This window comes from Maricaulis sp. D1M11 (assembly GCF_047308265.1).
Lineage (GTDB): Bacteria > Pseudomonadota > Alphaproteobacteria > Caulobacterales > Maricaulaceae > Maricaulis.
Genome location: NZ_JBKQWY010000003.1, coordinates 284,946 through 461,795, shown reverse-complemented (window position 1 = coordinate 461,795; position 176,850 = coordinate 284,946). Strand labels below are relative to the sequence as shown.

The window sequence follows — 176,850 nt, the reverse complement described above, 5'->3', positions numbered from 1 at the left end:
CCGGCCGTCCGGTGTGATCGACCAGCCTTGCCAAGGGTGTTTCGGATCACCTTTTTCATTGAGCACTGCCAGTCCCGCCCAGGAAAAATCCTGCGCCCACCACTTATCCCACCATTCCTGGTCGAGACGGGCTTTGAGCTCTGCGCGTTTTGGACCTGTCAGCTTGGCCATTTGATCCCCCTGACATCAAGTTTAGCGCGCGGCTTCAAACACGCAATGGGTGTGTCAGGGTGTTTTGCTGGTCTATTGTTTTGCCCCTCACCCGCCTCGTTGCACTCGGCATCCTTCGTCGCTCCGACCCTGACCTGTGCAGGGTCTCGGGCTCCTCAGCCCCAAAAGGGGAGAGGGATACAAGAGTCCATCTCCGTCACTGGGGCTGAGGAGCTCCAGCAAAAAGAAAAAAAAACGGCTGAGGGGCCCCAAAAAAAATGGCCCGTTTTCGCGGCGGCAGCGGTGTTGCATAGCGGCCTCCCGCACATCGTCAATTGACCTTGGCGGCCAGTCTGATATAGCGGCCCCGCAAGAGAGAAGGAGGTCTCCCATGGAGATTCGCGAAGGTCTTACCTTCGATGACGTGCTCTTGCAGCCGGGCCCGTCTGAAGTCTTGCCCGCCGATGCAAACGTCTCAACGCAGATCGCACCGGATATCAATCTGAACATTCCGATGCTGGCCGCCGCCATGGATACCGTGTCCGAGGCGCCGATGGCGATTGCCATGGCCCAGGCCGGGGGGCTGGCTGTGGTGCACCGCAATCTGTCCATCGAGGAACAGGCGGAGGAAGTGCGCAAGGTTAAACGGTTTGAGAGCGGCATGGTGGTGGATCCGGTGACGATCTCGCCCGATGCGACGCTGGCTGATCTGCGGGCCCTGACTGAGCATCACCAGATCTCTGGCATTCCGGTGGTGGAAGGCGCAAGCAAGACCCGGCCGGGCAAGCTGGTGGGTATTGTCACCAATCGCGATGTGCGTTTCGCCGATGATCCCAATGAGAAGATCGGCAATCTGATGACCCGCGATGTGGTCACCGTGCGCGAAGGAGCGAGCCAGGACGAGGCACGTCGCAAGCTGCACGAACACCGGATCGAGCGTGTTCTGGTGGTGGATGACCAGGATCGCTGCATCGGCCTGATCACCGTCAAGGACATGGAGAAAGCCCAGGCGCATCCCATGGCCGCCAAGGACAGCCAGGGCCGTTTGCGCGTGGCGGCTGCGACCACAGTGGGGGATAGCGGGTTTGCCCGCGCCGAAGCCTTGATCGATGCCGGGGTTGATGTGGTGGTGATTGATACCGCGCATGGTCAGAGCCTGTCCGTGCTCGAACAGGTCGCGCGTGTGAAGAAACACACCAATGCCACACGTGTGGTGGCTGGCAATGTCGCGACCTATGACGGTGCCAAGGCGCTGATCGATGCAGGCGCGGATTGTGTGAAAGTGGGGATCGGTCCGGGATCCATCTGCACCACGCGGATTGTGGCCGGTGTGGGCGTGCCCCAGCTGACCGCTATTCTTGAAGCGCGCCGGGCAGCGGAAGGCTCGGATGCGACGATTATCGCCGATGGCGGGATCAAGTTTTCCGGTGACATGGCCAAGGCGATGGCGGCCGGTGCGCATGCGGTCATGGTGGGATCGCTGCTGGCGGGCACCGAGGAAAGCCCGGGCGAGGTCTTCCTCTATCAGGGCCGGTCCTACAAATCCTATCGCGGCATGGGGTCGCTGGGCGCGATGGCGGCGGGGTCTGCAGATCGCTATTTCCAGAAAAACACCGAGCGTATGAAACTCGTGCCGGAAGGCATTGAGGGCCAGGTCCCGTTCAAGGGGTCGGTCGGTCCGATCCTGCACCAGATGGTGGGCGGTCTGCGCGCGGCGATGGGATATACCGGTTCGGCCACGATCCCCGACTTGCATGAGCGGGCGCAATTTGTACGCATCACCAATGCGGGCCTGCGTGAAAGCCATGTGCATGATGTGAAGATCACGCGCGAGGCGCCCAACTATCCGACCACCAGCTAAGGTGCTCAATTTGTTCAAGCTTCAGCGCTGAATGCATGCCATTTGGCGCTGTTGCTTGCCGCAGCGGTGGACCGGCGTCACGGTCGCGACGATTTTCAATTCTGCCTGTGCGAGGACATCGTCATGACCCTTTCCCTGTTTCTGCCTCTGTTTATCCAGGTCTGTCTCACGCTTGCTCTGGGCTTCGCCACGGGCGCATCGCGCTATCTCGCCATCGAGACGGGCAAGGTGCGTCCGCGAGATGTGGCGCTGGGTGAAAAAGCCTGGCCCCGCAAGAGCCAGCAATTGGGCAATGCGTTCGGCAATCAGTTTGAAACACCGGTTCTGTTTTACGCAGCCATCCTGGCCACCCTTGCTCTGGATGTTCAGAGTGTCGTGATTGCGGTTCTGGCCTGGGTGTGGGTGATTTCGCGACTCATCCATGTGGGTGTACACATCACCAGTAATCACATGCTCTTCCGTTTCATCGCCTTTGCGAGCGGTATGGTGCTTTTGGCCGTATTGTGGGCGGTTCTGGGTTTCGAGGTAATGACACGATGATGCAAGACCAGCCGGCTCTGTCGACGGACACGGATATTCTCTTCCTGCTTACCGGAAGCTGGGGGCATGAGGGCGACGAGTCCGGCGGACCCTTCCTGTGTGCGGATTGCTGCACCATGGAAGGCGCCCTGGCGATCAATACCCACTGGGCCGACGCCATCACCCTGGCACGGGTGGAGTATGCCCGTCCGCGTGCGGAAATCATCGCACTTCTGGATGAAGCCCATCAGAACGCGCCGACCCTCATCCTGGCGGACAGAACCGAAGCGCATGTGGATGTGGTAACGTGTGACAATGGTCGCCGCATCATCACCGACCCCTCGGATATCTGTCGTCAGCTGGCGGCGTGTTATGGCGGAGCGAAACCCAGCTAGAGATCTCGGGGCGCGACACTGTGTACCGTGGCTTCCCGCTGCGTGGCGGGGCAGGGTGAGCACATGCTTGCTCGCACCCCCTCGCCCCGGATCGATATCCCGCCGGCTGACAGCCAGATTGCGGCCTATGCCGACCCTGGCGATTACATGGATTGTTTTGCCATCGCTCTGGCGGATCGTCCGGATCTTCAAACCTGTGACCCGCGCCGCCTGGCTGAACACTGCGGCACCATTGATTTTGCCTGGTCCCGAGGGCTGCTCTGGTTACGCGATACTCTGGTCAAACCCTTAGGGTTAAAGGCCACGCCCGATCTGTCTTCGGACCAGATCCATAAGCCGGTTGAAGAAAAAACGGTCGGAGATCGCGTGAATTTCTTTCGCATTTTCGCCATCGAGGAACATGAAGTCCTGCTGGGAGAGGATGACCTGCATCAGGATTTTCGTTTATCAGTGCTTCGAACCTGCGGGCCGGAAGCCAAGCTTGTCCTGACCACCGTATGCAAACGCCATAACTGGTTTGGACATGTTTATCTGGCGAGCATCCTGCCCGTGCACAAAAAGCTGGTGAAGGCCACGCTTGAGACCGCGATCGAAAAGCCCCTGCCCAAGCCAGCAGGCTGACGGTCGACATTGACCGGGAAGCATTCATGAGAGATGGCGGACGCATCGCTGCAGCGATCGAAATTCTGGATACCCTGCAATCACGCCATCAGCCGGTAAAGGATGCTGTGCGCGACTGGGGTAAGGCGCACCGCTTTGCCGGATCGGGGGATCGCGCTTGGATTGGCGGGCTGGTCCTCGATGCTCTGCGCCATCAGCTGTCCGTGTCGACGGCCATGCAGTCCGACACACCGCGCGCGCTGGCGATTGGCACGGCTGGTCGTGTCTGGGGCATGGATGCAGACCAGCTGGACGAGATTTTCGAGAGTGATGACCACGCACCCGATGCCCTGAGCGATGCCGAGAAAGACGGGCTGAAGCGGGATATCTCGGATGCGCCTGCCTATGTGCGGGGTGATTTCCCCGAATGGCTGGAGGAAAGCCTGACGCGCGCCTTTGGTGAGAGCGTGGCGGAGGAAGGGCGTTTGTTGTCAGCGCGGGCGCCGGTCGATTTGCGCATTAATATTCTCAAGAGCGACCCGGATCGTGCCGAAAAAGAGGTCGCCTCCAAGCTGAAGACCGTCGAAGCCTCACATCTTACCCGGCTGGGCTTGCGCCTGCCCCTGCGCGATCCGCGTGCCAAGGCCGCCGCCGCTGAGAGCATTCCCGCCTATGGCAAGGGCTGGGTCGAGGTGCAGGATGTCGGCTCGCAGGTTGCCGCCCTGGCCGCAGCGCCACGCGCGGGCATGAAAATCCTGGACTATTGTGCCGGTGCGGGCGGCAAGACGCTGGCCCTGTCGGCCCTGCTCAACAATACCGGTCAGGTCCATGCCTGGGATCTCGACTGGCGGCGCCTCAAAGCCATCTGGCCGCGCCTCAAACGCGCGGGGTCGCGCAATGTCCAGGTGCATGACGGTAAAGAGGCCGAGGCTCTGGGCGATCTTACGGGCAAGATGGATGTGGTGTTTTGTGATGCACCGTGCACCGGAACCGGCACATGGCGCCGTCGTCCTGACGCCAAATGGCGTCTCAAGACAGCAGCGCTGGAAAAACGCATGGAAGAGCAGGATACCGTGCTCGAACGCGCCCAGGCCTATGTCAAACCAGCCGGGCGTCTCGTCTATGTGACGTGTTCGGTTCTGCCGGAGGAGAATGGGGATCGTGTCCAGGCCTTCCTCGATCGCGGTGCGCCGTTCAAACCGGTTTCTGCGCTGGAGGTGCTCAAGGCCTCGGGGGGGCTGACGGCGGGGGCCAGTGAAACGCTGGAGGCCTGTGTGACCGATCTCGGCGCGCTCCAGCTCTCACCCGGGCGCACCGATACGGACGGTTTCTACATCTGCGTGTTGGAACGCGAGGCCTAGCGCCAGTCTCGCCCCAAAAGGTGGCCAAGGCCTTCCTTGACGACTCCCAACCGCCGCCGCATCTGATTTTTTAGGGACCGTGAGCCCGGAGGCGGGGCGAGAGACAGGAGTGCCTTCGCAGACGTCTGTGCCGATCCATCCGCCCAAGCCGCGGTCCAGGCGTCGTAGACCGCATATTCTTCGTGCAAAACATCGCGCAGATGTTCACGCGCCTGCTCGAGATTTTCGATCTGCTGATACTGGGACCGTGGTGTGACATTGCGACGGGGGAGCACACCCACCCAGCCGGCATGACGGCGGCAGGCGCCCAGTCCCGCGGACCGATGGGCATCGACAAAGAAACAATAGGGGCCGGGGCGGGTCTCGAGGCGTTCCTGATAACGCGCATAAAACCGGAAATTCTTTTCGGCGAAGGCAACAAAGTCGAGCTCTCCGCGTGCAACGCGCTGCGCAATCTCCAGGGGTTGTTGCCGAGACCGAAAGTGCAGGAATTCCGACGCGAGACGATCGACGGGATCGCGCAACCAGGCAAGCGCACCCGCCTCAGGAAACAGGTCCAGAAAGTCCCGGGCTCGATGTCCATCGATCACACGACAGGGCGAGGTTGAAACACATGTTCTCGCCTGCTCGCGGTCACCCGCATCCAGAAAGGCCAGCGCCTGGCTGGCGATCTGTTGTCCATCGCGGGCCTCTGTTGAGGCAAAGCTGACCTGTGGCCCGAGATTGCGCTCCAGAAACAGACGCCAGGCTGTTCCCGCGGTTTTTGGGATGTGGAGTGAGAGCAGCATTAGCGCCGTGTTGTCCTAGCGGCGCAGTTCCAGAGTGAAGTCGACCGCGATGCCGCGATCAATACTCTCCAGCCCGGCCAATTCCTGCAGCGTGTCGATACCGTCCATCAATTGCAGCGGGGCGGCCTCGACAGAGATGGGCGTGGCTGTTGTTACACGGACATGACCGTCCGCGACATGCTCGACGCGCACGGAGGCCGTTAGGTCCAGCGGGATGTCGCGCAGTATTAGCGTGAAATCGACAGGTGTGATCTGCGTCTCGCCGACCTCCACCCACAGGGCGCCATAATCCAGCTCCCCCTCGATGCGGGCGAAGGGATGGTCGGCGGTCTGGAAGAGATGTTCGGCCATGCGCTCATTGCGGATCGGGATAAAAGTCTCGACGGTGGCCATGTCGAGCTCTATGCGAAGCTCGCCGCCTTCGGTCAGAGAGCCGCTGACACCCGTGAGTTCATGCTCTTCGTCGAAATCGCCGTTTTTGACAGTGATAAACGTGAGCTGGGAGGTGTCGGTGTCGATCCACCAGGTCATGGGCGGCATGGCAGGCGCGGTGTCCGCAGCCGGAGGCGTGGTATCCTGGGGCCCTGTGTCGACGCGGTCCTCACGAGGTGAGGGACTGCAGGCCACCGCAAGGGTTGCCACGCCAACAAGTCCGGCCATAAGAAGCGTACGCATGGTGTTGATCCCCATCATTCATGTGCGGTGGGCGAGATTAGGGCAGTTAAACCGCTTTGCCACTCACAAAGAAGCGATATCCCCACTGGAAATCTGATCTGACTCGCGCTATCGGGCGTCATGACCGACACCCATGAAAAACTCCTGATCATCGACTTCGGCAGCCAGGTCACCCAGCTCATCGCCCGTCGCGTGCGCGAGAGCGGTGTCTACTGCGAAGTCCATCCTTACAATCGCGCCGATGCGGCCTTTATTGACGGCTATGATCCTAAGGCGATCATCCTGTCCGGCTCGCCGCACTCGACCCATTGGGATAACTCACCTCGGGCCGATGACAGCGTCTTTACGCGCGGCCTGCCGGTTCTGGGTATCTGCTATGGCGAGCAGACCATGTGCGCCCAGTTGGGCGGAGCGGTTGAAGCCTCCGAAGAGCGCGAATTCGGCCGGGCCGACATCACCATCACTGCAGAGAGCCCGCTGTTTGCCGGTCTGGGCGGTGTGGGCCATGAAGAACGTGTGTGGATGAGCCATGGCGACCGGGTCTCCGCGATCCCGGCCGGTTTCGAGGTGATCGCGACCTCGGGCAATGCGCCCTTCGCCGCCATTGCCGACGAGACTCGCAAATTCTACGGCGTGCAATTCCACCCCGAAGTCGTGCACACCCCGCGCGGCGCAGCGCTTCTGAAGAATTTCACTCACGGGATTGCCGGTCTGAGCGGCGACTGGACAATGGCCAGCTTCAAGGATGAAGCCATCGCCAAGGTCCGCGCCCAGGTCGGCGACAAGCGTGTCATTTGTGGCCTGTCCGGCGGGGTCGACAGTTCCGTCGTGGCCGTGCTGCTGCACGAAGCTATTGGCGATCAGCTGACCTGTGTCTTCGTGGATACGGGCCTGATGCGTCAGGGCGAGGCGGACGAAGTCGTCTCCCTGTTCAAGGAGCATTACAATATCCCGCTGATCCATGCCGAGGCCGAGGCCTTGTTCCTGGGGGCGCTGGACGGCGTGTCTGATCCGGAAGTGAAGCGCAAGACCATCGGAAAACTCTTCATCGACGTGTTCGACGAGAAGGCGAAGGAGGCCGGTGGTGCAGACTTCCTGGCCCAGGGCACGCTCTATCCCGATGTCATTGAAAGTGTCAGCTTTGACGGTGGCCCGTCTGTCACCATCAAGTCGCACCACAATGTGGGTGGTCTGCCCGCCCGGATGAAAATGGACCTCGTCGAACCGCTGCGCGAACTCTTCAAGGACGAAGTGCGTGCGTTGGGTCGCGAACTGGGTCTGCCGGACGCCTTTGTCGGTCGCCATCCTTTCCCCGGGCCGGGTCTGGCGATCCGCATCCCCGGTGAGATTACCCGCGAGAAGGCGGATATCCTGCGCAAGGCCGATGCGATCTATATCGAAGAGATCAAGGCGGCCGGTCTGTATGACGAGATCTGGCAGGCCTTTGCCGTGTTGCTACCGGTTCGCACCGTAGGCGTGATGGGCGATGAACGGACCTATGATCACGTGCTCGCCCTGCGCGCGGTGACATCGGTCGACGGCATGACCGCCGACTATTACCCCTTCGACCATGATTTTCTCAGCCGTGTCTCCACGCGGATTATCAACGAGGTGCGCGGCGTAAACCGCGTGGTCTATGACGTGACCTCGAAACCGCCGGGGACGATTGAGTGGGAGTAGGAGCCGACCGTTCTCCCTCCTCCGATCGATCCGGCGCCTGGGCGCGTCGGCCCTGACAGCAAGGCGCGCCCTGGACCCAGTGTTCGGGCGCGTTTTTGTGAGGTCCTGACCGGGGCTGTCGCTCCGCCCGCAATTGTCCTGTACGAAAAACTCGGCGTCCGGGAAGATGTGCTGCACTTTGATGTACCACCCAAAGCGTGTTCCACGTCATGGCGGCTTTATTGCGGTTTTGCTGGGACGGCCTTTTTGCGTTCACCCAGGGCGCCCTTGGCGGCGGCACGCACAATACGCTGAAATTTCGGGCATTCCATATGGCTGGGGGCGGTACAGGCCGCGGCGTGTCGCAGACCTTCGCGCATGGCTGTCAGCTCCCGGATCTGCTTGTCCAACTCGTCAGCCTTGTCCAGCAGGCGTTGGCGATCGATCCGCGGCTTGCCGTCCACACCCAGCATGCTGGCAATATCCTCCAGGGTGAACCCGGCGACCCGCCCCAGGGCAATCAGCGCGAGGCGTTCGAGAATATCGCTCGCATACTGACGTTTTTGGCCCTTCCGGCCCACGGGGCGAATAAGCCCTTTCTCCTCATAGAAGCGCAGGGTGGAGGCGGGCAAACCGCTTTGTCGCGACACATCTGCAATATCGAGTTCAAACATGCTTGACCTCAAGTGAACTTGAGCTGGCATCATGCCGTCAATCGCAGCCTCAAGCAAGAAAGGAACAGGCTGAATGACGAAGACTGGTTATGAGAGCGAGAGCTGGAAACAGGCGGGCGGAACCCAGTGGGTGGACGCGGCAGATCAGATGGATCGTCTGTTGATCGCCTATCTGGATCGATTGATGGACACGGTCGGCCGGTTGGCCTCGGGCCGCGTGCTGGATATCGGATGCGGAACCGGTGCCACGACGCGCAGTGCGGCCACGATTCTGGGCAATCATGGTGACGCAGTCGGGCTGGATATCTCTCCTGTGATGATCGAGGAGGCCCGCAGACGGGCTCGTGAATCGCGTTCTGCGGCGAGTTATGTGCTGGACGATGCGGCATCACATGCCTTCGCGCCGAACAGTTTTGATCTCCTGATATCGCGGTTTGGCGTGATGTTTTTCGAAGATCCGGTTGCGGCATTTGCCAATCTGCGTCGCGCCGTTCGGCCGGGCGGACAGCTTCACATGATCACCTGGCGCGGACCGGAAGAGAACGCCTTTTTGACTGCCGCGGAGGAGTCTGCGCGCGAATACGTACCGAATATGCCCGTGCGTCAGGCAGGTGAGCCCGGTCCGTTCGGTCTGGCGGACCGTGATCAGGTGACCTCGATTTTGTCCGATGCCGGTTGGAGCCGGATCAGCCTGGAACCCGCGGATGAGGAGATTGTGATGAGTGTGGACGAGCTGGACAATTACCTGGTGAAGATGGGGCCGGTCGGTCGGATTTTCGATGAGCTGGACGCTAATACCCAGGTCAAGCTGGCCGTGGCGATCCGTGCAGCCTTTGCGCCTTATCGAGAGGGCGACGAGGTCCGTTTCACCGCATCGTGCTGGAGTGTGCGCGCCGAAGCCGGTGAGGAGGCCTGACAATGACCGAGTTTCAGGTCTTCTGGCTTGCGGCGCTTGGGCTCGGTATCGGCGCGACACTGGTGATGGATCTTTGGGCCGTGATCAAGCGACATGTCTGGCATTCGCCCTCATTGGACTATGCCCTGGTCGGGCGCTGGTTCGGGCACATGCCCCGGGGCCGGTTTGTCCATCGCACGATCATGCAGGCCCCGTATGTGCCCTATGAACGTCCGGGCGGCTGGGTGTTGCACTATCTTTCGGGCATCGCCTTTGCGGCGCTCCTGTTGAGCCTGGTCGGTTTGGACTGGTTGAACCAACCCACACTGTGGCCGGCATTGGGGGTGGGGCTGGCAACGGTCATCGTGCCCATTTTCGTGATGCAGCCCGCGTTCGGTTTCGGCATGGCGGCGTCACAAACACCGAATCCGGGGCAGGCGAGGTTTCATAGCCTGTTGACCCATGCTGTTTTTGGCTTGGGTCTGTATCTGTCTGCCGTGATACTGGCCCCGGTCTGGCCGGTACATGGCGGCTGAAAGCCCATTTTTTGGGTGTTTTCCTGAAAAATTTCCGGAAACTGAAAAAAAGGGGCTTTTTGTCGTCACGATTTGGGAGTATTGGGACGTTTCGATCTGGTAGATAGATACCAAACGGCTTGGCGTGACAGCGCTGCTGACTGAGTTTCCTTCCAATATCGACGACCGGACCCGCTGGCACACGGCCACCCGGGCCACACACTATGCGCGGATTGAAAGGACATCCTCATGGCAACCGGCATTGTAAAATTCTTCAACACGACCAAAGGCTTCGGCTTCATTCAACCGGAAGAGGGCGGCAATGACGTCTTCGTCCACATCTCGGCTGTTGAACGCTCTGGCCTGACCGGCCTCAACGAAGGCCAGAAGGTCACGTTTGAAGTTGTTCAGGACAAGCGCTCTGGCAAGAACGCTGCTGACAATATCGCACTCGCCTGATTGGCCTGTGCCGCGCCCGTCCGGGCGCGTTGATGCATTCAGGAGAAGGCCGGGTTTTGCCCGGCCTTTTTCTTTGGTCGTGTCACGGTGCGACGACGAGGCCGAAGACGCATTGTCGGGGTTGACTTCGGTATAAACATAACTTGATATATAACAAGTTATGGAGAGGCGTATGTCTGACATTCTCGCTCATATGGGGCACACAGCGCTGGGGTCGCGATTGAAACGGGCCGGCATGGCCCTGCAAGCGATGACCCAAACCTGGCTGGAGGGGCAGGGATGTGATCTGCCTTCGGCCCAGATGCCGCTTCTGGCGGCGCTTAGCCAGACCGACCCCCGGACCACCGGAGAGCTCGCACAGATGCTGGGCATGGCCCAGCCGGGCGTATCGCGCATGATTGATGCGATGGAGAAGGGGGGCTGGGTTGTCGTTCGGTCTGGCGATACAGATCGGCGTCAGCGCCTGATCGTTTTGTCCGACACGGGGCAGGCCCTCTCGGTCCGGGCGGCGCGCGAATTCTGGCCACGCGTCAACGACGCTGCTGCACGATTGTGTGACGGGTTGGACGGGGATTTCCTGTCTCAATTGACCCAGTTGGAAACCCGTCTGCGTGCGGGCGATTATGCTGGTCTGCTTCGTGATGACCGCCTGCCGGGTGGGCAAGCTTCGAGAGACCCGGTTTCCAAAGATAAGGTTTCAGGAGGGCAGGCCTCATGACGGCGCTCGATCGACCGGTCTGGGCCAGCCTGACCAGCTATCACGCGGAGCGCGCTGTTGGCTCGGGGGCTGTGCGCCGCTTTCACCCGGATATCAATGTTTTCCTGTCGGGCGAGGATGATCGACCGGAAACGATGGCGCAGGCCGCAGACCTTGTGACCCCCGGATCCGAGGTGGTCGTGCTCCAGGCGCAGCCCGTTACGCGACCCGAGGGTTTTGAGGTCGTGATGGCCGCGCCTGCGGTTCAGATGGTCTGGGGTGGAGGCGATGTGGCCCCTGTCGACACGCGTGACATTGTTCGTCTGGGCCCTGAAGATGCCAGCGAGATGGTTGAACTCGCAGATTTGACCCGGCCCGGTCCAATGCTGGCCCGTACCCATGAAATGGGTCCGTTCTGGGGGATTCGCATCGATGGGCGATTGGCGGCAATGGCCGGGCACCGCATGCGCTTTCCCGGGCATATCGAGGTCTCTGGCGTATGTACGCATCCTGATTTTCAGGGACGGGGGCTGGCGTCACATCTCTCGCTTCATGCCACGCGCAAGGTGTTGGAACAGGGCGAGACACCCTTCCTTCAGGCCTGGGCGGAGCGTACGGGCACGATCCGCCTGTATGAGCGGCTGGGATTTCAATGGCGCCGGGATTTTCATGCCGTGGTATTGAGGCGGCAGGGCTGAGTCGCAGGGAGGCGTCGATGCGCGATCCGATGACAGATCGAATGGAAAGCGTCGAGATCCATCTCGCACACCAGGACAAGGTGATCGAGGAACTCAATCAGGTCATCCTCGCTCAGCGTGAGGAGATTGATCGTCTCACGCGCCGTCTCGACAAGATGCATTCGCGCGTGGGTACGCTGGAAGATCATCTGCCGGCGGCCGAGGCCACCAAACCCCCGCATTATTGACGATCAGGCCGCGGCCAGGGCGTTGCGCACCTTGGGCAGGATCCGGCGAGAGACCGGTGTCTCCGTCCCGTCGCTCAAGACCAGTCGGCCGGTGCCCGACGCTTCACGCTCGAGCGCAGAGACAAACGCCGTGTTGACGATGTGGGAGCGGTGAACCCGCAGGAAGCTGGGCGGAAGATCGGCCTCCAGCGCGCTCAGGGCGGCCGTGTAGAGCCGGGTATCGCCACTTTCGAAACAGATCTCGACATAATCGCCGGCGGCCTTGATCTGAGTGATGCGGTCTGTGGCGACATAATCCACCCGGCCGGCCGAGACGAGCTGCAGGCTTTCCGGTGCTTCGCGTTGGCGGGCCTGGTCGAGCGCCACTTCCAGCTGACCCGCCCGGCGGGTTTCACTGAGCCGTTCCTTGCGTTCCTCGATCAGCAGAAGAGCGTGCTGGGCCAGGAGGAGCAGGAGCAGGGCGGTCAGCCCGACATAGATGTAGAAATCGAGAAATCGGTTCGGATCCCACACCATGGCGACCAGGGTCAGGCCGAGTATGGGAAGAAAGGCCCGCGCTTCCTTCTGACCGCGCCAGAGCGCCCAGCCGCACCAGCCCAGAGCGGCGATGAGGGCAATCATCAGGCTTAACCCGGTCTTGCCGTCAAACCCGGCCTGCCAGGCGATCATCACACTCATGCCCGCGAACAGCCCGCCGAGTATGGCCAGGCGAGCGCGCAGTGAAAACGTGGTGAACCGGGCGATGAGATAGGCGTTCAGCAGGAGGCCCGAGAGCACGGCAAACGCCGTGATCGACATCAGGCGGACATCATGCATCGGGTAGTCATAGGCAAACAGGCCGCGTGCTGATTCCGATAGCAATTGCCCGCCGGTGGACAGGGACAGCCCGGCCAGGAGTGCGGGCAGGAGGCGACGTTCCGCCTCCAGCGCCATCACACCGAAAAAGATCGCGCCGAGCAGGAAGGCGCCGAATGTCATGAGGCTTGGACCATAATCGGTGATGATCCGCGCTGTTTGATCGGTATAGGTGCCAATCCCGATCATGTGCACCGGGCTGGAGAGATCAATCAGCGAGTGATGACCGGACAATTCCAGCTCGATGGCGTTGTTTCCCGGTCTCAGCACCGAGCGCGGGACGTAGAACACGGCATCCATTCGCCCCACCGTCTCACTGTGTCGTGTATCGCCGGGGCGCCCATTCTCGCCCACCAGCTCGCCATTGACCCAGGCCCGTGATGCTGCCTTGCCGGAGACAAACAGGCCCAGAGGCTCTTGCTCGGTGAAGAGGCGTTCGGGCAGGGCGAGACGCCCACGGACAATGATGTGGTTATTCTGGGGATCGATATCCCAGACGGTGGCGGTGGAGCAGGATTCGGGGTCGGCGACAGGACAGATCTCGACCGTGCGCGAGTCGATCCAGAAGAAAGACCGGTTCAGCCGCGGGTCGGTTTGCGCCCAAGCCGGTCCGGACAGGAGGGTAAGGAGCCAGACGACCAGGACGGGCGGCAGTGTCAAAACGCGAAGCATCATCATGGCTTTATCCTAGCGCAGGACAAACGGTCTGGCGCGACCATTGATCGGTCAGGCCCTACCGTTCGCCGATTTCGCCTGTCAAAGCACACCGCAAGGGCGTTTGTCTCGGGTCAATTCACGGCCGCAAGAGGAGATTGAAACAATGCGCCCGCTGTCTTGCCTGATGCCTGCCCCCGCCCGCCGCTTTGTGTCCGGTCTGACGCTGTCTGTCGCGCTTATGACCGGTGCCAGTTCGCTCGCACTCGCCGACCGCGTCTATCCCGGCGAGGAGGCGATTGTGTTCGAAGCCGGTGAAAACCGTGTGGATGCCTATCGCGGTGTTCTGTCGGTCCCTGAAAACCGGGCGGACCCGGAAAGCCGGATGATCGAACTGGTCTATGTGCGTTTTCCCGCCACGACGGATGAGCCGGGCGATCCGATCGTCTATCTGTCCGGAGGCCCCGGTGGATCGGGCATTTCCACGGCCCGTTTTCGCCGCTTCGACCTGTTCATGCAGATGCGTGAACATGGGGATGTGATTGCCTATGACCAGCGCGGTACGGGTGAATCCAATGACATGCCCAATTGCGAAAGCGGTGTGAATATTCCGCTCGCCGAAGCGACCAGCGATGCCGAACTGGGTGCGCTCTACCGTGACGCCGCGCTTGTGTGTCGGGATTTCTGGGACGGTGAGGGCATTGATATCAATGCCTATAATACCCGCGAGAGCGTCCGGGACCTGTCGGACCTGCGCACCCATCTGGAGGCCGATCAGCTGACCCTGTGGGGGATTTCCTACGGATCCCACCTGTCGCTCGCAGCCCTCAAGGATATTGAGGACGAGATCGGGCATGTGATCATTGCCTCTGTGGAAGGGCTGGACCAGACCGTCAAATCGCCTGCGCGTACGGATGCCTATTTCGCGCGTCTGCAAACGGCCCTGGAAACCCAGCCGGCGGCCCATGCGCGATATGGCGATATCGCGACCCTGATGCGCCGCGTCCATGCCCGCCTGGATGAGGAGCCGATGCTGATCATGGTGCCGCGCCGCGAGGGGGAGCCGGTCCCCTATCTCCTGCAGCGCCGGAATGTGCAGCAATTCGCGTCGGGCATGATTTCCGATCCGCGCAATGTGGGCGCGCTGTTCGCCATGTATGCCGAGCTGGACCAGGGCGGAAGCCAGATCGTGACGGCCATGTTGCAGCGCTTCTTCCGGCCCAGCGAGGAGATCATGCTGCGTCCGATGTCGACGGCCATGGATGTGGCGTCCGGCGTGAATGCGGATGATCTGGCCCGGTTTGAAACCGAAGCCGAAACCAGCCTGCTGGGTCTGTATCTCAACTTCCCGATGCCGCAGCTGAATGAGGCGTGGGACGGGCTGGACCTGGGGGATGAGTTCCGGACGGCTCCGGTCAGTGATGTGCCGGTTCTGGTACTTTCGGGCACGCTGGACGGGCGGACCTATGTCGAAAGCCAGGCAGAGGCTGTGGCCGGACTGGAGAATGCCCAGATCGTGACGGTGCACAATGCCGGGCACAATCTGTTCATGATGTCGGACGAGGTGCAGCAATCGATGCACGCCTTCCTGCGCGGTGAAGACCAGTCCGGGCGCGAGATCATTGTCGATTTGCCGGACTTCAACGAACTGCCCTTCTGATCCCGGCCCGACCCTGGGCCTAGACAGACCAATCCGTCGCAGGACCGGTCCCGATCGCGTATCGGGGCCGGTTTGTGCGATTTTTTTGACGGCCCTGCATCCAAACCCTGTCGGGGTGGCTACTCACTTGTGAATGCACGGGATGAACCCGCTGTTCGAAACGAGGAGTAGACCCATGGATGGACGCGATTTCGGCGATTTCATTTTCCACTATTGGTGGCTGTTTTTTCCGCTAGCCTTTTTTATTGCCGGTGGGTGGAGCAGTTTCATGCGCTACAAGCGAACCCAGGCCAAGATTGATCTCCTGAAAGCCTATGCCGCTGCGGGCAAGGAACCGCCGGCAGACCTGGTCGCGAGCCTGGACAAGGATCGCGGCAATGATGACGACTGGGATGATGGGAGCGAAGACATGCACGGTCAGCACAAAAAAGGATCCACCCCGTTTCTGGTGGTCTTGTTCGCCGGTCTGGCCGGCGTGTTCGGTTTTGCCGGTTACACCAATCTGCTGGGTGAGGTGGATGCGTTCTACTTCATCGCCCTGATCCTGGGTGTCCTGTCCCTGGCCTTTCTGGTCAGTGGCCTTTTTCGCCGCTGATTGAAGCCGGGGTGTGAAGGGGCAGGCGGATGTCACGAGATGACGCATCACCGGGAGATGCCCAGGATGCACGCTGGGTCAAGGCGGCGCGCGCCGGGTCGGAGCCCGCCTTTGCCCGGCTCGTCTCGCGCCACCAGCGTGCTGTGCGCAGCTTCCTGATGCGCGTCGCGGCCAATCCGGCGGATGCGGATGATCTGGCCCAGGAGACCTTTCTGGCGGCCTGGTCGGCTCTGGCCCAACTCAGAACGCCGGGGCATTTCAAGTCCTGGTTGATGGGCATGGCCTGGCGCAAGGCGAAAAGCCAGGCGCGGTCTGCGGCGCGGACCTCCCGACGCGATCACGACTGGCAATCCACCCGCGCGGAGACACACACGCCCCAGCCCGAAGCGGTGATCTCCATGCGGCGGGCCCTGATGGAACTGCCGGATGATCAAAGGGCGGCGCTGGCCCTGTGCGCGGGAGAAGGGTGGACGCATGCCGATGCGGCCCGTATTCTGGGGCTTCCCGTGGGAACGGTGAAATCCCATATCACACGGGGGCGGGCCAGGGTGCTGGCACACCTGGATACACACGTTCAGCCGGAAACCGGGGCCCGTACATCGCAGCGAACTGAAGCATCACGGCCCGAGGAGGTCGCGTCCGATGACTGACAAGACCGAAATCGAACCCGCCGGGCGCATGCCGCTAGCCGGCGAGAGCGATCCGATGGCCGCACTGTGGGCCGCGACGGGTGCGCCGCGTTTTGATGTGAGTTTCACGGCCTCTGTGATGCAGGGGGTCGCCCGGCGTCGCCTGCGTCGTGATATGGTCGTTTGGGGTCTGGCCTGTATGATCCTGCTCGCCCTATTGGTGCGCGTGGGACAGGATATGGTGCCGGCCATGGGTCTGGTTCGGGATGCTCTGGCGCCGGCCGGGCTTGCCCTTGTACTGGCCGCAGCGATGGCGCTGACCGGTATCGCGCTTCAACGCACCGATCTGATGCGGTTTTTCCGGCAATTCTACACCTGATATCCGGTTGTCATGGGGGTGACACCGCGCGCCGCAGGGAATCACCTATAGTCGATGGCGAGACACGCAGCGGGTGGGGAGATCCGTCATGTATGTACTGATCCTGGGGCTGATCCTGTTTATCGGTGTTCATGCCATCCGGCTGTTTCCTGCCCAGCGCGAACGCCTGATCGCCCTGCGCGGTGAGAATACCTACAAGATAATCTATACGGTGATTTCAGTGATCGGGCTGGCGCTGATCATCTGGGGCAAAATCCTGGCTCACCCCTCGGTGATTGTCTGGGAGCCGCCGGTCTGGGGGCGCCACCTGGCCTATCTTCTGGTGCCGCTGGCTCTGATCCTTCTGGTCGCGGCCTATGCTCCAGGGCATATTCGCCGCTGGTTGCGCCACCCCATGTTGGCCGCGGTGATGCTCTGGTCCCTGGCGCACACGCTGGCCAATGGCGAACTGGCCTCGCTCATTCTGTTTGTCACCTTTTTTGTCTGGTCGACCATTGTGTTCATCGCGTCCTGGTTTCGCGAGACCCCGCCGCCCATCGTCAAGGGTTGGGGCGGTGACCTGACCGCCATCATTCTCGGCTTCCTCGCGGCCATGCTGATCCTGCGGTTTCACATGGTGCTGTTCGGCGTTGCGGTGGTCTGACGGTCGAAAAACAGTAATACTGCCGCCACTTGCATCCAAATTCGGGCCGGCCCGCATCTAAAGGGCATAGGCGCAGGTGAGCGCACGAATTGAAGGAGTTTTACCATGGAAGTCGAAATTCTGGTGCCGCTGGGCCTGTTCACGATGATCGTCCTGATCGTCTGGATTTCTGTCCGCAACGGATCCGAGCGCCGCAAGGCCACCTTGAACGTGATCGAAAGCGCGATCCGGCAGGGACAGACAATGACGCCGGAAACCATCAAGGCGCTGGGCATGCCCCGCAAGGACGGGCGCGGTGACCTGAAAGCCGGTCTGATCCTGGTGGCGGTTGCTGCGGCCTTCGCGACGCTGGGCATGACGATCGGTGCCGTTGAAGGTGATAACGAGGCCGTGCCGATCATGTTGTCGATCGCCGCTTTCCCGGGCTTTATCGGACTGGTGCTGATCGGCTTCGGTCTGACCGGCAAGAAGTCGAGCGATCAAGACTAGATCATGGCGGCTTCGGACGCAGAACTCACCGCCCTGGTGATCGCCACCAAGAACGCGGCAGCCTTTGGCGAGCTGGTTCGGCGACACCAGGGACTGGTCCGGGCGATGTTGCAGCGCATGTGTCGCAACCACGCTCTGGCTGATGACATCGCTCAGGACGCATTCCTGCGAGCGTTTGAAAAAATCGGGAGTTTCAAAGGCACGGGCACGTTTAAATCCTGGCTCTGCTCGATCGCCTACACCGAATTCCTCAAATCGGCCCGCAAGCGCAAAGCCGCGGATCGGTTGCTGGACGGGCTGAAAGCCGAATACCAGGATGAAGCGGAAGCCCCGCGCGATATGGGCAATGTGGTCGATCTGGACCGGGCCCTGGCGGAGCTGAAAGAAGACGAGCGAACCGTGGTGGTGATGTGCTATTCTTGCGGCATGTCGCATTCAGACGTAGCCGAGGCCACCGGCATGCCCCTGGGGACCGTCAAGTCCCATGCCAATCGGGGGCGCGCCAAGATGCAGGCTTGGTTCGCCAATGCGGAGGTGATGGCGTGATGACTTTTGATGATGCCTTTGACGCGCGATTGAACGCGGCCTTTGCCCAGGCGGCCGAGCCGCTCGAGACGGAAGCCGAGGCTGATCGCTTCACCCAGAAAGTCATTGAACGTCTGGGTCGTCCGGCTCGTAAACGCGCCTTGATGCTGGGCGGGGCCGGGTCCATTGGATCTGCCATCGCCGGCACCCAGCTGGAAAGCGCCTTTGCCAGCATGTCAGACCAGGCCGAAGGGGCGATGGGCAGTTTTGCCTTCTTCGTGAACCCGGAAGTTCTTGCGACGGCGGCCATTGCCATCGCTGTAGGCTCGGTGGCGCTTCTTTTGCCGCGTCGGCTGGCCAGCCTCTGACAGGCTGATCGGACCGGAAGGTTGATCCCATTACGATCGGTGTCTGGATGGCGGGTGTATGCCCGCCATTCGTCGTTTGAGGCGGTTATGCACAGGCTTGGGCTTTTGCACTGCAGCATGCTGGTCTAGTTTCGCATCCAACCAAAACAAGCCCCATTTCGATCAGGGATCCACAGCCATGTCCGCCCAGACCCAGGTTCGCCGTATTACCGCTCCGCAGATTCGCGCTCGCAAGGGCCAGGATCCCCTGGTCTGTCTGACTGCCTATGACGCGCCGATGGCCCGCTTGCTCGACCCCCATTGTGACCTTCTGCTGGTCGGAGACAGTGTGGGCATGGTTGTGCATGGTCTCGACAGCACAATCGGTGTGACGCTCGACATGATGATCCTGCACGGTCGGGCCGTTATGCGCGGTGCCAAACGCGCCCTCGTGGCCGTGGATTTGCCGTTTGGAACCTATGAAAACTCGCCGCAGCAGGCGTTTGAAAATGCGTCTCGTGTGATGTGCGAAACCGGCTGCCAGGCGATCAAGATAGAGAGCGGGACCTATGCGGCCGAGACCATCGCCTTCATGGCCGAGCGCTCCATCCCGGTGATCGGACATATTGGATTGCGTCCCCAGGCGGCACTCGCTGATGGCGGGTTCAAGGCCAAGGGCCGGACCGAAGCCGAGCGTCAGCGCGTGATCGACGAGGCTATCGCGACCGACAAGGCGGGCGCCTTTGCCATTGTTATCGAGGGCGTTGCGGAAGACCTGGCGCGCGAGATCACTGAAGCCGTGTCGGTTCCCACGATCGGCATCGGCGCATCGGCGGCCTGTGACGGCCAGATCCTGGTGACCCAGGACATGCTGGGTGTGTTCGACTGGACCCCGAAATTCGTCAAGCGTTACGACAATCAAGCCGAACGCTCCAGCGAAGCGTTTGCGCGTTATGCGGATGAAGTGCGCTCCAGACAGTTCCCCTCTGATGCACAAACCTACAGCTTGAAGCCCGTGGACGGTTGAGCTCTGTTGCGAGGCGGGCGCGCTGACGTTAGGGTCGCGCCGAACGAGGGCATGTGCCCGCCAAGCTAGGGAAATTGCCGCCGTGGCCGATATCTTCCAGGAAGTCGATGAAGCGATCAATCAGGATCGTTTCAAGCAACAAATGCGCAAATACGGACCGTGGGTCGTGGGCGCTGCCTTGTTGATCGTTGGAGGCGTTGCAGGCTGGGAAGGCTGGTCGGCGTTGACCAAACGGGCCGCAGCCGAATCTTCCGACCAGTTCATTGTCGCCCAGACCGCGTTCGAAGATGGTGATACGGACCTGGCCAATGTCGGTTTCGAGACCCTTATCCTCGACGGCGAGAGCGGTTATCGCACCCTGGCCCTGTTGCGTCAGGCCGCGATTTCCCAGGAGGCAGGAGACGCGGCGGCGGCCGCAGCCCTGTATGTCGAGGCAGCCGATTCGATTTCCGATCCGGTCATTGCTGATCTGGCCCGCCTGAAATCGGTCTGGGTTCAGTGGGACACCCTGTCCTATGCCGATATCGAGCTTCGGCTGGCGCCGGTCGCGACACCGGGTTCGCCCTACATCCACCTGGCCCGTGAGAGCCAGGCCGCGGCGGCGCTTCGGGATGGCGCGCTGGATCCGGCCGAATCCACTTATCTTTGGTTGACGACGAATTTCGACACGCCGCAGGGTGTGCGGATCCGTGCTCAGAGGGCCTTGGCCATTCTCGAGCAAATGCGAACCGAGGCTGCCGCAGGCGCGCCGGCCGAAACCGCCGGGGATGGTGGAAATGAGTAAAGTGACGCGTATTCGTTCTGGTCTTATTGCCTGTCTCCTGCTGCCGATTGCGGCGTGTTCGACAGTTGAGGATCAGCTGGATTTCATCCCGGGTATCGGCAATGACGGTCCGCGTGAGACAGCACCGGAAGATGGTCGTGTTTCCATCCTGAGTTTTGAACAGGGGCTGCAGCAGAGCGATGCTGCTGGTCCTGTCGTCTTGCCGACAGCTTATTCCAACCCGGTCTGGCCGCAGCAGGATGGATATCCCACTCATGCGATCCAGCACACCGCTGCTCCGGGTGAACTCGAACGTGCCTGGCGGATCAGCATTGGTGCGGGCTCATCCAATCGTCACCGTCTCAATGCGCGCCCGGTTGTGGCCGACGGCAAGATCTTCACGATTGATGCCGATGGTCGTGTGTCTGCGTTCGACGCAGACAGCGGATCGCGCGTGTGGAGCGAGGAGCTGCGCAGCGACCGTCGCCGTGACCAGGACGCCGTCGGTGGCGCGCTGGTCTTTGATGAAGGCCGGATCTACGCCCACTCGGGTCTGAATTTCTTTGTCGCGCTGGACGCACAAACCGGGACCGAACTCTGGCGGTCCGAGACCATTGTCCCGTTCCATGGGGCGCCGACCGTTGCGGATGGCCGGATTTTTGTCACCAGCGACGATAATGAACTGCTTTCAATGGATGCCGACAATGGCCAGGTGGACTGGACCTATCCTGGCATTGTCGAAACCGCCCGCCTGATCACCACTCCGAGTCCGGCGGTTCTGGGTGATGTTGTGGTCGCCCCGTTTGCGTCTGGCGAGCTTGTGGCGCTGCGCGTGCAGAACGGCAACCCGATCTGGCAGGATGCTTTGGCGCGTGACAGCGCCTTGACAGCCCTGTCGCGTATCAATGACCTGTCGGGCAGCCCGGTGATCCTGGGTGATCGCGTCTATGCGCTCAGCCATTCCGGTCCCTTTGTCGGCATCGATATGCGGTCCGGCGAGCGTTTGTGGTCCGTGCCGGCCGGTAGTGTGAACACGCCTTGGATTGCCGGTGATTTTCTCTTCACCGTCACGACCGAGGGTGAGGTTGTGTGTGTGAACCGTTTGACCGGTGCGATCCACTGGATCCAGTCTCTTCCGCTGTTTGAAAACCCCAACAACCGGAAGGACCGTATCTCCTATGCGGGACCGGTCTTGGCCAGCGGTCGCCTCTTCCTGGCCTCTTCGGATGGTCGTGGCTTTATTCTCGATGCTGCAACCGGTGTGCAGACGGGAGAGGTGGATCTGGACGATCCGGTATATATCGCGCCAATTATTGCCAATGAGACGGTCTATGTTCTGACCGACGAAGGGCGTTTGATTGCGTTGCGCTAAATGACAGATATCCTCCCCCGTATTGCGGTCGTCGGCCGACCCAATGTGGGTAAATCCACCCTGTTCAATCGTCTGGCGGGCAAGCCGCTTGCGATTGTGGACGACCGTCCCGGGGTGACCCGAGACCGGCGCGAAGCCCGCGGCAAGCTGGGCGACATGCCGGTCCTGCTGATTGATACCGCCGGCTATGATGACAGCGAAAAGGACGGTCTCGATGCGGAAATGCGTCGCCAGACCGAAATGGCCCTTGAAGACGCTGATCTGTGCCTGCTCTTGATCGATGCCCGGGCGGGCGTGACACCGCTCGATGAAACCTTCGCTGATGTGATCCGCCGGGCGGGGAAACCTGTTCTGCTGCTGGCCAACAAGTGTGAAGGCGAGGCGGGCGAGAGCGGCCTGGCCGATAGTTACGCACTGGGCCTGGGTGATCCGGTTCCCGTGTCGGCTGCCCATGGCGAAGGCATGGCAGAGCTTTACATCCGGGCCTCCGGTGAGCTGGGTGATCTGGCCAAGCGTTCGCGCAAATACAAACAAAGTGAAATCCCGCCTTTGCGGATCGCCGTCATCGGCCGACCGAATGCGGGCAAGTCGACCCTGATCAATACGCTGATCGGTGAGGAACGTCTGATTACGGGCCCGGAAGCTGGGATCACGCGTGATGCGATCGCTGTCGACTGGCTTTGGGATGGTCGTCGGGTTCGCCTGCACGACACGGCGGGGCTTCGCAAACGCGGCAAGGTGGCAGACCGGCTGGAGCGCATGAGTGCGGCCGATACTCTGCGCGCCGTCAAGTTTGCGGAAGTCGTATTGTTGCTGATGGATGCAACCCACCCTCTGGAAAAACAGGACCTGCACCTGGCTGATATGGCCTATCGTGAGGGGCGGGCCGTGGCTGTGGCTCTGTCAAAGTTTGATCTGGTGCCCAATCGCGAGGCGGCCCTCAAGGAGATGCAGCTGGAATTTGCGCGCCTCCTGCCGCAAATGTCCGGTGCGCCTTTGCTGCCGATCTCGGCGGTCAAGAATAAGGGCCTCGATGCGATCATGCCCACCCTGGCGCAATTGCATGAGAACTGGGACGTCAAGATCAAGACCCGCGATCTCAATGACTGGCTGCACGAGATGATTGAACGCCATCCGCCGCCCGCTGTGAACGGTCGCCGGGTGAAGCCGCGTTATCTCAGCCAGACCAAATCACGACCGCCAACCTTTGTGTTGATGTGTTCGCGGGCCTACGCTCTGCCGGACGCTTACAAGCGCTATTTGATCAACGGTTTGCGTGAATCGTTTGATCTGCCGGGCGTGCCGATCCGTCTGATCGTGAAGGGCGGGGCCAATCCTTACGCGACCAAAAAGGATTAGGCGGTCAGCGTATCTAGAAACACAAACGGGCGCTCGCGAGCGCCCGTTTTCATGTCTGGATACCGGATTGGGCGCCGAATGGGCTATCCCGAAAACTTGATGATCTCACCGTGACGGGTGCAGGCCGGATCGACCAGCTCCGCAAGGGCCGGCCAGAGAACCTCTGGATGGGAGAGCGCGGCTGGATCTTCGCCGGGGAAGGCCTTGGCACGCATCTGGGTGCGAAGCTGGCCTGGATAGAGGATATTGATCCGGACCGATCCGTTGGCATGTTCATTGGCCCAGGACTGGACCAGGGCGTCCATTCCGGCCTTTGAGGCTGCGTAGGCGCCCCAATAGGCACGGCGGGAGTCCACGGCGCCCGACGAGACGAAGACCGCGCGTCCGGCATCAGAGGCCAGCAGCAGCGGTTCAAACGCGGCAATCATGCGGGCCGGAGCCACCAGATTGACACCCAGCACGGCGTTCCAGTCCTTGGGCGTGATCTGGGCGGCCGGGGTGAGGGTGCCGAGTGCGCCGGCATTGGCGACCAGAATATCCAGCTTGGTCCAGCGTTCCTCGATGATCTTGGCGAGGCTTTCAATGCCATCGGCTGACATCAGGTCCATCGGCACGAGCGTGCAGGATCCGCCGGCCTGACGGATGGCATCGTCGAGTTCTTCCAGACCACCCTGAGTGCGGGCTGTGGCGATAATATGGGCGCCGGCCTTGGCCAGGTGGAGGGCCATGGCGTAGCCGATGCCACGGGAGGCACCGGTGACAAGAGCCACACGGCCCTTCAGATCTGTGTGTGTCATGCGTCTACCAGGAGAGAGAGCTGGAATTCCTTGTCCGACAGGTCCCGGTCGTGATCGACCAGGCGAGTCGGATACTGCCCCGTGAAATAGTGGTCAGACAATTGCGGTGCGTCATTATCCCGCGGCTTGCCCGTCACGGCACGATAGAGGCCATCAACCGTCAGAAAACCCAGGCTGTCGGCTTCAAGACGCGCGCGAATGGCTTCCGGGTCGAGATTGGCCGAGATGAGTTCTTTCTGACCGGCCATGTCGATGCCGTAGAAATCGGGAAAGCGGATGGGCGGGCAGGCGGAACGGAAATGAACTTCGCGCGCACCGGCCTCGCGCATCATACGCACGATTTTGAGAGAGGTGGTTCCGCGTACGATGGAATCATCAATCAGCAGAACACGCTTGCCGGCCACGGTTGCGGCGTTGGCCGAATGCTTGCGCCGGACGGACAGGTCGCGGCGGTCCTGAGTCGGCTGGATGAAGGTCCGGCCAACAAAGTGCGAGCGGATAATGCCCATTTCAAACGGAATGCCGCTGGCTTCGGAATAACCGATCGCTGCCGGTACACCACTGTCCGGAACGGGTACGATGATATCGACGTCGGCCGGGGTTTCACGGGCCAGTTCGCGGCCCATGGCTTTGCGGGCCTCATAGACGCTGCGGCCGCCCATGACGGAATCGGGGCGGGCAAAATAGATGTATTCGAATGCACACAGGCGCGCAGGGCGTTCCGGAGCGAAACGCTCGGATTTGATCCCGTCTTCGCTGACCACGATGGCTTCGCCCGGATCGATCTCGCGGACAAAACTGGCGCCGACCATGTCGAGGGCGCACGTTTCCGAGGCCAGGACGGTCGCGCCGTCCAGCTTGCCCATGACCAGCGGACGAATCCCGTACGGGTCCCGTGCGGCGATCAGCTTGTCATTGACCATGATGACAAAGGCAAACGCACCCTCGACCTGTTTCAGCGCATGCAGGACACGATTGGTGAGCTTGGCCTTGCGGGATTTTGCCGCCAGGTGCAACACAACCTCGGTATCGCTGGTGGACTGGAAGATCGCGCCTTCGGAGACGAGTTCTTCGCGCAGAACCCGCGCATTGGTCAGATTACCATTGTGGGCCAGGGCGATGCCCCCGCCGCGCACATCCGAATAGAGCGGCTGCACATTGCGCAGCACGGACGCGCCCTGGGTGGAATAGCGGCAATGGCCGATGGCGACATTGCCCGGAAGACGTTGAGGCAGATCGGGCTGGGTGAAATTCTCGCCGACCAGTCCGAGATAGCGTTCGGAATGGAAACGCGATCCATCATGTGTGGAGATGCCGCAGGATTCCTGGCCGCGATGCTGGAGGGCGTGAATGCCCAGCGCCGTCAATACGGCGGCATCTTTCGAACCGTGTACAGCAAAGACGCCGCACTCTTCCTGGGGCCGGTCTGAAACCGGATCATACGTCAGTGTGGGGAAACCCGGGGTACTAACCATCGTCATCCTGATCATCCGCGGTCGAGCCGATGAGGTCATCTAGTCGGTTTCGATCCTGACGGCCATAGGATGTGTCATCATTTCTTATTGTTTCTGCAATCGGGTCGTCCGGATAGGGCAACGGCGGTGTCTCGGACATGCGGGAGGTTTCTGGCGCCAGGGTCTGCAGGGCATTGGAAATGGACCGGACCAGCGGGTAGAAGCGAGCCTCCTGCATCCAGGCGGGCGGGGTGCCACCGGGCAGCGACATGGTCAGGAAGATTGCAATGATCGAGATGAGGACCAACCCGCGGACAACACCGAAAAAGAAGCCGGCAGTGCGATCCACCACATTCACATCCTCGCCCTTGGCCAGACCATTGGAGAGGGAGGAGGTGATGAAGGTGACAGCCAGATAGATAAGGATGAACACGCTCGCAAACACAGCGATATCCGCCAGCCAGGGCGGAGATATGATCTCACGCGCCGGACCGCGAAAGGCGGGCCAGGACCACAGCGCCGCCAGGGACGCGGCCACGAAGGCGGTCACAGACAGGGCCTCGCGGACAAAGCCACGCACCAGCGCCAACAGGCCGGAAACCAGAAGGACCGCAATCACGATCCCGTCGAAAGCTGTCAAAGTCCCGTCCATGACGAGCCTCCCCACGCGTTACTGTGGAAGCGGGAGAGGCCGAGATCAGTCTGCCAGCCCCGATTCCTGATGCAGAGATTGCACCAATTCCTGCACGGTGGCCACGGATTTCACCGACACAGGTGTGTGTGTATCGTGTGAGGCCGCCGGTGCGATGGCTTGTTCGAACCCCAGCTTGGCGGCCTCCTTGAGGCGTGCCTCGCTGCGTCCAACGGGACGAATATCGCCGGAAAGACTGATTTCTCCGTAAACAACGCCCTTATTGGGCAGTGGCACGTCAAACGCGGAGGACACGATGGCCGCGGCCACCGCCAGATCGGCGGCGGGTTCATTCACCTTCAGACCGCCCGCTACGTTGAGATAGATATCGCGATCGGCCAGGCTGACGCCGCACCGGGCTTCCAGGACGGCCAGTACCATGGCCAGGCGACTGCCATCCCAGCCCACCACAGCGCGACGCGGCGTGCCAAATGCGGCCTTGGCAACCAGGGCCTGGATTTCGCACAGAACGGGCCGCGAGCCCTCCATGCCGGCAAACACGACATTGCCGGAGGCGTCGCTGTCGTGCTGGTCGAGGAACAGGGCAGAGGGGTTCTCCACCTCGCTCAGTCCGCGATCGGTCATTTCGAACACGCCGATCTCGTCTGTGGGGCCGAAGCGGTTCTTCACGGCGCGAAGGATACGGAATTGGTGGCTGCGCTCACCCTCGAAATAAAGCACGGCATCCACCATGTGCTCGACCACGCGCGGACCGGCGATCTGACCATCCTTCGTGACGTGCCCGACAAGAAGAACCGTGCATTGGCGCGTCTTGGCAAAACGGACCAGTTCCTGCGCACAGGCCCGGACCTGCGCCACCGTACCCGGTGCGGCGGCGAGTTGATCACTCCACAGGGTCTGGATGGAGTCGATGACCACAATGTCCGGCTTTTCCGACTTCAGACCGTCCAGAATTGTGCTGAGCGAGGTTTCGGCGCCCAGGGCGACCGGTGCGTCGGCCAGGCCCAGACGGCGGGCGCGCTGGCGGACCTGGTCCACAGCTTCCTCGCCGGACACATAGATGGCCTTCACCTCGCGCTGGGCCAGCTGGGCCATCAATTGCAAAAGCAGGGTGGATTTACCAATGCCCGGATCACCGCCCAGCAAAATCGCGGAACCGGGAACCAGACCGCCGCCGGACACCCGATCCAGTTCCGGCAGGCCGGTGATCATGCGGGGCGGTGGTGGTGTGTCAGCGCCCAGATCGACCAAGTCTAGACCTTGGCGGGATCGACGGGGCGCAGTTTTTGCGGCTGTGCCCAGCGGCGCACTGGGTGTTTCCTCAACCAGAGTGTTCCACTGGCCGCAACTATCGCATCGACCGGCCCATTTGGAATGGATCGCGCCACAGGATTGGCAGGCATAAACAGTATCGCTGCGGGCCATGGATGTCCTCATACTCCTATTTCGGAATGAGAACTAAACAGGAACATATGTGTCTGGCAAGGGAAAATGCGGTGTCAGAGATAGACCCGCTGAAAGCGCGACCCCAGGCGAACAAGAAGCTCGTAATTGGCCGCGCCACCCGCGGCGGCGAACGCGTCGAGATCCTCACCCAGGAAGGACACGCTGTCTCCGGCCCGGGCCTGCGGCGCGGCAGAGATATCAATGGCGATCAGATCCATCGAAACCCGGCCGATCAGGGGGGCAGGCTTGCCGTGAATTCGGGCCGTTGCGCGATGACAGGCCCGCAAAACGCCGTCGGCATAGCCCAGATTTACCGTCGCAGTGCGCAGGGGGCGATCAACCGTGAACTCTGCGCCATAGCCCACCGTGTCACCGGGTTCGAGCTCGCGGACCTGCAGGATGGGCGCGTCGATCCGGGCGACGGGAAGAACCGGGCTGAACGGTCCAGCGCTCGGTGCACCGCCATAAAGCCCGATGCCCGGTCTCACCAGATCGAAATGATAATCTTCGCCCAGCAGAATGCCTGCAGAATTCGCCAGGCTGGCCGGGATGCCGGAAAAAACAGACCGGATCCGTCTGAAGCGGTGGAGTTGTTGCGTGTTGAGCGGATGCTCGGGGGTGTCCGCGCAGGCCAGATGGCTCATCACCAGTTTGAGCGACAATCCTTCCAGGCGCGCCGCATCCGCGAACAGATCGGACGTCTGTCCCGTCGAAAACCCAAGCCGACTGATGCCCGTGTCGAAATGTAGGGCGAAACCGAGTTCGGGCGCATAGGTGCGCAGGTCCGCCAGTTCGTCCGGTGAATTGATGACCGGGCAGAGCGTGTGCGCGCTCAGACGTTCGCTCTCGCTCGGCCAGAATCCGTTGAGAACGAAAATGTCGGGACCAGGGCCCAGGCTGGTTCGCACACGTTCGCCTTCTGCGCAGTTGGCGACAAAAAACGTGCGGCAGCCGGCAGAATGGAGCACGGGGGCGAGCGCGTCGGCGCCCAGGCCATAACTGTTGGCCTTGACCACGCCCGCGACGTCGGACGAGCCCGTCAACCGGTTCAGCGTGTCGTAATTGGCTGCTAGGCTGGAGCGATCAATGACCAGGCGAGGGCTTGGATCGATCGAGGCCCTACTGCTCGTATTCTTCATAACGGGTGTCAAGGTCACTAAATTTCGTACGCGCGCCGTCAAACGCCATCTTCGCTGTGCCGATGGCACCGTGACGCTGTTTACCGATGATGACTTCCGCGAGTTTCTCGATGCGCTTGAATTCCTCTTCCCAAGCGAGGTATTCCGGCGTGTCTTCCCGCGGTTTTTCCCGTTCCTTGTAGTATGCTTCCCGGTAAACGAACAGGACAACGTCAGCATCCTGCTCGATCGAGCCTGATTCACGCAGGTCCGACAGCTGGGGTTTCTTGTCTTCCCGGTTCTCTACCTGACGCGACAGCTGGGAGAGGGCGATCACGGGCACTTCCAGTTCCTTGGCCAGGGCCTTCAGGTTCTGGGTCACTTCGGAAACTTCTTGCACACGACTTTCGGCGCCCTTGGACTTGGAGCCGGTGACCAGTTGCAGATAGTCGACTACGATAAGGTCGAGCCCATGGGTGCGTTTCAGTCGACGCGCCCGGGCCGTCAGAGCGGAAATGGGCAAACCACCGGTGTCGTCGATGAAGAGCGGCAAGCCCTGGATTTCCAGCACGCCATCGCGGATCTCTTCGTATTGTGTCGCATCGATCGTACCCTGGCGGATCATATAGCCGGGGATGCCGGTATAGTCGGCGATCAGGCGGGTCGCGAGCTGCTCGGCGGACATCTCCAGGGAGTAAAAGGCGACCACGCCGCCATTCACCGTCTTTTTGGATCCATCGGGCTGGATCTCGAACTTGTAGTTCTTGGCGACATCGAAGGCGATATTCGTGGCCAGCGAGGTTTTCCCCATCGAGGGACGTCCTGCGAGGATGATGAGGTCGGAAGGGTGGAGCCCGCCCAGCTTGTCGTCCAGATCGCGAAGGCCGGAGGAGATGCCCGACAGCCCACCATCCCGTTCATACGCAGCCGCCGCGGATTCCACGGAATCAGCGAGGGCTTCCTTGAACGAGACAAAGCCTTTTGAACTGGAGCCTTCTTCAGCCAGAGAGAAGAGTTGTTGTTCAACGGACTCGATCTGTTTGCGCGCCGGATCCTCGCTCTCGCCCTGGGCGGCATTGACCATGTCAGTGCCGACCCGGATCAATTCGCGGCGCAAGGCCAGTTCATAGATGATGCGCGCATATTCCTGCGCGGCCGTATTCTCGGCGGCTGTTTCAATCAGCATGGCGAGATACACGGTACCGCCCAAGTCCTGCAGGCCCTGATCGCCCTGCATCAGGGTTTTGAGGACAACGGCATCGGCCAGCGAGCCACGCCCGATCAGATCAGTGGCGTTCTCGAAAATCCGACCATGGACGGGATCATAAAAATGTTCTGCACGCAGCCAGTCTGCGACCCGGTGGAACATCTCGTTATCGTAGAGCAGAGCTCCGAGAAAGGCCTGTTCGGCTTCCAGATTGTGTGGAGCAGTCTGGAGTTCCGGCTCATCCTCCCCCGCGGCTTCGGGCGGACCGTCAAAACCAGATGGCTCGGGCAGGGGCATGTCGGGGTCAAAGATTGGTGTATCGTCCATCGCCGGATCATAGCCAATTGTGCTGAGAGGATCGATAGACCGATGTGGGGCTCGGGCGGTTGTTCACCGAAATTCACACCGTGTGGACAAGTGTGGAAAACAGGCTTGGTACTCCGGGCGGTGAGGTCGATCGAGGACGATGTTCTGATCATCCGCGCGCTGATCCCTGTTAAGTGGATTCGATGGCCCTTTTTTCGGGTAAGTGAGATCAGTACAACCAATGCTGACATTTCCGATGGATCGAGTGTTGTGAAGTAAAACTAGTGGAGTTTCGAGATAAGACTCAATCAGTGCTTCTAAAACACTTGATGTGAATTATCTATGAGTTTCAAAAAATGGTACCGCTACAAATTGTTTTAAAACAACAGGTTGGAGTTATTTTGTAATTCCTTATAAATCGCGATTAGGTTCTCGTTAAGCCTGATCGGACCTTCCTATGGGCGTTATTTCGGGCAGGTAATCTTCGTGATTACTTGGATTGTCCAAATGGAAGGGGCTTAGGTTGTTTAAGGCAAAATATTTGGCGGGTGTGGCGCTGTTATCAATTGTATTGGGCGCGCCGGCATTTTCTCAGGATGAAACTGGTGAGTTCGTTCAGGATTCTTCGCAAGATGATATCATTGTCGTCACTGGTATTCGCCGGAGTCTGGCAAATGCACTCGACAGAAAGCAAGACAGTTCATACGCGGCAGATCTTATTGTTGCGACGGATATTGGTAAGCTTCCTGACACCAACCTTGCAGAAGCTTTGCAGCGGATCAGTGGTATTCAGATTGCCCGGGATCGCGGGGAGGGCAACAGCGTCTCCGTTCGTGGACTGCCGCAGGTGATCACGACTATCAATGGTCGCGAGACCTTTACGGCTGACCGGTCTCGCAGTGTGAACTTCGAGGACCTTCCGTCCGAGATGGTTCAGACCCTGGAAGTCCAGAAGACGCGCATCGCGAGCACGATCACGGGCGGGCTGGCCGGTACCGTCAATGTCCTCACCCTGCGTCCGGACGATCTGGATGATTATGAGTTCAACTTTTCCGCCAATTACGTTCAGCCTGAATTTGCCGAGGATGCCTATCCCCGTCTGAACGCACTGACGGGCGGCAATGTCTACACCGATGCCGGTCGTTTCGGCTGGCTGACTAATTTTGCGTATCAAGACCGACAGTATCGTTGGGACCGGCTGCAGATGGCCTATTGGCGCGATGCGCGTACCAACCAGCTTGATCTGGACGGTGATGGCGTATTCCCAAACGATCCGGATGATCTGATCTCCACGCCCGACGGGAACTGGTTGACCTTGTCGCCGACATTGGGGAGCCGTGAGCGTATCAGCTTCAACGGGATCTTTGACTGGTCGCCGCAGGACGATGTGAATCTCTATATGGAGATCGAGTACCGGGACGTTGAAACCTCCGAGGATCGCAACAACAACGCCTTTGACTCGATGGCGAGAGGGTCTGATCCGCGTTGGGCGGATGTGACCGTTGCAAGCAATGGCGATCTGCTGTCTGGCCGCAGCCTGAACCAGCAGGTCGAGGTCAATTCACAGGTCTTCGACAAGGATACGGAAACCTTCATGGCGGCTATGGGCGCCGAGTGGGTTGCCGGGTCCTGGTCCATCAAAGGCGATATGTCTTTCATCACCAGCGATGAAGTCCAGGATTTTGCCACGACGCGCTATATCTTCCGACCTAGTTCGGAAAGCCTGGACGTCTTCATCGATGTATCCCAGCCTGGCACCCCCTATGTCGACTTCCTCAACGAGCGCAGTGTCTTTGAGGACCCGACCAATTATGAGGCGGCCCGGATCAACGAAACTATCTCGGAGCGGAACCGGAACCAGCTGGATGTGCGCCTCGATGGTGAATACTATTTCGACTATTCCGGCACGCTGATCCAGTTCGGGGCACGCTTTGCGACGTCAGAGCTAGAGAGCAATTGGGGCTCGCGCGCTCGGTCTATCCCAGGGCGCTCTCGTCCGACGATTGATCAATTGGGCGAGATTACAACGACGACTTTGCCGAACTTCTTCAATGGCAATGCCGACGGCAATATCAACGGCATCGACTTCCTGGGTGTCGATCAGCAGTTCATGCGGGCGAACCGGGACCGTATCCGGGAGGTGTTCGGCGTCGAGACCGGGGATGTCGCTTTCTCGGACAACTCCTACTTCAAGATCGAGGAAGACATCTTCTCGCCTTACGTTCAGGTCGATTTTATCGACTTCTTTGGTTTCGTACCGACAGACGAACGACTGACCGGTAATATCGGCGCGCGGGTTGAGTTCCAGGAGCTCACCTCGATCACCAACTCGGAAATTTCCACACGTCAGGAAACCCACTTCCTGCCCAGTTTTAATGTGAACTGGGAAGTGTTGGACGATGTCAATCTCCGGGCCGCCGCCTATCAGACGCTCACTCGCCCTGATTTCGATGATCTGAGATCACGTCCGGCCTCGACCAATTCGCGTCGTGGTACCGGTTCTGCAGTTGGCAATCCCGATCTCGAACCGGTTGAATCAGATGCCCTGGACTTCTCTGTCGAGTGGTATTTTGCGCCCGGCTCCCTGGTGTCCGGCGCGGTTTTCTACAAGGACGTGTCCGGTTTCGTGGTTCGCGGTTCCGAACAAGAGGTCATTGACGGCATCACCTACGACGTCACCCGCCCTCGCAACCTGGCCGAAGCCACAATTAAGGGCTTTGAGTTCAACTATCAGCACTTCTACGACTTCCTGCCGGGACCGTTCTCGGGTCTGGGGGCGCAGTTCAACTACACCTATGTTGACAGTGAGAGTATGGATGAGACCACCGGCGAGACCTTCGCGCTGGAAGGTTTGTCCGAGCACGCCTACAACGTGATCGCTCTTTACGAGATGTACGGCATTCAGGCGCGCGCTGCATATTCCTGGCGCAGTGAGTTTGTCGCCCTGCAACGCGGACAAGGTGGCCGTGTGGAATGGACGGCGCCCATTGAATGGCTCGATCTGTCGATCGCGTACGATATCGATGATCGTTTCTCGGTCGTCCTGGCTGCATCAAACGTGCTGGACACCGTTGAGTTTGACTATTCGGAAATTGACACACACCCGCGCGGCTATTTTGCCGTGGACCGGTCCGTGTCCATCGGACTGCGCGGAAGTTTCTAACCAACCCTCCGAGAGCTTCCCAGCAGAGGGCCGGATACGTTCTCCCCGTCACCACCCGGCCATAATAAAGCGGGCGGATTTCACAATCCGCCCGCTCTTTTTGTTTTGAGAACCGATGGGAGGCTTAGGCCTCGGCGTCGGTTTCGGTCTCAGCGTCGGCAGCCGGGGCGTCGCCACCCTCTTCGCCGTCTTCACGCTCCTGACCGGCTTCAAACAGCTCGGCGGCCTGGGCATCGGCAATGGCGCGATCTTCTTCGGCCATGGCCGCGATCACGTCTTCACCGGAGGCCTGGCGTTCAGCTTCCTCTTCGGAACGCGCGACGTTGATGGTCACGTGAACAGAAACGTCGGCGTGCAGGCGAATGCGCAGTTCATGCAGACCCAGGGTCTTGATCGGGCCATCCATGGCGACCTGACCGCGAGTCACAGCAACGCCGGATTCGGAGACCGCCTCGGCGACGTCACGCGAGGTGACAGAACCGTAGAGCTGACCGCTCTCGCCGGCCTGGCGGATCAGGACGAAGCTCTCGCCGTCAATCTTGGTGCCATTTTCAGCAGCGGCTGCAGCGCGTTCGGCGTTGCGGGCTTCCAGCGCTTCACGCTCGGCTTCAAACCGGGCGAGGTTGGCGTCGGTGGCACGCAGAGCCTTGCCTTGCGGCAGGAGGAAATTGCGGGCGAAACCCGGGCGCACGGTGACAACGTCACCGATCGTGCCGAGATTTTCCACGCGTTCAAGAAGAACCAGTTTCATGTCGTCGGCTCCTTCGCTTAGCTGGCTGCGTAAGGCAGCAGAGCCAGCTGGCGGGCGCGCTTGATGGCGCGGGCCAGTTCACGCTGCTTCTTGGCAGACACGGCGGTGATGCGGGACGGCACGATCTTGCCACGCTCGGACATGTAGCGAAGCAGGAGTTTCGGGTCCTTGTAGTCGATCTTCGGGGAGTTTTCACCGGAGAACGGGCAAACCTTGCGACGGCGCATGAAGGGCCGACGGGCCGGAATGTTGGAGATGTTATTGGCGCTCATTGTGAGATCCCCTCTTACTGGCCACCAGGGCGACGACCGCGGCGCTCTTCTTTCTTGGAAAGAATAGCGGACTGGGCTTCGGTGTGTTCCTCGACGCGGATGGTCATGTGACGCATCACGTCCTCGGACAGACGCTGGAGACGGTCCAGTTCCTGGATGACGCCGGCTTCGGCATCAATGTCGATCAGGCCGTAGTGACCCTTGCGCGACTTGTTGATGCGATAGGCGAGATTGCGCAGACCCCAGTATTCGGTCTTGCCGGTCTTGCCACCCTGTTCTTCGATCAGGGTTTTGACGTCTTCGATGAGGGATTCCATCTGGGCCGGAGAGATGTCCGGACGTGCGATGAAGATGTGTTCGTACAGTGCCATTATGGCTCCCTTCCAAACGGGCTGCGGCGCAGGACTGCCGAAAGGGCGGACAGACCGGCGGTGGCTCCCTCTTTCTGGATCTCACACCCTGTGATTACCTTGGATGAAAGCGGGACCGCAACCAAGCGAAGCGCGGCCTTTATCTGATCCTGGCGCGCAATGCAAGGCGAGAAGCAAGCTTGCATGTATTCGGACAGATGGTTATTGCGCCATCAGTTTGAATTTTGACTGGAGTGATGGCGCATGAAATTCGCCTTTGTCTTTCCCGGCCAGGGCAGCCAGGCTGTCGGCATGGGCCAGGAGCTGGCCGCTCAATTTGCAGTCGCCAAGGCTGTATTTGACGAAGTGGACGCCGCGCTGGGTCAGAATCTGAGCGCCCTGATGGCCGACGGTCCGCTGGAAACGCTTACCCTGACAGAGAATGCACAACCGGCACTCATGGCCTCCAGCATGGCCGTGATGCGGGTTCTCGAGAGCGAGTTTGACGTAAAGGTCAATGCGGCAAGCTTTGTCGCCGGTCACAGTCTTGGTGAGTATTCAGCCCTGGCTGCGGCCGGGTCCTTGAGCCTGGGCGATGCGGCCAAACTGCTGAAACTGCGCGGTCAGTCCATGCAGAAAGCCGTTCCGGTCGGCGAGGGCACCATGGCCGCTCTTCTGGGGGCTGACGAGGCGCTGGCGACAGCGGCCGTCACCGCCGGTCTTGACGCGGGTGTGTGTCAGATCGCCAACGATAACGCGCCGGGGCAGATTGTCATTTCCGGTGCCGTGGCCGCCATCGATGCCGCGATCGCCAAGGCCTCCGAGCTGGGCCTGAAGAAGGCGATGAAACTGCCCGTCTCTGCCCCCTTCCATTGTTCGATGATGCAGCCGGCGGCAGACGCCATGGCCGAGGCCCTGGCCGAAGCCGACATACAAGCGCCTGCGGTGCCGGTCGTGGCCAATGTTACGGCTCGTCCGACCGATGATGTTGAAACCATCCGTCGTCAGCTGGTTGAACAGGTCACAGGGCGCGTTCGCTGGCGGGAGAGTGTGTTGTGGATGGTCGAAGAGGCAGGCCTTGCGACACTTGCCGAGGCTGGAACGGGCAAGGTCCTGTCCACCATGCTCAAGCGCACCACCAAGGACGCCAAGGGTGTCGTCCTGTCTTCCGCGACGGAGCTGGAGACTTTTGCGGCCAGCCTATCTGGCAATTCCTGAAGCTGCGCCGGGTAAACGACGCAGCTGACTCTTTTAATTCTGGCCCGCCCTGTGCTCTATGGTGTGGCTCGCTTTGTAAAAGGACTGACCATGTTCGATCTTACTGGCAAAAACGCCCTCGTCACCGGTGCAACCGGCGGTATCGGCAAATCCATTGCTGAAGCCCTTCACGCGCGCGGTGCAACTGTCGCTCTTTCGGGAACGCGCGAAAGCGTGCTCCAGGAACTCGCAGACAGCCTGGGTGAGCGCGCGCATGTCCTGCCGTGCAATCTGTCGGATGCGGATGCTGTGGATGCCCTGCCCAAACAGGCGGCCGAGGCCATGGGTTCGCTCGACATTCTGGTCGCCAATGCCGGCATCACCAAGGACCAGCTCCTCATGCGGATGAAGGATGAGGATTGGGACCAGGTGATCAAGATCAATCTGGAAAGCTATTTCCGCCTGACCCGTGCCGCCCTGCGCGGCATGATGAAAGCGCGTTGGGGCCGCATCGTCGGCATCACCTCGGTTGTCGGTGTCACCGGCAATCCGGGTCAGGCGAATTATTGTGCATCCAAGGCCGGCATGATCGGCTTCTCGAAATCTTTGGCCCAGGAAGTGGCTGCGCGCGGTGTGACCGTGAACTGCGTGGCTCCCGGTTTCATCGCATCGCCGATGACCGACGTCCTGACCGAGGACCAGCGTTCTGCTATTCTTTCCAAGATTCCTGCGGGAGATCTGGGCAGCGGCGCTGACATTGCAGGTGCAGTGGTTTACCTCGCAAGCGCCGAGGCCCAATATATGACGGGTCAGACGCTGCATGTGAATGGCGGTATGGCAATGATCTAATGGTCGAATCATGGCGAGTGTGCCATGGATCTGCCTTCTGGTATTGGTGTGGGAAGTATGATACTTGCCCGCGCATTCTTGGGGATTGTGTTTAAGGGCGCATCCCGTCCCTTCCTGCGCCGCCGACATTCAGGGCGGTCAATTGCATAAGAGGATACGAAATGTCTGACGTTCTCGAACGCGTAAAGAAAATCGTGGTGGAGCACCTCGACGTTGAGGCCGAAAAAGTTGCTGAAAACGCCAGCTTCATCGACGATCTGGGCGCCGACTCTCTCGACAATGTCGAGCTGGTGATGGCGTTCGAAGAAGAATTCGACATTGAAATCCCGGACGACGCCGCTGAGCACATTCAGACGGTCGGCGACGCCGTGAAATTCATCTCCGAGAAGGTCGGTTAAGACTGGATCATGCGTCGCGTCGTCGTCACGGGTATCGGCCTTGTCACCCCGCTTGGGGCAGGTCGTGAGACGGTCTGGAAGCGCCTGCTGGACGGTCAGTCCGGCCTGGGGCTGATCGACCACTTCGACACGTCGGACCTGGCCTGCAAGATTGCAGGCCTGGTGCCGCGGCTGGATGGCCGTGGTGACGGCGGCGACAGCTATGACGGGGTGTTTGACCCCGATGCCGTCATGAGCGCCCGCGACCGGCGGCGCGTGGATGATTTCATCCTCTATGGCATTGCGGCAGCAGACGAGGCCCTGGCTGATTCCGGCTGGGTGGCTGAAACCGAGGACGACCGGTATCGCGCCGGTGTGATGATCGGTTCCGGCATTGGGGGGCTGGAGACCACGTTTAACGCCTCCATTGATCTGCACGAGAAGGGGCCCCGCCGCCTCTCTCCCTTTGTTATTCCCTCCATGCTGATCAATCTGGCCTCGGGCCAGGTTTCGATCCGGCATGGCCTGAAAGGCCCCAATCATTCGGTTGTGACGGCCTGCTCCACCGGCGCTCACGCCATCGGTGATGCGGCCCGCCTGGTCGCTCGCGGCGATGCGGATGTGATGGTGGCGGGAGGTGCCGAAGCGGCCGTTTGTCGTCTGGGTATTGCGTCCTTTGTTGCCTGCAAGGCCTTGTCGACCGGCTTTAACGAGACGCCGCAGAAAGGCTCCCGGCCTTATGACACCGATCGCGATGGTTTCGTGATGGGTGAGGGCGCCGGCGTGGTCGTGCTTGAAGACTATGAGCGTGCCAAGGCCCGCGGCGCGAAAATCTATGCCGAGGTCAAGGGATATGGGCTCTCCGGTGACGCCTATCACATCACGGCTCCGGCCGAGGATGGCGATGGTGGCTACCGGGCCATGTCGGCGGCCCTGGCCGATGGCGGGCTCACCGCGTCTGATATCGATTACGTCAACGCCCATGGCACATCCACACCCAAGGGCGACGAGATCGAACTGCGCGCCGTGGAACGCCTGTTCAGCGATGTCCCCGAGGGGCTTGTGATGTCGTCGACGAAATCCTCGATCGGTCACCTCCTGGGGGCGGCCGGGGCGGTCGAGGCGATTTTCTCCATTCTGGCGATTCGGGACGGCATGTGCCCCCCGACACTCAACCTGGACAATCCTTCCGTTGACACGCCGATCAATCTGGCACCGCATAAGGCGGTGAAAAAAGAGGTCCGGGCCGCCTTGTCCAACTCGTTTGGATTCGGTGGAACCAATGCCTCCGTGCTATTCGTCGCCGCAGACTGACGCGTTCTGGAGTACATGATGAGTGAGGTCGACACGGCCCCCGCCAAAAAGGGTGGGTGGTTGAAGATTCTTCTGTTCTGGATTTTGGGCCTGATTGCGGTGGGCGCGCTCGCGGTTGCGGGCGGCGGATATGCCGGATACCGCTGGCTGGAGGCTCAGTATGTGTCCGATGGACCGGTGTCAGACGACAGCATCATCACGATTGAACGCGGGACCGGTCTGATACAAGCTGCCTACCAGCTCGAGCGAGAGGGGCTTGTCACTGATGCGCGCGTGTTCCGTGTCGCTGTGGAGCTTCTGGAAGAGCCCGATACCATCAAGACGGGCGAATACCTCATTCCGGCCAACGCCTCCATGCAGGCTATTCATGACCTGCTTGTCGAGGGCGAGAGCATTCAATACCCGATCACCTTCGCGGAAGGTCTCACCAGCGCCATGATTGTGCGTGTGCTCGAAGCGTCAGATGTTTTGACGGGCGAGATTGCCGAGGTTCCGGCGGAAGGCACACTGCTGCCGGAGACCTATCTGGTCACACGGGGCACAAGCCGTCAGTCGCTGCTGGACCGTATGCAGGCCGATCAGACGGCCCTTCTGGACGCGCTCTGGGATAATCGTGCGGACGATCTGCCCATTTCCTCCCGTGCTGAAGCCATTATCCTGGCCTCGATTGTCGAGAAGGAAACCGGCGTCGGGTCCGAGCGTGCGGAAGTCGCCGGGGTGTTCACCAACCGGCTGGACCGCGGGATGCGTCTGGAAAGCGATCCGACCATTATCTATGGCATCAGCCAGGGCGAACCTTTGGGGCGGGGATTGCGCCGGTCCGAGATCGATAATGAAAACAATGCCTGGAATACTTATCAAATCCCGCGCCTGCCGCCGACGCCCATCGCTAATCCCGGCCGCGAAAGCCTGGAGGCCGTGCTCAACCCGGCCGAGACCGAGTATCTGTTCTTCGTGGCAGACGGTACGGGTGGGCATGTCTTTGCCGAAACCTATGCCCAGCACTTGCGCAATGTGCGCGAATGGCGCCGTATTGAGCGTGAACGTCGACAACAAGCGAACTAGACCATGACTGATCATCTGTCCGGCATGACCGGATTTGCCCGGGCCGAAGGCGAATTCGGCAGCTTGCGCTGGGTCTGGGAAGGCCGATCCGTCAATGGCAAGGGCCTGGAGGCCCGGTTCCGCTGGCCCGCCGGATATGAGCGCCTGGAAGGCGCGGTTCGCGATGCGGCCAAGCACCGCTTTGCGCGCGGTAATCTGCAGTGTTCGCTCACGCTGCGCCAGGATGGCGAGACCCCTGCCGTTTCTGTGGATGTAAATGCCGTCAAGGTTCTGCTGGCCTCCGCTGCGCCGCTTCTGGCCAGTGGTGATGTGACCGCACCGCGCCTGGATGGGCTCATGTCGGTGCCAGGTGTTCTGGTGTCGTCCGAGCGCGATGCCCTCGAGATCGATCCCGAACTGGACGCAGCTCTGGTCGCGAGCCTCGCAGAACTGCTGGATCGTTTGAAACAGGCACGACTGGAGGAGGGCGTAGCCCTGTCCGGGATACTGAGCGGTCAGGTGGATGACATTGAACGTCTGACCACTGAAGCCTCCTGCTTGGCTGTAACGCGCACGGAGGCCCTCAAACTGCGCCTGGAACAGAAGTTCAATGAACTTTTGCCCAAAGGGCTCGACGAGGATCGCCTGGCCACGGAAGCGGCTGCGCTCGCGGTAAAGCTGGATGTGCAAGAAGAGTTGGACAGACTCAAAGCACACATCCAATCTGCGCGCCAATTAATCCAACAAGGCTCCCCCGTCGGACGAAAACTGGACTTCCTGACCCAGGAGTTCAATCGGGAAGCCAATACGCTATGCTCAAAGTCGCAGGATCCGGCTTTGACGACGGTCGGTCTGGCACTCAAGAATGTCATCGACCAGATGAGGGAGCAGGTTCAGAATGTCGAGTGATGGTCATGCCGCCCTGTTCCGAGGCCAACGCCGCGGCGTCCTGATCCCTCTGTCCAGCCCGTCCGGTGCGGGAAAAACGACGCTGTCCAAACGTCTGCTGGCGCAAAATCCGGATATCGTTCTGTCTGTCTCCACTACCACGCGTCAGCCGCGTCCCGGTGAACAGCACGGTGTCGATTATTATTTCACCGACGAAGCCACCTTCATGCAGCAGGTCGAAGAGGGTGCGTTTTTCGAATGGGCCAAGGTGTTCGACCATTATTACGGCACACCCAAGGCGCCTGTGATGGAGGCCATCGAGGAAGGCCGGGATGTGGTCTTCGATATCGACTGGCAAGGCGCCCAGGCCATCGCCGAACAGGCGGCTGAAGACACCGTGCGAGTATTCATCCTGCCGCCCTCTCTCGCTCTGCTGGAAGACCGTCTGAAAAAGCGGGGCCAGGATAGCAGCGAGATCATTGATGGCCGCATGGCCCGCGCCAAGAGCGAGATCGAGCACTGGTCGGAGTACGACTATGTGATCGTGAATGATGATTTCGCCCGGGCGCTCGAAAAGCTCAATCTGATCCTGCATGCGGAACGCTGGAAGCGGTCGCGTCATCCCTGGTTGGATGGATTTGTCCAGGCCCTGATGGACGAATAACTAGCCCCGGGCCGCCCGCCAGGCGCGGGCCAAAGCCTGGAAACCCTCAATATCAATCGTCTCCGCTCGTGCAGACGGATCCAGTCCGGCGGCCTCGATGAGGCTGTCCACCGGTGTGGAGGCTTGGTGTGCAGCCTGTGCCAGGGAGCGGCGCAGGATTTTGCGTCTCTGGCCAAATGCAGAAGCCGTGACAGCTTCCAGAGCCTTGAGATCCTCGAACCGTTGATCCGCCGGCAGGGGATCTACAACAATCACGGCCGATTCGACTTTGGGCGGCGGGGTAAAGGCCCGCGCGGTCACTTTCAGCGCCAGCCGAACCGAGGCGCGCGACTGGGAGAGGATGGCGAGACGGCCATAGGCCTTCTCGCCGACCCGGGCCACGATCCGGTCCGCCACTTCCCGCTGGAACATCAAGACGGCCCGTGTCCACCAGATGGGGTCGCTCTCCAGCCATTTGATCATCAGATGCGTGCCCACATTATAGGGCAGGTTGGACAGGATGACGGATTGTCCGGCAGGCATGAAACGTGTCTCATCCACCTCCAGCGCATCCCCTTCAACGATATCGAGCTGACCGGGATAGGCCGCGCCAACCTCGGCAAGCGCGGGCAAGAAACGCGGATCCTTCTCGACAAGCGTGAGATGCCTGGCGCCTTCCGCCAGAATGGCGCGCGTCAGACCGCCCGGGCCGGGACCGATCTCGATCGCGTGCTTGTCACTCATGTCTCCGGCCAGGCGCGCAATCTTCGCTGTGAGGTTCAGGTCGAGAAGAAAGTGCTGCCCGAATGTCTTTTTGGCACCCAGATCATGCTGGGCAATGACATCGCGGAGCGGGGGAAGTTGATCAGGCGTCATAACGGTGGCGGGCAAGAGTATCGGCTTGGCGCAGGGCGGCGATCAGGCTGTCGGGACGGGCGGTCAACTGACCGGCCCGGTCAAACGCTGTGCCATGGTCCGGCGATGTTCGAATAATGGGCAGGCCGAGGGTTATATTCACCCCGCCATGGAAGTCGAGGGTCTTTACAGGGATCAGACCCTGATCATGATACTGGCACAAGACAACATCATAGCCTTGACGGGCATCGGCATGGAACAAGGTGTCAGGCGGGCGGGCATCAGAGATGTCTATCCCCTCTGTCCGGAGGCGTTCAGCGGCGGGGTTGAGGATTTCGATCTCCTCGCGTCCCAGCGCCCCGTCTTCGCCGGCATGCGGGTTGAGGCCCGCCAGCGCAAGACGTGGATGCGCGATACCAAAGTCCTGCTGCAAGGCGTTGTGGGTCAGGCGCGCCAGTTCGATCACACGTTCCGCTGTCATGGCTGCCAGGGCATCGCATAGCGACACATGGATTGAGGTCAGCACGACACGCAGATGGGCATTGGCCAGCATCATGACAGGGCCGCGTGGGCCGCTCACGGGTGCGTGACGGGTGAGGTCCGCCAGATACTCGGTATGCCCGGGAAAGCGGAAACCGGCTTCGTAGAGCACGCTTTTGGCGATCGGACAGGTCACCAGTCCCGCGGCTTCGCCGGACAGGGCAAGGGCGACGCCACGTTCAATGCTGGCGCAGATCAGCGGGGCCTGGTCGGGAGACGGGGTTCCGGGCTGGACGGCCGGCACGGTGATGTCGTCGAGCGGCAATACAGGCAGGGCCGATCCAAATACCGCGTTGGCCTCGCTCAGGTGTGCGATCCTTTGGGGGGCGGGCAGGCCCAGTCGTGCGGCCTGATCGTGGAGTATCGGGTGGTCACCGATCAGCGCAAAGACGGGACCGTCTGAACACAATGCGCGCCAGGCCTTCAGGGCAATCTCTGGACCAATGCCCGCCGGATCACCCAGGCTGAGCGCAAGGGGCCGAGAGGGGCGTGTCACCGGATATCGATGGTGGAGTCACGGCGCAGATCGCGCAGCCAGCGGCGGGCCTGTAGCGATAATTGCTGTCCGCGGATCTGGCCGGCGATATCATCGCGGCTCGGCACACCCGGTCCGGTGATTTCGCGATTGCAGACCAGCAGTGTTTGAAGACCCGCTGCGGTATCCAGAACGCCTGTATTATCACCGGTATCCAGCGGATTCAGTGCCTGGCGGATTTGCGGCAACAGGGCGTCCGTGGTGATGGTGCCCAGCTGGCTGACAAACGCGCCATCAAACTCATCTGCCAGGGCTTGAGCCGCCTCGCAGGTCGGGCTCTCAGCCAGGGCGCGTTCGAATTGCGCGCGGGTATTGTCCTCCACACTCGCTGCCGGGATTGTGACCTGGGTCAGCTCGTATTGCAGTGTGGTCGTGCCGTCACGCACGCCGATGAGGGCAACGACCATGAAGCCGCCGGGCACGCGGACCGGGTTGGACAACGCACCACGCCCCCCATTGGCTTCAAACGCGCCGACAAGCTGCGGCATGATGTTGGACACTTCCTGTGGCAGCTGGGACGCGACAATCCAGCCAATATCACCACCGGTCCGGGCTGAGGGGGCATCCGAAAACTGACGTGCAAGATCCGGGAAGCTGGCACCGCTCTGAAGCTGTTGAAGAATTGTCAGAACCCGTTGAACGGCTTGGTCTTCTGCCTGAGCGGAAGGGATTTCGACAAGAATTTCGAAGATGCGGTATTGCGGCTGAGACGCCGAGGCGACAAGACGTTCGAGCGATTGGGTGATCTGCTGATCCGAGACGCGAATTCGGCTGCCATAACGACCATTGACCAGGATTTGCCACGCAATCTCGGCTTCCAGCTGACGGCGCAAGGTCGACACATCGACCCCTGAAGCGCGCAGATCGTTCGTGATGGCGTCCACGGTGGTGTTGGATCGACTGGCGAGGTCGCGAATGGAGTCATTGACCTCTTCGTCCGTCACTTCGATCTCGTATTCCGATGCGGCCTGCAGCTGCAGACTTTCATCGATGAGACCGGACAGAGCCTGGTCATAGATTCGGGGCAGGGATTGCGGGTCGGGCTGGATACCAGATGAGGCCACAATCAGTCGCATACGATTGCGCACGTCGAGCGTGGTGATCGGTTCGTCATTGACGGTGGCGGCGATGCCTTCAATTTGACCTTGCGGAGCCGGCGAGGTGTCTTGCTGGGCAAGCGCGGCTGGGGTGAAGGACAGGACAGACAGGGACGCCACAATGGCAAGTAGAACGCGTTTCATCAGCGAGGATCCAGTTCCAAGCGGTACATGACAGGCACGGTCATCGCGCAATCGAGGCACAATGTACACTAATCTTCTGACAAACTACCCAGCGTGAACAGTGCGATACGCACCTGGATGGATTCAGAATCCCCCAGACCCGCAATAAGGTTCGCTTCGCGCTGGTAGAGAATCTGCAGCTGGGTGCAGTCATCCTCATACCCAAAACCGATATTCGAGAGGCGTGTTTCGTCGGCATCGAGATCCTGGCGGATGTCGCCGATAAAATCCCAGTGCTCGGTGAGGCGCACGCCAAAGGCGGCCTGCAATTCTCGATCCTCCTCGCCGGGAAGCGAATCATCACTTACATCCGTGTAGCGAAGGGATCCATAGAAGGCGTCGCTTGTGTAGGAGGTGGCGACGCTGATCCGGTCGAGATCGAAATCTTCCTCGTTGAGCCGCGTCTGGATATTGAGCCTGAACTGGTCAAGGGACAGAGACCCGGCCACGACATAGTCGGAATTGTCTTCAAAGAGGCCGCTGGATTCGCTGAAGACTGCGTCTCCGTCGAGACGGTGGCTTTGACCGACAAAAACGCGGGCAGCGTTGGCTGACCCCCATTGTGCGGTGGCACGAAGCCCCCAGGCAAGACGCTGACCTTCTTCCCAGATATCGTGCCCCGGCGATCGAATGGGGGCAAAGATAATGCTCTCATCCAGGTCAACCGAAAGACTGTCTTCGTTCAGGATCTCGGCACTGTTTTCATCTTCGGAGGATATGACGGCGGACACGACGGGTTCCAGGATCCAGTCGACTGTCTCGCCCGGACGGTAAAGCGGATAGCTGAACTCGGCTCCGGCCAGCCCCACGCTCCGCGTTGCGTCCGTGTCGATCAATGTGCCGTCAGACTGTCTAACATCGTCGAACCAGTAGGAATCATGCCGTACGAGTGCATAGGGTTCGACAACCAGCCCGGTGGATGAGACATAGCGGGTCCGCCAGTCCAGCCCGGCAGACGCGCGTGTGTAATCCTGTCCGGAAGATCGGCGTAAATTGGCGCTGCTGGTGCTGAAGGTCACACGGCCCCAGTTACGGTCTTCGATTAGATTGCGCTGAAACTCGAACATCGGCGCGACATCAGGAATTGCCGCGTCATCCCGCTGGGATAGCAGGGATTGATACGTCGCACCCGCCAGCAGGGCGTACTGACGTTCGCCGCGATTTTCGACATAGAGCTGGTTAATCAGGCGGCGATTGGTGGTGGTCAGCGGGGCGCCGCGGTCCTTGTCCTGTTCGGAAAAGTCATAGCGACGCAGGTTGAGCTCATCCGATGCCCCCTGCACGGTAAAGCCCCAGCGCCAATCATCAGTGATGTTAAACCGTCCGCCGCCGAAAATATGCCAGCGGTTATGGTTCTCGCCGAATTTGTTGCCATCGCCGTCAATGTCGCGCTCATTGGTATAGCTGCCTTCAAACTCCAGCTGGCCAGACCAGAAGCGTTTGCGATACTCGCCGTACAGCAAGGGGTTCACATTACTCATGACACGCGGCGCGATAATGAGGTCCTGCGACGGCGAAATCGCCCAGTAATAGGGTTGCTGATAGGAGACCCCCAGACGCGAGGAGACGCCGAAACCCGGGAAAAGAAGGCCGGAGCGGCGCTCGGAGGACGGATCAGCGTGTGAGAAGGCCGGCGCATAAAAGACCGGCACACCCATCATCTCGATCTGGGCGTCCTTGTAATACACCATCTGATTGTTGACATCGCGCACGACTTCACTCGCACGGATCCGCCAGGTGGGTTCACCATCACCCGTCTCACACATCGGGCAGGCCGTGTAGTAGGCATCATTGGCCTGCAGTGAACCGTCAGCGCGGCGCACAGCTGTGGCGGCTGCCACACGGCCTTGATTCTCCAGCATTGCGGCGAAGCCCAGCGCGAGGCCGGTATTGAGAGCTGTGTCGAACACCATTTCGTCGGCATGCTGGGCGTGTTCACCCTGGCCGAAGAGAATCACATTGCCCCGGGCAATGATCTGGCTTTCGGCGGGACGATACACCAGCTCGTCGGCGAACAGCGTACGATCCCCTTGGCGCACGCGCACATTGCCGCGTGCGAGATAGCCTTCGCCACCGGTCAAATCATTGACCGTATCCGCTTCAAGATAGACCGGACGTTCATCCGGATCGACACCGTCCTGGGCCAGGGCGGGCATAGTGCCCCCGAGAACCAGTGAACTGATGAGTGCAGTGGCAAACGAGAATTTACGCGACGCCATTGCGTCACCCCCTGTGATGTATCTGGCCCGACCCCAGCCATGCGCCATCACTAGCGGATGCAGAGGCTGGCGTCCACGCCATCATCCGTCTTCTGTGGATGCAATGTAGCTGAGTGCGAGCAAACTGGTCAGCGCGGGCGCAGACCAAGCCGCTGCGGCGGGTGTGATCGTGCCGGACGTGCCCATGGAGACGAGCAATTCCTGCAGGAAAAACATAATAAACCCGGCGGCGCCTCCCGCGATGGCCAAGGCGGCCGCGCCGCCCAGGCGTTGCAGGCGCAAGGTTGCTGCAGCGGCGATCAATGTGGCTGCCAGGAAGGTCAGCGGTGTCGCCAGAAGGCCGTGCCAACGCAATTCATAGCTCTGTGACGCCAGACCGGCGTTCTCGGCGGACTGGATCAACTCCGGCAACTCCCAGAACGCCACGCCATTGGGAGAGCGCGAGCGCTCGAATAGGGCCTGGCGCCCCACGGACGTGGTCATGCTGACATCGCCCAGATTGGCGTAAACGCCGCCTGAGGTATTCTCCTCGGCTCCGGTAATGTCCCAATAGCCGTCCATCAACTGAGCCTGTTCCGCATCGATCCGGCGTTCCAGACGCGGAACCCGTCCCGAATCAATGGAATAAATGAGAAAGGCTGGAGAAATCAGGATCTGGTTATCATCGTCCAACGCGTCCGCGGCGACCACAATAAAACCGCTCGAAGTGGTTTCGCGCAGCCAGACCGGGTCTTCCGCATCGGGATCGAACTGGACGTTCATGAACCGGTCGCGCATTTGCTCGTACTGGACGTTCAGCTGGGCCCCCAGAGGGTTGAGCAGGGTGGCACTGGCGATACCGGCCGTGATGGCCAAGAAAATTGGGGCGTTCAAGATACGCCAGGCGGAAACGCCGGAGGCGCGCATGACGACCAGTTCACTGCGCCGGTTCAGCCGAAACAAGGCCGTCAACATTCCGAACAGGAAAACAAATGGCAAGGTAGTTTCCAACAGGGCCGGGGCCTTGAGCAGGGTCAGGGTCAGGAGGTCGAAAATGCCGACCTCCGCCCGAGTGCCCACGGCGCGGGACTGTTCGACAAAATCGACCAGTACGATCACTGTGCCAACAACCAACAGGGCCACACCCAGGCCCATCAGGGTCTGGATGAGCATATAGCGATTGAGCAGGCTGCGTGTCATGCGGAGGCCTCCGCCGGGTGAGCGGCGCGGGATGATGTGGATGCCGTGAGCGGACGTTTGCGACGCGGCCAGTAAATGACGGCAATCGCGCCCACACAGCCTGCCAGCGGCACGACGTATTGAGCGATATTGACACTTGGATCATCCGCACTGGCCGATTGCACAGCAAAGCCCAGCAAGCGCAGGGTCAGTCCCAGTCCGGCAGCCATCATGATGCGGCGTCCCTGACCCATGCGGGAGTGATTACCACCGAGAAACACAGCGCCGGCGATCAGCACAAAGGCCAGATTGTAAAGCGGCGCCGAGAGGCGATAATGCGCTTCGGCGAGCGGGCGTTCCGGTCCGCGACCCCTCGAGAGTGTTGCGGCATCCGGCCAGATCAGCTCATGCAGGAAACGGTCACTTTCCTTGAAAAACATCGCGTCAACCGGGCCAATGAACTCGCCAAGGTCAAACTGGGTTTGATCGAAGGTGATATAGTTGAGGGAGCCGTTTTCCTCAAACCAGTGCTGGTTCCCGTCGATCAGCGTCATGGTCGGGCGGGTTTCCACCCGTGTTATTCGGCTTTCGCGTGCGGTGATCGTGGCGGCACGGCTTTCATCCCGGTTGTCGTGGATGAGGATGTCCAGCAAACGCCCGTCACGCGTGCGTTCGCGGGCATAAATGGTCACGCCTGGCCCAAGCCGCGAAAACTGTCCCGGCGAGACTAGGCTAGACGCCACATCCGAACGCAGATCATACAGGCTGCGCCGCATTTCCCGGTAGGATAAGGGCTGGATGAACAGGTTCACCGCCAGATTGAGAATCATCACCATCATGCCCAGGCGTACCAGCGGATCGATGAGCTTCCAGCGACTCATCCCGGCCGCCTGGCCGACGATCAATTCGCTGTCACCACTCAGTCGATTCAGACCGGCAAGCGCCGCCACGAAGAGGGCAATTGGTAGCAAAAGCGCGGACAAATGGGGCAGGGCGAGTACCGTAACCTTCAGAAATGTAAGCGCAGTTTCGCTATAGCCCGAGATCAGGTCGATGTTTGACAGACTTTGCGTCAACAAGGCCAGCGCCGCGAACGCCAGCATGGCGATCACGAAGGGCAAAAGCAATTGTCTGAAGAAATACCGTTGGATGAGTGACATGGGCCAGTAAGATGCTGTGTGATCAGCCTTCTATCCCACCTTCGGATCGGATACCACTGCCAAGACGCGTCAATTGCGAGCTGATCACAGGCCTCGCCCGTTTCAAGACACAGGTGATGATATGAAGATTGAATTCCTTGCTGCCGACCAAGCCCGCGGGGCTCTGGCTGTGCCGGTGTTTGCCGACAAGACCCTGTCTGATGCGGCAGAAGCCGCCAATTCAGCCTCCGGCGGCGCGATCGCCCGCGCCCTGGACGCCGCCCGTTTTGACGGCAAGCCGGGTCAGGTGCTCGAATTGCTTGCACCGGCTGGTGTCGATGCGCCGCGCCTCGTCCTGTTCGGCCTCGGGGACAAGGAAAAACTCTCCGATTCAGTCGTCGAGAAATCCGCCGCTGCCGTGATCGGCAAGTTGCTTCTGACCGGTGAGACCGAGGTGACCTTGCGTCTCGATGGCTGGGCCACCGGTGAAACGGCTGCGCGCGCGGCTCTGGGCGCACGTCTGGCGAGCTATCGCTTTGATCAGTTCCGCACCAAGCTGAAGGATGAGCAAAAACCGTCCTTGGCAATCACAGCCATTGCCGTCGACGATATCGACGCGGCGCAGGAGGCCTGGTCCGGCTGGTCGGCCATCGCAGCGGGTGTGGACCTGGCGCGTGACGTGACCAATCTGCCGCCGAATATTCTCTATCCGGAGAGTTACGCGGAAAAGATCGAGGAACTCAGCGCGTACGGTCTTGAAATCGAGGTGCTCGACGAAAAGCAGATGGATGAACTGGGCATGGGCGCCCTCCTAGGTGTCGGCCAGGGTTCGGCTTTTGAAAGCAAGATCGCCATCATGAAGTGGAATGGCGGCGAAGAGGGTGAAAAACCGCTCCTGTTTGTCGGCAAGGGCCTGACGTTCGATAGTGGTGGCATCTCTCTCAAGCCGGGTGCAGGCATGGATGAGATGAAGGGCGATATGGGCGGCTCCGCGGCTGTTGTCGGCCTGATGCGCGCGCTTGCCGGTCGCAAGGCGAAGGTCAATGCCATCGGCATGGTGGGCCTGGTCGAGAATATGCCCGATGCGGCGGCCCAGCGTCCGGGCGATATTGTCACTACAATGTCCGGCACCACGGTCGAGATCCACAATACCGATGCGGAAGGACGCCTCGTGCTCTCGGACGTGCTGTGGTACGGCCAGCAGCGTTTCGATCCGAAACTCATCATCGATCTGGCGACCCTGACCGGCGCCATGCTGATCGCCCTGGGCAATACGCGTGCGGGTATCTTCACCAATAGCGACGAGATCGCCGATGCCCTGTTCGCCGCCGGCAATGCGGCCGATGAACCGGTCTGGCGCATGCCGCTCGGTGCGGACTATGAAAAACACATCGAAACCAAGAATGCCGACATCAAGAATGTGGGTGAGGGACGCCTGGCCGGTTCGATCTCGGCCGCGGAATTCCTCAAATGTTTCGTCAATGACAAGCCGTGGTGCCACATCGATATTGCCGGTACGGCGATGGGCGGCATGAAGGATGATCCGCGCCAGCCGAGCTGGGGCACGGGCTGGGGTGTGCGCATCCTGGACCGTTTCGTGCGCGATAATCACGAGGCCTAAGGTCAAAAGAAGCGTCGGGGCGGCATCAGGGCCGCCCCGGACGTGTCAGGAAAGGCCCGGGATATGGCGGCGGAAATCTGGTTCTATCATCTCGAACAGGCCTCGCCCGATTCTGTCCTACCTGATTTGCTGGAAAAGACCCGGGCGCGGGGCTGGAAAGCCCTGGTCGTCTCGCCGGATGAAGATCGCCTCAAACAACTGGATATGGCGCTGTGGACCGAGCGCGCCGAGAGCTTCCTGCCGCATGGCCTCGCCAGCGAGGCCCATGCTGAACGTCAGCCCATTCTCCTGTCCAGTGTGCAGGAGCCGGTGAACGGGGCTGAATGCCTCTTCCTCCTGGATGGTGAATTACCCACTGATCCCGACGCCTTCACCCGAACCCTATTGTTGTTCGATGGTCACGATGAGCAGGCCATTCAGGCCGCGCGGGGATTGTGGAAGACATCCGCGGCGGCGGGGCATACGATTTCCTACTGGAAACAGTCCGAGACTGGACGCTGGGAAAAGAAGGCCTGACATGACATTGCGCGCCCTGATTATCGCTTTGCCGCTTTTCGCCCTGACAGCCTGTGTCGGTTATCCCTCGCTGGATGATCGGGATCAGCCGGGGATACCGCCGGAGCTCAATACGGATTGCGGCGCCTCAGACCGCGATTTCCTCCTCGGTCAGAGCATTAACGAGGTGTCGACCGAGACGCTGGCCGAATATGTCCGCGTGATCCGTCCGGGAGACGCCGTGACCCGGGATTACCGCATCGGCCGGTTGAATATCGATCTTGATCACACTGACACAATTGTGCGCCTTTGGTGTGGTTAAATCCGCCGTGTACTGGTTGGAGTAGTTTCATGCGCTTGTCACTTGTCTCGACCTCATCTCTGCCCCGTCCGGGGGCGCGTCTCGCTGTTCGCCCGGCTCGTCGTCAAATGGGCCTGCGCTATGGGGCTCTGCGCCATGGAGCTTTGTGTCTGAGTGTCGTGACGATGGCCGCGGTCCTGTCGGGCTGTTTTGCCACGCCCACCGAGACGCCGGTGCGTGCGCCCGTGTCCGATCTGCCGCCGATGAGCGATGTCGAGGAGCTGGACGGGGGCGAGGTCACGCCGCCCATCACCGGAACCTGTGGCATGGAAGCGGTGCAGCATTATGTTGGCCAGGCGCGCACCTCGGTGAACCGGGCCGATCTGCCCGCCCTTCTGCGCGTATTGGGCCCCAATTCCGTTGCTACGATGGATTACCGGCCCGAGCGCATGAATGTGCATGTGGATGCCTCCGACATCGTCACCCAGATCACCTGCGGCTAGGCTCAAAGCCGGACCGGCTTTGGTTTGCTCGGGTCTTGTCTTGCCCCTCACCCGCCTCGTTGCACTCGGCACCCTCTCCCCAAAAGGGGAGAGGGAAAGAAGAGTCCTTCTCCCCCACAGGGGAGAAGGTGGCGCGCAGCGCCGGATGAGGGGCCAACAAAAGGGCGCAAGTTGGGCTTCGAGACGACAGGCCAGGTGGTGTATAGCCGTAGGCATGACCGAGATTCGACCCCTGACCGCCACCGATGCCGATGCCGTTCTGGACATCTATCGCCAGGGCATTGCCACCGGCCATGCCACATTTGAGAGCGAGGCGCCGGACTGGGCGCATTTTGATGCGGGCAAGCTGGCCACGCCGCGCCTGGTGAGTGTGGACGGGGCGGGCCGCGTGACCGGCTGGGCTGTGCTGAGCCCGACATCCTCGCGCTGTGTGTATGGCGGGGTGGCGGAGATCACACTCTATATCGCGGAGCATGCCCGCGGTCGTGGTGTGGGCCGCGCCTTGATCGCGGCCATGGTGGAGGCTTCGGAAGCGGCCGAGATCTGGACGCTGGTCGCGGGGATCTTCCCCGAGAATACCGGGTCGGTGGCTTTGCATCAGACGGCGGGATTTGAGGTGCTCGGACGGCGTCGGCGTCTGGGCAAGATGAGCTATGGCCCGATGGAGGGCGAGTGGCGCGATATCTTGTGGCTGGAACGGCGCAGCACGCGTGTGGGCATCGATTAAGCCGGTATAGGCCGCTTTAGGCCCGTGCAGACCCGCTAGCCCAGCAGGGCCAGCCAGAAGGGTATGGTGAGAAAGCAGAACATGGCCGAGGCGGTGATATCGCCTGCGGAATAGGGCGCATCGCCGCCCATTTGCCGGGCCAGCACATAGGCCGAGGCGGCGCCGGGCGAGGCCCCGGTCAGCAGCAGCACTGTCAAGGCCGGACCCTGAACCCCCATCGCCACGCCAATGCCGTAAAAAACCAGCGGGGCCAGCATCAGCTTGAGCAGGACGGACAGGCCCAGCAGGCGCGGCCGGGCTTTCATGGCGGTGAAATTGAGCCCCGCACCGACCGAGAGCAAAATGAGCGGCAGAGCGGCCTGGCCGATCAGTCCGATCGTACTATCGAGGGCGACAGGCAGGGTCAGTCCGGACAGATTGGCGGCGGCCCCCGCCCCCGTGCCCAGGATTAGCGGATTGGTGGCAATGCGATAGAGAATGGAGCGCCAGTCCGGCCGCGACCCGTCACCCCAGATTGAGAGCACGGCCACACATTCAATATTCACCAGCGGAATGGAGGCGGCCATGATCAGCGCGACCAGCACCTGGCCCTCCTCGCCAAACAGGGAGCCGGCGACGGCCAGGATCAGAAGACCGTTCCAGCGGGCCGTGGCCTGGAAGAGGCTGGTATAGGTGGGGTCGGGGATCCGCAGCAGGGGTTTGATCGCCAGGGTGATGGCGGCCATGGCCAGAAAACCGAGCAGTGCTGCGAGCATGAAACCACTGACCGAGATCGAGGAGAGGTCAGCGCGGTAAATGGCGGTGAAGAGCAGGGCGGGCGACAGGCCCAGATAGGCGAGGCGCGAGATCGGTCCCCAGCTGTCTTCAGGCAGGAGCTGACTGCGGCGCAGCAGCCATCCGATGAAGATGACCCCGAAGACCGGGAACAGGGCGTTGACGATCAATCCCATCTAGTCGCTCTCTCCCGTCGCTCCGGCCTCTCCTGTCGAACCCGCTGGGGGCAATTCCGCCAGACGGTCCAGTGCGCTTTGCAGGATATTGGCAGCGGCATGGGCATCGATGACTTGTTTGCGCTTGTCCCGACGCATGCCAGCGGCAATCAGCGCTTCCTCGGCCTCGAAACTCGACAGGCGCTCATCCTGGAACACGATCGGAATATCGCGGATCGCGAGCAGATTGCGGGCCATCGCCTTGACCGATTGCACACGCGGACCGGCACTCCCATCCATATTGACAGGCAGGCCCATGATCAGTCCGACACAGGCGCGCTCGTCATAGAGTTCGAAAACCCGTGTGGCGTCGTGGGTGAATTTGCCGCGTCGGATGGTTTCCACCGCTGTGGCCAGACCCCGCGAGGCGCCACACGCCGCCACACCAATCGTTTTGGTACCAGGGTCCAGGGCAAGCAGGGGTCCGGCCGGAACGGCCTCGTGGGGAATGATCGGCATGGGCGCTCATGTGCGCCGCGTCGGTGCCCGCGTCAAGATGCGGGCGCGCGGATGCCTGAATGTGACCCTTCGCACCTGTCGCACACCCGATCACAGTCAAGCTTTCTTGCGTGCCTGCGGGAGCATTGCTAGTCAGGCAGGCCTGATTATTCCGGAGCGCATTCCCATGTCCGTCACTGCAGATGATGTGCGCCGCATTGCGCGGCTGGCACGCATTGCCGAACCCGAAGACCGTCTCGACGCCCTGGTGGGCGAGCTCAATGGCATTCTCGACTGGATCGAGCAGCTCAATGAGGTCGATGTCGAGGGTGTAGAAGCTATGACGACCCCGGTGAAATTCCCGCTGCCGCAACGCACCGACGCCGTGTCGGATGGCGATGTGCGCGAGAACGTGCTGGCCAATGCACCGAAGTCCGATGAGGGCTTCTTTGTTGTGCCCAAGTCTGTGGAGTAGAGCTGATGAGCGATCTTCTCAAACTCTCGCTCGACGAGATCACGACGCGGTTGAGCAATCGCGATGTCTCCTCGGTTGAGCTGTCCAAGGCCGCCCTTGAAGCCTGCCAGGACGCCCAGCCGGCGCTCAATGCCTTCACGGCCTTTGATGCAGACAAGACACTGTCCATGGCGGCTGCATCCGACGAGAAACTGGCCAAGGGCGAGGGCTCGCTGATCGAAGGCGCGCCGATCGCGATCAAGGATTTGTTCGCGGTGAACGGGGTGTCCACGACCGCGTGTTCGCACATTCTCGACGGGTTCAAACCGACTTACGAATCCACCATCACGTCCAAGCTTTGGGATGCGGGCGGGGTCTTCTTGTGCAAGACCTCGATGGACGAGTTTGCGATGGGGTCGTCCAACGAGACGGCCTTTACCGGTCCGGTGAGCTCGCCTTGGCAGGGTGAAAACGGCGAAAAACTGACCCCGGGCGGATCGTCCGGCGGGTCGGCTGCGGCTGTGGCTGCGGATCTGTGTTTTGGCGCGACGGGCACCGATACCGGCGGTTCAATCCGCCAGCCGGCCGCGTTTACCGGCATTGTCGGTGTGAAGCCGACCTATGGCCGGACCTCGCGCTGGGGCGCTGTGGCCTTCGCCTCTTCGCTCGATCACCCCGGCCCCTTTGCCAAGACTGTGAAGGACAGCGCCATCCTGTTGCAGGCCATGTCCGGCCATGATGCCAAGGACTCGACCTCGCTGCCCAATGATGTGCCCGATTTCATCGCGGCCTGTGGTCAGTCGGTCAAAGGCCTCAAGATCGGTGTGCCGAAGGAATACCGCATCGATGGCATGCCGGACGATATCGCCAAGGTCTGGGACCAGGGCGTGGAATGGCTCAAGGCCGCTGGTTGCGAGATTGTCGAAATCTCCCTGCCGCACACGAAATACGCCCTGCCGGCCTATTACATCGTGGCACCGGCCGAAGCCTCGTCCAATCTCGCGCGTTATGACGGCATGCGCTACGGCCTGCGTGAAGACGGTGAGGATCTGACGAGCGTTTATGAAAACACACGCGCGTCAGGCTTTGGCGAGGAAGTCCAGCGCCGGATCATGATTGGCACCTATGTGCTCTCGGCGGGGTATTACGACGCCTATTATCTGCGCGCCCAGAAAGTGCGCACGCGCATCCTCCAGGATTTCGACACGGCCTTCCAGAAGGTCGATGCCATCCTGACACCGTCTGCACCGTCTGCAGCTTTCCCGCTGGGCTCCAAGTCCGATGACCCGATCGCCATGTATCTCAACGACGTGTTCACGGTGACCGCAAACCTGGCCGGTGTGCCCGCCATGTCTGTTCCCGCTGGTGTTGACGCGGCCGGCCTGCCGCTGGGGCTGCAGATCATCACCCGGGCGCTGGACGAGGAAACCATGTTCAAGGTTGGGGCAGCTGTTGAAGACGCCGCCGCGTTCACCGCCAAACCGGGCAAGTGGTGGTAGGAAGATCGTGAGGCGCGTGTCATGGCCATGATCATCCGGCTGCTGGCGGGTTTGGCAATCGCTGCGGTCGTCATCATTTTGCTCTTTGGTGGTCTTTGGGCCTTCGGGGTCTACTGGTTGGTGGCGCTCGCAGCCTTCATCTTCCTGGCGGCTGCCGTTAGCCTCTTCTTCGGGCGGTCGACATTCGGTGATGGCTCGGCGCGCGCAGAGCGAAATCGTTCCCGCCGAAGCGCTCAAAGCCGGATGAGAAAGGCGAGACAGGGTCGTGATGACTGAACCCTCGCTTAAAACAGCCACGGCGAAAGACGGGCTGAACCGCTTCATTGTTGGTGTCATCGCGCCGGTTTGCGCTAGATAGCGAATAAACGACAAGGACGATGCCATGACCCAGACCCCGCCCCAAGGCTCGCAGACGCGCCGCGCCGATGCGCTGTTGAACCGTTTTATCATGGCGGTCGTGGCGGGCATGGGCCTGTTCCTGTGCCTTCCCCTGACCTGGATCAGTTTCCAGAGTTTGCGGGACACGCTGGGTGAGGGGAGTTTTCCGTCGCTGTGGGCGTTTCTGGCTCTGGCGCTGGGGGTTGCCCTGACCATTGTGTCGGGAGGTCTGATGTTGCGGGCTGTCCTGCCGGGCAAACCATCTCCGACTGCGCGGGCTGAGGATGCGTTATCGGGGGATGAGCCCGCGCGCGGTGAAGCGGATGGCGAATAAACTCTTCCACCCGGCGGTCAAACTGGTGCGACCCAGCCTCATTCTCGGGGCTGTGTTGATGGTGGTCGCGGGGCTCATCTATCGCGATATCCTGCCCCTGATGCCCAAAGCGGTATGGGTGATCTGTCTGATTGCGCCGGGCGGCGGGCTGATGCTGTTCGGGGTGACCGTCCACATGGCGGCCCGGGCTGTCGAACGCCTGTCCGAGATCAACAAGCCTGGCGGATCCGCCTGATCCGGAGCGTGAAGGCGTCGCCTGCACCGCGCACCGCACAAACGGCTTCGCAAACCCGGCCGAACCGCCTAGAAACAGGGTTTGATCCTGCGTGCAAATGGAATGAACGAGATGTCCGAGAGCAAAACCTATCGCATTGCTGGCGCGACCGGCGATTGGGAAGTCGTCATGGGTCTGGAAGTGCATGCCCAGGTCGTCTCCGACGCCAAGCTGTTTTCCGGTGCCGCCACGGCGTTTGGCGCGGCGCCCAACAGCCAGGTCTCCCTGGTGGATGCTGCCATGCCGGGCATGCTGCCGGTGATCAATGAAGGTGTGGTCACCCAGGCGGTGCGCACCGGCCTTGGACTGAACGCCCAGATCAATCTTTGGTCCCGGTTTGACCGCAAGAATTATTTCTATCCGGATTTGCCGCAAGGCTATCAGATCTCGCAATTCCAGTATCCGATCGTTGGCGAGGGCGCGATCGAGTGCGAACGCGATGACGGATCGCGCTTCACCGTGCGTATCGAGCGTCTGCACCTTGAGCAGGACGCCGGTAAATCCATCCACGATCTCGACCCCAGCCATACCTATGTCGATCTCAACCGGTCCGGTGTGGCGCTGATGGAGATTGTATCGCGCCCTGATATCCGCTCCCCGGACGAGGCCTCGGCCTATGTGTCCAAACTGCGGACGATTCTGCGTTATCTGGGCACGTGTGGTGGCGATATGGAAAAGGGCCAGCTGCGCGCGGACGTCAATGTCTCTGTCTGCCGCCCCGGTGATTATGAGCGTTTCCGCGAGAATGATGATTTCTCCCATCTCGGCACACGCTGCGAGATCAAGAACGTCAATTCCCTGCGCTTCATTCGCCAGGCCATCGAGTTTGAGGCCAAGCGCCAGATCGATATTCTCGAGGACGGCGGTACAATCGATCAGGAAACCCGCCTGTTTGATGCCAATACCGGTGTGACCCGCTCCATGCGCTCGAAGGAAGAAGCGCATGATTACCGCTATTTCCCCGATCCTGACCTGCTGCCGCTTGAATTGCAGCAGACCTGGGTGGACGGGCTGGCGTCTGACCTGCCGGAATTGCCTGACGCCAAACGCGATCGCCTGATCTCCGAGCTGGGCCTGTCAGACTATGACGCCTCGGTGCTGTCGGCGGATAAGGACCGGGCCGACTATTTCGAAGCCGTGGCGGACGGGCGTGATGCCAAACTGGCATCGGCCTGGGTCAATAATGATCTGTTCGGCCGTCTCAACAAGGAAGGCAAGGGCATTACCGAAAGCCCGGTCTCGGCCGACCAGCTGGGTGAACTCATCGGCCTGATCACCGACAAGACCATCTCCGGCAAGATTGCCAAGGACGTGTTCGACATCCTCTGGGATGAAGGCGGTCGTCCCGCTGACATCGTCGAGGCCCGGGGCCTGAAACAGGTGACCGATACAGGCGCCATCGAAGCGGTGGTGGATCAGTTGATCGCTGATAATCCCGACCAGGCGGCCTCGGTGAAAGACAAGCCGAAAGCCATGGGCTGGTTTGTCGGTCAGGTGATGAAGGCCATGCAGGGCAAGGCCAATCCGCAGGCTGTGAACGAGATCCTCAAGGCCAAGCTGCTGGATTAAGGCGCCTGTGCCGCCGCGTGAAGACACAGGGCCGGGCCATAAAAAGCACGGCCCCGGTCTTCCTCATGCGGACGAACATGCTAAAGCTTTGACCGGATACTCATTTCCGGACCCTGCCCATGCGCTTCCTCGCCCGTACACCCGCCCAGACGCCGGACCAGACACCGGCCCAGACTCCGGCCGCTGACGATACGGCTCTGGATGATCTCCTGCCCACCGATGCGGTGCTGGACCATCTTCAGGGTCTGTGGGAATGGCTGCTGGCCAGTCTGCTCAATCTGGATACGGCCTTGCAGCTGGGCCTGATCGCGGCCGCTCTGGTGCCCGCTTTCATTTTCGGTCCGGCCTTTCGCAAGCTTGTCGAACACCAGCTGGTTTCACGTTTCAAATCCGGTGCGCTCAAGCGTTTCTCCATCGCCCTGACCATTCTGGCGATCCCGCTGGCGCTGCTCAGTGTCATGGCCATCGAGCGGATTGTGCTCGGTTCACTGGGCCAGCCCTATGGCCTCATCGATGCGGCCATGAGTTTGATGACCGCCTGGCTGGTCATTCGTGCGGTCACCTTGATCATCCGCTCGCATTTCTGGTCGAGCGTGGCGTTCTATATCGCCTGGCCCATCGCTGCGATGGATGTGTTTGGACTGCTGGATGATGTCGTCGCGCAGATGCAGGCCCTGGCCATCCCCCTGGGCGAAACGGAGACCGGTGAGCCTGTTGATCTCTCGCTCTTCGATGTCCTGCGCACACTGATCTATTTCGGTGTGATCTTCTGGCTGGCCTCGCTGGCGGGCCGCATGATCAATAACCAGCTTGAGCGGGCTGACGAAGTCTCTCCAGCCCTGCGCGCGCTGATCACGAAAATCCTGGGTTTTGTGCTGCCGATTGTCGCCTTGTTGATCGCGCTGCAGCTGACCGGCTTTAACCTGGCCACGCTGGCGATCTTTTCCGGCGCTGTGGGTATCGGTGTCGGTCTGGGGCTGCAAAAAACCGTGGCGAATTTCGCGGCCGGGTTCACGCTTCTGGCCGATAAATCCATCAAGCCCGGGGATGCCCTGGAAGTGGATGGGACCTTTGGCTGGGTGACCGGCATGCAGTCGCGCTATGTGTCGATGCGCACGCGTGACGGGACAGAACACCTTATCCCGAACGAGCATTTCATTGCCAATGGCGTGATCAACTGGTCGAAATCGGATCGGGTTGTGCGATTGCATGCCCCGTTTGGCGTGGCCTATGGCACGGCTGATCTCGAACAGGTCCAGCGTCTGGCCGTTGAGGCAGCCAAGTCTGTGGACCGGGTGGTTGAGGACCGCGAGCCGCAATGCAATCTGATGGCATTTGGCGATAGTTCGGTGAATTTTGATCTGCGCTTCTGGATTTCCGATCCGGCCAATGGATTGTCCAATGTCCGCTCAGACGTCTTCCTGGCCATCTGGAAGGCGTTTCACGAAAACGGGGTGGAATTCCCGTTCCCGCAGCTCGATGTGCATGTGAAAAACGCCGCTGCGTTCACAGCGAGCGATAGCCAGACAGTGACGGATGCCCGTCCAACGGACAGCTAGACCCAGCCCGACAATTCCTGGCGGACAAGCGCCTCGAGCAAGTCGATGGACGGCGTGCTGTCATTGAGGCAGGGGACCATGGCGAAGTGTTCGCCTCCGGCCTCGAGAAAGATCTCGCGCCCTTCAATCGCCAGTTCTTCCAGCGTCTCAACGCAGTCGGAGATAAAGGCCGGTGCGGCGATCATTACCGACTTGATGCCTTCGCCGGGCAGGGCTTCCAGCGTGTCATCGGTATAGGGTTGCAGCCATTCCTGGGGTCCAAAACGTGACTGGAAGGTCATGCGCATCTGGTTGGCATCCAGGCCGAGATGCTCGCGCACCCGGCGTGTGGTCTTGGCGCAGTGGCAGAAATACGGGTCGCCCTTGCGGAAATAGCTCTCCGGAATGCCGTGATAGGACATCAAGATCACATCCGGGTCGAAATCCAGCGCGTCGCGCTGTGCGGCGATGGAGCCGGCCAGGGCTTCGATATAGGCCGGGTGATCATAGAAGGGCGGCAGGGTGCGAACAGCGGGCTGCCAGCGCAGGGTTTTGAGATGGTCGAAAACCTTGTCGTTCACAGTGGCGGTCGTCGCGGCAGCGTATTGGGGGTAGAGCGGGCAAATCACAATGCGTTCGCAGCCCTTTTCGCGCAGACCATCAATCTTCGAGGCCAGGGAAGGCTGGCCATAACGCATGGCCCAGTCGATCTCCACGCGATCGGAATTGAGACGGGCGGCCAGTTTTTCCGCCTGGCTGCGCGTGTAATAACGCAACGGGCTTTCATCCGTCTCGTCCATCCAGATCTTCTTGTAGGCCGCGCCACTCTTGGAGGGGCGGAAGGTCAGGATGATGGTCTGAAGCAGCGGTTGCCAGAGGATTTGCGGGATCTCGATCATCCGACGATCACTCAGGAATTCGCTCAGATATCGGCGCATATCGCCGTAGGACGTGCTGTCCGGCGTGCCCAGATTGACCAGGAGCACACCGATACGACCATGCGGCGTGGCCGGGTGTTGGTCATCTCCGGGGCGGACGAATTGATCCTGGACGGTCAGCATGGCTGGTCTCCGGTAAGTGCAAGCTGGAGGGCGAATATGAGTGTCGAGGCCGTGTCGTCCACTGTCCAGCTGCGACTGGCTGAAATCACCTGTTTGTTTTCCACAATCGGCGGGAAAGGAGGATGCGGAGACGTCCCCCTTGTCGCCAAGGGCCCGCATCCCCAAGGCGCTGTCCGGTACGTCGGCGTGTAACCGGACAGGAAAACTCGGGAGAGGGGGTCAAATCCGGCCGGGGGGGAATGCGGCTGACCCCCTCACCCTCAGGGGATTGAGAGGATCATGCCGCAAATCGTGCGTGAGGAAAAATCGATAGTCTTGATTGTAGCTATCGATAAAATCTTCACCGAATCGAGGTCAAAGCAAGCCTATCTCGCGCAGGCGCTGATAGAGATAATCATTGGCCGTGATCGGCTCGGGATACTTGTCCGGATTTTCGGCGCTGACACAGCCCGGCAGGGTTTCGATTAGATAGTCCGGGCGGTAGTGCAGGAAGAATGGCATAGAATAGCGCGAGTGGTCTGTGCGCGCGCCCACCGGATTGATGACACGATGCTGGGTCGAGGGCAGGACGTCATTGGTCGTGCGGGCCAGCATGTCGCCCATATTTACGACCAGGCATCCCGCGGGCGGGTTCATGTCGACCCATTCGCCCTCGCGCGTCATCACCTGCAGCCCGGGTTCCTCAGCCCCCAGCAAAAGTGTGATCGTGTTGATATCGCCATGCGCCTCGGCGCGGATCGAGCCGCCCGTATCGCCGGAGACCGGTGGATAGTGCAGCAGACGCATCACCGAATTGCCATCCGTGACCGGGTCGTCAAAGAAATCGGCGGCAAGTCCCAGATCGAGCGCGATGGCGCTGAGTACTTTGCGTCCCAGGGCATCAAAATCTGCGTAGAGACCGTGGACGGCCTGCGTCCAACCCTCGACCTCTGTCGGCGTGACATTGGGGGGCATGTCGTTTTCATATCTGTGACCCGGTGCGAGATCCCGGCCCACATGCCAGAATTCCTTCAGATCGACATGGGACGCGCCCTTGGCGATCTCCTTGCCAAACGGGGTATAGCCACGGGCACCGCCCTGTCCCTCGATGAAGTACTGCATCTTGATCTCTTCCGGCAGGGCGAAGAAATCACGTGCTTTTGCATAGGCTGCGTCGATCCGGTCCTGGTCCAGCCCGTGGTCGGAGATCGCGGCAAATCCGTATTCACGGAAGGACCGGCCCAGCTCCTGCGCAAAGCGCTGCGGGTCGGTAGATTGCAAACTCATGGATACGGGCGGAAAACGCGTCAGCGCCGAAGCGTCGCTCATGGGGGGCTCCTCGATAGTGTTCCTGAGCATTAGGCCCAATTGGACGCTTTTCCAAGCGTACCCAGTGTCACAGGCGGCCGCATAACTGCTGAAGCGGGGCGGATATCGCCCGCCGGGTCTTGTTTGCGAGACACACTGTGGACGGAATAATTCTCATGCAGGGGGAAGTCGCTTGATCTTGGGCTGGGCCTGTTGAAGAAGGAATGATCTATCGGGGGGTAGGCATGGTGCGTATGGAGTGGGGCATGGAGCTGTTGCAAAACAGCCAGGACGGCATGACGGTGTCGGCGCGTCGCCATACGTCTACCTTGACCCGTCTGTCTGGCACCGGCTTCGAAAGCCTGGATGTGCGCAGCCCGGAAGCGCAAAGCCTGGTCACGAACAGTCTGGTCACGAACAGCCTGGTTACACAAAGCCGCGCCGCTCTCGTTGTAAAACCTGCCCCAGTTTCAGTGACGTCCGGGCCAGACTCGTCCGAGCCAGTCTCGTCCGGGGTGTCGTTCAGTGAAACATCCGCGCCCCTGCAGGCTGACCCCCGATCGCGCCAGCGAGCCCGGGCGATTGCAATCTACAAGTCCGAGGAGCGGGGCCCCAAACGTCTGTCCTTTCAACGCGCAGGATTGACCGAGGCCGAGGCGCGCCGCGTGACCCGGTCGGATTCCCTGCGCGCCAACACCCGATCGCCCTGGGAGACACCGCCCTTGCGGGTTTTGCCATGGTTGTTATGGCGCTGTGTGTTCAAAGGCTTTCAGCCTGCCCTGTTTCTTGTCTTTCTCGCGACCGCTGTGTTCCTGACCGGCCGCATGGTGGCAGAGAGCGGCGGACTTTACGCCTTGGTCGAGGATGACCCCGCCCTTGAAGCGCGTCTGGACGAGGCCCTCGCCGAGGCCGGGGGCGGATATGAAAATGGTCGGGCGGCCTGGCAGGATCAGATGCGCCGTATCCAGGCCGGGGACAGGTTGCGCCGGGTGGATCTTTATCGGTTCCACTCCTGGGCGGGTATGGGGCCGTCCTTGATGGGGCGGGACACGCTCGCACTGGCCCTTCTCGCAGGCAGCGAGGATGTCGAGGAGCGCCAGCTCGCCGATGCCCGTCTGCGGGCCGGACCGGTCTGGCAGCGAGAGACCGAGATCGAACAGGTTTTGACGGACCAACTGGCCCTGGGGACCGATTCGGGCCTGGAGCCGGCGGAGCTGGTCTTTCTTCCAGCGGAACTCAGAACGGTCTCACCGCGCGCCCAGCGGCTTTACCAGATTGCGCAGAGCGAATTCGAAGCCTTCATGCGGGATCCGCATCGTGGTCAGATGGATCTCAATGCGTTGCCAGGCCTGGTCGCTGGAGGGCAGGCCCAGCCAAGGCGAGTGCTGGGCGGCGTTCGTGAACTGATTTTGCAGGCCTGTGCCCACCGCGCGGATGTGCTGGCCGGGTGTGCGGACCCCGTCATCCCCTCGGCAGCTCCCGATACGCTCCGCCTGCAACTGGCGGCCCTTGAGGCTGGGCTTGTCCGGACGGGTTTGCCCCGGGGTGCGGTTGAGGATGGCGCCGGGCTTCTTCTGGTGCTGGAGGTCAGTGGCGGCCTGCATCCCGAGCTGCGTCCGGCGGTGCGCGCAGATCTGGACCAGCTCGTGCCGGTCGACACCGTTTTGCAGCGCCTGGGTGAGCTTGATGTGAGAGCCGATCTCGGTTTTGCCACGCCGCGTCTGATCGAGACCCGCCTGGGAGACCCTCTGGTGCCTCCGGCCAGTCTGGCACGTGACCGGATGGATCAGCTCCTGCGGGCGACGGCCCAGATCCGCCGGACGAGTGATCCACTGACCGCGCTTCGGGTCCTGCCTCATGCGAGCACAGTTAACGAGGCCGAGCGTCTGGTGGCGCTTCTGCCGGTCAGTGGTCCGCGCTTGCTGGCCATTCTCGAAGTGCTGGGGGATGAGGCCTATGGCCTGGTCAACATCCCGCCGCCTCCGCCGCCCGTCGATCCCCGGCTGCAATGGCAGGCCGGACTGGCCCTGTCGGCAGCCCTTCTGGTCCTGCTGATCTCGCTACGGCGCCTGGCCCGTCGGCCGGTGGAACGCAGGGCCGGGCGTTTCCACCTTCTTGATGCGCAAATCAGCCGTTTACTGCTGGGCAGGAAACACTAACCGAAATAAAGGTTTAGGGCAGAATTTTCCGTATTTCCCTTAACCTTACCGCAATCCTCTTCCCCCACATTCTACGTGTCCGATGGGTATTGGACAGGATGGTGGCGCGAACGATGAGGTTCAAAAGAACCCGGGTTCGCCGAGTGTTACAGGGGAAGACCTATGGCTTTTACCGATGTTGAAACCGCCCAGGCTCACGAAGCCGTAACCGCAGATCCGACCGGCGAGGATCTGTGCAAGCTGGGTATTCTGTATTCGACCGGACAGGGTGGTGAGATCGATTATGTCGAAGCTCACAAATGGTTCAATCTGGCGGCTCTGATGGGCTCCGAACCGGCCAAATACTATCGCCAGGAAATTTCCGATCAGATGTCCAATCTGGATATTGCCGCGGCCCAGCGTGCCGCGCGTGAGTGGTTGTCGACCCGTCACTAGGACGTGCTGACACACTCGACCTCCTGTCCTGCCGGAGCATTGGTCAACAATGCCTGGCAGGAGCGAGGTCGCGCATGCGGCGTGCATGCGGCTCACACACTGGCATGGTGATCCGGTCCGGTCGGGGAGAGCGGGCTCAGTTATTGTCTGTTATGGCATCGGCGATGGCGTAGGAAAACGCCTGGTCGAGCGGGACGATGCTGTAGACATATTGTTCGACGAACACATTGACCTCGGCAATGGTCGAGCGCGGTACAAAGACAATATCACCGCGCCGTAATTGCAGGGGATCCGCGTCCGGCGCACCGCGCAGGGCTGCGTGGAGATTGACGGTCCGCATCATGACGCCGCCGCCCGGAGCGCGGCGCAGCACAACAACATCGCCGCGTGCGGCCGTGTTGCGAAAACCGCCCGCCAGCATGACCGCCTCCATGGCGCCCACCGGCCCGGGCATGTCGATCAGGCCGGGATTACCCACTTCACCACCGACAATTATGTTTTGCGGCCCGTAATCTGTGGCGCGAACCTCAACGATCGGGTTGACGAGGGCCTGACGCGAATAGGCATTGGCAACCTGGTTGGCGGCCTCCACCTCGGTGCGCTGGGCCAGCATGACACCACCCAGAAGGGGCAGGCTCACCCGGCCATCCGGGCCGATTTGCATCGTTCGGTTCAGCTCAGGTGCGGTATGCACCGTCACTTCCACTGTATCACCCGGAAAAAAGCGATAGGCCGGATCCGACGCCTGCCATGTGGCGAAGGCCTGACCACCCCAATTCTGAGGCGTTTCACCTGTCTGCGAGGTGCTGGCACAACCCGTCAGGACGAGGCTGGCAGTGGAAGCAAGCAGCAGGGCAGAGCGGAACATGGCGTGTCCTTCGACGGATCCAGAACAGACCCCAGATTTCGACCGTTTTGGATAAGAAAAAATTAAGCGCGTTGCCTGCTTTATGACGACATGAATCAGTGGTCCGATCCTGCCGGTCAAAACCCCCGGCCCGGGAGCCGTGCGCCGTCAGGCGCTCGCGGAGAGATGGACCTGTTTGATCTCCTGGCCCTGGCCTGGTCCCAGCGCGGCCTGATCCTCGTTCTGTTCGCAGTGATTTTTGCTGTCGGCGTGGCCGCGTCCATGACCCTGCTCAAGCCCAGCTATCAGGCCGGTCTGCCCTTGCTGGTCGTTCTGGAAGATGACCCCACACCCAATACGGCCGGGACGGGCGCGGAATTCCAGCTGGACGCGATCATGCAGTCGGAAGCGGAAATCCTGGCGTCTGATGCGGTGTTGCGGCGCGCTGTGCAGGAGGTCGGTCCTGCGGTCTTGTTGAACGGTGAGGCCAATAGCGAAAGTCTGGCCCTGCGTTTCCTGCGCACGGGTTTTTCCGTGGATCGGGCACCCAATGCCTCAATCCTCAATGCCAGTTTCGAAGCGGGCGATCCGGACCAGGCTGCACGGGCACTCAATGCCATTGTTGATGCCTATCTGGCTTATCGTGAAGACGTGCTGGTTGGATCAGGTGTGGCCGGGATTGTCGAACAGCGCGCGCGGGCCAGTGAGGCTTATGACGCTGCCCTGAGCCAGCTCAATGCCTATCTGGTCGCCAACGGGATATCCAATTTCGATGCCGACAAGCTGGCGGCGGAAACCCGAGTCTCGACCATCCAGGATCGCTTGATTTCAGCCCGGGCCGACCGGGATGCCGCGCGTGCCGCGGTCGCAGCGCTGAATCAACGTCTTGCAGAAATTCCGCAAAGCGTTGAGCTGTATGTTGAAAATGGCGTGAGCGGGGTTCTGCTTGAGCGTCGGGCCGAGCGCGCCAACCTGCTTGCGCGCTATCAACCTACCGCACCGGCGGTGCAGGCGGTCGACCGCGAGATTGCCGCCATCGAGGATTTCATCGCCTCTGGGGCTGCAGACGGGCTGGGGCAGCGACGTGTCGGTATCAATCCGATTTATCAGGCGATGGAGACGGACCGGGCTGCGCGCGAGGCGACGGCTCTGGCCGAGGCGGGGCGTGTGACGGCCTTGGATGATCAGCTCATTTCGGCCCGCAACGAGGTGGCGCGCCTGCGTCAGTTGGAGCCGGAATTTGTGCGCCTGTCACAGGACGTGAATGCCTATGCCCAGACGACGGGCCGACTGGCCGGCCTTGAAGCCGCAGCGGAAACACGAACCGCCATGGCGGGCGGCGTGGCCGATACTATTCGTGTGTTTGACCGTGCCCAGCCGCCGGTTGAAGGATCCTCACTGAAAAAGCTGGGACTGGTGGCGTCCTTTGTTCTGGCAGCGGGGGTCAGCCTGTTTGTCGGTCTGGTTCGCGGTTATGTGAAAACCTATCTGCCGGGTCCGCCTGTCAGGGTTTCGCCGTCATCACAGCGCGCACGAGCGTCGCAGGAGGGCGCGATTGACCAGGCGGCACCCGGGCAGACTGAGGCGCCGACCGCTGCGGCTCATCATCCGCCGCAGGTGGCGGCCGCTCCCGCTATGAGTGCTCGTCCGCCCATGGCGCCGCATCCGGTGTCCAGACCCGTTCCAACCGCTGCCCAGGCGGCGCTGGCCGATCTTCCCGTGGTTGCCCGCATTCGTGAGCGGTGACATCCGCGCGGTGAGGCGTGTCTCTGTAAGCCCGGCGTTAACCCTGACCTTGCAGGGTGAGGGTGAATGATTCTGTCCGTGTTTGATCGGGCGAGCCGGACCTGTCGTGATGAACCTCACCGCTGAACTGACCACGCTGATTGAGCAGCTTGAACCGATTGCCCGGCCGGGCGGGACCGGTCGTGTCCTCATGCTCATGGGCAGCGGAAAAACGGTCGGTACGTCCACAATCGCGCGAGAACTGGCTCGTCTTGCGGCAGCGCGCAGTGCGCGCGGTGTCTGGCTCTATGACCTGGCCTTTGGCACGAATGAACAAAGACGCGCGACCCGGGCGGATGGTCCGGTCTTTGACGCCGGATTTGGTGCGCCGGCCTTCTGGGCGACCGGTCATCCCGACGAGGCTCGTCTTGTCGCCCGCCAGTCTGCTGTGCCGCGCCTGTTTGTCAGTGAATTCCAGTCCCGTCAGCCGGTTCGGGGTGTGTCGCTGCGACCGGCACCGGATTACTGGCGTCATGTTCGCACAGCCGTCGATCTAGCTATCATCGATGTGCCGGGGGATACGACGGCGGCTTTGGCCCTGGTCGGCGATATGGATGGCGTGTTTTTGGTGGCGGATGAGCAGTCCCAGGCTGCGGACCGGCTGGTCGCCCGACGCAAGGCCATTGAAACCCGGGGCGGTCTGGTGTCCGGCATTGTCTACAACCGCATCGGGCGGGCGCGGAGCGTGGCGTGAGCCGGGCCCCGATCGCGCATCCCCCGCTGATTTCCGCCTGGGCGCAGGCTCCGTCCATACCCGGCTGGCGCGCGCTGGAAAGTGCGCTGTGTGTCCTGTTTCTGTTTCTCTATTCCCAGGCATTAATCGGCCCGTTGTTCGCGGATCCGGCTGATCCGGAGAGTTCCGCAATCCTCCGGCTCATCTGGTTACCGGTCTATGCGGCGACCCTTGCGCTCATGCTCTTGCGGCCGGGGGGGGTGGCACGCGCCGTGTTTGGCAATCCGCTGCTGATGGGGCTTTTGGCGCTCACTCTCATCTCCGTGCTGTGGTCGGTGGAGAGCGGCACCACTATCCGGCGATCCTTTGCGCTCATCATGACGTCCTGCCTGGGTGTGTGGATGGCGGTCCGCTGGAGCTGGTCGGAAATCGTGGTCCGTATCGCGTCTGCCTTTGGCTTTATTGCTGTTCTCTCCTTGGTCTTCGCGTTGGTCGTACCTTCAATCGGTGTCGATTATGTCGTGCATGATGGGGCCTGGCGGGGCGTGTTCTGGGAGAAGAATACGCTCGGTGCCATGATGGCCTGGGGCAGTATCGCCTGCCTGGCTGCACTGGCTTGTGATCCGCGTCACCGTATGGTGTGGGGCGCTCTGGCCGCTTTGTGTGTGGGCCTGGTTCTGCTCTCGACCTCCAAGACCGCGCTCTTGTCATTGATGCTGGGCGGTGGCGGGCTGATGGGAATTGTGCTCAGCCGACGCGGTTTCGGTTTTGCCGCCCTGATGTTGTTCGGCTTGTTGACTGGAGCAAGCTTCCTGGCGCTTGTCCTGTTGATCGCGCCTGTGGAATTGATCGAAGCACTGGGTCGCGACGCGACCCTCACCGGCCGCACGGATATCTGGGTTGTGCTGATCGACCAGGTCATGGCCCGTCCGTGGACCGGCTATGGCTATCAGGCCTATTGGGCGGATGAGCAAGGTCCGATGCACTGGGTGCGTCTGGCGACATCCTGGGATGTGCCGACCGCTCATAATGGCTGGTTGGAAGTCTCTCTAGCCATAGGCCTGCCAGGCGCTGTGGTGATGGCCGTGCTCTTGCTCAATGCACTGCGGCGCGCCCTGTCGCGTCTTTACCGCGGACTTGAAACCTATTGGGCCCTGCCATTCCTGGCCATGATGGCGCTGATCTCGATCTCGGAATCTAATCTTCTAGTTCAGAATGATCTGGGTTGGGTTTTGTTTGTGATGACTGCGATCAAGCTGGGTGATCGGCGGGCGTGTTGATCGCCGCATTGCCGTAAAGACGCGGTTCGAACTGGTCCCACCAGAAAATCTTACCCGCACCCTGTGCCGTACGATCCAGCCATTCAGCGGTTTTGGATAGTCCGAATACCCAGCCCACCACAGTCAGCGGGCCAAACACCATCATCTGAGCGAGACCGATGAGCATCCAGCGGGCCACGCCCAGGCGCTGCACGGGCCGGGACCGGGCACAGGCCTGGCTGGGACCTTGGCCAAAGGAGAAACTGCGGGTCATCAGATAACGCCAGCGGATCCGAGATGGGGGCACACATTCATAGGCCAGGGCAGCGGCCGACCACCCGAAACGCGCACCGGCCCGTTCCAGCTGGTCGAAGAAATCATCATCCTCGCCCCCGGTCTCGTTGAGAGCGGGATTGAAGGGGGCTTTGGCGATCGGGAGCGTGCCGCGATCGATCAGGGAATTGCCGCAGCCAAAGGGCTTGTCGAGCCGTGCATCGCGTTGTGGGCCAATTCTGGAATAGAGACGTTCTGCCAGGGCGCGTTGATGGCGGGGCAGTTCGCCTTGCACAACCGCACTCAAAGGGCCGAACACCACGTCAACATCCAGGCTTTCCCGCGTGTCCAGAAGGGCGGACAGCCAGTGGGGACGTGCGATTTCATCGTCGTCGAGAAATGCAATCATGCGGCCCCGCGCCCGCGCAAGTCCTGCATTGCGGGCATTGGCGACCCCGGCTTCGGGTTCGTGGTGATAAATCAGCGGCACCGGAGAGGTTTCGGTCAGGCGGGCAATCACGGTCTGTGCCGATGCCTGCGGACAGTTATCGACCACGACCACTTCCCCCGGCAGCCGGGTCTGGGCCATGACGCTTTTCACCGCCAGTTCCACGCCTTCCGGCCGGCGAAAGGTCGGTATGATCACGCTTGTCAGCATTCCTGTCCCTCCAGAGCCCGGAGCGCACCACGCATCGGCAGAACGCGCGCGCCACTGGCTTCAACCGCCGCGCACACAGCCTCGAACTGAGCCGGTGTGCATCCCCATTCGGTCGGTTGCTCCTGAATGTCATGAGCATAGAAAATCAGCCAGCCTGGATGATTGCTCAAGGTTTCCGTTGCCTCAATGGCGCGACGGATTCCGGTCTCGCCCCCGTCGAGCGGGACCGAGCGCAAGAGGTTGAGGTCGGTGCCGGCCCGATTAATCTCCGCGCGGACACCGCGCAGGCTTGCAAAACGGCCTTGCAGAGCGGTCTTGATGGCCGGGCTGGCCTCGCCATAGGGAAAAGCGAAGTTTTCCAGCGGCTGATCCAGCCCCATAGCGGTCAAGGCGCGGGCATTGCGTTCGACATCCGCGATAACCTCCTCCAGGGAGGCGCGGGCGCAATCGACATGACCATAGGTATGACAGCCGATTTCATGTCCCTGCGTCTGCAGGCGTTGCAGGTCGCCCATATCGAACATGGCGCCGTGATGGGTCTCGCCGCCTGCATACCGTGCGGAGGCATAATAGGTTCCGCGCCAACCCCGGCGTTCCAGGGTTTGTGCTCCCACACGCGCGGCGGTCTTGGGGAAATCGTCAAAGGTAAAGGTGACGATTGCATGGTCGGTTTGAGCATTGATCGGGCGGCGACCGAAAAAGCGCGCGGATTGGCGATTGAGGCGTGTCAGCAAACCACCGGAGGGAATATAGGGCATTGTCATGATCAAGCCTCTCCTGTCGGGGTGCGCAGGGCTTCAGCGGCCCAGCTGGCCCGCCAGAGTTTCAGGCTGAGTGCGCGTAGACGCAAGGGCAGGCGTTCGGCGCGGGTCATGACCGACCAGATCGTCCGCCAGAACGGAGCCAGGGGCAGGCGTCCGACCAGCCGGGCGGCCTTGTAGCTGGGCAGGCTGACCAGTTCGGGGTGCAGCTCCAGCAGACGGGCATAATTGATGGCGCCGTCGCGGAATTTGGCGAGCAGAGTGTCTGCACCTTGCAGACCCTGGTGGCGGGCCGGATTATCCAGATGAATGAGCGTGTGGGTTTTGGCGGCGCGCACCGCCCATTCCACATCTTCCCAGCCCCAGCCGGTGAAGCCTTCATCGAAACCGCACAGAGCCATCACCCGGGTGCGAACCAGAAGATTGCTGGAACAGAACGCTGTTGCACCCGTGCGTTGACGGTCAAAGGCGGGGGCTTCGTCAGCGCCCTGGGTCAGGGCTGCATGAAGGGCCAAGCTGTGATCATCGGGCGTTTCGGTTTCAAACCCGCCAAAGGCAGCGTCAAACCCGCCGATCTCAATAGCGTCGAGATAGTGATCCAAAAAATCGTCGTGCGGTAATTCCATGTCCGCATCGAGGAAGAGTGTCCAGTCTCCCCGGGCAAAGGCGGCGAGCGTATTGCGCCCGGCGGCGCGGCCCAGATTGTGAGAGGCGGTGAGCAGCATCGCCGGGGCGGTCAGGGCCAGAAGAGTGCGCGCTGTTTGTTCGTTGAGATCGGCATCGGGTGCGCCATCATCCAGCAGCAGGATTTGGATGGATTTGCGGTGGCCGATGACCCGGTTGAGCGTGGAGACCAGACGTGTGGCATCGTCCCGATAGAAGGGGATGGCGATGGTCAGTTGCGGGCGCGCCATCAGGCGATGAGCGGCATTTTCCAGCATGTGCACACGTGTTCCGTCTTCGCGGATCGTGCGGAAATCAGTCTGGTCAAGCGCAGCCATCGGGCGTCTCCTCCGGTGAGCGGCCAGGGCGATCCGACCGCCACTGTCCCAGCCAGGATCGGCAACCGGCGATGTCGAACACCAGCGCAGCGGCGCCATAGACAACCAGTCCCGTTCCTGCTTGCAAGAAAAGCAGGATCCATGCCGTGCCTAAGGCCGGAATCGCCAGGACCGCCGCGCCCATCAGCACGGTTGCGGCGGCGGATTTGATCCATTCTGACCAAGGCAGGGGCAGGGCAAAGAAATTGCGACCCAGAACGGCACACACGACCAGGGCGACGCCATAGGCGATCACGGTGGCCAGGGCTGCACCGACAAGCCCCATCAGCGGTATGAGAACCAGGTTGAGCCCCAGATTGAACACCGCGGCGGCGGCCATGGTGCCGGCCATCAGCCCGGTCCGGCGTTTCAATGTAAAGGCCTCGTGGAAGTAATAGGTCATCATGCCGTTCATCAGGCCGGACAGGGCAATCAGCGGCATGATCAGCGTAGCCCCTTCACGGACACTTTCACCCACCATCACGGTTGTCAGCGCGGGGGCAACCAGTGCGAGCCCGGCGGCTGCGGGGAAGGCGATCAATCCCATCAAGGCAGCCGCCTGACCCGCAACAGTCTTCGCAGCCTGTTCGCCGCGGGTTTCCAGCGCCTTGATGGTGAGCGGCCAGACGGCGGCACCGAACCAGATGAAGATGATATCGATCATGCGGTCGGCCAGACCGTATCCGGCGGCATACATGCCGACCGCCGAGGGGCCCATCAGCGCTGCGAGCAGGAAGCGGTCGCCAATGGACAGGAGGTGTTCAAAGACCAGGGAGACCGAGACCGGCAGGCCGTATTTCAGATAGGCCTGACCGCGCACACTCTGGCGTTTACCTGATCGGGCCCGGCGCCACATCACCGGCAGATCAAAGACCAGCATGATGGCACCGGCGAGGGCTGTGCCGGCGAAAATACCCGCTGCGCCCAAGGGTGTGCCCAGCAGCAGTCCGACCCCAATCATGAAGCCGAGCAGTTGATAGCTGGCCTGCAGGGCTGAATAGCGTGGAATATCCGCGCCGGCCCGGTGAGTCTCCAAACCGATCTGCAACAAGGCGCGGAGGAGCAGCGAGGCTAGGGCGAACACTCCGGCCGTCTGCAGACGGGGATCGAGGCCAGGGATCAGCAAGAGCCCCGTGCCGCAAACTAGGGCAAACAGGGCCAGCAGACCGTATATTCCGTAGGCGGTCGCGAGATGGTCCGACAGTCGTCCGCGTCGTTCGGCACGCGCATGGAAGCGCGCAAGCGCTGCGTCCAGCCAGGTAAACACCAGCATGTGAACAAGCGAGAGACACGCCATCACAAGGGCGTAGAACCCGTACTCGTCTGCTCCCAGCAGGCGGGTAAACACGGCGACACTGCCAAAACCGACAAGGGCCTGGGTTAATTGTACGGGCAGATAGCCCAAAAGATGTCGTCCAAGCATGAAACGCTCCGCTCGCCTCTCGGGAGAGAGACGCAAGAAGAATGCCGTCTGTCGGGGGAAGACTGTCATTCGCTGATGTTCACGGGCGGTTTACGGCTTGGGGGGAGAGTGACGGCAACGTGCAGGAGTACTCCGCATGGATGTGTCCATCGAACGACCAAGTGCCCTCAGCGCTGCGCACCGCCAAGCCTGGCAGGCGTTTCAGCGTGAAAATATCCAGCTGGCCAGCCCGTATTTCACCCTGGAATTCGCGGATCTGTGTGAACGGGTCCGGCCGGATACGCAGGTCTGTGTTGTGACGACGCGCGGTCAGGTTCAGGGCTTTTTACCGTTTCATGCCGGGCGGACCGGAATTGCCCGCCCTCTGGCAGGCCCGCTGGGTGATGTGCACGGTCTGATCGAGGCGGAAGCGGGATGCCTTGACGCGGGCCACATTATTCGTGAGGCCGGGCTGGGTGTGTTCGAATATCACTCGGCCCTGGCCTCACAGTGCGGGTTTTCAGGGGCGGCGGAACTGCGCGACGGGTCCTGGCAGATCGAGCTGTCACAGGGGTTCGCGGCCTGGCAGGACAATCGCAGGAGCCTGTTTCCCAAAGCTATGCGCAATCTGCGCGCGCGCCGACGGCGGCTTGAAGCGCTCGATGCGGGCTATGAGTTTGTTATGGATGACCGGCGTCCGGCGGTCTTCGAAGCGATGCTGGCATGGAAGCGCCAGCAATATCGCGAAACCGGGGTATTCGACGTCTTTTCTGTGGGCTGGTCCCACGCCCTGATGCGCCAGGTTTTCGAAACCCGTACGGACGCGCTCACCGGTTTGTCGTCCGCCCTGTATATCGGGGGGCGCCTGGCAGCGGTCCATATTGGCATGGCCAGTGATCGCTTGTGCCATTATTGGTTCCCGGCCTATGATCGCAACCTCTCCCATCTCAGCCCCGGCCTGTTATTGCTGGAAGAGATGATCCGGGCGGCAGCATCCATGGGGCATTCGGGCGTGGAATTGGGGCCGGGCGATTATCAGTTCAAACGCGAATTGGCGACGGTCCAGACCGGTCTCGTCGGCGGAGCGCTTCTGGGCGAGGGACCCGTCGCAGGATTGCGCCGCACCCTGCGTCCACTCTCTGGTCCGGGGCTGAGACGGCGCGGCTGGCGAAAAATGGACCGACTGGCGGGCTATCATGGTCTTTAGGCCGAACGATCTGACGCGTCGTACGGCGCTTGCCAGTGCCATGGCGATGGTTGCGGGCGCTATGACGGGATGCCAGCCTGCGCCGCAATCGCGCCTCGATCTCTGGGACAACCGCACCGGACCGCATCTGCGCGGTGTGGTCATACCGCAAAGACGTGTCTATCCGCATCTCGATGGCCCTGATTTCCTCGGCAGCGGGGCCGTCGGAGTCCCGGTAACAGATGAGGCCCTGGCGCGACTGGCCGACCGCGGCGCCAATCTGGTTATTCTCTCTCATCCCGGGATCTATCGCGAGGATCCCCCATATGAACCGGATCTCGCGATCGAGGATGCGCTCAACGACATCATCCGCCGGTGTGAGCTGGCCGGGCTGTTTGTGGTGATCGGCTATCGCACCGGACCGGGGCGCAGCGAATTCACCTTCCACCGTGATGGATCGCAAACCTGGTTTCCACCCGACATGATCAATGATCGCGTGTGGAGCTCTTTTGAGGCGCAGGACGGATGGGCGGCGATGTGGCGTCGTACGGCGCTTCGGTTCAAGGACCGGCGTAATCTGGCGGGATATCTTGTCATGGTCGAGCCCAATGCCAATCAGGCCGGGCTGGATGCGTCGGGCGAGGCCCTCAATGAGTGGGATGCTCTGCGTCTGGCGGAACGGGTCGAGGGATTGCCGGCGGACTGGCCCGCGCTCGCACGCCGTCTGGCCGCAAACATTCGCGAGGTCGATGTTGAAACGCCCATTCTTCTGTGTCCGGACGGGTACGGGTTTGCCGGCTTTGCATCCCTTCTGGACCTGCATGCTGCGCCTGGGCTGGTCCTGAACCTGCATGATTATGCACCGCGCGCTTATACGCATCAGGATCGCTCGCGAAGCGTCGAGTTTGTGCGCGGCAGCGGGAGGTTTGTGCCACCACAAGCAGAGCGCTGGTGCCTGGGTGAAATGGGCGTGGCACGCTGGGCCCCTTCAGCTGCGCGCTATCTGCATGAACGCATCACGTCTTTAGAACAGCAGGGCGCGAACTGGGGCCTTTTCCGCGGCGATACGGGCTGGCGGGTCTATGAGGCGCGGGAGAACATGTTCAACACGCTCTATGGCGCACACCCGGATGCCGTGGATCCGCAACCGGGAAATCGGATCGATCAGCTCATAGACAGGGGGTGGCGCCGAAACCAGGTCTGGCCGGGCGCCATTCGGGCTGTCTAGCGGATATTCGCCTTGTCGCCGAGCAGGGCCGGCAGCGTGCGGGCGATGATGGACAGATCCAGCCAGAAATTGGACCGCGTGATGTAATCCACATCCAGTCGAATACGTTCGCGTGCAGCTTCCGGGGAGTGGAGGGGGCCGCGAGAACCGTGGATTTGCGCCCAACCGGTCAGGCCGGGTTTAACGCGGTGACGATGGGCGTAATCCGCGACGATCTGGGCGGTTTCCGTGCCGCCTGTACGCATGCCCGGCGCATGGGGGCGCGGACCAACGAGGGACATGTCACCGCGCAGGACATTCCACAATTGCGGCAATTCATCCAGCGAGCTCAGGCGCAGGACGCGGCCGACACGTGTGACCCGGGGGTCATTTTTCTCCACTTGCCGGATCGGCCCCGTTGTTGCGGTCTCGCTCGCGGACTGACGCATGGTGCGGAATTTAAGCACGGTAATCGTGCGTCCGTTGAAGCCTTCGCGTTCCTGACGGAACAGGGCCGGGCCCTGACTATCCAGGCGAACCAGAAGGGCAATCAGTGCCATAATCGGTAGGGCCGCGACAAACATCACGCCGCCGAGGACCAGGTCCTGTGCGCGTTTGGCAAAATGCCAACCCGTGGAGAATTCCTGCCCGCTCATCTTGGCAATCCGGCCGCCGGCGATTTCATCCAGGGAGGTGTCGTCCGGATTGAAACCATCCAGATCGAGCAGCAGACAGACCGGCTGGGGCAGGGGTTTGAGCTTGTCCAGCAGGATCCGGACCCGGTCTTCCGCCTTCTGGCTGACCGTGACAACAATCCGGTCCACCTCGGGCAGGAGGGACCAGGTCAGAAGATCATCCGTATCACCCAGATAGGGGGCCCCGGCCAGCTGGGCCGGGCTGCGGGCGCGTCGATCATCGAACACACCCACCACATTGATGACCGCGTTTGACTGGTTGGACAGGATCAGCTTGCGCGCATTAGGCGTGGCGCCAACCACCACCACATTGCGTGCAAGGCGACCGGCCCGTCCCCAGTGATGGATGAAACCGGCATAGATCATGTGCAGCAATGTCAGAGCCAGGACATTGACCGCGATGGCCGAAGCCAGAACGGAGGCCACTTCCGGTGCCATAAAGCGCGCGAGGAGTGCGGCGGCGGCACCGCTCAGTCCCACAGCGATGAAAGCGCGCAACACCCGATAGGCCGGGTTTTCGGACGGTTCGATGCGATAGATCCCGCCCAGGGCCAGGCCGAGTGGGGTAAGGATTGAGAAAAGTAGTAGCGGCAAGGCGAAGTTCACGGGCAGGCTGGATCCGACCAGACCATTGAGCGTCGCCAGCCCGGCGAAGGCGAACAGGAGTGCGGCCACAAGATCGATCGCCTGGAAGGCTTGACCCGCTGCGCGCCGATGGATCCGGTTCTGGGGCGCACGGGCCTGGGCGCGCAGATGCGCGCGGGCCAGACCGGCTGCATCCGCGATGACCGGGCGGGCTTCGTCTCCGAAATCATTGGCCGGGCCAGTCTTGACCGCTTTGCCGGCGCGCAGTGCGTCCATCACCCATCCTCCACAATTTGGGTCAGCGTGACGGCTATGAGAAAATTTTCCGTTGAAGGATGTAGTTAAAAAAGGCTTTCACGAACTTGATTCGAAATTTCGCGAACTGGCTTGCAGCGACCGGTGGTAAGGCGTATCCTCCTCACTGTTACCGAGTGTGTTGTTGAGTATCTGGTCCACCGCAAAAGCGACGGAGACTGATCCATGCACCCGCTGAACCCTCGTTTGGGACGCACCGAAATCCTGCTGATTGATCGCGAGGCCCGCCATGGTCTGGCTTTGCGCCGCGCCTTGCGCACCGCGTCACAAACAGGATTGCGTTTCCTGCAGATCGACAATTTTTCGGCCGGTCTTCGCCGCGTGTCTCTTCACGCGCCGGATCTGATCTTGATGTGTGACGAGGTCGAAAAAGGCCTGCCCTTTGCGGAGGCGGCCTGGCTGGTCCGTGATCAGGGGTTCGAAGGTTCGATTTTGCTGGTCAATACCCGCGATCTCGAGGATGTGGAGGACGCGTTCCGGCCCAATCCCTTCCTGCCGGGCAATCAGCCGCCATTGATCCAGTTGATTCTGTCCTCCTTGCCCGACCGGGAAGACGTGCCGCCCGCATCGACCGGCCCGCAAGAGCGTGACTGGCTCGCGGCCACTTGATCAGCGCCTGTCGGCAGACAGGACGTTCGGGGCGTGGGCGTCGACCGCCGCGCGCAAGAGAGACAGCACCCGATCACGCCGAGGATTGTGCATGAATCTACCTGTCTTGGCAAAGCCCCACATGTATTGGCAAAGACCAAAGTGAATTGAGAACGGTACGGGTCTGTGACACGGGTAATAATAGAGAGAGTGGTTGGCCGCTGACATTCCGTTCTCAGCTGGGGCGATGAAAGGTCCATCAGCGGCCAGGTGAGGATGAACACTGGCCCAAAGGGGGGGAGGGCCGTGTATCCTCATGTTGGACAACTGGCTTGTCCAACGTTGCAATCACTAACAAGAATACGGATATTCTTCAATGCAATACCCGGTAGTTTGGCATAAAATATTTCCCGTTTAGCGCGAAAAGAGGCCAGCTCCGAAGAACTGGCCTCTGATTGTCTTGCGGGAATCAGTGGTTATGCAAATCAGCGAAGGTCCGTCCGCAGTGACAGACCCCACACGCGCGGTTCGTTGACAAAACCAGTGTTGTTGTTGAAGTCGATGCCGCCAACAAGGTTTTCTTCATCCGTGATGTTGCGGATAAAGCCGGCCAGCTCGTAATTGCGGCCCGTATCGGTCACGCCGGCATAGCCCACGCGAATGCCGCCTTCGAAATTACCGGAGTGATTGAATTCCTCAGATTCGTAGAGGAAGAGATTGGTATCGCCTTGCCAGAACCAGTCGGTGTAGACAAACCACTCACCACCCTTGTCATCCGGCATGGCGTAGCGCGCCGTAACGGAGAAGATCAGATCCGGGGCCTGCGGGAAGGGATTGCCATCCACTTCCACAAAACCATCGCCGTCCACATCCGGGTCCAGCGGCGTGCACTGTCCGGAACCACACGGTGCGACTTCCAGAGCGTCATCTTGAAGCTCTGTCTCGTTCCAGGATGCACCCATCGTGACAAACAGATTGTCGGACAACCAGGCCTCGGCATCGAGTTCCACACCATAGCCCACGCCCTTGTCGGCATTGACCAGCTGTACCAGATTGCCTGATCCGCCAATGGCTGACAGCTGAAGGTCAGACACTTCGTAATAAAAGACGGCACCATTTACGCGTGCGCGACCATTCCAGGGTTCGGACTTGAAACCGGCCTCGTAAGAGATGCTGGTTTCGCTGTCCGCCACGGACGGGGCCCCAAAGAAGGCGATATCGCGTCCCTGGATGGACGGGCCACGGAAACCGCGGGCCACACGGCCATAAACCGATGCGCCACTCTCCAGATCGTAGAAGGCCGAAAGATCCCAGCTGATCTGTTCATCAGATACATTGACTGGATTGTGCGGGACAACGGAGACCAGGGTGGTCAGGTCTTTTTCATCCGAGGTGAACCGCACGCCACCGGCGATCTGAAGACGATCCGTCGCCTGATGTTCGGCCTGGGCGAACAGAGACCACAGCGTGTTCTCGTGACGCACCGTAGTAGACGGCGGGAAACCGCCATTGGGTCCCACGGTCGTAATGTCAAACGAGCTGTCGAAGAAATAGCCGCCGATTTGCCATTCCGTGGCCCCACCCGAGTTGGAGGCAAGTCGGATTTCCTGGGTGAACTGGTCGAGTTCGTCGATACCGTCCTGGGTTTCCGACGGGAACGGAATGAAACCCGGACCGCTGAGATTGCCGCCATCGATGTCACCGAGTGAGAAACCGGATGTGGTTTCATACCCTGTGATGGACGTGACCGTGAAAGCGTCCTGATACCAGTTCACAGTCAGGCCTGCACCGTGTGATTCATACTCTTGCGGGTTATTGAACGCGCTGTCGAAATAGACTGTTTCGCGGTCATAATTCCCGTTTAGCTGATTGCTTCCGGTGTCCAGGATGTTGGCGCGGAAGACGGCCGACGTCCCCTCCAGATCGCGCGTATGCAGGTTCAACAGGGCGTCGAACTGATCATTGGGCGTGTAGAACAATTGCAAACGAGCGGCATTTTCATTGAATCCGCCGAGCGCATCATCCTGGCCGGAGAAGGCGTTGTCGATCCAGTCGCCCCGGTTTTGCGACAGTATCGAGAGACGGGCGCTGAGAAGGTCTTCGACGAGGGCTCCACCATAGGCCGCCTCGACATTGACCGTATCCAGATTTCCGATGGTGACGCTGGCATAACCACCGCGTTCTTCGCTGGGGCGCACCGTGTCGATGCTGATGATGCCAGCCGTTGTGTTGCGACCGAAGAGCGTGCCCTGGGGGCCGCGCGATACCTCGACCTGGGCCACGTCAAACAGCGGGAAGCTTTTCAGGATCACGTTTTCCTGGACGACACCGTCCATGATGACAGAGACCGGCTGAGAGGCTGCGAGGTCGAAATCGGTATTGCCCAGACCACGGATGTAGAAGCGGGGCGCAACTCGACCGTTCGAGCTTTCAGCATAGAGGCTGGGCACACGTCCGGCGAGCTGGAGAATATCACCACCGGCTTCCAGATAAGGCGCGAAATCTTCACCGCTGCCGGCGGTGACGGAGTTGGGAACATCCTGGATGTTCTCTTCGCGACGCGTCGTGGTGACAGTGATCACGTCAACGGTCTGGGAAATAGCGGTGTCCTGGGCGTGGGCCGACGTGGCGGTCGCGGCGCTCAGGGCCAGAAGACTGACGCTGGCGCAGGCCAGCAGGCGGGAGGAGAGGCGGGTTTGCTTCACGGGTTATCCCCCAATGGCAAGCAAGTGGGTCAAAATGCATGGGAGCGCCGACGACCAAAGGATCAGCGTTCACGGGCTATATCCTCGTGTGAAAGCTCCGTGACAACCAGAACCTTTCGCAAAATAGTCATAAATGTCGCGGTGTGACAAAAACGTCGCAAAACTGCAGGCTATGGGTGCAATTTGTCCCGGAAGAGTCTCTTGCCCGCCGCATTTTGAAAGAGTCTACGCGTGCCGGGACCCTTGCCTCGTCAGAGTCCACATCAGGCGGGGCGCGATGATTCGCCCGTCCCGTCCGCATCGACCCAGACCGGACGCTTGGCCATGATGGCGCGGAACAGCTCGCTGTTCAGATACTGCGCCAGCCAGGTCTGAAGCGCAGGCAGGGGCAAGCCATTGAACCAGTCAATATCCGTATGCGCGAATTGGCGAACAAACGGGAAAATCGCAATATCAGCCAGGCTGGTCCGGTCTCCGAACAGATGTCCAGCCTCTCGGATCCGGCTGTCTAGACGTACCAGAAAACCCAGGCCACGGTCCCGGTACTGCAGCGGGTCCACGTCCTCATATCGGTTGGGGTATTTGTACCGGTCGAGATCGGCTTTGAAACTCCCGTCATTGTCCGCGATCAGGCCGGCCATCGCATCGCTGCGCCCGGTCTGCGGGCGAAGCCATTTTTCCCGGTCAGAGCGTTCCAGGGCCCAGTGCATGATGTCCAGGCTTTCCTCGATGACCTCACCATTGTGCAGAACCAGAACCGGCACAGTCCCTTTCGGCGAGGCGCGCAACATGGAGGCCGGTTTGTCGGCGAGCTTGACCTCCCTGTGCTCACACTCCACGCCCGATTGGTACAGGGCCATCCGCGCCCGCATGGCATAGGGGCAGCGCCGGAATGTGTAGAGGATGGGAGAGGCTATACGCATCGGGTGATCCGGCCTGAGGGTTACGGGGTCTGGCGGCCCACATGGCGCTCGCCGCGAGTGAGCGCAAGGCTTTCCTGCTTGTGACGTTCGCGATAACGCGCCCGCTCTGCGTCTGATCGGGTGTGGATGCAATGCGGACAGGCCTCACCGGCGATGAAGTCGGGACTTTTGAGATCTTCAGGACCCAGCGGTGCCCGGCAGGCAAAACAGGAGGTGAAATCCCCCGGTTCCAGGCCGTGTTTCACTGATACCCGGCGATCGAAGACAAAACAGTCTCCGCGCCACAGGCTTTCGTCCTGCGGAATGCTTTCCAGATATTTTAAGATGCCGCCCTTGAGATGATACACCTCGTCTTCTCCCAGATCGCGGATCCAGGATGTGGCCTTCTCACAGCGGATACCGCCGGTGCAATACATGGCCAGCCGCGTATTGGGCCGGTCTGAACGGAATTTGCGGAACCAGTCGGGGAATTCGCGGAACGATACGGTTTGCGGATTGATCGCCCCTTCGAACTGACCGATCTGGACCTCGTAATCATTGCGGGTGTCGATCGTGACGACATCGGGCTGCTGGATGAGGTCGTTCCAGTCTTCCGGCTCGACATAAATGCCCACGGCGCCCGAGGGGTCCACGCCGTCCACGCCCATCGTGACGATCTCCTTTTTCAATCGCACTTTCAGGCGCAGGAAAGGCTGGCTGTCGGCCCAGCTTTCCTTGTGTTCCAAATCCGCCATGCCGGGCAGGTCCCGCAAGGCGGCGAGCAGGGTGCGCACTCCCGCTTCAGGTCCGGCGACGGTGCCGTTGATGCCTTCATCCGCCAGCAAAATAGTGCCGCAAATGGCATTGTCCTGGCAGATCTTCATGAGGCGCGATTGCAAGTCGGATCCTGCATCGGTCCGGGCAAACTTGTAGAGGGCGGCGATAAGAAAACGGGGCATGTCGAAATGTTCTGTCACAAAGCGGGGATTATTATACTAAAATCCTAGCCCTGACTTGACCCCCTGACAGCAGGGCGCTGTAAACCGGTCATGGGTTTAGGGGAGTGGAGAGAAAACGTGTTGAGTTATTTCGTGAAATACAGCCGTGCGGTCCTTGTCAGCCTGGGCGTGTTCAGTGTGTCGGTCTGCGGGGCAGCACAGGCCAGCAGTGATGAGGAGACGCCGCCAGCCGGATTGAGCGTTTCCGCGCGCTATGCGGCCTCTGTGCTCGTGTTTCCGGTCGGACGGGTTGATCTCAATGCCCGGATCGAGAACAGCCAATACACAGCCGACACCTTTGTAGAGGCTGCCGGACTGGCCGCCTTGTTCACGGATTTTGATATTTCGGCGGAAGTGGAGGGGCGCGTTCGCCCTCGGGGTGTCCATCCCACCCGTTATGCGCATCGTGAACGTACAGGGCATAAGGTGCGCAATGTGGAAGTGACTTTCCCGGGGCGTGTGGCGACGTCTGCTGTCACCCCGCCGTTCGGATCCTGGGGCGTGCCGCCTGCCTCTGACGATGACCGCCGCCATGCCATGGATCCCATGAGTGCAGTGTTTATCCTCTCCGACGTTCTGGCCACGGGGGAGACCGGGTGTGAGGGAGAATTGCCTGTCTTCGATGGCAAGCAGCGCTATGATCTGCGTCTCGTCGATCGCGGGATGGACCAGGTGCGGACCCGAGCCTGGCGCGGTGAAGCCCGCGTGTGTGAAGTCTATTACAGTCCCGTATCAGGTTATGACCCCGAAGATCTGCCCAGTGAAGAGGAGATCCGCCATCCTTTGACAATCTGGCTGGCACCGTTTGCGGATCACAATGTCCATGTCCCGGTCCGCGCACACACCCGTGCCGGTTTTGGCGGTGTGACGATCGAGGCGGTTTCCCTTGATGTGGGTGCACTGGAGTAAAACTCGAAACACGGGCTGACCTGTTCAAATCCTTGACTTGTCTTTAAGCAGAGTGTGACGCGCTGGCTGTCGTTTCTATCACGACAGGGCGAGCAGACTTGGCTGAGGGGTAGGGCGACAGTGTTGGGGCGAGTAGGAAGCTGGACAGGTCTTGTAGGCCTCTCGCTGCTGGTGTCAGCACAGGTCTGGTCTCAGCCGCTGGCCGAGATCCGTGGTGTCGAAGATCCGGACATGCTGGCATCGCTTCAGGCCGTCATCGGCGAGAGCGAGCCGGATCGCGACGGGCAGGGTTTGGCTCTGCAACGTGCGCGCATGGCGTCCGAGCGCGCCGGTCGCTGGCTTAGGGCTGAGGGCTATTATGCCGCCCGGGTTGAGGCCCGTGTGGAGCGGGGTGCGACAGTGGTCGTCGCGATCGAGCCCGGTCCCCGATTCTCTGTCCAGGAGATCGCCGTTGATATCGTGTCCGAAGACCCGGGTGTCGAGGTCGAGCGCGCGCGCACGCATGTGCTCCAGACCCTGCCCTTGGAACCGGGGGAGCCGCTTGTTGCCGCACAAGTGATCGATGCTGAAACGATGGGGCGGATAGCCTTGCAAAACGGGGGGTGGCCAGACGCACAAACGGGTGAGAGATCCGTCACGGTTGACCATGCGGTTATGGGAGCGCAGATCCTTTACCGTTACGAGACCGGACCCTTTTCCCGCTATGGCGAGATCGAGTTGGTCAGCGCCGGTTGGGACAAGGCCTTTATCGCGCGATTATCTCCGCTGGAGACCGGCGCCGAGGCCAGTGCCGCCCAGCTCCAGGGATATCGCAACCGACTGGCCGCCTTGCCGGGGGTCAGTTCTGCCCAGGTCGAGCTGGGATCGATTGGTGATGACGGACATCGTCCTGTTCGTGTCGCGTTGGAACCAGGGCTGCGCCATACGATTGATGTCGCATTGGACGCCTCAACCAGTGACGGCGCCGGTGCCCAGACCAACTGGACACGCCGCAATCTGTTCGGCCGGGAAGAGGCGCTCACGCTGGGGCTTCAGGTCGCGACCTTGACACAGTCGGCCGAGGCCCGGATCAGCCTGCCGCACTGGCGTCGATACGACCAGACGCTGGCACTGACAACACGCGTGAAGACTGAAGATACGGACGCGTTTGAACAAACCGAACTCTCCGCACAGGGCGAACTGACGTGGCGACGGGATGAACACCTACAATTGGGCGTATCCGCCCAGGGCGATATCTCCCGTATCACCGATGCCAATGGTCCGCGGGATACCTATACGCTCCTGTTCGGACTGGGGGCGGGTTATGACCGGCGCTCCGACCCGCTGGATCCGCGCGACGGGGTCCGCGGCATGGTGACGCTTCGCCCGGCCATGACCTTTGGCGATACGGATGCGCGTTACTTCAAGCTGGAATCCGAGGGCAGCTATTATCGATCACTTGGCGAAGATCTGACCGGGGCGGTGCGCGTGCGTGCAGGGTCCATATTCGGGGCCGAAGCTGCGGATTTGCCGGCCGATTTGCGCTTTTACGCAGGCGGTGGTGGATCGGTGCGCGGTTATGCTTATCAGACACTGAGCCCCCCTGGAGCCGATGGGGACCCGTTCGGGGGGCTATCCGTGTTTGAAACCAGTCTCGAAATGCGCTGGCGGTCGCCACGGTCTCCCTGGGGGGCTGTTGCTTTCATCGATGCGGGAGCGGCGTCGGACAACGCCCAGCTCAATCCGGAGGATGTGCGCACCGCGATCGGCGCCGGCATCCGCTATGATTTGGGTTTTGCTCCGCTCAGGCTGGACGTGGCCGTTCCCCTCGAGCGACTGGAAAGTGAGGACCCGTTCCAGGTTTATCTCAGTCTCGGACAAGCGTTTTAATGGCGAGTGTGCTCAAACGATGGCGCGGTCCATTGGTCTGGGCCGCGATAGCGGCTGGCGGAGCGCTAGGAACGTGTCTGGTCATGGCGGCTTTGCTTCTGGCAACGCTCGACGGCGCGCCGGGACGCTGGCTGGTTCACAGCGTGATCGATGGGTATGAGATCGACGGTCTGGGCCGAGTTTCAATCGAAGGACTGGAGGGCGCGGTCACACGCGATGTGCGGATCAGACGCCTCTCTCTTGCCGATGCGGACGGTGAGTGGATCGTCGTCGAAAACCTGCATCTGTCCTGGAAGGGCTGGGCCTTGCGTGATCGCATTCTCGATGTTTCGGCTTTGAGCGCCGAGCATGTCGCACTGACCCGTCTGCCAGAAGGGAATGGCTCGGGGAGCCCCTCGACAGGCGAGTTTCCGCTCGACCAACTCCATGTACGCTCACTGACAGTGAACGAGTTGGCCTGGCAAAACATGCCCCAGATCGAGGCCGGCCGTATCCGATTGAGTGGACATCTCTCTCACAGTCGCGGCGGTGACTGGCTGTCGGATATCGAGATCACTGAGCTGGGACGCGGGGCGGATCAATTGACGGCCGGACTCCGGCTCGGCGCACAGGGCGTGATCGAAGGCCAGGTCGAAGCGCTCGGAGAGCGTGGCGGTGTCCTGGCCAGCCTGACCCAGCTGGATGCAGACCGGATAGTGCTGGACGGCGTGATTTCAGGCGATTTTGAAGGCGGTGAAGGCGAGATCCGGCTGGTGGCCGATGGCATGTCCACGGCGCGCGGTGCGCTCGATTGGGATGAGCGGCGCTGGCGTTTCAATGGGCGCGCGGACCTCACCGTGTGGCCCGGGCATTTGTCCAGCCTGTTTCCCGAACCGCGAATGCGGGCCGGGGGGCTTGTCGAGGATTACAGCCTGCGTTGGCTCGATCTGGACGCTGACCGGGTTTCACTACGCCTGCGTCAGGCCGTGTCCGGCTGGATCTATGATTTCCGGGCCGAACCAGACTGGCTCGCGGATGTGCTGCCTGCCGGTGTCAGCGCAGGAGAATTACGGGCGACCGGGCAGCTTGCCAGCCTGCGTGCCCGGGAATTGCGCGGACGTGTCCGGTTAAATGCGCTTGCACATGAGCGCGTCCGGCTGGAACGGGTCGCTGGACAGTTCGATCTCGTCTGGCGGGACACGCTCCGCCTGAATGCTAATCTTTCAGGGCAGGGCATGGACTGGTCCGATACGCGTTTGCAAGACCTCACGGGCGCCGCGCCGCAACTGGGCTTGTCGATCAGTCGGGCCATGGATACTCCCGACGTGCGTGTTGAGCGTCTGAGTGTGCGCCTGCCGAGCCTGGAGGCGCAAGCGACCGGCACCTATGATCTTGATCTGGGAAGCCTTGCGGGCGCCGCCGAAATCACGGTTGATGATCTCTCGCACCTTCCGGAACTGAGCGCTGCCGGGCTCACAGGGTCAGCGGTGCTGCGTCTGGAAACCGCCGGCACGGATCAGGTTGATCTCGAACTCTCGCTCGTTGCACTGGAACTGGAAACCCTGCCCCAGCTGGGCGCGCGCGACATCCAGGTCTCTGCGCGTGCCCATGGATCTGCCGACGTCTGGCAGGTGGAGAGCGTGCATGTGCGTGGCGAGGGGCTCGACATTCAGGGGCAGGTGTCTTCCGGTGCTGCGAGCGCAGTCGAGGTTCGAGGCGAGATGGCGCTGGATCTGGCGCAGGGTTTTGACGTCGCGGGACTGAGCGCCACGGAGTTTGTCGCGAACATCCAGCCGGACGGACGGATCGCGCTGCAGGCTGTCTCCGAGATCAATGATCTGGCGGCGTTCGACCAGAAAGCGGCGCGCAGCCGGATTGGCCTGGATCTTTCCGGGCAAGGCTCGCTCTGGCAGGGACGCTGGCAGGTCGAAACCGCGCTGGCGGGGTATGACGCCTATCCGCTAGCCGGTTTCGGTACGCTGAGTCTCGCGCCGCAAGGCCACCAGGTCGAAATCGAACAGTTTGATCTGGGCCCGGACATCCAGGCGCGCGGTGTCGTTATCTCGTCTGCGGACGATGTTGCAGTGACGCTCGATTGGGAGGCCGTTGAGGGGTGGCAGGCCCGCACACATCTGTCACGCCCCCAAGCTTCAGACGATCTGGACGCGGTGCGGGTGGACGCCCGCCTCATTTGGCCGGATCTGTTGGCCGGACCCGCGTCTTTTACCCAGGCGCAGATCGAGCTTGCCGGCCTGTTATCGGGCGCCAGCTTGTCGGGACAGCTCACGGGCACATTGGGCGCGCAAACCCTGTCTCTCGACCTCGACGGTATGGCGGCTCTGCATGACGGCGAGCTGGAGGCTCAATGGCGTGTCGACGGTCAGATTGGCGAGCATTCCGTCGTGTCTCCGCAGTCCTGGTCCATGCATGCTGGGGCAGCCGGGGCGCAGCTGGAGGCCGCACTGGATATCGCAGACAGTGCCCTAAGCCTGGTCCTGGCCCACAGCGAGGCGCCGAGCCTGTCGATGTCAGCGCGTGCGATCTCGGCGGAGCTGGCGGCAGACCTGACGGGATGGCCGCTTGAGGGGGGCGTGTTCAATGGTCAGGCGGATTTGGGCTTTATCGACGGGCGCTGGCAGGGCGAGGCGCGCTGGACCGGAGAAAACCTGTCTGCGGATCGTCGATTGTCTTTGCCGGACGTGGATCTCTCCCTGTCACTTGCTGTTGCGGACGAGATCCAGGGGGCGGCTCGGCTTGGCAGCGAAGATCTGGTGGCGTCTGTCGACCTTCTTCATCCCGGTCCGGTCCATCGTCTTGACCAGATCTGGGACCCAGACCTGTCCTGGCGCGGCCGTGCCGTGCTGGACGGGCAGATCGCCTCGCTCACAGCTCTCTTCCTGCCGGGTACGGTTCAACTCGCGGGTGAGTTGGACGGGCAGATGCAGTTCGAGGGCAGCCAGTCAGATCCGGACATTCAGGGCGGTCTGACCGTGTCGGAGGGATTTTTTGACATCCGTTCCAGCGGATTGCATGTCGAGGACCTGACCACGCACCTGGAGCTGGAGGGAAGCCGACTGCGCCTTGTGTCTTTTTCCGGTCATGACGGTCAGGGTGGAACGATGGACCTCAATGGCGAGATCGATCTGGCCGGAGGGCATGTTGCCGGTCAGCTGGACGCCGTGTTGAGCGGGTTTCACGCCGTGGAGCAAGACGATGTCAGTGCGCAGACCAGCGGCACGGCACAGATGGCGTGGTCTGAGGACGGGGTGAGTGTCACTGGCGATATCAATATCGATTCCATGCGTGTGCGTCCGCCAGAAGCGCGCGGTCCTGTGATCGTTCAGCTCGATGTGGTGGAGCTCAACCGGCCGGAGGATCTGCAGCCGGCATTGTCGCTTGCCGTACCTGTTGCGCTGGACCTCAAAATCACCGGAACGGACAGTATCGTGTTTGCGATGCTGGGGCTGAACTCCTACTGGTCGGCCGATCTCCATCTGGGCGGCCGTCTGGCCGACCCAGACCTGACGGGTTGGGCGACGTTGGATGATGGTGCGCTCATTCTGTTTTCACGCCGTTTCGTGTTGCAAAATGGCAGTGTGGGTCTCAACGGAGAGCTCGACCAGGCCACGCTGAACATTCATGCCCGTCACGAGCGCAACGGGTTTGCGGCGGACATCTGGATCGGGGGCACGGTGGAACAGCCCACCTTCTCACTCTCCAGCGAGCCGAGCATGCCGGAAGACGAAATTCTGGCCTATCTCCTGTTCGACCGTTCGGCGACGGACCTGTCGCCTGTAGAGGCGGCCCAGCTGGCCGCTCAGCTCTCCGGGGTCAGCCTGTTTGATGTGACCAGCCGGCTACGGCAGATGGCGGGCTTTGAAAGGTTGGATGTCTCTGCGGGTGCGGACGGGGCTATCCAGGTGACAACGGGACATCGGCTGACAGAGGATGTCTATGTCGAACTGGAGGCCCAGAGCGCCAGCCAGCTAGCGACCGCCCGGGTCGAGTGGTCGCTGACCCCGGACCTGTCGATACTCTCGCGGTTGTCCAATGACACCAATGCCTCGATTGGTGTGCGGTGGCGGCGCGACTACTAGGTCTTGTGCCGTCCTAGCAGCCTGCCAGGGAAGGTCTGAAAAAATAGCGGTTTGCCCCGGAAAATCTGTCATTCATCCTGCCCATAGTCCGGCGCGCCTGCTAGGGGCAGGCGAGACAGGAACATCTGGGAAGCTGGACCTATGAATGTAGTTACGAAACTGGCAGGCCTGTCGGCCCTGCTCATGTCACCGACATGGATCTCCTCAACGGCTCTGGCTCAGAGCGAATCCGATCGCAGCTGGGACGTGTCCCGTCAGGTGGTGGAGGCCCGGACGTCGATTCCGGTGCGCCCGCAGGCCGCGAAGAATGTCATTCTCTTCATTGCCGATGGCATGAGTGTTCCGACCGTCACGGCCGCGCGCATTTATGACGGGCAAAGCCGGGGTGAGGATGGAGAAGCCAATATTCTCTCTTTCGAAACCTTTCCCCACATGGCCTTGATCAAGACGTACAACGCCAATATGCAGACTGCGGAAAGTGCCAGTACGGCCTCCGCCATCGCCACTGGCGTGCGTACGCGCGGTGGTGTGGTGTCTGTTCGGTCTGATCAGTTTCTCGATGTTTGCGAGAACCCGGACAGCGCGCCGCTGACCCTGGCCGAACGCGCCGAGGATCTGGGCATGGCAACCGGGATCATCTCCTCAGCCCGCCTGACCCATGCCACGCCGGCGAGCTGGTATGCCCACTCCCTGTCGCGCGAATGGGAAGCGGGCGTGCCGGATGAGTATGCCGCGTCGGGTTGCCAGGATATCGCGTCCCAGCTGATCGATTTCGATCACGGCGACGGGATTGAACTGGCCCTGGGAGGCGGACGCCGGAACTTCCTGCCTTCGGATGCGGGCGGGGTGCGCCCGGATGATCGCAACCTTCTGAGTGAATGGGAGACCCGTTTCAACGGTGTCTCGATCACCACGGGTGAAGAATTCCGGGCTCTCGATGTCGCCGATGATGCGCCGGTTCTGGGCCTGTTCACCAACAGCCACCTGTCCTACGAGGCTGATCGTGAGCAAAACGAGGAGCCCTCGCTGGCCGAAATGACCCGGTTTGCCATCGACCGTCTGTCCCGCGACGAGGATGGTTATGCCCTTCTGGTGGAAGCAGGGCGTGTGGATCACGCGCACCATGCCACGAACGCCTATCGCGCCCTGACCGATATGCAGGCCTTTGCAGACGCGATCGCCGTTGCGGTCGAAACAGTAGACCTGAACGAGACGCTCATCATCGTCACGGCGGACCATGGTCACACCATGACGATTTCAGGCTATGCCGCGCGCGGGAATAATATTCTTGGCCTGTCGCGCTGGTCGGATCTGGAACATGTTGAGCGCGAGCCAGCCCTGCGTTTCGCCCAGGACGGCAAGCCGTATACGACGCTGGGCTATCAAAACGGACCGGTGCTTCGCGCGCCCGACAGTGAGGCCCTGACCGAGGAACAGGTTCTCGATCCCAATTATCGTCAGCAGGCCGGTTTCCCGATGGGTTCGGAAACGCATTCCGGTGATGACGTGCCGCTCTATGCCAACGGGCCGCGGGCGCATGTGTTTGGCGGATCGCTGGATCAAAACACGATTTTCCACCTGATTGCTCACGCCCTGGACTGGTCTGTCGAAAACGACGCAGACGAATAGATCTCGGCGTTTGAACGCAAAAATGTTTCAATTCACCCCGGCTCTTCGTTGGAGTCGGGGTGTTTTCTGTCGAATTCTATGGAATCGAAGAATGGTTAGCGCTAACCTTATGGTTCGGCGCTGAATTGTTTGCATGGGCGCCCCAGAAAAACACCGTCGAGAACGGAGGGAGGCGTCGATGATCCATACCAAATTGCTTGTTGCCAATCGGGGCGAGATTGCCATTCGCATCATGCGGGCGGCCACCGAACTGGGTCTGAAAACCGTCGCGCTCTATCCCGACGAGGACAAGCTGTCGCTGCACCGGTTCAAGGCGGATGAAAGCTATCTGATCGGCCAGGGGCTGGGTCCGGTAAAGGCCTATTTGAACATTGACGATATCATCGCTGTGGCGAGGCGCTCGGGCGCGACACTGGTTCACCCCGGCTATGGATTTCTGTCCGAAAGCCCGGAATTTGCCGAGGCGTGTGCTGAGGCGGGTCTGACATTTGTCGGGCCGGAGCCGGATGTGATGCGGGCCCTGGGCAACAAGATTTCCGCCCGCAATCTCGCGGAAGAAGCTGACGTCCCCGTCATGCCGGCGACTGGACCTCTGCCCGAGGATCCTGAGGCGTGCCGGATGCTGGCGGAACAGATCGGGTTGCCGGTGATGCTCAAGGCCTCCTGGGGCGGGGGCGGCCGCGGCATGCGCCGGATTGATGCCATGGGGGATCTGGAGGCGGAAATCGCGGCGGGTCGGCGCGAGGCCGGGGCCGCGTTTGGCCGTGACGAGGTCTATCTGGAGAAATTCATCCTGCGGGCCCGACATATCGAGGTTCAGATCCTGGGCGATACCCATGGCAATCTGGTTCATCTCTATGAGCGCGATTGTTCGGTGCAACGCCGGAACCAGAAAGTGGTGGAACGTGCACCTGCTCCCAATCTGCCCGAAGCAACCCGTGAGGCCCTGTGCCAGTCGGCGCTGCGTTTGTGTCGCCAGGCCGGCTATAGCGGAGCCGGGACGGTGGAGTATCTGCTCGATGCGGATACGGGCCGGTTCTACTTCATCGAGGTCAATCCGCGCGTCCAGGTCGAGCATACCGTGACCGAGGAGGTGACCGGTATTGATATCGTGCGCGCCCAGATCCAGATCGCGCGTGGCGGTCGGATCGGCGATGTCGCGGATACCGGTGTCCCCGCACAAAGTGATATCACCCTGTCCGGACATGCCCTGCAATGCCGGGTCACCACGGAAGATCCGCAGGAAAGCTTCATTCCGGACTATGGCACGATCACAGCCTATCGCGGAGCAACCGGTTTTGGCATCCGGCTGGATGGGGGAACGGCTTATTCCGGTGCTGTCATCACGCGTTATTTCGACAGCCTCCTGGAAAAAGTCACCGCCTGGGCTGCCGGTCCGGACGAGGCCGTGCGCCGCATGGACCGGGCTCTGCGCGAGTTTCGTATTCGCGGTGTGGCGACCAATATCCCGTTTCTGGAAAACGTCATCAACCATCCGGACTTTGCCGCGGGCAAAGTGACAACCCGCTTCATTGATGAAACGCCGGCATTGTTTGATTTCCCGCGTCGTCGCGACCGGGCCACGCGCCTTTTGCGTTTCGTGGCTCAGACCACCGTCAACGGAAATGCCGAAGCGGCCGGACGTCCGGAACCGCGTGTTCGGCATCATCGCCCCACACCCTTGCCCGTGACGGCGCAACAGCCTGCCGCGGGGTCCAAACAGGTGCTCGACGGTCAGGGCGCGGACGGGCTGCGCGACTGGATGCTCGCGCAAGAACGCGTCTTGATGACCGACACCACAATGCGCGATGGCCATCAATCCCTGCTCGCCACGCGCATGCGCAGCTATGACATGGTCCAGATCGCCGAGGCCTATGCCCAGCGCCTGCCACAGCTGTTCTCGCTGGAATGCTGGGGCGGGGCGACGTTCGACGTGGCGCTGCGTTTTTTGAAAGAGGACCCGTGGGATCGTCTGCGCGATATCCGCCAGCGTGTCCCCAATGTGCTGCTCCAGATGTTGCTGCGCGCCTCCAATGGCGTGGGCTATACCAATTACCCCGATAATGTGGTGCAGCATTTTGTGGAACAGGCTGCCCGCGAGGGTGTGGATGTGTTTCGCGTGTTCGACAGTCTCAACTGGGCCGAGAACATGAAACCGGCCATGGCGGCGGTGATCGAGACAGGAAAAGTCTGCGAAGCAGCGATTTGTTATACCGGCGATCTCTTTGATCCGGCCCGCCCGAAATACGATCTGGACTATTATCTGCGCCTGGCGCGGGAGTTCCGGGATTTTGGCGCTCATATTATCGGCATCAAGGATATGGCGGGGTTGTGCCGACCACGCCAGATCTCGACCCTGGTCAAGGCGATCAAGGAGGAGACCGGCCTGCCTTTGCATTTTCACACGCATGATACGTCGGGGATTGCCGCCTCGACCGTACTGGCGGCGTGTGAGGCCGGAGTGGATGCGGTGGATGCCGCCATGGACAGCCTGTCAGGGCTGACCTCGCAGCCCAATTTGGGTTCTATCGTGACCGCTCTGGCAGATACCGACCGCGATACGGGGCTGGATCCGGCCGAGATCCGGCGTTTCTCCGATTATTGGGAAGCGGTCCGCGATCAGTATGCAGCGTTTGAACCGGATCTGCGCTCCGGGGCGTCCGAGGTCTATCTCCACGAAATGCCGGGAGGTCAGTTCACCAATCTGAAGGAACAGGCGCGCGCGCTGGGTCTGGCAGATCGCTGGCACGAGGTGGCGCGTCAGTATGCCGATGTGAACCAGATGTTCGGCGATATCGTGAAAGTGACACCCTCGTCGAAAGTCGTCGGCGATATGGCACTGGCGATGGTGTCATCGGGACAGAGTGTGGAGGATGTGCTCGATCCGACTCAGGACACGGCATTTCCCGATTCCGTTGTGGCGATGTTGCGCGGGGATTTGGGTCAGCCCGAGGGCGGCTGGCCGCCGGCGCTTCAGGCCAAAGCCCTCAAGGGCGAGGCGCCGATGACCGAACGCCCCGGTGCCTTGATGGCACCGGTCGACCTGGCTGCCGAGCGGGCTCTGCTGGAGCCCAAATCCCAGAACCCGGTTTCAGAGGCGGATCTGGCCAGCCATCTGATGTATCCAGCGGTGTTTGAGACCTATCTCGATCATCGCAAGGCCTATGGCCGGGTTGATGTGTTGCCGACACCGGTCTTTTTCTATGGCATGGAGCCGGGACAGGAGGTCGCTGTGGATATCGAACCCGGCAAGACCCTGATCATCCGGCTGATGGCTGTGGGTGAGGTCGACCAGCGCGGCGAACGTGAGGTGTTTTTTGAACTCAATGGACAGCCGCGCATTGTGCGGGTGAAGGATCAGGCGGTGGCGTCTGAAACGGTCGACCGGGTGAAGGCGGATCCCAGCGATACCGGTCAGGTGCCGGCACCGATGGCAGGCCTTATCTCCACAGTGGGTGTGCGTGAGGGGCAGAGCGTGAAGGTCGGGGACCGTTTGGCGACGCTGGAAGCCATGAAGATGGAGACGGCGATCGCCGCCCCCATCGATGGCGTGGTTTCGGGCATTGATGTGGGCCCCGGCGACCAGGTGGAGGCCAAGGATCGCCTGGTCACGATCCGGCCCAGCTGACCCGTCGTTGGGGTCAGGCCGGGCTGTCTAGGAGGGCCGGGCCCGGTGTTCCGCGCTGACCTCTGCGAGTTCCTTGCCCAGGAAATAGCTGATGGCAGTGCGGATAGCGACGAGGGCCGCCACGAATGCGAGGTCTTCCAGCTCGCGACTGATCACCGTGTGAACAATATCCGAGGCGATCATGAATTCGATCCCCAGAAGGATATAGCTGCCCAGCTGGATCCGCACGGACTGGCAGGCCAGCAGGGCATTGCCACCGCGTAGTCTTTGCCATTCCGCGCCCAGAAAACCGATCAGCGAGATCACAAACCCATAGAGAATGATGGTCATCCCAATCAGGTCGATGCCCAAGGCGATGGTCTCCAGTGCATGGACGACCGGCTCGATCCAGCCGCCCATATGCGCCATCGGTGTGGTGGAGCTGAGCGTCTCGTCCAGCATCAGACCAGTTCCGCATCGGTGATGATTTCCACCAGGGCCGGACCCTCATAGGCCAGAGCCTCACGCACGGCATCGTCCAGCTCCTCGCGCCGGGTCACGCGCATGCCATGCCCGCCACACGCCCGTGCAAAACCGGCCAGGGGTGGATTGACCAGGCTGGTTTGCCAGACCGGCCACTGGCCGGCGCGCTGTTCCTTGGTGATCTTGCCCAGCTGACTGTTATTCATCAGGAAATGGGTGATGTTCATGCCGTATTTGACGGCCGTGGTGAATTCCATCGCATATTGGCCGAACCCGCCATCGCCCGAGATCGATACGACCGGACGGTCGGCGTGCTCCGCGAAATCGCGTGTGGCTGCCCAGGCGCCCATCGCCGCCGGGAAGGCAAAGCCGATGGAACCGAGATAACCCGACATCATCACGCGTTGGCCGCAGGGTTCGAAATAGCGGCCGAAGGAGTAGGTGTTGTTGCCGACATCCACAGCGATCGCCGCATTGTCAGGGATCAGGCGTGTCAGGCTGTCAAACAGTGCGGCCGCGGACAGGCCCTGACCCCGATCTTCGGTGATACGGGTCTGTTTTTCCGCCCGCCACATCCGCCAGCGTTCGGCCAGTTCGTCTCTTTGATCGATGGCCGCCAGGTCCTGTGATTTCAGCATATGGCGCAAAATGCCCAACGTGCGTCGAACCTCACCCCAGACCGGAACCTCGACCGGGTGGAATTTGCCCAATTGCATGCGTTCGTGATCGACCTGGATGATCGGCTTTTTCGGCTCGATACCGGTATGGTTCGAGAAGGAGGTGCCCAGGGCCAGGATCAGGTCACACTCATTCATGAACCAGCTGGCGATCGGCGTGCCCGAGCGTCCCAGAACCCCGGCGGCGAGGGGATCGGTATCGGCGATCTGGCCCTTGGCCTTGAATGTTGTCACCACCGGAGCATTGAGCTGGCGGGCCAGGGAGAGAACCTGATCCATGCCGTCGCGCGCACCATAACCGACAATGATCAAGGGACGCCGGGCGGAGGTGAGCCTGGCCACGGCCTGGTCGAGCGCCTCTTGCGGCGGGGCAATATCGCCTGCGGCCAGACGTCCATCGGGCTGACCCGCCGGGGCGTCAGAAGGCAGGGTCTGCACATCATCGGGGAAGATCAGATGCGCGACATCGGAGTGCACAATGGCATTCTTGCAGGCCAGCGAGGCCAGTTCGGCGTGGTGGGACGTATGCAGCACGGTCTGGGAGAAACGGGAGACCGGCTCGAACGCACTGGCCAGGTCGATATCCTGGAAGGCGCCGGGGCCGAAGACCTGGACTTGCACCTGACCTGTCAGGGCGAGGACCGGGGCCCGGTCGACCTTTGCGTCCCACAGACCGGTCAGGAGATTGGTCGCACCCGGGCCGGCAATCGACAGACAGCCGGCGGGATGTCCGGACAGTTTGGCATACCCTGAGCAGGCAAAACTGGCGGCGCCTTCATGGCGGATGCCAAAATAGCTCATGTCGCCGGCCTCCTCGCGCAGGCGAAGCGCATCGGCCAGCCCCAGATTGGAGTGACCGACCATGCCAAACACCGATTTGATGCCCCAGTTCACAAATGTCTCGGCCATGACATCGGTGACCGTACGTTCGTGCGGAGCCTCGGCGGGCACGCCGACATAGATCCCGTCCTCGCGCACCTCGACCGGATAGGTCTCCTGTCCGCTGTCTTCATGGCCGCCCGGAGGAGAGCCGGTCAGCGGATCAAAGTCCCAGCCATGCCAGGGGCAGCGCAGCCAGCACTGGCCGTCCACGCCGGTTTCGATGGATCCTTCACCCAGAGGCCCGCCCTGGTGGGGGCAGCGATTGTCCATGGCCGCGTATTGACCGTCAAAATGAACGATGGCCAGCGAAACCGTGCCGGCTGTGGCTGACTTTACGCGGCCTTCGGCCAGCTCGCCTGGTTCGGCAACCTTGTGCCAGTCCAGCTCCTGTTGTGTATCGATCATAATGTCCTCCCTGTCGCCATCCCCTATACACGTTTCGTCATGACACCGTGATCACAACTGGCTCGCAGGCTTGTCAGAACGGGGCGAGCAGGCCTCAAGCGTTTGTCAGACCCCGTCAGGAGCTCGTGCGATGCCTGGATCACTTTTGGGCGTTAGAGGTGCGTTGTTGCTTGACGCTGCGACTGGGCGCGGCTGAAACTCGGGACACTGCGGGGGAGACAGTATGAAAAAGACAGCAATCGCAAAATGGGCGGATCTGGCCGATCGGGATCCGACACATGCGCGCGTGGCCAATGTGGACCTGGTCATCGTTCGCTATGATGACGCGGTGTCGGTGCTTTACGGGCGGTGTCTGCACCGCGGCGCCCTGATGTCCGACGGGCATGTGGACGGACACAATCTGATCTGTGGCGTACACAACTGGGATTATCGCTACGACACCGGCGTGTCCGAGTATGACAACTCGGAAGCCCTCCACAAATTCACGGCCTGGGTGAAAAGCGGCCAGGTCTGGGTGGATGCCGACGAGATCGCGGCCTGGCATGACGTCAATCCCCAGCCCTTCGACCGTGAGGCCTATCTCGGTGATTATCAGGATACCCATCCCGAACCGGCCGAGCCCTATAACCGATTGATCCGGGATTACGCAGAACACGGGCTGTCCAAGACCGGCCACCACGGTGTGGTGGATGCGATGGGTGTGCCACGCCAGGAGCTGCCGGACTGGGATGACATTCAACTGGTTACGGCGCAGCTGCATCGTCCGCCCTTGCTGGACGAGGAACCGGTGGATGCCTGCACGGTGATCGGTCCGCGCGCAGCCAAACCGCTCGAACTGGATATCCCGCTCTTTGTGTCCGACATGAGTTTTGGGGCGCTGAGTGAAACCGCCAAGGTCGCCCTGGCGCGCGGTGCCGAGCTGGTGGGCACGGGCATTTGTTCGGGCGAGGGCGGAATGCTGGCCGAAGAACAGGCGGAAAACAGCCGCTATTTCTACGAACTCGCCTCCGGCCGTTTCGGCTTTTCCTGGGACAAGCTCGCCCGGGTCCAGGCCTTTCATTTCAAGGGTGGACAGGGCGCCAAGACCGGGACGGGCGGTCATTTGCCCGGCCACAAGGTCACCGGCAAGATTGCCGAGACACGTGGTCTGCGTGAAGGCCAGGATGCCATCTCCCCGCCGCGTTTTCCTGAATGGACCGAGCTGTCCCAGATCAAGGCGTTTGCTGACGAGGTGCGCGAGCGGACCGGCGGCATCCCGATCGGCTATAAACTCTCCGCCCAGCAGATCGAGAAAGACCTTGATGCCGCCCTCGAGATCGGTGTCGACTATGTCATCCTCGACGGGCGTGGAGGCGGAACGGGCGCGGCTCCGATCATTTTCCGCGACAATATCTCGGTCCCCACCATTCCGGCACTGGCCCGGGCCCGGCATCATCTGGACCGGTCGGGCATGTCTGATGTCTCACTGGTGATCACCGGCGGCTTGCGCAAACCGGCCGACTTCATCAAGGCCCTGGCGCTGGGGGCTGACGCGATTGCGGTCTCGAACGCGGCCATGCAGGCCATCGGCTGTGTCGCCATGCGCGCGTGCCATACCAATAGCTGCCCGGTCGGTATCGCCACCCAGAAACCGGAACTGGTGCAACGTCTTGTGGCGGAAAAATCAGCCCGTCGCCTGGCCAATTTCTTCGACGCGTCGACGGAATTGATGAAGGTCATGGCCCGCGCCTGCGGCCATCACCGCTTGGCTGATTTCAACATCGAAGACCTGACCACCTGGAAACGGGAGATGTCGGACTTGTCCGGCATTGCCTATGGTGGCCTGGCCGGATGGAAGGCCTAGTCAATGGATCCGCATCTCGCTGATATGATTTTGACGGGCGCGGCGCTCTATCTGGGGCTCGGCATCGTCTTCGCACTGGTCTTTGTCACATTGCTGCTCAAGCGGTTTGATCACAATGCGGCCGAGGCCGCCCCGGCCCAGTTCCGGGTCTTGATCTTTCCCGGCGTCATGGCCTTGTGGCCCTTGCTGGCGGGGCTTCTCATTGCGCGAACCCTGCGCGGAGGTGAGGCATGAGACGCGCCCATCGCACCGCTCATTTTCTCGTCTGGCTTCTTCTGGTTCCGGCCATGCTCGCTATTGCGGCTCTCGCTCTGGGCCACAAGCGCAGCACGCCCGTGAACGAGGCCCTGCCGTCCGCTCTGATCGAAACCACGCTAACGGGGGAGCCTGACTGATGGCTGTCGGATACAAGGCCGTTATCTGGAACGGTTTCAAACAGAAATACGTGATCGCCCTGTGGGCCATCATCATCACATTCATCGCCAGTTTTGTGGTCGTGACCGGTCTGACCCAGCCCGAGGGCGAGAGTTTTCACCCGGTTCAGCTGGTCTTGCGGGCGTTCGGATTTGCCGCGTTTAACCTTTTGACCTTCATTCTCGTGATCGGTCCGATGGCGCGTCTGACGCCCCGCTTCAAACCTCTGCTCTATAATCGCCGCCATATGGGTGTGTCGGCCTTCCTGCTCATGACGGTGCATGTCGGCCTGGTGCTGATGTGGTATCACGGCTTCTCCGAGACCAACCCGTTTATCTCGCTTCTGACCAACAATCCGCAGTACCACCGCATTGACGGATTTCCGTTCGAGAGCCTTGGACTGGCCGCCTTTTTGATCCTGTTTGTGATGGCGGCCACCAGTCATGATTTCTGGCTGGCCAATCTGGGGGCACCGTTCTGGAAAGCGCTGCATATGGGCGTGTATCTGGCCTATGGCGCGCTGGTTGCCCATATCCTTTTGGGGCTGGTCCAGAACGAACGCTCGGACCTGTTTGGGGCCTGGGTGCTGGCCAGCGCCTTTGTTGTCGCCACGCTTCATCTGATCACCGGGTTCAAGGAGTTCACCGCCGACCGTCGTAGCGGGTTCAAGCCCCAGTCTCTGGATGCGGAGAAGGGCTGGGTGAAGGTGGGCGCCTTCACCGAGATTCCCGATGACCGTGCGGTGATTGTGCCCGGTGAGGGACGTGAACGTATTGCCGTGTTCCGATATGACGGCCAGGTGTCCGCGATCAGCAATGCCTGCAAACACCAGAACGGACCACTGGGCGAGGGGCGTATCGTCAATGGCTGTGTGGTCTGTCCCTGGCACGGGTATGAATACACGCCGCGCAATGGTCGGGCTCCCGCACCCTTCACCGAGAGGATCAAGACCTACCGGACCGCCATCCAGGCAGGTGAGGTCTATGTGAATATCCAAGCCCTGCCGGCCGGCACAGATGTGGAACCGGCGCGTTACGAGGAGGCCTCGTCATGAGCGATAAACTGATCCGGGACACCGATGACGGGGCGTATTTTGTCGGATATCTCGACACACCCGACGTGGATCGTCGCTACCTCCTGGCCTTGACCGGCGCGGGACTGCTCACGGCGGGCGGGCTGGCCGCGGGCCTGGCTGCGCTGCAAGGCGGAGCGGGGCGCGGTGAGTGGGATATGGCCACGATCGTCACGCGAACCGGGCACCTGGTCCGCGAGCCCTATCCCATGTTGCAGACTGTGGATGAGGCCGGTCGGGCCCAGACCATTTTGCTGGCGTGTGACAGCAAGTGTGGCGCACAGAATAAGCTGTCCGAAAGCGATATCGCGACGGATCAGGTCGAGGTCGAAGGGTCGCTGATCCAGCGGGGGCGTCACCAGATGATGGCGGTTGTGAACCGTCCGGACTGGATTCGCCCGGCCGGACCCGAGGCCCGCCTGCCGGATCCTCGCCAGTTTGCCGCCCAGTCCGAGGGGGCGGTGAGTCTTCGGGGAGAAATCCTGGACAGCAAGTGCTGGTTCGGGGCGATGCGCCCCAATGAGGGCCCGGTCCACAAGGCCTGCGCCATCCTGTGTATTGCCGGCGGACTGGCACCCTATTTCTACAGTCGGGACATGTTGGGGCGTTCGCGTGCGGTGATGATCACGGATCCATCCGGACAGGCTCTGGTCCAGCCCATTTTGCGCCATGTCGCCGATCCGGTGGCGGTCGACGGCGAGTTGGTCCGCCTGGGGGATCTCCTGCAAATCCGAATGGATCCGGCCCGATTGCAGGTGCTCGGTTATTAAACACAACCAATATGCATAATTTTAGGCATTGGAATTGTGTCGAAGTGATCTACTACAGCGGGCTTATCCAAGTGGGGACTGTGGAGAGACATGGATAAGCTCGTCCGAACGTTATTCAGTGTGCTGATTGTTGCACTGGCTTTGAGGGCCGCCTACGCCATCCTGTTGATGGGCGGAGCGATGATGTTTCGGCTGACCGGTGAGGAACTCTTTCCCATCGAGGATCAGACCGCCTATGTGTTGCGCACGGTTCCGGTCAGTTTTTATGTGATCTGGACCGCCTTTGTGGCGTGTTACCTTGCCGCAGCTATTGTGGTTCAGCTTCGCGTGTTGTGGGCGCTCCTGCTGTATGCAACAGGCTTCATTATGGATTTCGCCCTGACCACGCGCTGGTTCAACGAAATCTATGTCGATCAGAGTTATGGCGGGGCTGGAGTGCTGGTCGAAAACGCGCTGAATGCGTTTGATCTGTCCATCATCGCGACCCTGGTCTTTCTCCTCCCGCTCGAGGCGCGACGCAAGCGCGAAGAAGCCTCAACCGAGGATCCGGACCAGCTCTGACGCGACCCGCTCGGGGGCTTCCTGCGGAGCCAGATGGGTCAGCCCGTCCAGCGCGATCGGCGTGAGACCGTGGCGCTTGATCGCGGACAGGTCCATCAGCGTGCTCTCGAACTCGGCCCGCAAGAGTGTAAAGCGAGACCCCAGACGTTGCGCCGTCTTTGCCAGGGCGTGCGGCACATTGTGGCCCTGGGCCTCGTAATTGGCGGCTTCCCATTCCGGCGGACAGGTCAGTTCCACACCGTCAGGAGCTGGGCGCAATCCATCCGCCAGATAGTCGTCGAGCACACCCGGCGCCCACAGGTTGAAGGGTTTGCGACGGGCATAGCGCGCCTTGACCGTGTCGGTATCCGCCCAGCTTCGCCCCCGACGTCTGGCCAGTCGGGCAAAGGGCAGACGGTCATGCATGAGCCGCTGCAGCGGGGTCATGTTGAGATAATAGATCGGCGCGGGAAGGATGACCGCCTCGATCAGGGCGAGTTGCACATTTAGTTGCAAGCGATGCGTGGTCAGCAGGCTGACGGTGGCCCCCAGCGAGTGTCCGGACAGAATGTCGACCGGGCGGTCCAGCTGGGTGATCACCGCTTCGATATCCTCGACATAGATATCGTAGTTACGCATCCGGTCCCAGGGTGTGGGCAGGCGGCAGCGGCCATGTCCGCGCAGGTCGAGCGCGAGGATATCGAAATGCTCGGCCAACGGCTGGAGCATGGACGTGTAGGTGCGTGCGTTGAAGCCATTGGCATGCAGGAACATCAGGCGCGGCGCGCCGGGTCTGGGCCAGGCATAACCCGTGATGTCCCCATCACGCAGGGAGAAGGAAAGACTGTTCATATTGCAGTGCCGACCCGGTTGAACGCTGTTCACTTAGCTCGAAACTAAGGGCCAGACTAGTGGCAGGACAAGCGCCGTGAGCAGGGCGCTCAACCCCATGGCCAGCGCAGAGTAGGCACCGGCTCGCCGGGCGATCTGCAGGGCCCGGGCTGTTCCGATCCCGTGGCTGGCCACTCCGAGGGCCAGCCCTTGCGCGCGTTGGTCCCGAAGGCCCAGTCCGCTGAGCAGCGGGGGCAGGGCGACAGCGCCCAAAATGCCCGCAAGGATCACCAGCGCCGCTGCGAGGGAGGGCCAGCCGCCCAACAGGTCTGCAAGATCCATCGCGACGGGTGTTGTCACAGTCTTAGGGGCCAGGGAGGCCTTGATGGCGTCATCCAGACCGAAGGCGAGGCCCAGGGCGAGCGCCAGCCCGGTTGCGGTCAATGCACCGATGATCACAGAGACGAGGATGGCCATGGCGTTTTTGCCAAGCTTTCGCGCTTCGCGATAGAGCGGCACAGCGAGCGCCACCGTCGCGGGACCGAGCAGGAAATGCAAAATCCAGGCGCCGTCAAAATAGACCTCATAATCCAGCTCCAGCACCCACAGGCAGGCCATGACGGTCAGAATGGCGATCAGGACGGGGTTGAGCCAGGCGGGGCGTGCGAAGCGATCAGATAGGTATTCTGCTGCCTTGTACGCGCTCAAGGTCAGAACCAGCGCAAACAGGGGGGAGTGGAGCATATCCTCGATCACTCTGCGTCCTCCGTGTCGGCGAGCGCGGTGAAAAGAGCGGCGGTAACAAGACCCGCGACCAATGTGCTGATCACAACAGCCACGGCGAGCCCGAGGGCCGCGCTTTCAAGCTGGGTGGCATAGACGCCCAGCCCCGCACCGGCCGGGACAAAAAACAGCGGCATCCAGCGGTGCAAAGGACGGGTCGCCCGGGCAATGCCGCGGGGCACGCTGCCACGAAGGATGAGGATCACAAGCAGGATCAAGAGGCCGGCCACCGGGCCAGGCAGGGGCCAGCCCGTTGCGCGAACCAGGATTTCGCCGGCCAGCTGGCAGGCCAGTATGACAAGCAGACCCGTAACCATGTCAGCGTTGCAGCGTGCGCAACAAGTGTTGCCGTATCCGCGAGCGCACGGCCTCGGTGGACGGGCCGAACACACCCTTGGCCTCATCGCTCAGATAGGGCTGAGCTTCGTTCGCCGCATCGAAGATGAAATGGTCGAAGACGTGTTTCCACGCCTGACGTTCGTGTTCAGGCAGGTCTCTCAGGGTGAGCAGGCCATGGAGCAGGGTGAGGAAGGGCGTGACGGTGTGGGGCGGACCTTCGCGCCACCAGATGTTGAGCATCATGGAGACCGGGTCGAGGCTCTGCACGAAATGCACCCACAGGCTGGGCATGTAGAGCGTATCTCCGGGCTCCAGGGTCGCGGTCAATGCCTTGTCTTGCGCGCGGGCATAGTCCGGGAAACGCTCCAGATCCGGCTGCAGCGGATCAACCAGGCTGACCGGCTGACCCGCGATCGTGCGATCCATGGGCCCAATATAGAGATCGCGAATGCATTCAGGCGGATAGAGGATGAAGCGCCGACGCCCGGCAATCACCGTGGCGAGATTGGATGGCAGATCCCAATGCGGGGCGGTGCGGGTGCGATTGCCGATCCACAACGAGGTCAGGCGTTCCTCCACGCCGTCCAGCAGCGGCATGGCATGCTCATCGGCCAGGGATTGCAGGTCATCGCGCAGAGGTACGGCGCCCGCGAACAGGCTGACGGGCTGTTGCGCTCCGGCCTCTGATTTCAAACGAGCAAACAAGTCCTTCAGCGAGAGGCGCCGACGCTCGAAGTTGAAGCCCGTACAATCTGCGTCATGCAGGAAACGTCCCTCGAACCGCGCCGGTAACTCCAGAACGTCGGCTTCTCGCGCAGGCGCGCGCGGGCCCAGGGCTGTGAACAGGGCATCAGCGCCGTTTCGACCGGCATGGACCAGGGGCCAGTCGGCGCAGAGACCCCGCAGGACAGCCGGTTGATTGCGCGGCTGGATCTCGGACCTGAACCGTGCCTGGTCAATATCTTCAAATATCTGGATCGGTGTCATGACCCTGTGCTAGCGCGCGATGGCCGGTCAGGGAAGGGATGATGCCTCGACAGATTGCGGAAATCTGACTTAACTCCCGGAGATGACCGCAAGGATGGGGATCACCGGAAAGGACTGGCGTCAGTGTCGACACTCGAACTCATAGAGATCCTCGCACGGGGCGGCACGGCGGGACTGTGCTTGGTTCTGGCCATTCAGTTCATGCCCCTACGTCATGGAAACTGGGCGGCCCGTCTGGGCGGGGTGTTCATGCTGGCCACGGCCGCCTACGCCATCGTGTCTTCGGAAACCCTGTCCACGGCCTTTCACCCGGCAAGTATCGGGCTGAGCGCACCGGCCATCCCCATGCTGGCGATCTTCTGGTGGTTCATCCTGGCTTTATTCGATGATGATTTTCAGTGGCACCCCCTGCATGCGGCGCCCGCGGTGATCATTTTGAGCTTCGCCATCGCACACTTTCAGTTCGATGAGGGGACAAGCGGAGCGGTGATCAGCCTCATGGCCTGGCAGGTGACCGGGCTTGGGCTGTTGATCCATGTTGGTTTTATTGCCCTGCGGGACCTGGGGGATGACCTGGTCGAGCCCCGTCGCCGCTTTCGCCTGGCACTTGCGATCACCGTCGGGGTCATGGGGGTCGGTGTCGCGGGCGTCGAGATGGTGTATGCGCACGCGCCCATGCCCGATCTGATTTTCCGTCTGCATGGGGTGATGTTGTTTGCACTCACACTTGTGTTCAGCAATTGGGCCCTTCAGGCACGACCGGAACTGTTTCTCCGGCCCGAACGCGCATCTGAGACAGACCGGTCTGGTGAGGCGCCTGGCAGGCAGGTGCGTCCTGAAGACCGGGGTCTGGCTCGCCGTCTGTCGGCGTGGGTCGAGACGGGCGGTTATCGACAGGCGGGTCTGAGTGTCAGCCAGCTGGCGCGCGCCCTCGATACGCCGGAACACAGGCTGCGCCTTTTGATCAATTCGGGCCTGGGTTACCGCAATTTCTCCGATTTTCTCAATACCCACCGCCTGGCCGATGCCCGCAAAACCCTGGCGGATCCGGATCGGGCCCATGACCAGATCCTCACCCTTGCGCTGGAGCTGGGTTATGGCTCTGTCGCGCCTTTCAACCGAGCCTTCAAGGCAGAAACGGGGCAGACGCCGACCGCCTGGCGACGTGAGGCGTTGACACGCACCGGCGCACAGGATGCGAAACTGAAAAATCCTGATCAGATCTGAAAAAGACTGATCCCGTTTCATTCCAGGCAAGCTAGAAGACCGACTGATCGGCATGACGGATGGGCCAACCAAGCCTGCCGGCCCGATCCGTATCTCGCCGGACAGCTCCGAACCCCTCGTGGATCCGGATGCGGGCCGGCTTTTTTCAGGTTGGCGGAGTTTAACCGACACGATGTGTCAGAACCTGTTGGACAAATTCATGCCCGAAACCTCGCCGGATCTGTGGCACGCGCTTCAGCGCCTGCCAATGGTCATCCCTGATCTCTTCGTCAGCGATCTCCTGCGTTATGTGTTGGCGATTGCCGCCTTTTATCTTGTTTGCCGTGTGGTGTTCCGCCGTTCGACGCAAGCGAGGAAGATCCGGACCGACAGTCCGGGGTGGGCGCAGAAACGCCGCGAGATTCGCGCATCCCTGCGTTCGATCCTGGTCTTCACCCTCGCGGGCAGTGTCACCATGGTGTCCATTTTCATGGGCACGACGCAGCTTTATGTGGGCGCGGGCGATCTGGGCTGGATCTGGTTTGCGGTCTCGATCGGTTTGATGATCGTGTTGCACGATGCCTGGTTCTATTGGACGCATCGTCTGATCCATCATCCCCGACTCTTTCGACGTTTTCACCGCGAGCACCACAAGTCCAGTAATCCCAGCCCCTGGACGGCCTATGCCTTCAATCTGGGAGAGGCGGCGATCAATGCGCTGTTTGTGCCGATCATTCTGCACCTGATGCCGGTATCCATTCTCGCGGCGACGATCTGGTCGATGCATCAGATCCTGCGCAATGTGGTAGGGCATTCCGGATATGAGCTTTTCCCGGCCACGCGGGCTGGAAAACCGATGTTCGACTGGATGACCACAGTCACCCATCATGACCTGCATCATGCGCAGGCGGGGTATAATTACGGCCTGTATTTCACCTGGTGGGACCGGCTGATGGGAACGGAACATCCCGATTATCATGCCCGTTTTCAAAAGGTTGTCGATCACGGACGATCGGTTGAGACGACCGAGTTTGCAGAATAGTTTCGGCGGCCCAGATGTTTGCGTGCAATCGCTGAATATGCAGCGGACGGGCGGTATTGAGGCGAATTCGCCTCAATTTCTGCCCGTTTTTGCCTCAAATTCTTGTCGGGCCTGTAATGACTGATCGACGGATTTAGCCCCATACTGCGTTCATCCGGTGTCAGGAGGGTCTTATGTCGCATGTTTTCCGGTCAGGGTTTATAGCCTCATGCCTGGTGCTCGCCGCCTGTTCGGGCGGTGGCCCGTCCGATCCCGCTCCCTCGGATCCGCCAGCGCCCCCGCCCCCTCCCAGCTCGGCGGCGATCTCACCCTCTTTCGAGACAACTAGTTCCACAGCGCGCTTTCTCGCCAAGGCCGGGTTCGGGGCCCGTGCGGCCGATATCAATCGCCTGACCGGGACAGAGGCTTCGGACTGGGTTCTTGACCAGTTCAATACAGAGCCCAGCCTGATTACACCGGGCATGCGCGCCTATCATGGCGGACTGATCGCGGACCGGGACCAGCCAGCTGCCGGTCTAGTTTATGGTCTCGCGCCGACCTTGACGTGGTGGACGAATGCCATCCACGGCGAGGACCAGCTGCGCCAGCGTGTCGCTTTCGCCCTGTCACAAATCCTGGTGACCTCGCGCCGTGACCCGGTGCTCGATTTTCATCCTGAGGCCATGGCCTATTACATGGATGTGCTGAACGAGAACGCGTTTGGCAATTACCGCGACCTGCTCGAAGACGTGACCTATTCTCCGGCCATGGGGGTTTATCTCACCTATCGGGGCAATCAGAAGGCGGACCCGGAAACGGGTCGCATGCCCGACGAGAACTATGCGCGCGAGATCCTGCAATTATTCACGGTGGGCCTGGTGGAACTCAATCCCGATGGCACGCCGGTCGTATCGGGCGGACAGGCGCGTGAGCTTTTCGACAATGACGACATCACGGGGCTGGCGCGCGTCTTCACCGGTCTGAACTTGGAATTCAACAGAGATGAGGAGCGTTCCTATTATGACCGCCCCATGCAGGTTTACCCCTATAATCACTCTGAACAGGCCAAGAGCTTTCTGGGGTTGACGATTCCGGCGAACACTCCGGCGGAGGAGAGTATTGATCAGGCCCTTGATCACATCATGGCTCACCCCAATGTCGGCCCCTTCGTTTCGCGCCAATTGATCCAGCGACTGGTGACCAGCAATCCCGATGTCGATTATGTTGAGCGGGTATCGCGCGCCTTTGACACGGGCCAGTTCACCCTGCCCAACGGGGTTCGGGTCGGCGATGGTCGCAAGGGCGATATGCAGGCCACGATTTCGGCCATCTTGTTCGATCCCGATGCCGAGCCCGACAATGCGCTGGGCCGCAATGATTTTGGCAAGATCCGCGAACCGGTCCTGCGCTTTATCCACTGGGCACGTGCCTTCGAGGTCAATGCGCGGCAGCCCGAACTGGTCTGGGATATCTGGGATACGAGCTCCCCGGAATCCCTGTCCCAAGGACCTTTCCTCTCGCCCTCGGTCTTCAACTTCTATCGACCGGGTTATGTGCCGCCTCGCACCGAGGCCGGTGATCGCGGCATGACGGTTCCGGAGATGCAGATCGTCAACGCCACCTCCACGGTCGGTTATGTGAACTTCATGACCTATTTTGTCGCCCGGCGTGAGGGCGAGTGGGGTCATCAGGAGATGATCGACTTTATCGGGCAGGGATATCCGGTTGATGAAACGGCGGCGCCGCGCGCCTATGTGGCGGGCTACGAGACCGAGATGGCGCTCGCACATGCCCCGGAGGATCTGGCTGACCACCTCAATGCCTTGCTGGTGGAGGGGCAGATGACCAATACAACTCGGCAGATCGTGATCGATGCCGTGAACAATATTCCGCTGGACGATCCCAATGATCAGGATGCCCGGCGATATCGGGTGGAGATGGCGGTGATGATCACCATGACCTCCACCGACTATTTGGTTCAGCGTTAGGGAAGGGGCCTGCCATGCCTATCAATCGTCGCCATCTTCTCACCGGTATGGGAGCCGGCCTGCTGGCTACCGGAACGCCGGGTGTGTTCACCGCTCATGCCGCCCAGATCTCGGGTTACAAGGCGCTGGTCTGCCTGTTCCTGTTTGGCGGAATGGACAGTCATGACGTGATCCTGCCCTATGACACGGCGTCTTATGACGGGTTTGCTGATATTCGCCAGACCTTGTTGGCCGAACAGGGCGCGTCCCGGGCGCGGGAGAATCTGTTGAGCCTGAACGCGGCTCTGCCCGGTAATAATGCCGGCCGTCAGCTGGCCCTGCCGCCGGAAATGCCCCGCCTGAAACAATTATTCGACCAGGGCAATGCAGCCGTGATCGGCAATGTCGGTCCGCTGATTGAGCCGACCACACTGTCCGATATCGAAGCCGATCGGGCGCGTCTGCCTCGACGGCTCTACTCGCACAATGATCAGCAATCGACCTGGATGGCGGGCGCTCCGGAAGGCGCGCAGTTTGGATGGGGCGGTTTGTTTGCCGATGCGATGATCGCGGCAGGTGCCAATTTGGACGCTGATTTCACCTCGATCACCGCGACCGAAGCGAGCACCTTCCTCGTGGGACGCGACGCCAACCCCTATCGCATTAGTAGTGAAGGGGCTCCGGAAGTCGAGCTGCTGGAGCGTGTGGGCTATAGCCGCGGCTCCCCGGAGGGCGACCGCTTGTTCACTCTCCTGGACACCTATTTTCGGGGTCACAGCCAGAACCATGCCCATATCCTGCAACGCGATCTGGGGGGTGTTATGGGTCAGGGCTATCAGAATAATCAGCGCTTTTCGGAGGCGTTTGAGCGCTCAGAAGGAAGTTTCAACACCCAGTTTCCGCGCGACAATCTGGGCCGCCAATTGCAGTCGGTCGCCAATACGATCGCTATCCGAGGTGAATTGCGGGCAGCGCGCCAAATCTTCTTCGTGGGCATGGGTGGTTTCGACACCCATTCCGGCCAAGCGCAGAGCCTTCCGGCGCACCTGGCAACGATTGATGCAGGTGTGTCCTCATTCTATTCGGCACTCTCTGAGCTGGGGCTGCAAAACGATGTGACCCTGTTCACCGCGTCCGATTTCGGACGCACACTGGCGGTGAACGGGGATGGCACAGACCATGGCTGGGGCGGTCACCAGATTGTGGTCGGCGGCGGTGTGAATGGAGGACTGTATGGCGCCTTCCCGCAGCCTGAACTGGGCCATCAACAGGATGCCGGCGGTGGTCGTCTGATCCCGCAGGTCTCGGTGGAGCAATATGCCAGCACGCTGGGCGGATGGTTTGGTCTCAATTCAGCCGAGCTCGACCGCGCCATGCCGCAGCGCCAGAATTTTGACCTGTCCGGGCTGGATTTCCTCTCGCGGGGCAATGTGTAGACCGCCATCCATTGGCGGCCTCACCCCGCCCGTCTGATCACCCTGCAGGTCTCATCAGCCTGCGGGGACATTGCCTAGGGTCAATTGGACGAGGAAGGCGGTAAAGGCAAAAATCCCGAAAGCCGCCAGGGGTGTCATCAGGATGAACACGCTGGCACTGGCCCAGCGTACGAGCGACGCGGGCGAGCGGTGGGTTCGGAAGAAAAGTTCGGTCAATACCAGCGGAACCAGGAAACAGCCCCAGACCCAGAACTGGAAGAACGGGTTTTCGAAACCGACCTCAAAGCCAAGAGACTGGGCCAAAACGAAAAACCCGAATCCGCCAATACGCAGGAACCATTGCGCGTGTGACACCAGGAAGAGGCGTGTGGCCCAGCGCTCGTGATCGGCAAAACGACGGCGGCGAATGGCATTGAAGGCCAGGACCACAAAACTCAGGATCAGGAGACCGTTCACGCTGGTGCCCAGCTCGGATAGGGAGTCGGGGCGGGGACCGCGAATCCATACCAGGTAGAAACCGGACAGGGAGAGCGCGATCACGGTCAGCATGAACAGGCGGCCATTGAAACGGTGAAACGCGGGATGGTGTTTGCGTACCCAAGGGATGAGCTGCAGGCCACCGATCAATGAAATGAGGCTGGCTCCGATGGCGTGAAACCCGAATGCGACCGTGTCGACAGGCTGTCCGGATATGACGGGCGGCACCTGCAGCAGGACATTGGCATTCCATGCAAGCAGGTCTCCCGCCAGGGCCGGCAGGGTGTAGAAGACGGTGAGAAAGATGAAAAAGGCCAGCTGCCCCAGGATGACCACGCCCAGTAATGTACCGGCGGCGTAATCGACCACACTTGTGCGTGTCATGACTCTCCTGCTCCGTCGCGCACTTGCTGCGCAGACGGTCCTGTGATTGTGATTCAGACTGTCAGTCTCGCAGGATAGGGAGACGCTCGGGTGGTCACCATGATCGGAGGTCCCAATCACATGACATCTGGTATCACCGTTGGTGCAGACGGGCTGGCAGGCTCTGTTTCGGTCGAACTTGTCCGCGCGCTCCTCGAATTTGCGGCTGCATTAGAGCAGGATCGCATGTCTGGCCAGGATCAGACGGTGTGGCTGGATACATGCGGGCTGGGGGATGTGGACCTGTGGGACCGGGATGCACGATTGCCGATGGCCGCTTTTGCGCGTCTTTTGAGACATGTCATCTCCCAGACCGGGCGTCCGGGCCTTGTGGTCGAGTTTGCGGCTCATGCGGATTTCTCCGAGGTTTCGATTGCGGGCCTGATCGCCAATGCGTCTGAAACCATGCTCGATGCGCTCATGCAGTTGAACCGCTACAGCCGTCTGACGATCGAAACCCCGTTCCAGGGCGAGATGCCCCTGAGATTTGAGCGGGGGCGGACCTCCGACTGGATTATCGACCAGCGCCTTATCAGTGCCTCTATGCCCGAGATCGTCGAACTGGCCTTTTCCTATCTGATCACGGGACCCAGACGTTTTTTGCCACAGTCCCACATTGTTTCGGTGGAACTGGCCGGACCACAGCCGGCTCATTCTGAGGTCTATGATCGCATATGGGCCTGTCCGGTGCGCTATAACACGGGGCGCAACGCCCTGGAGCTTGAGCGCTGGGTCGCTGACCATGTCGTCCGTCTGCAGCCGGCCTATGCCTTCGGCATTCTCACAGAACATGCCGATCGCATGCTGGAGCGGTTGCGTGCGGACCAGTCCTTTAGCGCTCAGGTGGAGGCGTTGATCATGCCGCGCCTTCACACCGGAGAGGTGGGCGCCGACTGGGTGGCGGGGCAGCTCAACCTCTCCCGCCAATCTCTGTATCGGCGTTTGCGCGAGGAGGGCCAACGGTTCGAGGATCTTCTCGATCGATTGCGCCACACCCTCGCGCGCGCTTATCTGAGCGCCGGACAGGTCAGTGTTTCGGAGACTGCCTACCTGCTGGGTTATTCCGAACCCAGCCCGTTTTCACGTGCGTTCAAACGCTGGGAAGGCGTCTCGCCCCGCCAGTATCAAGTCCAAAATCAGAGTCCGACAGGCGGACCGCCTGGCTAGACGGTGCCGACCGGCCACAGCCCGGTGTGTTGCGGTCTATTCGCAGCCACGGTCTTCGATCAGGGACTTTATGTGTTCATTGCGGGCGATCAGGGCCTCTGTCTCTGTGCGCACCGTGTCCGAGAGGTCCAGCAAGAGGGGCGAGGCGATCATCCAGCCGGCATTATTGACCATGCTGGCCTGACGCTCCCCGGCAAGCTCGGCAATCCGGTAGACATTATTGTCGTATTCGCCGCGCAAATGAGTGCACGAGAGCTGGGCATCGAGAACACCGGTCTCGGCAATTGGATGCGCCACACGTCCGCCACAGGCTGACAGTACGACCATCATGGCCAGCATGAAAATATGCGTAGTTTTCATAGTCTTCCCCCAAGAAATTCGATTGCCAGACTTACCGGCTTGTGCTTGAAAATCAACGGCACGTTGTTGGTGCGTATGTTACATTTTTTGAATTATCTGGGGGACTTATGAAAAAGCTTCTTGTTGCCATGGCGGCACTGAGTGTGGCGGCCTGTGCGTCTGCATCCAATCCGGGCGCAATGGTTGCGCCGATCACCGAGCAGAACGTGATTTCCGAAACATCTGCCCTGCACCAAAACGTGGTGGTGGGTGATGTGACAGGTGGTCAGCAGACCAATCCGATGTGGACCTCCCAGGTCTCCAGCGAAGATTTTGCTGAAGCTTTGCGTCAGACATTTGCCGCCCACGCCATGCTGGCGACAGACACGGGTGAGTATCGTCTCGAAGCTCAGCTCGTTGAGCTGAAACAGCCGCTGGCCGGTTTGAACATGACTGTCACGTCGCGCGTCAGCTACACACTCTTCAACGTCGAGACAGACGAAATTGTCTTCGAAGAGATCATCGAGGAAGAATATACGGCCCAGATGTCTGCCGCCTTTGTCGGTGTCGAGCGCCTGCGCCTGGCCAATGAAGGTTCGATCCGTGAAAACATCGGCTCGCTGATCAACAACCTCGTGGGTACGATGGGCGACGACATGTCTGGCGCCACCATGGATGCCCCGGTTCAGTCGAACGAGACCGGCGTCAACTAATCCCGACGACAATGTGTGAGCGCGGGCGAGGTCTCTCGTCCGCGCTTGTCGTTTCAGGTTCGGGTCGGATGGTCGGGACAAGGCGGTGCGGGACCTGTCCGGACCGACCGTGCGACGAAGCCTACGGATATCACGATGAAAACGCGATGTCCGGCGCTCCGTCCTGTTCTATACTTGCGCCATGAACGGGGTTGTCGCCAGACTTTACAGTCACATTTCCAGGCAGGGTGCGTCGAGCACTCTCTTGATTGGCGTGGGGCTCGCCGCGCTTGTGTTAATAGCCCATGCGCTGATCGTTGTGCCCCTCCGTTTTGCCGTGGCCGACGCGCCATACCGGAATTTTTTCGGTCTGGGCGTCACAACTGTATTGCAGCTGGCGGTGATGCTGCTGTGCGCCCATCTGCTGGGGCGGAGCGGGCCGGGCCGATTGTCCGGATTTCTCGCTCTGCAGATACCGCTGGTCCTTGCAGCGTTTCTGATTGAAGGGGTGGATACGGTTCAATTCTATGAACGCTTCAATGTGCCCTATAATCGTCTCGCCTGGTCATCGTTTCTGGGACATGGCCTGCGTCTCTACATGGTGTTCCTGGTCTGGAGTTCATTACTCTGTGTCGTGATGGCGCTCGTCTTGCTCGAGCGGCAAAAACGACAACTCGCGGAGGCACAAACTCTGGCGCGATCGGCTGAACTGGCCGCCCTTCGCTATCAACTCCAGCCGCACTTTCTGTTCAACACCTTGTCGACCCTGCATGCTCTCATTGATGAAGGGCAAGGTGATGCCGCGCGGTCGATGGTCGAGACCTTGGCCCATGTGCTGCGTAGAGTCCTGTCTGATGCCGACCGCGATTTCGCACCCGTGAACCAGGAAATAGCGTTTCTTCAGGATTATCTGTTTTTGGAGCATCACCGGTTCGGAGAGCGGCTTCAGGTGGAGTTCGAGATCTCTCCCGAACTGGAAAGCCTGGATGTTCCGCGGCTTTTGCTCCAGCCCCTGGTGGAGAACGCCATCAAGCATGGACGACCCCGCGATGGCGAACCCCTGCGAATCCGGATTTGGGCCCACAGTGAAGCCGACCGGGCGATCCTGACTGTGACAGACAATGGCCCAGGGCTTGGAGAGGCCTCGGCGTCTGGAGTGGGGGTTCGAAATGTTGCGGACAGACTTGAGCGTGTTTATGGGAAGGCGGCGTCCTTCGCGCTTCGGGATGCAGACCCATCCGGTGTGTGTGCGCGCATCGAATTGCCGCTGCAGCGGCCGGAGATCGGGCGTTGAGAGTTCTGATTTGCGAAGATGAGCCCGTCACGGCGGCGCGGATCGAACGGCTCACGCGGGCGCAGGCCGGCGTGGTGGATGTTCAGCTCGCCCACACCGGTGCCATGGCGCAATCGGCATTGGAGCGGGGCGAGACCGACATGGCCCTGCTGGACATAAACCTGCCGGACATGAGCGGGTTTGATGTGGCCCGAAATGCACTGGAGCGCGGCTGCGCGGTGGTTTTCATAACAGCCTATGACATGCACGCCGTTCGCGCCTTTGAGATCGGCGCCATCGACTATTTGCTCAAACCGGTCGAGCGCGCGCGGTTTGACGCCATGTTTCAGCGGGTTCGGGAGCGCGCGGACTTGCCGCGTGATGTGCTGGACATGGCGGATATGGAACGGCTTGTGCGGCATCTGCGCGATCAGCGCCGCGCAGGACACTATGTCCATGATTTCTGGATCAAGGATCGCGAACGCCGAGTGCGTGTGCCCGTCGAAAGCATTCTTTATATTGAGGCGTCCCGAGACTATGCCATCCTGCATACACCAAACAGGCAACACATGATCCGGCGCACCATGTCCGATCTCGAGCGTCAGCTCGACCCGTCCGTGCTCTTGCGCATACACCGAAGCTATTTCGTCAATCTAAGTACTGTGGACACACTCCTGACACAGGACGGTCGCCCTGATGGTGTGCGTCTGGCGATGGGCCAGACCGTTCCTGTCGGCCCGGCCTATCAAGCCGCTGTGCGTCTGGCTTTGCGTGATGATCGGACGCACAGTGGCTAGCGGACCGCGTCAGTCCTGCGAGTCTGGAGTCCGCAGGGCAAGAACCGCATCGAGCGAGCGGACACCGGCCACATAGATGTATTCACCTCCTGGCAGCACTTCGGTATCGAGGGCATCGAGCTCCGAGCCCGCCAGTTCTCGACCTTCTGTGAAATGACCGCTGCCATCATTGATGAGTGTGCGAACGCCTCCGCCAAAGGAGGCTGCCAGAATGCCGTCTAGATCGCCATCGACGTCCAGATCGACAAAATCGATATCAAGTGAATGGACAGTTCTGGCTGGCAGTGCGCCAGGCAAGGGGGTGAATTGGCCTGAACCGTCATTCAGCAGGACGCGGTCCGGTGCTCCAGACGGGCTCTGGGTCCGAAAACCGACATTGGCGAAATAGAGGTCCAGATCACCATCACCGTCGAGATCGCCAAAATCAGCTTCACGGGTTTCTTCCAGCTCGGGCAGCGTTCCAAAAGGGAGGGCCGCCGCCGTGAATACGCCATGGCCATTATTCATCAGAAGACGGTTGGGACCTTCGCTGGCAATGACCAGATCCAGATCTCCATCTGCGTCCACATCACCGGCTTCGATGTCCTGCACGGCATGGGGGTTATTGGGATGAGCTTCGCGCCGTATCTCGAAATGACCGGTTCCATCATTGATGAGAAACACGACAGGGCCGGAATCGCCAAAGACAAGGTCCGTATCGCCGTCGGCATCCAGATCGACGGCGATCACCGTGTTGGATCGCGCTTGAAAGTCAAACCGGTCAAAGGCGGGGAAGAGCCCGGCCTCACCCCGATTGAAATAGATGTGCTGGGTGAACGTGTCTTCGTTGGCAAAGACAACATCCAGTCGGCCGTCTCCGTCCAGGTCGGCGATCGCAATGTCTTCGCTGTCCGACCCGTCTTCGATGAAGGCCAGGCTGGGTGCAGGCACCCAGTCTGACCCGGCTTGGACAAGGATCTGGTTGGTCCCGCCCTCAACAGCCCGTATGACGTCAAGCTGGCCATCGCCGGTCAGGTCTGCGAGCGCGATGTCCATGGTGCGCGTCTCGGTCCCCTCGACGGGTGTGATCAGGAACAGGCTGGCGATGAGAATGGCGGACATGAAAACCCCCGGTCTGGCAATGATGGATGACGCATCAACCTGCCATGGTGGGCGCGGTGTCGCGATGACATTGCGACAAAGCCTGTTTGGTCGTGACATGCCGGTTAGGCGTGCGCCATGCCTGAGCCTTGCATCGCCTAAACCCTCGGGAACACATAGAACAGGCTAAGCCGAATGATCGCCAGTGCGAGACCGCTGGCCGACCCGGCGATCAGCAAAATGACCATGTCCGGCTGGTAGAGTCCCAGCGTGCCCAGAGGCGTGCCAAACAGTTGCGGCAGCAGGACCAGAAAGATCCAGCTCATCGCTGTTGTGACGAGGAGTGGAAACCACAGGCTGAACAGGCCGGAGAAACCGGATTTCGCGCGCAAGCCCTTGCGCAGGAACCAGGCTCCCGCAATCGCGGCCAAAAAGAAGACCGGCAAGGCCATCAGCATCAGGAAAAACAATTGGGTGGCCAGCTGAGTTTGGATCGGTTGGTAGTCTTCGCCCAGGCCCAGCGTGCTGATGCCCCACAAGAGATCGGCCGTCAGGCCAAACCCCATCCCACTATTGGTGTTCACGAGCACGACGGCGCCGCGCTGATCGGCGGGCGAGAGGATTGCCACGGCTTCCGAACCGGGCACCAGGCCCGTGTGATAGGCGCGTCCGGTCTGCGCATCGATAAACCAGCCCAGCCCGTAAAACGGTGAGGCCTCACTCGCGGGTTGCAGCATCAGGGCCTTGTTGTCGGCGCGGATCAGATCATCCTCGCCATTGAGCATGATCTCCAGATAGCGGGCGACATCGGATGCGCTGGCCATCACGCCTCCCGCGGCGGCCATGCCATCCGACAGTCCGCCTTCAGGCACGGCACGTTTGCCGGTGAACCAGGGTGTGTGTCCGATCGCCACATCGCGCGCATCCTCGCCCGCAATGATGAAGCTCTGGCTCATGCCGGCGGGAGCGAGGATCTCATTTTGAATATAGACCGGGAATTCGAGACCGCTGAGGGTTTCGATGAGACGGCCGAGGATCGCATAATTCGCGTTCGAGTATTGCCAGTGCTGGCCGCTGGGAAGGGCAGGGCGAGTGCGAGCCAGCTGGCCGACGAGATCGTGCTCATTCCCGGTATGGGCCTGATTGCCCTGGAAGGTGGAGTATCCGCTGGTATGGCTCAGCAATTGCCGGATTGTGATCGCGCTGCCGGGCTGATCCTGGAAAACCTCGAGATGGGCGGAGATCCTGTCATCCAGATCCAGATGTCCGGCCTCAACCAGCTGGATGACGGCCAGGGCCGTGAGGCTTTTCGAGATCGAGCCCAGGGGGAAGGGCGTGTCCGGTGTGATGGCGATATCTCCGCCAAGACGGGTCACGCCACGCGCTCCGACCGTCGAGCCGTTTGCGTCGATAATCGCATAGGCCAGGCCTGGTGCGCCCGAGGCCGGCAGGGCCTGGTCGATCAGGACATCGATCTGGTCTGTCCGGTCGTGGCTTTGCGCGGTGGCCGCCGAGGTCAGCACCAACGAGAAAAGAACGGCGATCATTTTCCACATGGGGCAGGCCTTTCGGAAACCGGTTTTGAGCCAGCAGGCTGTGTGCGTGATTAAGACGGGAGGTCTGGGGTGTACGGGGCTCTTGGAGACACACAGTCCTACAGCCCGGCGCGGTATTCAACGCAGGGATTGTCAGCCGGGGCATCCCGTCTTGTGTCCCGGTGCGCCTGTCCGCGCGTGATGCGCCTTTTTGCGCCCCTTGACGGAACAGCGCCGGATCGCGGATCACTGGGGGCGCACCCGGTGTGGCAGGGCAAGAAACGAGTCATGGATCATATCTCAACATTGTTTATCCAGAAGCTCGTCACACTGGTCAGCTCCACGTCATCTCATGCGGACAGGGATTGGCTCATCCCCACGGGCTTGGCCCCCGGTGACCCGGGCGCCTGGCCAGGCATGATTGCGGCCGAGGCCTTCTTCGAGCTTCTTGAACAGCTTGCACAGCACCGGCCGGACGGGCGCGGTCTGGGCGTGCGGCTGGGGCGATTGATGCGGTGTGATGATTATGGATCCTTTGGTCTGGCGTTTAAATCGGCCCCCGACCTTCTGGGCTCTTTCAGACGCGTGGAAAGGTACGGCCAGGTGGTAACCAATGTCGCCAATTACCGCGTTGAACCGGGCGCAACAGCCACATTCATGGCCATTGATCCGGGGCGCGACACACGCCTGGGCCAAAGAATGACCAATGAGCTGGCGGTCGCGGCCGGTGTGGGTTTGTGCCGGGAGGTCAGCTGCGAGCCGTTTACTCCAAGCGCTGTGTGTTTTTCACACGAACGTCCGGGGACACTGGACATCTTTGAACAACATTTTCAGTGCCCTCTTCATTTTGGCGCGGATCGCGATGGATTCGAGATCGCAAAACAGGATCTGCAAGTCGGCAATCGCCTGGGGGATCAGGGGTTGGCACGGTTTTTCGATGCGCATCTGGATCGTGAACTCGCGGAGTTTGTCGTCGAGACCGGTCTAGACCACGAAGTGTGCTTGGAAATCTCGCGCGCGCTCAGCGAAGGTGTTCCCTCGATTGGTGAAGTGGCCGCGCGACTGGGCATGAGCGCACGCACGCTGCAACGCCGCCTCGCACAGGACGGCCATGTCTATCAGGATCTTGTGGAAACGACACGCCGCCGTCTTGCAGAGCGCCTTCTGCGCCAGACCGATTACGCTCTCGCGGAGATTGCCTTCCTGACCGGCTATTCCGAGCAGAGCACGTTTACACGGGCGTTCAAGCGTTTGAGCGGTCAAACTCCGGCCCGGTATCGGCGTGAAGGAGTGACTCTCTAGAATTGGCACGCTCGGCCAAAGCTCTGTCGTACGGGGCCAAGACCACTCACTCGGACAAGCGCTATCCCATCCGTGTCTTGAACACGATGGAGATCGGCCATGCCTTCCTCACCCATTTTTGTCACAGGCGCGACCGGCAAGACCGGCTCGCGCATCACATCCCGCCTCAAAGCGCGCGGCTATGACGTCCGCGAGGGCTCGCGCTCCGGGGTGATCCCCTTCGACTGGGATCAACCCGCCACCTGGCCTGCGGCACTCGCCCGTGTGAGCGCGGTCTATATCTGCTTCCAGCCCGATTATGCCTTTCCCGGCGCGCTGGACACTTTGGCGGCCTTTGCACAGGCGCTGGCCGGGGCGGGGATTGACCGTATCGTCATGCTGACAGGTCGCGGCGAACCCGCTGCGCTCAAGGCTGAGGCGATCATGAGACGGATATGCCCGAGCGCCACCATCCTGCGATCTGCCTGGTTCGCACAGAATTTCTCGGAGGGGTCCCTGCGCGATGCGGTGATGTCGGGTATGGTGCCCATGCCCGGAGGCGATATTCGCGAACCGGTCATCGATGTGGAGGATCTGGCGGATGTCGCTGTCGCCGCTCTGATTGAGGATCACCACGCCAGCCAGATCTATGAACTGACCGGGCCGCGCCTTCTGGGTTTTGATGAGATCGCCGCCATCCTGGGTGATGCCATCGGTCATCCCGTGCGCCATGTGGCGATCACGTTCGAGGCTTTCCATGCTGAGCTCGAACGCGCGGCGGGCAGGACCTTTGCCGATATTGTCACGGAGATTGCCCGCGAGACGTTTGATGGCCGCAATGCCCATGTGACAGGTGGTGTCGAGCGGGCTCTGGGACGTCCACCTTGTGATTTCACCGATTTTGCCAAGCGTGAAGCAGAGGCTGGTGCCTGGCGGGAGACACAAGCGGACCCGGCTCCCGATCCCGCGGCTAGCCCGACACCCACCTCACATCTCATGACTGAAAAGGACACGACCATGACACCCAGCCTGTATCAAAAAGTCATCCTTGGACTGGGCGGGGTGACCGCCCTGGTTATCGGTGCCGCAATCACACTGTTTCCCGCAGAATTTTATGCCAGTTACGGTATCACGCTGGATGCCGAACCTAATCTGATGAGCGAGTTGCGGGCGCCCGGCGCCAATCTGGCCGCACTGGGCGGTCTTATGCTGGGGGGTGTTGCAAGGGCGCGCTGGTTCGCCGCCGCCCGTATGATCGCCCTGACGGTCTTTTTTGCCTTTGCCGCGGGACGACTGGTGAGCTGGGTGCTCGACGGCATGCCGGACAGCAATGTCCTAATCGCACTTGGGATCGAACTCGCCATCGGCGTGATGGTTATGGCGGCCGCCGGGCGGGGACGTCACAGGCCGGTGCAGTAACGTGGCCATCTTCGATCCACACCAGAGACAACTGCTGATGACACACCTCAACAGGAGGGTGGGTGAACCGGTCGCATTCACATTCAGCCCGCGGCGCGACATGATGGTCACGGGCAGGGATCAAGCATCAGGGACTGACGATGGAATTCCAGTGGATCGCGATCGCCTTGGGCGATGTGGTGTGGATCGGTTTGGCCTTTGTGCTGGGCCTCTTGGCCCGGTTTGCCGGGTTGCCGCCACTCGTGGGGTTCCTGGTCGCCGGATTTTTGCTGAATGGTCTGGGCATCGCCAGCGGTGAAACGCTTGAAGGCCTGTCTGATCTGGGCATCACGCTTCTTTTGTTTACCGTCGGGCTGAAGCTCAACCTGCGCACCCTGGCCCGTCCGCAGGTCTGGGGCGTGACCACGCTGCACACGGCCCTGGTTGTGGTGGTGTTCGGATTTGCGATTTACGCCTTGGCCCTTCTCGGCCTGCCGCTTCTCAGCGATCTGGACCTGCCCCAGGCCATCCTCATCGCCTTTGCCCTGAGCTTTTCCAGCACGGTGTTTGTCGTCAAGGCGCTCGAGGAGCGCGGCGAGATGACCTCCATGCATGGTCGCATCGCGATCGGCATTCTGGTCATGCAGGATATCGCGGCGGTGATTTTCCTGGCGGCATCGACTGGTTCCCTGCCATCACCCTGGGCTGTGCTGGTACTGTTGCTGATCCCGCTGCGACCGGTCCTGCACGCCTTGCTGGTGCGGGTGGGTCATGGGGAGTTGCTGGTCCTGTTCGGGTTTCTTCTGGCGATCGGTGGCGCGGAAGTGTTCGAACTTGTCCAGCTCAAGGGTGATCTGGGCGCGCTCATCATCGGCGTGCTGATCGCCAATCACCCCAAGGCCGACGAGCTGGCCAAGACCATGCTCTCCTTCAAGGACCTGTTTCTGCTCGGCTTCTTTCTCTCCATCGGGCTGGCCGGCCAGCCGAGCTGGGAGGCGGTCATTATGGGGGTCGCGCTCACCCCGTTTGTCCTGGTCAAGTCGACACTGTTTTTTGCCCTGCTCACCCGGTTCAAGCTGAGGGCTCGCACCAGCCTGCTCGCTTCACTGAACCTGACCAATTACAGCGAATTTGGTTTGATCGTCGCGACGATCGGCGTGGCCAATGGGCTGCTCGATCCGCAATGGCTGATCATACTGGCCATAGCGACCGCCTTGTCCTTTGTGCTCGCCGCCGGACTGGGGCGTTTCGCCCAGCCGCTCTACACCCAGTATCGGGCGCGCTGGAAACAGCTGCAGCGCCACGATCTGATTGCCGATGATGAGGCGCTTGATATCGGGGGGGCCAAGGTCGCCGTCATCGGCATGGGCGGGCTGGGCAGTGGTGCGTATGACAAGATGCGCGAAGCGCGCGGGGATGTTGTCGTGGGCATTGATATCGACCCCGTCACCTGCACCAATCAGTGTGAGGATGGTCGCCATGTCCTGCATGGTGACCCCACCGATGCGGATTTCTGGGACCGGATCCAGGCGGCGCACACGCTGGAGCTTGTCTTGCTGGCCCTGCCCAGGGTGAGCACGACACTCGCTGTGATCGCCCACCTGCGACGATCAGCGTTTGAGGGTGAGATTGCGGCCATCGCGAAGTTCGAGGACGAAGAGGCCGCCCTTCAGGAGGCCGGCGCCACGACCGTGTTCAACATCTATACCGAAGCCGGTGCGGGATTTGCCGGACATGTCATGGCCCGGCGCCAGGGCGATCAGTGAGGCGAGCGCTTCCATGGCGCTTTGGCGTGACACTCAGTCCTTCGCGCGCTGGGCGCGGCGTTTCATGACTACAAGAACGAGCGCGATCAGTGAGGCGAACACAGCCCACACAATCGCAATGACAATGCTCAAAGGCAGGACGGTTCCCAGCAAGGAGGGCCAGTGCCCGTCACAAATTCCATGTACAACGTATAGAGGATTAGGATGAGCTCGAACGCGCCCACGCCCCACCCGATTTGTCGGCGGTTGAACTGACAGACGGGCCAAGGGTGTCTCTGCACGGCCCGACGCCCCATCGCCTGATACTCTTTACACTGGCAGCCCCCTTGGTGATCCGGCGTGTTCCGGTGAGTGCTGAATCCGAGTTGCGAATGACGGTGGAGTGCGGCAGGTTTGCCTAAACGTCACTTCGTGATCAAACCGGACAAGGCGACAAAAGAAACCCAAATAGTCAATCCATAGCAAGAAAGAAGACGGTGCCATGAGTAAACAGTTCAAACCCGGTAAGAACGCCGTTGAATTTGACAGCGACGGGCATAAAATTTCGGCTCACTTATTCCTTCCGGATGACTATGACCCAGGCAAGACCTACCCGGCTGTAACCGTGACCCCACCCGTTACCGGAGTCAAAGAACAGACAGGCGGTATTTATGCGAAAGCCTTGTCAGAACGAGGCTTCGCGACATTGGTCTTCGATCCGCGCGGATGGGGCGAAAGCGAAGGAAAAACCGGCTATCTCATTCCGGAATGGTTTGTGAGAGACGTGCGCAATGCTGTCGACTTCCTTCGCACGCTTGACGTGACCGACACGAATAATGTGTTCAATGCCGGGGTCTGCATGGGGTCTGGCTGGGCGATGTACGAGACCGCTTTTGACACCCGTATCAACGCTGTCGCGATGATCAGTCCCTACTTCATCGAACTCGATACACCGCTGAGCGTGCTGGGCGCTGAGGGCTATCGCAATTTGGTTGTTAAGGCGCTGACTGATGCGGCGCAGGTGCGCTTCGATACCGGTGAGGAGGTCTACATCAAGCCCGTCCCGGAGACCGAAGAAGAAATAGCTGCAGCGCCTGAACCTCTTTATGTCGGCATGCGAGACTATTATTTGGCCGGTATGCCGGGTGACACCCCGACGTGGAAAAACCAGGTGGCCGCCAATAGCCAGTACTCGCTCTTTGGTTTTTCTATCTTTAACTATACGAAGCTGTTCGACCCGATCCCCATGTATCTGGCTTATGGTGGCGAAGCGGTCTCCAATCCTGGTGCCATCCGTTTTGCCGACGAGGCTAAGCCCGAAAAGGTCACGGTGATCGAGGGGGCGGGTCATTTCGATCTTTACTGGCGTCCCGAGCATGTTGAGAAAATCTCGAATGAAGTCGCCGAGTTTTTCCAGGCTCACATGCAAGGCGCCTAAGTCCGGGATTTCCAGTTTTTGTAAGGCCTGCCATGAGTTGCGTTTCGAGCAATAGGTTGAGCGTTGCGCCTTCGCCCATCCATTGCTCGCGGCGCGTGCGGTCGATTACGCCGCAGCCACCCGGTGAGTTAACAAGCGCCCGAGAACCGACGCAAAATGCGCCGCTACTTCCGCGGGGTTATGCCCGACCGCTGCACTCCATTGCCCCTCCGGATTACATTCAAGGAAATAGAGGGATCCATCGGACGGCTCGATCAAATCAAAGGTGCCGTAGTGCAGCCCCATGGCCTGCAGGTAACGCGAAGCTGCATCACGAATAGCAGGGTCAGTCGGCACCATCTCGTACTGGGCGCCAAGAAGAATTCGCGGATCGGGTCTCGTTCGGTTCTGGACCATGTCGAGGCGGCGGTACACAAAGGCCCTGTCGCGAAAGGCAATAACGCGGTATTCCCACCCCTCTGTGAGCCACTCTTGGAACATCGCGGGTGTACTCAGGAACTCGTCCTCGTCCGATGCGTCAATTGTGTCCATCCCCAGATCCATTGTTTGAAGTATCCGATAAGAATCTGGCCCTGCATTCAATCGCGGCACATTTCGCGCTGCTATAACTTTCGCAAGGCAGGGGTCATGTCGCGACGCGAACCCCTTGGCGTAAGACTTGCCCGCGAAAAAGCTTGTCTCCGGAATCTCGAATCCGGCCTTTACAGCCTCCGAGAACTGGCGAGGCTTGTGCTCTGCGGCCCATAGCGCTGAGATCGAATGGATGCAGCGGTCATCATAGAGATGCGCAATTCCGCTCAGAAGCTTTCGCCATTCTATTCGACGCACGAACTCAGGAATTGTGGCTTCGGTCCATTCGCTCAGGATCGTGTGTATTTTGAGCCGACACCAAACAAGCGGAGGCTCCGGCATCTCCTCTCCATCGATCTCTAATCGGTAACGACCAGATCGGTCGACGGATAATTCAAACGGTTGCGGGTCTATATGATCGATCAGCCGGACACGAATCCCGTCGCCGTTCAAAGCTTCGCGTACACCAATCAGTTGCCCATCATGGGAGCCGCCGAGAATAAGAATATAGGGATCATGCGGAACCGGCATGCCAGCCAATACCTCTCGTCGAATAGTGCCAAAGCCAAAAAACTTGAGCCAGCGCACGGCTCGGTCGGCGCTGGCTCTCAGAAATCAGGGACGAGCAGTTAGTCGTCGCAGATCGTGTGGTCTCCACCGTCGCTTGGATTCCATTCAGGTGTCCAGGAACCGATTTCCGCAGTAATCGAAGGGTGAGTGTCGCAGTTTGTCGCCCCCGCGACGTTCGCAATTTCATCTGCGCTCAGTTCCGAAATCCGCGTCTCGCGAATCTTGTGTTCTTCATCGGTTAGCGCCGTTACTTCCGATCGTAGAATAAATGGTTTCCGCTCTGTCATGCCTCATTCTCCTATGATATAACCATGAGTAGTGGTGCAAGAACTTGCACATTAAGCGTATCTAGCAGTTAAAAGTTGTCAATCGAATTCGTGCCCCTTAGAGTTATATTCAATAGGGGAACCAAACATATTCGGAATGAGTAATGGCTGCTGCTAATAGACCGGCGTACTTTCATGCCGGCACGAACCCCTCAAGCGAGCTTACCCGTTGTCGCGATGACGCTGCCGCTGGGGATCCCATCGCGATGGCGAATCTTTCCAACTGCCTGGTCAGTGGTGCCGGCCTGCCGGCCAATCTTGACCTCGCCATTGGGCTACAAGTCGAGGCCGCTCGCTTGGGCCGTCGCCAGGCAAAACGAATTCTCGGCTTGTCGGCAATCATCAACTCGTCTGCTTCACAAGATTTCAGCGCTGCTGGAGCAGGGCTGCTTTTAGCGGCCGCGGAGGAAGGCGATCACGTTGCCGCAATGATCGCGCGTGACGCTGAACTCAACGGCGATGTCGAAGACGTGGGGACATCGCGACCCTTGAACGAGCGGGCCTTGAATGAGCTGGAACGTGGCCTCGGCGACGCGATACGCAATCGGGCCGCACCCGTTGTCGAAAACATCACAGATCGTCCTCGCCTACGGCTATCCCCTGGTTTTCTTCACCCCCTTGAGCGAGCCTATTTGATACATCTGTCGTCCCAGTTCTTGTCCGACTCTAGGGTCAGCTCAGGTTCGCAACGTCATCAAAAAATGGAGGATGTTCGGTCGTCTCTCGACTGCCACTACTCCCGCCATCGACAGGATCTGGTTATTCGCGGCACCGTCGAGCGGATTTGTGCGGCCACACAACGACCAGCGACCCATGGCGAGGCTCTTAGTGTTGTGAACTATGGCCCAGGTGGCCAATTTCTCCCGCACCTTGACGCCGAGGCATCATCTCTGGCGCATGGCCCGGGAGACCGCGATCTGCGGACCACAACCTTCATCGCCTATCTCAACGACGATTATGACGGTGGCGAAACAATATTCGTTGGACCTCGCTTGAAAATTCGCGGCAAAGCGGGTGACGCGATCTTCTTCGAAAACCTGGATTGTCAGGGTGAGATCGACACGGAGTCCATGCACGCCGGATCACCGGTTATTCGTGGCAACAAGTGGATCGCCGTCCAATGGTTTCGATCCACCGAGACCCAAGCCAAACCTGTGCCGACAGTTGAGGAAATGCGAGTATGAATGAGACCTCGAATAGAGCCCCCAAGCCAACCGGTCTAATTCGGCGGCGCGGACTGAAACCTCGCAGGTACAATAGGAGGTACCGTCAAATAGAGGCCGCGGTCTGGCCGTGGTCGCCGGACGCGCCGAATGACTGCCTTTCTGATCTTCAGGTTGAGAAACGGGACGGTGAATCAATCACCGTCGTCTTGTGCTCTAATAACTGGGAGGGTGAATAAATTGGATAGCGATTATAGAGACTTGGGGACCAAGTCGAAATCAGATCTGAACCTGCTTGCGCGAGACCTTACTGGCGAAAAACAGCCCGCGACATGGATAGAGGCTGCTTTTGGTATGACGCTTGGCGATTTCGATCAAAACGTTCGAGGATCACGGTTCCTCAAGGGTCGCCTCCCTGACGAAAAATGGCGCGATCTATTTACATGGGAACATTTAAACCTGCTTCTGAACACCTCCGACAGAAGAACATCAATGGTTCATGTAATTCAGCAAGGCGAATATCTGAACAAGTCGAAATATACACGCGAGGTTTCAGGAAATCGGATTGGAGCGATCGCGCCCGATGCCCTCGCGCGGGCGATGCGTGAGGGTCATTCATTGATGCTGCAGCAAGCTCAAGGGTACCACGCTCCGTTCCAAGACCTCGCTGATCAACTAACCCTCGAACTCAGCGAGTTTGTCGGCATAAACGTGTACGTCTCCTGGTGTACCGACAGATGCTTCAACACGCACTGGGACAGTCATGACGTTCTAATTCTCCAGACCGAAGGAGAGAAAGAATGGTCTGTCTTCGAACCGACCAGACAGTTCCCGATGGGAGACGATGTCGAATACTCGGATGATGATGAAAATCTGACGCTCGCCTGGAATGGCACACTGAAAGCCGGCGACGTCTTGTATGTCCCCCGCGGCTGGTGGCATCACGCAAAATCAACCGATGAAGGCTCGATTCATCTAACCTGTGGATTCGAGAACCGCACTGGTGTGGACGCTTTTCGCCATCTGCTGACGCTCGCGACGCAGTCCGAGGAGTTTCGGCGGGATTTGCCACGCCCTGTTATTCCGGCCGATGGCGAGTTCAATACCGAATTCCGGGACCAATTGCGCTCTTTCATAGACACCGCCATAGACAGCAAGTTCATGCGCGATTTCTGGCTCACCCACTTTTCCGACATGCCGCCCCGCCGTCGGCATCACCTCCCGGCGACCATCGACTTCGAGCTCTTCCGGACCGGAAACTACGAACTTCAGATCTCGAGCAGCGCTGCACTCATCTCGCTGGAGAGAGCGGAGGACGAGTTTACGCTCGACATCGGCATAAGACGGTGGGTGTTCGCCAGTGCGGCATACGATCTGATACGTTCCTTCACGGAAGGCCGGAAAGTGGAGTATCGATCAATCTTGGACGCGCCACCGGGGGATCTGACGGCAGAAGACTGCGAGCAACTGGTCTTCGAGCTCCTAAATGAGGGGGTGTTGAACATCACAAAACAATTGTGATTGGCTCATCAGCTATCGGAGCGACCCGTCGCGGCTAACAGCCGCCATATTGACCTCGGATCAATTCAAAATAATCGTCGATTGATCCGAGGCCCACCTCAGAGCGGCGAATATCGACCTCACCTGCAGGCTCCTCAAGCGTATAGGGCACTCTCTCTCCATCCACGCACATATCCTGGGTTCCGTATCGCTGAGGTCGGCCTTCAGTTTCAGCAAGACGGTCATAGAACACCGCATAGCGTTGTTGATCGAACTCACCGCGCAAGGCGAGCGGCTCGATGATGGTCAGGAATGAGCGGCGCGCAGGCAGGTTGTTTCCATGATGGATGATGGCGATCCCCAGCTCCGCAATCGACGGTACATGTTCGAAGATTTGATCGAATCCGAGCTCTTCGAAGACCTCTATGACATAGCGTGTATTCGCGTCATCGATGCGTCCAACGATCGGATTTACGCCCTCCAAGAAGCGCGCTCTGCTTTCGTCATCAACTTCGTTTGCCATCGTGTCCACTAGGAGCCACCTGATCAGTTGATCCTGTCCGCGACGCGCGCCCATTTCCTGAGCAATAGGAGCATACACAAGGTAGATATCGGCGATCTCGCCCGGCACCTCGAGCTCTTCGCTTTCGGCAATCTCGCGTGTCTCGCGATCCAAATCGGATTCACTTGCGACATGCCGACGCGCGAGAGATTCGTAATAGGGCCGCGGAAAGCGGCCGCGCTCCGCAAGTCGCTCGAGACCCGTTAGCAAGATGACCTTGAGATCCGGATCACCGGTAGCGTCCAATATCGCCGCGGCTACTCCGCCAGCGCCTGGGTACTCCTCCAAGCGCGCTGGAAGTCTCGAACGCTCAACGAGCGCGGCATACTCCACGTCATCGCGTGCCCGCAGCGCGGCGCGCCAAGCGTTGAATTGTTCAGTGGAGCTTACTTCGGTCTCCAAATCTTCCAGCATGTCCCTGCGCGCTTCGATTGCCGAAACGCGCATCGCGACAGTTTCAAGCTGAGCGTATCCATCTTCCACGCGTTGCGCAGCAGGATCGAGTTGGGCCGACGTTGCAGCTGCAGCCGCAATAACCGCAAACATGATAAGCGCGGCGCCACGCAGAACGGACATCGACAACACGCGGGACATATGTTTCGCAATCACGCAATCACCTATGGGTCAGTCGCCTGGATTTCACAGTCCAAAGCTTTGTGGACGAAGCGCTCAGAGCACGGCGGGTTTTTCCGGCCATGGCTCTTGCGATGAATTATAGGTTTCCACACGCCTGTCCGCGCCGGACACATCGACAAGCTTGCCATCGGCCATCCGGAGAACACGCTCGGCTCGCATAACCAGGGCTGGCCGGTGCGCGACGATAATTCGTGTGATTGGCATCGCCGTAATGGCGTCTGCGATTTCGTTTTCCGTGTCCGCGTCAAGGTTTGCGGTTCCTTCGTCAAGAACGAGCACCTTCGGACGTCGATAGAGCGCGCGGGCAAACAGGACGCGCTGCCTTTGCCCACCGGACAGAGTCGAGCCCATATCGCCGACCAGCGACATGTATTGCATCGGCATGCGCATGATATCGTCATGGATCCGCGCTTCCATGGCCGCTTGGCGGACTCGGTCCATGTTCAGGTCAGGATCGAAAAACGCGATATTGTCTGCCAGCGTACCCGAGAACAATTGATCATCTTGGGAGACCACAGCGACCTGTGCTCTCCACCGGCGCCAGAGAGCGGACGTCGCTCGCCGGGATCCGATCTCGATGTGGCCATCTGTTGGCTCGTAGAGCCCGAGTATCAGCTTCAGCAGCGTGGTCTTGCCACCTCCCGACGGCCCGATGATCGCCAAAAATTCGCCTGGCTGGATGGCCAGATCGATGCCATCCAGGACGAGCGGATCGGACGCTCCGTATCGGAAACGCAGGCCGCACGTGTGAATGCCGCTGTCTAACTCCGTCCCGGTTTCCTCCTCGTTTTCGGAGCGCTCGGGAGTCGCGTTCAGGATGTCCCCCAATCGCTCGAGATGTAATCCGAGAAGCGAGAACTGTAATGCTTGGTTGATCAGAGCGTTGATACGGTCGGTGAATGTCTGTCGGAAACTTAGAAATGCCATAAGCATACCAACAGAAAATCCGTCCGCCGCGAGAATAATCTGTGCTGCAACATACAAGACCAGGACCGTCTGCAATCCGGTTATCGCGGACTGCAGGGCTTGTTGGGTCAATTGGAGTTTGCCCAAGGAAAAACTGGCATTGACAGCGGAGGCAAACAGGTTGCGCCAGTGACTCTCGCGTTGTGGCTCACCTCCCCATAGGCGAAGCGTTGTCGAACCGCGCACACTTTCGATCACGTGAGACTGCTCGTTGGCGGTCGCGGTGATCTGCTCTTCTGATCTGCGCCGGATCTGAGGATAGAACGCGTAAGTCATAATCGCATTTATCGCCACAGACACGACGACGATCATGGCCAATGGCAACGAATAGAAGAACATGATAATCAGTGCGATAACTGCCATCACGCCGTCGATGACCACTGTAACTAACCCCTGCGAGATCGCTTGCTGTATCGGGCGCGTCGATTGAATGCGCGAGAGAATGTCTCCGACATGGCGCTTCTCGAAAAACTCCACCTTGAGACGCAGAAGGTGCCGAACAAGATTCCCGACCATCTGGAAATTGAGAAGGCTCCCGAATACCTGGATGGCGTAAGCTCTAAGGGCCTCTATGAGCGCCCCCAATAGCACCAGCGCGGCGAACCCGACGGCCAGGACGTGAAGTAGTTGGGCGTCCCCCCGGCCGAGCACTTCGTCGACTACAAGCTGAAGCTGGAATGGCATCGCAAAGGTTGCCACTTGCAAGCCCACGGACAGAGCAAGCACCTGGATGAGCGCGCGCCAGAATCCTTGCATACTCGACCAAAGCGCTGTCAGGCGCACTGGCGCTCGGTCTTTAATCGGCTCGAAAGACGCGGTCGGCTCAATTTCCAGAGCAACGCCCGTGAAGTGATTGGACACCTCTTCAAGGCGCACTTCGCGTCGGCCGAGCGCTGGATCATGTATGATGATCGATCCGCGCTTGACCTTCTCGAGAACGACGAAGTGTTTCAGATCCCAGTGCAGAACAGCGGGAAGAGCAAGATGATTGAGGTGCTCAAGCTCACACTTAACCGCCCGCGAAGCGAAACCGAGCTGATCAGCGATCTCCATGAGCAATTTGAGATTGGCCCCAGCCATCGACAAGGAAAAGCGCTGCCGGAGTGAATTCAGATCGACATCGTGACCATGATATCGCGAGATCATTGTGAGGCAGGCCAGCCCGCATTCGGCCGCCTCGACCGACATGACGGTCTGTAAGCTCTTTTTCCGGAACAGGTTCAGCTCCCGAGGAATCTCCTTCATGAACGCCCCGCCGCGAACAATGGATCAAAAAGCCACTCGATCAACGAACGTTCGTCGATCACAATTTCTGCAGAGAATAATAGCCCGGGTTGAAGCGGAATTTCCTGGCCATAGGCCTCGATAATGCTGCGGTCGATCCGAGCACGCGCACGGACCACTGGAGCGTCAAACCGTAGCCCTGGAATTGACAATTCTTCAAGCGTAAGCACGGTGCTGGATACAGTCTCGATATGACCGGTTCCGACGCCAAAACGCTCGTGCGGAAACGCGTCATACCGCAGCTGGACCACTTGGCCTTCCCGGACAAATCCCGCCGCATTGGACGGAACGAATAGCTCCGCAATTAGCTCCTCGTCTGCGGGTACGAGAACGGCAACCGTGTCTCTCGCTGCCAGCGACCGGCCTCGCTGAACCGGGATGGCGGCCACCCGGACTGGCGCCGGCGCAGAGACCAAATATGCACTATCTGACCGCGTGGTCGTAACGCGTTCGTTCATCGCACCTCGTGCCGCAATCGCATTGGCCTCAGCGCTTGAGATCGCAAGTGGTATCGCCTCCCGCGCGGATTGGGCATCCGACTTTTGTCGTTCGAGTCGAACCAGCGCCGCCTCCAGGCGGGATACATCTTGCCGCGCCGCAAGTAACGCCTCACGACGAGCCAGAAGCTCTCGGTTTGAGAGAAACCCGCGCGCGGCGATTGATTCAGCTTGTTCTACCTGCTGGCGAGCAATCTCCACGCGATCGCGCTGCAAGGCGACTTGCTCGCGAAGCGTTTCCAGTTCTCGCTCAATGCCATCGATTTCCGCGCGGAGACGCTGCTCCTCTCCTCGCAATCGGCCAATCTCCGCGTCCGCCGCGCTGGCCGCAGCGACAGCCTGCTGAGAGAGTGCGGCGAGTAGCGCGCGTCCGGCATCGCCGTCTTGAATGTCGGAGGAAAGTCGAATTTGCGCGATCGGTGCTCCAGCATCAATGACGTCGCCTTCCTCTACGTAGATCGCTTCAACGATACCCCCGCGGAACGCCGAGGCCCGGATTACGCCACTTTCTGGCGTGAGCCATCCGCCAACCGTTTCTTTCCGTGCATACGTTGCAAAAGACAGAAAAAGCGCGCCAGTCAGCAAGATGCTCAATGCCAGTGCGGAGAGCAGCCTGTTCGACAAGGGAATGGCAATGACGACGTCGCCCCCCAGTCGCCGGGTGGCATGACGAACCGCTTCTGGCCTAAATATCTGATTCAAAGTGTAGAAACTCGTCTTCTTATGGAACACCGAAAGAAGGCTACACCGGTAAATCGAAAAGGGTTTAGCAGCCCGGCTCTACCATAATTAGTCCGTGATCGAGATGCAACGACATGTATAAATCCGTTGGATGCGCTGCTTCAAGATCGCCTATGAGAAAAACGAACCGAGCCGGTTCCATCAAAACCGAACCGTCTCATGCGTTGTGTCAATGCCGCGCTCGTGGAGCAGATCCTCGGGGTTGCGAAGCGAGCGCGGGAAGGGGTGTACATCATCACCGCGAGGCGGATGATTTCCGGTGACGTTTTGATGCACCGGAACGGATTGCGCACCACAAAACGCTACGATTTCAGACCCATCCGCTCAAACCGTTTTTCTCCTGACAACGCCCGCTCGCGACCACACGCCAACACCATGGGGTTCCGAAGTGCAGTACATTTTCGAACATCAGCTTGGCTATTTCGGAGAAAAGTGGCGGACAGGATGGGATTCGAACCCACGAGACGGGGACACCGCCTACTCCCTTAGCAGGGGAGCGCCTTCAGCCACTCGGCCACCTGTCCACCGACCGGTTTAATTCGCACCGGCCACCGCATCAAGTGCGAGCTGCCGCTGAAAGCGCATCAGTTGCAGGTGAGGGACGGATCACACGCGCGATCGCGCCATATCAATCCAGGTGCGATGGAGTTTGCGCACGTGTTTGGGCGCGATGCGCGCCGCGCTCATGATCTCGCTCCAGCGCTGATGCGCCTCGTCCGTGCGCCCGGCCTGTTCCAGCAGGAGGGCCCAGCGGGCTCTCGCCTCCGGACCGGGATAGTAGTCTGCAGCACCGCAATAGGCGGCGAGGGCATTATCCGTCTCGCCCAGGGCTTCGAGTGTGCGGGCATAGAGCAGGTGTCCCTCCGGCAGGCGCAGATCGGGATGGTGCTCCTTGAGACGCACCAGCTCATCCCGCGCGCCGGCCATATCCCCGGTTTCGAACAGGGCGCGGGCCAGGGTCATCTGGATGGCGGAATCTTCTGCAAAGGCACCCTGTGCGGCCTCTTGGGCCAGGTCGAGGGCCTCTCCGGGCCGGCCGGCTGCGATCAACGCCTCGGCTGCGCGCCGCAAATGTCCCGGTGTGCGCGTGATCTCGAGCGCATGCAGGGCGTCGCGGACGTCTCGGTCCGGATCGAAGGCTTGCTGCGCGGCATTGCGGGCCGAACGCGCGGTCTTTCCGCTTATCATGCCCGGCAGGATTTCCGAGATGACATAGGCGGCGGAGCCGATGCCCGGGAAGGCAAAGAGGATCATCAGCCAGTACATCTGCCGTCCCGTTCGGACAACGTGCACGGCGCAGGCAATGGCGATGATGATGTGGACGCCCAGAAGGTACGGCATGACACAATCCCGATGCAAACAGCCGATGTAACTCGTCGATGGACACAGTCGGTGGAAACCGTTCCAGCCTGCCCTAGCGTCGCTGCCGTCAAATTGCAATCAGGGGTAGGCAGTCAAGCGGGCGAATTGGTCCGACTTGCCGGTTTTATCGGTTGTGGGGCGGCCCGCAGGAGACAGAAGCTGAGATCAGGAGCCGAGATGAGAAGCCGGGATCAGAAAAAGGCCTGCAATCCGGTCTGGGCGCGACCGAGGATCAGGGCATGCACATCATGTGTGCCCTCGTAGGTGTTCACCGTTTCCAGATTGACCATATGCCGAATGACCTGGAATTCCTCGGAAATCCCGTTACCGCCATGCATGTCGCGCGAGAGGCGGGCGATATCGAGGGCCTTGCCGCAATTATTGCGCTTGACCATGGAGATCATTTCCGGCGCGGCCCGGGCCTCGTCCATCAGGCGCCCCACCCGCAAGGAGGCCTGCAGGCCCAGCGTGATCTCGGTCTGCATGTCGGCCAGTTTTTTCTGGAATAGCTGTGTCTGGGCGAGGGGTTTGTTGAACTGTTTACGATCGAGACCATAGGTGCGCGCCGCATGCCAGCAAAACTCAGCCGCGCCCATCGCGCCCCAGGAAATGCCATAGCGTGCGCGGTTGAGACAGCCGAAAGGCCCTTTCAGACCGGAGACATTCGGCAGGAGCGCATCTTCACCAACCTCCACACCATCCATCACAATCTCGCCCGTGATAGAGGCGCGCAGGGAGATTTTGCCACCGATTTTAGGTGCGCTGAGACCGGCCATGCCCTTGTCGAGCACAAAGCCGCGGATCTTGCCGTCATGGGCATCCGATTTCGCCCATACGACAAACACGTCAGCGATCGGTGAGTTGGAGATCCACATTTTCGACCCGGTCAGGCGATACCCGCCGGCGGTTTTCTCGGCCCGGGTTTTCATGCCGGCCGGATCAGATCCGGCATCGGGTTCGGTCAGGCCAAAACAGCCAATCCACTCACCCGAGGCCAGTTTGGGCAGGTATTTGCGGCGCTGCTCCTCCGAGCCATAGGCATAGATCGGATACATTACCAGGGAGGACTGGACCGACATCATCGAGCGGTAACCGCTATCGACCCGCTCGACCTCACGCGCGACGAGGCCGTAGGCGACATAACCCAGTTCCGCACCGCCATATTCGGCCGGGATGGTGGAGCCCAGAAGGCCCAGCTCGCCCATTTCGCGGAAGATAGCCGGATCGGTGTGTTCCTCGGCAAAGGCCTCGATGACACGTGGTTGCAGCTTGTCCTGGGCATAGGCCCGGGCGGCATCGCGCACCAGGCGTTCTTCCTCGGTCAGCTGGTCATCCAGAAACAGCGGATCAGCCCAGTCGAACGGGCCCAGTTCGGGCGCATCCTTGGCTTTCAGCTCAGTGATGACATTCATGGCGAACTCCTCCGGATCGGTCGGCTCTCTTGTCTGGAGCCTGACATCTTTACGAGTGGTTTTAGAAGCTTTGACCGCCCAGAGGAAGAGAGCAGGCTGTTCCCGGGCGCCGTGTTTGCGCTATCTGGACAAATATTGCCAAGTTTAACAGAAGTCGGCGGGTTCAGCCTGCGTCAGCGTGACGCTTGACCTTGTGCCCGCTTCACGCCAAGCCATGCGCCATGCTTGCTGAAATCGGTCATTTTCTTCTCATCCTGGGTTTTGTCACCGCTCTGCTCCAGGCAGGGCTGAGTATCTGGGGCGTGCTTCGCCGCGATGGCCGGGTCCACCGGTTCGCCCGCGCGGGCGCCATCACCCAGTTCGCTCTGTTGATGGCGGCCTTTGCCATCCTCACCTGGCTGTTTGCCGTGTCGGACTTCTCGGTCCTAATCGTGGCGGACAATTCCCACTCGGCCAAACCCTTCCTCTACAAGCTGACGGGCGTATGGGGCAATCATGAGGGCTCGATGCTGTTATGGGCGTTGATTCTCACGCTCTACACGGCGGGCCTGGCCTTTACGGCCAAGACGGTCGCCCCCCGCCTGGTTACCCTGACCTTTGCGGTGCAATCGGTGATCACTTCGGCTTTCCTGGCCTTCCTGATCTTCACTTCCAATCCCTTTGCCCGTCTCTGGCCGATGCCGCCCGATGGGAATGGGCTGAACCCCTTGCTTCAGGATCCCGGTCTCGCATCCCATCCGCCCATGCTTTATGCCGGATATGTCGGTTTCTCGATCACATTCTCCTTCGCCGTCGCCGCCCTGATCGAAGGACGCGCCGACACACGCTGGGCGCGGATTGTCCGCCCCTGGGCGCTGGCGGCGTGGAGTTTCCTGACCTTGGGCATATTGCTGGGGGCCAGCTGGGCCTATTTCGAGCTGGGCTGGGGCGGCTGGTGGGCCTGGGACCCGGTAGAAAACGCCTCCTTGATGCCATGGCTGGCGGGTACGGCCTTTATCCACTCCCTGCGGGTGATGGAGAAACGCGATACGCTGAAAAGCTGGACACTGCTTCTGGCGCTGATGACCTTCTCGCTCAGCCTGACCGGGACATTCCTGGTCCGCTCGGGTGTCATTACCTCCGTGCACGCCTTTGCTGTGGACCCCGAGCGCGGCGTATTCATCCTGGCGATCCTGTTTGCCGTGATCGGCGGATCGCTGGCGCTGTTTGCGGTGCGCGCCCACACGCTCAAACCGACCGGTGTCTTCAGCACGGTGAGCCGGGAAAGCACGCTCCTGCTCAATAATCTGGTTCTGGTCGTGGTGACACTCGTGGTGTTGGTCGGAACGTTTTATCCGCTAATGGTGACGACCGTCTCTGATGCCCGTGTCTCGATCGGTCCGCCCTACTATAATGCGATTTTCAATCCGCTGATGGGCGCGCTGATGATCCTCGTGCCGGTGTCGACCATGCTCGCCTGGAAACGTGGCAAGCTGGACCGGGTGATGCGTCTTCTGGTGCCGGCCGGGCTTGCTGCCGGCGCAGCCTTTGTTCTGGGTCTGGTCCTGATCCATGAGGGCACGATCGCCGGAGCGCTCGGTGCAGCTCTGGCGTTGTGGGTGGGTATCGGTGTCGGCGCTGATCTGGCCAGCCGCACGAAGTTGGGGCAGACCCAGTGGGCCGAGAGCTGGCGACGTCTCAAAGGGCTGCCGCTGGGTATTTGGGGCATGACCGTGTCGCATATCGGTCTGGCCATCTGTATTTTTGCGATCACCGGGGTCAGCGCCTGGAAAGACGAGGCGCGGGCCTTCCTGGTGCCGGGACAGTCGGTGAGCCTGCAGGCCTATGAGATCCGCCTGGACGATGTGCAACGACGCGATGAAGCCAATTATTTTGCGGAATTCGGTACGTTCACCGTTGAGCGCCAGGGGCGGGCCTATGACACGCTGACCGCCGAGCGCCGCTTCTACCCCGTCCGCCAGATGGGCACGACCGAAGCGGCGGTCGCCACGCGTGTGACTGGTGATGTCTATGTGACCATTGGCGAACCGGTCCAGGACCGGGGCTGGCCGGTGCATGTCTATCTCTACCCGTTCGCGGTCTGGCTGTGGATCGGAGGCGCTGTCCTGACCCTGGGCGGTGTCCTGTCGATCGCGGACCGGGGACGTCGGGCGCTGACGGCACGTCGTCCGGCGGCGAAGGAGGCATCGTGATGCGCTATCTCGGTTTTATCCCGCTGGCCCTGTTCCTGGTGATGGGCGTCTATTTCGCGCTGGGTCTGCGGCAGGACCCCAATGATATCCCGTCCGCCCTGATCGATGAGACGCTGCCCGTATTCGAACTGGCCCCGGTCTATGCCGGCGACGCCCCGCTGGCGAGTACAGATCTGGTCGGCGAGGTCGCCGTGCTCAATGTATTTGGATCCTGGTGCCCGCCCTGTCTGACCGAACACCCGGTCCTGCTCGAGATCGCGGCGCGCTATGACATCCCGCTCTACGGCATGGACTGGCGTGAACCGCCAGAGGTGGGGCGGGCCTGGCTCGAGCGTCACGGCAATCCCTATACGCGGGTGGGTAATGACGCCTCCGGCCGGGTGGCGATTGATCTGGGTGTGACTGGTGCCCCCGAAAGCTTCATCATCGATGCCGCAGGCCGCGTGCGTCACCGTCATGTCGGTATCATCACGCCTGACATCTGGCAGACACAGCTGTGGCCGATCATCGAGACGCTGCGGGCTGAAGACGGGGAGGTGCGCTGATGCGGTCCTGGATCTATGCCGTGATGGCCAGTGTCGTGCTCACCTGTGGTCTACTCACCAGTGCGGTATCCGCCGCGCCGGGGCCGGACGAAATCCTGACCGACCCGCGTGAGGAAGCCCAGGCCCAGGCGCTTTACGATGTGCTGCGCTGCGTGGTGTGTCAGAGCCAGGCGCTGTCTCACTCTGATGCGCCTTTGGCGGCGGATATGCGCGCGGTTGTGCGCGAACGCGTCCAGGCCGGAGACAGCCACCAGGACGTGCTTGACTATATGCAGGCCCGCTATGGCGATTATGTACTGTTATCCCCGCCCTTGCAGGGCAATACGATCGCCCTGTGGGTGTGGCCCTTCCTAGCCCTCTTTCTCGGTGCAATCGGTGTCGTGGCCTATATTCGCCACCAGACCGGTCGGTCCGTGCCCCAAGAGCTGAGTGAGGCTGACAGTGCCGCTGCCCGTGCACTGATGGAAGAGGAGGGCCGGGAATGATCTGGCTGGCCATTATCCTGATCGCGTGCCTGGTGATGCTTGTGCTGGCCCGCCCTTGGCTGACCCAGATGGTGACCGCGTATCATTCCGGTTATGCGGCCTTTACCGGTCAGCGGGAAGAACTCAGGCGCGACCGTGAGCTGGGCCTTCTGTCGGACGACGAGCTGCGCCAGGCCGAGATGGATATCGAGCGGCGGGCACTGGCCGCCAAGGCGCAGGGCGCTGCGGGTGAAGACTGGGAGGAGGGGGAGACCGGACCGGTCCTGCCCGGCCTGGTGCTGCTGACGGTGATGAGTGCCGTGGGGCTCTATCTCTGGCTGGGGCAGCCGCAATGGGTCGGGCCGGCCCCGGTCATGCCGATCCAGCAACCGCAATCCGCCCAGACCTCTGCCACAGCCCGTGAGCCCGACATGCCTGAAGAGGCCCGCCAGCAATTGGCCGCCTTGGAAGCCGATCTGGCGGCCAATCCCGATCAGCCGGACAGCTGGGCCTTTCTCGGCCACGCCTATCTGGCCCTGGGGCAGGCCGATGCCGCCGTGGCGGCCTTCCGTCAGGCCGTCCTGTATGATCCCGAAACCGCCTCGCATTATGCGTCTTTGGGGCAGGGGCTTCTGGTGACCAGTCGCAACGAGTTTACCCCCGAAGTCCTCACGGCGTTCGGGCAGGCCCTGGACCTGGACCCGCTCGATGTGAGGGCCAGCTTTTTTGTGGGTGAAGCGGCATTCCGGATGGGGGATTATCAGGCTGCGATGAACCGCTGGCAGGATATCGTGAACCGGCTGGATGAGAGCGATCCCTATTTCCCGATTATCCAGTCTCGACTGGGGATGGCGCAACAGCTTCTAGAGCAGGCGCCGACAACCTCAGAGTAGGCCATTCATTGTAGGCGGGAAAACAGGCATAACTAATTACCCCGGCAAAGCCTGTTGCGTCCTCGTCCCGACTTGAAGCATCGAGGGGCAATCCTTTACTTAAGGTGCCTCGCGGGAGGTGCATTCAGGAAAGGTTTGAATGGCGACGATTTCCCCGCCTTCGGTTCATGACAACACATCCGGTCCGGGTTTCGACGGAGATCCGCTGGTCGAGCTCGTGCGTCTGAGTACCCGGCTGGACACGCCGCGCGATGACATCATCCAGTCATTGCTCGAGTTTGTGCGGACGGTGTGTGAGTTTGATGTCGGCCTTGTGAGCCATGTGGATGGCGAGCGCTATCTGATCGAATTTGCGTCAGACCCGAGTGAGACCATCATGATCGGGCAGCAATTCCTGGTCTCGGGCACCTATTGCAATCACGTCATCGAAACGGGCCAGCCTCTCTATCTCACCGAGGCCGGGAAGACCGAATTTGCCCGCATGGACTGCTATCTCCTGTCGGGATTCGAAGCCTTTGCCGGTGTGCCGCTCATGGTGGATGGAGAGGTTTACGGCTCTTTCTGTCTGGGCGGGCGCAAGGCGCGGTCCCAGGGCTATAGCGAGCAGGCGACGGCGCTGGTGGAGATGGCGGGCCGTCTCATCGCGCAGCATCTGGCGCACCGTTCGGCGGAAGACCGGTTTGATCTCGCAGTGCGTGGCTCGCAGATCGGTCTGTGGGAATGGAATTTGCGCACGGACGAGATTTTCTGGTCGCCGCGGACGATGGAATTGTTGGGGGTTGATCTGCCCGATGATCAACCTCTGACCTTCGTCATGTTCGACCAGCGGATTCACGCGGATGATCATGAGCGGGTGATGCTCGCCATCAATAATCATCTCAGCCTGCGCGAGCCTTATGATCTGGAATACAGGATCCAGCGCAGCGACGGGACCTGGCTCTGGGTGCATGATCGCGGCCAGGCGAGCTGGTCGAGTGATGGGCGACCATTGCGCATGGCTGGTGTCCTTGATGACATCACCTATCGCAAACAGGCTGAAACGGCCTTGGCCGATCGGGCCTTCATGTTGCAACTGGCCGGTGAGACGGCTCAGATCGGGTATTGGCACAGACGTGCGGAAGATGATGTCCTGGTCTGGTCTGATGAGTTGTATGCCCTGCATGGCGTCGTGCCGGGGGAGTATGACCTGGCCTCGGACAGAGGTCTTCGCTTCTGCCATCCGGATGACCGGGACGCGCTGGCGGCGATGGAGCTGGAGACCCGCCGCAGCCGTTCGCCCCAGCAGCTGGAATACAGGATTATCCGTCCCAGCGGAGAGGTGCGCTGGCTGAACGCCATGTATCGCTGTCAGTTCGACGCGCAGGGGCAGGTGATCGCCGTTTACGGGATCTGTCAGGACATCACGCAACGCCATATGGCAGATGAAAGTTTGCGCCGCAGCCAGGAACGCTATCGGGCCGTCGTGGCAGGCGGGCATATCGGGATCTGGGACTGGAATGCGGTGGACGATACCCGTTACTGGTCACCGGAATTCCTGGAGATGCTGCAGATCCCTGCCGCAGAATTTGTCCCCAATAATTCGTCTTTCCGTTCCCGGGTCCACCCAGACGAGGTGGATGAGGTGGTTGCGTTGGTCGAGGCGCACCTGCGCGGTGAGGCGGAATTCGATGCCCAGTGCCGCATGCGCCGCAATGATGACACCTATATCTGGGTCCGGCTTTTGGGGCAGGCGGCTTTCGATGAGAGCGGGCGGGTGAGCCGGTTTACCGGATCGGTCTATGACATCACTCGTCGCAAGCTTGCAGCAGATCGTGAGGCCGAACAGGCGCGCATGCTGGCTTTGTCAGGTCGCGCTGCCCGGCTGGGCTATTACGAAATTGATTTGGTCACGGAGACGGTGGAGTTTTCCGAGGGGCTTTACGCGCTTTATGGCCTCGACCCGCAAACCTACACGCCGTCGATGGATACCATCTGGGAACTTACACATCCTGCGGATCTCGAACGTTCACAGGCCTTGCGTGAACACGTGATCGAAAGCGGGGAGCCAGGTTTCCTGACCCGGCGCATGCTGCATGCGGATGGATCCGAACGTCTCGTTCATACGTGGCTGGAATGCTTTTTTGATCGAGACGGCGAGCCTGCGCGCCTGTTTGGAGTTTCGCAGGATGTCACCGAGACGGCGCGGATCGAGGTCCAGCTGCGCGAACAGGCCGATGCGCTCAAACAGGCCAATGCAGAGCTGGAACGCTATACGGCGATGGCCTCCCATGATCTGCAGGAACCCCTGCGCAAGATTGCGACTTTTGGCGATTTGCTGGAGCGTCGTTATGCCGACCAGCTGGATGAGCGCGGGCGGGAGATCATTCATGTGATGACGGACGGTGCGTCGCGAATGCGCCAGCTCATCAGCGATCTGCTCGACTATACCCGCTCCTCCAATGAGGCGATGAAGTATACCGGGGTCTCGCTGAATGAAATTGTCGAGGAGGTTCTCGACCGTCTGGATCTGGCGATCTCCGATATTGGCGCGAATGTGGACTGTGCGACCCTTCCCGATATTCGCGGGGATCGGCTCTTGCTGGGACAGCTGTTTCAGAACCTGATCGGCAATGCGCTCAAATATCATGACGAGACACGTCCGCTGCGCGTCTCGGTCAGCGCGGAACGGGCGGAGGACGAGAGCGGCTGGATGATCCGTGTACGGGATAATGGAATCGGATTTTCGCCCGATCATGCCGAACGGATCTTCACGGCCTTCCAACGATTGCACACCCGGAACGAGTATCCGGGAACCGGCATGGGGCTGGCTCTGTGTCATCGTATCGTCGAGCGCCATTGCGGACGCATCTGGGCTGAAGGTGAGGACGGCAAAGGCGCTTGTTTCTATGTCTATTTCCCGGACGCTTGTGGAAGGTCCTGCTAGCGTCGCGCCTGAATAAACAGAGTGCTGCGTCACACCTATAGAGTGTGGTGAGTTTTTTATAGCGACACCGGATCGGTAAATTGACGGGCTCGGGCTTACAGGGGAAAGTGGCGCGAAAAAAATTACGCGAGCAGAGTCGATCCGACCGTTTTAACGAGTTCTCCCCATGACCATTGAATCCCGCATTCGCGCCCGTTCCGAGGCGATCTTGAAGTCCTGGCAGACCCTCAACTGGGCCAGCGTCTTTTCCGCAATTATCTATCCCGCTCTCGGGGCCGTCGTTCTTCTGAGCGCACTGGTGCTGGGCCTGGCTCTCGATGGGCTGACCTTGCGCTGGTGGTATGCGCCGATCGGCGTGGCAGCGATGGGCCTGTCAATCTTCCTGTGCAATATGGGCATCGGGCCGCTGCACCGGATCTGGCAGCACCGGGCCGGCGAGATCAAATGGCCCGGTCAGGTCATCGTCATGTTCAACTGCATCCTGGCCATGCAGGGCTCCTTGAAGGATTGGGTGAATTATCACTCCCAGCATCACCGCTTTGCCGATCAGGCCGGTGATCCGCACAATCCCAATGAGTCCAAATTTTGGGCCTGGATCGGCTGGATCATGTGGCGTGATGAAAATGATCTCGCGCGTCCGATGCCGATGTGGCTCAAGGAGAACAAGGTCGTCCTGTTCGGCGATCGCTATCACATTTCCCTGTCCCTGGTTTTGCATTTCCTGGTGCCGGGCGTGATCTATGCCATCGTCGCGCTTTCAGGCGGTTCTCTGATTCTCACCGCGATCATTCATGCCAGTGTGGTGATTGGCCGGGGTATCCAGTTCCACGCCACCACGCTGGGTGTGAATGTGTTTGGCCACATGAAAACACCGCTCTGGTTCGATTATCTCCTGGCCTTCCTCACCGGCGGCGAGGCCCTGCATGATCACCACCATGAATTCCCGAAATCGGCGCTGCATTTGCCCAAGAAGGGATTTTTCAACCGCCTGGTCGACTATAACGGTACGGCGCTGCTGGTGATGAAGCGTCTTGGCTGGGCGAAAAACCTTCAGATCGCGCCACAATTCGCCTGAGGCGATTGCAGACCGCGAAAAACCGCTTAATATCTCCCCTTGATAATTTACGCGAGCGTCAACGTAAGAGAGGCGCCGTTCGATAAAGGGGAGATATATGGCTGACTTAGAGGCCTTCCGTCAGGAAGTCCGGGCCTGGCTTGACGTCAATTGTCCGGAAGAAATGCGCCAGCCGATGAAGGACGAGACCGATGCGGTCTGGGGCGGTCGAAACGCCGCCTTCAAGTCTGAGGCACAAAAGCTCTGGCTCGACCGCATGGGTGAGAAGGGCTGGACGGTCCCGGAATGGCCGAAGGAGTATGGCGGCGGGGGCCTGTCCAAGGCTGAAGCCAAAATCCTCAAGGACGAGATGCGGGCCATCAAGGCGCGCTCTCCGCTCCAGTCCTTCGGCATCTGGATGTTGGGGCCGGCTCTTCTGAAATACGGCAATGAAGAGCAGAAAAAAGAACATCTCCCGAAAATCGCCCGCGGTGAGATCCGCTGGGCCCAGGGATATTCCGAGCCCAATGCCGGTTCCGATCTCGCCTCGCTGATGACGAAGTGTGAGGACCAGGGCGATCACTATCTGATCAATGGCCAGAAGGTCTGGACCTCCTATGCTGACCAGGCCGACTGGATTTTCGTTCTGGTCCGTACGGATTTTGACGCGCCCAAGCATGAAGGTATCAGCTTCGTTCTGGTCGATATGGACCAGCCGGGTGTGACCACCAAGCCGATCAAGCTGATCTCCGGCAAGTCGCCCTTCTGCGAGACCTTCTTCGATGATGCCCGCTGCGAGAAATACAATCTCGTGGGCGAGATGAACAAGGGCTGGTCGATCGCCAAATACCTGCTCACCCACGAACGTGAGATGATCGGAGGATCTGGAGCCAATGTCGGCGCCATGCGTCCGATGGGGGATGTCGCAGCTCAGCAGGTCGGGCTGAACGCGGATGGCGTGCTCAGCGACCCGATGCTGCGCGCCGATGTTGCGCGTGCGGAGATTGATGGTCTCGCCTTCCTCGCCACCATGGAACGGGTCACGGATGAAGCGAAGTCCGGTCAGGGCGTCGGCGCGAATTCCTCGATGCTGAAGTATTACGGCACCGAGCTGAACAAGCGTCGCCTGGAGCTGATGATGGATAGTGGCGGGCATGATGCCCTGGAATGGGGTGCAGAAAGCGATGTGGCGCGCCACTGGCTTCGCACCAAGGCCAATTCCATCGAGGGCGGAACCTCCGAGGTTCAGCTCAACATCATCGCCAAACGCATTCTCGACTTGCCGACCGCCTAAGCGTCGAACCATTCAGGAGATCTATAACCATGGCCATGGTTCTGACCGAAGAAGAAGGCATGCTCAAGGATGCCGCAAAGGGATTCCTGTCCGAATCCGCTCCCATCGCGCAATTGCGCAAACTGCGTGATGAAGAAAATGCCGACGGGTTTGACCGCGCAACCTGGGCCGCGATGGCCGAGATGGGCTGGACAAGCGTGCTGGTGCCCGAAGAGCATGGCGGCGTTGCGATGGGACATGTCGCCGCCGGCGTGATCGCCGAGCAAATGGGCCGCACGCTGACGGCCTCGCCCTATCTGTCCACCGCCGTGATGGGCGCGACCGCCCTGTCACGCTTTGGCTCTGACGCCCAGAAGTCGGAATGGTTGCCCCGTATTGCTGTGGGTGATGCCATCACGGCCGTGGCTGTCGATGAGGGCCGCAAACACGCGCCGCATCATGTGACGGTCAAGGCCGAGCGTGAGGGCAATGGGTTCAAACTCAATGGTCGCAAGGGATTTGTGGCCGAAGGTCATGTCGCCGACATGTTGATTGTCTCTGCGCGTACAGCCGGAGGCGAAGCTGAAGCCGACGGGATCACGCTTTTCTTGGTGCCGCGTGAGGCGGCCGGGGTGGATGTGGCCCGCACGGATTCCATTGACTGCCGAAATTTCGCGTCCGTCACGCTCGACAATGTCGAGGTCACAGCGGATGCGGTGCTCGGTGAAGTGGATGCCGGTCATGGTGCCCTGGAAGCTGTTCTCAACAGCGGACGGGCCGGTCTGGCCGCGGAAATGTCGGGCTCGGCCCAACAATGCCTGGAAACCACGGTCGATTATCTCAAAGAGCGTAAACAGTTCGGCCAGATCATCGGCACATTCCAGGGGCTGCAACACCGGGCGGCGCATCTCTATTCCGAAGTCGAACTGGGCAAGTCCATTGTGCTCAAGGCGCTTCAGACGCTGGATGCGGCCCCCGAACACGCGGCGATGATCGTGGCCGCGGCCAAGGCCAAGATGGGTCGGGTGGCCCAGCTCTCGGCCCAGGAAGCCATTCAGATGCATGGCGGCATCGGGATGACGGACGAATACGATATCGGCTTCTTCATCAAACGGGTTCGCGTGTCCGAGGCCTTGTTTGGTGATGCCAATTATCACGCCGACGCTTTCGCCCGTCTTCGTAAATTCTAGGGATAAGGGGGGCGTTCGCGCCCCCTTTTTTATCCGGGGAGGTCCGTCATGACCCAAAGAAAACCCGCTCCCTCCCGGGAGCAGATGGAACAACTCGTCCATGCCGTGGTTGCCAATGAACCCGTCTTTGCCGTGGGCGAGGTGGACGTGTTCGGTGTCAAACAGCCTGGATACGTAAACGCACCACCAGACCTGCGCTTTGTCCTGCTCAAGGCCATGGAACACGCCGACAAGACCGCTGTGGTCTATGGCGACACGCGCTGGACCTATGGCGAGCTGGTCGGCAAATCTGTTGCTGTCGCCAATGGTTTGCGCGCCCGGGCCGATTTCGAACAGGGCACACGCGTCGCGCTGGCCCTGCGCAATTGTCCGGAGTGGATGGCGGCCTTTCTTGGCGTCATTGCTGCGGGTGGTGTGGTTGTGCCGCTCAATGGCTGGTGGACCACATCGGAGCTGGAATACGCGCTCAAGGATTGCCAGGCCAAGCTGGTTATCGCCGGTACGCGTCAAAGCGAGCGTCTGAAACCGATCAAGACCGAGCTGGGCCTGACCCTGATTGCCGGTTATGGCGAGCAGGGCGAGGCTGATGGCACGCTGACCGAGATCATGGCGGCCGGAGCCAATCAGCCGCCACCGGAGATCGCCCTGGCCCCCGAAGATGATTTCGCCATTTTCTACACCTCGGGATCGACCGGTGCGCCGAAGGGGGCTGTTCTGACCCAGCGCGGCGTGGTGACCACCGTCCTGTCCTATGCCCTTCTGGGCGCGGGTCTGAAACTGGCCAATGACGGCGAGGATTTCTTCGGATCGGATCCGGGCATTCTCGTTGCCGTTCCGCTCTTCCATTGCACGGGTTCACATGCGGTCTTCCTGATGTCCCTGATCGCGGGTCGCAAAATGGTCCTGATGCGCAAATGGGATGCGGGTGAGGCTGTAGACCTCGTCCAGTCGGAGAAGCTGACCAATATGGTGGGTGTGCCCACTATGACGCATGAGATGACCCTGGAGGCCGAACGCCGCGGTGTGTCCCTTGATACGCTCATGGATATGGGGTCGGGCGGAGCCAAACGTCCCGCCGCTCACGTCAAGAAACTCAACGAAACCTTCCCGCAGGCCTGGTCCAGCTCGGGTTATGGCCTGACCGAAACCAATGCGCTGGGCACGTATAATGGCCTGACGGACTATCAGGCGCGACCGGGTTCATGTGGTCGACCCGTGCCGGCCGTCACCCAGGTCAAGACCGTGCGCGCCGATGGATCCGATGCGGCCACGGGTGAGGAGGGCGAGGTCTGGATCCGCTCTCCGGCCGTGTTCCGGGGGTATCTCAACCAGCCTGAGGCCACGGCGGCCGTGTTGACCGAGGATCGCTGGTTCAAGACCGGGGATCTGGGTATTATCGACGAGGAGGGTTTCCTCTCCATCGTGGATCGCCTCAAGGACATGATCTTGCGCGGCGGGGAGAATATCTCCTGTCTGGAAGTCGAGGGCGCGCTGGCCCAGCATCCCGATGTTCTCGAAAGCGCGGTCATCGGTATTCCCGATGAGCGACTGGGTGAACGCGTGGGTGCTGCCATTGTCATGCGTCCGGACAGTCAGACCACGGATGCCGATATCTCGGCCTTCCTCGAACCCTTGCTCGCCCCCTATAAACGCCCGGAAGTCTTCTGGCGTATGGACGGGCCCTTGCCCCGCGTGGGCACGGGCAAGATCGACAAGCCCGGGCTGCGTCTCGATCTGCTGGCACCGGATAATGAACGCTGAGCTGACGCCAGACCTGCCGGATCGGCATGTGTTCGACGTGTCCCTGGATCTGAGCCCGGCCGGCTCGGGTCCGGCGGACACCTCGCGCTATTCCGGTGAGGCGTTGGCCGCGTTTGAAAACGCGATCGGACCGTTCGGAGGGTGGAGTGCTGCACTGCTGGCGCGCGCAGCCCTGCAGGCGGCCCGTGATGCCGGCGCCGAGGGCCTGGAGCTGATCAGCCTGACCACAGACTTTGCGGCGGGTGTCCCCACAGGACCTGTCATGGTGACCGCCGTTTGTGACCGGGCCGGGCGCAATACCCAGTTCTGGAGCGTGGCGATCCGCGATCCCCTGTCGGGGTCTGTACTGGTGAAGGCCTCGGCCATTTTGTCCCGGCGGCGCGAGACCACTGACTGGGTAGAGAGCCGCATGCCGGACATCCCGGCTCCGGAGCTGTGCCCCCGGCGGGATATTCCGCGCAACTGGGCGGACCACATCGATCTGCGTCACGCCACGCTGGAGCGTTTTACCGATACAGGCTCCACCCACTCCACAGCCTGGGCCCGGCTGGATGCAGGCCGCCCGCTGGATGCGGAAAGCCTTGTCTGTCTGGCCGATACGCCGATGTCGCGCATATTTCTGGTGCTGTCCAAACCGGTGGTGATGTCGACCGTCTCGATGACGGTCTACCTGCATGCCACCGAAGAGGATTATGCGGCCACCGCCGATGATTTTGTTCTGCTGGAGACCCATGGTGCACGGGGTGGGCGCGGGTTTTATGACCAGCATGCCCGGGTCTGGAGCCGTGATGGCCGACTGCTCGCGACCACCCAGCAAAGTGTCTGGTTCAACGCCACAGACAGGCTTGAGGACGGGCATGACGAGGACGAGGCATGAGTGTTTTCGACGCGGCACTGCAATTGAAGCCCGGCAAGGAGGAGGGCCAATGGACCGGTCAGACCCATCCCGGCTTCCAGAATATGATCGGCCCCTATGGGGGGTGGAGTGCGGCCATACTGGCGAAAGCCATCCTCGAACAGACCGAGGATGATCTCGAACTGGTGTCTTTGACCGTCGATTTCCTGTCTGCCATCCCCGATGGGGCGGTGGTGATCGAGGTGCAGTGTGATCGCGCTGGCAAGGGGACAAGTTTCTGGTCGGCCCGTTTGCTCTCGCACCAGACGCAAGCGGTGTGCTGCAAGGCAAGCGCGGTAGTGGCGCGTCGCAAGGACACACTGGAGTGGACAGAACCGTCCATGCCCGATGTTGAGGCTCCGGAAAACCTGGAACGCGTCAATCTTCCTGTGGCCTGGGCGCAGACCCTGGATTTGCGCATGGCCAAGAATATGCCGTTTCAGGGCATGGACACCACCTGGTCGGCGGCCTGGGCGCGTTTGGATGACACGGCGGGGCTGGATGCCCTGCGCCTGATCGCCCTGTCCGACAGTCCCGCACCGCGGGTCTTCATGCGCGTGACAGAGCCCCAGATGATTTCGACGGTCAGCCTGACCCTTTACCTGCATGCCTGTGCCGAGGATTTCGCACGCGCATCCGATGGTTGGGTCCTGGCTGAAGCTGAGGGCGCGCGCGGCACGCGCGGTTTCTTTGATCAACATGCCCGGCTGTGGAGCCGGGAAGGCGTTCTGCTCGCCACCAGCCAGCAGACCGTCTGGTATCGCACACCGGCATAAACACACCGGCATAAACACACCGGCATAAACACACTGGCATAAAGGAGAGAGTTATGCGTGAAGCAGTCATCGTTTCCACAGCCCGGACCCCGATCGGCAAGGCCTATCGCGGCGCGTTCAACGACACCCAGGCCCAGGCCTTGGGCGGTCATGCCATCAAGCATGCGGTTGAACGCGCGGGCATTGACCCCAATGAGATTGATGATGTGGTCATGGGTGCGGCCATGCAGCAGGGCTCGACCTTCCAGAACCCCGCGCGTCAGTGTGCCATTCGGGCCGGTCTGCCGACCTCGATTGCCGGCATGTCCATGGATCGACAGTGTGCCTCGGGCATGATGGCGATCGCCACAGCCGCCAAACAGATCATTGCCGATGGCATGACGGTCACTGTGGGGGGCGGACTGGAGAGTATTTCCCTCGTCCAGAATGAACACATGAACATCCATCGGGCCTTTGACCCCTGGATCCAGGAAAACCAGCCCGACCTCTATATGTCGATGATCGAGACGGCCGAGATCGTCGCGGAGCGTTATGGCGTCTCCCGTGAGGCCCAGGACGCCTATGCCGCACAATCGCAGGCGCGCACGCATGCGGCCCAGGAAGCGGGCAAGTTTGACGACGAGATTGTTGCCCTGCCGTCCGTCATGAAATTCATGAACAAGGAGACGGGTGAGGTTTCCGATATCGAAGTGACGCTGGAGAAGGATGAGGGCAATCGTCCGGGCACAACGGCAGAGAGTCTGGGCGGGCTGAAACCGGTCTTCAAGGGCGGGCTCAAGGTCGCCGAAGGCAAGTTCATCACCGCCGGGAATGCCTCTCAGCTTTCAGATGGCGCCTCCGCATCCGTGTTGATGGAAGCGCGCGAAGCCGAGCGTCGCGGATTGCAGCCGCTGGGCGTGTATCGCGGCATGGCCGTGGCCGGTCTCGACCCGGATGAAATGGGAATTGGCCCGATCCACGCGGTGCCGAAATTGCTCAAGGCCAATGGCCTGACCATGGATGATATTGATCTGTGGGAGCTGAACGAGGCGTTTGCCGTTCAGGTTCTTTATTGCCGCGACACGCTGGGCATTCCCGACGAGAATCTGAACGTCAATGGCGGTGCGATTTCCATCGGACACCCCTATGGCATGTCAGGTGCACGCATGGTTGGACACGCTCTGATCGAAGGCAAACGCCGCGGCGCGAAATATGTTGTCTGCACCATGTGCGTGGGCGGCGGAATGGGTGCTGCAGGCCTATTTGAGGTGGCCTGATCGCATCTTGATCGGTTCTGCGGAGCATTGATGCCAACCGGACCGATCCGTTACTTACATGAAAGTGCAAACTGGAACGGGGCCCCGCGGGGCCCCGTTTTCTGTCTGGATAAGCGCGTGGACGCCTTATTCGAAGACGGCGGTGTCGATACCCTTCGGGTTCGGGCCATATTTATTGGTGCCCGGCTGGCTGTCCTGAACATAGAAGACAAGCAGCACGATGAAGCCGACCAGCGGGATCAGACCGATCAGCAACCACCAGGCCGAACGGCCGGTGTCATGCAGGCGACGAAAGCCCAGCGCGAACATAGGCAGCAACAGCGCCAGAATACCCACAATGGTGAACAGGCCTGTGGTGCCGAAGATCAGCCCGTCAAGGAATCCGGTCACGAACGAGACAAGAATGTAAAACAGGTAGAAAAACCAGTACTCGGACCGACGGGCTCGGCCCTGGAAGCCCACATAATTGCTAAAACCGCTTTTGATAGCGTCTACAAAACCCATGATTCCCTCCTTAATCTTGGGATCGGCAAGCCTATCGCCTGATACGCGAAAGGCAATTGCTACTCGAAAATGCCGTGATCAATACCTTTGGGATCAGGGCCATGCGTATTGGGCCCTCGCGTGCCCGGCAGTAACATGAAGATGAATACGACAATCCAGCCCACATAAGGGATGAAATTGATCAGGTAGAGCCACCCCGATCTGTCAGAGTCATGCAGGCGTCGCACCGTGACAGCCAGACCCGGGATCAACAGGCCGATCAAGATAATCATGAATATGAGGCTGAGGACCACTTGTACGGCGACAGGAAAGGCCTCGATCCCCTGACCATCGGTCAAAAGCCCGAGGATGATAAAGGGGCCGTAGATGAGCAGGGTCGAAAACAGGGCCCACCACCAGTATTCACTGCGCCGTGCCCGGCCTTTGAAGGACGCGTATTGCGACCACACACTGCGAATGGCGTCGACAGGATTCACTGTCACCCCCGATTGAAATCCGCGCGCACGCTAGGCCGTGTAGGGAGGTGTGGCAAGCGTGTAGGGCGTGCGAACACACTCGTGTGAAGCGCAGCGCCGGGACATTTACTCCGGACAAATTCGAACTAGCCTGTTGAGTCTGCAATCCAGGGGAGAGGGATATGCGCAAGACTATATCAACCATCGCAGCGATTTGTGTGCTGAGCGGAGCGGCGACGGCCCAACATGCGCCTCCATCGGAAGTCCTGGCCATTCATCAATATGTGGCCGATGTGTCGGCGGATCGTCTGGAAGAGGATGTCCGCACGCTCGCCGGATTTGGTACGCGCCACACACTGTCTGATACGCAGAGTGAGACACGTGGCATCGGAGCCGCCCGCCGCTGGATCTATGACGAATTCAATCGCATTTCCCAGGCCTGTGGCGGATGTCTTGAAGTGATGTATGTGTCCGGCACGACCTTCAGTCAGCCGCGCATTCCCGAACCGACCGAGATCGTCAATGTGATCGCCATCCAGCGGGGGCGGATCGATCCGGATCGCATGGTCATGATGTCCGGTGATATCGACAGCCGTGTGTCCGACGCGCTGGACAGCACATCGGACAATCCCGGCGCCAATGATAATGCCTCGGGCATGGCCGGTGTGTTGGAGGCGGCCCGCGTTCTCAGCCAGCACGAGTTTGACGGTAGCATCGTCTATGCCGGTCTGTCCGGCGAGGAACAGGGATTGTTCGGGGGGCGTATCGTCGCCACTCACGCCTTGGAAAATGGCTGGCGTATCAAGGCTGTGCTCAACAACGACATGATCGGCAATATCTCTGGCATCAATGGAGTGACCAATAACGCGACGGCCCGGGTGTTCTCCGAAGGGACCCGGGCGAATGAAACCCTGGAGGAAGCTCGCATTCGCCGGTTCACAGGCGGCGAGGTCGACAGTCCGTCCCGCCAGATCGCCCGCATGGTCGACCGGACCGCTGATCAGTATATCCCCAATCTGGATGTCATGATGATCTACCGCCTTGATCGCTTCCGGCGCGGCGGCCATCACCGCCCGTTTAACGAGGCCGGCATTCCCGGTGTGCGGATCATGGAGACCAACGAGCATTATGATCGTCAGCACCAGGATCTGCGTACCGAGGACGGGCGCGCCTTTGGTGATACGATCGACGGGGTGGATTTTGACTATGCCCGCAAGTTGACGGCCCTCAATATTGCCGTCATGGCGCAGATCGCGGGGGCGCCGCCCATCCCGTCCAATGTGGAAGTTACGGGGGCTGTGCAACCCTCAACCACGATCCGTTGGGACCTGGCCACAGGTGAGGCCGCTGAAAACCTGGCGGGGTATCGGGTGTGGTGGCGTCTGACCGATGCGGCGCAGTGGACGCATAGCCGGTTTGTCGGACAGGTCGACACCTTCACGCTCGAGAATATTGTGATCGACAATTATTATTTTGGTGTGTCCGCCGTGGCGCTGGACGGGTCGGAAACCCCGATCGTCTTTCCCGGACCTGCCGGTTCGTTTGGCGAATAGGAACGGAGCTTAGCGCCGGGGGACGAGGGTGAAGACCACAGTGTCCCCGGCGGCGTTCTCGCCTGTCCATTGATCGCCCAGCTGAACATTGGTGAGGAGGGGCTGACAGGTTTCGTCGGTGGATCCGTCGCGCGTGACGCAGAAATCGCCGTCGCGGACCTCCCAGTGACCGCGGATTCCAACATTGGTGGTATAGCGACCGCTCGCCGAGAAATAGGTTATGTACTGTCCGCCGGGCCCTTCAACGGCGATGGCGTTTTGGGTCAGACGCTCAAGCACGTCTTCGGTCAGACCCTGCGCCGGGCTGAGCGCAAAGGTGCCCGACATGGCGGCGGCCATGATGATCAGTTTCATCGACATCTCACTCCCCTGTGCATCCGGTCTGTGTGCCGACGCATCCTGTTTTCGAGCCCCAACGTGTGTGCGGCTCAGGCGGGAGTGTAACTTCAGGAAAAGCTTCGGGCCAGCCCGAAAGGGGCGCAAAGAAAAAGGCCATGCCCGAAGACATGGCCTCTCCATCGGTCTGCCTGCCTCAGGAGACTTTCTGCGAAGACAGGCCCGGGCCCGCCTTGCGCGCAACATCCTCGTGGGAGACCTGTTCGCCTTGCTGGTTTGCTACCGTGATCGGCGCCAGCTCCTCGCCGGTCCGCGTGTCATACATCACAGTTGGCATGCTTTCGCGCCCGTAGATCCACTCATCGCCCCATTGCTGCATGGCCATGAGGATCGGGAAAAGCGCGCTGCCGCGGTCCGTGAGTTCGTATTCCTGGCGTTGTCCGCGCACACCGACTTCGACCCGGCGCATAATGCCGTTTTCAACGAGGCGGTTCAGACGGTCAGTCAGGATGTTCTTGGCGATACCCGTGCTGTCATGGAAATCGCTGAAGCGGCGGGCTCCACGCATGGCGTCACGTACAATCAACAGTGTCCACCAATCACCCACCTGATTCAGGGTTTGAGCGATGGCACATGCCATATCGTCAAATCGCTTACGCCCCATGATAAAAGCCCCCAAGCTTCAAGTTACTCAAAACAGTTCCAATCAAATCAAAATGCGTCTCGAATTGCCCTGGTAGCTTATTGCTACCATGCAGTTCAAATAGCACCAAACGCAAGAGAAAAGCTAGAGCGTTGTGGTATCGTGTTTATCTGATTGGATCCCATATTAATTTATGAGGTCAGTTATAGCGAGTCGTACGGATTATTCGAGTCTGAACGGTGTTTCGGCGAAGAAAATTTCCTCAATGCGCTTGATTAGTGCATGGTGTGAGCGGGCGTGAGACCCGTAAAACGAAAAAGGGGAGATATATGGTCGATGCGAGCCAGCTGGATGCGATCCAGCTGAACCTCAGTCCTGTTTTCCAGCGCGTTATGTCGGCCAACATCCTGATCATGATGTTCTCCGTCGCACTGTCGTTGAAGGTCGATGATTTTAAGCAGTTAAGACGCGAGCCTGTGGCGGTGCTGGGGGGTGTCGTCGGGCAAATTCTCGGTCTTCCCCTGCTCACCTTGCTGCTGGTATTCCTTCTTCAACCGCATCCGGGGCTGGCGCTGGGCATGATCGTGGTCGCGGCCTGTCCGGGAGGGGCGATCTCTAATGTCCTGACTCTGCTCTCTCGCGGGGACACGGCCTATTCGGTGTCGTTGACCGCCGTATCCAGTCTGTTGTCTGCCGTTGTCACGCCGGTTTCGATCTTGCTCTGGGCGAGCCTCTACCCGCCAACAGCGGGCCTTTTGGACGAGTTGGCGATCTCGCCGCTGCCCTTTCTCAGCCAGATGGTGACACTGTTGGCCATCCCGATCGGAGTGGGGATGTGGGTCGCACACTATCATGCCGAGCGCGCTGCAAAAATTCGCAAAATACTGACACCGCTTGCGCTGTCCGGGATCGCGGTTTTGATACTCGTCGGGCTGATTGGCAATTTCGATCTTGTCATCGAGACCGGCGCCATCACACTGCCCCTGGTCGTGTTGCACAATAGTCTGGCACTGGCCTTTGGTTTCGGACTGGCCTGGTTGCTGTCCTTTGGAGCCGCCCGCCGCCGAGCACTGACATTCGAGATCGGGATCCAGAATTCGGGTCTGGGACTGCTGATTCTGCTCAGTCATCTGGGCGCGCCCGGAGGCGCACTGACGATACTGGCCCTGTGGGGCATCTGGCATTTCTTTTCTGGCATGGCGGTGATGGCTGTGTTCCGCTGGCTAGCTGGACGATCCGATACACCCGGCCTGCAAGGCCCGAGACCGTAACCGAGCACCAAACCGAGCAATCAATACAGTACAAAACCGAACACATAGGGGAGATGATGATGAGCGCGTTCGAGTTCGACCTGAAGATAACCGGCGGAGAGGTTCATGACGGGACCGGCGCTGCAGGCCGGGTCACAGATCTTGCGATCCGGGACGGACGGATTGTCGCCATGGGCACAGTCTCCGGTTCGGCACGCGAAGAGATCGACGCCACCGGCAAGATCGTCACGCCGGGTTTCATCGATATTCACACCCACTATGACGGTCAGGCCAGCTGGGATGATGAACTGCGCCCTTCGATCGATCATGGTGTCACGACAGCGGTCCTGGGCAATTGCGGCGTCGGTTTTGCACCGGTGCGTGAAGCGGATCATGAGCGCCTGATCAAGCTGATGGAAGGGGTGGAGGACATTCCTGGTACGGCTCTGCATGAGGGCCTGACCTGGGACTGGGAGAGCTTCCCCGATTACCTCGATGCGCTGGACCGCACGCCCCGCACGATCGATATCGCCGCCATGGTACCGCATGATCCGCTGCGGGTTTACGTCATGGGAGAGCGCGCCGTCTTCTCCGAACCTGCCACGGAACACGATATCGCCGAAATGCGCCGCCTGACGCGCGAGGCCCTGGAGGCCGGGGCGATCGGTTTTGCGACCGGCCGATCCGATGTGCACAAGACCGCGGATGGTGACTGGACGCCGTCGTCGGAGTCGACACGCGAGGAATTGACCGGAATCGCGTCGGCCTTTCAGGGGCTGGATTTTGGTGTTGTCCAGGCGGTCAGTGATTTCAACCTTGAACGCGGCGAAGAGGATTTCGACGAGGAATGGGAGATCATCGCCGACTATGCCAAAGCGTCGGGGCGCCCCTTTTCCTTCTCGCTCATGCAGCGTGATTTTGCACCCGATCAATGGCTGAAACTCATCGCCCGGTCCGAGCAGCTCAAGCAGGAGGGTGTGGATGCGCGCATGCAGGTCGCGCCGCGCGCCATCGGGGTGTTTCTGGGCTTCAATTGCACGTTCCACCCGTTCATGGGGTATCCGGCCTACAAGGCCATCGCGCACCTGCCTCTGGCAGAGCGTGTTGAGCGGATGAAAGACCCCGCCTTCAAGGCCGAAATCCTCGCCCAAAAGACGGACAAGCTCTCCGGTCCCGGTTCATCCGTGCCGCCGCTCGCGGACCTGTTGATGGAACATATCGAGTTTGTCGCCGAGAAATTCTTCCAGTTGGGCAATCCGCCTGATTATGAGCAGGCGCCTGAGCACTCGCTGGCCGCACGCGCGCGGGAGAAAAATCTGCCGCTCATGGAGATGATCTATGACACGCTGCTAGAGCGCGACGGGCACGAGCTGATCTATCTGCCGCTCTATAACTATACCGAACTCAATTACGACAATGTCCTGGCGATGATGGAGCATCCGCAGGCGCTCTATGGCTTGTCCGATGGTGGCGCGCATGTGGGCACCGTCTGTGACGCCTCCATGCCGACCTATCTGCTCACACACTGGACCCGTGATCGCTCACGCGGCCGCAAGTTGGATCTGCCTCGGGTGGTACGCATGCTGACCGGCGCCCAAGCCGATTACATGGGTATGCGCGATCGAGGTTATCTGCGTGAAGGCCTCAAGGCGGATATCAATATTATCGACCTGGAGCGCCTACAGGCCGAACCGCCGCATATGAAGGCGGATCTGCCGGCCGGTGGCCAGCGCCTGCTTCAGGGCGCGCGGGGCTATGTCGCGACCCTTGTGTCGGGTGAGGTCGTCATGCGGGACGGGGCGCTGACGGATGCCCGTCCCGGTCGTCTCTATCGCGCCGGGCAGGATCAGGTCATGGCGGCGGAGTGAGCCAAGCGTGTCTCGTGTGCGAGGAGCCACTCCTTGCGCCACAGACCGCCGCCATAGCCGGTCAGTGATCCGTCCGTGCCGATAATGCGGTGGCAGGGGATGAGAATGGCCAGGCGGTTCGCGCCATTGGCGCGGGCCACAGCGCGGCTGGCCGTGGGGCGTCCGATCGCGCGGGCGAGGGCGCCATAACTGCGCGTCTCACCCGACGGGACCGTGCGCAAGACACGCCACACCCCTCGTTCGAACGCAGTGCCATGTCCGCTCAGCGGAATGGCGTCGAGCTGAGCGATTGCATCGGCCTGACCATCAAAATAGGCGGTCAGGGCGTGTTCGAGCTGATCGAGAACCGGGGTGCGTCCGATCACAATCGCCGATTGGGCCTGGGTCTGGACCTGTGCCAGTTCGTTCTTGAGTGCGGGCCGGTCGTGGAATTCCACCAGATGGAGGGCATGTGTGTCGGCGACAGCGATCATCGGTCCGATCGGTGTCGGGATCCAGCTGGCCCGCAACACCGGGGTTGATTTCAGCCCATTGGGCGGCCGCCCGATCAGGCGGTTGAAGGCTTCACGAAACCCGCTGGCCGATGAAAACCCGGCATCGATCTGGGCGTTGATGACACTCTCGCCGTCTCCGATTTTTTCCGCCGCGCGGCCCAGGCGTCGCAAGCGCGCCATTTCAAGAAAAGTGATCCCGAAATGGCGTTTGAAAGCCCGTCTGACGGTGGACGGGTCATGTCCCAGGGCGGCGATTTCTCCCTCGCTCCAGCGTCGGTCCGGATCGGCCTCCAGCGCGCTGACAAGGGCGCGTACCATATCCGACGCTTCGCCCGTCCGGTCGAGGGGTTTGCAGCGCTTGCACGGGCGAAACCCGGCTTCCAGGCATTCCGGGATCGACCCGAAAAACCGGGTGTTTTCACGCTTGGGCTTTCGGGCCGGGCAGGTGAGGCGACAGAAAATCCCGGTCGAGGTCACGCACACATAGGCGCGGTCTTCATATCGGGCATCACGCTCAAGCAAGGCCGTGTATAGCGTGTCGTCATCGGGGTGTTCGAACAAGGAGGGCGTGTGGGTCATCATGGGGTGACGCTAGCACGCGATGCCCGGGCCTGCCGCCGGAAATCGGGCAGCGATATCGCGGACCCGAGACCCTTCCCTAGGCCGACCCTGAGGGGGTCTCAAGGCGTTTCGCACGGTGTTTCAGGCCTGTTTGAACTGCCAGTTCGCTGCCATCCACCAGAATGCGCACATGGACGTCCATGAGGCCGCTGCGCACCTTCACCTCAACGACTGGACCGTTCTGACTGTCGCCGAGGCGCGTGCGCAAAAGTGTTTCCTCCTGCAGCACGAAGGGGGCGTAACTCACATCGACCAGCCGGTTGTCGACATAGAGCTTGATGCCGGCAATCCAGGTGTTTTCGACCATCAGCTCATGCTGGGCGTAGTGGGCGTAATACATCCGACGCATCGGGACCTCCTCCTGTGAACGCGCGGGAAGACTGACGCGCCTTCATGGCGTTGATGTGGCAAGCGGCGCGATATCAAGATCGCGATTAGTTCGTTTCGCCGATCTGGTCGCGCACCGCCTCGAGTTGTTCCGGGGTCTCGATGACAGGCAGAGGGCCTTCGGGCAGCGGCTGGTCATCGGGGATCAGCACCAGGATGACCGGATTGGGGCGCAGATCGAGCATGGCGCCGGAGGCAACATCAATCAGGATCATCCCGCCACCGACCACAACCGCGGCACCCGTGGCCGCCGCTGCAGCGGATGAGGATGCGGCGGTTCCGCCGGCAGCTGTGGCCAGGCCTCCGACCAGTGCTTCGCCAACGGCAAGGGCCGCATAGGTTGTCATATAGGCGCCCGTTGCCCCGACAGCGCTGCCGGCCGCGCTGGAACCGCCTGACCCGAAGCCATGGGTGATCTCAATGCTGGCGGGGTGATATCCATCCAGCTCAACAGTGAGTGTGAAGTCTGACCGGCGGGGGACATTGATCTCGCAGGGTGTGGCCTCGCAACTGTGATAGGCAACGGGCACGTCAAAGGTGACGCCCGCGCGTTCTTGCTCACGGACATATTCCATCCGGCAGATTGCGTCACGGCAGCCACTTTGAGCGGTGATCTCGCGGATATGGTCCCGGCGTGTCTGGTTATTCAGCAGGTCCGTGGTCACACGTGCGCCCGGAGGTTCGGTTGCAACAACCAGGTCCGTATGAGTGCCGCGAATGGCTGTGGCACATCCCGACACACAGATTGCGGCCATCAAGGGCAAGAACAGGCGGTTCATGGACAACTCCCAGGACAGGTGTGAGCGCTCACAATTGGCGCGAACCCGGGGGTTTTACAACACACGAGATGTTGCTGCCCGAAACAATCCTACATAGCTGTTATGGCGCCGCGCATCAGGTCAGCGGACATAGCTGGCCCCGTTGATATCGATGCAGGAGCCCGTGGCGCTGCGACAGGCGCCGGAGGCCAGAAAGGCGCACATTGCGGCGATCTCGCCCGGCTGGGCCAGATCGCCGATCGGGATTTCCGCTCGGGCCCGTTCACGATCGGCTTCGGCCTGCGGGCCCATGCGTGTATCAATCCATCCAGGTGCAAGGGCATAGGCATAAATCCCGTCCGCCCCCCATTGCCGGGCAATGGTTTTGGTGAGTGACAGCACGGCGCCCTTGGAGGCGCCATAGGCCATGTGCTCGCGATCTTCGCCACGATATCCCGCCCTGCTGGCGATATTGATGATCGACCCGCCACCCGCAGCGACCATGCCTGGCAGGGCGGCCCGGCACAGATCGGCCACGGCCATCAGATTGACCTGCAGTGTTGTGGCCCAGAGGTTGTCCCACTCCGTATCACTGGCATCAAGCGGTGTGGCCCAGTGGATGCCGGCATTGTTGACCAGGATGTCAATGCGTCCGTGCGCCCGTTCCAGCGCAGCCTCATAGAGCCCGCGCCCCGCGCCCGGCGCGCTGAGATCGGCTTTCAGGGCACCCAGCGCATTGGACCCGATATCCCGGGCGGCCTGTTCCGCCTGGGCGAGAGTCTGATTGCCGTGCAGGATGACCTCCGCCCCCTGTTGCGCAAAAAGGTGTGCCGTGGCGAGGCCGACACCTTGCGAGGAACCGGTGATCAGGGCGCGCTTGCCCGCAAGGGGTCGGGACATGGGTATGCCTATTTCATCTGACGTTGGGAGATGCGCTCATACAGCTTGCCATAGGGCGGTGCCAGCAATTGCGAGGGATGCCATTTGCCGGTGCGGAACACCGAGCGTTCATGGGTGAAGGTCAGGAAACCCGCCTCGCCATGATAGGCGCCCTGGCCCGAGGCTCCGATGCCGCCAAACGGCAAATCCGGGACGGAAAGGTGGAGCAGGTTGATATTGACGCCCGCGCCGCCGGACAGGGTTTCGTCCAGCACATGATTGGCCAGGGCCTTGTCCAGGGCATAGACATAAAGGGCGAGCGGATGATCCCGCCCGGTGACCAGCGCCAGGGCATCGTCCAGGCTGTCATAGCCCAGAATGGGCAGGACCGGTCCGAAGATCTCCTCCTGCATCAGCGGATGATCGAGCGGCGGATTGATCACCAGCGTGGGTGCGATGCGTCGGCCCGCCCGGGCCGCATCGGCATCATGGTCAGGCTGGATGACACGCAGACCGGCATCGCGGGCCTGATCGATCATGGCCGTGAGACGGTCATAATGGCGGTCCGACACAATGGCGGTATAGGCGCTGTCCGTTGCGGCATCGGGAAACTGGGTCTGCACCACGTCGATCAGGGCCGCAGCCAGGGCGTCTTCCTGGCCGGCGGGAACAAGCGCGTAGTCCGGCGCGACACAGGTTTGGCCGGCATTGAAATGCTTGCCCCATCCGATGGATTTCGCCGCGCTGGCAATGGGATAATCCGGTGTGACAATCGCGGGGGATTTTCCGCCCAATTCGAGTGTCACCGGAACAAGATTGTCTGCCGCGGCCAGGGCCACCAAACGCCCCACCTGGGTCGAGCCGGTATAGAAGAGATGATCGAAGGTCAGCCCGGTGAAGGCCTGGCCCACCGTGGGGCCACCGGTGATGACGGCCACCTGATCGGTATCAAACACATCGCCCAGCAGGGATTTCATCAGCTCGGCCAGGGCGGGTGTGTATTCGGACGGTTTGATCATCGCTCGGCACCCGGCGGCCAGGGCGGCCACCAGAGGGGCCATGGCCAGTTGGAAGGGATAGTTCCAGGGTGAGACAATCCCGACCACGCCCTTGGGTTCGCGGCGGATCTCGGCCCGGCCGGGCATCAGGGTCAACGGCACGCCCACTTTTCGGGTTTTCGACCAGCGAGCGAGATGTTTTTTCGCGTGGGCGGCATCTTGGATCACGAAGGCAATCTCGGCGATCACGCTTTCTTCCTGGGCGCGATGGCCGAAATCATCGCTGATCGCCTGGGCGATCGCATCCGCATGGGACCGACATAATGTCGCGATTGCGTCGAGATCGGCCTTGCGACGGGCCAGCGGTCGATGCCGGTCCTGTTTGAAGGCCTGTTTCTGGCGTTCGAGAATATCTTTCATCCGCTCGATCTGACGGGCGTCCAGTTCACTCATGACGGGCCTCCTTGTCCGGCGCGGGGTCAGGCGTGGGCCTCGGCGATCATCGCCGCAGCCCGTGTTGCAATCATAATGGTCGGAGCGTTTGTATTGCCGCCGACCAGGCGCGGCATGACTGACGCATCGATGACACGCAGCCCCTCCACACCGCGAACGCGGCAGGCACTGTCGGTCACGGCCATATCGCCCGACCCCATCGCACAGGTGGATGTGGGGTGATACAGCGTCTCGGCCCGCTCGCGGACATCCTCGACAAGGTCGGCGCGCGATGTCTTGTCGGCTGTTGGATAACGTTCGGCCTTGCGATCATAATCGAAGGCGGGGGCGTTGAGGATGTCGCGCACTTTCGACAGGCCATCGGCCATGACGTCCAGATCATACGGGTCAGAACAATAATGCGGCTGGATGATCGGATGATCATTGGGATCGGTTGTGCGCAAGCGGATCTCGCCCCGGCTGCGCGGGTAGAGCTGGCAGACGTGTAAGGTCACACCATGACCCCAGGCCTTTTCCAGCCCGTGCGGATTGGAAATGGCAGGAATGAAGACCAGCTGCAGGTCCGGCAAATCCTCGGCATAGGCTGAACGAATGAAGGCACCGCCCTGGACCGGATTGACCGTAAAGGGACCATCACCGCGCAGGGCCCAGCGGGCGACCATATACAGATGGCTGGGAATGGAGCGCAGGGAATTGCCGATCGAGGTGGCGGACTGCGTCCATTGCTGGGCGGTCACGTCGAGATGGTCTTGCAGATTCTTGCCGACACCGGCCAGATCCTGTTCGACCGCGACACCGTCCTCACGCAATTCATTGGCCGGACCGATGCCGGACAGGAGCAGGGTCTGCGGCGAGTTGATGGCTCCGCCGGACAGGATGACCTCCTTGCGGGCGTCGATAACCTCGACCTGGCCATCGATCTCGACCTCCACACCGGTGGCGCGTCCGTTTTCCAGCACCACACGCCGTACCATCGCGCCGGTCTGCACATGGCAATTCTCGCGATCGAGGGCCGGGCGGAGGAAGGCGTCGGCCGCACTGCAGCGCTTGCCCTCTTTCTGGGTCACCTGATAGGGGCCGAACCCCTCCTGCTGTTCACCGTTGAAATCGGAGTTACGGCGATACTGGAGCTGGTCGCCCGCCTTGAAAAAGGCCTCGGTCAACGGGTTTAAGGGCTCGATATCGGAGACCCAGAGCGGACCGCCTTCGCCATGCAGATCCGAGGCGCCGCGGGTCTGGTGCTGGACCTCCTTGAAGGCGGGCAGGGCGGTGTCCCAGTTCCAGCCTTCGGCGCCATAGGCGCTTTCCCACTCATCATAGTTCTCCTTCGCACCGCGCATGTAATGCATGGCATTGATGGAGGAGGACCCGCCCAGGGTCTTGCCGCGCGGCCAGAGAAGCTTGCGGTTCTTGAGCTCGGCCTGGGGCTCGGTCCAATAGCCCCAATTGAACTGCTCCCCCGTCACGGCGAATTGCAGCAGCATGGGCGTGCGGATGATGGGGCTGTTGTCTGATCCGCCAGCTTCCAGCACCAGAACACTGTGATCGCGATTGCGCGTGAGACGTTCCGCGACGGTGCATCCCGCCGAACCCGCCCCGCAGACGATGAAGTCGTACGCCTTATTCGCCATTATCACTCTCCGTCCCAGTGTCGCTCTCGGTCACAGTCTCGCTCTCGGTGTTTTCGCGTGTGTCTGCGTCGGGGATGGGCGGCGTGTCGCCATAATGCGCGGCAAGGGCCCGCATCGCGGCAAAGCTTTCGGCCGTGCGACGGCCCCAGGCCTGGTCGGCGGCGTTTCGCGCGATCACGATATTGCGGCGTTCATCCACCCAGACATACTGGCCATAGACGCCCGCCATGAAATACTCGCCATCATGACCCTCGGGCACCCAGAAATGGAGACCGTAACCGCGTCCCTGATAAACACTGTCGGGCCCTGCTTCCTGGAAGTCCGCATTGGGCCGGGTCGCCTGGCGAACCCAGCCTTCGGGCAGATGGCGCTCGCCATCCCACACGCCATCTTGCAGGTAAAACTGCCCGAAACGGGCATAGTCCCGGGTTGTCGCGTTGAGACAGCAATAGCCGATCGCCTTGCCGCGCGGACCTGCGATGTTCTGGTTCCACTCGGCCGGCTCGACCATGCCCAGGGGTTGCCAGATCTTGCGTTCCACAATGGCCGCCAGGGTGTCATCATAGACCGCGCGCACCACTGCGGAGAGGACGTGGGTGTTGGCGGACACGTAGTGAAGGTCTTCACCGGGCGCGCGGTCGCGCTCGACGGCGGCGACCATGGTGTCGACATCCCGGCCAAAAATATGCGTGCCGAGAAACAGTTCGCGGATATCACTGTCGGGGTCGGCATAGTTTTCATTGAAGTCCACACCGGCCGACATCATCAGCAGATGGCGCAGGCTGGTATTGCCATAATCCGTCCCGGCAAACTGGGGCGCGAATTCGCCCGCCATCTGGTCGAGATTATCGATCAGACCGTCATGCATCGCCATGGCGATGAGGGTGGCCACATAACTCTTGCCCACCGACCAGGAGGTGTTGTGGGTGAGGGCATCGCTACCATGCACATAGGTCTCGTGAACAATCTCGCCGTTATGAAGGACCACAAGCCCGCTGGAATCTGATTCGAGCAACCAGTCTTCAACAGTCTTGGTCGTTCCGTCCCAGGCGTAAGAAACGGTCGCGTTAACCGTGTTTTCCGGCAAGTTCTGCGGGTTTTCGCCCGTGCGAATCGTTCTGTAGGGGAAGATGTCCCGCATGGACCGGAAGCTGGCCATCATCGCGTCAGGCTGTGTGGCCCGCTGGATTTCCGCCGGAGAATATTCCGACCACGGGCGATAGAACCAGCCTGCGCCGGCCAGCGCCAGGCTCACCAAAATAGCGACCAAGCCAATGATAATATTGCGCATTTTTCTCCCCAACCGGCTCTTTGGCCGCTTTTTTGAACAGTGTTTACCGCGCAGGTTATCTATTCAATGGAGCTGAGAAAAGAGGGCTGATTAAGAAGACGTGGATATTTATAAGTGAGGTATCCATGCATCAGACCTGTTGCGATTTTTGCGAAATTGACAAAAACGGGCTGACACGCGGTTTGCACAACGGTCATAATAGGCCACAAATCGCGGATTAGGTTGGTAGAAAAACCCGCGAAAATGAGGGGAGAAAATATGAAAATGTTCAAGAAAGGCGCCGTGCTTGCCACGACGGCCTTGGTGACTGGTCTCTTTACGACCAGCGCTTTTGCCCAGATCGAAACGATCACCGTCACCACCCAGAAGCGGGAACAAACCCTGCAGGAAACTCCGGTTTCTGTGGCGGTTGTGACCGATGCACAGATCGAACAATCTCAGATCCGCGATGCCGCAGACCTGATGACGCTCGTTCCGTCTCTGCGCGTGGCTGAGTTTGCCGCCTCCACGAACACCGAATTCTCGCTGCGCGGGATCGGTACATCGAGCTTCAACCCGGGCCTTGAGCCGTCCGTCGGCGTCTTCGTCGATGGCGTGTATCGCCCGCGTGCCGGTGCCGCGATCAATGACCTGCTCTCCATGGAGCGTGTCGAGGTAATCCGCGGTCCCCAATCCACCCTGTTCGGTCGGAACACGCCGGGTGGTGTGGTCAGCTTCGTGACTAAGGAACCGGAATTCGAATCCAGCTGGGATACCGAATTCACCATCGGCAATTACGGCACCCGCATTGCCAAGGGCACGTATACGGGTCCGCTGTCCGACACGGTCGCCTTCCGCATTGACGGCACGGTCAACCAGAATGACGGTTTCCTCGAAAACGTCTCTCCGAGCGCCCAGGTCACCGAGCTGAACAATCGTGATCGCTGGAATACGCGCGCCCAGCTGCTGTGGACGCCGGGTGATAACACGGTTGTCCGGGTGATCGCGGACTATGGCAATATCGATGAGAATTGCTGTGCGGCACCGTTCGGCTCCTATGACCCGGTCGACCTTGCGGCCCTGTCCGGATTGGGCGGTACGGCTCTGCCGGCGGATCCGTTCGACGAGCAGATCGCCATTGATGGCCTGGTCAACACGGATCTCACGACCAGCGGTATCTCGGCCCAGATCGATCATGATTTCGAGAACTTCACGCTGACCTCCATCACGGCCTTCCGCCAGTATGATGAAGATGCGATTTTCGACGCCGACTTCTCTGACCTGGATCTTGTGTCCACACGTGACATCGGCAATGCCTATGACAGCTTCACCCAGGAATTCCGCATCACCTCTGTGGGTGACAACCGGATCGACTGGATGGCCGGTGCGTTTTTCTACAAAAACGAGCTGGAATACTCCAACACCACGCCGTATGGCGCGGATGCGCGGGCCTTCTTCGATGCGGCCTCCGCAGCGGATCCGGCCGCACAGACGCTGATCGACGCTTTCTTCGGCCCGAATTCCGGCCAGGGCGGTGTGGATCTGCTGGAGCTCTTCCTCAACCTGAACAATGCCGCGGGCGTGGGCGGTTTTGCACCGCTGCCGTCGGGCAATGCAGCTCTGCCGACAACCCCGGCCGAAGGCTTCATCGCAACGACACACGGTCTGGTGGGCGAGCAGTATCAGTATGACACCGAGTCCTGGTCGGCCTTCGCCCAGTTCGACTTCCATGTGAATGACCAGTTCACCATCACGGTGGGTGGTCGTTACTCGGAAGAAGACAAAGAGATGACGGCGAACATCAACCAGCCTGATCCGATCTCGACCTTCTCCTTCCGTGACCTGGCTCGTGACCTGCGTCTCGTCGACCCGGCCCTGCTGGGTATTCCGGGGGCGGCGTCCACCGGCTCGTGTGATCCGGCTGCGTTTGCGCTCGTGGGTGGCGATGCCTGTGGTTATCTCGTTCCGATCCTGCTGCTGCAACAGGGTCTGACCCTGTATCCGGACGGTACGCCGATCAATCCGGCCAATCCGCTTCCTGCGGCCCTGGCAGGTACGGCCTTCAACCCGCTGCTGGGCTTTGAAGCCTTCCAGAACTTCCCGCCGGTCAGCTCCGCGAGCTTCCCGACGGAGCGTAGCGACAGCAATTTCTCCGGCAGCATCATCTTCTCGTATGATGTTTCGGACACGCTGAACCTCTATGCCAGCTACTCCACGGGCTACAAGCCGGGTGGTTTCAACGTTTCCACCAACGCCGCCTTCACCGGCTTCTTCGAGTTTGAAGAAGAAACCGCCGAGGCTTTCGAAGTGGGTGCCAAGGGTGCGCTGTTCGACAACACGTTTGTCTACGCGATCACCTACTTCAATCAGGAAATCACCGACTTCCAGTCGAACAATTTCGTGGGCAATGGTTTTGCGCTCGAAAATGCCGGATCGATCGAAGTCAGCGGTATCGAGTTCGAAGGCTCCTGGGCCCCGACCGATGAGCTGTTCTTCACCGGTGGTTTCACCTACCTGATCGACAACAAGTACGGCGAATACGAGTTCGCGCCGTGCCCGGATGTCGGTGTGGATGGCACGCCGGTCTATGACCCGACGGATCCGTTCTTCGCCAGCTGTCTGCCGGGCAATGAGCGGACGAACAATGCCGGTATCTTCGGATCGTTCAACAACTTCAACGGTGTGGACCGGGGTAACTCGGAATTTGTCGCCTCTTTGACCGGTACGTATATGCGTCCGATCGGCGATGGTCTGGAAGGCTATCTGCGCGGCGAATACAACTACACTTCCGAGTTTGCGCACACCACGACGCAAGACCCGCGTGACATCGCCAACCAGGAAGGTTTCTCGCTGTTCAACGCGTCTGTCGGACTGGGTTCGGAAACCGGCAGCTGGGAAGTCCAGCTGTGGGGCCGGAACCTCTTCGAAGAAGAGTACACCAAGGGCGGTTTCCCGTCCGTCGGTTACCTGGGCACGTCCTACAACGTTTACCCGGGTGATCCGCGCACCTACGGCCTGACCCTGCGCCTGCGCGGCTAGGTCACGTCCTTTAGGACTAGATTTGAGGGGCGAAGGCTGGTTAGCCTTCGCCCTTCTTGTTTGTCTCGAAGCGCAATCAGGGAGCGCAACATGGTGTTTCTGCTGATCCTCGCCGGCTCGGTCGCGGGCATAGCGGCGATGGTTGTGGCCAATATCTACCTCAAACCCTTCCGGCCCGCGGAGATCGTCTCTCTGGACGATGCGGCGCACCGGCTGGATATTGACGCGGTCGGTTTTCAGCCCGGCGAGGGCATTCTCGCGGTTGATGGGCGCTCGGCCCTGGTGGAGGAGCGCAATGGCGAACGCCTGGGGCTTCTGGTCGCGCGTGGCAGTGATGTGGTGATCCGCTATCTTGTGCCCGGCATGGTGCGTTCAGCACGTCTGGACGGGCAGGGTGGTGTGCGCCTCAGCCTGAAAGACTTTACCTTTGCCCCTGTCGATATTCCGATGGGACAGACGCGCCTGGCACGGCAGTGGGCCGATCGCCTCAACGACTTGCAGGAGGGCTGAGTGATGGACGTACCTGTGTGGCTGGAAAGCTTCAAACCCATTTACTGGGCCATTCCCGTGTTCACCATCCTCATCTTTGCTGAGATGATTTATGGCAAGATCTCGGGCCGGGCCCGGTTCGAACCCCATGACAGCGCCGCCAGCCTGGTGATGGGGCTGGGCAATACGGTTGCCAGCGTGGTGTTCGGCGGATTGACCACGGCCTGGTTCTTTGTGGTCTATGAATTCCACGTCTTTGATATCGGCTTTGCCTGGTGGGTCTGGCCGGTGGCGCTCGTGTTGGATGATTTTGTGTATTACTGGTCGCACCGCTTTGCCCATACCGTACGATGGTTCTGGGCGGATCACGTGGTGCACCACTCCTCCCAGCACTACAATCTGACCACTGCCCTGCGTCAGCCCTGGTTCTCGGTCCTGACCCTGAAATGGATGTGGCTGGGCTCGATCCTGATTCTCATCGGTTTCCACCCCCTGGTGATTGCCACGGTGGGGGCACTCAATCTGATCTATCAGTTCTGGATCCATACCGAAGCGGTGGGTAAATGTCCGTCTTGGTTCGAGGCTGTCATGAATACGCCGTCGCACCACCGGGTCCATCATGCGACCAATCCGATCTATCTGGACCGCAATTATGCGGGGATTTTCATCGTATGGGACAAGATGTTTGGCACGTTCCAGCCTGAGCTGGAGCATGAGGCCTGCCGGTATGGCGTGGTTAAAAACCTCGGCACGTATAATCCGCTGGTGATCAGCGTGCATGAATGGCTCGGCATCATCCAGGACATCAACCGCGCACCGACGCTGAAGGCCAAACTCCTCTATCTTCTGGCGCCGCCGGGCTGGTCCCATGACGGATCGCGCGATACCTCCCGACAGATCCTCAGCCGCTGGCAGCAAAAACAGGCGGTCAAGGATCCCCAGACCGATCCCGGTCAAAGCCCGGCCGAATAGGCCGGGTTTTCGGGCCGCGACAAAAGGCGAGTCGCTTTCACTTTTTTCGAATGATCGGCGTCTTAAGGCTTGCCAGCGTCATTGAATTGACGCACGGTAACGAAGTGAACGCTGTTTACAGAGCCGATCGCGGTCGGACCCAGCCGGACCATACCGGTGTCCCCGCACTATAGAGCTCTGGCTCAAAAGAGCCCGGCGTCGAGGAAAGATAGGCTGCACCTGGGGAGGTCATAGCGCTATGGGTACGCTCCGCGAGCTTTATCCGCTGCCGGATATCGACAAGACTTGGTCGGTTCCACAGGAATTCGATGCTACCTTTGACTGGGAGTATGATGAGGGTCGAACGACGCTCATGCATCTCTATCAAAAGGGCAAAGACATGCAGTGGGATGCGGTCAATCGCATCGACTGGGACTTAGAACTCGATTTTGAAAACCCGATGGAAATGCCGGACGAGGCCAATGCGCTGTTCGGTTCGCCCATGTGGGAGAAAATGACCAAGGACGAGAAGCGCGAGGCGCGCCGTCATGGTCAGGCCTGGAATATTTCCCAGTTCATGCAGGGAGAACAGGCGGCCCTGATCTGCGCGGCCAAGATTGTCCAGCAGGTGCCTGATCTGGATGCCAAGTTTTATGCCTCGACCCAAGTGATGGATGAGGCGCGGCATGTGGAGGCTTACAACAAGCTGCTCACCAAATTTGGTGTCGCCTATCCCATGACCCATCCGCTCAAGACGCTTGTGGATCAGGCCTTGCAGGACAGTCGCTGGGATATGACCTATCTGGCCATGCAGGTGGTGATTGAAGGTCTGGCCCTGGCCGCGTTTGGCACTATTCGCGATATCGCCCAGAACCCGTTGGCCAAAATGGTGAACGCCTATGTGATGGAGGACGAGGCTCGCCATGTGGCCTTCGGTCGGCTGTCACTGCGTGATTATTACCCGCACCTGACATCCAAGGAGCGCGATGAACGCGAGGAATTCCTGGTCGAGGCCTGTTACCACATGCGTGACCGCTTCACGGCCAAGGAAAGCTTCGAGGTTCTGGGACTGCCGGTGGATCAGTGTGTGGAATGGGTCGACCAGTCCGACATGATGAAGCTCTACCGGACGCTGCTCTTTCAGCGCATCGTGCCTGTGGTCAAGGATATCGGGTTGTGGGGTGATCGCATCCAGGCGGCCTATCAGGATATGGGTGTCATTCACTACGCGGACCAGGATCTCGACGAGCTGGCGCGGCAGGATGAGGAAATCGCCAAGCGCATGGACGAGGCGGGCACAATGGATGTGCGCACGGCCTATGTGCACGCTGTGGCCGGTCAGGCCGAGTAGTTTCCTTCCGCAATCTGCCCACAGGTTGCAGCACGGCATGCGGCCCCGGTCTCCGGGGCCGTATTTTTTTGAAATATGACTGAAAATAAGAATGTGTCAGGTATTTTATGGTTTTTATGAGCTACTTTATTTGGAGCGATTCCATAGGTGATCCGGGGAGGGCCTCATGCGAATACCGCGTCTGGAAGTCTTGTTGGCCGGTGTGCTCAGTGCGGGCATCTTCCTGGTTGCGGCGCTGTATACATGGGCTCATCTCAACACGGAAAACCGCCGAACGATCGATTATCTGGCCGGCGCAGCGGAAGGCGAGCTCAGGCAGAGGCTGAATTTTCTCACCAGCAGTCTGGACCGGCTGGCGCATCGCTGGAGCCGCGAGGGCGGTCTGTCGGACGCGGAATGGCAGGCTGAAACAGCGTTTATTCTGGAGGAGTTTCCGGAAATCCTGGCGATTGAATGGGCCAATTCCGACTATCGCGTCGAGCGTGTGACACCGCTTGAGGGCAATGAGGCCGCAGTCGGTCTGGACCTGACCTTTGAACCGCAAAGGGCGTTGGCCCTGAGATCGACGGTCGCGACGCGGCAATCTTATATCACCCCGGTTGTTGATCTTGTTCAGGGAGGGTCGGGGTTTTTGGCCTTCTTTCCGGTTCTGGACACAGATGGAGAGCCGGGTGGTCTGGTTCTGGGCGTTGTGGACCTGCAATCCATGGTCAATCTTGCGCTGGATGATCGCCGTCTCGACGCCTACAGCCTGAACGTGATCCAGAATGGCGAGGTTCTGATCGGTACGGGCGATGTTCAGAACCGGGATGTTCAGGGCGTGGGCCAGCTCGATTTTAGAGGTCAGTCGTGGACCCTTGTTCTCTATCCCGAGGAGGCCGACGCCATGGGGCTGGCGCGGCGTGTGGCCCTTCTGGTCCTGTTGACGGGTTTGGCCATCACGGGCGCCCTGATGGCCGTGCTCAATGCCCAGGCCGAGGAGCGATATCGCCGCAAGCTGGCCGATCATGACCGTTTACAGGAGATGGAACGGGCCGAGGAAGGCCATCGTTTCCGGGAATTGATGTTCAGTCATCTGCCCGACATCCTGTTTGTGAAGGATCAGGATTTCACCATCGTCCAGGCCAATGAGCATTTTCTCGAGCTCTATCCAGAGGACGTTCGAGACAACGTCGTGGGCACAACGACGCTGGAGCAATATGATGAGGAGGAGCGCGACGCGTTTCTGGCGGAAGACAAGCGGGCCTTGCGCGAAGGATGGTCTGAAGTGGAGGAGCAGATCCAGTTTCCTGATGGCCGTCAGCGCACACTCCTCACTCGCAAGATCCGGTTCGAGAATGCGGCGGGCGAGCCTTTTATTCTGGGGATCGCACGCGATATCTCGAGTGTGAAAGACACCGAGCGTCGCCTGGATGACCAGGCCAGGCGGCTGCGGCTGAGTGAGGAGAGGTTCGCCCTCGCGATTGACGGGTCCAATGACGGTTTCTGGGACTGGAACATGCGGACCGGTGAGGTCTGGCATTCTCCGCGACTGGGCGCGATCCTCGGTTACCGACCCGACGAGCTGGAACACACGGTCAATTTTATGAAGGACCGGCTGCATCCGGATGACCAGGAGAAGGTTGAGCGCGAGCTTGACCGGCATTTTCGTGGCAAGGGAGCGTATGAGACCCAGTTCCGGCTGCGTCGCAAGAATGGTGCGTATGGCTGGTTCCGGGGCGCAGGCCGGGCGACCTTTGCGGATGGCAAACCGATCCGCATGGCGGGGTCAATCAGTGATATCTCCGGTCTCGTAGAGGCGCGCCAGCATGCTGAAGCCTCGGACCGCGCCAAGTCGGAATTCCTGGCCAATATGAGCCATGAGATCCGAACACCGATGAACGGCATTTTAGGCATGGCGCGTGTGCTCGCCGAGCGTGACCTGCCAAAGGATGTCGAGGATCAGGTCGGACTGATCGTGCGGTCCGGCCGGGCCCTGCAGCAGGTGCTCAATGATATACTCGATTTGTCGAAGATCGAGGCGGATCATATCGAACTGTCTGTTCGTGCGTTTGATTTCAATCAGTTGCTCGAAGAGATCGCGGCGCTTCATCAGCCGGCAGCCGAGGAGAAACACCTCGACTTCGACGTGGAAAACGCGCTGTCGGCCAAGGCCTCCTGGCGGATGGGAGATCCGGAGCGGCTGAGCCAGATCATCAATAACCTGCTCTCCAATGCGTTCAAATTCACCCATGCGGGGGCTGTGAAACTCTGCCTGAAACGCAGCCCTCGCAAGGGCTGTCTGCGCCTGTCCGTAAAGGATAGCGGGATTGGCATGTCTGAGGCGCAGGTCGAGCGTGTGTTCGAGAAATTCGTGCAGGCCGACAACTCTGTGACCCGATATTACGGCGGGACCGGGCTGGGGCTGTCGATTGTTCGCGGTCTCATCGAGGTCATGGACGGAGAGGTCAAGGTTGTCAGCAAGCTGGGCGAGGGGACGACCTTCCATCTCGATCTGCCGCTATTGATGGCGGACGAGGAAGCCGTCACCCGTCAGGAAGCCGAAGCGCGTGCGGGCGTCATGCCCAATACCGGTCTCAAAATCCTGGCGGCCGAGGATAATCTGACCAATCGTATTGTCCTCAAGGCCTTTCTTGATCAGCTTGAGGCAACGGTCGTGGAAGTGGAAAACGGCAAGGAGGCCGTCGAGGCGGTCCAGCGCGAAGCCTTTGATCTGGTCCTTATGGATATCCACATGCCGGTCATGGGCGGCGAAGAAGCGCTGACCCGGATCCGGCTGTGGGAGGTTGAGGAAAAGCGCGACCCCTTGCCGATCATCGCCCTGACCGCCGACGTGATGACCCACCAGGTGACACGGCGTTTGGAGCAGGGTTTTGATGCTCACCTGTCCAAACCCATTGATCCGGAACAATTGGGGCGCACCATCGGGCGTCTGGCCGCGCGGGACCGTCGTCCTGACGGGGCTGAGGCGCGCAAGCGCAAACGCGCCTAGTTGTCGCCAAAGCCGTAGGGTGAGGCGCCTAGAAGATGCGGGTCCATTTCCAGCTTGCGATTGAGGGGCGGGAAGGCGCGCTGCGCACAATCATCGCGATCGCATAACCGGCAGGTGATGCCGACAGGGCTCGGATCCGCACCGGTCAGGGTGTCGGCGTGCACAATCCGTCCGGCATGGCTCCACTCACAGCCCAGAACAATGGCGTGCACCACGGGCGGTTGGCCGGTCGGGGCCTCGCTGATCTGGCCGCGCGCAATGGACAGGAATTTCATCCCGTCAGGCAATTCATGGGCATCCACCCGATAGCGTTCGGGTGTGGAGATGGCGTCGTACAGATTCCAGCGGGCACAGCCACCGCCTGACCGGGCAAACGAGATGATTCCGCCGCCAAAGCGTTTCGAGACATTGCCGGCGGCATCCACCCGAATCATAAAGAAGGGCAGGCCCCGTGCTCCATTCCGGTTCAGCGTCGTCAGGCGATGGCAGATCTGTTCGAAACTCACCTCAAACCGACGCTGTAAACGATCGAGATCATACCGTGTGGTCTCTGCGGCCTGGAGCAGATCGTCATAGGGCATCAACAAGGCGCCGGCGAAATAATTGGACAGGCCGATGCGATAGAGTTTGCGTGCTTCGGGCGAGGGCAGGTCAGCCGCTTCAGCGAGCTCTTCAAGCAGCGCGCCCTGTTCCAGGGTGGCCAGTGTCACCGCCATGTGGAAGGCGCGCGAGACATGGGGCACGGCTTCAGACAGCAGAAGGCGGCGACCGTGAAAATCGAGTCGGCGGCGGGCACCGGCCATGATCTCCTCGTCCAGAATGCGCACAGCGAAGCCTTGGGTTTCCTGGAGATAGGCGGCCAGCAGGCCATCCCGGTTGCGGTTTTTCAGCCCGATGCGCGCCCGCAAGGTGTCGGCGGCCTCTTCCAGTTCCGGAAAATGATTCTGCCGGGCATCCAGCGCATCCCGGACGCTTTCCAGTATGGCACCGGGTCCGCCCAGCGCGGCAGCCGGACCGGACATGCGTGTGGCCAGATCTGCTGTTGCAGCAGTGGTTTCACGATAGCTCTGATAGAGTTTGGCGAAGGCTTCGGCGATCCGCGGATGGGCATCGGCCAGCTCGTTCAACTCCATCCGGTCCAGCTCCATGGTGCTGAGCAGCGGATCGGCGGCAGCTTCCTGCAGGTCCGCCTGAAGCTGGCGGTCACTTTCATTGGCGAACGTGCGCACATCCACATCAAACGTATCGGCCAGCGAGAGCAGAACCCGCGCGGTGACCGGGCGCTGATTGCGTTCAAGCAGGTTGAGATAGCTCGCCGACAGCCCCAGGGCAGCCGCTGCATCGGCCTGGGTGAGGCCGCGTTCGCGTCGCAGGCGTCGCAGTCGGGCACCGGCAAAGATCTTTTCAAGAGGGCGGGCATCCTGGGGCATGACAGAGCGGCTTTGTATGGATGATTTACAGAAAAACAAATTTACACTGTAAATCAAATACACCGTGTCCGCTTTATATACAAGGGGCTGTCGACCTTAACCATGCTCTTTGACAAGCTGTATCCAACAATTCGTCACACAAGAATACACAGTGAGGTCATCATGACGACGTTTGCAGATCTGGTCCCGAATGCCCCGGAAGGCCGTTTTGACGGTATCGAGCGCCCCTACACGCCGGAAGAGGTTCTGGCCCTGCGCGGTTCTGTTCTCATCCAGCAAACCCTGGCCGAGCGCGGTGCCAACAAGCTGTGGCATTTGCTCAAGACCGAGCCGTTCATCAATGCCCTGGGCGCGCTGTCGGGCAATCAGGCCATGCAAATGGTTCGCGCCGGTCTGAAAGCCATCTATCTGTCCGGTTGGCAGGTCGCGGCGGACGCCAACACGGCGGGTGCCATGTATCCGGACCAGTCGCTCTACCCGGCCAATTCTGCCCCCGAGCTGGCGCGCAAGATCAATCGCACCCTGCAGCGCGCCGACCAGGTCGAAGTGTCTGAAAACGGAGAAGCCGCGCGCGACTGGTTCGCTCCGATTGTGGCCGATGCCGAAGCCGGTTTTGGCGGCACGCTCAACTGTTTCGAGATCATGAAGGCCTTTATCGAAGCCGGCGCTGCAGGCGTTCACTTCGAGGACCAGGTCGCGGCCGAGAAGAAATGTGGTCACCTGGGCGGCAAGGTCCTCATCTCCACAGCACAGCATGAGCGAAATCTCGCCGCCGCCCGCCTGGCCGCTGATGTCATGGGTGTGTCGACCATCACTGTGGCGCGTACGGATGCGGAATCGGCCACGCTGATCAATTCCGACATTGATGAGCGTGATCATGAATTCATTGATTTCGACGCCGGTCGCACACCGGAAGGTTTCTTCCGTCTTAAACAGGGCATGGGTGTTGAACACTGCATCAAGCGCGGTCTCGCCTATGCCAAGGTCGCCGACCTGTTGTGGTGGGAAACGTCCAAGCCGAATCTGGAAGAGGCCAAGCGTTTTGCTGAAGCCATCCAGAAGGAATTCCCGGGCAAGATGATGGCCTATAACTGCTCCCCGTCCTTCAACTGGGAAGCCAATCTCGACAAGGCCACGATCGAGACCTATCAGCGCGAGCTGGGGGCCATGGGCTACAAGTTCCAGTTTGTCACCCTGGCCGGCTTCCACAGCCTGAACCACGGCATGTTCGAACTGGCCCGCGGTTACAAGGATCGCGGCATGGGCGCCTATTCCGAGCTGCAACAGGCCGAGTTCGGCTCCGAGGTCAATGGCTACACCGCCACGCGCCA

General features: G+C 60.5%; 158 protein-coding genes, 1 tRNA gene and 2 pseudogenes (1 of these 161 cut by a window edge). 98 read left to right on the top strand and 63 right to left on the bottom strand.

What is annotated here, in order from left to right; all coding sequences use genetic code 11:
• Positions 1 to 541 precede the first annotated feature (541 nt).
• From guaB to RMQ97_RS08515, 5 genes are all read left to right on the top strand, one after another.
• Positions 542 to 2,011 (top strand): IMP dehydrogenase, encoded by a 1,470-nt coding sequence (gene guaB / locus RMQ97_RS08535; protein WP_413660438.1) that lies wholly within the window; start codon positions 542 to 544, stop codon positions 2,009 to 2,011.
• Between the two features lie 123 nt (positions 2,012 to 2,134).
• Positions 2,135 to 2,551, top strand: coding sequence for an MAPEG family protein (locus RMQ97_RS08530; RefSeq protein ID WP_413660437.1), 417 nt, complete (start codon positions 2,135 to 2,137; stop codon positions 2,549 to 2,551).
• Positions 2,548 to 2,925, top strand: coding sequence for a DUF3088 domain-containing protein (locus RMQ97_RS08525; protein WP_413660436.1), 378 nt, complete (start codon positions 2,548 to 2,550; stop codon positions 2,923 to 2,925). Before RMQ97_RS08530 ends, RMQ97_RS08525 begins: the two co-directional genes overlap by 4 nt.
• Positions 2,926 to 2,988: 63 nt before the next feature.
• Complete coding sequence (locus tag RMQ97_RS08520) at positions 2,989 to 3,546, top strand: DUF2867 domain-containing protein (protein WP_413660435.1); 558 nt, start codon at positions 2,989 to 2,991, stop codon at positions 3,544 to 3,546.
• 26 nt (positions 3,547 to 3,572) lie between these two features.
• Complete coding sequence (locus tag RMQ97_RS08515) at positions 3,573 to 4,886, top strand: RsmB/NOP family class I SAM-dependent RNA methyltransferase (RefSeq protein WP_413660434.1); 1,314 nt, start codon at positions 3,573 to 3,575, stop codon at positions 4,884 to 4,886.
• On the opposite strand, the gene RMQ97_RS08510 is transcribed toward RMQ97_RS08515, so the two are convergent.
• Together RMQ97_RS08510 and RMQ97_RS08505 are read right to left on the bottom strand one after the other, a co-directional pair.
• Positions 4,883 to 5,674, bottom strand: a complete 792-nt coding sequence (locus RMQ97_RS08510) for a hypothetical protein (protein ID WP_413660433.1) — start codon at positions 5,672 to 5,674, stop codon at positions 4,883 to 4,885. The two genes, RMQ97_RS08515 and RMQ97_RS08510, sit on opposite strands and share 4 nt — an antisense overlap.
• Positions 5,675 to 5,689: 15 nt before the next feature.
• The gene (locus RMQ97_RS08505) at positions 5,690 to 6,349 is read right to left on the bottom strand and encodes a YceI family protein (protein WP_413660432.1); all 660 of its coding nucleotides are present in this window, start codon (positions 6,347 to 6,349) and stop codon (positions 5,690 to 5,692) included.
• A 120-nt stretch (positions 6,350 to 6,469) separates the two neighbouring features.
• On the opposite strand from RMQ97_RS08505, the gene guaA reads away from it, so the two are divergent.
• Positions 6,470 to 8,029 carry a glutamine-hydrolyzing GMP synthase gene (gene guaA, locus RMQ97_RS08500; RefSeq protein WP_413660431.1) on the top strand — a complete coding sequence of 520 codons (1,560 nt, stop codon included), beginning with the start codon at positions 6,470 to 6,472 and terminating at the stop codon, positions 8,027 to 8,029.
• 218 nt (positions 8,030 to 8,247) lie between these two features.
• Here guaA and RMQ97_RS08495 read toward each other — a convergent pair whose 3' ends face one another.
• Entirely contained in the window at positions 8,248 to 8,682 is a 435-nt protein-coding gene (locus RMQ97_RS08495) for a helix-turn-helix domain-containing protein (protein WP_413660430.1), read from the bottom strand.
• A 73-nt stretch (positions 8,683 to 8,755) separates the two neighbouring features.
• Here RMQ97_RS08495 and RMQ97_RS08490 point away from each other — a divergent pair, with 73 nt between their 5' ends.
• The 6 genes from RMQ97_RS08490 (at position 8,756) to RMQ97_RS08465 (ending at position 12,173) form a co-directional block, all read left to right on the top strand.
• On the top strand, positions 8,756 to 9,598 hold the full coding sequence (locus RMQ97_RS08490; RefSeq protein ID WP_413660429.1) for a class I SAM-dependent methyltransferase: 843 nt from the start codon (positions 8,756 to 8,758) through the stop codon (positions 9,596 to 9,598).
• 2 nt (positions 9,599 to 9,600) lie between these two features.
• A complete protein-coding gene (locus RMQ97_RS08485) occupies positions 9,601 to 10,113 on the top strand; it encodes a DUF2938 domain-containing protein (protein ID WP_413660428.1) in 513 nt (170 codons plus the stop codon).
• A 228-nt stretch (positions 10,114 to 10,341) separates the two neighbouring features.
• Positions 10,342 to 10,551 carry a cold-shock protein gene (locus RMQ97_RS08480; RefSeq protein WP_413660427.1) on the top strand — a complete coding sequence of 70 codons (210 nt, stop codon included), beginning with the start codon at positions 10,342 to 10,344 and terminating at the stop codon, positions 10,549 to 10,551.
• 172 nt (positions 10,552 to 10,723) lie between these two features.
• On the top strand, positions 10,724 to 11,269 hold the full coding sequence (locus RMQ97_RS08475) for a MarR family winged helix-turn-helix transcriptional regulator (protein ID WP_413660426.1): 546 nt from the start codon (positions 10,724 to 10,726) through the stop codon (positions 11,267 to 11,269).
• Positions 11,266 to 11,946: a GNAT family N-acetyltransferase gene (locus RMQ97_RS08470; protein WP_413660425.1), complete on the top strand. Its 681-nt coding sequence runs from the start codon at positions 11,266 to 11,268 to the stop codon at positions 11,944 to 11,946. Before RMQ97_RS08475 ends, RMQ97_RS08470 begins: the two co-directional genes overlap by 4 nt.
• Positions 11,947 to 11,963: 17 nt before the next feature.
• Positions 11,964 to 12,173 carry a SlyX family protein gene (locus tag RMQ97_RS08465; protein ID WP_413660424.1) on the top strand — a complete coding sequence of 70 codons (210 nt, stop codon included), beginning with the start codon at positions 11,964 to 11,966 and terminating at the stop codon, positions 12,171 to 12,173.
• Positions 12,174 to 12,176: 3 nt separating this feature from the next.
• Here RMQ97_RS08465 and RMQ97_RS08460 read toward each other — a convergent pair whose 3' ends face one another.
• Entirely contained in the window at positions 12,177 to 13,706 is a 1,530-nt protein-coding gene (locus RMQ97_RS08460) for a LytTR family DNA-binding domain-containing protein (protein ID WP_413660423.1), read from the bottom strand.
• A gap of 142 nt (positions 13,707 to 13,848) precedes the next feature.
• Here RMQ97_RS08460 and RMQ97_RS08455 point away from each other — a divergent pair, with 142 nt between their 5' ends.
• The 12 genes from RMQ97_RS08455 (at position 13,849) to der (ending at position 23,470) form a co-directional block, all read left to right on the top strand.
• Positions 13,849 to 15,342 carry an alpha/beta fold hydrolase gene (locus RMQ97_RS08455; RefSeq protein WP_413660422.1) on the top strand — a complete coding sequence of 498 codons (1,494 nt, stop codon included), beginning with the start codon at positions 13,849 to 13,851 and terminating at the stop codon, positions 15,340 to 15,342.
• Positions 15,343 to 15,517: 175 nt separating this feature from the next.
• Positions 15,518 to 15,937: a hypothetical protein gene (locus RMQ97_RS08450; protein ID WP_413660421.1), complete on the top strand. Its 420-nt coding sequence runs from the start codon at positions 15,518 to 15,520 to the stop codon at positions 15,935 to 15,937.
• A gap of 29 nt (positions 15,938 to 15,966) precedes the next feature.
• Positions 15,967 to 16,587 (top strand): RNA polymerase sigma factor, encoded by a 621-nt coding sequence (locus RMQ97_RS08445; protein WP_413660420.1) that lies wholly within the window; start codon positions 15,967 to 15,969, stop codon positions 16,585 to 16,587.
• Positions 16,580 to 16,945: a hypothetical protein gene (locus RMQ97_RS08440; RefSeq protein WP_413660419.1), complete on the top strand. Its 366-nt coding sequence runs from the start codon at positions 16,580 to 16,582 to the stop codon at positions 16,943 to 16,945. The genes RMQ97_RS08445 and RMQ97_RS08440 overlap by 8 nt, the downstream gene beginning before the upstream one ends.
• An 88-nt stretch (positions 16,946 to 17,033) precedes the next feature.
• A complete protein-coding gene (locus tag RMQ97_RS08435; RefSeq protein ID WP_413660418.1) occupies positions 17,034 to 17,588 on the top strand; it encodes an NnrU family protein in 555 nt (184 codons plus the stop codon).
• A 105-nt stretch (positions 17,589 to 17,693) separates the two neighbouring features.
• Positions 17,694 to 18,077 carry a DUF6249 domain-containing protein gene (locus RMQ97_RS08430; RefSeq protein ID WP_413660417.1) on the top strand — a complete coding sequence of 128 codons (384 nt, stop codon included), beginning with the start codon at positions 17,694 to 17,696 and terminating at the stop codon, positions 18,075 to 18,077.
• Between the two features lie 3 nt (positions 18,078 to 18,080).
• Positions 18,081 to 18,623 (top strand): RNA polymerase sigma factor, encoded by a 543-nt coding sequence (locus tag RMQ97_RS08425; protein WP_413660416.1) that lies wholly within the window; start codon positions 18,081 to 18,083, stop codon positions 18,621 to 18,623.
• Positions 18,623 to 18,970, top strand: a complete 348-nt coding sequence (locus tag RMQ97_RS08420; protein WP_413660415.1) for a hypothetical protein — start codon at positions 18,623 to 18,625, stop codon at positions 18,968 to 18,970. The genes RMQ97_RS08425 and RMQ97_RS08420 overlap by 1 nt, the downstream gene beginning before the upstream one ends.
• A gap of 178 nt (positions 18,971 to 19,148) precedes the next feature.
• A complete protein-coding gene (gene panB / locus RMQ97_RS08415) occupies positions 19,149 to 19,976 on the top strand; it encodes a 3-methyl-2-oxobutanoate hydroxymethyltransferase (protein WP_413660414.1) in 828 nt (275 codons plus the stop codon).
• 82 nt (positions 19,977 to 20,058) lie between these two features.
• On the top strand, positions 20,059 to 20,760 hold the full coding sequence (locus RMQ97_RS08410; RefSeq protein ID WP_413660413.1) for a tetratricopeptide repeat protein: 702 nt from the start codon (positions 20,059 to 20,061) through the stop codon (positions 20,758 to 20,760).
• Positions 20,753 to 22,111 (top strand): PQQ-binding-like beta-propeller repeat protein, encoded by a 1,359-nt coding sequence (locus tag RMQ97_RS08405; RefSeq protein ID WP_413660412.1) that lies wholly within the window; start codon positions 20,753 to 20,755, stop codon positions 22,109 to 22,111. The genes RMQ97_RS08410 and RMQ97_RS08405 overlap by 8 nt, the downstream gene beginning before the upstream one ends.
• Positions 22,112 to 23,470 (top strand): ribosome biogenesis GTPase Der, encoded by a 1,359-nt coding sequence (der, locus tag RMQ97_RS08400; protein ID WP_413660411.1) that lies wholly within the window; start codon positions 22,112 to 22,114, stop codon positions 23,468 to 23,470.
• A gap of 83 nt (positions 23,471 to 23,553) precedes the next feature.
• Here der and RMQ97_RS08395 read toward each other — a convergent pair whose 3' ends face one another.
• From RMQ97_RS08395 to RMQ97_RS08370, 6 genes are all read right to left on the bottom strand, one after another.
• Positions 23,554 to 24,267, bottom strand: a complete 714-nt coding sequence (locus RMQ97_RS08395; protein ID WP_413660410.1) for an SDR family NAD(P)-dependent oxidoreductase — start codon at positions 24,265 to 24,267, stop codon at positions 23,554 to 23,556.
• Positions 24,264 to 25,742, bottom strand: a complete 1,479-nt coding sequence (purF, locus tag RMQ97_RS08390; protein ID WP_413660409.1) for an amidophosphoribosyltransferase — start codon at positions 25,740 to 25,742, stop codon at positions 24,264 to 24,266. The genes RMQ97_RS08395 and purF overlap by 4 nt, the downstream gene beginning before the upstream one ends.
• Positions 25,735 to 26,373 carry a CvpA family protein gene (locus RMQ97_RS08385; RefSeq protein WP_413660408.1) on the bottom strand — a complete coding sequence of 213 codons (639 nt, stop codon included), beginning with the start codon at positions 26,371 to 26,373 and terminating at the stop codon, positions 25,735 to 25,737. Before RMQ97_RS08385 ends, purF begins: the two co-directional genes overlap by 8 nt.
• 45 nt (positions 26,374 to 26,418) lie before the next feature.
• Positions 26,419 to 27,798, bottom strand: a complete 1,380-nt coding sequence (gene radA / locus RMQ97_RS08380; protein ID WP_413660407.1) for a DNA repair protein RadA — start codon at positions 27,796 to 27,798, stop codon at positions 26,419 to 26,421.
• Positions 27,799 to 27,872: 74 nt separating this feature from the next.
• A complete protein-coding gene (gene alr / locus RMQ97_RS08375; protein ID WP_413660406.1) occupies positions 27,873 to 28,958 on the bottom strand; it encodes an alanine racemase in 1,086 nt (361 codons plus the stop codon).
• The gene (locus RMQ97_RS08370) at positions 28,939 to 30,441 is read right to left on the bottom strand and encodes a replicative DNA helicase (protein ID WP_413660447.1); all 1,503 of its coding nucleotides are present in this window, start codon (positions 30,439 to 30,441) and stop codon (positions 28,939 to 28,941) included. The genes alr and RMQ97_RS08370 overlap by 20 nt, the downstream gene beginning before the upstream one ends.
• A 559-nt stretch (positions 30,442 to 31,000) precedes the next feature.
• Between RMQ97_RS08370 and RMQ97_RS08365 the strand changes: the two genes are divergently transcribed.
• Positions 31,001 to 33,613 carry a TonB-dependent receptor gene (locus tag RMQ97_RS08365; RefSeq protein ID WP_413660405.1) on the top strand — a complete coding sequence of 871 codons (2,613 nt, stop codon included), beginning with the start codon at positions 31,001 to 31,003 and terminating at the stop codon, positions 33,611 to 33,613.
• Positions 33,614 to 33,737: 124 nt separating this feature from the next.
• Here RMQ97_RS08365 and rplI read toward each other — a convergent pair whose 3' ends face one another.
• Genes rplI through rpsF form a run of 3 tightly spaced genes read right to left on the bottom strand, consistent with a single transcriptional unit; the run spans position 33,738 to position 35,007 of the window.
• A complete protein-coding gene (rplI, locus tag RMQ97_RS08360; RefSeq protein ID WP_413660404.1) occupies positions 33,738 to 34,364 on the bottom strand; it encodes a 50S ribosomal protein L9 in 627 nt (208 codons plus the stop codon).
• 17 nt (positions 34,365 to 34,381) lie between these two features.
• Positions 34,382 to 34,636 (bottom strand): 30S ribosomal protein S18, encoded by a 255-nt coding sequence (rpsR, locus tag RMQ97_RS08355; protein ID WP_413660403.1) that lies wholly within the window; start codon positions 34,634 to 34,636, stop codon positions 34,382 to 34,384.
• A 14-nt stretch (positions 34,637 to 34,650) separates the two neighbouring features.
• Positions 34,651 to 35,007, bottom strand: coding sequence for a 30S ribosomal protein S6 (gene rpsF, locus RMQ97_RS08350; RefSeq protein WP_413660402.1), 357 nt, complete (start codon positions 35,005 to 35,007; stop codon positions 34,651 to 34,653).
• Positions 35,008 to 35,250: 243 nt separating this feature from the next.
• Between rpsF and fabD the strand changes: the two genes are divergently transcribed.
• The 7 genes from fabD (at position 35,251) to gmk (ending at position 41,319) form a co-directional block, all read left to right on the top strand.
• Positions 35,251 to 36,204, top strand: coding sequence for an ACP S-malonyltransferase (gene fabD, locus RMQ97_RS08345; protein ID WP_413660401.1), 954 nt, complete (start codon positions 35,251 to 35,253; stop codon positions 36,202 to 36,204).
• A 90-nt stretch (positions 36,205 to 36,294) separates the two neighbouring features.
• Positions 36,295 to 37,032, top strand: coding sequence for a 3-oxoacyl-[acyl-carrier-protein] reductase (fabG, locus tag RMQ97_RS08340; protein ID WP_413660400.1), 738 nt, complete (start codon positions 36,295 to 36,297; stop codon positions 37,030 to 37,032).
• A 161-nt stretch (positions 37,033 to 37,193) separates the two neighbouring features.
• Positions 37,194 to 37,430: an acyl carrier protein gene (locus tag RMQ97_RS08335; RefSeq protein ID WP_413660399.1), complete on the top strand. Its 237-nt coding sequence runs from the start codon at positions 37,194 to 37,196 to the stop codon at positions 37,428 to 37,430.
• A 9-nt stretch (positions 37,431 to 37,439) separates the two neighbouring features.
• Positions 37,440 to 38,723, top strand: coding sequence for a beta-ketoacyl-ACP synthase II (gene fabF, locus RMQ97_RS08330; RefSeq protein ID WP_413660398.1), 1,284 nt, complete (start codon positions 37,440 to 37,442; stop codon positions 38,721 to 38,723).
• A gap of 18 nt (positions 38,724 to 38,741) precedes the next feature.
• The gene (mltG, locus tag RMQ97_RS08325) at positions 38,742 to 39,788 is read left to right on the top strand and encodes an endolytic transglycosylase MltG (RefSeq protein WP_413660397.1); all 1,047 of its coding nucleotides are present in this window, start codon (positions 38,742 to 38,744) and stop codon (positions 39,786 to 39,788) included.
• A 3-nt stretch (positions 39,789 to 39,791) separates the two neighbouring features.
• Positions 39,792 to 40,676: a YicC/YloC family endoribonuclease gene (locus RMQ97_RS08320; protein ID WP_413660396.1), complete on the top strand. Its 885-nt coding sequence runs from the start codon at positions 39,792 to 39,794 to the stop codon at positions 40,674 to 40,676.
• Positions 40,666 to 41,319, top strand: coding sequence for a guanylate kinase (gmk, locus tag RMQ97_RS08315; protein WP_413660395.1), 654 nt, complete (start codon positions 40,666 to 40,668; stop codon positions 41,317 to 41,319). Before RMQ97_RS08320 ends, gmk begins: the two co-directional genes overlap by 11 nt.
• Here the strand turns inward: gmk and rsmA are convergent, their stop codons facing one another.
• From rsmA to RMQ97_RS08285, 6 genes are all read right to left on the bottom strand, one after another.
• On the bottom strand, positions 41,320 to 42,174 hold the full coding sequence (gene rsmA, locus RMQ97_RS08310) for a 16S rRNA (adenine(1518)-N(6)/adenine(1519)-N(6))-dimethyltransferase RsmA (protein WP_413660394.1): 855 nt from the start codon (positions 42,172 to 42,174) through the stop codon (positions 41,320 to 41,322).
• Positions 42,164 to 43,189: a 4-hydroxythreonine-4-phosphate dehydrogenase PdxA gene (pdxA, locus tag RMQ97_RS08305; protein WP_413660393.1), complete on the bottom strand. Its 1,026-nt coding sequence runs from the start codon at positions 43,187 to 43,189 to the stop codon at positions 42,164 to 42,166. Before pdxA ends, rsmA begins: the two co-directional genes overlap by 11 nt.
• Positions 43,186 to 44,469 (bottom strand): peptidylprolyl isomerase, encoded by a 1,284-nt coding sequence (locus tag RMQ97_RS08300; protein WP_413660392.1) that lies wholly within the window; start codon positions 44,467 to 44,469, stop codon positions 43,186 to 43,188. Before RMQ97_RS08300 ends, pdxA begins: the two co-directional genes overlap by 4 nt.
• A gap of 68 nt (positions 44,470 to 44,537) precedes the next feature.
• Positions 44,538 to 46,727, bottom strand: coding sequence for an LPS-assembly protein LptD (locus RMQ97_RS08295; protein ID WP_413660391.1), 2,190 nt, complete (start codon positions 46,725 to 46,727; stop codon positions 44,538 to 44,540).
• A gap of 81 nt (positions 46,728 to 46,808) precedes the next feature.
• The gene (locus tag RMQ97_RS08290; protein WP_413660390.1) at positions 46,809 to 47,906 is read right to left on the bottom strand and encodes an LptF/LptG family permease; all 1,098 of its coding nucleotides are present in this window, start codon (positions 47,904 to 47,906) and stop codon (positions 46,809 to 46,811) included.
• Entirely contained in the window at positions 47,903 to 49,045 is a 1,143-nt protein-coding gene (locus RMQ97_RS08285; RefSeq protein ID WP_413660389.1) for an LptF/LptG family permease, read from the bottom strand. Before RMQ97_RS08285 ends, RMQ97_RS08290 begins: the two co-directional genes overlap by 4 nt.
• 121 nt (positions 49,046 to 49,166) lie before the next feature.
• Here RMQ97_RS08285 and RMQ97_RS08280 point away from each other — a divergent pair, with 121 nt between their 5' ends.
• The 5 genes from RMQ97_RS08280 to RMQ97_RS08260 all read left to right on the top strand — a co-directional run bounded on the left by RMQ97_RS08280 (position 49,167) and on the right by RMQ97_RS08260 (position 52,671).
• Positions 49,167 to 50,645, top strand: coding sequence for a leucyl aminopeptidase (locus RMQ97_RS08280; protein ID WP_413660388.1), 1,479 nt, complete (start codon positions 49,167 to 49,169; stop codon positions 50,643 to 50,645).
• Positions 50,646 to 50,708: 63 nt separating this feature from the next.
• Complete coding sequence (locus RMQ97_RS08275) at positions 50,709 to 51,161, top strand: DNA polymerase III subunit chi (RefSeq protein WP_413660387.1); 453 nt, start codon at positions 50,709 to 50,711, stop codon at positions 51,159 to 51,161.
• 1 nt (position 51,162) lies between these two features.
• Positions 51,163 to 51,462 (top strand): I78 family peptidase inhibitor, encoded by a 300-nt coding sequence (locus RMQ97_RS08270; RefSeq protein WP_413660386.1) that lies wholly within the window; start codon positions 51,163 to 51,165, stop codon positions 51,460 to 51,462.
• Between the two features lie 29 nt (positions 51,463 to 51,491).
• Positions 51,492 to 51,944, top strand: coding sequence for an I78 family peptidase inhibitor (locus RMQ97_RS08265; RefSeq protein WP_413660385.1), 453 nt, complete (start codon positions 51,492 to 51,494; stop codon positions 51,942 to 51,944).
• A gap of 214 nt (positions 51,945 to 52,158) precedes the next feature.
• On the top strand, positions 52,159 to 52,671 hold the full coding sequence (locus RMQ97_RS08260) for an N-acetyltransferase family protein (RefSeq protein ID WP_413660384.1): 513 nt from the start codon (positions 52,159 to 52,161) through the stop codon (positions 52,669 to 52,671).
• Between the two features lie 35 nt (positions 52,672 to 52,706).
• On the opposite strand, the gene RMQ97_RS08255 is transcribed toward RMQ97_RS08260, so the two are convergent.
• Positions 52,707 to 53,621: an AEC family transporter gene (locus tag RMQ97_RS08255; protein WP_413660383.1), complete on the bottom strand. Its 915-nt coding sequence runs from the start codon at positions 53,619 to 53,621 to the stop codon at positions 52,707 to 52,709.
• The gene (gene ruvX, locus RMQ97_RS08250) at positions 53,622 to 54,119 is read right to left on the bottom strand and encodes a Holliday junction resolvase RuvX (protein WP_413660382.1); all 498 of its coding nucleotides are present in this window, start codon (positions 54,117 to 54,119) and stop codon (positions 53,622 to 53,624) included.
• Positions 54,120 to 54,285: 166 nt separating this feature from the next.
• Here ruvX and gatC point away from each other — a divergent pair, with 166 nt between their 5' ends.
• From gatC to RMQ97_RS08215, 7 genes are all read left to right on the top strand, one after another.
• Complete coding sequence (gene gatC, locus RMQ97_RS08245; RefSeq protein ID WP_413660381.1) at positions 54,286 to 54,573, top strand: Asp-tRNA(Asn)/Glu-tRNA(Gln) amidotransferase subunit GatC; 288 nt, start codon at positions 54,286 to 54,288, stop codon at positions 54,571 to 54,573.
• A gap of 5 nt (positions 54,574 to 54,578) precedes the next feature.
• Positions 54,579 to 56,051 carry an Asp-tRNA(Asn)/Glu-tRNA(Gln) amidotransferase subunit GatA gene (gatA, locus tag RMQ97_RS08240; protein ID WP_413660380.1) on the top strand — a complete coding sequence of 491 codons (1,473 nt, stop codon included), beginning with the start codon at positions 54,579 to 54,581 and terminating at the stop codon, positions 56,049 to 56,051.
• Between the two features lie 21 nt (positions 56,052 to 56,072).
• Complete coding sequence (locus RMQ97_RS08235; RefSeq protein WP_413660379.1) at positions 56,073 to 56,327, top strand: hypothetical protein; 255 nt, start codon at positions 56,073 to 56,075, stop codon at positions 56,325 to 56,327.
• 106 nt (positions 56,328 to 56,433) lie between these two features.
• The gene (locus RMQ97_RS08230; protein ID WP_413660378.1) at positions 56,434 to 56,763 is read left to right on the top strand and encodes a hypothetical protein; all 330 of its coding nucleotides are present in this window, start codon (positions 56,434 to 56,436) and stop codon (positions 56,761 to 56,763) included.
• Positions 56,753 to 56,998, top strand: coding sequence for a hypothetical protein (locus RMQ97_RS08225; RefSeq protein ID WP_413660377.1), 246 nt, complete (start codon positions 56,753 to 56,755; stop codon positions 56,996 to 56,998). The genes RMQ97_RS08230 and RMQ97_RS08225 overlap by 11 nt, the downstream gene beginning before the upstream one ends.
• Before the next feature lie 111 nt (positions 56,999 to 57,109).
• Positions 57,110 to 58,606 (top strand): Asp-tRNA(Asn)/Glu-tRNA(Gln) amidotransferase subunit GatB, encoded by a 1,497-nt coding sequence (gene gatB / locus RMQ97_RS08220; protein WP_413660376.1) that lies wholly within the window; start codon positions 57,110 to 57,112, stop codon positions 58,604 to 58,606.
• Between the two features lie 119 nt (positions 58,607 to 58,725).
• On the top strand, positions 58,726 to 60,165 hold the full coding sequence (locus RMQ97_RS08215) for a mechanosensitive ion channel family protein (protein WP_413660375.1): 1,440 nt from the start codon (positions 58,726 to 58,728) through the stop codon (positions 60,163 to 60,165).
• On the opposite strand, the gene hemH is transcribed toward RMQ97_RS08215, so the two are convergent.
• A complete protein-coding gene (gene hemH, locus RMQ97_RS08210) occupies positions 60,162 to 61,205 on the bottom strand; it encodes a ferrochelatase (RefSeq protein WP_413660374.1) in 1,044 nt (347 codons plus the stop codon). The genes RMQ97_RS08215 and hemH overlap by 4 nt on opposite strands.
• Before the next feature lie 354 nt (positions 61,206 to 61,559).
• Positions 61,560 to 62,513: an isopenicillin N synthase family dioxygenase gene (locus RMQ97_RS08205; RefSeq protein WP_413660373.1), complete on the bottom strand. Its 954-nt coding sequence runs from the start codon at positions 62,511 to 62,513 to the stop codon at positions 61,560 to 61,562.
• 224 nt (positions 62,514 to 62,737) lie between these two features.
• Here RMQ97_RS08205 and RMQ97_RS08200 point away from each other — a divergent pair, with 224 nt between their 5' ends.
• Together RMQ97_RS08200 and RMQ97_RS08195 are read left to right on the top strand one after the other, a co-directional pair.
• Complete coding sequence (locus RMQ97_RS08200; protein WP_413660372.1) at positions 62,738 to 64,651, top strand: hypothetical protein; 1,914 nt, start codon at positions 62,738 to 62,740, stop codon at positions 64,649 to 64,651.
• A gap of 162 nt (positions 64,652 to 64,813) precedes the next feature.
• Positions 64,814 to 65,086: a hypothetical protein gene (locus tag RMQ97_RS08195; RefSeq protein ID WP_413660371.1), complete on the top strand. Its 273-nt coding sequence runs from the start codon at positions 64,814 to 64,816 to the stop codon at positions 65,084 to 65,086.
• A gap of 136 nt (positions 65,087 to 65,222) precedes the next feature.
• Here RMQ97_RS08195 and RMQ97_RS08190 read toward each other — a convergent pair whose 3' ends face one another.
• Complete coding sequence (locus tag RMQ97_RS08190; RefSeq protein ID WP_413660370.1) at positions 65,223 to 65,954, bottom strand: polysaccharide biosynthesis/export family protein; 732 nt, start codon at positions 65,952 to 65,954, stop codon at positions 65,223 to 65,225.
• A gap of 90 nt (positions 65,955 to 66,044) precedes the next feature.
• Here RMQ97_RS08190 and RMQ97_RS08185 point away from each other — a divergent pair, with 90 nt between their 5' ends.
• The 3 genes from RMQ97_RS08185 to RMQ97_RS08175 all read left to right on the top strand — a co-directional run bounded on the left by RMQ97_RS08185 (position 66,045) and on the right by RMQ97_RS08175 (position 69,671).
• Positions 66,045 to 67,679: a GumC family protein gene (locus tag RMQ97_RS08185; protein WP_413660369.1), complete on the top strand. Its 1,635-nt coding sequence runs from the start codon at positions 66,045 to 66,047 to the stop codon at positions 67,677 to 67,679.
• Between the two features lie 109 nt (positions 67,680 to 67,788).
• Positions 67,789 to 68,412: a hypothetical protein gene (locus RMQ97_RS08180; RefSeq protein ID WP_413660368.1), complete on the top strand. Its 624-nt coding sequence runs from the start codon at positions 67,789 to 67,791 to the stop codon at positions 68,410 to 68,412.
• Positions 68,409 to 69,671, top strand: coding sequence for an O-antigen ligase family protein (locus tag RMQ97_RS08175; RefSeq protein WP_413660367.1), 1,263 nt, complete (start codon positions 68,409 to 68,411; stop codon positions 69,669 to 69,671). Before RMQ97_RS08180 ends, RMQ97_RS08175 begins: the two co-directional genes overlap by 4 nt.
• On the opposite strand, the gene RMQ97_RS08170 is transcribed toward RMQ97_RS08175, so the two are convergent.
• The 4 genes from RMQ97_RS08170 to RMQ97_RS08155 are packed head-to-tail and all read right to left on the bottom strand — an operon-like array spanning position 69,643 to position 73,805.
• Positions 69,643 to 70,581, bottom strand: coding sequence for a glycosyltransferase family 2 protein (locus RMQ97_RS08170; RefSeq protein WP_413660366.1), 939 nt, complete (start codon positions 70,579 to 70,581; stop codon positions 69,643 to 69,645). The two genes, RMQ97_RS08175 and RMQ97_RS08170, sit on opposite strands and share 29 nt — an antisense overlap.
• Positions 70,575 to 71,345 (bottom strand): polysaccharide deacetylase family protein, encoded by a 771-nt coding sequence (locus RMQ97_RS08165; protein WP_413660365.1) that lies wholly within the window; start codon positions 71,343 to 71,345, stop codon positions 70,575 to 70,577. The genes RMQ97_RS08170 and RMQ97_RS08165 overlap by 7 nt, the downstream gene beginning before the upstream one ends.
• A gap of 2 nt (positions 71,346 to 71,347) precedes the next feature.
• Complete coding sequence (locus tag RMQ97_RS08160; RefSeq protein ID WP_413660364.1) at positions 71,348 to 72,343, bottom strand: glycosyltransferase family 2 protein; 996 nt, start codon at positions 72,341 to 72,343, stop codon at positions 71,348 to 71,350.
• Positions 72,330 to 73,805, bottom strand: a complete 1,476-nt coding sequence (locus tag RMQ97_RS08155; RefSeq protein WP_413660363.1) for a lipopolysaccharide biosynthesis protein — start codon at positions 73,803 to 73,805, stop codon at positions 72,330 to 72,332. Before RMQ97_RS08155 ends, RMQ97_RS08160 begins: the two co-directional genes overlap by 14 nt.
• A gap of 136 nt (positions 73,806 to 73,941) precedes the next feature.
• On the opposite strand from RMQ97_RS08155, the gene RMQ97_RS08150 reads away from it, so the two are divergent.
• Both RMQ97_RS08150 and RMQ97_RS08145 read left to right on the top strand, forming a co-directional pair.
• Positions 73,942 to 74,991, top strand: a complete 1,050-nt coding sequence (locus RMQ97_RS08150; protein WP_413660362.1) for a GNAT family N-acetyltransferase — start codon at positions 73,942 to 73,944, stop codon at positions 74,989 to 74,991.
• A complete protein-coding gene (locus RMQ97_RS08145) occupies positions 74,981 to 76,198 on the top strand; it encodes a glycoside hydrolase family 5 protein (protein ID WP_413660361.1) in 1,218 nt (405 codons plus the stop codon). The genes RMQ97_RS08150 and RMQ97_RS08145 overlap by 11 nt, the downstream gene beginning before the upstream one ends.
• Here the strand turns inward: RMQ97_RS08145 and RMQ97_RS08140 are convergent.
• Positions 76,195 to 77,733: an exopolysaccharide biosynthesis polyprenyl glycosylphosphotransferase gene (locus RMQ97_RS08140; protein WP_413660360.1), complete on the bottom strand. Its 1,539-nt coding sequence runs from the start codon at positions 77,731 to 77,733 to the stop codon at positions 76,195 to 76,197. The two genes, RMQ97_RS08145 and RMQ97_RS08140, sit on opposite strands and share 4 nt — an antisense overlap.
• 204 nt (positions 77,734 to 77,937) lie before the next feature.
• Here RMQ97_RS08140 and RMQ97_RS08135 point away from each other — a divergent pair, with 204 nt between their 5' ends.
• Positions 77,938 to 78,381 (top strand): hypothetical protein, encoded by a 444-nt coding sequence (locus tag RMQ97_RS08135; RefSeq protein ID WP_413660359.1) that lies wholly within the window; start codon positions 77,938 to 77,940, stop codon positions 78,379 to 78,381.
• A gap of 464 nt (positions 78,382 to 78,845) precedes the next feature.
• Here RMQ97_RS08135 and RMQ97_RS08130 read toward each other — a convergent pair whose 3' ends face one another.
• From RMQ97_RS08130 to RMQ97_RS08120, 3 genes and pseudogenes are all read right to left on the bottom strand, one after another.
• On the bottom strand, positions 78,846 to 81,065 hold the full coding sequence (locus tag RMQ97_RS08130) for a TonB-dependent receptor (RefSeq protein WP_413660358.1): 2,220 nt from the start codon (positions 81,063 to 81,065) through the stop codon (positions 78,846 to 78,848).
• Between the two features lie 371 nt (positions 81,066 to 81,436).
• Positions 81,437 to 81,988, bottom strand: a pseudogene (locus RMQ97_RS08125) (glutathione S-transferase); the annotation flags it as partial.
• 20 nt (positions 81,989 to 82,008) lie between these two features.
• Positions 82,009 to 82,926 carry a rhodanese-related sulfurtransferase gene (locus tag RMQ97_RS08120; RefSeq protein ID WP_413660357.1) on the bottom strand — a complete coding sequence of 306 codons (918 nt, stop codon included), beginning with the start codon at positions 82,924 to 82,926 and terminating at the stop codon, positions 82,009 to 82,011.
• A 117-nt stretch (positions 82,927 to 83,043) separates the two neighbouring features.
• Between RMQ97_RS08120 and RMQ97_RS08115 the strand changes: the two genes are divergently transcribed.
• The 5 genes from RMQ97_RS08115 (at position 83,044) to RMQ97_RS08095 (ending at position 95,076) form a co-directional block, all read left to right on the top strand.
• Positions 83,044 to 83,874 carry a DUF3108 domain-containing protein gene (locus tag RMQ97_RS08115; protein WP_413660356.1) on the top strand — a complete coding sequence of 277 codons (831 nt, stop codon included), beginning with the start codon at positions 83,044 to 83,046 and terminating at the stop codon, positions 83,872 to 83,874.
• Positions 83,875 to 83,997: 123 nt separating this feature from the next.
• Positions 83,998 to 85,743 (top strand): autotransporter assembly complex protein TamA, encoded by a 1,746-nt coding sequence (locus tag RMQ97_RS08110; protein WP_413660355.1) that lies wholly within the window; start codon positions 83,998 to 84,000, stop codon positions 85,741 to 85,743.
• Positions 85,744 to 85,826: 83 nt separating this feature from the next.
• The gene (locus RMQ97_RS08105) at positions 85,827 to 89,819 is read left to right on the top strand and encodes a translocation/assembly module TamB domain-containing protein (protein WP_413660354.1); all 3,993 of its coding nucleotides are present in this window, start codon (positions 85,827 to 85,829) and stop codon (positions 89,817 to 89,819) included.
• 141 nt (positions 89,820 to 89,960) lie between these two features.
• Positions 89,961 to 91,448 carry an alkaline phosphatase gene (locus RMQ97_RS08100; protein ID WP_413660353.1) on the top strand — a complete coding sequence of 496 codons (1,488 nt, stop codon included), beginning with the start codon at positions 89,961 to 89,963 and terminating at the stop codon, positions 91,446 to 91,448.
• A gap of 178 nt (positions 91,449 to 91,626) precedes the next feature.
• A complete protein-coding gene (locus tag RMQ97_RS08095) occupies positions 91,627 to 95,076 on the top strand; it encodes a pyruvate carboxylase (RefSeq protein WP_413660352.1) in 3,450 nt (1,149 codons plus the stop codon).
• Between the two features lie 27 nt (positions 95,077 to 95,103).
• Here the strand turns inward: RMQ97_RS08095 and RMQ97_RS08090 are convergent, their stop codons facing one another.
• Positions 95,104 to 95,517 carry a DUF1622 domain-containing protein gene (locus RMQ97_RS08090; protein WP_413660351.1) on the bottom strand — a complete coding sequence of 138 codons (414 nt, stop codon included), beginning with the start codon at positions 95,515 to 95,517 and terminating at the stop codon, positions 95,104 to 95,106.
• Entirely contained in the window at positions 95,517 to 97,502 is a 1,986-nt protein-coding gene (locus RMQ97_RS08085; protein ID WP_413660350.1) for a thiamine pyrophosphate-dependent enzyme, read from the bottom strand. The genes RMQ97_RS08090 and RMQ97_RS08085 overlap by 1 nt, the downstream gene beginning before the upstream one ends.
• A 223-nt stretch (positions 97,503 to 97,725) precedes the next feature.
• Here RMQ97_RS08085 and RMQ97_RS08080 point away from each other — a divergent pair, with 223 nt between their 5' ends.
• From RMQ97_RS08080 to RMQ97_RS08055, 6 genes are all read left to right on the top strand, one after another.
• Positions 97,726 to 99,345: a glutamate synthase-related protein gene (locus tag RMQ97_RS08080; RefSeq protein WP_413660349.1), complete on the top strand. Its 1,620-nt coding sequence runs from the start codon at positions 97,726 to 97,728 to the stop codon at positions 99,343 to 99,345.
• 3 nt (positions 99,346 to 99,348) lie between these two features.
• Positions 99,349 to 99,579 (top strand): hypothetical protein, encoded by a 231-nt coding sequence (locus RMQ97_RS08075; RefSeq protein WP_413660348.1) that lies wholly within the window; start codon positions 99,349 to 99,351, stop codon positions 99,577 to 99,579.
• Positions 99,576 to 99,740: a hypothetical protein gene (locus tag RMQ97_RS08070; protein WP_413660347.1), complete on the top strand. Its 165-nt coding sequence runs from the start codon at positions 99,576 to 99,578 to the stop codon at positions 99,738 to 99,740. Before RMQ97_RS08075 ends, RMQ97_RS08070 begins: the two co-directional genes overlap by 4 nt.
• Positions 99,740 to 100,813, top strand: a complete 1,074-nt coding sequence (locus tag RMQ97_RS08065) for a Rieske 2Fe-2S domain-containing protein (protein ID WP_413660346.1) — start codon at positions 99,740 to 99,742, stop codon at positions 100,811 to 100,813. Before RMQ97_RS08070 ends, RMQ97_RS08065 begins: the two co-directional genes overlap by 1 nt.
• Entirely contained in the window at positions 100,810 to 101,601 is a 792-nt protein-coding gene (locus tag RMQ97_RS08060; RefSeq protein WP_413660345.1) for a hypothetical protein, read from the top strand. The genes RMQ97_RS08065 and RMQ97_RS08060 overlap by 4 nt, the downstream gene beginning before the upstream one ends.
• A gap of 90 nt (positions 101,602 to 101,691) precedes the next feature.
• The gene (locus RMQ97_RS08055) at positions 101,692 to 102,162 is read left to right on the top strand and encodes a hypothetical protein (RefSeq protein WP_413660344.1); all 471 of its coding nucleotides are present in this window, start codon (positions 101,692 to 101,694) and stop codon (positions 102,160 to 102,162) included.
• Here the strand turns inward: RMQ97_RS08055 and RMQ97_RS08050 are convergent.
• The 4 genes from RMQ97_RS08050 to RMQ97_RS08035 are packed head-to-tail and all read right to left on the bottom strand — an operon-like array spanning position 102,136 to position 105,081.
• Positions 102,136 to 102,993: an alpha/beta fold hydrolase gene (locus tag RMQ97_RS08050; RefSeq protein WP_413660343.1), complete on the bottom strand. Its 858-nt coding sequence runs from the start codon at positions 102,991 to 102,993 to the stop codon at positions 102,136 to 102,138. The two genes, RMQ97_RS08055 and RMQ97_RS08050, sit on opposite strands and share 27 nt — an antisense overlap.
• A 33-nt stretch (positions 102,994 to 103,026) precedes the next feature.
• On the bottom strand, positions 103,027 to 103,728 hold the full coding sequence (locus tag RMQ97_RS08045; protein WP_413660342.1) for an LrgB family protein: 702 nt from the start codon (positions 103,726 to 103,728) through the stop codon (positions 103,027 to 103,029).
• Positions 103,725 to 104,072, bottom strand: coding sequence for a CidA/LrgA family protein (locus tag RMQ97_RS08040; protein WP_413660341.1), 348 nt, complete (start codon positions 104,070 to 104,072; stop codon positions 103,725 to 103,727). Before RMQ97_RS08040 ends, RMQ97_RS08045 begins: the two co-directional genes overlap by 4 nt.
• A gap of 1 nt (position 104,073) precedes the next feature.
• Positions 104,074 to 105,081 (bottom strand): cupin-like domain-containing protein, encoded by a 1,008-nt coding sequence (locus tag RMQ97_RS08035; protein ID WP_413660340.1) that lies wholly within the window; start codon positions 105,079 to 105,081, stop codon positions 104,074 to 104,076.
• A 123-nt stretch (positions 105,082 to 105,204) separates the two neighbouring features.
• Between RMQ97_RS08035 and RMQ97_RS08030 the strand changes: the two genes are divergently transcribed.
• The 4 genes from RMQ97_RS08030 (at position 105,205) to RMQ97_RS08015 (ending at position 110,711) form a co-directional block, all read left to right on the top strand.
• Complete coding sequence (locus RMQ97_RS08030; protein WP_413660339.1) at positions 105,205 to 106,308, top strand: helix-turn-helix domain-containing protein; 1,104 nt, start codon at positions 105,205 to 105,207, stop codon at positions 106,306 to 106,308.
• A gap of 199 nt (positions 106,309 to 106,507) precedes the next feature.
• The gene (locus RMQ97_RS08025; RefSeq protein ID WP_413660338.1) at positions 106,508 to 107,329 is read left to right on the top strand and encodes a sterol desaturase family protein; all 822 of its coding nucleotides are present in this window, start codon (positions 106,508 to 106,510) and stop codon (positions 107,327 to 107,329) included.
• Positions 107,330 to 107,502: 173 nt separating this feature from the next.
• The gene (locus RMQ97_RS08020) at positions 107,503 to 109,296 is read left to right on the top strand and encodes a DUF1800 domain-containing protein (protein WP_413660337.1); all 1,794 of its coding nucleotides are present in this window, start codon (positions 107,503 to 107,505) and stop codon (positions 109,294 to 109,296) included.
• 14 nt (positions 109,297 to 109,310) lie between these two features.
• Positions 109,311 to 110,711, top strand: a complete 1,401-nt coding sequence (locus RMQ97_RS08015; RefSeq protein WP_413660336.1) for a DUF1501 domain-containing protein — start codon at positions 109,311 to 109,313, stop codon at positions 110,709 to 110,711.
• Between the two features lie 54 nt (positions 110,712 to 110,765).
• Here RMQ97_RS08015 and RMQ97_RS08010 read toward each other — a convergent pair whose 3' ends face one another.
• A complete protein-coding gene (locus RMQ97_RS08010; RefSeq protein WP_413660335.1) occupies positions 110,766 to 111,572 on the bottom strand; it encodes a DUF2306 domain-containing protein in 807 nt (268 codons plus the stop codon).
• Between the two features lie 120 nt (positions 111,573 to 111,692).
• On the opposite strand from RMQ97_RS08010, the gene RMQ97_RS08005 reads away from it, so the two are divergent.
• The gene (locus RMQ97_RS08005; protein WP_413660334.1) at positions 111,693 to 112,778 is read left to right on the top strand and encodes a helix-turn-helix domain-containing protein; all 1,086 of its coding nucleotides are present in this window, start codon (positions 111,693 to 111,695) and stop codon (positions 112,776 to 112,778) included.
• Positions 112,779 to 112,814: 36 nt separating this feature from the next.
• Here RMQ97_RS08005 and RMQ97_RS08000 read toward each other — a convergent pair whose 3' ends face one another.
• Complete coding sequence (locus tag RMQ97_RS08000; RefSeq protein WP_413660333.1) at positions 112,815 to 113,138, bottom strand: hypothetical protein; 324 nt, start codon at positions 113,136 to 113,138, stop codon at positions 112,815 to 112,817.
• A 107-nt stretch (positions 113,139 to 113,245) separates the two neighbouring features.
• Between RMQ97_RS08000 and RMQ97_RS07995 the strand changes: the two genes are divergently transcribed.
• The 3 genes from RMQ97_RS07995 (at position 113,246) to RMQ97_RS07985 (ending at position 115,879) form a co-directional block, all read left to right on the top strand.
• A complete protein-coding gene (locus tag RMQ97_RS07995) occupies positions 113,246 to 113,830 on the top strand; it encodes a hypothetical protein (protein WP_413660332.1) in 585 nt (194 codons plus the stop codon).
• 316 nt (positions 113,831 to 114,146) lie between these two features.
• Positions 114,147 to 115,103 carry a sensor histidine kinase gene (locus RMQ97_RS07990; RefSeq protein ID WP_413660331.1) on the top strand — a complete coding sequence of 319 codons (957 nt, stop codon included), beginning with the start codon at positions 114,147 to 114,149 and terminating at the stop codon, positions 115,101 to 115,103.
• Positions 115,100 to 115,879, top strand: a complete 780-nt coding sequence (locus RMQ97_RS07985; protein WP_413660330.1) for a LytR/AlgR family response regulator transcription factor — start codon at positions 115,100 to 115,102, stop codon at positions 115,877 to 115,879. Before RMQ97_RS07990 ends, RMQ97_RS07985 begins: the two co-directional genes overlap by 4 nt.
• 9 nt (positions 115,880 to 115,888) lie before the next feature.
• Here RMQ97_RS07985 and RMQ97_RS07980 read toward each other — a convergent pair whose 3' ends face one another.
• Both RMQ97_RS07980 and RMQ97_RS07975 read right to left on the bottom strand, forming a co-directional pair.
• The gene (locus RMQ97_RS07980) at positions 115,889 to 116,980 is read right to left on the bottom strand and encodes an FG-GAP repeat domain-containing protein (RefSeq protein WP_413660329.1); all 1,092 of its coding nucleotides are present in this window, start codon (positions 116,978 to 116,980) and stop codon (positions 115,889 to 115,891) included.
• Positions 116,981 to 117,117: 137 nt separating this feature from the next.
• Positions 117,118 to 118,506 (bottom strand): serine hydrolase domain-containing protein, encoded by a 1,389-nt coding sequence (locus RMQ97_RS07975; protein WP_413660328.1) that lies wholly within the window; start codon positions 118,504 to 118,506, stop codon positions 117,118 to 117,120.
• Between the two features lie 276 nt (positions 118,507 to 118,782).
• Here RMQ97_RS07975 and RMQ97_RS07970 point away from each other — a divergent pair, with 276 nt between their 5' ends.
• From RMQ97_RS07970 to RMQ97_RS07955, 4 genes are all read left to right on the top strand, one after another.
• Positions 118,783 to 119,796 carry an AraC family transcriptional regulator ligand-binding domain-containing protein gene (locus RMQ97_RS07970; protein WP_413660327.1) on the top strand — a complete coding sequence of 338 codons (1,014 nt, stop codon included), beginning with the start codon at positions 118,783 to 118,785 and terminating at the stop codon, positions 119,794 to 119,796.
• Positions 119,797 to 119,895: 99 nt separating this feature from the next.
• Positions 119,896 to 121,194, top strand: coding sequence for a DUF4345 family protein (locus tag RMQ97_RS07965; RefSeq protein WP_413660326.1), 1,299 nt, complete (start codon positions 119,896 to 119,898; stop codon positions 121,192 to 121,194).
• A gap of 140 nt (positions 121,195 to 121,334) precedes the next feature.
• Positions 121,335 to 122,939, top strand: a complete 1,605-nt coding sequence (locus RMQ97_RS07960; protein ID WP_413660325.1) for a cation:proton antiporter — start codon at positions 121,335 to 121,337, stop codon at positions 122,937 to 122,939.
• A gap of 481 nt (positions 122,940 to 123,420) precedes the next feature.
• Positions 123,421 to 124,356: an alpha/beta hydrolase gene (locus RMQ97_RS07955; RefSeq protein WP_413660324.1), complete on the top strand. Its 936-nt coding sequence runs from the start codon at positions 123,421 to 123,423 to the stop codon at positions 124,354 to 124,356.
• Between the two features lie 105 nt (positions 124,357 to 124,461).
• Here the strand turns inward: RMQ97_RS07955 and RMQ97_RS07950 are convergent, their stop codons facing one another.
• Positions 124,462 to 125,514 (bottom strand): hypothetical protein, encoded by a 1,053-nt coding sequence (locus tag RMQ97_RS07950; RefSeq protein WP_413660323.1) that lies wholly within the window; start codon positions 125,512 to 125,514, stop codon positions 124,462 to 124,464.
• A 41-nt stretch (positions 125,515 to 125,555) separates the two neighbouring features.
• A complete protein-coding gene (locus tag RMQ97_RS07945; protein WP_413660322.1) occupies positions 125,556 to 125,783 on the bottom strand; it encodes a hypothetical protein in 228 nt (75 codons plus the stop codon).
• A gap of 245 nt (positions 125,784 to 126,028) precedes the next feature.
• Here RMQ97_RS07945 and RMQ97_RS07940 point away from each other — a divergent pair, with 245 nt between their 5' ends.
• Together RMQ97_RS07940 and RMQ97_RS07935 are read left to right on the top strand one after the other, a co-directional pair.
• Positions 126,029 to 127,006, top strand: a complete 978-nt coding sequence (locus RMQ97_RS07940; protein ID WP_413660321.1) for a prolyl hydroxylase family protein — start codon at positions 126,029 to 126,031, stop codon at positions 127,004 to 127,006.
• Between the two features lie 219 nt (positions 127,007 to 127,225).
• Positions 127,226 to 128,506, top strand: coding sequence for a JmjC domain-containing protein (locus tag RMQ97_RS07935; protein ID WP_413660320.1), 1,281 nt, complete (start codon positions 127,226 to 127,228; stop codon positions 128,504 to 128,506).
• 34 nt (positions 128,507 to 128,540) lie between these two features.
• Here RMQ97_RS07935 and RMQ97_RS07930 read toward each other — a convergent pair whose 3' ends face one another.
• From RMQ97_RS07930 to RMQ97_RS07900, 7 genes and pseudogenes are all read right to left on the bottom strand, one after another.
• On the bottom strand, positions 128,541 to 129,641 hold the full coding sequence (locus RMQ97_RS07930) for a DUF6624 domain-containing protein (RefSeq protein WP_413660319.1): 1,101 nt from the start codon (positions 129,639 to 129,641) through the stop codon (positions 128,541 to 128,543).
• A gap of 75 nt (positions 129,642 to 129,716) precedes the next feature.
• The gene (locus RMQ97_RS07925; RefSeq protein WP_413660318.1) at positions 129,717 to 131,894 is read right to left on the bottom strand and encodes a peptidase domain-containing ABC transporter; all 2,178 of its coding nucleotides are present in this window, start codon (positions 131,892 to 131,894) and stop codon (positions 129,717 to 129,719) included.
• Entirely contained in the window at positions 131,891 to 133,162 is a 1,272-nt protein-coding gene (locus tag RMQ97_RS07920) for an HlyD family efflux transporter periplasmic adaptor subunit (protein ID WP_413660317.1), read from the bottom strand. The genes RMQ97_RS07925 and RMQ97_RS07920 overlap by 4 nt, the downstream gene beginning before the upstream one ends.
• A 153-nt stretch (positions 133,163 to 133,315) precedes the next feature.
• A pseudogene (locus RMQ97_RS07915) lies at positions 133,316 to 133,464 on the bottom strand (IS6 family transposase); the annotation flags it as partial.
• Between the two features lie 140 nt (positions 133,465 to 133,604).
• Positions 133,605 to 133,695 (bottom strand) — tRNA-Ser (locus RMQ97_RS07910).
• Between the two features lie 82 nt (positions 133,696 to 133,777).
• Positions 133,778 to 134,512 carry a tetratricopeptide repeat protein gene (locus RMQ97_RS07905; protein WP_413660316.1) on the bottom strand — a complete coding sequence of 245 codons (735 nt, stop codon included), beginning with the start codon at positions 134,510 to 134,512 and terminating at the stop codon, positions 133,778 to 133,780.
• Positions 134,513 to 134,724: 212 nt separating this feature from the next.
• A complete protein-coding gene (locus RMQ97_RS07900) occupies positions 134,725 to 135,945 on the bottom strand; it encodes an acyl-CoA dehydrogenase (protein ID WP_413660315.1) in 1,221 nt (406 codons plus the stop codon).
• Between the two features lie 221 nt (positions 135,946 to 136,166).
• On the opposite strand from RMQ97_RS07900, the gene RMQ97_RS07895 reads away from it, so the two are divergent.
• From RMQ97_RS07895 to RMQ97_RS07840, 12 genes are all read left to right on the top strand, one after another.
• Positions 136,167 to 138,137 (top strand): heme lyase CcmF/NrfE family subunit, encoded by a 1,971-nt coding sequence (locus RMQ97_RS07895; RefSeq protein WP_413660314.1) that lies wholly within the window; start codon positions 136,167 to 136,169, stop codon positions 138,135 to 138,137.
• A complete protein-coding gene (locus RMQ97_RS07890; protein ID WP_413660313.1) occupies positions 138,137 to 138,682 on the top strand; it encodes a DsbE family thiol:disulfide interchange protein in 546 nt (181 codons plus the stop codon). Before RMQ97_RS07895 ends, RMQ97_RS07890 begins: the two co-directional genes overlap by 1 nt.
• Complete coding sequence (locus tag RMQ97_RS07885) at positions 138,682 to 139,167, top strand: cytochrome c-type biogenesis protein CcmH (RefSeq protein WP_413660312.1); 486 nt, start codon at positions 138,682 to 138,684, stop codon at positions 139,165 to 139,167. The genes RMQ97_RS07890 and RMQ97_RS07885 overlap by 1 nt, the downstream gene beginning before the upstream one ends.
• On the top strand, positions 139,164 to 140,039 hold the full coding sequence (gene ccmI, locus RMQ97_RS07880; protein ID WP_413660311.1) for a c-type cytochrome biogenesis protein CcmI: 876 nt from the start codon (positions 139,164 to 139,166) through the stop codon (positions 140,037 to 140,039). The genes RMQ97_RS07885 and ccmI overlap by 4 nt, the downstream gene beginning before the upstream one ends.
• Positions 140,040 to 140,178: 139 nt before the next feature.
• On the top strand, positions 140,179 to 142,962 hold the full coding sequence (locus tag RMQ97_RS07875; protein ID WP_413660310.1) for a PAS domain-containing protein: 2,784 nt from the start codon (positions 140,179 to 140,181) through the stop codon (positions 142,960 to 142,962).
• Between the two features lie 166 nt (positions 142,963 to 143,128).
• Positions 143,129 to 144,037, top strand: a complete 909-nt coding sequence (locus RMQ97_RS07870; RefSeq protein ID WP_413660309.1) for an acyl-CoA desaturase — start codon at positions 143,129 to 143,131, stop codon at positions 144,035 to 144,037.
• 97 nt (positions 144,038 to 144,134) lie between these two features.
• Positions 144,135 to 145,310: an acyl-CoA dehydrogenase family protein gene (locus RMQ97_RS07865; RefSeq protein WP_413660308.1), complete on the top strand. Its 1,176-nt coding sequence runs from the start codon at positions 144,135 to 144,137 to the stop codon at positions 145,308 to 145,310.
• Positions 145,311 to 145,339: 29 nt separating this feature from the next.
• Entirely contained in the window at positions 145,340 to 146,479 is a 1,140-nt protein-coding gene (locus tag RMQ97_RS07860; protein ID WP_413660307.1) for an acyl-CoA dehydrogenase family protein, read from the top strand.
• A 48-nt stretch (positions 146,480 to 146,527) separates the two neighbouring features.
• Positions 146,528 to 148,240, top strand: a complete 1,713-nt coding sequence (locus RMQ97_RS07855; RefSeq protein ID WP_413660306.1) for a class I adenylate-forming enzyme family protein — start codon at positions 146,528 to 146,530, stop codon at positions 148,238 to 148,240.
• The gene (locus RMQ97_RS07850) at positions 148,230 to 149,117 is read left to right on the top strand and encodes an acyl-CoA thioesterase (RefSeq protein WP_413660305.1); all 888 of its coding nucleotides are present in this window, start codon (positions 148,230 to 148,232) and stop codon (positions 149,115 to 149,117) included. The genes RMQ97_RS07855 and RMQ97_RS07850 overlap by 11 nt, the downstream gene beginning before the upstream one ends.
• Positions 149,114 to 149,911 (top strand): acyl-CoA thioesterase, encoded by a 798-nt coding sequence (locus RMQ97_RS07845; protein WP_413660304.1) that lies wholly within the window; start codon positions 149,114 to 149,116, stop codon positions 149,909 to 149,911. Before RMQ97_RS07850 ends, RMQ97_RS07845 begins: the two co-directional genes overlap by 4 nt.
• Positions 149,912 to 149,964: 53 nt before the next feature.
• Entirely contained in the window at positions 149,965 to 151,167 is a 1,203-nt protein-coding gene (locus RMQ97_RS07840; RefSeq protein WP_413660303.1) for an acetyl-CoA C-acyltransferase, read from the top strand.
• A 126-nt stretch (positions 151,168 to 151,293) separates the two neighbouring features.
• On the opposite strand, the gene RMQ97_RS07835 is transcribed toward RMQ97_RS07840, so the two are convergent.
• Both RMQ97_RS07835 and RMQ97_RS07830 read right to left on the bottom strand, forming a co-directional pair.
• A complete protein-coding gene (locus tag RMQ97_RS07835) occupies positions 151,294 to 151,671 on the bottom strand; it encodes a DUF805 domain-containing protein (RefSeq protein WP_413660302.1) in 378 nt (125 codons plus the stop codon).
• 59 nt (positions 151,672 to 151,730) lie between these two features.
• On the bottom strand, positions 151,731 to 152,147 hold the full coding sequence (locus RMQ97_RS07830) for a DUF805 domain-containing protein (RefSeq protein WP_413660301.1): 417 nt from the start codon (positions 152,145 to 152,147) through the stop codon (positions 151,731 to 151,733).
• 161 nt (positions 152,148 to 152,308) lie between these two features.
• Between RMQ97_RS07830 and RMQ97_RS07825 the strand changes: the two genes are divergently transcribed.
• The gene (locus RMQ97_RS07825) at positions 152,309 to 153,679 is read left to right on the top strand and encodes a M28 family metallopeptidase (RefSeq protein WP_413660300.1); all 1,371 of its coding nucleotides are present in this window, start codon (positions 152,309 to 152,311) and stop codon (positions 153,677 to 153,679) included.
• A 9-nt stretch (positions 153,680 to 153,688) separates the two neighbouring features.
• Here the strand turns inward: RMQ97_RS07825 and RMQ97_RS07820 are convergent, their stop codons facing one another.
• Positions 153,689 to 154,039 carry a hypothetical protein gene (locus RMQ97_RS07820; protein WP_413660299.1) on the bottom strand — a complete coding sequence of 117 codons (351 nt, stop codon included), beginning with the start codon at positions 154,037 to 154,039 and terminating at the stop codon, positions 153,689 to 153,691.
• A gap of 172 nt (positions 154,040 to 154,211) precedes the next feature.
• Positions 154,212 to 154,679 carry a winged helix-turn-helix transcriptional regulator gene (locus RMQ97_RS07815; protein WP_413660298.1) on the bottom strand — a complete coding sequence of 156 codons (468 nt, stop codon included), beginning with the start codon at positions 154,677 to 154,679 and terminating at the stop codon, positions 154,212 to 154,214.
• 308 nt (positions 154,680 to 154,987) lie between these two features.
• Between RMQ97_RS07815 and RMQ97_RS07810 the strand changes: the two genes are divergently transcribed.
• Positions 154,988 to 155,929: a bile acid:sodium symporter family protein gene (locus RMQ97_RS07810; RefSeq protein WP_413660297.1), complete on the top strand. Its 942-nt coding sequence runs from the start codon at positions 154,988 to 154,990 to the stop codon at positions 155,927 to 155,929.
• 59 nt (positions 155,930 to 155,988) lie between these two features.
• On the top strand, positions 155,989 to 157,776 hold the full coding sequence (locus RMQ97_RS07805; RefSeq protein WP_413660296.1) for an N-acyl-D-amino-acid deacylase family protein: 1,788 nt from the start codon (positions 155,989 to 155,991) through the stop codon (positions 157,774 to 157,776).
• Here the strand turns inward: RMQ97_RS07805 and RMQ97_RS07800 are convergent.
• From RMQ97_RS07800 to RMQ97_RS07770, 7 genes are all read right to left on the bottom strand, one after another.
• On the bottom strand, positions 157,755 to 158,849 hold the full coding sequence (locus tag RMQ97_RS07800; protein ID WP_413660446.1) for a bifunctional transcriptional activator/DNA repair enzyme AdaA: 1,095 nt from the start codon (positions 158,847 to 158,849) through the stop codon (positions 157,755 to 157,757). The two genes, RMQ97_RS07805 and RMQ97_RS07800, sit on opposite strands and share 22 nt — an antisense overlap.
• A 79-nt stretch (positions 158,850 to 158,928) precedes the next feature.
• Entirely contained in the window at positions 158,929 to 159,240 is a 312-nt protein-coding gene (locus RMQ97_RS07795) for a hypothetical protein (RefSeq protein WP_413660295.1), read from the bottom strand.
• Between the two features lie 85 nt (positions 159,241 to 159,325).
• Complete coding sequence (locus tag RMQ97_RS07790) at positions 159,326 to 160,057, bottom strand: hypothetical protein (protein WP_413660294.1); 732 nt, start codon at positions 160,055 to 160,057, stop codon at positions 159,326 to 159,328.
• A 120-nt stretch (positions 160,058 to 160,177) separates the two neighbouring features.
• The gene (locus RMQ97_RS07785) at positions 160,178 to 160,936 is read right to left on the bottom strand and encodes an SDR family NAD(P)-dependent oxidoreductase (protein WP_413660293.1); all 759 of its coding nucleotides are present in this window, start codon (positions 160,934 to 160,936) and stop codon (positions 160,178 to 160,180) included.
• Between the two features lie 8 nt (positions 160,937 to 160,944).
• Complete coding sequence (locus RMQ97_RS07780; protein WP_413660292.1) at positions 160,945 to 162,366, bottom strand: coniferyl aldehyde dehydrogenase; 1,422 nt, start codon at positions 162,364 to 162,366, stop codon at positions 160,945 to 160,947.
• 26 nt (positions 162,367 to 162,392) lie between these two features.
• Positions 162,393 to 163,997: a GMC family oxidoreductase gene (locus RMQ97_RS07775; protein WP_413660291.1), complete on the bottom strand. Its 1,605-nt coding sequence runs from the start codon at positions 163,995 to 163,997 to the stop codon at positions 162,393 to 162,395.
• The gene (locus RMQ97_RS07770) at positions 163,987 to 165,288 is read right to left on the bottom strand and encodes a serine hydrolase domain-containing protein (protein ID WP_413660290.1); all 1,302 of its coding nucleotides are present in this window, start codon (positions 165,286 to 165,288) and stop codon (positions 163,987 to 163,989) included. Before RMQ97_RS07770 ends, RMQ97_RS07775 begins: the two co-directional genes overlap by 11 nt.
• Positions 165,289 to 165,546: 258 nt before the next feature.
• Here RMQ97_RS07770 and RMQ97_RS07765 point away from each other — a divergent pair, with 258 nt between their 5' ends.
• From RMQ97_RS07765 to RMQ97_RS07745, 5 genes are all read left to right on the top strand, one after another.
• Positions 165,547 to 168,306, top strand: a complete 2,760-nt coding sequence (locus tag RMQ97_RS07765; RefSeq protein WP_413660289.1) for a TonB-dependent receptor — start codon at positions 165,547 to 165,549, stop codon at positions 168,304 to 168,306.
• A 90-nt stretch (positions 168,307 to 168,396) separates the two neighbouring features.
• Positions 168,397 to 168,816 (top strand): hypothetical protein, encoded by a 420-nt coding sequence (locus RMQ97_RS07760; protein ID WP_413660288.1) that lies wholly within the window; start codon positions 168,397 to 168,399, stop codon positions 168,814 to 168,816.
• A 3-nt stretch (positions 168,817 to 168,819) separates the two neighbouring features.
• The gene (locus RMQ97_RS07755) at positions 168,820 to 169,767 is read left to right on the top strand and encodes a sterol desaturase family protein (protein ID WP_413660287.1); all 948 of its coding nucleotides are present in this window, start codon (positions 168,820 to 168,822) and stop codon (positions 169,765 to 169,767) included.
• 238 nt (positions 169,768 to 170,005) lie between these two features.
• The gene (locus RMQ97_RS07750; RefSeq protein ID WP_413660286.1) at positions 170,006 to 171,097 is read left to right on the top strand and encodes a ferritin-like domain-containing protein; all 1,092 of its coding nucleotides are present in this window, start codon (positions 170,006 to 170,008) and stop codon (positions 171,095 to 171,097) included.
• A 166-nt stretch (positions 171,098 to 171,263) separates the two neighbouring features.
• Positions 171,264 to 174,089, top strand: coding sequence for an ATP-binding protein (locus RMQ97_RS07745; RefSeq protein WP_413660285.1), 2,826 nt, complete (start codon positions 171,264 to 171,266; stop codon positions 174,087 to 174,089).
• Here RMQ97_RS07745 and RMQ97_RS07740 read toward each other — a convergent pair.
• The gene (locus RMQ97_RS07740) at positions 174,086 to 175,519 is read right to left on the bottom strand and encodes a helix-turn-helix domain-containing protein (RefSeq protein WP_413660284.1); all 1,434 of its coding nucleotides are present in this window, start codon (positions 175,517 to 175,519) and stop codon (positions 174,086 to 174,088) included. The two genes, RMQ97_RS07745 and RMQ97_RS07740, sit on opposite strands and share 4 nt — an antisense overlap.
• A gap of 162 nt (positions 175,520 to 175,681) precedes the next feature.
• On the opposite strand from RMQ97_RS07740, the gene aceA reads away from it, so the two are divergent.
• Positions 175,682 to 176,850, top strand: partial view of an isocitrate lyase gene (gene aceA, locus RMQ97_RS07735; RefSeq protein WP_413660283.1) — the 5' portion only. Its footprint extends 124 nt past the window's final position; 1,169 of the gene's 1,293 nt are visible here — the first part of the coding sequence; it begins with the start codon at positions 175,682 to 175,684; the stop codon falls past the right edge of the window.

Bases quoted from the DNA above. Each gene is read 5' to 3' on its own strand.
- guaB (WP_413660438.1), top strand. From the start codon at position 542: ATGGAGATTCGCGAAGGTCTTACCTTCGATGACGTGCTCTTGCAGCCG.
- RMQ97_RS08530 (WP_413660437.1), top strand. From the start codon at position 2,135: ATGACCCTTTCCCTGTTTCTGCCTCTGTTTATCCAGGTCTGTCTCACG.
- RMQ97_RS08525 (WP_413660436.1), top strand. From the start codon at position 2,548: ATGATGCAAGACCAGCCGGCTCTGTCGACGGACACGGATATTCTCTTC.
- RMQ97_RS08520 (WP_413660435.1), top strand. From the start codon at position 2,989: ATGCTTGCTCGCACCCCCTCGCCCCGGATCGATATCCCGCCGGCTGAC.
- RMQ97_RS08515 (WP_413660434.1), top strand. From the start codon at position 3,573: ATGAGAGATGGCGGACGCATCGCTGCAGCGATCGAAATTCTGGATACC.
- RMQ97_RS08510 (WP_413660433.1), bottom strand. From the start codon at position 5,674: ATGCTGCTCTCACTCCACATCCCAAAAACCGCGGGAACAGCCTGGCGT.
- RMQ97_RS08505 (WP_413660432.1), bottom strand. From the start codon at position 6,349: ATGCGTACGCTTCTTATGGCCGGACTTGTTGGCGTGGCAACCCTTGCG.
- guaA (WP_413660431.1), top strand. From the start codon at position 6,470: ATGACCGACACCCATGAAAAACTCCTGATCATCGACTTCGGCAGCCAG.
- RMQ97_RS08495 (WP_413660430.1), bottom strand. From the start codon at position 8,682: ATGTTTGAACTCGATATTGCAGATGTGTCGCGACAAAGCGGTTTGCCC.
- RMQ97_RS08490 (WP_413660429.1), top strand. From the start codon at position 8,756: ATGACGAAGACTGGTTATGAGAGCGAGAGCTGGAAACAGGCGGGCGGA.
- RMQ97_RS08485 (WP_413660428.1), top strand. From the start codon at position 9,601: ATGACCGAGTTTCAGGTCTTCTGGCTTGCGGCGCTTGGGCTCGGTATC.
- RMQ97_RS08480 (WP_413660427.1), top strand. From the start codon at position 10,342: ATGGCAACCGGCATTGTAAAATTCTTCAACACGACCAAAGGCTTCGGC.
- RMQ97_RS08475 (WP_413660426.1), top strand. From the start codon at position 10,724: ATGTCTGACATTCTCGCTCATATGGGGCACACAGCGCTGGGGTCGCGA.
- RMQ97_RS08470 (WP_413660425.1), top strand. From the start codon at position 11,266: ATGACGGCGCTCGATCGACCGGTCTGGGCCAGCCTGACCAGCTATCAC.
- RMQ97_RS08465 (WP_413660424.1), top strand. From the start codon at position 11,964: ATGCGCGATCCGATGACAGATCGAATGGAAAGCGTCGAGATCCATCTC.
- RMQ97_RS08460 (WP_413660423.1), bottom strand. From the start codon at position 13,706: ATGATGATGCTTCGCGTTTTGACACTGCCGCCCGTCCTGGTCGTCTGG.
- RMQ97_RS08455 (WP_413660422.1), top strand. From the start codon at position 13,849: ATGCGCCCGCTGTCTTGCCTGATGCCTGCCCCCGCCCGCCGCTTTGTG.
- RMQ97_RS08450 (WP_413660421.1), top strand. From the start codon at position 15,518: ATGGATGGACGCGATTTCGGCGATTTCATTTTCCACTATTGGTGGCTG.
- RMQ97_RS08445 (WP_413660420.1), top strand. From the start codon at position 15,967: ATGTCACGAGATGACGCATCACCGGGAGATGCCCAGGATGCACGCTGG.
- RMQ97_RS08440 (WP_413660419.1), top strand. From the start codon at position 16,580: ATGACTGACAAGACCGAAATCGAACCCGCCGGGCGCATGCCGCTAGCC.
- RMQ97_RS08435 (WP_413660418.1), top strand. From the start codon at position 17,034: ATGTATGTACTGATCCTGGGGCTGATCCTGTTTATCGGTGTTCATGCC.
- RMQ97_RS08430 (WP_413660417.1), top strand. From the start codon at position 17,694: ATGGAAGTCGAAATTCTGGTGCCGCTGGGCCTGTTCACGATGATCGTC.
- RMQ97_RS08425 (WP_413660416.1), top strand. From the start codon at position 18,081: ATGGCGGCTTCGGACGCAGAACTCACCGCCCTGGTGATCGCCACCAAG.
- RMQ97_RS08420 (WP_413660415.1), top strand. From the start codon at position 18,623: ATGACTTTTGATGATGCCTTTGACGCGCGATTGAACGCGGCCTTTGCC.
- panB (WP_413660414.1), top strand. From the start codon at position 19,149: ATGTCCGCCCAGACCCAGGTTCGCCGTATTACCGCTCCGCAGATTCGC.
- RMQ97_RS08405 (WP_413660412.1), top strand. From the start codon at position 20,753: ATGAGTAAAGTGACGCGTATTCGTTCTGGTCTTATTGCCTGTCTCCTG.
- der (WP_413660411.1), top strand. From the start codon at position 22,112: ATGACAGATATCCTCCCCCGTATTGCGGTCGTCGGCCGACCCAATGTG.
- RMQ97_RS08395 (WP_413660410.1), bottom strand. From the start codon at position 24,267: ATGACACACACAGATCTGAAGGGCCGTGTGGCTCTTGTCACCGGTGCC.
- purF (WP_413660409.1), bottom strand. From the start codon at position 25,742: ATGGTTAGTACCCCGGGTTTCCCCACACTGACGTATGATCCGGTTTCA.
- RMQ97_RS08385 (WP_413660408.1), bottom strand. From the start codon at position 26,373: ATGGACGGGACTTTGACAGCTTTCGACGGGATCGTGATTGCGGTCCTT.
- radA (WP_413660407.1), bottom strand. From the start codon at position 27,798: ATGGCCCGCAGCGATACTGTTTATGCCTGCCAATCCTGTGGCGCGATC.
- alr (WP_413660406.1), bottom strand. From the start codon at position 28,958: ATGAAGAATACGAGCAGTAGGGCCTCGATCGATCCAAGCCCTCGCCTG.
- RMQ97_RS08370 (WP_413660447.1), bottom strand. From the start codon at position 30,441: ATGCCCCTGCCCGAGCCATCTGGTTTTGACGGTCCGCCCGAAGCCGCG.
- rplI (WP_413660404.1), bottom strand. From the start codon at position 34,364: ATGAAACTGGTTCTTCTTGAACGCGTGGAAAATCTCGGCACGATCGGT.
- rpsR (WP_413660403.1), bottom strand. From the start codon at position 34,636: ATGAGCGCCAATAACATCTCCAACATTCCGGCCCGTCGGCCCTTCATG.
- rpsF (WP_413660402.1), bottom strand. From the start codon at position 35,007: ATGGCACTGTACGAACACATCTTCATCGCACGTCCGGACATCTCTCCG.
- fabD (WP_413660401.1), top strand. From the start codon at position 35,251: ATGAAATTCGCCTTTGTCTTTCCCGGCCAGGGCAGCCAGGCTGTCGGC.
- fabG (WP_413660400.1), top strand. From the start codon at position 36,295: ATGTTCGATCTTACTGGCAAAAACGCCCTCGTCACCGGTGCAACCGGC.
- RMQ97_RS08335 (WP_413660399.1), top strand. From the start codon at position 37,194: ATGTCTGACGTTCTCGAACGCGTAAAGAAAATCGTGGTGGAGCACCTC.
- fabF (WP_413660398.1), top strand. From the start codon at position 37,440: ATGCGTCGCGTCGTCGTCACGGGTATCGGCCTTGTCACCCCGCTTGGG.
- mltG (WP_413660397.1), top strand. From the start codon at position 38,742: ATGAGTGAGGTCGACACGGCCCCCGCCAAAAAGGGTGGGTGGTTGAAG.
- RMQ97_RS08320 (WP_413660396.1), top strand. From the start codon at position 39,792: ATGACTGATCATCTGTCCGGCATGACCGGATTTGCCCGGGCCGAAGGC.
- gmk (WP_413660395.1), top strand. From the start codon at position 40,666: ATGTCGAGTGATGGTCATGCCGCCCTGTTCCGAGGCCAACGCCGCGGC.
- rsmA (WP_413660394.1), bottom strand. From the start codon at position 42,174: ATGACGCCTGATCAACTTCCCCCGCTCCGCGATGTCATTGCCCAGCAT.
- RMQ97_RS08300 (WP_413660392.1), bottom strand. From the start codon at position 44,469: ATGAAACGCGTTCTACTTGCCATTGTGGCGTCCCTGTCTGTCCTGTCC.
- RMQ97_RS08295 (WP_413660391.1), bottom strand. From the start codon at position 46,727: ATGGCGTCGCGTAAATTCTCGTTTGCCACTGCACTCATCAGTTCACTG.
- RMQ97_RS08290 (WP_413660390.1), bottom strand. From the start codon at position 47,906: ATGACACGCAGCCTGCTCAATCGCTATATGCTCATCCAGACCCTGATG.
- RMQ97_RS08285 (WP_413660389.1), bottom strand. From the start codon at position 49,045: ATGTCACTCATCCAACGGTATTTCTTCAGACAATTGCTTTTGCCCTTC.
- RMQ97_RS08280 (WP_413660388.1), top strand. From the start codon at position 49,167: ATGAAGATTGAATTCCTTGCTGCCGACCAAGCCCGCGGGGCTCTGGCT.
- RMQ97_RS08275 (WP_413660387.1), top strand. From the start codon at position 50,709: ATGGCGGCGGAAATCTGGTTCTATCATCTCGAACAGGCCTCGCCCGAT.
- RMQ97_RS08270 (WP_413660386.1), top strand. From the start codon at position 51,163: ATGACATTGCGCGCCCTGATTATCGCTTTGCCGCTTTTCGCCCTGACA.
- RMQ97_RS08265 (WP_413660385.1), top strand. From the start codon at position 51,492: ATGCGCTTGTCACTTGTCTCGACCTCATCTCTGCCCCGTCCGGGGGCG.
- RMQ97_RS08260 (WP_413660384.1), top strand. From the start codon at position 52,159: ATGACCGAGATTCGACCCCTGACCGCCACCGATGCCGATGCCGTTCTG.
- RMQ97_RS08255 (WP_413660383.1), bottom strand. From the start codon at position 53,621: ATGGGATTGATCGTCAACGCCCTGTTCCCGGTCTTCGGGGTCATCTTC.
- ruvX (WP_413660382.1), bottom strand. From the start codon at position 54,119: ATGCCGATCATTCCCCACGAGGCCGTTCCGGCCGGACCCCTGCTTGCC.
- gatC (WP_413660381.1), top strand. From the start codon at position 54,286: ATGTCCGTCACTGCAGATGATGTGCGCCGCATTGCGCGGCTGGCACGC.
- gatA (WP_413660380.1), top strand. From the start codon at position 54,579: ATGAGCGATCTTCTCAAACTCTCGCTCGACGAGATCACGACGCGGTTG.
- RMQ97_RS08235 (WP_413660379.1), top strand. From the start codon at position 56,073: ATGGCCATGATCATCCGGCTGCTGGCGGGTTTGGCAATCGCTGCGGTC.
- RMQ97_RS08230 (WP_413660378.1), top strand. From the start codon at position 56,434: ATGACCCAGACCCCGCCCCAAGGCTCGCAGACGCGCCGCGCCGATGCG.
- RMQ97_RS08225 (WP_413660377.1), top strand. From the start codon at position 56,753: ATGGCGAATAAACTCTTCCACCCGGCGGTCAAACTGGTGCGACCCAGC.
- gatB (WP_413660376.1), top strand. From the start codon at position 57,110: ATGTCCGAGAGCAAAACCTATCGCATTGCTGGCGCGACCGGCGATTGG.
- RMQ97_RS08215 (WP_413660375.1), top strand. From the start codon at position 58,726: ATGCGCTTCCTCGCCCGTACACCCGCCCAGACGCCGGACCAGACACCG.
- hemH (WP_413660374.1), bottom strand. From the start codon at position 61,205: ATGCTGACCGTCCAGGATCAATTCGTCCGCCCCGGAGATGACCAACAC.
- RMQ97_RS08205 (WP_413660373.1), bottom strand. From the start codon at position 62,513: ATGAGCGACGCTTCGGCGCTGACGCGTTTTCCGCCCGTATCCATGAGT.
- RMQ97_RS08200 (WP_413660372.1), top strand. From the start codon at position 62,738: ATGGTGCGTATGGAGTGGGGCATGGAGCTGTTGCAAAACAGCCAGGAC.
- RMQ97_RS08195 (WP_413660371.1), top strand. From the start codon at position 64,814: ATGGCTTTTACCGATGTTGAAACCGCCCAGGCTCACGAAGCCGTAACC.
- RMQ97_RS08190 (WP_413660370.1), bottom strand. From the start codon at position 65,954: ATGTTCCGCTCTGCCCTGCTGCTTGCTTCCACTGCCAGCCTCGTCCTG.
- RMQ97_RS08185 (WP_413660369.1), top strand. From the start codon at position 66,045: ATGAATCAGTGGTCCGATCCTGCCGGTCAAAACCCCCGGCCCGGGAGC.
- RMQ97_RS08180 (WP_413660368.1), top strand. From the start codon at position 67,789: ATGAACCTCACCGCTGAACTGACCACGCTGATTGAGCAGCTTGAACCG.
- RMQ97_RS08170 (WP_413660366.1), bottom strand. From the start codon at position 70,581: ATGCTGACAAGCGTGATCATACCGACCTTTCGCCGGCCGGAAGGCGTG.
- RMQ97_RS08165 (WP_413660365.1), bottom strand. From the start codon at position 71,345: ATGACAATGCCCTATATTCCCTCCGGTGGTTTGCTGACACGCCTCAAT.
- RMQ97_RS08160 (WP_413660364.1), bottom strand. From the start codon at position 72,343: ATGGCTGCGCTTGACCAGACTGATTTCCGCACGATCCGCGAAGACGGA.
- RMQ97_RS08155 (WP_413660363.1), bottom strand. From the start codon at position 73,805: ATGCTTGGACGACATCTTTTGGGCTATCTGCCCGTACAATTAACCCAG.
- RMQ97_RS08150 (WP_413660362.1), top strand. From the start codon at position 73,942: ATGGATGTGTCCATCGAACGACCAAGTGCCCTCAGCGCTGCGCACCGC.
- RMQ97_RS08145 (WP_413660361.1), top strand. From the start codon at position 74,981: ATGGTCTTTAGGCCGAACGATCTGACGCGTCGTACGGCGCTTGCCAGT.
- RMQ97_RS08140 (WP_413660360.1), bottom strand. From the start codon at position 77,733: ATGGACGCACTGCGCGCCGGCAAAGCGGTCAAGACTGGCCCGGCCAAT.
- RMQ97_RS08135 (WP_413660359.1), top strand. From the start codon at position 77,938: ATGCACCCGCTGAACCCTCGTTTGGGACGCACCGAAATCCTGCTGATT.
- RMQ97_RS08120 (WP_413660357.1), bottom strand. From the start codon at position 82,926: ATGCCCCGTTTTCTTATCGCCGCCCTCTACAAGTTTGCCCGGACCGAT.
- RMQ97_RS08105 (WP_413660354.1), top strand. From the start codon at position 85,827: ATGGCGGCTTTGCTTCTGGCAACGCTCGACGGCGCGCCGGGACGCTGG.
- RMQ97_RS08100 (WP_413660353.1), top strand. From the start codon at position 89,961: ATGAATGTAGTTACGAAACTGGCAGGCCTGTCGGCCCTGCTCATGTCA.
- RMQ97_RS08095 (WP_413660352.1), top strand. From the start codon at position 91,627: ATGATCCATACCAAATTGCTTGTTGCCAATCGGGGCGAGATTGCCATT.
- RMQ97_RS08090 (WP_413660351.1), bottom strand. From the start codon at position 95,517: ATGCTGGACGAGACGCTCAGCTCCACCACACCGATGGCGCATATGGGC.
- RMQ97_RS08085 (WP_413660350.1), bottom strand. From the start codon at position 97,502: ATGATCGATACACAACAGGAGCTGGACTGGCACAAGGTTGCCGAACCA.
- RMQ97_RS08080 (WP_413660349.1), top strand. From the start codon at position 97,726: ATGAAAAAGACAGCAATCGCAAAATGGGCGGATCTGGCCGATCGGGAT.
- RMQ97_RS08075 (WP_413660348.1), top strand. From the start codon at position 99,349: ATGGATCCGCATCTCGCTGATATGATTTTGACGGGCGCGGCGCTCTAT.
- RMQ97_RS08070 (WP_413660347.1), top strand. From the start codon at position 99,576: ATGAGACGCGCCCATCGCACCGCTCATTTTCTCGTCTGGCTTCTTCTG.
- RMQ97_RS08065 (WP_413660346.1), top strand. From the start codon at position 99,740: ATGGCTGTCGGATACAAGGCCGTTATCTGGAACGGTTTCAAACAGAAA.
- RMQ97_RS08060 (WP_413660345.1), top strand. From the start codon at position 100,810: ATGAGCGATAAACTGATCCGGGACACCGATGACGGGGCGTATTTTGTC.
- RMQ97_RS08055 (WP_413660344.1), top strand. From the start codon at position 101,692: ATGGATAAGCTCGTCCGAACGTTATTCAGTGTGCTGATTGTTGCACTG.
- RMQ97_RS08050 (WP_413660343.1), bottom strand. From the start codon at position 102,993: ATGAACAGTCTTTCCTTCTCCCTGCGTGATGGGGACATCACGGGTTAT.
- RMQ97_RS08040 (WP_413660341.1), bottom strand. From the start codon at position 104,072: ATGGTTACGGGTCTGCTTGTCATACTGGCCTGCCAGCTGGCCGGCGAA.
- RMQ97_RS08035 (WP_413660340.1), bottom strand. From the start codon at position 105,081: ATGACACCGATCCAGATATTTGAAGATATTGACCAGGCACGGTTCAGG.
- RMQ97_RS08025 (WP_413660338.1), top strand. From the start codon at position 106,508: ATGCCCGAAACCTCGCCGGATCTGTGGCACGCGCTTCAGCGCCTGCCA.
- RMQ97_RS08020 (WP_413660337.1), top strand. From the start codon at position 107,503: ATGTCGCATGTTTTCCGGTCAGGGTTTATAGCCTCATGCCTGGTGCTC.
- RMQ97_RS08015 (WP_413660336.1), top strand. From the start codon at position 109,311: ATGCCTATCAATCGTCGCCATCTTCTCACCGGTATGGGAGCCGGCCTG.
- RMQ97_RS08010 (WP_413660335.1), bottom strand. From the start codon at position 111,572: ATGACACGCACAAGTGTGGTCGATTACGCCGCCGGTACATTACTGGGC.
- RMQ97_RS08005 (WP_413660334.1), top strand. From the start codon at position 111,693: ATGACATCTGGTATCACCGTTGGTGCAGACGGGCTGGCAGGCTCTGTT.
- RMQ97_RS08000 (WP_413660333.1), bottom strand. From the start codon at position 113,138: ATGAAAACTACGCATATTTTCATGCTGGCCATGATGGTCGTACTGTCA.
- RMQ97_RS07995 (WP_413660332.1), top strand. From the start codon at position 113,246: ATGAAAAAGCTTCTTGTTGCCATGGCGGCACTGAGTGTGGCGGCCTGT.
- RMQ97_RS07980 (WP_413660329.1), bottom strand. From the start codon at position 116,980: ATGTCCGCCATTCTCATCGCCAGCCTGTTCCTGATCACACCCGTCGAG.
- RMQ97_RS07975 (WP_413660328.1), bottom strand. From the start codon at position 118,506: ATGATCGCCGTTCTTTTCTCGTTGGTGCTGACCTCGGCGGCCACCGCG.
- RMQ97_RS07970 (WP_413660327.1), top strand. From the start codon at position 118,783: ATGGATCATATCTCAACATTGTTTATCCAGAAGCTCGTCACACTGGTC.
- RMQ97_RS07965 (WP_413660326.1), top strand. From the start codon at position 119,896: ATGCCTTCCTCACCCATTTTTGTCACAGGCGCGACCGGCAAGACCGGC.
- RMQ97_RS07960 (WP_413660325.1), top strand. From the start codon at position 121,335: ATGGAATTCCAGTGGATCGCGATCGCCTTGGGCGATGTGGTGTGGATC.
- RMQ97_RS07955 (WP_413660324.1), top strand. From the start codon at position 123,421: ATGAGTAAACAGTTCAAACCCGGTAAGAACGCCGTTGAATTTGACAGC.
- RMQ97_RS07945 (WP_413660322.1), bottom strand. From the start codon at position 125,783: ATGACAGAGCGGAAACCATTTATTCTACGATCGGAAGTAACGGCGCTA.
- RMQ97_RS07940 (WP_413660321.1), top strand. From the start codon at position 126,029: ATGGCGAATCTTTCCAACTGCCTGGTCAGTGGTGCCGGCCTGCCGGCC.
- RMQ97_RS07930 (WP_413660319.1), bottom strand. From the start codon at position 129,641: ATGTCCCGCGTGTTGTCGATGTCCGTTCTGCGTGGCGCCGCGCTTATC.
- RMQ97_RS07925 (WP_413660318.1), bottom strand. From the start codon at position 131,894: ATGAAGGAGATTCCTCGGGAGCTGAACCTGTTCCGGAAAAAGAGCTTA.
- RMQ97_RS07905 (WP_413660316.1), bottom strand. From the start codon at position 134,512: ATGCCGTACCTTCTGGGCGTCCACATCATCATCGCCATTGCCTGCGCC.
- RMQ97_RS07900 (WP_413660315.1), bottom strand. From the start codon at position 135,945: ATGAATGTCATCACTGAGCTGAAAGCCAAGGATGCGCCCGAACTGGGC.
- RMQ97_RS07895 (WP_413660314.1), top strand. From the start codon at position 136,167: ATGCTTGCTGAAATCGGTCATTTTCTTCTCATCCTGGGTTTTGTCACC.
- RMQ97_RS07890 (WP_413660313.1), top strand. From the start codon at position 138,137: ATGCGCTATCTCGGTTTTATCCCGCTGGCCCTGTTCCTGGTGATGGGC.
- RMQ97_RS07885 (WP_413660312.1), top strand. From the start codon at position 138,682: ATGCGGTCCTGGATCTATGCCGTGATGGCCAGTGTCGTGCTCACCTGT.
- ccmI (WP_413660311.1), top strand. From the start codon at position 139,164: ATGATCTGGCTGGCCATTATCCTGATCGCGTGCCTGGTGATGCTTGTG.
- RMQ97_RS07875 (WP_413660310.1), top strand. From the start codon at position 140,179: ATGGCGACGATTTCCCCGCCTTCGGTTCATGACAACACATCCGGTCCG.
- RMQ97_RS07870 (WP_413660309.1), top strand. From the start codon at position 143,129: ATGACCATTGAATCCCGCATTCGCGCCCGTTCCGAGGCGATCTTGAAG.
- RMQ97_RS07865 (WP_413660308.1), top strand. From the start codon at position 144,135: ATGGCTGACTTAGAGGCCTTCCGTCAGGAAGTCCGGGCCTGGCTTGAC.
- RMQ97_RS07860 (WP_413660307.1), top strand. From the start codon at position 145,340: ATGGCCATGGTTCTGACCGAAGAAGAAGGCATGCTCAAGGATGCCGCA.
- RMQ97_RS07855 (WP_413660306.1), top strand. From the start codon at position 146,528: ATGACCCAAAGAAAACCCGCTCCCTCCCGGGAGCAGATGGAACAACTC.
- RMQ97_RS07850 (WP_413660305.1), top strand. From the start codon at position 148,230: ATGAACGCTGAGCTGACGCCAGACCTGCCGGATCGGCATGTGTTCGAC.
- RMQ97_RS07845 (WP_413660304.1), top strand. From the start codon at position 149,114: ATGAGTGTTTTCGACGCGGCACTGCAATTGAAGCCCGGCAAGGAGGAG.
- RMQ97_RS07840 (WP_413660303.1), top strand. From the start codon at position 149,965: ATGCGTGAAGCAGTCATCGTTTCCACAGCCCGGACCCCGATCGGCAAG.
- RMQ97_RS07835 (WP_413660302.1), bottom strand. From the start codon at position 151,671: ATGGGTTTTGTAGACGCTATCAAAAGCGGTTTTAGCAATTATGTGGGC.
- RMQ97_RS07825 (WP_413660300.1), top strand. From the start codon at position 152,309: ATGCGCAAGACTATATCAACCATCGCAGCGATTTGTGTGCTGAGCGGA.
- RMQ97_RS07820 (WP_413660299.1), bottom strand. From the start codon at position 154,039: ATGTCGATGAAACTGATCATCATGGCCGCCGCCATGTCGGGCACCTTT.
- RMQ97_RS07815 (WP_413660298.1), bottom strand. From the start codon at position 154,679: ATGGGGCGTAAGCGATTTGACGATATGGCATGTGCCATCGCTCAAACC.
- RMQ97_RS07810 (WP_413660297.1), top strand. From the start codon at position 154,988: ATGGTCGATGCGAGCCAGCTGGATGCGATCCAGCTGAACCTCAGTCCT.
- RMQ97_RS07805 (WP_413660296.1), top strand. From the start codon at position 155,989: ATGAGCGCGTTCGAGTTCGACCTGAAGATAACCGGCGGAGAGGTTCAT.
- RMQ97_RS07800 (WP_413660446.1), bottom strand. From the start codon at position 158,849: ATGACCCACACGCCCTCCTTGTTCGAACACCCCGATGACGACACGCTA.
- RMQ97_RS07795 (WP_413660295.1), bottom strand. From the start codon at position 159,240: ATGCGTCGGATGTATTACGCCCACTACGCCCAGCATGAGCTGATGGTC.
- RMQ97_RS07790 (WP_413660294.1), bottom strand. From the start codon at position 160,057: ATGAACCGCCTGTTCTTGCCCTTGATGGCCGCAATCTGTGTGTCGGGA.
- RMQ97_RS07785 (WP_413660293.1), bottom strand. From the start codon at position 160,936: ATGTCCCGACCCCTTGCGGGCAAGCGCGCCCTGATCACCGGTTCCTCG.
- RMQ97_RS07780 (WP_413660292.1), bottom strand. From the start codon at position 162,366: ATGAGTGAACTGGACGCCCGTCAGATCGAGCGGATGAAAGATATTCTC.
- RMQ97_RS07775 (WP_413660291.1), bottom strand. From the start codon at position 163,997: ATGGCGAATAAGGCGTACGACTTCATCGTCTGCGGGGCGGGTTCGGCG.
- RMQ97_RS07770 (WP_413660290.1), bottom strand. From the start codon at position 165,288: ATGCGCAATATTATCATTGGCTTGGTCGCTATTTTGGTGAGCCTGGCG.
- RMQ97_RS07765 (WP_413660289.1), top strand. From the start codon at position 165,547: ATGAAAATGTTCAAGAAAGGCGCCGTGCTTGCCACGACGGCCTTGGTG.
- RMQ97_RS07760 (WP_413660288.1), top strand. From the start codon at position 168,397: ATGGTGTTTCTGCTGATCCTCGCCGGCTCGGTCGCGGGCATAGCGGCG.
- RMQ97_RS07755 (WP_413660287.1), top strand. From the start codon at position 168,820: ATGGACGTACCTGTGTGGCTGGAAAGCTTCAAACCCATTTACTGGGCC.
- RMQ97_RS07750 (WP_413660286.1), top strand. From the start codon at position 170,006: ATGGGTACGCTCCGCGAGCTTTATCCGCTGCCGGATATCGACAAGACT.
- RMQ97_RS07745 (WP_413660285.1), top strand. From the start codon at position 171,264: ATGCGAATACCGCGTCTGGAAGTCTTGTTGGCCGGTGTGCTCAGTGCG.
- RMQ97_RS07740 (WP_413660284.1), bottom strand. From the start codon at position 175,519: ATGCCCCAGGATGCCCGCCCTCTTGAAAAGATCTTTGCCGGTGCCCGA.